The organism is Streptomyces sp. NPDC127106, assembly GCF_042677605.1.
Classification (GTDB): domain Bacteria; phylum Actinomycetota; class Actinomycetes; order Streptomycetales; family Streptomycetaceae; genus Streptomyces.
Window position 1 is genome coordinate 175102 of sequence record NZ_JBHXTC010000001.1, and the last position, 225493, is coordinate 400594.

Here is a 225493-nt window from a genome sequence, read left to right on the forward strand (position 1 = left end):
TTTTGTGGGGTGGGCTGTGTCTTTTTTTTAATCGCGACGGCCCCGGCGCGGCGGCGGCGGCCGCCGCGTGGAGGTCCCGCAGCGCGTCCAGGGCCACCTGCGTGGACGCGGCGAAGACCTCCTCGGCGACCGGGAGGGCGCGGGGCCCGCCGTAGCGCTCGGTCTCGGGCACGTACGGGACCTCGCGGACCTCTCCGTGCCGGGAGGGCCACGGTCCCGGCACCGCGGGCACTTCCTTCGCCGCCCGGGCCAGCTCCTGTGCCAGGTCCACGGCAGCCGGCGCGCTCAGCCCGTGCACCCGTATCCGCAGGTGGGGGCCGTCCTCGCCGTACCGGATGAAGAACCAGGACGCGGCGGCCCCGCCGGGTGCGGTGAGGCGGTCGAGGAGCGGGGCCGCTTCCCGGAGGAGGAACCGGTCGGTGTCCTCGGTCTCGGAGTGCAGGTAGAGGTGGAGGCTGTGCCAGGTTTCGGTGGTCATCGCGTGCGGTCCTCGTTCACGGGTGCGGGGTCGGGTCCGGGGCCGTGCGGGGTCGGGTCCGGGTCCGGCCTCCCCGTGGCTTGCCGGCCCGGCCGACGGGGGTCAGGGGAAGGGGTGCGGGTGCAGGGCCAGGTCCTCGTGGCGCAGCGGCCGGTCGGTGCGGCCCAGCCGGTGCGGGACCTCCAGCAGCCGGGGCAGACCCCGCGTCCGCCGGTTGACGTGCCCGAAGGTCATCGCCAACGAGCCGGGTACCACGACCTTCACGCAGTGCAGGCCGAGCCGGTCGCGCAGCCCCGGCTCGGTCTGGTCGACGGTGATCACCTCCAGGCCGGCCCGGGAGAGCCGCTCCACGGTCGCCCCCAGCAGGTCGGTGAGGTCGCCGACCGGTTCGGGCGCCCCCGGCCAGACCTCGGCCACCGGTATGCACGGCCTGTCGGTGTAGAGGAACTCCAGGCGCGGGCCCGCCTCGGGGAGGGTGTTCAGCCCGACGTGGTCGTCGAGGCCCACCACCAGGTCCGGCCGCTCCAGCATCGGTCGGAGCCGCTCGGGGTCGCGCGGTCCGCCCTCGGCGAGTGAACGGTGCGCGGACTCCATTACGTTGGTGACGACTTCGGCCACCGCGGACCTGATCGCGGCCCGCGGGTCGTGGTGGGCCCCTGCCGCGAGGAACATCCGCGGCGCGTCCGGGTGGACGCCCTCGTACCGGCAGACGGCGACGACCGCGGGGATGCCGAAGTCGTTGGTCGCGTCGAGCAGCAACAGCCGGTAGCCGGCCAGGGCCGCCCGGTCCGCGAGCATGGCCGTACCGGTGTCGTCGGGCGGCGGCTGGATGCGGCGCAGCGGGGTGGCCGCGTACCAGGCCATGAGGAAGGCGTCGCGCTCGGCAACCTCGAACAGGCCGTAGAGCGCGGCCTCTTCGGGGCTGTTGCCCAGCCCGCAGCCGTTCGAGGACTCGTACACCACGCGCGGCCGGCCGGGGCCCGGCACGTCCCAGTAGGCGACGTGCTCGGGGACGGCGACGGCCTGCTTCCGGGTGAGCGACCAGCCGTGCACCCAGTCCAGCTCCAGGTCCGGGGTGTACGGGACGGTCGGTGAGGCCGGATGTCCGTGGTGGGCGGGGTCGGGCAGGCCGAGCCGCTCCGGGTCCACCGCCCGGTCGGGACCGAGGGCGGCGAAGGAGGCCCGCAGGTCGGTGCGGCGGCCGGTGGGACGCATGCCCGCGTACCGCTCGACGGCTTCGAACAGCGCGATCCGCTCGCTGTCGGCGAAGTCGCGGGCCCGGCCGTACCCGCCGTCGTCCACCTCCCGGCCGTCGCTCACGACGGCGGTGGTCAGGGAGAAGGCCGAGTCTTCGGAGCGCATCAGCCGGCGCACCGGTCCGAACCGCTCGTCGTACAGCGCTGCGCGCAGGCCCGCCACGGTGGTACGGGAGTTGGGGGCGCGCAGGACGTACGGGTCGGGCAGCGGGTGGGGCGCCGAGGGCAGCGGGTCAGCCCCGGCCGCCGAGTCCGAGGGCAGGGGGCGGCACACCGGGCAGCCGCCGACGGGGCGGATGCGGTGGGTGGACGAGGTGCCGCGGCCCAGATGGACGACGTACACGACGGCGGTCTCCGCCGCGCCGGCCTCACCGTCGTCAGCGTCACCGTCGCCGTCGTCGCCGTCGTCGTCCAGCAGGTGCTGTGCGAGGGCGCCGACGGCGTCCGCGAGTGCCGGGGACAGTACGCCGGCCAGCTCCAGCGCCGGGCTCCGCCACGGCACCCGGCCGCCCGCCGTGGCCAGCCGCTGGTACTCGGCGCAGCACAGGCAGGCCGCGGCGCCCGGCCGCAGTACGGGACCGACCACCGCCAGGGCGCCGTCGAGCCGTACGGGGACCAGGGCCACGGGGTGGCCGAGCGCGTGCCGGCTCAGTTCCTCGGCCACGCCCGGTGTCCATCGGGGCAGCAGGACGGCGGCCCGTCCGGACGTGACCGCGGCCGCCGCTCCGGCGTCGAGCACCGGTACCGCCAGTGCGTCGCCGAGCGGCCCGGAGGCGTCCCGGGGGCGGGTCGCGGCCGGGACGGCCGCCGTCTTCGTCATCGTTCCTCCTCCGTGGTGTGCAGGACGGTGAAGCCGAAGGCCCGCAGCCGGTCGGCGAGTTGACGGGCCGCCGGCGGGACCGGCGGCCGGGGACGGCGGGCCGCACCGGGGTGGCCCGCTCCGATCAGCCGGCGCAGCGCGGCCTGGAAGGCGGCCTCGCGTCCGGCCAGGTCCGCCAGCCAGCCGCCGGTCCAGCCGAGGTCCTCCCAGGAGGCCGTCCGCACACCGGCGGCGGCCAGCGGGGCGACGGCGCCGCCGGACGAAGCCGGGCTGGCGGCCGGAAGCCCGGCGTCCTGCGCGCAGAGCACGGACACCGCGGCGAGCGCGGCGAAGGCCGCCGCGTCCCCCGGGGTGGCCTCGACGGCTTCGCCGAGCACCGGACCGGCGGACGGCCCGGTGCCGTGCACCACGGCGTGGTACACCTCCTCGCCCGGGGCGGCCCGGAACACCTCCAGGCGGGCGGAGACCCCGAGACGGACCGTCAGCGTGGTCCACCAGTGCTGGGCCTGCGGATGGGCGGCCCACGCCCCCGGGACCTCCTGCGTACGGTCGGCAGAGCGCCCGAGGTGGTCGGCCGCGGCGGCGCGCAGGGCTCGGCCCCGGGCGTGGCCCGGATCGGCGCCGACGGCGAATCCGGCCCCGCCCAGGCGGAGTTCGGCCGACCGGCAGAACACCTCCAGGCGGGCCAAGTCCAGCCGCGGCGCGCCGGCGACCGGGCCCACCGGGTCCGGAAGGCCGTCCGCGGGCCCGGCCGCTGCCGCGGTACAGGCCGCCAGTGGTACGGGGAGCTGCGGCAGGTTCCCGGGGACGGGCTCGGGCAGCACCCCGCACCGCCGGTCGCCGAGGGCGGAGACCCGGCGCAGCGCCTCGGCGAGGGTGCCGGCGGGTTCCAGGTCGCTCCGCCGTTCGGTGTCGAGGCGTTCGGGGCCGAGCCAGCTGCGGTACTCGGCCCGCAGCGGCCGGACGTCCACGAGGAGCACGGCGGGCTGACCGGGCAGCAGGCGCCCGTCGTCGCCCTCGTCCGCGGGGTCCGGCAGTCCGGCCGCGGCGCACAGCAGCCGGTGTGCCGCGGTGCCACCGACCAGCGTGGCGAGCAGGTCCGGTGGGCCTGCGGGTTCGGGTTCGGGTGCGGGTTCGGACGCGGACGCGGGTACGGGTGGAGCTGTGGCGAGCCGCCGTTCCAGGGCGGCCGCGTCGGAGCGCACCTGGGCGGCGCTGCCGGGCGCGGTGGCATAGCCGGTCCCGCCGCACAGCCCGGCCGCGATGCCCCGCTCCGGGCCGGCCCCGCGGGCGTACAGCAGGACGCGTCCCTCGGGCAGGGCCGGATCGGCGGTGTACGAGACGGGCAGCCCGCCGGCAGCCAGTGCCCTTCCGGCGGCCCGGGCGAGCGGCCCGTCGGGGGCTCCGGCCACCACCTCGGCCCGGGCCGCGGCCAGCGCGGCGGCCGCGGCCGTGGGGTCCTCACCGGTTGCTTCGAGCCAGCGGGCGACCGGGCCGGCCCCGTCGGCGGTCTCGGCGGGGCCGGTGACGAGCAGGTCGTGCTCGTCGAGCCGGGCCAGGAGCGTGTCCACCGCCCTCCGCACGGCCGAGTCCGCCTCCATGTCGTTCAGCAGGCGTTCGAGCCCGCCGTCGCGCAGCGGCTCCTCCATCAACCGCCACAGGGCGGGCAGCGCCTTGCTGCCCTCCAGGGTGACGCTGCCGCGCCGGCCCCGCAGGTGCAGGCCGTCCCGCAGCACGGTCACGGCAACGCCGGGACGCAGTCGGCGTACGGACGCGGCCGATGCGGCAGATGCGCTGGGAGCCGAGGAGGAGGCGGCGGGGGCGGCGGGGGCGGCGGCCCGGGTGGTGGTCACGACCGTGCCTCCACCGCGTCGATGACCGCGTCGATCTCCGCGCGCCAGTCGCAGCCGGTCAGCTCGGGTACCGTCCCGATGACCAGGTGGGCGGCCAGGTAGCGTTCCAGCGGTCGGATGTCGCAGATGGCGAAGAGCCGGTACAGGGCGTTGGTGCAGGCCCGGTAGACCAGGTAGTCGGGGCGGCTCCACATCGCGCCCTGCGGGTCGGAGCGGCGCAGCAATTGGTGGAACTCGCTGTAGCGGGTGCGGATGTCCTGGTTCCAGCGGGCGTGCACCGCATCGTCTCCGGTGGCGGCGGCCCGCGCCCGGTACTCCAGTGGGACGCCGTGCAGGTCGGCGCCCGTGTCGTACCGGCTCTGCGCCAACTGCCAGGCTCCCGACGAGAAGTCCGCCCAGGTCTGCTCCCAGCCCTGCGCGCCGCCGTCGGCGATCCGGCCGACGAGCGCGGTGACCGAGTCGCCGGCGCGTTCCGCGTGGCGCCGGAAGCTGCTACGGATCCGCCCGTCCGGATCGTCGTGGACGAGGAAGTCCTCCAGGTGGGAGACGTACGAGAAGTGGCCGCCGGCCAGGCCTCCGGGGTGGGCGCAGGCGTGCGCCGCGAGCGCGGTGACGGCGAGCCGGAGCCGTGCCTGCGCGGTGTCGCCGCGCTCCCCGAGGAAGCCGGCGCCGTCCCGTAGCGCGCCGAGCCCGGCCCGCAGCAGGTCGTCGCGCAGGTCCGCGCCGTCGTCGCCGAGCAGGCCGACGAGGGAGGAGCGGTCGACCGCCTCGATCCGGACCGTGTTGTCGGGGACGATCGGCCCGTAGGGCGGCGGGATGAGCTCGCTGCGGCCGGCCTCGGCGGCCCGCTCCAGCAGCTCGGCCTCGGTGAGCTCGCCGACGGAGGGGTGTACGCGGAGCCAGTCGCTGATCCGGGCCGCGGCGTCCTCGGCAGCGGCGTCGACCTGAGCAGTCGGCCCCTGGAGGCGCAGCCGCACGTGGGGGCCGTGCAGCCAGTGCCGTTCGAGGTGGGCGGCCAGTCCGTCCGCCGTGCACGACTCGGCGAGCGGCAGCATCACCTCCCTCAGCAGCGGTGCCTTGACCGGGTGGTGGTGGTAGGCGACCACATCGCGGGCGCCGCTGTCCTGGGGCTGCACTCCTGGCACGCTCCCTTCCTCATCGTCTGTCGTCTGTCGTCTGTCGTCTGTTGTCTGTCGTCTGTTGTCTGTCGTCTGTCTGCGGGTCATCGCGGTGTCCGCCCGGCCCGGTAGACCTCCAGGACCAGTTCGACCGCGCGGGTCGGGACGTCGAGGCCGCCGGGGGCGGGCAGCGCCTCCTCCAGGACGGCGCCGTCGCCGTACCGGGAGAGCCACTTGGGCAGGCAGCGCAGGTGCAGGGCGTTACCGAGGTCCACGAACTGGGGCTTCGGGCGGTCGAGCCGGGCCAGGAAGTCCTCGGCGGCGCGGCCGGTGGGGGCGGTGGCGGCCGGGTGCAGGAAGACCTGCTCGGGGAGGTCCAGCAGCACGCGCCAGCGGGCCGCCGCCTCCGCCGGGACCGTGCCGGCGGCCCCGAGGTCGGCGCGCAGTTCCCGTACGACGCCCGGCGTCAGCTGCCAGCGGCGGCGGCCGAGCACCACGTGGCGGTGGCGCAGCCGGGAGGTGAGGGCGACGCGGCCGCCGGGCACGGTGAGGATGCGGCGGGGGGCGAGGGCCCTGAGATCGACCACGCCGTGGGGTTGGTCGCACAGGTGGGCGCCGATGCGGCGCGGGAGCAGGACGGGCGCGAGGAAGCCGAGGTAGAGCACGTCCAGGTGTTCGCCCGTGCTCTTGAGGCGGATGCGGACCTGGTCGGAGGCCCGGTCGTGGACGAGTTCCAGGTCTGCCTCGGCGAGGGAGGCCCGGCTGCGGTCGGGACCTATCTCGTCGGGCACCAGCAGCGGGTGGAGGTTGGCGTTGAACCCGCCGACCGGCCGGATCTGCGCGGCCCGGGCGGCGGGTCCGAGTCCGCGGCGGATCTGTCGGGACACCTCGGCGGCGGCCCGCGGGTCCAGGGCGTCGAGGAAGCGGCTGGTGAAACGGCCCCAGCCGCCGTACACGTGGTTGACGCACAGCAGGCCGCGGTTCGGGTCCCGCTGGAGGAAGTAGGCGTAGCTGAGGGGCCGTTCGACGGCCCAGCCGGGCAGCCGTTCGCCGATGCCGCGGAGCAGGCCGGGCGGCAGCACGAGCTCTTCGGCCGGCGCGGCGCCGTCCCGACTGCCCGCGTCGGCCGGGGCTGCGGCTTCTCGGATCCCGTCGGCCACCTCCGTGCGCAGCCGGGCCAGTTCGGCGGTCCCGGTGGGCAGGGCGTCCCGGTTGGTGGGGTCGAGGAGGGCGAGGCGTCCGGCGGTCTCCCAGGCCTCGGCCACGTCGGCGCCGAACTCCCACGGGTGGGCGCAGCGGCCGCCGGGCCCGTACCGTTCGACGAAGCGGTCGCGGATGACGCGGCGTACGAGATGCCCCAGGTCGAAGAGTTCGGCGAGGGCGGTGACCTCGCCGAGGGCCGCGTGGTCGGCGGAGTCGAGGAAGCCGTCGAGCGCCAGCGGGCGCGGGGCGACGACGTCCTCCGAGAGGACGGTCAGCGGGGCGGAGACGGCCGGGACGGGGCGTCCGGCGTCCGCCAGTTCGGCCTTCCACCGTTCGGACAGGGAGGCGAGGAGTGCGGGTCGCTGCGCGGCGGGGGCGTCGCCGAACGCGGCTGTGGCGCGGCCGAGTTCGGCGACGCGGTCGGCGCGGGCGGCGTCCGCGGCGTGGGCCGGGTCGTCGGGGCGGGCGGCGGCGGTCTCCCGCAGCCATGCCGCGAGGGCGTCGAGCGGTGCGTCGTCCTGCGGCGGGACCGGGTCGCCCGGCACCAGGAGTCCCGCCTGCCCGAGGCGGTCGAGGAAGGCGGTGGCGGCGGCGGACGCGTCGCTGCCCGCCCCGTTCAGGGTGGCGGTCAGCAACCGCGTCAGCTCGTCCAGGGGGACGGCGGCGCTTTCGGCGTGCTCGGTGACCAGGCGCAGCGGACCGCTGTGGGCCAGTTCGGCCTCGTCCTCGCCGGGGACGAGGTAGCGGCCCCCGGCGAAGGAGGCCCGCTCGCGGGAGTACGTGGCCCGCCCGTCGGTGATCCGGGCGGTGCTGGTGGTGCGGTGCGGGAGGGCGGCCCGGCGGTGCGGGGAGTCGAGGAGGGCGAGGGTGAGGGCCGCGGTCAGGGCGCGGTTGGGCTGCACCAGGGCGCGGAGGGGACCGTCGAACGCGGGCCCGGCGCCCCAGGACGGCACCGGAGTGATCGCAGGCGCGGTGGAGCCCGGGTCCAGGCCGGGGTCCAGGCCCGGATTCGGGTTCGGGTCCGGGCCGAGCGGCCCCCAGCCGACGGCGGTGAACCAGGACAGCGGGCTGGTCTTGGTGCTGGCCCGCAGGGCGTAGCGCAGCACGGTGGCCTCCTCCTTGCGCGCCCGGCGGTCGGACGCACCGGTGGCCGCGCGTTCCACGGCCCGGTGGAGGTCGGTGCTGGTGAGGGCCACTGCCTTGGCGAGGGCCGGCTCGCGGCACAGGTCGGCGAGGGCGAGGCGTTCGGCGGTCAGGGCCTGTTCGGCGGCGGCGGCGAGCCCGTCGAGCAGGGCGCGGCGCCCCTCGCGCAGGGCGGCCCAGGTGGCGAGCCGGGGGATCCGGTCGGGCAGGTCGCCGAGGCGGGCCAGCAGGGCGGGCCGGGGCTCGCGCCCGTTGTGCAGGGCGCGGCGCAGCGGGAGGACGACGTCGCGGTGGAAGTCTGCGGGATGGCCGTCCCGGCTGTCGTACAGGTCGTCGCAGAGCGGCCCGGTGGTGTGCAGCAGTTGTGCGTCGAGCCGGTGCAGGCGGGCGAGCAGGGCGCGGAAGGCGGTCGCGGCCGGATGCTCGGCGGGGTGTGCGAGTACGGTGGCGCGGGCCAGTGCGTAGGGCGCCGACCGTACCCGGTAGGCACCGCTACCGACGCGGTCGCCGACGCCGGTGGTGGTGGCGCGGACGGCCGTGGAGTACGGCTGCGGCATGGGGTTCCCCGTCCTGTCGGTGGTGGTGCGCGGGCCTCCCGCCGCACGCGCGGTGCGGCGGGAGGCTCTGGGTGTGCGCGCGGTGGTGCGGTTACGCCGACAGGGGCGGCAGGTGCGGCTGCCCGCAGGACGAGGAACCGCAGGAACAGGAGCTGCCTCCGTTGGACGCTCCGCCCTCGGGCAGCGCGATGGTGTCCCGCATGGAGGTCACGGTGAGGTCGCCGAGGTCGAGGTCCTCGATCTCGAAGGCCGTGGTGCCGTTGTCACCGGTCATGGATGTGTCCTCTCGTTGAAGGTCGACTGGTCGTGGTCGGAGCGGTGCGCGAGCGGGCGTCAGCCCACGAAGACGTCGGTGAGGTCACCGAGGTCCAGGTCCAGGTCCTGGAGGTCGAATTCAGACATGCGTATCTCCCGGAATTGGGGACGGAATACGGAATGCGCTGTGCATGAAATACCGCAACCTCCGGGGGGCTAAAGCACCAGATCCGGGACTGCTTTCGAGCAGATTAGATGCTGCCGGATTCACCGTACAACCACAAGAGATCACAGAACAAACGCAATTAGATTGTCAGGTCCAAATACCGGCTGGCCTGTTCTATTCGGCCGGAAGCAATCCAGGGCGGGAAACGAGAACTCCCCATTCCGCATTCCGCGAAGTCCGCGAGGCGGTGCTTCACCTGGGTTCAGTGGGCACTGGGGCGCGCCCGAGCACCGGGCGACGGTGGTCGTGGGGGCGTGCCCGGACGACGTCATGGGTCAGGTCCACATCCTCCGGGCGGCAAGTGTGGCGACGGGCACCATGTGCGGCTGACCCGGGCGTTTCTATGGTGTGCCGACACGGAACCGTCCCCGCACCCAGTCCGGAAGTGGTGAACATGGCCGCCCCTGCCACGCCCCGTCCAACCCCTGGCAGCATCAAAAGAATCGTGGCCGCGAGTCTCATCGGCACCACCGTCGAGTGGTACGACTTCTTTCTCTACGGCAGTGCCGCCGCCCTGGTGTTCAACAAGCTCTTCTTCCCCGCCGCCGACCCCCTGACGGGCACGCTGATCGCGTTCATCACCTACGCCATCGGGTTCGTGGCCCGGCCGCTCGGCGGCGTGGTCTTCGGCCACTTCGGAGACCGGGTCGGGAGGAAGAGCCTGCTGGTGGTCAGCCTGCTCATGATGGGCGGGGCCACGTTCGCGATGGGGCTGCTGCCCACGTACGCGAGCATCGGCGCCGCCGCCCCCGTCCTGCTGACCGTGCTGCGCCTGGTGCAGGGCTTCGCACTGGGCGGTGAATGGGGAGGCGCGGTGCTGATCGTGTCCGAGCACGGCGGGGACCGGCACCGCGGGTTCTGGGCCTCCTGGCCACAGGCGGGTGCGCCGGGCGGGAACCTGTTGGCCACCGGGGTCCTCGCACTGCTCGCGGCCGTGCAGTCGGACGCGGCGTTCCTCGCGTGGGGCTGGCGCATCCCGTTCCTGCTCTCCGGCGTTCTGGTGGTCGTCGGCCTGTGGATCCGGCTGAGCGTGTCCGAGTCCCCGGTGTTCCTCGCCGCGCGGGCCGCGGCCCGGACCGAAGCCGCCCGCGGGGCCGGGGAGAAGGCTCCGGTCGTGGAGGTGCTGCGGCGCAGCCCGCGCCAGGTCCTGACCGCGATCGGCACCCGGTTCGGCGAGAACATCGCCTACTACGTCCTCACCTCCTTCCTCCTCGTGTACGTCACCACCCACCTCGGCCTGCCGAAGAGCACCGCCCTGAACGCGGTCCTGATCGGCTCGGCCGTCCACTTCGCGGCCATTCCGGCATGGGGCGCCCTCTCCGACCGGATCGGCCGCCGCCCGGTCACCCTGATCGGCTCGGCCGGCACGGCCCTGTGGGCCTTCGTCTTCTTCGCGCTCGTCGACTCGAAGTCCTTCGCCGTCATCACCGCGGCCGTCACCGTCGGACTGCTGCTGCACGGGGCCATGTACGGGCCGCAGGCCGCCTTCATCTCCGAGATGTTCGACACCGAGGTCCGCTATTCCGGTGCCTCGCTGGGTTCCCAACTCGCCTCGATCGTCGCCGGGGCGCTCGCGCCGATCGTCGCCGTGGAACTCCTCAAGGACCACGGCTCGTCCGTCCCCGTCTCCCTCTATCTCTGCGCGGCCGCCCTCGTCACGACCGTCACCGTCGCCCTCGCCCGGGAGACCCGCGGCCGCGACCTGGCCGCCCGGGGCACGCGGGCGGGAGCCGGCGCCGCCGACTCCGCGGCCGTGTACGGGGCTTCGCCCACGAGCCGGCCCGACCCCGCCTGAACCGGCCCGGGCCCGCACGGAAGAATGCCGCCATGACCTCCGCCAAGGACCCCGGCCCGGCACCCGGCGGGGCGACGGCCGCCCTGCGGGAGCTGCTCCGCCTGCTCCACCGGAGCGCCCCGGTCGAGCAGTTCACCCGGCCCGCGGAACGGGCCCGGGCGGCCGGGGCGGGACCCGCCGAGCAGGCCCTGGTGGAGGAGGCGACGCAGGTGGCGCTGGACATCCGCCGCACCCTCGACCAGCGGCGGCGGCGCGAGGCGGAGCTGACGGCCCTGTTCGACACCGCCGGCGACCTCGCCGCGCTGCGCGACCTGGACGCGGTGCTGCGCGCCATCGTCCACCGGGCACGCATGCTGCTCGGCACGGACGTCGCGTACCTGACCCTCAACGACCCTGGAGCCGGGGACACGTTCATGCGGGTCACCGACGGATCCGTCTCCGCCGCCTTCCAGCAGCTGAGGCTCGGCATGGGGGAAGGACTCGGCGGACTGGTCGCCCAGACGGCCCGCCCGTACGCCTCCGCCGACTACCGCACCGACGACCGGTTCCGGCACACGCAGGCCATCGACCACGGGGTGCGGGAGGAGGGGCTGCGCGGGATCCTCGGCGTACCGCTGCGGGTCGGGACCCGGGTCATCGGGGTGCTGTACGCGGCCGACCGGGCGGTCCGCGCCTTCGCGCCCGACGCGGTGGCGCTGCTGTCCTCGCTCGCCGACCACGCCGCCGTCGCCATCGACAGCGCCCGGCTGCTGGAGGAGACCCGGGCCGCACTCGTCGACCTGGAGGCCGCGACGGAGACGGCCCGGGCGCAGAGCGAGGCGATGGGGCGCGCGGCCGAGACCCATGACCGGCTGACCCGGCTCGTGCTCCGCGGCGGCGAGGTCGACGACGTCGCCCGGGAAGTGGCCGGCCTGCTCGGCGGGAGCGGCCTGGTCGTGTACGACGCCGACGGGGCCGAGCTCGCACGCGTCGGCGCCGAGCCCGTGCGACTGCCGGACGGCGCCCTGGCCGGTGCGCTGGCCGCGTCCCGCTCCGGCGGTCGCGCGGTCGAGGTCGGCGGTGTGTGGGTGTGTGCCGTGCTGGCCGGGCCTGAGTTGCTGGGCGGTCTGGCCCTCGGCGGGCGCGGCGGCCCCGACGACAGCGGTCCGGCCAGGAGGGGTCCCGACGACAGCGGTCCCGCCGACAGCGGCCTCGCCGACAGCGAGCGGCGGCTGTTCGAGCGGGCCGGGCTGGTGACGGCCCTGCTGCTCCTGCTGCGGAGGTCCGTCGCCCACGCGGAGGACCGGGTCCGCGGCGAGCTGCTCGCGGATCTGCTGGCCGCGCCGGCAGCCGGGCGGGTCCACGACACCGGCCGGCTCCTGCGGGCCCGCCGGCTCGGCGTCGACCTCGGCCGGCCGCACGCCGTGGTGGTGCTGGACTGCGACGCCGCCCTGCGGTCCCGGCTGGCCGCCGAGGCCGGCCGGCACGCCCGCGCCCGCGACGGCCTGGCCGGACCGCACCAGGGGCGGGTCGTCCTGCTCGCCCCGGCGGACGGCCCCGGCGCCCTCGCCCGCACCCTCGCCGCCGACCTCGGCCGGGCGCTGCGCGCGCCGGTCACCGCGGGGGCCGCGGGCCCTGCCGCCGGGCCGGAGGCGCTGCCCGGCGTGTACGCGCAGGCGGTGCGCTGCCTGGAGGCGATGCACGCACTGGGACGCGCCGGCCAGGGCGCCGGCCTGCCCGACCTGGGGTTCCTCGGGGTGCTGCTGGGAGACGGGGCGGACGTGGGCGCGTACGTCGACCGGGTGCTCGGGCCGGTCCTGGAGTACGACGCGCGACGCGGCACGGAACTGCTCCGGACGCTGGAGGCGTACTTCGCGGAGGGGGCCAGCCCGGCCCGCACCAAGGACGCCCTCCACGTACACGTCAACACGGTCGTCCAACGGCTGGACCGGATCGGGCAGCTCCTGGGCGAGGGCTGGAACACCCCGGCCGGCGCCCTGGAAGTCCAGCTCGCCCTCCGGATCCTGCGCGCGGGCCCCGCTGCCTTCCCCCGGCCGGGGGAGAGCGGACGGGACGGCGACGGCGGCCGCAGACCCGGGTGAGGGCCGGGACGATCGGCCCCACCGCATGACCGGCGCCCCGGTGGGCCGACCGGGTCGGATCGGACGACATGACCGGCGGCACTCAGTCCTGGGCCTCCGCGGGGAGGTGCGCGGCCCACGGGCCGAGCGCGAAGCCGGCGCCCCGGCGGTGCACTTCCAGTGCGCCCGGCCCGGCGAAGTGGGCCGGGATCACCAGCTCGCGCCGGTCGGCGGCCCGTTCGAGGACCCGCCGGCGGGTCGCGGCAGCTTCTTCAGGGTCCATGCAGAAGCAGCTGTTGCAGGAGGGGTGGAGGATCTGGACGGGGCTGTGGAGCAGGTCGCCCACGAACACGGCGCGTTCGCCGCGGGATTCCAGGCGCAGCACGGCGGAGCCGGGGGTGTGTCCGGGGGCGGCCTCCAGGGTGAGGTGTTCGTCGATGCGGTGGGCGCCCTCCCACAGGACGGCCTGTCCGGCGCGGTGGAGGGGGGCGACGCTGTCCTCGTAGATCAGCCGGTCGTCCTCCCGCAGGCCCTTGCCGAACGCGTTGCGGGGGCCGAAGTGGTGGTCGTCGGCGGCCGGGAGGAGGTAGCGGGCGTTGGGGAACGCCGGTGCCCATGCGCCGTTCGCCTCGACGGTGTTCCCACCGACGTGGTCGGCGTGCAGGTGGGTGCTGACGACGGTGTCGACGTCCTCGGGCCGGACGCCGGCCCGGGCCAGGTCGCCGAGCAGGTCGCCCTGCCGGCGGTGGAAGTGCGGGGTGCCGGGCCGCTCGCGCCCGTTGCCCACGCCCGTGTCGATCAGGACCGTGCGTCCCCCGCTGCGCACGACCCAGGTCTGCAGGGCGAGGACGGCCAGGTCACGGCCGGGGTCCCAGTGGTCCGGGGCCAGGGAGGCCTCGTTGTCCTGCCACACCCGGGCCCCGGCCTGCGGGAGGAGGTCGCGGGCGGGCCCGAACGGGCCCTGCCACTCCACGACCCGGATGATCTCGACGTCGCCCAGCACGAGCGGCTGCGTGTCGTTGTCGTGGTCGTTGTCGTTGTCGTTGTTCACGGCATCCACCGTAGGAAGGGGCGGTTGAGCCGCTCAATGCGCATTCGGCTCGCGGGAATACGCAGTTGTCTCAGCCGTGCGACGACAAGGATACGCTGGGGCTGTGGACGTGATCAGCGATGCGATCTCGGCAGTCCGGGTCGGGAGGCCCTCCGCGCAACGGGCCAGGGTGCGGGGGCGGTGGTGCACGCGGTTCGACCCGTACGACGGGGCGGGCTTCCACGTCGTACTGGAGGGCAGTTGCTGGCTGCTGCCCGATGGGGGGCCGCCGGTTTCGCTGGGCGCCGGGGACGCGGTGCTCCTGCCGCACGGTACGGGCCACGTGATGGCCGACTCCCCCGCCGACGCGGCGGCGGTGGCACGGGCGGTGCCGTTCGAGCCGGGGCCGGACGGGACACGGTCCGGGACGCTGTCGGTTTCGGAGGGGCCGGACGGGCGGGGTGGGCCGGACGGGCCGGACAGGCAGGACGGGCCCGGTGTGGAAGTGCTGTGCGGCAAGTACCGGCTGGACCGGAGCCGCGTGCATCCGCTGATGCTGGAGCTGCCGGCGGTCGTCCACCTGCCGAACCGTGTGGGCAGCCATCCCGAACTGCGGGCCGCCATCGACCTGCTGGGCGGAGAACTGGGCGGGACGCGGCCCGGCTCGGCGATGGCGGTGCCCAGCCTGCTCGACCTGCTGCTCGTCTACATGATCCGCGCGTGGACGGCGGACGGCTCCCGGGGATCCTGGCCGGCCGCCCTCGGCGACCCGGTCGCCGCCGCCGCGCTGCGCGCCCTGCACGCGGACCCGGCCGCGCCGTGGACCGGCGCGCGGCTGGCCGCGCAGGCGGGGGTGTCCCGGGCCACGCTGGCACGCCGGTTCACCGCACTGGTCGGCCGGCCCCCGATGGCCTACCTCGCCTGGTGGCGGCTGACGTACGCGGCCGCCCTGCTCCGCGACACCGCGGATCCGCTCGCCACCATCGCCCGCCGGGTCGGGTACGGCACCGCGTACGCCTTCTCGCACGCGTTCAGCAGGGAGTTCGGGACCACGCCCGGGCGCTACCGGGCCCGGGCGGCGCAGGAGCCGTGAGCTGCGCGGGCACTGCGCGCCTCATTGCGCTCACGGCTCCGGGTCCGGCGGACGTCAGCGGGCCGGGCACTCCTTCCAGGAGAAGTGGTAGACGGTGCCGATGCCACCGTCCGTGGAGTCGACGGTCATGTAGCTGACGTTCGTCGGGTCGGAGGTGCCGACCTCCGCGCGCAGTTCGGTGTTGATGTTGAGGTTGCGCTTCTCGCCGCACGGGGCGAAGACGAGGGCCTGGATGCTCGCGGTGTCGGTCACCTGCCAGTTGTCCTCGAGCGCGCCGTGGAACTGGTGGGTCCGGTAGGCGGTCTGACTCATGCCCTGGAAGTAGTAGCTGGCCTTCTGGGTGCCGATCGCGCCCTCCGCCAGGCTGCCGAAGCCGCGGTAGTCGACCTTGGCCACCGCGTAGGTGAAGCCCTGGGGGACGTTGACGACGAGGGAGAGGAGACAGTTCTTGCGGCCGGCGGTCACGGGGCTGTTGCCGCCGGCCTGGGCCAGGTAGTCGCTGTAGGTGACGGTGAAGGCCGAGTTGTCGGGGGCGACGGCGACGCTCGCCGTGCCGGGACGGCAGCCCGAGCCGTTGACGCTGGCGACGTCGACGGTCACCTTGCCCGGTGGAGCGACGGGCGCGGCGGTGGCCGCCGGCGACAGGGCGACCAGGCTTCCGGTCGCGGCGACGACGGTCAGTGCGGTGCGAAGTGGCTTGATCACAGTCGCCATGGATAGCCCCCGTCGGACGACCGTCCACGGCGCCGGGCACGGGGGCTCACCCCGTCGGACTCCCCGATTCACCGCAAAAACGTTTCACCATCAGCGTCCGACGGCCGAATGGCCCTGCGTGAAGCGCCGACCGTCGCAGCGCGGGGAGTCGAACCGCACCTTTTGGCCGTTTTCTTCTACTCTGGGCGCTTTCAGGCATCGGGAGGAGAGCAGCTCATGGCGGGTCGTGGTGGGTTCCGACGGCGCTCGACCGTCCTCTGCGCCGGTACGGTCGTGGCCGCACTCACCTCCCTCGCCCCGGCCGCCGCCCAGGCTCCTGCCGCGGTGGACGGACACGCTTCCCACCCGCACGTCCACCGCCATGCCGGCGGCCCCGAACCGGCCGCACCCGCCGCGCGGGCCTCGTCCCTCACACCGGTGGTGCCGGATCCCGGCGAAGCCGCCGTCCTCGGCGAGGAACACGCCCGGGCACACGCCCAGCGGCGCCGGGCCGAGGCGGGCGCCGAGGAGTACCCCCAGGCGAAGCGCACCTCCGGCCTGGCCTCGCTGGCCCTCTCCCAGAGCCGGACCAACGACGGGCTCCCGGCGGCCCGGTTCGGCCGCTTCACGGACTTCTTCCCCTCGCCGGACTTCGGCGTGCACGCGGCCCTGCTGCCCACGGGCAAGGTGCTGCTGTTCTCCTTCGAGCGGGTGGAGGTCAACCCCACCAAGGAGACCGGCCCCACCGACCGGATCGGCCGGACCAACGCCGGCCGCGCCTTCCTGTGGGACCCCTCCCGCGGTACCGGGGCCCGGGCGTTCAGGAAGGTGGAGCCGCCGACCGTCCTCATGCCCGACGGCCTGTACGTCCCGCGCCCCGCGCCGTTCTTCTGTGCCGGGCACGCGTACCTGCCCAACGGCATGGTCGGGGTGTTCGGCGGCAACACCGGCGGCAAGGGCGGCAGCGGGGCCAAGCTGTCGTTCGTCTTCGACCCGTGGACCGAAACCTGGTTCCGCAACAAGGACATGGCCGTCGGCCGCTGGTACCCGTCGGTGGTGACCGGGGCGGACGGCCGGCAGATCATCATGTCCGGGCAGTCGGAGCGGGGTACCGGCACCCCCACTCCGGTGGTGGAGCGCTTCCCCGCACTGCGGCATCCCGTGCCCCGGCGCCCGTACGACATCCCCGTCGGGCTGGCGCCGGAGCGGCTGCGGGTGGACGCGCCGTTCCGGAACGACTACCCGCACCTGTTCTCGCTGCGCGACGGGATGATCTACGGCCTGGGGCGGGACGCCGACCAGCAGTGGCTGTTCGACCCGGTCAAGGAGACCCGGACCGACCTGCCGCGTCGCCCGGCGGACTTCCGCGGCTACGGTTCGGCGGTGCCGCTGCCCGCCGGACTGCGCGGCCCCGACTCGGTGCTGGTCCTCGGCGGGGATCCGCGGGACCCGAACACATACCGGCTGTCCGGCGGCCGGTGGACCACCGAGGAACCGCGGGCCTTCGGCCGCACCCAGGACGACACGCTCATCCTCCCGGACGGAACGCTGCTCACGGTCAACGGGGCGCTGGACACCCGGAACTACGGGTACGGGCCGTTCAATCCCAAGGCCGACCTCAAGTACCGGCAGATCGAGCTGCGCGACGCGCGCGGCCGGTGGCGGCTCGGGCCGGCGCAGCGGCTGCCGCGGGGGTACCACTCGAACGCCCTGGTCCTGCCGGACGGCCGGGTGATGGTCACCGGCGACGAGCTCCAGCAGATCGCCAACGACCCCGACATCGGGGACGAGATGGACGGCAGCATCGAGCTGTACGAGCCGCCGTACCTGCACCAGGGCGGCGGCCGGCCCGCCCTGGACCGGGTGCCCGCGGGCGAACTCGGGTACGGGAAGGACTTCGAGGTGGCCAGCTCCACGGCGGAGGCGGTCACCCGGGCCGTGCTGCTCGCGCCGACCACGGTCACGCACGCGGTGAACACCAGTCAGCGCCATCTCGACCTCGCCGTAACGGCCCGCCCGGCCGCCGGAAACACCAAGACCGGGAACACCAAGACCGGGAACACCAAGACCGGGAACACCAAGACCGGGAACACCAAGGCCGTGCACACCAAGGCCGGGAGCACCAAGGCTGCCGGCACGATCGGCCTGCGGACGCCACCGAGTGCCGCCGACGCCCCTCCCGGCTACTACCTGCTGTTCCTGCTCGACGGCTCGGGCGTGCCGAGCACGGGGAAGTGGGTGAAGCTCGGCGGCCGGTGAGGCCCCGTACCGTCCACGAACCGAGCGCGCCGACGACGCACGCCACCACCCGTCAGGACGAGGGCGGCGGCTCGATGCTGGCCAGCCAGGCTGTCAGGAGGACCTCCAGCTGGGCTGCGTCCTGCGCGGAGAGGCCGTCCAGCAGGGCGCGTTCGTTCTCCATGTGCTCGGTGAACGCACGGTCGATGAGCGCCGGCGTCCTCGCGTCGACCTCCTGGCAATTCCTGGGCGGTGGCCTGCTGCTGCTCCCGCTCGCCGCGGCACTGGAGGGGGAGCCAGCCGGGGTCGACGGTCCGGCGCTGCTCGGGTTCGGCTACGTGACCGTCGTGGCGACGGCATCGGCCTTCGCCGCCTGGTTCGGGGGTCTGCGACACCTCCCCGCCGCGACGGCGGGGTTGACAGGGCTCCTCAACCCGGTGACGGGCGTACTGCTGGGCACCGCGCTCGCAGGGGAGGGGCTCACGGCTCAGCAGCTGTGCGGGTCCTACTGACCCTCACGGGCGTGTTCCTAGGGCGGAACAGAGGATTCCTCACAGCTCGTGACAGTGGGAATTCGACCCGTAGCGTTTAGATGAATCCCTGACTGAATTGTCGTCAACAAGCCACATCGTCTTATCTCGATTTGATAACGAGATCTCGCAAAAGGACTGGACCTTTCTGCCCCTACGCGCGTAACTACCTTTCAAATCAAGGAAATTGACTGTTCATCAAATCGGATCAGCAGGTAACAGTCAGATATCTTGACCAGCGTTCCCGTTTGTCCGAATTCTCCACGTCGCCCATCTGGCAGGCTCCCTCGCACCCACTCCTCCGACCAAGGATTTGAGGTGCGCATGACGGGTCACCGTCGAAGGAAGCCCGAACACCGGCGCAGACCGCGCCGCTTGATACTCGTCACCGCCGCCGTGGCCTCGGCGGCGGTGATCGCGGGGGGTCTGGCCTACTCCGGTCTCGGCGACGACGCCCAGGCCGAGACGACCGCGCAGGCGGCCGCGGAGACGCTCACGCCGGCCGCCGCGCCGGCCCGTGACGCGGAGCCCGAGCCCCTCAAGGAACAGCCCGCGAACGACGCGGACCGCGGCATGGTCTACGACGGCCTCAAGGCCGCGCCGAAGGGCGACCGGTGCGTCGGCGTCTACCGCACGGAGACCGGGCTGTGCAGCCACGGCCCGGACGCCCCGCCCAAGGACGTCGACATCAAGAAGGACGTCGCCCCGGCCGTCAAGTCGCAGGCCGTGGCCTCCGATCCGGCCAAGCCCGAGGCCCCTGCCGCGGAAGGCAGCGGGCGTCCTCAGGACGCGCCCGCCGCCGACGCCAAGGCCGCCAAGGACGCCCCCAAGGACGCGCCGGCGCCCGCCGCGACGGGCGGCACCGCCAGCCAGACCGCCGCCGCCGGGCCCGCCGGACAGACCGTCCAGTGCGAAGGCGACGGCAGCAGCGGCAACCGCGTCCAGGTGGTCTACGTCCACGGTCCCGACCGCGACCGGTACTCCGAGTACTTCGCCTCGTTCCGCAAGTGGGCGGCCGACGCGGACCTCATCTACTCGAACAGCGCCCAGGAGACCGGCGGCGTCCGTCACATCCGCTACGTGACGGCAGCCGACTGCACTCCGACGGTGCTCAACATCGAGCTCCCGGCCTCCGCGATGGCCGACTTCAACGCCACCAACAAGGCGCTCGCGTCCAAGGGCCTCGACCGTCGCGACCGCAAGTACATGATCTTCGCGGACAGCCAGGTCTACTGCGGCATCGGCACGTTCGCCGGTGACGAGCGTCCGGGCCAGAACAACCAGAGCAACTTCGGTCCCTCCTACGGCCGTACGGACTCCGGCTGCTGGGGCGGGCACACGGCCGCCCACGAGCTGGGCCACAACCTCGGCGCGGTCAACAACAGCGCCCCCAACACCAGCCGTGGCGCCCACTGCACCGACGAGTGGGACGTGATGTGCTACTCGGACACGCCGTACTACCCGCAGATGCGCAACATCTGCACCAACAAGGCGTCCGAGAACATCCTCGACTGCAACCACGACGACTACTTCCACACCAGCCCCAAGCCGGGCAGCTACTTGGCCACCCACTGGAACATCGCGGACAACCAGTTCCTGATGAAGTCCAAGGGCGGCAACGGTACGGACCCGGGGCCCGGCCCCGACCCGCAGCCGACCAAGAAGCCCACCCCCACGCCCACGCCGACGAAGAAGCCGACCGGCGGACCGACGGTGACGGCCGGTCAGATCCAGTCGACCTCGGTCGTCGTCAGCTGGCCCAAGGTGGACGGTGCCGACTGGTACCAGGTCCTGCTGAACGGCAAGCACCTGACGTGGGTCCAGTCGCAGTCCGTGCGCATCTACAACCTCCAGGCCGGCACGGAGTACAAGGTCGCCGTCTCGGTGCGCGACAGCGCCGGCCGTGACAGCGGCGCCGGCAAGACCACGGTCTTCCGCACCGCGGGCGGCGGCGGCAACGACACCGCCCCCAACACCCGCTACACCCTCCAGAACGGCAGCACCGGCATGACCGCCGAGCTGTGGGGCGGCCGCAGCGCCGACGGCACGATCCTCGTCGGGGCCCGGGCCAACGGCTACGCCCACCAGCAGTGGCTGTTCGAGGACGCGGGCAACGGCCTGGTCCGCATCAAGTCCGCCGTCTCCGGCAAGTGCCTGCAGACGGGCGGGGCCGCGGCCCAGGGCATGTGGATCGCGCAGCAGCCGTGCGGCAACGGCTCCACGCAGCAGTGGAAGCTGGGCTCCCGCAACGGTACGACGACCATCACGGACCCGAGCGGCGGTTACGCCCTGACCGTGAGCAACCGTCCGTACTACGGCGAGTGGCTGCTCGACCTCCAGCGCGCGGACGGCCGCGCGAACCAGGTCTGGACGGTCCAGAAGGCCGCCTGACCCGAGCCGCCGACTGCCGGCGGACGGCCGTTCCCCACACGGCCGTCCGTCGGCCCCTCACGTTCACCGCACCACCGCACCACGCCGCGCGCCCCCCACCGCGCGGCGCGGCACCGCAGCGGTCCGCACCGCAGCCGCTGAGGCTGCGGCACCCCTCGCATCCCACCGCACCAGGGAGCACCACAACGATGCGCACACGACACGCTTTCCCCGTCCGCACCGGAATCGGAGCCCTGTTCCTGCTCCTCGCCCCGGCCCTGGGCCTCGCCGTGCCGACGACGGCCCATGCCCACGGCGACACCCTCAAGGTCGTGATCACCGGTCAGCGGGAGGGACACGTCACCACCGACATCACCTGGGAGAACGACGGGGACGCCATCGACGAGAACGTCGCCGCCACCGTCAACGCGACCAGCGTGGACGGGACCCGTACGCAGGGGCCCTGGCGACTCGTGCGGGGCCAGGGCGTCGGCTGGAGCACGGCCGAGGTCCTGCCGCCCGGCACCTGGAAGGTGACCATCGACGTCGGCTTCCCGGCGCTCGGACATGCCGAACGCGAGGTCGACGTGCCGGTCGTGGACCCCGTACCGCCCGCGGGTTCCGCGGCGCCGACCGCTCCCGTGCCGGTGGACCCGTCCGCCTCGGCCGCGGCGCCCTCGGCCGTGCCGTCGGTCGCGGCTCCGGCGCAGTCCCCGTCGCCCGCCGCCGCGCCGGCCTCGCCGTCGGCGCCCGCGGCCGCCGGCGCGAAGAGCGGCGGCGACAGCACCGTCTGGTGGACCACCGCGGGCGTGGCCGTGATCGCCCTCGCGGGAGCGGCCGTCGGCGTGCTGGTCCGCCGGGCCCGCGCACGCCGACTCTGAGCGGGCGGGCCCGCCCCGGCCGGATCGCGTCCGGTCGGATCGCGTTTCCGGCCGGATCGCGTCGGCGACCTGACAACCCAAGGGGACCGCGTTGACGCTGGTCCGGGCGATGCCGTTCGCTCGGGGCATGAACATCACCACCGCCGCCGTTCGTTCCACCGCCCGGGTGTTCCGCCCGTTCCACACCTTCGAGGGCGAGGGGTTTCCGGTCCGCCGCCCCTTCCCGCAGCCCGAACTGCCCCTGGTCGACCCGTTCCTCATGGTCGACCAGGTCGGCCCGCACGTGCTGGGCCCGGGCGAGGCCAAGGGCGCGCCGCCGCACCCCCACCGCGGTTTCGAGACCATCCAGTACGTCATCGACGGCGCGATGGAGGACATCGACTCCGAGGGGAACGAGCGGGTCATGGAACCCGGCGAGGTCCAGTGGCTGACCGCCGGCTCGGGCCTGGTCCACCTCGCCCGCCCGACCCCCGAACTGCTCGCCGAGGGCGGCCCGCAGCACCTCCTGCAGATCTGGGTGAACCTCCCGGCGCGGCTCAAGGCGACGCCGCCGCGCGTCCAGTACGGCTCCGCCCCGCACGGCATCCCCACCGTCACCACCGAGGACGGCGCCGCCGAGCTCACCGTGATCGCCGGGTCCACGCACGGGGTGAGCGGCCCGTTCGACACCCACACCCCCGTGCTCGTCGTCCACGCCCGCCTCGCGGCCGGCGGGCACGCCGAGTTCACCGTCCCCGCCGGGCACAACGCCATGGTGTACGTCCTGTCCGGTACGGCGGCCACCCCCGACACCGAGCTTCCCGACGGCCACCTCGCCGTCTTCGCCCGGGACGGGGAGCGGTTCGCCGTCTCGGCCCCCGGCGACGCGGCCGAAGTGCTGGTCCTGGCCGGCGAGCCGATCGGCGAGCCGGTGGCCCGCAGCGGTCCGTTCGTCATGAACACCGCCGCCGAGATCCGCCAGGCACAGCTCGACTACCAGCGCGGCCTGATGGGCCACATCGCCGTCTGAGACCCCGGACAGCGGTGGGCGCGGGCCCGCTCGCCCGCTCAGACCGGCTCGGCGAGCTTGGCGGGGGCGGGGGCGTCCGCAGGGACCGTCGGGGCGGCAGCGGCGGCGGCGTGCCCGAAGCTGCCCCGCAGGCCGACCCGGGCGATGACCGCGACCAGGGCGAAGGCCACGGCACCGATCCAGAAGGTGGCGGTGAAGCCGGACTCGGCGGGCAGGGCGGGGGCGCCGGCGGGGAGGTGTTCGATGGTCTTCGACGCCAGGATCGTGGTGACGACGGCGCTGCCGATCGCGCTGCCCGTGGAGCGGGAGATCGAGTTGATGCCGTTGGCGATGCCGCTCTGGTGGTGCGGGACGCTCGCCATGATGACGGCGGGCATCGCGGCGTAGCCGAAGCTGACGGCCGCGCCCACGACGACGCCGGCGCCGATCACCGAGGCGGTGTGGCCGTGGTCGAGGGCGAGCCAGCCGAAACCGAGGGCGCCGAGGGCGGCGGCCAGGCCCAGCGCGGCGCGCGGGCCGCGGTGGCGGACCAGCTGCCCGCCGACGGGCGAGGCGAGCAGTGAGACGATCGCGCCGGGCAGCAGGAACTGCACGGAGGCGCGCAGGACGGACGCGTCGAAGCCGTAGCCGGTGAGCGCCTCGGGCATCTGGACGAGGTAGGAGACGCCGAGGAAGTTCGCGAACATGCCGAAGCCGACGAGCACGCCGGCCAGGTTGGCCATGAGCACGGGGCGGTGGACGAACATGCGCATGTCGACGAGGGGTTCGGCGACCTTGAGCTCGGTGAGGACCCAGAGGGCGGCCATGACGGCCGCGCCGGCGAAGCTGCCCAGCGTGCGGCCGGAGGTCCAGCCCCAGTCGTGGCCCTGCGAGACGGGCAGCAGGAGCAGCAGGAGGGTGAGGCCGAGCGTCAGCGCGCCGAGGAGGTCGGTGCGGCCGCCGGTCTTGTGGCGGGTCGCGGGGACCAGGAAGGCGACGGCGAGCAGGGCGAGCGCGGCGAAGCCGGTGGCCATCCAGAAGGCGTTGCGGTAGTCGGCGCCCGAGCCGGAGGTGAGCAGGCCGGTGGCGACGAGCGCGAGGCCGCTGCCGAACGCGAGGGTGCCGCTGACGAGGGCCATCGCGCCGGGCAACTTCTGCGGCCGGACCTCTTCGCGCAGGACCGACAGGGCCAGCGGGAAGATCGCGGTGGCGGCGCCCTGGAGGACGCGGCCCAGGATCAGCAGCGGGAGCGAGGTCGCGAGGGCGGCGATGACGGAGCCCGCGACCATGACGCCGAGGACGGCCACCAGGGTGGCCTTCTTGCCGTGCTGGTCGCCGAAACGGCCGAGCAGCGGGGTGAAGACGGCGGCGGAGAGCAGCGTGGCGGTGGTCACCCAGCTCACGCCGGCGGTGGAGGCGCCGAGGTCGGCGCGGATGAGGCCCAGGATCGGGACCGGCAGGGTCTGCATCATCGACACGACCATGGCGGCCAGGCTCAGGGCGAAGACGATGACCGTCTCGTTGCGGGTCCTGCCGTCGGCGGGGGCGGGGGCGGCGGTGCTCATGTCCGGGGAATACCTTCTCACTGCTTCATGTCGCAGATGTTTGATGTCATCAAGTAACTCGACAGACGGTAGGTGCAGACATTTAAGGCAGTCAAGTAAATAGTTGATAATGTCAACGATCTTGAGTACGCTCGAAGCATGAGCGCCACGACCCCCGAGACCCCCACCAAGCTCCAGCTGCTGGAGCTGCTCGCCGCCATCGGCACGGCCCAGTGGCGCGACTTCGCCTCCGCGGCGGCCCGCTACGGGCTCACCTCCACGCAGGCGAAGGTCCTCGCGCAGCTCGAGGGCCCGCTGCCCATGCGCGGGCTGGCCACGCTGCTGGTCTGCGACGCGTCGAACGTCACCGGGATCGTGGACCGCCTCGAAGCCCGTGACCTGGTGCGGCGCGAGCCCGACCCGGCCGACCGGCGCGTCAAGAACGTCGTGGCGACGGACGCCGGCCGGGAGATCATCCGGCGGGTCCGCGAGGAGATGCAGGCCACGCACGGCGCGCTCGACACGCTCGGCACGGCCGAGCGGGCAACGCTGTACGCCCTGCTGGAGCGTCTACGCCCGGGCCTGGAGAAGAGCGCTTAGGGCGAGGACGGCCCCGGCGGCGGCCTACCCGAGCCGACCGGACAGCCGGACCACGGCGGTGTGCCCCGGGCTGCGCAGCAGCCCCGTGAACGGCCCGCCGGTCGGGCAGGCCCCGACCAGTGCCGCGTCGTGGCGGTCGAGGACGGTGCTCGTCCCCTCGGCCGCGAGGTGCGCGGGACCCTCCAGGGCGACGACCAGCAGGACCTCGTCCGGTGCGGCCGCGAGCGTGAGCGAGCCGCGGACGACAGCGGTCTGCGCCGGGGCCGCACCCCGGCGGCACATCACGTTGAAGTTCACGACGGGCCCGGCCAGCAGCCGGCAGCCGGTCGGCGCGTCACCGGGGAAGTCCTGCGGCACGAAGCGCTCGCCGACCAGGCGGTGGGAGCCGGCCACGGTGAGGTCCATGCCCGCCCCCTCGGCGAGGGTGAGCGTACGGTCCACGCCAGGGAAGGCCGAGAACGGCCCGTCCGCGGCCACCTCGGCGAGGCTCACCCGCCACGCGAAGTCGTCCGTGCCGGCCCCCTCGGGCCAGGCCGCGATCTCCCGGGTCACACCGCCGCCGTTCTTCCAGGCGACCGCGGGCCGGTCACCGGCGCGCAGGATCCTGACCCGGCTCCCGCCGGGTACGGCTCCGCCACCCGTTGCGACCTGCATGGCGACCCTCCCGTGACTCCCGTGACTCCCGTGACGACAGGAACCTAGCAAGCCCGCCCGGCCTAGACGAGGCCGAGGCCGCGCGGCGGGACGAAGAGGTGGGCGGCCCGGTGCTCGGCGCCCACGAGGGCGGCTCCGGCCCCCAGGTCCGAGGCGGCGGTCTTCTCGACCCGGCTCCGGTGCTCGGCACACCGCGCGCAGGTCGGGGCCCAGTCGGGCAGCAGGTCCTGGTGGGTGAGGGCCATGTGCCGGGCGAGCCGGATCCGGGAGCCGGGGCCGCTGTCCATGGGGTCCCAGTCGATGTCCCGCTCCCCCGTCAGCCACAGTTCCGCCGTGGCCTCCTGGATCTCCTTCATCGAACGGTAGAGGCGGGCGCACTTGGTGCAGCCGAACATCCAGGCCGGCGGCAGCGGCCACACGTCCTCGGGATCGAGGTCATCGGCACTCATGCCCGCCACGGTAGTGCCCGCCCGCCCCCCGTGCAGCCGATCCACCGGACTCCCCCCTCAGGGGTCAACCACCGGGCCCCGGAGGCCGCTTGGGGGCCGGGGGAGAAAGGAAACGGGGCCCGCCGGTGACGGCGGGCCCCTGTCGGGGGATCAGGCCCCGCTGGCCTTGAGCATGTCCTCGCGTTCGACGATCTTCACGCGCTCGCGGCCCTGCGGCTCGCCGAGGGCCTTCTCCGCGGCGTCGAGGCGGTACCAGCCCTCCCACGTCGTGTAGCGGATGTTCCGCTCGGCGAGGAAGGCCTCGACGGCCTCCGGGGCGGGCTCGGCGGGGGTGTGCAGGCGGCCGGCGCCGTGGTCCTCGAGGAGGTTCGCGATCGTCTCGTTCGCGTCGCCCTTGGTGTGGCCGATGAGACCGATCGGGCCGCGCCGGATCCAGCCGGTGACGTACGTCGACTGCAGGTGCTCGCCCGCCTCCATCACGCGGCCGCCCTCGTCCGGGACGGTGCCGCTCTCGACGTCCCACGGCAGCTTGGGCAGCTCGTCCGAGAGGTAGCCGACGGCCCGGTAGACGGCCTGCACGTCCCAGTCGGTGAACTGGCCGGTCCCCTTGACGTTGCCGGTGCCGTCGAGCTCGGTGCGCTCGGTGCGCAGGCCCACGACCCGGCCGTCCTCGCCGAGGATCTCGGAGGGCGACTCGAAGAAGTGCAGGAACAGCTTGTGCGGGCGCTCGCCGATGTCGCGGATCGCCCAGTTCTCCAGGGTCTTGGCGACCATGTCCGCCTGCTTGTTGGAGCGGCGGGTGGCGATCGAGCCCTCGTCGTAGTCGATGTCCTCGGGGTTGACGATGACCTCGATGCTGGGCGAGTGGTCGAGCTCGCGCAGCTCCATCGGGCTGAACTTGGCCTGCGCGGGGCCGCGGCGGCCGAAGACGTGGATCTCCACCGCCTTGTTGGCCTTGAGGCCGTCGTAGACGTTCGCCGGGATCTCGGTCGGGAGCAGCTCGTCGGCGGTCTTGGCGAGGATGCGGGCGACGTCGAGGGCGACGTTGCCGACGCCGAGGACGGCGACCTTCTCGGCCTCCAGCGGCCAGGTGCGCGGGACGTCCGGGTGGCCGTCGTACCAGGAGACGAAGTCGGCGGCGCCGTAGGAGCCGTCGAGTTCGACGCCCGGGATGGGAAGCGCACGGTCCGCGGTGGCACCGGTGGAGAAGACCACGGCGTCGTAGAAGGAGTGCAGCTCGTCGAGGGTGATGTCGCCCGGGTAGTCGACGTTGCCGAAGAGGCGTACCTGCGGCTTGTCGAGCACCTGGTGGAGGGCGGTGATGATGCCCTTGATCCGCGGGTGGTCGGGGGCGACGCCGTACCGGATCAGACCGAAGGGCGCGGGCATCCGCTCGAAGATGTCGATGGACACCCCCGGGGCAGTGGCGGCCTCGGACTTCAGCAGCGCGTCGGCGGCGTAGATGCCGGCCGGGCCGGCGCCGACGATTGCTACCCGCAGAGGGCGAGGCATGACATGTTCCCTTCGACCGAAAAACTGGATCAAAGGGAACCCTAAACTAAGGGCAACCTAACCCGGCACCCGCCCCCCGTTTATGGCCTCATAACTCTAACTTATGACCATTCAAAGCATCGCTTTGAGGGTGGCCGGTTCCCCTGCAGCCCGGGCATTCAGGGGGAAACTGGAAGGAAACCGACGATCTCGGGAGACAGCCGATGGACCCCGTGGCTGCACTGCAGCGGATCGCCTTCCTCCTGGAGCGCGGCCAGGCGCCGACCTACCGGGTACGGGCCTTCCGCACCGCGGCGGACGCGCTGAACCGGATGGGCGAGGACGAGGTCGCCCAGCGGGCCGCCGCCGGAACGCTGGAAGCCGTCAAGGGCATCGGGCCGAAAACCGCCCAGGTGGTGCGGGAGGCGCTGGGCGGGGCCGTTCCGGGCTACCTGCAGAAGCTGGAGGACGAGATCGCGGCGCATCCCGAGGGGCCGTCCGCGACCCCCGCCGCCCGGGCGCTGCGCCGCGCCCTGCGCGGGGACTGCCACCTGCACTCCGACTGGTCCGACGGCGGCAGCACGATCGAGGCGATGGGCCGGACCGCGGCCGAGCTGGGCCACGAGTGGGCCGTGCTCACCGACCATTCGCCGAGCCTGACCGTCGCACGGGGGCTGTCGCCGGACCGGCTGCGCGAGCAGCTGGACGTGGTGGCGGAGCTGAACGAGACCTGGGCGCCCTTCCGGCTGCTGACCGGCATCGAGTGCGACATCCTCCCCGACGGCTCCCTCGACCAGGAACCGGAACTCCTGGACCGGCTCGACCTCGTCGTCGCGTCCGTCCACTCGAAGCTGCGGATGGACGCACCCGCGATGACCCGGCGGCTGCTCACCGCCGTGCGCAACCCCCTGATGGACGTGCTGGGCCACTGCACGGGACGGCTGGTGACCGGGCGGACCCGCCCCGAATCGCAGTTCGACGCGGAGGCGGTGTTCGCCGCGTGCGCCGAATCCGCAACCGCCGTCGAGATCAACAGCCGGCCCGAGCGGCTGGACCCGCCTCGCCGGCTGCTGCGGCTCGCGGTGGAGGCCGGGACGCTGTTCGCGATCGACACGGACGCGCACGCGCCCGGCCAGCTGGACTGGCAGCCGACCGGCTGTGAACGGGCCGTGGAGTGCGGGGTGCCCGCCGAACGCGTCGTCAACACCTGGCGGGAGGAGGACCTGCTGGCCTGGACCCGCACCCGCACCCCGGCCGCGTCCGCACGCTCGGCCACCGGCGCCCGCCCCCGCCCCCGCCCTCGGTGACCGGTCGGCCCGCGCCGGCCCGGCGAGCGGCGCCGCGACCACGGCGCACGGCACCGCTGCGACACCCGCCCAGGCCAAGGAGGCACTCACCGCACCGAAGGCTCCGTTCGCCGACGGACGGGTCTGCACGTTGACGCCGGTCGGCGGGCGCGGCGGGCGGCGCACACCGGTCCCGTCCACCGTCGCCCGTCCGCGCTGCGCCATTCGCGGGGCAAACGGGGGAGCAGCGGCTCCGGGCGGGGCCCGCGGGGCACCGGTTCGAGATGCGTCCCCGCGACACTGCTGTTTCGCTGATTCCGCTCTTCCTACCCCACCCCCGAGGAGAGATCATGAACGCTTCCAGCGGATCCAGCGGCCGCGTCCGGCAGTTGCGCGAGAAGGCACAGGAGCTGAACCGGGCCGCCGAGCGCTCCACCGACCCCGAGGAGCGCCGCCGGCTGCAGGACAAGGCCCGCCGGCTGCAGGAGCAGAGCGAGCAGGAGAGCAAGATCGACGATCGGGGTATGGATCCGATGTAGGCGTCGATGGTCCAGGGCATCGGCCGGCCGCCGCACGGCTCCGGCCGGTGCCGTCCGGCAGGCACGGCGGCGCTACGGACGTCTGACGGGACCGACGGGTCCGACGAATCCGACGGGTCCGACGGTGTGACGAGTCTGGGGACGGTGCATGAAGGCGACACAGGTACTGGCCGACGGGTACGGGCGGATCCGGGAGGTGGTGCACGAGGCGGTCGAGGGGCTGTCGGCCGAGGAGCTGAACGCCCGGCTCGACCCGCACGCGAACTCGATCTCCTGGCTGGTGTGGCATCTGACCCGGGTACAGGACGATCACGTGGCGGACGCCTCGGGCCTGGAGCAGGTCTGGACGGCCCAGGACTGGGCGGCCCGGTTCGCGCTGCCGCTGCCCGCCGAGGACACCGGGTTCGGGCACAGCGCGAAGCAGGTCGGGACGGTCCGCGTCGACTCGGGCAAGCTGCTGCTGGGCTATTTCGACGCCGTGCACGAGCAGAGCCTCGGGTTCATCCGCGGCCTCGCCGCGGCCGACCTCGAACGGATCGTCGACGAGGGCTGGGACCCGCCGGTCACCCTGGGGGTGCGGCTGGTCAGCGTCCTCGCCGACGACCTGCAGCACGCCGGCCAGGCGGCGTACGTACGGGGCGTGCTCGGGCGGCAGTGAGCCCCGCCGGACGCCCCCTCAGCTCCCTCGCTCCAGGACGGAAGGCAGTCGACCGTGGCCCGAACGCGCCGCGCCGGACGGATGGCCACCCTGCTGTGCGCCCTCCTGGGGACCGCCCTGGCGGTCGAGGCCCCTGCCCCCGCGGCCGGCGCCGGGCCCGGGCGCACCGCCGAGCCCGTGGTGAACACCGAGCAGGGGCCGGTACGCGGGCGGGCCCACGGCACGTACGACACGTTCGAGGGAATCCCGTACGCCGCTCCCCCGACGGGCCCGCTGCGCTGGCGGCTCCCCCGGCTCCCGGCGCGCCGGGACGGCGTCCGCGACGCCGGGGCACCCGCCTCCCGCTGCCTACAGACGCCCGAGCTGGGGCCCGGCACCCTGACCGGATCGGAGGACTGCCTCTACCTCAACGTGACCGCGCCGCCGCCCGCTCCGTCCGGCGGGCTGCGACGGCCCGGGGCGCGGCCCGTCATGGTGTGGTTCCACGGCGGCGGCTTCGCCTGGGGCGCGGGGGACCCGTACCGGGCCGAGGCCCTCGCCGTCCGCGGGGACGCGGTGGTCGTCACGGCCAACTACCGGCTGGGGATCTTCGGCCTGTTCGGGCATCCGGGGCTCGGCGGAGCCCCGAACTTCGCGATCGCCGACCAGCAGGCGGCGCTGCGCTGGGTGCGGGCGAACATCCACCGCTTCGGCGGCGACCCGCGCAACGTCACGGTGTTCGGGGAGTCCGCGGGAGCGCTCAGCGTGTGCGCGCACCTCACCTCCCCGGGCTCGGCCGGGCTGTTCCACCGGGCGGTCGTCCAGAGCGGCGGCTGCTCGCTCAGCACGCCGCCCGGTGCCGTGCTGCCCTCCCAACCCCGGTACGAGCCCTTCGTCCCGGAGGAGACCACCACCGCGGCGGGCACCGCCGCCGCGGCCGCGCTCGGCTGCGGCCGGGCGGATCCGGCCGCCGCGCTGGACTGCCTGCGGGCGCTGGACGGGGCCGCGCTGGCGACGCCGGCGCTCATGCAGCGCTTCTCCCTCGTCTCGTACGGCAACGGCATGCTGCCCGTGGAACCCCGCCGGGCCCTGCAGTCGGGCCTCTTCCACCGGGTGCCGGTGGTCCAGGGCGCCAACCTCGACGAGATGCGGCTCTTCCTGCGGATCGTCCTGGCCGCGTCCCCGATCGCCGACGAAGCCGCCTACCGGGCCCGCGTGGTGCGGTCCTTCGGAACCGCGGCAGCACCGGCTGTCGAGGCGCACTACCCCGTGGGCGACTACCCGACGCCCGCCCTGGCCTGGGCCGCCGTCGTGACCGACGCCTCGTTCCTCTGCCCCGCCCTACGGGACGGCCGGGCCCTGGCCCGGTACGTACCGACGTACGCGTACCGGTTCGGCGACCGGGACGCGCCGAACTTCACCGGGCTGCCCCCGCTGGACGGCTTCCCCTACGGCGCGGCGCACGGCTTCGAACTGCCCTACCTGTTCACGATGCCGGTGCCCCTCACCGGGCCGCAGCGCGCCCTGTCCGACCGCATGATCGGCTACTGGACGGGCTTCGCCCGCACCGGCGTGCCCCGGGTGGCCGGGGCTCCCGCGTGGCCCCGCTTCGCAACCGGCGCCACCGTGCTGTCCCTCGCGCCGGGCCCGGACGGCACCGTCCCGGTGGACGCACGGGCGGAACACCGGTGCGCGCTGTGGGACGCCCGGGAAGCCGCCGACCGGGCACCGTAGGCTTGCCGTCATGGCAAACGACGATGCCGCCGTCCTGGCCTCGGTGGGTCCGCGGCTGCGCACCCTGCGCAAGGAGCGCGGCATCACGCTGACCCGGCTCTCGCAGACCACCGGCATCTCGGTCAGCACGCTGTCCCGCCTGGAGTCCGGCGAGCGCAGGCCCAACCTGGAGCTGCTGCTGCCGCTGGCGCGCGCCTACGCGGTGCCGCTGGACGAGCTCGTCGGGGCGCCGCCCGTGGGCGACCCGCGGGTGCGGCTGAAGCCGATCCGGCGGGCGGACACGACGATCGTGCCGCTGACCCAGAACCCCGGCGGGCTCCAGGCCTTCAAGATGGTCATCCCGGCGTCCCGCAGCACACCCGACCCGCGGACGCACGAGGGGTACGAGTGGCTGTACGTGCTGAGCGGCAGGCTGCGGCTGGTCCTCGCCGCTCGCGACCTCGTCCTGAAGGCCGGGGAGGCGGCGGAGTTCGACACCCGGCTGCCGCACTGGTTCGGCAGCACCGGGGACGCCCCGGTGGAGGTCCTCAGCCTGTTCGGCCCGCAGAGCGAGCGCGTCCACGTACGCGCGAAGCCGCGGGAGAAGTAGCCGCCTCGTAGCCGGCCGGAGGCTGCCGGTCTCGAGGCCGGCCCGTGGCTGCCCCTCCCGCAGTCGGCCCGTGGCCGCGGCCCGGCTCTGCGTGCGGCATCATCGCGGTGATGGAAACCGTACTGCCTTTCGTCTTCCTCGACGTCGACGGTCCGCTGATCCCGTTCGGGGCGACGCCGCGGGAACTCCCGTGCGGCTACCCGCTGTACGGCTCCCCGGACGACGGGAACCCGCTGCTGGCCCGGCTCGATCCCGCGCTCGGCCCCCGCCTGCTGGCCCTGCCCGGTCAGCTGGTGTGGGCCACGACGTGGACGGCCGACGCGAACGCGTGGGTCGGGCCGCGGCTCGGGCTGCCGGAGCTGCCCGTCGTGGCCTGGCCGGACCCCTCCGACGGCGACGGCCCGGGCGCGGGGCGGGGCCGGCCGCACTGGAAGGCGGGCCCCCTCCTCGAGCACGCGGCCGGGCGGCCGTTCGCCTGGGTGGACGACGAGATCACCGACGCGGACCGGGCCTGGGTGGAGGCGCACCACCCGGGCCGGGCCCTGCTCCAGCGTGTCGACGCCCGGTTCGGGCTCACGGACGCCGACTTCGCCGCACTCGACGCCTGGCTGCGCGGACCTGCACGGCTCGGTTGAGCCCACGCGCACTGCCCCCGTGCCCGTGCCGGGGATCAGGTCCAGGACGCGGCCACCAGGGACCGTTCGGCGGCGGCCAGGTGGGTGGCCGCGGACAGCCAGGCCCAGGCGTAGCCGTCGGCCGATGGGTCGGTGAGGCGGCCGAACGCGTCGCGGGGACGCCGGTCCGCCTCTGCGGCCAGGGCCGTCGCCAACTCCGCGGCCGCGGTGAACCCGGCCCGGCGCAGTGGCCCGTACGTGGCGGGCGGCTCGCTGCCGCGGGCCGATTCGGCGACGGCCCGCCGCCCGCCCGCAACCCCCGTCTCCAGCAGGCGGCGCACCCGCCACAGGGGTGCGTCGGCCAGCGGGTCCGGCCCGGGGGCCGTGGGGTGGGGTGCCGCGGCCGGGCCGGTGCCGGGCGGGAAGTGGCTGCCCTGGAGCCGCTCGTAGCCGAGGTCGGCCCGGCCGAACCATTCGTCGGGGAGCCGCAGCGTGTGCTCCGCATCCGGTACCGGCCCGATGGCGAGGGGGCGCAGGGTGGCGGCGCGGTCCAGGTCGGGGCGGCCGAGGACGCGCAGCGCCAAGCCTGGGTGGGCGGCGATCCGGCGCAGGTTCTCCCGGTGCGGCAGCTCCGGGTGGGGGTGTGCGGCCCGCAGCCGCAGCAGCGGGGCGGCCGGGTCCTCCCCCGTCCGGATCTCGCGGACCAGCAGGTCCTCGCCGGCCGCGCCGACCACCGTGACGTCGCAGCCCAGGAGTACCGGGCCGGCCGCCTCCGGGTCGGGGTCGGCGAGTTGCGCGGCCACGGCCTCGGCCGCCGGGCGGGCGAAGAGCGCCGCGGCGGGTTCCTCGGTCCAGCGGACGCCCGGCAGCGGGGTCGCCTGCACCCCGCGGCCGGCGCCGAGCCGGCCGTCGGGCGACACGGTGGCCCCGGAGATGCGCAGCCCTCCGCGCGCCAGGCCGGCGTGGTCGAGGACCGCGCCACCGAGCGCCACCGACGCGGAGCCGGCCCCCTTGGCGCGGGCGAGGCCGCCGGGGCGGACGTCGGAGACCGAGTAGCGTCCCCCGTCGGAGGCCAGCAGGTGGGTGACCACTCCCCCGTACCCGGTCGCGGACAGCACCGGCTCGCGGCACAGGCCGTGCACGCGCAGGCTGCCGCCCGGGCGGTAGGCGCGCCGGGTGCTGCCGGCCAGGGCGGGGTCGGCCGCTCCGGAGGCCAGGACGGCGGCGATGTGCAGGAGTTCGCGGAAGGCGGCGGTGAGGTCGGCGAGCCGGTGGCTGCCGCTGCGCTCCCGCGCTGCGCGCAGGCCGCGTACGAGCCGCAGGGTGGCGGCCTCGGCGCGGGGCAGCCCGGCGAGGCGGGCGGTGTGGGCGGCGCGCAGCAGCTCGGCCTGGACGACGGCGCCGCCGGCCGTGGCACCCGCCGCGAGTGCTTCTGCGGCGGCCCGCCACAGGGCGGAGGCGGCGGAGGTCTGGGCAGGGGTGAGGGCGGCGGCCCGGGCGGGTTCGGGTTCCGCCGGCGCGGGCCCCACCGCCGGTACGGCGTGCTGCCCCCCGGCCCCGGCCCCGGACTCAGGCGCAGGATCGGGCTCGGGCTCGGTCTCGGTCTCGGGCTCGGGCTCGGGCTCGGGCGGTGCGGCGTCGGCGAGCGGAGCCGCACCGAGCACCGCGGCCCGGTGCAGACAGCGCGGCGCCAGCAGGCAGCTGCAGACGGCCTGTTCGGCGGTGGTGACCGCGCCGCCGGGGCCGGGCCGCAGGGTCACGACGGCGTCCTCGCCGAAGCGGAAGCCGATGCTGCCGTCGGCGGCCTGCTCAGCGGCCGGTGTGCCGGCTGCGCAGCCCTCGACGGCGGCGTCGAGCTTCTTGCGCAGCCGGGCGGTGAGGTTCTCGACGGCTTCGGCGAGGACCTCGGGGGCGACGGGTGGCAGCGGCGACGGGGCGGTGCTCAACGGGTTTCTCCACGGAGGCGGTCGCCCACCCAGCGGGCGAGGGCGAGCGGGCTGAGGGCGGCCACCGGCATCCCGGCGGCGACGAGCTGCCGGGCGACGGACACCGAGTAGCGGGGCGTGCCGGTGTCGTCGAGCGCGGCGCAGCCGAGCAGGTGGGCGCCGGACGCGGCCAGCGCGCGCACCTCCCCGAGGAGCCCGCCGATCGGGGCGCCCTCCTCGAAGTCGCTGACCACGACGACGAGGGTGCGGCTCGGCACGGTGATGAGGGAACGGGCGTGGGCCAGGCCCGCGGCGATGTGCGTGCCGCCGCCCACGCGGACCTCCAGCAGCAGCGACAGCGGGTCGTCGACCCGGTCGGTGAAGTCCACGACCTGTGTGGAGAACGCCAGGAAGTGCGTGGACAGGGTCGGGACACCGCCGAGGACGGCCGCGGTCAGCGCCGACCAGATGACCGAGGCCTCCATGGAGCCGGAGACGTCGACGACCAGGATGAGCCGCCAGTCGGCCTCGCGGCGGGCCCGGGTGCTGAAGACGGGCCGCTCCGGGACGACGGCGAGGCTGCCGTCGTCGAGGCGGCGGGTGTGGGCGAGATTGGCCCGCAGGGTGCGGTCCAGGTCCAGCCGGCCGCCGGGGCGGCGGCTGGGCCGCGGGGTGTTGAGGCCGGACAGCGCCGGGCGCAGCCGGGTGGCCAGCTCCTTCGCGAGTTCGTCGACGAGGCGGCGCACCAGCGGACGCAGCTTCGCGACCTGGGCTTCCGGCAGGCCGCCGGCGAGCGACAGCACCGAGCTGAGCAGCTCCACGGAAGGGCGTACGGCGGCCGGGTCGAGCTGGGTCAGCACGTCGGTGCGGCCCGAGTCGGCGGCGGCCGCGAGCACCTCCTCCCGGACGTCCGCGCCGAAGATCGCCTCCAGTTCCTCGGCCCATTCGCGGGCCGTGGGGAACGAGGCCTCCTGGCCTCCGCCGCTGCCGCCGGTGTCCAGGTCGGCGGAGCCCTCGCCGCGGCCCGCGCCGTACAGCTCGTCCAGGGCGTGGGCGTAGCGGCGGGCGCCGGCGGGCAGGCGGTCGCGCTGCCGGCCGAGGAGCAGCCGCCACCGGTCGGCGGGGGCGAGCCGCTGCGGCCCGCTGTCCGTCGCGGCTCCCGGTCCGTGCTGCGGCTCGGAGTCGCCCACGGGTACGGGTACGGGTACGGGACCGGGTGCTCGTGCGGGTTGGGGTGGATCGGCCGGCGCCGCATCCGGACCCGGGGCACCGTGCCCCGGGCTGGGCAGGGCCTTCAGTGCCGCGGCCCCGGCGGCGTCCGCGGCGGCCCACAGGGCGAGCAGGGCGGGCGGCGCGTCGAGGGTGAGGTCGACGCGGTCGCCGAGCCGTTCGGTGACGGTGTCCAGCAGCCGGTCGCGGGCGGCGGGGGCGAGCGTGTCGAAGCCGCCGCGCAGGGCTGGGAGCCGGTCCAGGAAGTCCTGGTCGGTGAGCGCGTCGATCCGGTCGAGGACGGGGAGCAGGGCGGCCGCGGAGGACTGCAGCAGCGGTCCGGCCGCGGCCAACAGACCACCCAGACGGCGGGTCAGGGCGCGCCGGCCGTCCGGGGTGGCGGCGCTGTCGATCCAGCCGGCGGCGCGGTCGCCGAGGCCGGCGGCCGCGTCGAGGTCCAGCAGGACCCGGACGGCGTGCGCCGCGCCCTGCATGAGCGGGGACCCGTCGGCCGCGAGGCCGGCGAGGGCCTCGTCCATGCGCAGGCCGAGGTGCCGGGCGGCGGCCCGGTCGGCGAGGGCGACGAGGGCCCGCGCGTCGGCGGGGTCCTCGCTGCCGGCGAGGCCGGGCAGGGCGCGTACGGCGGCGTCGAGCAGCTCGCCGGCCAGCGCGCCCGCGGTGGCGGGCACGGTGTCGGAGTCGACGGGGAAGTGCCCTCGGGAGAGCCCTTCCAGCAGGTCCAGCGCCTCCAGCAGTTCGGGCAGGGCCGCGGTCTGCGGCAGGACGGCGGCCGCCTCGTCGAGCCGTACGGCGACCAGCTCGGGCAGGTCGCAGCGGGCGGCGGCGGTGAGGCCGGCGAGGATCTGGGCGGGGGTCGGGCCGCCGTCGGCGGCGGCCCGGCGGGCGGTGTCGCGCAGGGTGCCCGCGGCCGCCTGGGCGGCGGTGACACCACGGACCCCGGCGAGGTCGAGACGGGCCGGGACGGAAGGGGTCCACTTCAGCCGCCACTTGGTGCCCAGCGCGGTGCCGTCGCCGGTGGCGGCCACGTCGAGCGGCTCCCCGTACCCGGCTCCCAGGACGGCCAGCCGCTGCAGCAGGACTTCGCGGCGCCGGTCGAGCGGGGAGCGCAGCGGGTCGAGGCGGACCTCGCGGGAGGCGGGGTCCTCCGGGCCGGGCAGCCGGAGCTCGGTGAGTTCGGCCTCGACGCCGGGGCCGAGTCCGGAGCGGGGGGCGCGCGGGGTGGTGCGGCCCCGGCCGGTGCCCACGAACACGGCTTCGAGGGCGCGGGCCAGTGCCCGGCCGCGGCCCAGCGGTTCGCCCTGGCCGAGGACGGTGGTGACGGCCTCCAGGAGTTCGCCGCGGCCGGGGGCGGGCAGGCCGCGCAGGACGGCCAGGTCGCAGGCGAGCCGCAGGGTTTCGGCGGCTTCCCCGGTCCCGGCGGTGTGGCCGGCCCGGCGCAGTTCCCGGCACAGGCCGGTCACGGCGGCGGAGGCCGCGGTCCGCAGCCGCTCCGGGTCACCGCCGGCCTCCAGGACGGCCTGCTGCCACAGCGGGTCGCGGATGCCGGCGGGGTAGCCGGAGCGGGAGTCGAGCAGGTCGAAGGAGTAGGGCACGAACGAGGTGACGGCCTCGTCGGCGGGGGCTTCGGCCTTGCCCGCCCCCGCTCGGGCCGACGCACCGGCGCCGCCGGTGGCGCGCGCGGCACCGGCGGCGGAGTCGAGGAGGGCCGGGGCGTGGAAGGCTCCGATGACGGCGGCGACGCGCCGGCCCCCGGCGGCCGCGGCCGCGATGACCGCGCGCATCCGCTCCTCGCGGGCCAGGTCCACGGCGGGGACGCCGGAGGCGGCCGCGTCCTGGCGCAGCGCCCAGCCGACGCCGAGGGCCGCACGCCGGACGGCCTCCGGCGTGCAGCCGGGGGCCAGCACCTCGACGGCGCGGTCCCACAGGTCGTCGCCGTCCCGGCCGGTGCCGGCCGCGCTGAGGGCGCCCGCGTACGAGCGGCCCCGCGGGCCGGAGCCGGGGTTGGCGGCGGGATCCGCGGCCGGTTCCCCTTCCACGGCGGCGTCCGGAACCGGCTCCGCGGCCGCCCCCGGGTCGGCGGCCGGGTGCGGGGTCCAGCCCGGGTCGGACAGCGGCAGGTCGCAGCACAGCACCTCGGCGCCGTGCGCCCGCGCCCAGCGGATCGCGGCCAGCTCCGGGGAGAAGTCCGCGAAGGGGTAGAACGCCAGTCGGCCGTCGAGTCCGCTGCCGGCGAGGGCGACGGGGGCCTGCGTCTCCGGGTCCGCGAGGTGCTCCAGCCACGGCTGGAAGTCGGCGGGCAGCTCGACGCAGACCACGTCGGCCCCGGAGGCGTCCAGCAGGGCCGGCACCACGGCGGCCAGGGCGGGGCTGTGGTGGCGCACCCCCAGCAGGTACGGCGTCCGGGACGCGGCGAGCGCTTCCACGGTGTCCCGCGGATCGGCGTCCGGATCCGGGACGGCGGCGGGCGGCGGGGTGCCCGCGGGCAGGGCGGTAGTGGTCATCGCAGGCTCCCGCGCAGGTCCCACAGGCGGCGCCACATGGCCGAGCCGTCCTCGGCGCGGCGGCGGACCGGGCCGTCCCAGTAGCCGAGCAGGCGGCCGTGGTCGGCGGGGTCGTCCTTGCGGACCACGCCCAGAAGGTGGCCGGGCAGCAGGTCCAGGACGTCGCCGCCCGGCAGGTAGGCGGCGGCGACGCCCAGCGAGGTCGCCACCTGGACGGCCTCGGCGGTGGACATGACCGTACCGGGGCGTTCCACGTCCCAGCCCTCGGCGGATCGCCCGGAGCGCAGGTCCCGGAAGACGGTGACGAGTGCGTCGAGCACGGCGTCGTCGACGCCGAAGGAGGCGCCCGCGCGCTGGACGGCCGCGACCGCCTGGTGGCGGATCAGCGTGGCCTCGGCGTCGGCGTCGGCGATGGGGTCGACGGTCTCGAAGTTGAAGCGGCGCTTGAGGGCGGCGGACATCTCGGAGACGCCGCGGTCGCGCAGGTTGGCGGTGGCGATGACCGTGAACCCGGGGGCGGCGCTGACCACCGCGTCCTCGGTGGCGGCGAGTTCGGGCACGCTGACCCGCCGGTCGGACAGGATCGACACGAGGGCGTCCTGGACCTCGGGCAGGCAGCGGGTGATCTCCTCGACCCGTACGACGCGCCCGGTCCGCATGGCGGAGAGGACCGGGGAGTCGACCAGTGCCTGCGGGGTGGGGCCCTGGGCGAGCAGCAGGGCGTAGTTCCAGCCGTAGCGGAAGGCGTCCTCGGTGGTGCCGGCGGTGCCCTGGACGGTGAGGGCGCTGGTGCCGCAGACGGCGGCGGCGAGCAGTTCGGACAGCATCGACTTGGCGGTGCCGGGCTCGCCGGTGAGGAGGAGGCCGCGCTCGCCGGCGAGGGTGACGACGCAGCGCTCGACGAGGGCGCGTTCGCCGACGAACTTGGGGGCGATGACCAGCTTGGCGGGCAGGCCCGCCCGGCGCTTCGGCAGGGCCAGTTCGGCGCCGTCGCTGCCGCAGACGAAGGTGACGACGGCGCGCGGGGTCAGCGCCCAGCCCGGCGGGCGGGGGCCGGTGTCCTGGGCGGCGAGGAAGGCGAGTTCGGTGGCGTACCGCTCTTCGGCGGGCAGCGTCTGGCGGGCCGGGGCGGCGGCAGCGTCTTCGGTGACGGTCGTCATGGGAGTCCTCGGAAACTCGGCGGGAGAACGAAACAGATGAAGTGGAAGAAACGGAAAACGGGGAAAGGGAGGGGAGGGCCGGCCCGTGGTGCGGGCACCCGCGGCGCGCGGGGGTGAGCCGCACCGCGGGTGCCCGCACCGGGGCCGGTCCCTCGCCGGCCGGCCCCGTGGTGGGGCCGGCCGGCGGTGCCGTCAGCGGCGGCGGGTGCGGGTGCGCTTGACCTTGAGCTCCTCGAAGCGCGGTACGTCGCCCTCGGTGACCCGCTGCCAGGCCCTGCGGTAGAGGTCCGCGGCCGGTTCGGCCGGTACCAGGACGCGGAGGACCGGGCGGCCGCCGGGGGCGAAGCCCTCGTACATCGGCAGCTTCCACTGCTCCACGGGCAGGTTCGGGGAGGCCATCTCGGCCCAGGGGCCGGGGAGGAACAGGGTGCGCCCGGCCCGGGTGCGGGCGGCCGTGACCACCAGGTCGGTGGCGGCCAGTTCGGCGCGGGCCGCCTTCAGGCGGCCCGGCTTCCAGCCCGTCCACCGGGCCGTGTTCCGGTCGGTGGGGTCGGGCATCGCCAGCAGCATCAGGTACAGCACCGCCGCGTCCGCGCCCAGGCCGTGCGCCGCCTGTACCTCGGCCACCAGCTCGGGAACCGACCGGCCCGGGTCCTGCGGCCACCACGTCCCGTCCTCGTCCGGCGTGCCCGCGGCCGGGGCACCCGGGTCGGCGAGCAGGGCCGCGAACTGCGGGTCGTGGGCGCAGCGCAGGGCGGTCTCGGCCGCGGTCGGCTGCTGGTCGTCGCCGCGCAGGGCCGGCAGGTAGGGGTCGGAGCCGGTGGAGTCGAGCAGGGCGGTGCGCAGGGCCGGCCGCGGCCGGTCGTCGTGGGTGGCCATGACGACCGCGCCGTAGCGCTCGTAGCCCTCCGCGGTCTCGGTCGGGGTGCCGGCGGCCTTGCGGAATTCGGGGAGGTCGGCGTAGTACCCCAGGTCGAGGAGGAGTCCGGGCGCGGCGAGCCGCTGCCGTACGGCGGTGAGCACGGGCGGCAGGGCGGCCCGTACCGGATCGCCGGCGGGCAGGCGGTGGGCGAGCCAGGCGGTCACGGCGAGGGCGTCGGTCAGGACCGTGGTGGTGAACGGCTCCCCGCCCGGTGTGCCGGGCTCCACCCGGTCGTTGCGGACCGTCCACTCCCTGTCGGTGCCCAGCGCCGGGGAGGCCTCGGGGTCGAGGACGGAGACGAGGGCCCGGTGCGTGGGCCAGGAGGTGCGTACGGCGCGGGTGGTCTCGGCGAGCAGCCACTCGGGGACGGGCGTCCGGCGGCCCACGCGCCGGTTCCACAGCTCGGCGGCGGCGGCGACGTCCGGGCCGTCGGTCCACAGCCGGGCCGGGTCGGCCGGCAGCAGGGCCGCGACGAGGGACCGCCGCAGGTCGATGTCGAGGGCCTTGAGCTCGGTGCGGGCGTGCTTGGCGTCGGCGGCCTTCACGCCGAGGGCCGTGCGCAGTTCGGCCGGCAGGAAGTTGTGCTCGTAGCTGTCGATGTTCGGCAGGCCGGCGAGCAGCAGCTTCGCCGTCGTGGCGGAGACGCCGGTCAGGCGCGCGAACTCGTCGGCTGCTTCGAGGCGCAGGGGTGCAGGGCCGTGGGCGGCGGCCTCGGTGAGGAAGGCGGTCAGCCAGCCGGGGCCGCGGTCGCGGTCGCCGACGGGGGCCTCCCCGCGCAGGGTGTAGGGGCCGGGCACGGTGAACCGGCCGGAGGGATCGTGGAGCAGGGCCCCGAATTCGCCGCCTCCGCCGGGTACGCCCTCGCTGTGCTCGGTGAGGGCGAGGACGGCGCCGCCGCCGAGCGGGAGCAGGCTGCGGTGCGAGAAGCTGCGGCCCAGGCCGTCGGGGGTGCGCAGGTGGTGGTCGTCGAGGTGGACCACGACGCGCCGCCAGCGGTCGGCCGACCCTGCGGTCGAGGCCAGGCCGAGGGCGTCGATCGTGCCGAGCAGCCCGCACAGGACGGCTCGCTGATCGTCGGTGGCGCCGGGTGCGACGGCGCGGTAGGCGAGGGCGGCGGGGTGGTCGAGCATCGGTGTGAACGGGAGCCCGGAGTACTCCAGCGTGGGCAGGTCGAAGTGGAGCCGGCCCGGTACGGCGGTGGCACCGGTGTCGGCGACCGCGGCGGCGAGGCGGTGCAGGTACTGGTGGGCGACGTCGCGCGGACCGCCCCAGTGGTAGTAGCCGGTGCCGATGACGCCGCGCAGGGCGTCCTCGACGAACGCGTCCGTGGGGCCCTCCGGTTCACCGGGCGCGGCGGCGTCGGCGGAGTCGAGGCGGGCGGCGATTGCGTCCAGGGCCTTCTGCTGGGCGAGGGCGAAGCGCAGCACCTCGATGACGCCGCCGACCAGCTCGGGCGCGGTGACCTGCGGGAAGGCGGCGCTGACCAGGCCGGGCAGGTCGGACGCCTTCTCCGCGGCGGCGGCCGCGTCGAGCAGAGCGGCGACGGTGTCCCGGTCGGCGGCGCGCATTGCGGCGGAACCCTCCGGGTCGCGGGGGCGCAGGGCGTACCAGAAGGGCACCGGCGGGAGGTCGACGCTGCCGGTGGCGAAGCCCTCGTTGCGGTGGTCGCCGCTGGTCATCACGGTGACGACCCCGTCGGGGTCGGTGATGCTCAGTTCGCGCCAGCGGTGGGTGAGGGCGCGCGGCCGGTCGTCGCCGGGTACGGCGAGGGCGGCGGCGGGCATGTTGCCGTCCTCGGGGGTGCGGACGGTGCGGCCGGCGGTGTCGGTGCCGTACCAGCCCTCGTCCTTGACGCGGACGGCGCACCAGCCGAGGAGGCCGTCGGCGGGCGCCCCGAGGGCCGAGCCCTCGACGGTGGGTGCGGGCCGCAGCCAGGCGGAGCGGGCGGCGAAGTTGGTGGACGCGGGACGGGCGGCCAGCGCGTCGGTGAGGAAGGCCGGCTGGGAGAAGCGGCCGTGGGTGCCGTCGGCGGGGTTGTACTCGCACCAGCCGGCGCCGCCCTGGTCCTTGTCGCGGGACCGCCACACCCAGTACGAGGTGCCGTCGGACAGTACGGCCTGCTCGGCGGGCAGTTCGGTGTCCCCGGCGTGCAGGACGCCGCCGCCGAGGGTGCGGCCGCCGCCGGGCAGGGGGAGGCTGATCTCGTCGGAGCGCAGTGACCAGTGGGCGCGGTCGGTCTTCAGGGTGAAGACGTTCTGCGGGTCGGTGTGCCAGTAGCCCTGGACCTCGCTGCCCCAGGTGGACCAGAAGACGAGCAGCGCGCCGTCGACGTAGTGGAACCCGTACCGGTACGAGCCGCCGGTCGGCACGCGCAGGTCGTGGGTGAGCACGGTGGAGTCGGCGTCGATGACGCGGACCTGGATGCTGTTGGCGACGATGAGGTGGGGCCAGGCCTCGACGACGGTCAGATGGTTGCGGTGCAGTGCCTTCCGGTCGGCGAGCTCGACGAGTGCCTCCTCGAACGCGGGCCAGGCGAACTCCTCGAAGAGGCCTCCGCGCAGGGTGCGGGCGAGGATCCCGCCGAGGTCGGCGGCGGCCGCGTCGGCCACCTCCTCGCGGGCGAGTTCGAGGGCCTCGGCGGGCAGCCAGGTCAGTCGGCCGATGGCCTCGGGCAGCCCGGGCAGGCCCGCGGCCTTGGAGTTGCGGGCGACCTCCTGCATCCATTCGGTGAGCATGGGGCGGCCGCCGGGCGAGGCGGCGAGGCGGCGCATGACGTCGCCGCCGGAGGTGGCGTCGCCGAAGGAGTTCACGGCGCGGCGGAACGCGGGCCGGAACCGCCGGTCGGCGGCGAGGGCCTCCAGGTCGCGGCGCTGGTCGGCGCGGGCCCAGTCGGCCAGGTTCAGCTGGTTGTGGCGGTGGTGCGGGCGGGAGTTCTCCTCGGGGTCGGCGACCGGGATCCCGAGGGAGAGGAGCAGGTCGAGCAGGTCGACGTCCTGGACGCCGATGAGCAGGCCGGCCTCGCGGCCGGGCTCGGCGAGTTCGGTGCGCAGCCGGTCGGCGGCGCGGGTGACGAGGTCGAGGAGGGCGGGGAGGGTGGGTCGCTGCCCCCAGCCGGCGTGGCGGGCGGCGTGGTAGCGCTCCAGCCAGCCGGCGGCCCCGTCGGCGCAGCGCTGCTCGGCGGGCAGGCCGGCGTCGACGAGCCCGGCGGTGGCGCCGGACTCCTCGAGGATCTCCAGCCAGAGCTCGGACAGTTCGCCGTCGCCGCCGCCGGGCGGCATCAGTTCGAGGAGGGTGCCCCGGACGGCCGGCTCGCGGCGGGCCAGGGCGATCAGCGCGGTGCGGTGCGCCTTCCACCAGCCGTACGCGGCGCGCAGGGTGGCGGGCAGCGGCAGCAGCTCGGCGAGGTATTCCTGCTCGGCCTGGCTGCCGGTCAGGCCGGCGGCCCGGGCGAGGCGGCGCAACTCGGTCGCGGCCTGGGCGGAGGGCGGCAGGCCGCCGGCGGTGCGGCGGACGCACAGGCGGCGGAAACGGCTGTGGGCCTCGGCGGGGCTGACGCGGGCCGAGAGGTCCTTGGCGTAGCCGGTGAGGACCTTCACGGGGAGGGCGCCGACGAGGGCGAACTCGAGGAAGACGGCGTCGAGGCGGTCCTCGTCGACGGTGAGGCCGTGCCGGGCCTCGGCGGTGCGGGCGCGGCCGAACAGCTGGGAGGCGTAGGCGGTGTTCTCGACGGCGAGGAAGAGGCGGGCGGCCTGCTCGTAGAAGACGGGCAGGAAGTGCGGTACCGCCGCGGCGAGCCGGCCGGCCAGTTCGTGGCAGGCGTCGAGGGCGGCCTTGGGCTTGGTCTTGGCCTGGCGGGCGGCGCGGTCGAGTTCGGGGACGACGGCGAGGGCGTGGTGGCCGTCCTCGGGGTGGTGGACGAGGACCCATTCGGGGAAGCCGAGGGCCTGGCGCTGGCCGAGGCCGACGACGGGCGGCTCGCCCTCGTCGGGGACGAGCCCGAGGAAACCGGCGGCCAGGTCCTCGGCCGGGCCGAGTTCGGCGGCGGCGAGCCGGACGACGACGCGACCGTCGGGGAGGGCGGGGTGGCGGTAGGTGCGGGCGGTCAGGTCGACGGCGGAGGGGCCGGCGCCGTCGGTGCCGACCGGCAGCACGGCGCCGGCCTTCAGGAGCAGTGCGGCCTCGGTCGCGGTGCCGGGCGTGTTCGCGGTGGTGGTCGTGGTCGCGGTGGTCGTGGTGGTGGTCATCGTGCGTCCTTGCCCTCTTCGATCTTGCGTCCGGCGTACAGTGCGGCGGCCATGCGCATGCCCTCGGACCAGGCGACAGGTCCGACCTCGGTCAGGCGGACGGCCCGGCCGTCCTCGTCGTGCCAGCTGAGGGCGCCGGTGGTGGCCTCGTCCTCGTAGTAGGGCTCGCCGATCCAGACCGCGGCCTCGGTGGCCCGGCCGGTGTCGCGGACCGCGCAGGTGGCGTAGCCGCCGGAGACGCGGTAGCCGAGGTTGGTGGCGCGGGCGGCCAGGCCGAAGCGGTTGGGGAAGACGCCGCCCGCGTAGTCGCGGACCTCGGTGTCCTTGGCGGCGAGCCCCTCGGGCTTGAGCCAGGTCGCCCGGTGGATCTGCTCCACCCGCTGCACGATGCCGAGTTCGGCCGCGAAGTCCCGTACGTCGTCCAGGTCGGGCAGCAGCACCGGGTGGGGCAGGGTCACGGTGCGGGGGGAGAGCCGTACGGTCTCGCCGTCGAGGTTGACCACCTTCAGCTCGCCGGAGGCAGTGGCGTCGCGCAGGAAGCCCACCTCGTCCGGGTCGTCGCCGACGACGGCGAGGTCGCGCAGCGCGTTCTGCCAGGCCTCGTCCGGCCACACCCGGGCGAGCACGGCGGTGGGCACGGGCAGGGAGGACACCATCCAGGTGTCGACCTGGGCGATGCAGGCCGCCTCGTGCCGGTCGAGCCATTCGGCGAGCCGGCGCAGCCGGTCCACCTCGGGGTGCTCGCGCAGGGCCTTGGGCAGTGATTTGAGCTGCCGTCCCGCCGTGCGCCCGGTGGTGGACCGCGCCGCCACCTTTCCTTCCACCAGGGCGATCTCGTATCCCTCGCCCGCCGCCAGCCAAGCCATGTGCCTCGTGCCCTTCCGCCTGCCCGATCCGATTCCGCGCAGCGCCGGGCACGGCCGAAAAGCCCCCCTGAGCTGCGGTATGCGGCGAGATTAGCGAGAGCCACTGACAACGGCCTTCCAGGGGGCTCCTATCCGGGTCCCGGAGCTGCTGCGGGGCCGGGCCACTGGGCTGAATGTCCGGTTCTGGGTACTGTTTTCGAGACAGGGCGCGGACCGGGTGTCGGGGTGGGCTTTCATGGGACGTCAGATACGGGTGCCGGCTGCGGTGCTGGCGGCTTCGCTGCTGCTGGCCGCGGCGGGCTGCACGTCGAACGGCACGGACGGGGCGGGCGGGGCGGACCCGGGGGCCTCCCCACCCCCGGCACGGGCGGGTTCGCCGTCGGCCGGCGACGGCAAGGCGGGCGGCGGGGAGACGCTGCCGGGCGTGGCGGACGTCGGCGCGGCCCGTGCGCAGCTGGCCGGGCTGACGGTGGCGCCGGTGGGGACGATGGCCGGATACAGCCGGTCCGGGTTCACGCACTGGGCGGAGCAGGGCGGGACCTGCAACACGCGCGAGGCGGTCCTCCAGCGCGACGGCACGGACGTGGTGCAGGACGCGGGGTGCCGGGCGGTCTCCGGGAGGTGGAGGAGCCTGTACGACGGGGTGGTGGTGACCGACGCGTCGACGATGGACATCGACCACGTGGTGCCGCTCGCCGAGGGGTGGCGTTCGGGCGCGGCCGCGTGGGACGCCCCCCGACGGAGGGCGTTCGCCAACGACCTGGCCCTCCCCCAGCTGCTGGCGGTCACGGCGGCGTCGAACCGGTCGAAGGGCGACCAGAGTCCGGACCTGTGGCAGCCGCCGGACAGGTCGAGCTGGTGCCTGTACGGGCGGGCGTGGACGACGGTGAAGTCCGCCTACGGTCTGACCGTCACGGAGGCGGAGAAGAAGATGCTCACGACGATGCTGGACACCTGCGCGGCCTGACCGGACCCCGCGCCGGCCAGGCCGGGGCCCGACGAGACCAGACCGGGGCCCGATCAGACCAGAAGCCCGACCAGACCAGGGTCCCGATCAGACCAGGGCCCGATCACGCCTCGTACTCGGTGAGGTCGATGCCGTACACCCGGAGCAGGTGCCCGTGCTCCGGGTCGGTGGCCTCCCCCTCGGGCGCCATGCCCAGCTTCTCGGCCACGTTGTCGGAAGCCCGGTCGCCGGACCGGACCACGGCGATCACCCGGTCCAGGCCGCGGTCCTGGAGGGCGAACTCCAGGGTGGCCTGGGCGGCCTCGGACGCGTAGCCCTGCCCCCAGTACGGGCGGCCGAGGCGCCAGCGGATGTCGACGGCGGGCAGCAGCTCGGGCAGGTGTTCGGGCACCGACAGGCCGACCGCGCCGATCAGCTCACCGGAACCGAGCAGTTCGACGGCGAAGAGGCCGAAGCCTTCCTCGTCCCATTCGTCCTCCCACCGCTCGATCTCGTCGGCGGTCTGCTCCAGGTCGAGCGGGGAGCCGTCGCCGATCCAGCGCATCACCGCCGGATCGGCGTTGATCTCCGACAGGGGGACGAGGTCGTCGTCGTCCCAGCGGCGCAGGAGGAGACGGGGGGTGCGGATCTCGGTCATGCCCCCATCCTGCCGAAACGTCCCCGGCCTGCGGTAATCGGGGCCCTCAGGGGCGGTGGAACCGGACCTCGGGCGCATCGGCGGCCGGGCCTTCCAGCAGCGGCTGCGGTATGCCCTTGAGGTGCAGGTCGAAGAAGGCACCCACGTAGCGGCGGGTCAGCTCCAGCGACCGGTCCCCGGGCAGCGGGCTCATCCTCGGCAGTCCGAGCCCGTCGCTGACGGCGGGCCAGTCGGTGAAGGTGAAGTGGTGGGAGTCGGCGAAGGTGATCCAGCGCTTCCAGCCGTCGAGCCGGGGCCAGTTGGCGTCCCAACCCGCCGGGTTGCCGGGCGCGCTGCCGGGGACGACCTCGGCCCCGCCGAGCAGCATGAAGGGCCGGCCGTCCAGACCGCCGTCGGGGACGGGCGAGAACAGCCCGCCGTCCATGTCGATGCCGGCGCGGACCCGCGGGTCGGTGGCCATCACGGCGGCCGCGGCGGAGCCGCCCATGGAGTGGCCGGCCGCGGCGATCCGGTTGCGGTCGATCAGGCCGGCGTGCCGCCAGGCCGGGTGCCGTCCGGTGAGCCGGTCCAGCAGAAAGGACACGTCGCGGGCGCGGTTGTCCGCCACCGGCTTGTAGTCCCTCGTCTGCCGGACGACGTCGCAGGCCTTGCAGGTCAGGACGCGCCCGCCGGGGAAGCTCGTGCCGGCGGTCTCGTACGCGTGGTCCACGGCGGCGACCACGTAGCCGCGGGAGGCGAGTTCCTCGGCCAGTGCGGTGAGCGTGCCCCGCGGCACGGTGAAGCCGGGCGAGAGGACGACCAGGGGGTGGCGACCGGCGAGGGGGCGCGCTCCGGAGCGGGCGTGCGCCTTCACCCCGGCCAGGCTCTCCACGGCGACCTGCTGCTCCATGCCCCGGTCGGCGATCAGCAGGCGGGCTTCGTCGTCGGTGAGGTACGGGGCCACGGGGCCGCCCGTGCCGCGGTGGGCCGGGTAGCGCATGGTGACCATCAGTTCGCGCGGTCCGGACCCGGCCCAGGGGTCGGTGCGGCTGTGGTCGACGAGGTGGAGGGTCTCCTGTCCGACGCCGAACCGGCCCGTGGGACGCGGCAGTTCGGGCCGGACCACCCCGGTGGTGGCGGCCGTGGACACGGAGGCCGGTGCGGTCGGGGCCGCCGGGGCGGACCCGGTCGCCGAGGCGGTTCCGGCGGCGGTCAGGACGAGCGGCAGGAGCAGGGCGCCTAAGACGGCGGCGGTGGTGGTGGTGCGGCGTCGGTTCATGGCATCGACGCTACGCGCCGGTCGCCGTGCCGATCATCGTCTCGGAGGTTGATCGGGGGCTCCGCCCGCAGGAGGGCCTCCCATCCCCCGCTAGGGGGACGGGAGGCCGGTCGGTGCGGTGTCAGGAGACGCTGATCGCGTCCAGTTTGGCCCGCAGGTAGGCGTGGGAGTCGACCGGCTCGTGCCTCACCCGGCCGATCGGCTCCGGCAGCGACTCGACGCGCGTGTGCGGGTCGCAGTCGTAGAAGTACACCAGCGACACCAGCTCCTCGGCCGGGGCGTCGGTGGGCGGCGGCAGCACCCGGTGGCGGCCCGCCCGCCAGCGGTCCCCCGTCCAGCGGGCCAGCAGGTCGCCGATGTTGACGGTGAGGGCGGCCGGGTCGTACGGGGCGTCCTGCCAGCCGTCGGCGTCGGTGTGGATCTGGAGCCCGCCGGCGCCCGGCTCGCGGTCGAGGATCGTGACGGTGCCGAAGTCGGTGTGCGCGCCGATGCGGAACTGGCCGGGCAGCGGTGGGCCGAGGACCTCGGTGCCCGGGTACCAGTTGAGGTTGAAGCCCCAGGTGGGGTGGCCGGTGTGGCGGGTGAAGTGGTCCGTGCCGAGGCCCAGGGCACCGGCGAGGAGCTCCAGCAGCTCGTCGGACAGGGCCCGCATCCGGGTGAGGTACTCCTCGACCGGCGGCCGCAGTCCCGGCACCTCGGCGGGCCAGACGTTCGGGCGGAACCACTCGGCGTCCACCGCGGGGTCGCCGGTGGGTTCGTCCGCCGCCCAGGACCAGGACTCCTTCAGGTCGGGCGGCGAGGCGGTGCCCTCCGCGTAGCTGTTGGCCTCGGCGCCCGGGCCGAGCCAGCCGCGGCCGCCGACGGTGACCGCGTACGGCTCCTTCACCGGCGCTGGCAGCCGGAAGAACGTGCGGGCGGCGGCCCGGATCCGGGCGGGTAGCGCCGGGTCGACGCCGTGCCCGGTGACCAGGAGGAACCCGGCGGCTTGCAGGGCCTCGTCGACCTCGGCGGCGATCCGCGCGCGGACCGCCGGGCCGCCGGACCGCCACGGCCCGAGGTCGATCACGGGGACCGGGGAGCCGGAGCCCGCCCCTCCGCCGCCGGTGTCACGCAGGGAACTCGCCATGGGGACCTGCCTTTCCGAGCCTGTGTCGGGCGTCCGCCACCGACGCTAGTACGGCAGCGGGCATCGCCGTGAGGGGCGGGCCCGTGGGTCGTGCGGTCGGCCCCGCCCACCGGCCGACGCAGGCGGACCGGCCGCGTGCGGCGCGGGCACCGCACCGCACCCGAACCGCGCGCCGGGGTCAGACCGCCTGTAGCCGATGGAGGTAGAACTCTCCCACCGGGCGGTTGACGTAGAGCGACTGCACCCGGTAGCGACCGTGGGGGATCTCGATCCGGAGCATGTAGTCCTCTTCCGTGTCCGCACCCGGCACCAAGCCGTCGATCAGCGCGTACGGCCCGCCCAGGACGATCTCGAAGGCGTCCTGCCATCCCTGTGCGGCCATGGCCCGCTCCACCTCCCGGCGGAGGTCGCAGCTCTCTTCGGAGCCGACGTTCTGGACGAAGGTCATGCTCTCGGGCAGGTACGTCACGGGGAGTGCCTCGCCTCCGATCGTGAGGACTTCCTCATGGCAGGGGAGCAGGACCTTGTTGATGTACGCGCTGAGCTCCTCGAACGCCTCGGTGCCGGCCCACTCCTGCACATGGCGCGCGGGACACACCACGTAGTAGCCGAATTCCGTTCCGTCGAGCCAGTTCGCCGAAGTCACCAAGTCCCCTTGTCCCCTTCCCGGTATGCCGACGCGGCTCCGCGTCCGCCGGGCCCCACAGATAACACGGGCCGCTGACAGTCCGGCGCGCCGGGGGAATCCGGGCCGCCTGAGCGGGCTCCGCCCCCCTCAGGGACGCTCCAGGCCGGCGCAGGGCGGGGAGTAGGCGACGTACGGCAGGTGGGCGGTCCACTGCGCCCGGGTGATCCGGGGGCCGGTGCGGGCGCAGGCGCCGGCGATCACCCGGGCGAGGTCGGTTCCCGCCAGCCGGACGGTGGTGTCGAAGCCCCCGGAGGCGAGCACGGCGCCGTCGGGGCTGAAGGCGACCGAGCCGACGGCGGTGGCATGGCCGGTGAGGGTGGCGAGCAGCCCGGGGCGGGCGGGGCGGGCCACGCTCCACATGCGGACGGTGCGGTCGTCGCTCGCGCTGGCGAGGGTGCGCCCGTCGGGGCTGAACAGCACGGAGCCCACGACGTCGGTGTGGCCGGTGAGGGTGGCGAGCGGGGCGGGTCGGTGGGGGTCGGCGACGTTCCACAGCCGGATCGGGTTGCGGCCGCCGCCCGCCGAGGCCAGGACGCCGCCGTCGGGGCTGAAGGCGACGGAGAACACGACGGTGTCGTGGCCCTCCAGGGCGGCCAGCGGGAGCGGGCGGCGCGGGTCGGTGACATCGGTGAGCCGGACGGTGGAGTCCTCGCCCGCGCTGGCCAGTGCGCGCCCGTCGGGGGCGAAGGCGACCGCGCGCACGGCATCGCGGTGGCCGCCGATCCGGGCGAGGAGGGCGGGGCGGGCGGCGTCGGCCACGTCCCACAGGCCGACGCTGCCGTCGCTGCCGGAGGTGGCGAGGGTGTGTCCGTCAGGGCTGTAGGCGAGGGCGCGCACCTCGCCCCCTTGCCCGGTGAGCGAAGCCATTCGGGCGGGCCTGGTCGGGTCGGACACGTCCCACAGCCGGGCGGTGCCGTCGGCGGACCCGGTGGCCAGGGTGCGGCCGTCGGGCCGGTAGGCCACGGCGCGGACGTCGCCGCCGTGTCCGGTCAGGGCGGCCCCGGGGACGGGCCGGTCGGTGCCGTCGACCTGCCACAGGCGGGCGGTGTGGTCGCCGCTGGCGGTCGCCAGCTGCCGGCCGTCGGGGCGGTAGGCGAGCGCGACGACCTCCTTGGGGTGCGCCGGGACCGTGGTCATCAGCGCGCTGAGCAGGCTGTCGCGGGTCTTCGGGGTGGGCGAGAGGCGGTACGCGGCCAGGCTGAGCTGGACGGCCAGCCCGGGCTCGGTGGTGGTGAGGTCGCTGACGCCGTCGGCGAGGTTCCCGGCGACGGCGTCGTTGCGCTGCCGGGTCACCTCGGCGCCGGCCCGCACGGCGCTGGCGGTGGCGACCCCCGCGACGACGACGAGGGCGGCGAGCAGGGCGACGAGGTAGCCGAGGCGGCGGGCGCGACGCCGGGCCGAGTTCCCCGCGGCCTCCTCTGCGGCGAGTCCGGCGTCGAGGAAGTCCCGCTCCGCGGCGGTGAGTCCGGTGCCGCGCCCGGCGGCCAGGTCGCGGGCGAGGGCGAGCCGGGTGCCCCGGTAGAGGGCTCCGGGGTCGCGCCCCAGGCTCTCCCATGCCCGGGCGGCTTCGGTGAGCCGGCGGTGCAGCCGCAGGTGTTCGCGGTCGTCGGTGAGCCAGCCGCGCAGCCGGGGCCAGGCGCGGATCAGCGCCTCGTGGGTGAGTTCGACGCGTCCGTCGTCGAGGGTGAGCAGGCGCAGCCGGGCGGCGCGGGCCAGCACGGTCGCGGTGCCGGCGTCCGGGGGCAGTTCGTCGCGGGCGACGGGGCGCTTGGTGTCCTCGGTTCCCTCGCCGAGGGCGATGAGGTGGACGAAGATCTGCCGGGCGAGCTGCTGCTGTCGGCCGGTGAGCGAGGCGTACAGGGCTTCCGCGGACTGCGCGAGGGCTCCGTCGAAGCCGCCCGCGGCGTGGAAGCCGTCCAGGGTCAGGGCCGCGCCCCGGCGCCGCCGCCAGGTCTCCAGCAGGGCGTGGGACAGCAGGGGCAGGGCTCCGACCTGGCCGTGCGCGTGGGCGACGAGGGTGGCCTGGAGGCCGCCTTCCACGGTGAGGCCCGACCGGCGGGCCGGTTCGACGACGGCGCGGCGCAGTTCGGCCGCGGTCATGGGGCCGACGACGGTCTGCGCGTCGCGCAGGACCCCGACGAGCGGGGCGTGCCGGGTGCAGTGGGCGTAGAAGTCGGCGCGGACGCCGAGGACGATGCGGCAACGGGAGCCGGGCCGCTGCGCCTCGCCGACGAGGGCGGCGATGAACCGGTCGCGGGCGGCGGGGTCGCGACACACGGTGAACACCTCCTCGAACTGGTCGACGACCAAGACGAGTTCGCCGGTGGCGGCCGGTTCGCGGGGTGCGTCGAGGGCTTCCTCCAGCCGCTCCACGGGGTGCGGTCCGGGGGTCAGGACGCGGACCGCGGTGTGGGGGGCCTCCCGCCGGAGGCGGGGCAGCAGTCCGGCGTGCAGGAGGGAGGACTTGCCGGCTCCGGAGGCTCCGACGAGGGCGACGACCCGGTGGCGGGCCAGGGTGGCGAGGAGGTCTTCGACGAGCCGCTCCCGGCCGAAGAACAGGCCGGCGTCCTCGGCCCGGAACGCGGCCAGGCCGACGTACGGGACCCCTTCCGGGCCGTCCGGCGGCGGGCCGGCGCCCCGCCCTCCGTCGGGTTCGCCGTCCGGGTCGCGGTGACCGGCGGACAGTTCGGCGGCGCAGGCGTGCCAGCGCCGCTCCCACTCCCCCGTGTCACCGCCGCAGGCGCGGACGTAGGCGAGGGTCACGTCCAGGCTGGGCAGCCGCCGGCCGGCCGCCGCCTCGGACAGGGTCGCCACCGAGTAGTGGGCGCGGGCGGCGAGGCGGCGGTAGGGCGGGGAGCCCGCCTCGTGGCGCAGGCGGCGCAGGGCGGCGGCGAACCGCAGCAGCGGTCCGTCGTCGCCTTCCAGCGGTCGCTCCTTGCGGGCCATGCCCCTTCCCTTCCCCGAATGATCGGCTTCGTGCCTCCCCGTGCGGATTGTTCGGCGGTTGTTTGTTCGCCCGCACCGCCCCGACGCCGGACAACGGATCGCCGCTAGACCTGGGTGGACCGCACACCGCACCGCGTCAGGAAGGAGCCCCCGGATGGACCGACAGCGCACCGTCGCCGCGGCGGCCGCCGCCACCGCCACGGCCGCCGCCCTGGCCGCCGTCCTGGTCCTGGAGGGCTGCGGGTCCTCCGCGCGGGGGGCCGCCCGCGAGCCGAGTGCCGCCGAGTCCCGCACGCTGGCGCGGGCCGAGCAGGTCCTGATCAGCCGGTGCATGGCCGTGCGGGGCTTTCCGTACGCGGTCACCGAGGGGCCGGACGACGGCGCGCGTTCCTTCCCGTACGCGGTGGACGACGTCGCGTGGGCCCGGGACCACGGCTACGGGGGCGCCGAGGAGCGGGCCGCCGCGCGGGCCCGCGAGGACGATCCCAACCAGCGGTACTTCCGGCGGCTGTCGGCGCCCGAGCGTGCGGCCGCCCGGACCGCGCTGATGGGCGCCGCCCCCGTGGGGCTGTCGGTGCAGGCGCCGACCGGGATGACGGTCACCGCTTCCGCGGACGGCTGCATCGCCGACGCGCAGCGCTCCCTGTACGGCGATCTCGCGGCCTGGTTCCGGGTCAAGGTCGTCACGATGAACCTGCGGCCGGTGCGGGAGGCGCGGGTCCGCGAGGACGCGCGGTACACCGGCGCGGTCGCCGAGTGGGCCGTGTGCATGGAGGCGGCGGGCCGGCCCCACGCCACCCCGGACGCGTCCCGGCAGGCCGCCGCCCGGTACGGCGAGGACCTGCCGCCGGCCGCGGCGGACGCGGCCGCGGCCGAGCTGGCCGTCGTCGAAGCGACCTGTGCGACCGGCACCCCGCTGGCCCGGGTCTCCCAAGCTCTGGACCGCGCCTACGGCGAGGAACTCCGTACCCGGCACCGGGCGGAGATCACGCTCAGGTGGCGGCTCCAGAACGAGGCGCTGCCGAAGGCGCGGCGCCTCGTGCAGTCCGAGCACGAGCACGACACCACCACCGAGACCTCTGGAGGGTCCGATGCGTAAGTACCGCAGCCTGTTCCTGGCCGGCGCGCTCACCGCTTCGCTGCTGGCGGTTCCCGCCGCGCTGACCACGGCGGGCGCCGCCACGGGTGGGGCCTCCGCCCCGGCCGAGGCCTCCGGCCTGGCCGCGGACGGCACCTACTGGGTGTGGGAGCACACCAACCGCGGCGGGGCCGCGTGCGGCTGGTCCAGCAACGACGCCGACTGGCGCACGTGCGGCGCCAGCGGCACGTTCGACATGAACGACAAGGCGTCGTCCTGGTGGAACAACGGCTACGCCGGCTCCTACGGGGACGTGCGCGTCTACGAGAACATCAACTACGGCGGGGCCTCCACCTGTGCGCCCAACGGCTCCGCCGGCAACATCCCGTGGGAGTGGAACGACCGGATCTCCTCCCACAAGTGGGTCAACAACTGCGGTTACTGACGGCCGCCTCCCGGGGCCCGCAGGGCGTACCGGACCTCCCCTCCGGCGGTTCCGGTGCGCTCGAAGCCGGCCCGTTCGACCACCCCGCGGGAGGGGGTGTTGTCCTCGTCGACCCTGGCGTGCAGGACGACGGCCGGGCCGGGCTGTCCGAAGGCCCATGCGGCCAGGCCGTTCAGCGCGTCGGTGGCGAAGCCGTTGCCCCGGGCCGACGGGACGAGGTCGTAGCCGACCTCGACGTTCCCGTCGGCGTCCGGGGCGGCGTGGAAGCCGATGCCGCCGATGGCGCGGCGGTCGTGCGTGCGGACGACGGCGTACGCGCCCCACCCGAGGCGGTAGGCGCCCTCCCGGTACGCCGTGGCCTTCATGCCGGCGGCGTACCGGGTGCCCTCGCCGGGGCCGTCCTCGGGCCAGGCGAAGCCGCCGCTGCCGCCGGTGTGGAGGTCGTCGGCGACGTCCGGGGTGATCTCGCAGAGCACGATGCGGTCGCCGGCGGGGACGGGCGCGGCGTACCAGCGCCAGGCGCCGAGGCGGGGCAGGCCGGGCAGCGCGGTGCGGCCCGTCGCCCACAGCAGGGTCGGCCAGGGGGCGGCCGCGTCGCGGGGCGTGTGGGGGAAGAGCCGGTCCAGGGCGAAGTCGCAGAGCTCCGGGTCGGGGGCGAAGTCGGGCACGCCGAGGGCGTCGAGGACGTCGTGGGTGTGCACCAGGGCTTCGACGACGCCCATGGCGGCGAAGCCGTCCGCGTCGGCGGTGCCGTACGGGTGCCAGGCACGGTCGTCGGGGTCGGCCGCGGCCACGACGGCGGTCAGCCGGGTGCCGGCGGCCGCTATGGCCTCGGCCAGTTCGACGGGCGGGGCGTCGGGGGCGGTGTACCGGTCGACCTGGAGGTCCCGCTGCGCGCGCGCCGCGAGCCGGGCGGCGTACACCGTGAAGTCGTTGACGATGTGGACGGCCGTGTCGTGGCAGCTCCATTCCAGACCGGCTGCGGGCGCGGTCCAGTCGTGGTGGGCAGCATCGCGCAGTGCCCGCGTGATGAGGGAAACGGCTCGGTCGATGGCGTGGGCGCCGGTGATCTTCATGGGCGGAACCCTAGGATGCGGCAGGTGCCCGGGCCAGCCGATATCGGGCGAACCGGGGCCGTACGCCGAGAATCTGACGGTGCTGCGGCGGAGAGGCGGAAGTGATGACCGGTCTGCGCGAGGTCCTGGCGCCCTTCGTGGACGGTGGTGCGGTGCCCGGCGCGGTGGCGCTGGTGGACCGCGCCGGCCAGGTGGAGGTCGCCGCGGTCGGGTCGGCCGATGCGGAGGGAACGTGCCCGATGGTCCGGGACTCGATCTTCCGGATCGCCTCGCTGACCAAGCCCGTGACGGCCGCCGCGGTGATGATGCTGGTCGAGGAGGGCCGGTGCGCACTGGACGACCCGGTCGCGCCGTGGCTGCCGGAGCTGGCCTCGCCCGCCGTGGTGCGGACGCCCGCGAGTCCGGTCGACGACGTGGTGCCGGCGGCCCGCCCGGTCACCGTGTTCGACCTGCTCACCTTCCGCGCCGGGATCGGCTTCCCCGACGACTTCTCGCTGCCCGCCGTCGCGCCGCTGTTCAGCGAACTGCGGCAGGGGCCGCCGCGGCCGCAGGAGGTGCCGGCGCCGGACGCGTGGATGCGGGCCCTGTCGCGGATCCCGCTGCTGCACCAGCCGGGCGAGGCCTGGCTCTACCACACGTGCTCGGACATCCTCGGCGTGCTGGTCGCCCGGGTGTCGGGGAGGTCCCTGCCCGAGTTCCTGGAGGAGCGGGTCTTCGATCCGCTCGGCATGGCCGACACCGGCTTCGCGGTGCCGGCCGCCGATCTGGGCCGCTTCACCAGTCAGTACCGCGCGGCGGGCGGCGGGATCGAGCTGGTCGACCCGCCGCACGGGCAGTGGAGCAGCGCGCCGCCGTTCCCGTCCGGCGGCGGCGGCCTGGTTTCGACGGCCGACGACGTGGCCGCGTTCTGCCGGATGCTGCTCGCCGGGGGCGCCCTCGACGGCGGCCGGGGCCGGATCCTGACCGAGGGGTCGGTGCAGCGGATGACCACCGACTGGCTCACTCCGGATCAGCGGGCGGGCGCCGAGCTGTTCCTGGAGGGCCAGGGGTGGGGCTTCGGGGGCTCCGTGGACGTGCTGCCGCGGGAGCCGTGGAACGTACAGGGGCGCTACGGCTGGATCGGCGGCACGGGAACGGCGGCCCACGTCACACCGCTGACGGGCACCGTGGCCGTGCTGCTGACCCAGATGGAGCTCGGCGGCCCGGCCGCGCCCGAGGTGATGCGCGCGTTCTGGACGTACGCCGCCCGGCCGGACCGGGCGGCGTAGCCGGGCGCTCGGTGCGGGCGGGTGCTCAGAGGCGGACGTTCCAGCCGATCGTGGCGCGCAGGGAGGCGGCCGTCTTCGGGTCGCGCACGGCGGGGGTGCGGTCCTCGACGGTGACGGACAGTCGGTGGCCGCGCAGGTCGAGCAGCCACAGCTCCGCCACGGCGACCTCGGTCCGGCCGGCGAGGCGCCCCAGCTCCCGGCCGTCGAGGTGCCAGCGGACGTCGAGCTGCCGCCCGTCGGCGCCGGCGAGCCGGGGCACGGACACCTTCGCGGTGTGGTGCAGGCGCAGGGTGCGGGTGGTCGGGGTGAGGGGGGTGACGGGCCGGGCGTGCTGGTAGAAGCCGCCGATCATCGCCTCGGTGCCGGGCAGGTTGAAGGGCTTGCCGAGGACGCGCATGAGCGAGTTGTCGGTGGGCCGGTGGAGGCCGGAGACGTAGTAGCCGCCGCCCTCGTAGGTGCCGACGGTGCCGCCGTCGGGTGACGGCTCGCCGAGCCACCGGTACCACTTGGCCTGCTCGGCGGCCATCCGGTCGGCGGTCAGGGTGGAGCTGTTGGAGTCGGCCGGCTCGGGGCCCTCGTACTCCTCGTAGCCGGGGGTGTCGGGGTAGAAGTACTCGTCGGCGAGCTTGCCGAGGGAGTGGCCGGTCTCGTGGATGGCGACCTGCCCGGACTTGGCGTTGCCCGCGGAGGCGGTGGAGATGCCCTCGTAGCCGAGGGTGGCACTGCGCTCGTTGTAGCCGGCGCCGCCGTACTTGGCGCTGTTGGCCAGGACGAGGACGAGGTCGGCGTCGGGTGCCTGCGCCACGTACGCGTCCACCTTCGGCTGGTCGATGCAGAGCAGCCGTTCGATGTCCTCGCACCAGAAGTACGAGCCGAGGGCGGTGTCGCGGACGGTGGCGGGGGTGGGGTCGCCGGTGACGCCGGAGTCGTGGGAGACGGCGTCGACGGTCCAGACGTTGAAGAGGTTCCGGTAGGTGGCGTACGGCTCGACGGTGGTGAGCTCGGCCCATTTGGCCTTGGCGTCGGTGTGGAAGCGGTCCAGTTCGGCGGCGGTGTAGCCGTCGCCGACGACGACGATGTCGAGGCGGTCCGCGGCGGGTCCGCCGTCGACGATCTTGGTGACCCGGCCGTCGGCGGCCCGGTCGGCCTCGGAGAGGCGGGCGCCGCCCTGGGCGCGGCCGGCGGCGGGCACCCGGACGTGGCCGGATCCCGCGACGGTGCCGTCCTCCGGACCCGGCACCTCCACCCGGGGGCCGGTTCCGGACGCGGCAGCGGCGGGCGCGGACCAGGGCGAAGACGAGGACGAGGACGGTGGTGCGGGCGCGGGTGCGGGTGCGGCGGTCGCGCCGGCCGGGCCCGCGGCCAGCAGCAGCGCGGTCGCGCCGGCCGCGGCGACGGCGGCGCGCAGGGCCGTACGAACGGCTCGGTCCATGAAGTCCTCCCCCGGAAAAGGCAGTTAAGCAGTCCGATAAACGCAGTGAAGCGGCTGCTTAAACTAGGGGCGGCCCGGGGGCGTGTGCAATGGCCCGCCGCCCCTGAATACTGGGGAGTTGGAACCAGCAGGGGGGGTCGTCATGGACGAACCGGCCGAGATCGGTCGCAGGGTTGCCCGGATGCGCGCCGAACGCGGGCTGACGCAGCGGGCGTTGGCGGAGCCCTCGTACACCGCCGCCTACGTCTCGACCCTGGAGGCGGGCAAGGTCAGGCCCTCGGAGGCGGCGCTGCGCTTCCTCGCCGAACGGCTCGGGACCTCGTACGAGGAGCTCGCCACCGGCCGTCCCGCCCATCTGGCCACCGAGCTGCGGCTCGCCCTCACCGACGCCCAGCGGACGTTGGCGACCGGCGACGCCGCCGAGGCCGCGGCCCGCTACCGGCAGCTGCTGGCGGACGCCGAACGGCTCGGCCTCGCCGCCGAGCGGGCGGAGGCGCTGCTCGGGCTGGGCGACTGCGCCCTGGAGTCAGGCGAACTGGCCGCGGCGATCGGACACTTCGAGGCCGTCGAGCGACTGCTGGCCGGCGAGCCGCTGCCCCGGCGGGCCCGCGCGGTCCGCGGGCGGGCCGTCGCCCACCTGCTCGCCGGGGAACTGCGCTACGCCTGCTACCTGCTGGAGTCGGCCATCGACGAGCTGGACGCGAGCGGGCTGGCCGACCCGGAGGCGCTGGTGCTGCTGTACGCGGCGGTGATCGGCCCGTACATCGACATGGGCGCCCATGCCCGGGCGGCCCGCGCAGCCGAGATCGCCCTGGCCCTCGCGCCCCGGGTCGACGACCCGGCCCTGCTCGCGGGGATGCACCGGCAGGTGGCGCGGACGTTCCTGGCGGCGGGCCGCACGGCCGACGCCGACGCCTCCCTGGCCAAGGCCCAGGCGATCTACCGGCAGCTGCAGCTGCGTACGGACCTGGCGCACTGCCACTGGATGCGGGGCTACGTGCAGGCGCAGAACGGTGAACTGCCGGCGGCCGAGGCCGAGTTGCGCACGGCCCGGGACATGCTGGCGGCCCGGCGGGCGGCCCTGTACACCGCGCAGGTGGAGGTGGAGCTCGCGGACGTGCTGCGCCGGCTGGGCCGCGGCGAGGAGGCGGCGGAGCTGCTCGCGGGCCTGCTGGAGCTGGGCGACAGCCACGGGGCGGTGCACGCGGGCGGGGCGCACCGGCTGCTCGGCCTGATGGCGGAGGAGCGCGGGGAGACGGAGTGCGCCGAGCAGCACTACGTGCAGGCACTGGCCCTGCTGGAGCGGAGCGGGGCCAGCGGCGACCTGGCGGACCTGTGCCGGCTGCTGGGCGACCTGCTGCGGCGCACCGGCCGCACCGAGGCCGCGCTGGACGCGTACCGGACCGGCCTGGGGCACCGGGCGGCGCCGGGCACGACGACGCTGGGCCCGGCGCCGGCGGCCCCGCCGGCGGTGCTCGGGAGCGGCTCGGCCCGGCCTGCCCGGCGGGACGGGACCAGCCGGCCGGGCTGAGCCGACCGGCGGGACTGAGCCACCGGGCCGTCCCGGCCGGCTGGGCCGGCCCGGTGGGGCGCGCGCCGGCCGCGCCGCCGCCCGGTGCGGGTGCGGTTCAGGGTTCAGGTGCCGTCGGGCTTCTCCTCGGCCGCGCTCGCGCGGGCACGGGCGCCCGAGCGGGTGCGCCCTGGCGTCTGGGCGCGCTGCGGGTGGCGGCGCACGTACTCGTGCTCCAGCTCGTTCATCCGCTGCGTGTGGGTGACCAGCGCGTCGTCCGATCCGTGCAGCAGGGTCTCGTGGCGGGTGCGGTGGATGGCCTCCAGCTCCTTGAGCAGCCTGCCTTCCTCCAGCTTCCGCGCCGACGGACCGCCGTCGTGCTCAGCCATGGCCACTACACCTCCTGCAATGCGTCGCCGACGGACCCGGTGACTCCATCATCCCCTCCGCGGGCCCTTTCGGCCCGGCCGCGGGCCCCGGTGCGGCCTTCGGAGCGACCGCGGGTAGACACTGTCTACTACGATCGGATAGACAGGGGCCATGGACCAGGAGAGACCGCTCCGGGAGCGGCTGATCGACGTGGGCGTCGACCTCGTGCTGACCGAGGGCACCGCCGCCGTCGGACTGCGCGAGATCGCCCGCCGGGCGGGCGTGTCGCACGGCGCGCCCCGCCGCTACTTCCCCACCCACCACGCCCTGCTGTCGGCGATCGCCCGGCGCGGCTTCGCCGACCTCGGCGACCGGTTCGCCGCCGCGGCGGCGCGGGCGTCGTCCCCGCGCGAGCAGGTACGGGCGCTGGGCGCGGCGTACGTGGGCTACGCGCTGGAGCACCGCGGCATGTTCGAGCTGATGTTCCGCCACGACCTGCTGGACAGCACGGGGCAGGAGGACACCGGCGAGCCGAGGCTGCGGGCATCGACGCTCCCCCTGTTCGAGCTGCTCGTCTCGCTGGTCTCCCGCTGCGGTGCGACGGCGGACGCCGAGGTCACGGCGGCCGCGCTGTGGGCCAACCTGCACGGGGTGGCCCAGCTGTGGGCCTGGGGCAGCCTGCCGCTGGTCCTCGGCGCCGACGGTCGGGAGGAGTACGTCGGACGACTCGTCGACGCGGCCCTCGCCGCCCACCTCGGCCCGGCCGCGTCATGAGGCGGCGGATCTCCCTGGCGGTCAGCGTCGTCGGCGCGATGCTCGTCGCCCTCGACGGAACGGTGCTCAGCGTGGCGCAGCCGGCCCTGCGCGGCGATCTCGGGGCGAGCGTGGCGCAGGTGCAGTGGACCAGCACCGCCTATCTGCTCGCCGTGGCCGCGTTCCTCGTCATCGCCGGCCGCCTCGGCGACCGGTACGGGCACGCCCGGCTGCTGCTCGTCGGCGCCCTGGGCTTCGCTGCGGCCTCGGCGGGCATCGCGGCGGCCCCCGGCGTCGGCTGGGTGATCGCACTGCGGGCGGTGCAGGGCATGTTCGGGGCCCTGCTCCAGCCGGCCACGCTCGCCCTGCTGCGGCTGGCGTACCCGGCCGAACGGCTCGCCGGGCCGGTGGCCGTCCGCACCGGCGCGATCGGGGTGGCCGCGGCGGCCGGCCCGCTGCTCGGCGGGCTGCTGGTCGCGCAGGCGGGCTGGCGGTCGGTGTTCTGGCTGAACGTGCCGGTGGCCGTGGTGATCGCCGTGCTGGTGCTCGCCGTACGGGCGCCCGCGCCGGACCGGACCGCTCCCGGCGGGCCGCAGCCGGTGGGCGCGGCGCTGCTCGCCGCCGCCCTCGCGGTCCTGGTGCACGCGCTGGCCGGCGTACCCGGTCACGGGTGGCTGTCCGCGCCGACGCTGCTGGGGCTCGGCGGGGCCGCCGGGACCGCCGCGCTGTTCGTGCGCCGCGAACGGCGGGCCGCGGAGCCGCTGGTGCCGCCCGCCGTGGTGCGGTCGGTGCCGGTCAGCGCGTCGATGGCACTGCTGCTGTGCGTCTCCGCCGGCATGTTCGGGGCACTGTTCACGGCCACCTTCCTGCTGCAGGAGCGGCGGGGGCTGGACCCGCTGGCCACCGGCCTGCTCGTGCTGCCGCTCACCGCGTGCATGGTCGCCGGTGCGCCGGCGGCCGGGATGCTGCTGCGGCGGTGGGGGCCGCGGCGGACCGCGCTCGGGGGTACGGCCCTGGTCGCCGCCGGTGTCGCCGGGCTCTGCCTGTGGTCCGGGCCGGCGGTCACCGCGGCGTTCGCGGTGCTCGGGGCGGGCTTCGCCGCCGTCATGGTGACCGCCACCGGCACCGTGGTCGGGGACGCCCCGCCCGGGTACGCGGGGGTCGTCGGGGGGCTCAAGCAGACCGCGATGAACGTGGGGCCGGCGTTCGGGATCGCCGTCGCCGCGGGTGCGGGGACCTCGTCGGCGGCGCTGCTCGTCCTGGCCGCCGTGGCCGGCGTCGGGCTGCTGCCGGCGTCACTCCTGCCGCGCGGCGCGGGCCCGGCAGCTGCGGGCGACGTCGTCGGCGAAGACCCGGGCCAGCGGAGAGAGGGCGGCCCAGCGGCGGACCGCCCAGCCGACCGGGAGGGGCGGCAGGGCGGGGACCGGGACGAGCCGCAGCGGCCCGCCGGATCCGGGTACCTGCCAGCCGGGCAGGGCGGGAACCACGGCGTGGCCCAGCCCTAGTTCGGCCAGCAGCAGGGCGGTGTCCCAGTCGGCCACGCTGGTGTCGGAGCGGATGGTGATGCCGGCTTCGGCGAGGGCGGCGTCGAGGTGGGCGCGGGAGGTGGAGTTCTCCGGGAGCCGGATGTGGCGGATTCCGGCCAGGTCGGCGGTGTCGATGCGGGGCCGGGACGCGAGGGGGTCGTCGGCGCCGACCGCGAGGACCCACGGCAGCTCCATGACGGGGCGCTGCTCGATGCCGCGCACCGGCCCGCCGATGGTGATCCAGGCGAGGTCGAGGTCGTCGGCGGCGAGCGCGTCGAAGCAGCTGCGGCTGGAGTTCTCGGTCTGGAACTCCAGGCTGACGTTCGGGTGCCGGCGGCGGAAGCCGACGACCGCCTCGGACATGAAGTGCCGTACGGTCGTCGCCCCCGTGGTGATGCGGACCGATCCGGTGTCCCCGCGGACGACGTCCCCCAGCCGGCGCAGCGCCCCGTCGAGGCCGGCGATGCCGTCGGCGGCCGCCTCCTGGAGGATCCGGCCGGCCTCGGTGGGCAGGACACCGCGGGCGTGGCGCGCCAGCAGGGCGGTGCCGATCTGCTTCTCCAGGCGGCGGACGTGCTGGCTGACCGCGGACTGGGTGCAGCCGAGGTCGCGTGCGACGGCGCTGAGGCTGCCGGCCCGGCAGACGGCCACGAAGACGCGCAGGTCGTCGAGAGTCATGGATCCAAGCTATCGCTTGGGTGTTGATAGGAATTCAGAGGATTGACTTGGATGTGCGGAGGGACCACGATCGTTTGCGGGTCCCAGGGCGGCAACCCGTCCCGTCCCGCACCACCGGTCCGGACGGGGGTGGGCGATGACGGGTGCCGACCCGCTCACGAGAACGGGAAACGCACCATGACCACTGCGGCTGCGCTCGCACTGCTGCGCGAGCTCGGCGCCGAGCGGATCCCGCACCCCGGCGGGACGCTCCTGGCGCACCTCACGCGCGTCGAGGCGCTGCTCGCGTCCTGGGGCGCACGGCCCGAGCTGCGGCTCGCGGGCCTGTGCCACGCGTTCTACGGCACGGACGGCTTCGCCACCGCACTGCTGCCGGTCGGCAGGCGGGCAGAACTGGCCGCGGTCATCGGCGGCGGGGCCGAGGAGATCGCCTACCTGTACGCCGGCTGCGACCGCTCGGCCTCGTACGCCTCGCTCGCCGCCGCGGAGCCGGCCTTCCGGGACCGGTTCACCGGCCGGGTCCACCTCCCCGACCTACAGGCGCGGCGGGACTTCGCGGAGCTGACTGCCGCGAACGAGCTGGACCTGGCCCGCGCGGACCCCGCGTTCCGGGCGGCACACGGCCCGGGCCTGCGCGCCCTGTTCGTCCGTTGGCAGGAGCTGCTGAGCGGCCCGGCACTCCGGGAGTGCCGGGCCGTACTCGAAGACGCCTGACGCCCGGACCGACCGAACCGACCGGGCAACCGGGTCAGGGCGTGGGCGGCACGGCGGCAGCGGCCGGGACGGGGCGGGCTGCCGGGACGGTGGTACCCGCGGCAGTGACGGTGAACGCGCCCGACCTCGTACCGGACTTCACCCACAGGATGCCGCCGCGGTCGGCGGGGTCGTAGAACCAGCCGGTCGCGGCGGCGTCGTAGGCGGCCTTGGAGCTCAGGCGGGCGAGGGCGGAACCGTCGACGCCGACCCGGCCGGGGGCGGACGCCACGTGGAGGGTGAACGCGAAGCCGCGGGCGGCGGGCTTGCCGGCGTAGTCGCCGACGGGAGCGCCCACGGAGACGGTGACCGTGCCGGATCCGGCGGTGGGGGCGGTGACGTCGACCTGCTGGCGCGCGTACGCGCCGGACAGGTGGGCGCGGGTGAGCCCGTCGTCCTCGTACAGGCTGAACGAGGAGGCTCCGCGCGGGTGGATGTCGTAGGTGAGGGTGGATACGGGCTTCTCGCCGGTGTGGTTCATCTGCGGCCACATCGGCACGATCGCACCGCCCTTGACGAACAGGGGCAGGGTGTCGAGGGGTGCCCGGTAGCCGTTCAGCCAGCCCGGCCCGGCGTACGTCTTCCCCGTCCAGTAGTCCGTCCAGGTGCCGGCGGGCAGGTAGATGCCGTCGCGGACGGAGGTGTCGGAGACGACCGGGGCGACCAGGAAGGAGTCGCCGGCCATGAACTGACCGCTGGTGAGGTTGCCGCGGGCCACCGGGTCGTCGGGGTGTTCGAGGACCATGGCGCGGGTGCTGGGCACGCCGGTCTCGTGCGCGGTGCGGCTCATCGTGTACAGGTACGGCATCAGCCGCATCTTCAACTGGAGGTACTTCCGGTTGATGGAGAGGTACGGTTCGCCGAAGCGCCAGGGCTGCTTGTCCTGGTAGCCGGCCGACGGGTTGGCGGCGCCCCAGCCGGACATGGTCATGAAGGTCGGGGTGAAGGCCTTCCACTGCAGGTCCCGGGTGTACGTCTGCGGGCTGCCGCCGAAGATGCCGTCGATGTCGCCGGCGGCGTAGTTGAGGCCGGAGAGTCCGGCCCCGGCGATGGCGGGGACGTGCCAGCGCATGTCGTCCCAGGTTCCGTGGGTGTCCCCGGTCCACACGACGGCGTTGCGCTGGGTGCCGGCCCAGCCGTCGACCGTCCAGACGAACCGGCGGGCGTCGGAGTTCCGCTCGATGCCGTCGACGGCCTGCTGCACCCCGTCGAAGGCGTACTTGTAGCCGCTGCCGATCCAGGCGACGTCGGTCTTGACCGCCCGCGTGCCGGCGGTGCCGACCTCGTCGGCGATCCCGGACAGCCCGGTGGAGGTCCACAGTCCGGTCCGGAAGCCCCTTGCGGCGAGGGCGTCCACCGTGGGCTTCAGCGGCTTCGTGTAGCCGCAGCCGTAGCCGTCGTTGGGCAGGAACCAGCCCGAGGGCATGTCGGCGGCCCGGGCGTCGTCCGCGTACCCGATCACGTCGGGGGTGGTCTGGTGGCGGGGCCGGCCGTGGTCGCCCTGGTAGTCGGGGCTGGAGGCGTTGAAGCAGTCGGCGTTGCCGAGCTCCAGGCCCCACAGCGGGGCCAGGAACGGCTTGCCGCTCACGTCGGTGTAGCCGTCGAGCACGGATTTGAGGGAGTCGCCGGTGAAGTACCAGGCGTCGAACCGCTTCTCGTCGTGGGTGAGGGTGGTGGGCGCGCCGAAACCGTACGAGCCGGGGGTCCAGGTGTTGCGCATCACGCCGTAGCCGTTGGTGGACATGTAGAAGGGGGCCGGGCTGGCGTTGTCGTTCTCGCGCCACGTGTTGTCGACGGCGACCGGGACGGTCTTGCCGCGCAGCGCCCACTCCCCGAGGCGGAGGCCGGTGCCGTAGAACTGCTCGTCCGCGCCGCGGGTCAGGTACTGGGTGGTGCGGCTGCCGGTCCACGCCGTGGGCCGGCTCTCCTCCCAGACGAGGGTGCTGTTGTCGGCCCGGTAGACGGAGAACTTCAGGGGAGTTTTGTTGACGCGGATGTTCAGGGAGCCCGTGGTGATCCGGTAGTGGGAGCCCGCGTCGGTCCAGCCGGCGCCGACGGGTCCGAAGTCGGTGGTGACGGCCAGGTCGGAGCCGGCCGGGTCATGGGTGAAGGTGCCGTCGGGAGAGAGCCAGAGCCGGAAGATGTCGGCGCGGGCGATGACCACGCGGGCCTTGGCCCCGCTGGAGGCGGTGACGGTGAAGGTGTTCCCCGACCGGGAGAACCCGGTGACGTCGCCCGCCGTGGCCGAAGCCGTGGCCGGGGCCGGGGCCGGGGCTGCGGAGGCGGGAAGGATCAGCGGCCCGGCGGCGGCCAGCCCCGCCATGGCCAGGCCCCCGGCGGCCGGCGCGGCCAGGAGGCCGTGCCGCCGCCGGCGCGGGCGCGTGCGGATGCCGAACAGGGTCATGGGGCAGCTCCTCGTGCGGTCCGTGTCACGGACACACCGAATTGGCATGCGCCTGGCAACATAGCGACACGTGGAGATCACTTGAAGGAAGCTGCTCGAACTGGCCGATAATCAAGCAACTTCGAGCACGCCAGTGGCGATCCCGCCCGCCACCTCACCCGGGCCGACCGCCGCCGGGCCGGGGTGTGCTGACGCTACGCTTCACGGCCCGATCTCGAACCGGGGCGGCTCAAGGCCGTTCAGGCACTCGGTCTTCGGCGTGCCCGGGGTGTTGAAGAAGGAGACGGCGATCTCCCGGGCGCACTTCGACGTGGCGAACACCACGTGCGGCTCGTAGGGGACCGTGACGACCTTGGCCCGGCTCAGCGTACGGGCGACGTACGGCCCGTTGCCCGCGCCGGTCTGGGCGTCGAAGCTGCCCGACAGGGCGAGGGTGGGGACGTCCCCGCGCGTGACGTCCCTGATCGAGGGCGCGGCCGCGGGGACGTTCCAGACGTCGCAGTCCGGGCGGAGGAAGGTGAGCAGCGGGGCTTGGGCCTGCACCGAGCGGGGGAAGGTCGGGAACTGTTCCTGTCCGCCCTCGAGTGCCTGCTCCTGGGTCTCGTACGGTGTCCACTGGCTGCAGAAGACGCCGTAGACGAGGCCGTGCGACGTCACTCCGATGCCCTTGGGGTTGGTCCTCCAGCCCGCCCACTGCTCGGCGATCCGCTGCGGCTTGCCGTTCGCCAGCTCGTCGATGGAGCGGGGCACGGCCTCCGCCGTGTGAGTGGCGGAGGTCAGCCAGTTCACCAGCGTTCCGCCGTCCAGCACGACCTTCACCGGCTTGTCGCCACCGGGGAGCGTGACGGTGGTGGTGACCGGCTTGGCTTCGAGGTCGCTGACGAGCTTGTTGAAGGTGGCCGACAGGTTCGGATAGCGCTTGTTGCACGCCGGCTGGTCCGCGCAGGCCTTGAACAGGCCGTCGGTGCCCTGCCGGAAGCTGCTCCAGGTGAGGGCCGACCCGCCCGTGGAGGGCGGCAGGATGCCGTCGAGGCCCACCGAGCGGAGCCCCTCGGGGTGCAGGCGCATGTAGACCAGCGCCAGGTGGGTGCCGTAGGAGATGCCGTACAGGTTCCACTGCTTGATGCCCAGCGCCTTGCGCAGGTCCTCGTAGTCGGCGGCGCTCTCGGTGTCGTTGTAGGCACTCAGGTCGAGCCCGCGGCCCGCCAGCCGGTCGCGGCAGGCCTTCGTGGCCTCGACGTGCAGGCGCTCGGTGGACGGCGCGTCGTAGACGAGGCCGACCACGCGTGCGTTGAACTCGTCGACGTTGGGGCACAGGGCATCGGGGACGGCCGAGTAGGTGCCGCGCTGGGACATGAAGATCACATCACGGTCGCGGTTCAGGCCACCGTCGATCGCCATCTTCGCCTCCCCCACCGCGTCGTCCCCGGGTCCGCCCGCGAGCCACACGATGGGGTCGGGTTTCGGTGTGTCGGTCGCGGCGGGCACGATCGCGACACCGAGTTCGATCGTTCGGCCGTCGGGGTCGGCGCGGTTCTCGGGCACGGTGAGCGTTCCGCAGCGGGCGTTTTCGAGCGCCTCGATCGGTTCTGGCGTCTTCGGGCAGGGGCCCGGCTCGAAGCTGGCGTCCCCGGTCGCCCGGGCGACGGTGCCGATCGTCGCTCCGGTGCCGTCTTCCGCGTGGGCTGGAGCCGCGAGCAGGCCGGTGACGAGGATCGCGGTCGTCATCGCAGCCGGCGTGGCGTGGAGCCGTCGCACGGTCCGGCGGCGGGGCGCGTGATGGGAAGCCATCTGCCCTCCTGGTCACTCGGTCGCTCAGTCACTTCGGAATGATCGTGAACGGTTTCGGCGTGAGACCGGCCACGCAGCCGGTGTCGGGCGCGGTCGGACGGGCGAGGAAGGAGGCCAGCACGCGTTGCGCGCACGGCGATTGCGGGACCACCCAGTGGCCGATCCCGGGGACCCGTACGGAGGTCGAGCGGGACAGGGTACGGGCCACCTCCCGGGACCAGCTCGCCCCGACCCTCGCGTCGAACGTCCCGGCGAACAGGAGTGCCGGCACCGCGCTGGCCGTGGCCACCCGGTGGGAGGCGGCGCGGTCGGGAACGTCCCAGATGCGGCACACCTCGTGCTGGAAGGGAAGCTGCGGCGCCTGGGCCAGGACCGTGTCCGGCCATCCGGGGAAGGCCCGGCGACCGGCGTTCAGCACGTCGGCTTCCGAGTACCCCGGCACCCACTCGCTGCACGCCACCGACTCCGTCAGGCCGTGCGCGGTCATGCCGACGACGGCAGCCGAGTCGGCGGCGCGGGCCCGCGCGAAGCGCTCCGGCCGTCCCTGGGCGAGCTCCTCGATCGCCGCAGGGAGGTCGGGGAACGGGACGGCATTGGCGACCAGCAGGTTCAGCAGTGCGCCCCCGTCGAGGACGACCTTCACCGGGTCTCCTCCGCGCGGCGGACGGGCGTTCAGCGTCAACGGCTGTGCTTCCAGCCTGCGCACCTGCTCGGTGAGGGTGTGACGGAGGTCCGGGTAGCGGCTCTTGCAGCGGGGCTCGGCCGCGCACGCTTCGAGGATGTTGTCGATCGCCTCCCGGGCGCTGCGCCAGCCCCACGGCAGGGTGACGCTCTGCGGAGCCGTGGACGAGTCGAGTGCCACGGCGCGAATCCCCTGAGGGTGCTTGCGCAGGTAGGTGAGGGCCACGTTGGTGCCGTAGGAGTGCCCGTAGACGTTCCACTGGGAGATGCCCAGTGCCGTGCGGAGGTCGGCGAAGTCCGCAGCGTTCTCAGTCGTGTTGTAAGCGCTCAGGTCAACCCCGTCGGCTGCCAGGCGGCTGCGGCACTTCTTCACCGAGTCCAGCAGGAGCCGTTTCGCCTGCGGCGAGTCGTAGCCGAGCCCCACGTACTGCGCGTTGAAGCGGTCCATCTCCGGGCAGGCGAGGTTCGGCCGGTCGTAGAGGTTGCCGCGCTGGGCCATGATGATCAGTTCGCGGTCCCGGTTCAGGCCGGAGTCGACCAGGAAGGGAATGTCGTCGAACGTCTCGCCGCCCGGGCCGCCCGACATGAACACCACCGGGTCCTCGGCGGGCTTCGCCGACGCGGCGGGAAGGACCGCCACGGCCAGCCGGATGGTCCGGCCGCCCGGGCGGGCGCGGTTCTCGGGCACCTCCAGGAAACCGCACCGTGCGGTGCTCAGGGCCGCGATCAGCTCCGGGGTCTTCGGGCAGGGGCCGGGCACGAACCGCGACGGCGTCGCGGTCGGGCTGGGCACGGGAGTGCCGCTCCCCGGTGTCGCGGCACCACTCGGTGTCGGGCCGGCCGCTGCCAGGAAGACCAGCGCGGCCGCGGCAGCCGCCGCATCGGTGAGCACGCCGCCGGAACGCCGCCGGACGCACCGGCGTTCCGCTCTCGTCCGTGGGGCCCGGCCCCGCTCCGGGCTGGATGACGGGCCGCTCGGCGTGCTGCTGTGCTCTGCCATGTGATCCCGTTCCTCTGCCGATCCAGGACTGCTTGGTGACAACACCGCAGCGATGTGGGCGGAACACATGTATTTAGGACGATACCGGGCGAGGTGAACGCGCGCACACGGACAGCCGGACCTCACTGGAGCTCACGACGGGTCGGCCCCGTGAACAGCGCTTCCGTCCCCGGCCATCGGCCGCACACCCCCGTCAGCTGACGCGGAATCCGCCGGTGGCGCGGTCCCGGTGGAAGGTCAGCCGGTCCCAGGTGGGGAAGGCGAGGTCCGTGACGGCGAGCAGCCGGCCGGAATCGTCGTGCAGCGTGCGGCGCACGGTCAGGCCGCAGGCGGGGGCGGCGGCCCGGGGGTGGCTGCTGCGGGTCAGGGTGATGGTGTCGGCGACCCGGCCCTGCTCGGCGGCCCGATCGAGCCAGCGGTGCAGGGGGCCGAGGTCCTCGTCGCGCGCCGCGGGGCGGTCGCGGTAGACGGCCAGGTCGGGGGTCTGCGCCACGGCGCGCGGGCAGAGGTAGGTCACGGCGTGCTGGAGGGTCTGCCCCGCCGGGCTACGCTCGCGGCGGTGGTGCACCAGGGTGCGCTCGCCGCTGCGCATGCCGAGGAGCGGGGCGAGCGGGGGCGGCACGATCACCCGGGCGAGCCAGCTCTGGGCGACCACGGCCCCCGGCGCCCCGGCCGGTCCGGCCGCCGGCACACCCCCGTGCATGACCTCCGGCGGCCTGGTGGCGACCGCGCCCCCCACGCCGTCGTCGCCGTACGCCCCATGGGCCCGGGCGGCCCCGTACCGCGCGGACGGGCCGGGGGCGGCGGACGGCGCGGGGGCCGCGGGCGGTGCGGGCGGTGCGGGGGCTGCGGGCGGTGCCGGGAAGGCCGACCGAGTGCCCCGGCGTTCCGTCACGATGAGGCCGTCCTCCCGCAGGTGCTGCAGCGCGGCCCGGACCGTCTGGCGGTTGACCCGGTAGTGCGCGGCCAGGGTGCGTTCCGAGGGGAGTCTGCCGCCGGGGCCGTGCGCGGCGTCTTCGAGTTCCTGCCGCAGCGCTGCTGCGATCCTCAGGTACTTGGGGAGGGCGGCCGGGCCGCCGTCCCGCGAAGGGGAGGGCATGGCTTCTCCTCTGACGGATGGTCAAGGAATGCACGGACTGCCCACCTAACGTAGCATTGGTCTATACCTCTCGCGGGGTCGAAGAGGGTCCCCGCACCACCTTGGCCGGATCCCGCCGCCACTCCCCCGGGGTCCGTCCCCCGGGCCCCCTGTTACCGCAGCGGGTTCGGGAGCGGGATGTACCGCGCGTCCGCGCCGTCCGCCCGGGTCCACCGCAGCAGCAGGTTCGTCTTGGCCGGCAGGGCGGGGGCCGCGAGCAGCTCCGCGACCTCGGGCAGACCCCGTTCGGCGTCGTAGCGCAGGAACTCCTCGCGCACCGCGGGCCACACCAGGCCCGTCACGCCGGGGTGCGCCTCGGCCAGGGCTCCGGCCACCTCCGCCAGGTGGTTGACGACCAGGCAGTAGACCAGGCGCTGCCAGGCGGCGGCCCGGTCCGGTTCCGGCAGCAGTTTCACGCCCTCCGCGTCACGGAAGAGGGCCTGCACCGGCACGCCCTGCCCGTCGAAGGCGACCAGGGTGTTCTGGAGGTGGGCCTCCAGCACGGCGCCGTGCCGGGCGAACAGCTCCAGCACGGGCGGCACGACCTGGCGCAGGTACGCCCGCCACCAGCCGGCCGGGTCGCCGGTGCGGGCGAGCGGGCTGTCCGCGTACCCCTCGGCGAGCGCCGCGGCGAGCACGGGCACCGCCCCCGGCAGCGCATGCGCCCGTAGCCCGTCACGGACCAGCACCGCGAGCTCCTCGAAGGCGAAGGCGGCGGTGCGGTAGCCGCGGTCGGCGAGCCAGGCGGCGTTCGAGCCGGTGCTCCGCAGCGCGGCGAAGCCCGCCTCGACGGCCGCGTCGGTGCGGCGCAGTTTCAGCAGGTCGTGCCGCCACAGACGGCGTACGTCGTTGGTGATCCGGACATCGAGGCTGAACTTCACGAAGAGGTCCCGGGCGGCACCGCCCCGGGCCCCGCCCCCGCCCCCGTCCCCGTCCCCGCCGCTGTCGCTGTCGCTGTCGCTGTCGGGCACGTACAGGGTCCGGACCGAGGCGGTGGGCCAGGCGGCCCGCCGCCCGCGGCCGAGGTGCAGCAGCCGCCCGTCGGCGAACGCCGCGCGGACGGCGGCGGAGCCGTCGAGCAGCTCCAGCTGCCACGGGTGGGCGGGCAACAGCCGGTAGCCGGCGGGCGGGCGGGGGCCGTCCTGCAGTTCGGCCAGGGCGTCGATCGCGTCGGCCGCGACCGGCCCGCCCTCCTCCACCACCTGGTCCTCGCGCAGCCCGAGGAAGACCAGCGGGAAGCGGGCGTGGGCCTCGGGCGCGTACGGCAGCCAGCTCGCGGCGGGAGCACCGCCCCGGGCCTTGGGGGCGGGGTGGTGCGGGTGGCCCATGACGAGGGCCTGCTCCGACAGGACGTACGGGTCCTCGGGCGGTTCGACGGCGGACCGGGCGGCGAGCAGTGCGGCGATCGCCTCGCGACTGTCGGCCATCTCGACCGGGAGCTCGTCGTTCGGTGTGCCCGTGTACCGGAGCAGTTCGTCGGCGACGAGCTTCACCAGTTCGGTGTGGGTGAGGGGGTGCCAGCCGTCGGCCGTCCCCAGTTCGGGGTGTGCGGGCCGGCGGCCGGGGCGCACCCGCAGCAGGCGGCCGCTGCCGCGCAGCCGGTGGACGCCTCCGCCTTCCGGGTCGGCCGCCTCCCGCAGCAGGCAGTTGAGCAGGGGGGCGGCGGCGCGTGCGTCGGCGACGGCGTTGAGGTCCACGGATTCCATTCGGTCCATCCCATGCGCCGGAGGCCCGCTGGGCGGACGACCGGCCGTGATCATCAGTATCCGCGATGATGACGTGATCACCACAACCATCCGCGAGAGCGAGAGGAACAGGGCCCTGCACCCCAGCATGAACCTCCCCCACTCCCCGGCCGAAGAGGCCGTATCCGCCGAACTGGCCGACGTACGCCCTGCACTCGGTGCCCCGTACGAGTCCGCGCTCGGCGGCGCCCGGGCCGCGGTGCTGACCCGGCTGTGGCGGGCGCTGGCGTACGAACCGCTGCCGTGGGTCGTGCGCCGCGAGCGGGGCTCCGGCGGCCTGGCGCTGCTGCTGTCCGACGGCAGGCGGCTGGAGGGCCCGCCGCCGGACCCGTACGCCACCGGCGGGCACGTGACCGAGCTGCTCCTCGACGGCACCCCGTTCCGGCAGGCAGGGCGGCTGATGGCGGCCCTGCGCGTGCCGCACGGGGACGCGTTCGGCGCCGAGCTCGACGGCAGTACCGCCTCCCTGGCCCTGTCGCGGGCGGGGCAGCCCCCGGCTGGCGAGCCGGACCCGGAGGCCACCTGGGAGTGGGAGCAGCGGGTGGTCGACGGGCACCCGTACCACCCGAACTGCCGCTCCCGCCCCGGGTTCTCGGTGGCCGAGCAGCTGGCGTACGCCCCCGAACACCGTCCGGTGGTGCAGCTCGGTCTGGTGGCCGTACGGGCGGAGGAGTGCCTGGTCACGGGCGTCTGGCCGGAGGAGCTGCGAGCGGGGGGCCGGATCCTGCTGCCCGTCCACCCCTGGCAGGCGGAGCACGTCTTGAAGCAGACGGGCCCGAAGCAGCCGGGCCGGGGACCGGACGCCCTGCGTCCGGGCGGGGCTGCGCATCCGCTGATGGCGCTGCGCACGCTCAGCCCGGTGGCGGGCGGTGCGCACGTCAAGACGGCGTTGAGCACCCGGCTGACCTCCTCCGTACGGGACATCTCCGGCTATTCGATCGAGACGGCGGCCGTGGTGTCCGCCTTCGCTCAGGCGCTGGCCGAGCGGCTGGACGGGCGGCTGCACATCACCCGCACCCTCGGGGCCGTGTCGGCGCACAGTCCGGACCTGGCCGCGGTGCTGCGCGAGCCGCCGGAGGCGTACGCGGACGCGGCGGCGGGCGAGCGGGTCGTGCCGGTGGCGGCGCTGGCCGGGGCGCCGTTCGCCCGGTCGGCGGCGTGGCAGGCCGCGTTCGCCCGCCTGGCGCTCTCCGTGTGCCTGCGGGTGCTGGACCTCGGGGTGGCACTGGAGGCCCACGGGCAGAACCTCCTCGTGGTCCTCTCCGCCGACGGCACCCCGCTGCGGCTGGTCTACCGGGACCTGGCCGACATCCGGATCAGCCCGGCCCGCCTGGCCCGGCACGGCCTGCCGCTGCCGCCGGTGTCGGGCCGGCTGATCACCGACGACGTGACGGTCCTGCGGCGCAAGCTGTTCGGTTCCCTCCTCGCCGGGGCCCTGGGGTCCACGGCGGGCTCGGCGGCGGTCTTCGCGGAGGTGCTCGGACGGGTGGTGTCCGGGCTGGCCCCCACCGCCGATACGGGGGCGCTGCTGGGCGCCCCGGTGCCGGCCAAGGCGCTGACCTTGATGCGGCTGAGCCCGGGGACCCCGGGCGACCAGTGGACCGGCCTGGACAACCCGCTGATGGGGGGTGAGCCGGGCGGGCTCGCGGACTAGTCTCCGGGGGCATGAGCGAGACCTCGTACCTGAGCTCCGTACGGGCGTCCTACGACGCCGTCGCCGTCGACTACGCCCGGCTGTCCGGGGCGGACCTGGACGGCAGACCGCTCGACCGGGCGATGCTGACGGCCTTCGCCGAGTGCGTGCGGGGCGAGGGGGGCGGCGGGGCGGGCGGCCGGGTGGTCGCCGACCTGGGCTGCGGTCCGGGCCGGATAACCGCTCACCTGGACGCGCTCGGCCTGCGGGCCTTCGGGGTGGACCTGTCGCCCGCGATGGTGGCGGTGGCCCGGCGGAGCTATCCGGGGCTGCGGTTCGAGGTCGGCTCGATGGACTCGCTGGACGTGGCGGACGGCGTGCTCGGCGGGGTCCTGGTCTGGTACTCCACCGTGCACACCCCGCCGGCCGGGCTGCCGCCGCTGTTCGCCGAGTTCGCGCGGGTGCTGGCGCCGGGCGGCCATCTGCTGATCGCGTTCGAGGCGGGCGACCGGCGGGCCCGCCTGGAGCACGCGTACGGGCACCGGGTCGACCTGGACGTGTACGGGAACCCGCCGGACCTGATCGCCGGACTGCTGGCCGACGCGGGGCTGGCCGAGGTCGCCCGCCTGGTGCGACGGCCCGGCGCCCGCGAGGCCGGGCCGCAGGCCTTCCTGCTGGCCCGCCGGGCCGGTGACGGGGAGCGGGCGGCGCGGGAGGCGGAAGCGGGGGGCGCCCGGTAGGGGGCGGCTCCGGGGCGCCGACGGCCTCCGGACGGTCGTCGGCCGTTCGGGGGGCAGCGGGGCGGCGGCGGGCCCGCCTGCACGGCGTTCGGCGCGGGCGATGGCAGGAAGGAGGAATGAGCCTCCACCGACGCCGGCTCCTGGCCGGCGCACCCCTGGCCGTCCTCGCGGCCGCCTGGTCGGCGGCCGGGTCGGGTGCCCCGTCGGCGGCCGGGGCTGCGGCCGGGCCGGGCACGGGTTCCGGTGCCCGGCCGGGCACCCGTTCCGGCGCCGCGGGGACCGCCGGTACCCGAGTGCCCGCCCGGGGCCCGGACTACGGCGCGCTGGCCCGCGGCCTCGACGGGCGCGTCGTCCTGCCGGGCGACCCCGACTACCCGGAGGCCCGGCAGCTGTTCCAGCCGCGCTACGACTCCGTCGCCCCGGCCGCCGTGGCCTATCCGACGCACGCCGGGGACGTGGCCGTCTGCCTGGACTTCGCCCGCCGTTCGGCCGTGCCGGTCGTCCCGCGCTCCGGCGGCCACGGCTACGCCGGCTGGTCCACCTGCGCGGGCGGGCTCGTCGTCGACGTCAGCGCCATGGCCGGGGTGGCCCTGTCGGGCACCGGGGTGCGGATCGGCGCGGGCGCCCGCCTCGGCGACGTCAACCGGACCCTCGCCGCACACGGCCGCGCCGTCCCGACCGGCCTGTGCCCCACCGTGGGGATCGCCGGGCTCACCCTCGGCGGCGGGCTGGGCCTCGCCTCCCGGGCGTACGGGGCCACCTGCGACCGCCTCACCGGCGCCACCGCGGTCACCCCCGACGGGGTCGTCCGGGAGGTCGACGCCACCCGGGACCCGGACCTGTTCTGGGCCCTGCGCGGCGGCGGGGGCGGCAACTTCGCCGTGGTCACCGAACTCCGCTTCGCCACCCACCCGGCCGCCGACTGCGCCTACGCCGAACTCCACTGGTCCGACACCGACACCGGCTCCGCGGCCGTGCTCCGCGGCTGGCAGCGCTGGCTGGCCGCCCTGCCCGAACCGTTCTGGAGCCAGGCGGAGTTCCTCCTTCCGTCCGGTCCACCGCCCCCGCCCGCCGTCCGCGTGCTCTGCCTCGACGGGCGCGCCGAGCTGGACCGGCAGCTGACCCGGCTGGCCGACCTGGTCGGCAGCCCGCCACGGGACTCCTGGACCACCGTCCGCAGCTACGCGGAGACCCTGCGGGCCATGTCCGGCTGCCTGGAGCGGACCACCGCCCAGTGCCGGCTGCCGGGCACGCTGCCCGGCCGCGGCGCCGAGGGCCGTATCGGCCGGGAATCGTACGGCGCCCGCTCGGACTTCTGGCCGGCCGCCGGGCTCCCGGAAGCCGGGGTGGCCGCGCTCCTCACCCGGCTGCGTCGGTACGCGCAGGACGTGCCCGCCGGCGGGCTGGGCGTCGTGCAGTTCACCGGGGAGTGCGGCGGCGCCGTGAACCGGCCGGCGCCCGCCGACACCGCGTTCGTGCACCGCGACAGCTCCTTCCTCACCCAGTACCTGGCCTACTGGCCGGACGCCGCCACACCCGCCGAGACGGCCCGGCACCAGGCCTGGCTCGACGCGCTCTGGCAGGACCTGCGCCCCTGGGCGGGCGGCCGCGCGTACCAGAACTACATCGACCCGAAGCTGCCCGACTGGCGCACGGCCTACTACGGGCCGAACCTCGCCCGCCTCGAAGAGGTGCGGCGCGCCCACGACCCGGGGCGACTGTTCCGTTTCCCCCAGGCCGTCTAGCGGAGCCCGAGGAGCCCGACATGCGACGACTGTTGACGGTGGCGGCGATGGCGGCCGCCCTGCTGCTGCCGAGCGGGCCGCTGCCCGTGGCCGAGGCGGGCAGCGGCCCGCCGCCGACGACCGGCCGGTGGTCCGCCCGGGAGGCGGAGGCCTTCTGGACGGCCGACCGGATGGCGTCCGCCGCCCCCGTCAACGCGAGCGGCTCCGATGCGCCGGCGGCGGCCGCGGCCGCCGATCCCGGCACCGGCAAGGACTTCGACGGGATCCCGGTCGTCGGCCGGATGTTCGTCATGAAGGACGGTGGCGCGTACTTCTGCACCGCCAGCGTGGTCTCCTCCCCCGGCCGCGACCTGGTGCTCAGCGCGGCGCACTGCCTGCTCGGCACCGATGCCCGGCAGGTGGCGTTCGTCCCGCTGTACACGGCGGAGAACCCCCAGCCGTACGGCATGTTCCCGGTGCTGCGGGACGCGCAGGGGCGGTCGAAGGTGTGGATCGACCCGCGCTACAGGAGCCTGGGGGCCGACGCGGCGGCCACCCTCGACGTCGCGTTCGCGCAGGTCGGCCCGGACGCCGACGGGTTCCCGGTGGAGGAGGTGGTCGGCGGGAACCGGCTGGCCACCGATGCGGGCTACGCGCACCCGCAGGTGACGCTGATCGGCTACCCGGCGTCCGCGGCACGACCGCGGCTGTGCGTGAACCGCACGACGAAGTTCACCAGCACCGACCCGGGCATCCCCGGGTCGTTCCTGCGGATCGACTGCACCGGCTACCCGGGCGGGACCAGCGGCGGCCCGTTCCTCACCCACTACGACGAGGAGACCGAGACGGGGGACGTGGTCGGGGTCATCGGCGGCTGGAAGACCGGCGGGGACACCGCGGACACCTCGTACAGCTCCTACTTCGGCGCCGACGTCAGGAAGCTGTACCAGAAGGCTGTTGCCGAGGCAGCGGTGGGGTGACCACCCGCACCCAGCGGGTCCGCCGCGGGTTGCCCACGCTGCGGGGCGTGGCCGGGACCTCCGCGGCGGTCAGCGGGTCGGCGGGCGCGAGGGCGAACTGGCGACGCAGGTCGGCGAGGGCGGCGTGGACCGGCGCCAGGATGACCTCGGCAGTGGGGTGGAGGTACGCCAGCGCGTGCGCGGTGGTCTCGATGGTGTCGGCGGCGTCCTCGGCCGCCGTACGGCTCCACCCGCCGGGCCCGACGGAGCTCCAGGGGGCGACGGCGTCGTAGAGGTGACAGGCGGCGTCGGCCGCGGCGTCGGCCCGCTCGCCGACGCCCGGGGCCGCGATGGTCGGCAACTGCTCCATCTCTCTCCTTGCGTGGGTATCCCCGGCTTCAGCCGGGGAGGGAAACGCATCGTGATGCCCGGAGCCGCGAAGCGGCGTAGCACGCTTCAGATCTGCTTCGGCAGCGGTCAGGGCTTGGCCGTCATGAGGGCCTGCTGACCCGAGTGAGAAGCCGCCCCGTTCACGGGGAGGAGGAGTCACGTCGGCTCAACGAGCGGGACGCCCGCGGGAAACGAGCCTGCCTCCTGGCCGGGCTTCGGCACCCGGCCGAAGGCGCGCCGGGGCCCGCCGCCCGCGTCAGGCGGCCGACCCGGCGCCGCGCCGGATCCGCCGGGCGGCGGCCTGCGCACCGGCGGCGGTGGCCGCGGCCAGGGCCAGCCCGAGCGCCGCATCGCGCGGCCGCGCGGGCCGCAGCACCCCGGCGCGCCGGAGCCGGCCGCGGGCCCAGACGGTGAACGGGACCACGAGCAGCGGGGAGGTGACCACACCGGGGGTGTAGCCGCGGGTGGCGGCGGCCTGCGCGACGTGGACCAGGCCGTGCAGACCGAAGGCGTTCAACGAGGCCTGGTAGAAGGCGGACCGCCCGCCGGTGCGGTGGCCGTCGGCGGCGGCCGCGCCCACCACGACCGCCGCGATGGCGACCGCGGTGGCGAACTCCCGCCCGTCCACCGACCCGAGGCGGTCCCACACCCGGTCGGGCACCCAGGGGTGGCGGGCGCGCAGGACGGGGACCCGGTCGCGGGACCAGCGCCCCATCGTCGCGATCTCCTCCGTGTCGTGCACGGCCCAGGCGGCCAGCAGGCCGAGCGTGGCCGCGGCCGTGACCCCGGCCGGGGCGGTGGCGGATGCCGGGGGCGGAGCTGTGGTTCGCGGTGCGCTCATGGGCCACAGTCTGCAAGATCGACGACTGCGGCGGGGGCGATATCCGGCCGAACTCCCGCTGCCCCGCGGCCGGATGCCGGTCGCCGGTGGTGCGCCGTACCACGTCCGGGACGGGGCCCGCCGCGCCGCGCGGCGCCTACGCTGGGCGGACCATGAACGATCGCGATGAGCCCCGCCGCCGTTCCCGGTTCCGCCGGCTCCCCCGTACGCCCGAGCCCGCCGCCGTACGGGGCGCGCGGGCGCCGGCCCGGCCCGGCCGGCTGCTGCGCTCCCCCGCCCGGCCGGGCGAGCCCCTGTTCGCGCAGGCGCCGAAGGCCTGGCAGCGGCTGCTCCCCTTCGCCGTCACCGCGGCGTGCGTGGCGACCCTCCTGCCCGTCACCATCGTGGTGCTGACCGACGCCTACGGGGCCGGCGGCGGCTGGGCGGGCGCGCTGGGCGTGGCCCAGACCGTGCCGCTGCTGCTGGCCGTGACCCGGCCGGTGCGGGCCTGGGCGATCGTGCTGGGCGCGGACACGGTGGGGGCGCTGGTGGTGCTCGGGTCCGACGGCCTGGCGGGACTCGCCTGGCCGTGGACCCCGATGGGCATCGTCGGCTACCTGCTGGTGATGGTGTGCCTGGGATTGCGCGAGCCCGTCAGGACACTGATCGGGGTCTGGCTGGCGACGGGCGCGGTCGGGGTGGTGCTGGGGTTCTCCCGCCCGGCCGTGACGACGGACACCGTCGCCCTCCTCTTCGTCCTGAGCGGGGCCCTGCTCGCGGTGACGGGATCCCTGCGGGGACTCGGCGACGCCCAGCAGCGGATCGCCGAGCAGGAGAGCATCAGCGAGGCGGAGCGGGCCCGGCGCACGCTGCTGGAGGAACGGGCGCGGATCGCCCGGGAGTTGCACGACGTGGTGGCTCACCACATGTCGGTGATCACGGTGCAGGCGGACTCCGCGCCGTACCGGCTGCCGGGCATGGCGGAGCCGGTGCGCGAGGAGTTCGCGGCGATCGCGGCGAGCGCGCGGGAGTCGCTGGGCGAGATGCGGCGACTGCTGACGGTACTGCGCAGCGACCAGGCGCACGGGTCGACCGGAGCGGCCGGAACCGACGGCGGCCCGGTCGGCGAGGGCGGCGAGGGTGGCGCCGAGCGGGCCCCGCAGCCCGGCATCGGCCGCATCCAGCAGCTCGTGGAGGCGACCGTACGGGCCGGGCAGCCGGTGGAGTTGTCGCTGGCCGCCGGGGCGGACGGGGCGGCGCCGCCGGCCGTGGACCTGTCGGCGTACCGGATCGTGCAGGAGGCCCTCGCGAACGTGGTGCGGCACGCCCCGGGGGCGCGGGCCCGCGTCTCGGTCACGTACGACGCGCGGGAGGTCCTCGTCCTCGTCGTCAACGGGCCCGGCCGGGACGGCGCGCCGGCGCTGGAGACGGCGGGCACCGGGCACGGCCTGGTGGGGATGCGCGAACGCGTACGGTTGACGGGCGGGACTCTGGACACCGGTCCGCTGCCCGACGGCGGCTTCCGGGTTGCCGCCCGACTGCCCCTGAACGGACCGATCGAGGAAGCCAGTTGACCATCCGAGTGATCGTCGTCGACGACCAGGCCATGGTGCGCGCGGGGTTCGCCGCCCTGCTGTCGGCGCAGGCCGACATCGATGTGGTGGGCGAGGCCCCCGACGGGCGGCAGGGGGTGGCCCTGGCCCGGTCCGTCCACCCCGACGTGGTGCTCATGGACGTGCGGATGCCGGAGCTGGACGGGCTGAGCGCGGCCCGGCAGATCCTCGATCCGCCGCCCGGGGTCGTGCACCGGCCGAAGGTGTTGATGCTGACGACCTTCGACATCGACGACTACGTGTACGAGGCGCTGCGCGCCGGGGCGTCCGGGTTCCTGCTGAAGGACGCGCCGCCGGCGGACCTGATCTCGGCGGTCCGGGTCGTCGCGTCGGGCGAGGCGCTGCTGGCTCCGTCGGTGACGCGGCGGCTGATCGCCGACTTCGTACAGCAGCGGCCGGCCCCGCGCCGGGACCCGGCGCTCCGGCTGAACGGGCTGACCCCGCGGGAGACCGAGGTGCTGGAGCTGATCGCGCGGGGGCTGTCGAACCAGGAGATCGCCGGGCACCTGGTGGTGGCCGAGCAGACGGTGAAGTCGCACATCGGGCGGGTGCTGGCGAAGCTGGACCTCCGCGACCGGGCGCAGGCCGTGATCTTCGCGTACGAGGCCGGAGTGGTGCGGCCCGGCGACGGCGGCTGACGCGCCGCCCCCAACCCTGCGGTACTCCTCCTCCACCCCCTACCGGGGTATGACATCCGGCTTGGCTCCCCGGTGCGACGTGCCGGCAGGCACCTCCTTCCTACCTTCCTCGGCGTCACGAGGAGAGGAGAAGGGGAATGCGCCGCTTCGGAAGGGCCCTGGCCAGTGCCGTGCTGGCGGGGGCCGTGGTCGCGGGAACCGCCGGATGGGCTGCCGGGGAGGGTGTGCAGGCGGCGGTCACCGGCCCGCCGCCGGGTGCGTCCGCGTGGCGGGCCGACAGCGCGTCGGGGCGGCCGCTGCCCGATCCGGGGACGGCGTCCCCGTACGAGGTGGCCCGGTTCTTCGCCGGGCTGGACGAGGCGGCGCGGCGGGATCTCGCCCGCCGCCACCCGCTGGTGGTCGGCAATCTGGACGGCGCGCCGGTAGCCCTGCGGTACGAGGCCAATCGGCTGGCGGTGGCCGCCACGGGACAGCTGCGCTTCGCCCCGCTCGCCGCGCCCGGGCGGCAGGTCCTCGCCTTCGATCCCCGCGGGCGGGGGCAGGTCGCCGAGGTGGTCGGGAACCTGGAGCGGGCCGTGCACGTCGCGGTGGTGGTACCGGGGTCGGACAACGACGCCGCCTCCCATGACGCCGGCCGCGCCCCGCACACCGGCCCGGCGGGAATGGCCCGTTCGCTGCACGCCGCGGCGGGCGGGGACACCGCCGTGGTGGCGTGGACCGGCTACACGACCCCTGTCGGGGTCGGCCTGGACGCGGCCGCCGGCCGGCTCGCGGAGGCCGGCGCGGTCCGGCTGGCCCGGTTCACCGCGGGGCTCGACGCGGTCGGGGCGCCCGATCCCGTGCTGTTCGGGCACAGTTACGGGTCGGTGGTGTGCGGGCTCGCGGCCCGCCACACGGACGCCTCCGACCTCGTCGTGTTCGGCTCCCCCGGCCTGCGCGCCGAGACCGCCGCCGGCCTGGGCACCCGGGCCCGGGTGTGGGCGGCGCGGGGGCCGTCGGACTGGATCGCGGACGTGCCGAACGTGGCGTTCGCCGGGCTGGGTCACGGCGCCGACCCGACCTCGCCCGCCTTCGGCGCCCGGGCGGTGCCGGCCTCCGACGTCCGCGGCCACACCGGGTACTTCGCGCCCGGGACGCAGTCGCTGGCGGCGTTCGCCGCGATCGCGACGGGGCGGGCCCGGTGAGCGCCGCGGCCGTGCTGCGGCGGACGGCCGACCGCATCGAGCGGGGGACGCCCGCCCACCGGGACCGGGCGGTCGACGGGCTGCGGGCGCTCGCCCTGTTGGCCGTGCCGACCGGGCACTGGCTGCTCGGCGGTTTCACCCTGGACCGCGACGGCGGCCTGCACAACGCCAGCCCGCTCTCCGCGTTCGCCGCGCTCGCGCCGGCGAGCTGGGTGCTGCAGATGCTCGGCATCTTCTTCCTGGTCGGCGGCTACGCCTCGGTGCAGTCGTACCACCGGCGCGAGGGGTCCGCCGGGGCCTGGCTGCGGGGCCGGTTCGCGCGGCTGGGGCGGCCCGTGCTCGGGGTCACCGCGGTGTGGGCGCTGGCCGCGCCCGTGCTGTACGCGGCCGGGGTGCCGGAGGCGACGCTGCGGACCGCGGCGACGCTGGTGATCCAGCCGCTGTGGTTCGTCGGGGTGTACCTGGTGGTGACCGCGCTGACCCCGTACTGCGTGCGGGCCGCCCGGCGACTCGGCGGGTGGGCGGCGGCCCCGCTGCTCGCCTCGGTCGCGCTGGTGGACTTCCTGCGGTACGGGCCGTTCGCCGGGTCCGTACCGTCCTGGCTGGCGGTGCTGAACATCCTGCCGGGCTGGCTGTTCGCCTACCAGCTGGGGGTGTCGTGGGGGGAGCGTCGGATCGGGCGGCGCGGGGCCTGGCTGTTGCTGGCGGGCGGGGGCGTGCTGTTCGCCGTGCTGCTCGTGGTGTTCCACTACCCGGCGTCGATGGTCGGCGTACCGGGTGCGGAGCGGACCAACTCGCACCCGCCGTCGCTGCTGGTGCTGGCTCTGGCCGCGGCGCAGTCGGGGGCGGCGGTGCTGCTGCGGGACCGGCTGGCGCGGCTGCTGGCGCGGCCGGCCCTGTGGGCGCCGGTGGTGGTGGTCAACCTGTGCGCGATGACGATCCTGTGCTGGCACCAGACGGCCATGCTGGCGGCGGCCGTTCCCGGCTCGTTCCTGGGCGAGGTGGCGGGTCTGACGACGGCTCCGGACAGCCCGGCTTGGATCGCGGCGCGGCTGCTGTGGCTGCCGGTGTTCGCGGTGCTGCTGCTGTGCATTGCGCGGTACGCACGGCGGTTCGAGGAGCCGTGGACGGGGGCGACGGCGGTGCGGCGGACGGCGGCCGGGCTGCTGGCGGCCGGGTTCGCGGTGTTCGCGCTGGGCCTGGCCTGATCCGGGGGTTACGACGAGAGCCGGTGGTTACGACGAGAGCGCCGCTCCCTGCCGGGGGCGGCGCTCTCGTGTCGGCGGTGGGCGGACGGGGCCCGGGCCCGGGCCCGGTCCGGTCAGCGGCCGGTCAGGCGATCGAGGCCGCGACGATGGCGGCCACGGACAGGTTGCAGCAGGCCGTCACCCAGACCGCCGGGTGCGGCTCGGGGTCGACCACTATGGCGCCGAGCTTGCCCGGGGTCACCCAGTCCAGCACCAGGAAGGCCAGCGCCATCAGGACCAGGCCGAGGATGCCGAAGGCCGCCGTGGACAGCAGGCCCTTGCCGAAGTCGTTGTACGTCGTCCAGATCGAGGTGAACACGATCCCGCCGATGCCGAGGAGGGCCGAGCTCAGCGTGATGGCCGCGTTGCGGTTGCGCTCCTCCCAGATCTGCTTCGGGAGCTTCCCGGGCGTCAGCACGTCCACCAGGACGATCCCGAGGATCAGCAGGACCAGGCCCAGGGCGCCGTAGGCGCTGGTACGGCCAAGTCCGTTGACGATGTCGCTCATTGTGAAGCCTGTCTTCGCGGGGGTGGAAGGGCACCGGTGGGAGGGGCCGGGACTGGCCGAATCTATCGCACTGTCCGGTGGCGGACCATGGGCAGGTCAGGAAAGGGTAAAGGCCGCGAGCGGGCAGCGGCGTCCGCCTCACGATCCGACCCTTGACCTCAAGATTGATTGAGGTTCTAGCGTTCCCCTCATGGACATGGAAGTCACCGCCTGGACCTCACTGCGCAGCGCGATCGACGCCCAGCAGGACCGCCGCCCCGTCTCCCGGGCGAGCCTGCGCCGCATCGCCGCGTTCGCCCGCCCGCACCGCCGCGGGCTGACCCTGTTCCTCCTCCTCAGCGTCGTGGCCGCGCTGCTCGCGGTCGCCACCCCGGTCCTCGCCAGCCGGGTCGTCACCGCGATCGTCGACGGCCGGGAGTCCTCCACCGTCGTCCGGTTCGCCCTGCTCATCGCGCTCATCGCGGTCGCGGAGGCCGGACTCGGGCTGCTGACCCGCAAACTGTCGGCCACCCTCGGCGAGGGCCTGATCCTGGACCTGCGGACGGCGGTCTTCGACCACGTCCAGCGGATGCCGGTGGCCTTCTTCACCCGGACCCGGACCGGCGCTCTGGTCAGCCGGCTCAACAACGACGTCATCGGCGCCCAGCGGGCGTTCAGCAACACCCTGTCCGGGGTGGTCGCCAACACCGTGACCCTGCTGCTGACGCTGGTCGTCATGCTGGGCATCTCCTGGCAGATCACCCTCCTCGCCCTGGTGCTCCTCCCGGTGTTCGTGGTCCCGGCCCGCCGGACGGGGACGCGGATGGCCGCGCTCCAGCGGGAGGCGTCCGCCCTCAACGCCGCCATGGGCACCCAGATGACCGAACGCTTCTCCGCGCCCGGCGCCACCCTGGTCAAGCTGTTCGGGCGGCCGGACGACGAGTCCGCGGAGTTCGCGGCCCGGGCGGGCCGGGTGCGCGACATCGGCATCCGTACGGCGATGGCGCAGTCGGCGTTCATCACCGCGCTCACCCTGGTCTCGGCCCTCGCCCTCGCGCTGGTCTACGGGCTCGGCGGGTACTACGCGCTGCGCGGCACCCTGGACGCCGGCAGCGTCGTCGCCCTGGCCCTGCTGCTCACCCGGCTGTACGCCCCGCTGACCGCGCTGGCCGGCGCCCGCGTGGAGGTGATGAGCGCCCTGGTGAGCTTCGAGCGGGTCTTCGAGATCCTCGACCTGGAGCCGCTCATCGCGCAGGCACCGGACGCCCGCCGGGTCCCGGACGGGCCGGTCTCCGTCGAGTTCGACCGGGTCTCCTTCGGCTATCCCTCCCCCGACAAGGTCTCGCTCGCTTCCCTGGAGGAGGTCGCGACCCTCGACGCCCGCGGCGGCACCCAGGTCCTGCACGAGGTGTCGTTCCGGGCCGAGCCGGGCCAGATGATCGCCCTGGTGGGCTCCTCCGGCGCCGGGAAGTCCACCATCGCGCAGCTGCTGCCCCGTCTGTACGACGCGGACGCGGGCGCCGTGCGCCTCGGCGGGGTGGACGTACGGCACCTCAGCGCCGACTCGATCCGCGACACCCTCGGCATGGTCACCCAGGACGGGCACCTCTTCCACGAGTCGGTACGGGCCAACCTGCTGCTGGCCCGGCCCGGGGCGACCGAGGAGGAGCTGTGGGAGGCGCTGCGCCGCTCGCGGCTGGACGGGCTGGTCGCCGCGCTCCCGGACGGCCTGGACACGGTGGTCGGCGAGCGCGGGTACCGGCTGTCGGGCGGGGAGCGGCAGCGGCTGACCATCGCGCGGCTGCTGCTGGCCCGGCAGCGGGTGGTGATCCTGGACGAGGCCACCGCGCACCTGGACTCCACGTCCGAGGCGGCGGTGCAGGAGGCACTCGGCGAGGCCCTGGCGGGCCGGACCGCCGTGGTGATCGCGCACCGGCTGTCGACCGTGCAGGCGGCCGACCAGATCCTGGTGGTGGAGGACGGGCGGATCGTGGAGCGCGGTACGCACACCGGGCTGCTGGCCGCGGGCGGACGGTACGAGGAGCTGTACCGTACCCAGTTCGCGCCGGCCGGGGAAGCGGCCGCCGAGACGGCGCCGGCCGGAGCCTGAGGCGGGCGCCGGGCGGGGCCTGGGGTGCGGCCGGGCAGGGCCCGCCGCGCGTGCCGCGCGGCGGGTGCCGGCCGGCGGGAGCATGATGCGGACGAGCCCCGCACCGAACAGGCAACGTGGAGCAGCAGATGGACATCAAGCTGGAGCTGGTCACCGTCCCCGTCACCGACGTCGACCGGGCCAAGGCCTTCTACGAGCAGGTCGGCTTCCGGGCCGACCACGACGTCACCGTCAGCGAGGAGATCCGCTTCGTGCAGTTGACCCCGCCCGGGTCGGCCTGCTCGATCGCCCTGGGCAGGGGGCTCACCCGGATGGCCCCGGGATCGCTGGACAACATGCAGGTGGTCGTGGGGGACATCGAGGAGGCGTACGCGGACCTCAAGGGGCGGGGCGTGGCGGTGAGCGAGATCGAGGACCTGCCCTGGGGCTCGTTCGTCCGCTTCTCGGACCCGGACGGCAACCGCTGGGCGGTGCAGCAGACCACTCCGCGCACCGCGGCCTCCGCCCGGTGAACGGCCGGGGACGGGGCCGGCACGCCGGAACGGTCAGGCCGGGCCGGCGCCGGGGGCCGCGGCGACCAGGCTCCGCATCACGTCCATGAGCTCCGCTGGCGGTTCGATGGACATCGAGCGGGTGGCTTCGTCGATGCGGGTCAGGTTGGTGACGGCGCCGCGGTGCCACCAGTAGAGCCGCGGCGACAGCGGGCCCGGGTTGTCCCCGTGGGCGCCGAGGCCGAAGGCGGCCAGGTCGTTGACGGCGTCCTGGACGTGGTGGTCCGCCAGCGGGTGGAAAACCAGGAAGCTCCGGCTGGGAACGGTGAACAGGGCGCCCGCGGCCGGCAGGGGACGGCCCGTCACGGCGCGGACGACCTCATCGAGGACCAGCGCCTTGCTCGCGACGAACGGGGACTCCCCCGACAGGACGTGCAGCAGTCCGCCGCCCTGCATGGGCACGGTCTCGTGCTCCGCGGGCTCGCTCAGCAGGTTGGCGCGGCCCGCCGTGCGCAGGGCCTCCAGGCCGATGGCGGCGACGTCCCGGTCGTCGAGGAGCCGCACGGAGTCGGGGAGGTCCAGCGCGAGCGCCTCCGAGAGCCCGGTCGCGACGGGGCGCACGTAACCGAACGAAGCGGCGGCCTCCGGCGGGAGGGCGTCGTCGGGTATGAGCCGCAGGAAGGCGCGGCGCAGCACGTCGTCGGGGGCGGCCGGGACCGAGGCCGACTCGCGTGCGGAGGCGAGGGCCGCGAAGTGGTGCTCGACGATGCGGGGCCAGTCCCTCGGGTCGGCGCGGCGGACGTACTCGGCGAGGTTGTACAGCGCCGCGGTGCCCTGGGGCGCACGGACGGTGTCGCCCTCGACGGTGACCTGTTCGCCGCGGTCGGCGTGGTACCGGCCCACCAGATCGCGCAGGTGGTCGGCCTGTCGAACCGTCAGGGCGGTGAGGTGGGGATCGGGCGAGCCGGCGGATGCGGGACTGGAGAACGTCATGATCCAACTCTAGGGGGTCCGTTGAACGACACGTTCCGGTCCGTCGACACGGTCCGTACCGGGCCACGCCGTGACGCGAGTCAGCTGAACACCGCGAACGTATGGCTTAATCGGCGTCAGGGGTGACGGGTGACGGGCCGATGCCGAGCACCCCGGTGACGACGCGGGAGGGGAGGTGGCGGGCGGTGGCAGGCCATGACGGCGGCGGCCGGCACGTGACGGTGGTGGTCATGGGGGTGACCGGCACGGGGAAGACGACCGTGGGCCGGCTCCTCGCGGACGCCCTCGGCCTCCCGTACGCGGAAGGCGACGCCTTCCACCCGCCGGCCAACGTGGCCAAGATGTCCGCCGGCATCCCGCTGGACGACGAGGACCGTCGGCCCTGGCTGGACGCCATCGCGGACCACCTCCGCCGGCTGCCGGCCGGCCGGAACACGGTGCTGTCGTGCTCGGCGCTCAAACGGGCCTACCGCGACCGGCTGCGCGCCGCCGCGCCCGACGCGGTGTTCGTCCACCTCACCGGCGAACGCGCGCTGATCGAGCGGCGGATGGCGGCGCGGACGGGGCACTTCATGCCCGCCGCCCTACTGGATTCGCAGTTCGCCACGCTGGAGCCGCTCCAGGCGGACGAGCGGGGGATTGCCGTCGACGTCTGCGGGACTCCCGAGGAAACCGCCGGACGGGCCCTCGCGGCCCTGGCCGCGCTGCCCGCCCCGCACCGCCCCTGACCCCGGTTCCTCACCGGCCCTGGAGCCGGGCCACGGCGAGGGCGAGCCCGCTCGCGGCGGTCGCGCAGCGCTCGGCCAGCTCCGCGACCTCGGCCCGGAACGCGGCGGCCTGCGGGCTGCCCTGCCGTTCCAGTTCGCCGGCGGCCGCGGCCAGCCGGTCGGCGTGGGCGCGCAGGGCCGCGCAGTGGGCGCGCAGCCCCTCGACCGGGTCCGGCCGGGACGGCCGCAGCCGCGGGGCCGCCTTCACCGGGCGCGCCAGGGCTGGACGAGCAGGAGGCCGCCGGTGCCGAGGAGCCCCAGGGTGTGGACGCAGCCCCGGTGCCCGGCGGGCAGGGGTGGGGCGGGGGCGGCCCCCGGGTCACGGCCGGCCTTCCGCCCGGCCCCGCGGCCCGGGGTGCGGCCGCGGGCGCCGTCGCGGTGCAGGAAGGCCCGGACGGCGGCGCCGAGGCCGAGGAGCGGCTCGGCGGGGGCGGCCCGGCCGGTCGCCACCTGCCACCCGGCGTGGTCGTTGAACGGGTTCGCGTCGGTCAGGGCGCGCCAGGCGAACACGTCGGCGAAGGCCGGGGCCAGCACGGTGAAGGCGTGTTCGGTGCCCTGCTCCCGCACCACCCGGCGGAACACGCGGGCGGCCACGGCCTGCCGGTCCTCGTCCACGGCCCGCAGGAGCGCCGCACCGTCGGGGTCGGCCAGCAGCTCGGGGCGGTCGATGCCGGTCGCCCGGATCCGGGCCTTGAGCCCGCAGACGGCGAGGCTGACGGCGAGGCTCTCGCGGCCGGTGAGGATCCCGGCGAGCCAGCCGGCCCGCGCGACGCCCCGGCCGCGCGGGGCCCAGCCCAGGCCCGCCGGGTCGGTGAGGGTGCGCAGCAGGGCACGGCGGGCGAGCCGGCTCCGGCCGCCGCGGCTCCGGGGGGCGGGAGGGTCGGTGGTGCGGCCGGGGGCCGCGGCCGGGAAGCGGGGGCCGAGGGCCAGTTCGGAGGCGTAGCGGGCGGCCTCCGCGACGGCGTCGGCGGCCTCGGCGAGTTCGCGGGACACGGCGCCCAGCAGATCGGCGTCCGGGTCGGTGGACACGGAGGAGGTCGCGGCGTCGGACATGGGAATCCTCGCGGGATGTGGGGGAAGGAGAGAGACGGGGGTGCCGTCGGCGACGGTGCGTCAGCGGCGGGTGAGCGTCAGCCGGATGGCGCGCGGGTCGAGGACCGCGGGCAGCGGACCCGGCGGGTCCAGCACCGGCCGGGTGCCCGTGATCCGACGGCGGCGCAGCACCTCGGCGCACAGCCCGGTGGTGACCAGCAGTGCCAGCCGGCTGCCCGGGCAGCGGCCGGGACCGTGGCCGAACGGGGACATCCGGATGTCCTCGTCCGCGCCGGGCGTTTTCCAGCGCCCCGGGACGAAGACATGCGCGGCGGGCACGTGCACGGGATCGCGCTGGAAGAAGTGGACGGGCAACAGCACGCGGGTGCCGGCCGGATACCGCACCCCGCGCCACTCGGTCCCGGTCCGGGTGACCCGGACCAGGTCGGGCACCGCCGGGTACAACCGCAGCGACTCCCGGACACAGGCGGCCAGCCGGGCGAGGCCCTCGGTCCCGGCGCACCCGGCGGCCTCCCCGGCCGCTGCCTCCTGCTCGGCCGGGTGCGCGCCGAGCAGCAGCAGGGTGCGCAGGACGGTCGCGGGGACGGTGTCCATGGCCCGCAGCCAGGGGTGGAAGGGGCCGGCCGGATCGGCGTACGGGACGGTGCGCCCGGCCGGGACGTGCCCGTCGGCGGCTCCGCGCTCGACCAGGCCGCGGCGGCGCAGCAGGCCCAGCCAGCCCGCGGATCCGCGGTCTCCCGGTCCGGGGGCGGGCACCGGTACGGAGCCCCGGTCGCCGAGCACGATCCGGCGCGCGACCCGGGCCACGGCCTGGCGGACGCGTACCAGTTCGAGGGTGCTGGCGGCGGTCAGCTGCCGGGCCTCCTCGGTGATCACGGTGCGCAGCGCCTCGCCGGAGAGCAGCGCGGGCTCCGCAGCGGTGCGATCCGCGCCGGCCGGGGCAGCCGCCGCGGCGCTCGGTCCGGCGACCGGTTGGGCGTAGAACTGGCGCAGTTCACGGGGGTCCAGCAGGACGAGCACGGTGCCGGACAGGCCGCGTACCGGGACGGGCGCCCCGCCGTGGCGGGCCCGCAGCTCCCGCAGGGTTTCCGCGGAGAACGCCGGGCGGGCGCCGGGGACGCTGCGGACGAGGAAGGGGATCGCCCGGGTGGCGGCGAACCGCACGGACTCGGCGCGCCCGGCGCGTTCCGCCGGTCCGCGCCTCCCCCGCGTGACGGCCGCCCGGGTCGGCCCGCCGGGGGCGGCGTAGTGGAGCATGCGCATCCGGTACCTCCGCACAGCCGGGAACCAGCGGTCGGTGACTTCGAGCTCACCGTACGTCGATCTTGGAGGACCCGCGCTCCGAGCACGGTGGTCCGGGGCCGGGCGGGCGCAGCCGTACGGGCGCGCCCGGGCCGTGGCCGCGGGCGGACCCGGGGCCGCGGGCGCAGCCGTACGGGCGACGGGGCCGCGGCGCCGCCGTGACGGCGGGGGCGGTGTGATACGGCGGGGGCGGTGTGACGGCGGGGGCGGGACTCAGGAGCCCGGCGGGGGCGCGAACACCGCGTCGCGGAAGGGGCTGCGCAGGGGCCCCCGGGGGTCGGCCGGGAGCAGGACCGCCCAGCGGCGACGGCGGGGGTGGAGCCAGACGGCCGCGGTGTCGCCGTGGGTCCAGGTGCCGTGCGCGGCGGGGCGCCACAGCAGGCCTCGGGAAGGGGTGAGTTCGCCGGTCCGGATGCGCAGGGACTCGGCCGTCCAGGCGCGCGGGACGGGGTGGCCCGCAGGGGACAGGAGGTGGCCGAGGAAGCGGGCGAGGTCCGGGAGCGGGGCGTACAGGACGCCGTCGGCGAAGCGGGTGCCGGCCATGCCGAGGGGCTGCCAGACGCGGGCGGCGGCGAGTTCGGGGAGCGGGCTGCCGCCGAGGTGCTCGGCGAGTCGGGTGAGTGCGGCGGCCGCGGCGGGGGCGGAGCGGGCGCCCGTGCGGGTGAGGAGGTGGTGGGTGGTGGTGCCGTTGGGGGTGCCGGCGGCGGCCTCGGCCCCGTAGGCGGTCAGCGGGGTGTGCAGGTGCAGGGCTTCCTCGGCGACGAGGCTTCCGATCACGGGCCACAGGGCGAGGACACCGGCCAGGGCGCCGACGTCGTGCCCGGGGGCGTCGTACCCGGTTCCGTCGTGCCCGGGGCCCGTTCCGGGGCCGTCCGAGCGGGCCAGGATGCCGTCCGGCCCGCCGACCGCCCAGACGGCCTCCGGGTCGGCGGCCTCCAGCAGCCGCCGGATCCGGTCCGCCGCGTCGCCGCAGCCGGTTCGGTCGTCGCTCAGGAGCGTCATGGTGCCCCACGCTAGCGACGTCCCGACCGTCCGCCGGGCGCGCCGCAGCAGGGCCCGCCGCCCGCCACCCGAATGCACCGCGGCAGCGGAAGGGGGCGGGACGCCCGCGGCGCCCCGCCCCCGGTCAGCCGGTGGAGCCGTGCTCCGTTACCTGCCCGGCCGGTTGCCCGGCTGGTCGCCCGGCTGGTTCTTGTCGGGCCGGTCGGTCACCCGCAGCGTGTTCAGCAGCGGCTTGCCGAAGCCGGTGTGCGTGACGAAGCGGAGGTTGAGGACCCCGTCCGTGACCGTGACCGTGTAGGTGCGGGTCAGGGCCTTGTAGCTGCCCGCTTCCAGGGCGATGTCCAGGGACGGCAGGACCTGCGTGCCCTCGGCGAGGACGTCGAAGACCCGCTTGTTCGGCTTGGTGGAGGACAGCTCCGCGAAGCCGAGTTCCACGGTGTACGTACCGTTCGGGACGTTGTCGAAGCGGTACTCGTACATGCCCTCGCGAGCACTGCGGAACAGCTGCTGCTCGTCCGTCCCGGCGATGCCGCGGCCGGTGGAGCGCACCGAGCTGCTGCCCTGGTAGCCGTACGAGCCCGGGGTGTACTTGCGGTCCGGGGACCAGCTGTCGCCGACCGTGTCCGTGGCCGCGCGGTCGGATCCGGCGTCCAGGGCGACCTGGTAGCGCGGGACCACGACCTTCACCGGCACGGTGAGCACCGGGCTGCGGCCGCTGCGCGAGCTGATCCGCAGGTCCGTCGTGAGGACCGAGCCGGCGGCCTGCCCGGTGGTGTCGACGGCCAGGGTGACGGTGGCCCTGCCTCCGGCCGGGAGGTCCGTCGCGCCGGTGGTGGCCGTCAGCCAGGGCGCGTCCTCGGCCACGGTGATGGGCGTGTCCTTGGCGCTCGGGTTGGTGAGGTCGAGGGTGCGGGTGCGCTTCTGGCCCGGCGCGAGGACGATCTCCACCGACGCGAGGGACGGGGTGACCCGGGCGGTGCGCAGGGCCTGGGTGAGGACGGTGACGTCGTTCGGCCGGACGTGGACCACGTTGGTCCAGCCCTCGTAGTGGTCGGCCAGGATGGTGTAGGACTTGTTGCCGACGCCGGCCTGGAGGACGAAGCTGCCGTCGGCCGCGGACGTCGTCCTGACCTCGTCGGCGCCGATGCCGATGGCAACGCTCGCCCCGGCCACGCCGTTGCCGTCGTTGGCGTCGAGCACCCGGCCGGAGACGACGGCGGTCTTGGTGGTGCGGAAGGAGACGGTGAGGCCGTCGCTGATGACGGGTGTGTTGAAGGAGTACTTGAAGGCGTCCGTGCCGGTGGCGTTCTCCACGCCGACCGTGGCGGTGGAGCCGCCCTTGATGCCGGAGCCGCCGGTCCCCTTGTAGGCGTAGGTGACGCTGCCGTCCTCGCCGACGGCCGCCGAGAAGGAGAACTTGTCGGCCTGGGCCGACCAGTGGGCCACGTCCCGCCACTCGATCACGTACTGCCGGTGCGGTGCGGTGCCGGTGACGGCGGTGAAGACGCCCGAGCCGCTACCGGCGGGGCCGACGACGAGGTCGTCCCAGAAGGGGTAGAGCGCCGCGTTGGGCGTGGCCGTGCTCGGGAGGTCGCCGTTGATGTCGCCGGTGTGGGCGCCGCCGAAGCTGACCGTGCCGTTCGTGCCGATCCAGGCCTGCCCGTACGTCTTCCCGTACAGCGGGAGCGGGAAGGGCAGGTCGACGCGCTCGGTGGTGTTGTCGCCGGTCAGCGCGAGCTGCCGGGTGCCGGCCTGGTAGGGGCGGCCGCTCGCGGTGGAGCAGGCGTAGCCGTAGCCGTCGGTGCGCTCGGGCAGGGTGATGGCGACGGTGGTGTCGCCGGCGACGGCCGCCGGCGCGCTGCCGCCGGTGACGCAGCGGGAGGCGTGGGAGGCCCGGATCTCGTAGGTGCCGTGCGGCAGGGTGACCTCGAAGCGGCCCTGGTCGTCGGCGGTCGCGGTCACGGGGGTGTCGGCGACCGTGACGGCGGCGCCCGCAGCGGGCCCGGAGGGCGCGGTGACGGTGCCGGTGACCTTGCCGGAGGGGGCCTGGCTGAGGGTGAAGTCGCCGGTGGCGGTGGTGCTCTCGGTGACCGTCGCGGTGGCGGTCTCCTGGCCGTAACCGAACTTGGCGGCCGTCAGGGCGTACGAGCCCACCGACAGGGAGCGGAAGGAGTAGGTGCCGTCGGCGGCCGTGGTCGCCGTACGGGCGATCGGGCCGGAGGCGGTGACCTTGACGCCGGCGAGCGGGGCGCCGCCGGAGCGGACGGTGCCGCTCAGGGCGCCGGTCGCGCCGCGCGGGGCGTTGGTGACGGCGGCGAGCGCGTCGAGCTTGCCCTCGCCGAAGACGTTGTTGTTGGTGGCGGTGCCGCCGCACTGGCCGTTGTCGGTGTCCTGGGCGGTGGCGCCGAGGAGCGCCTCGGTCTGCGCGATGTCGCCCTCGAGGGCGGGGGCGGCGGACCAGAGCAGGGCGACGGTGGCCGCGGTGTGCGGGGAGGCCATCGAGGTGCCGGAGAAGGCCTCGTAGCTGCCACCGGGGACCGACGAGCGTACGTTCACGCCGGGCGCGGCGATGTTCGGCTTGACGATGCCGCCGGGGCCGGCGCCGCGCGAGGAGAACGCGGCGATGGTGCCGTTAATGTCGAAGGCCCCGGAGCTGTAGGAGCTGGCGTAGTCGCCGGGGGAACCGCTCGTGGAGCAGTTGGGGCCGGCGTTGCCGTTGGAGAAGGCGGGGAAGATGCCGGCGGCCCGCCAGGCGTCGACGATCTGGCGGTACCAGTCGTCGTGCGCGGCGCTGCCCCAGGAGTTGTTGACGATGTGCGGGGCGAGGTCGGGGCGCGGGTTCTGCCCGTTCAGGTCGGTCGGGGCGACGATCCACTGGCCGGCGGCGAGGAGGGAGGCCTCGGAGCAGGAGTTGGTCTCGCAGCCCTTCGCGGCGATCCAGCGGGCACCGGGGGCCACGCCGATCCGGTTGGTGCCGTCGTCGCCGACCATGGTGCCCATGGTGTGGGTGCCGTGGTCGTTGTTGTCGCACGGGGCGGCCGTGGGGCAGACGCCGGCGGGGTCGAACCAGTTGTGGTTGTGGTCGGAGGTCCCGTCGGCGTTCCGGCCGCGGTACTGGGCGTTCACGGCCGGGTGGGTGTGGTCGACGCCGCTGTCGATGTTGGCGACGACGATGCCCTCGCCGCGCACCCCGAACTGGTCCCACACCTGGGGGGCCTTGATCCGGTCGATGTTCCACTCGACGGCGTCGGCCGCCGTCTTCTCGCGCGTACCGTCGGCGGGCGCGGGAAGGGTGACCTTGTCGTCGGCGTCGATGCGGGAGACCTCGGAGCGCTGGGCCAGGGTGCCGGCGAGTTTCTCGGTGCCGACCACGCGGACCGCGTTGACGATCCAGTACGAGGTGTACTCGGCCTGGGCGCCGTCCAGGGCCTTGAGGAGCCCGGCTTGGCTGCGCGCGGCGTGCTCGCGCTTGGTCTTGAGGACCGTTTCCGCCTTGGCCGCCCGGGTGGTCTGCCGCTGCGCGGCGCTCAGGTCGGCGGCGCTGTCGAGGTAGACCCAGAAGGCGGCTTTGCCGGAGTCGCCGAGCTGGGCGCGGAGCTTGGGCTCGATCTTGCGCTCGGCCGCACTCGGGGTGGGGCCGGGTTCCGGTGCGGCGGCTGCGGCGCCCGCGCCGAGGGGCAGGAGCAGTCCTGCGGTGAGGGCGGCGAGCGCCGCGCGTAAGGGGTGCCGGGAACGACGGGATCGTCGTGTGTCGCGTTGGGCCACGTGTGTCTCCTCGTACGCCGTGTGCAGGTCGTGCGGATAGGGCGTGCGTGACGTGCGCGGCAATGGTGAAGGAGGCGTCATGCTCACTACAAGAGTGCCTAACGAGCCGGAGCCCGGGCGGCCGCTGCGGCCCGCCGCTGCTCCGGCCCGCCGCTGCTGCCCGAGAGACCCGCCGCTCCTGCCCGGTCCGGGCTTCCGGGTGGCCCTTCCGCGGCGCGGGAGCGAGGCTGAGGGCATGACCGGTCCAGCTCCACACGAGCCGGCGCCGGACGGCGGGCCGCAGAGGCACGGCACCGGCCCCGGCCCCGGCACCGGCCCCGACGCCGTCCCCGACGCCGTCCCCGGGGCCCCCACCGGGGCCCCCTCCGGCGCGACGTCCGACACCGGGCCCGGCGCCGTCTCCGGGGCGGCCCCCGATGCCGTGCGCGGCGCCGTCGGCAGGCCCGGGGTGGCGCTCGGCACCGCCCGGGGCCGGTGGATCGTGTTCGTCACGGTGCTCGGCTCGACGATGGCCCTGCTCGACTCCACCGTGGTGAACGTCGCCCTGCCCAGCATCGGCCGGGATTTCGGCGCCGACATGGCCGTCCTCCAGTGGATCGTGAACGCCTACCTGCTGACCCTGGCGGGGCTGATCCTGGTCGGCGGGGCGCTCGGTGACCGGTTCGGCCGGCGCCGGATCTTCGTCCTGGGCGTGGTGTGGTTCGCCGCCGCCTCCCTGCTGTGCGGCATCGCCCCCAACGAGGGGGTGCTGATCGCGGCGCGCGCCCTGCAGGGCGTGGGCGGGGCGCTGCTCACCCCGGGTTCCCTGGCGCTGATCCAGGGCTCGATCGCCGCCGCGGACCGGCCCCGGGCCGTGGGGCTGTGGTCGGGGTTCGGCGGCGTGGGCGCGGCCGTGGGGCCGTTCCTGGGCGGCTGGCTGGTGGACGGGCCCGGCTGGCGCTGGGTGTTCCTGCTGAACGTGCCCCTGGCCGCGCTGTGCGTGCCGGTGGCCCTGCGGCACGTCCCCGAATCACGCGATCCGGCGGCGCGCGGCCGGTTCGACGTGCTCGGTGCGGCACTGGGCGCGGTGGCCCTCGGACTCGTGACGTACGCGCTGATCGAGGCCCGCTCGGGGTCGCCCGCAGTGGTCGCGGCGGCGGTCGTCGGCGTCCTGCTGGCGGTCGCGTTCGTCTGGGTCGAGCGGCGGCGGGCCGAGCCGATGCTGCCGCCGGACATCTTCGCGTCCCGGCAGTTCACCGCGGTCAATCTGGTCACCCTGTGCGTGTACGCGGCCTTCGGCGGCTTCTTCTTCCTGATCGTGCTCCAGCTCCAGGTGGTCTCCGGGTACTCGGCCCTGGCCGCCGGGGCCGCGCTGCTGCCGACGACCGCGCTGATGCTGCTGCTGTCGTCCCGGGCGGGGGCGCTCGGCGAGCGGATCGGGCCGCGGATCCCGCTGACGGCGGGGCCACTGCTGTGCGCGGCCGGAATGCTGCTGATGTTGCGGGTGGGGCCCGATGCCTCGTACGTGCGGGACGTGCTGCCGGGGATGGTCGTCCTGGGCATGGGCATGGTGACGCTGGTGGCACCGCTGACCGAGACCGTGCTCGCCTCGGTGGACCCCGGCCGGGCGGGCCTCGCCAGCGGCATCAACAACGCCGCGGCGCGGGTCGCGGGGCTGCTGGCCGTGGCGGCGCTGCCGCTGCTGGCCGGGATGGGGCCGGACGCCTACCTCTCGGCGACCCTGTTCGACGGTGCCTTCGAGGTGGCCATGGTGTGGTGCGCGGGGGCGCTGGCCGTCGGGGCCGCCCTGGCCTGGGCGACCGTACGGACGCCCAGGCCGGACGCGTGCCATCCGCAGTGCCGCACCCACTGCGCGCTGACCGCTCCCCCGCTGGAGCCGCCGGAGGAGACCCAGACCCCACCCCGCAGGTGACGAAAACTTCAGTCAGCACCACGGGGCTCGTCCGCAACGCCAGTCAGGCCACGGCGGAGGCGCACGCGCCCCGCCGCTGCTGCTCGGCGCCCACCAGCTGGTCGAGGCCGCCGTCTGGCGGGCTGGCGGCGGGTCCGGGCCGGCCACCACCGCCTGGGCGGTGATCGCGATGCCCGTGCTCGCGGTGCGGGTGCCGTTCGGCGTGCTGCTCTCGGTGGGGCCGGCGGCCGCACCCGCGGGCCCGCCGCCGCCGCGGTGCTCTCGTACGGCCTCGCGCGCCACCCGCCGACGGCTGAGGTCCACGGACACGCGCTTGCGTAACGGCGTGACGCTCGGCGCCCGAAAGTTTCCCGTCCGCGGGTAGTGACTTCGCAACCCCATCGCAGTAGAACTCGTTCCCATTCTGTCGAGAGCGAGGAACGTCACATGAGTGACAGGACCCTGCACGGAAAAGACCCCAACGGAATCTCACGGCGCGGGTTCATGGCGGGAACAGGTTCCGTTCTCGGGGCCGCCGCCCTCGCCGGGCACGCCCAGCCGGCCCACGCTCACGCCCGCAGCCGGGCCGCCGCCCCGGCCCCGGCTGCCGGGTCCATCGAGTCCGGGGCCCGCGTGCCGGTCCTGGTCATCGGCACCGGCTACGGGGGCTCCGTCGCCGCCCTGCGGCTCGCCGAGGCCGGCGTCACGGTCCACATGGTCGAGATGGGCATGGCCTGGGACACCCCCGGGCCGGACGGCAAGGTGTTCTGCAACACCACCAGCCCGGACCACCGCGCGTACTGGCTGCGGACCCGCACGAAGCAGCCGCTGAGCAACTTCCTCGGCTTCCCCCTCGACAAGGACGTCCCCCGCTACACCGGGATCCTCGACGCCGAGGAGATGGGCGGCATCACCGTCTACCAGGGCCGAGGGGTCGGCGGCGGCTCACTGGTCAACGGCGGCATGGCGGTCACCCCGAGGCGGGCGAACTTCCCCGCCATCCTGCCCTCGGTCGACCCCGCCGAGATGTACGCCACCTACTACCCGCGCGCCAACGCCGGCCTCGGCGTCGGCCTGGTCGACCCGGCCTGGTTCGACACGGTGGACTGCTACCAGTTCGCCCGTGTCGGCCGCAAGCACGCCCAGCGCTCCGGATTCCCCTTCGTCTTCGTCCCGGACGTCTACGACTGGGACTACATGAAGCAGGAGGCAGCCGGCACGGTCCCGAAGTCGGCGGTGGCCGGCGAGATCCTCTACGGCAACAACCACGGCAAGAAGTCCCTCCAGCAGACCTACCTCGCCCGGGCCAGGGCCACCGGGCGGGTCACCGTCTCCCCCCTCCACAAGGTCACTTCGGTGACCCCGGCAGCCGGCGGCGGCTACGCCGTCGCCATCGAGCAGATCGACACCACGGGCGCCACCACCGCCACCAAGACGGTGACGGCGGACCGGGTGTTCTTCGCGGCCGGCAGCGTCGGGACCAGCAAACTGCTCGTCAGGCTGAAGGCCACCGGCGCCCTCCCCGGCCTGAACGGCGAGATCGGCAAGGGGTGGGGTGACAACGGCAACGTCATGTGCGGGCGCGCCAACCACCTGTGGGACCCCACCGGCAAGGTCCAGGCCTCCATCCCCTGCGGCGGCATCGACAACTGGGACGCCGGGGGCGCCTTCGCCGAGATCGCCCCGCTGCCGACCGGCATCGAGACGTACGCCTCCTTCTACCTGTCGATCACCCGCAATCCGCACCGGGCCGAGTTCACGTACGACGCGGCCGCGGGCCGGGTCGTGCTGAACTGGCAGACCGCCTGGAAGCAGCCGTCCATCGACATGGCCCGCACCATCTTCGACCGGATCAACGCACGGGAGGGGACGATCTACCGCAGCGACCTGTTCGGCCTGCACAAGGTCTGGGGCGACCACCTCACCTACCACCCGCTCGGCGGCGCCGTCCTGGACAAGGCCACCGACAACCACGGCCGCCTGCACGGCCACCCGGGCCTGTACGTGATCGACGGCGCGCTGATCCCCGGCAACACCAGCGTGAACCCGTTCGTCACCATCACGGCCCTCGCCGAACGCAACATCGAAAACATCATCACCACCGACCTCCAGCAAGGCGAGCGGTAGTGGCCACAGCGCAGAAAGCCGACCTGCACCACGTACCGGTCACGGGCATCCGATGGGATGCCGCCGCCCTTCGGCCCGAGGCCTTGTCGCCGGAGACGTCGTGCACTCCGACGATGTCGCGGGCGGCCCAGCCCGGAGCCAGCTTGCGGTAGGAGGGGAAGCTGGGCTCGTGGGGCCGGAGGCCTCCCCAACCGTCCCTGGTTGGACAACTAAAGGACTGGAATCAGAATGAGGTCTCCAAGGTCGGGAGATGACCGCAAGTCAGGTGGTGTCGGCGCGGTCCGGAGGGCTATGGAAGCTGGATTCCGGACCAGGCATCGACTTCGCACTGTCTGTCGGCATTATTCCCTGCGGTCACGACTGTGCCGTTGGCCCGCAGGCCAAGGGTGTGCGTTGAACCGGCCGCCACGGCGACAATGTCGCGCCAACCGCCGACTTCGCACTGTCGGTAGCTGTTGTCTCCCGCTGCGAGGACCCGTCCGGACGCAGTGACCCCGACGGTGTGGTAGCTGCCCGCGCTGAGCGCCACCACGTCTTCCCAGTCATCGACCTCGCAGGCCCCGGTTGCCCGGTCTCCGGTCGCGACTGCCCGCCCGTCGGCTCTGAGGCCGACGGTATGGAGATACCCAGCCGAAATGGCGACTAGGTCACGCCACCCTTCAACGGCACACTGCCGTCGTCGGTTGTTCCCCGCGGCCAGGGCAGAACCGTCCGACCGGACGCCAACCGAGTGCCAGTCACCACACGAGAGGACGACCATCTCGCGCCAGGACTGCACGTCACACTGTCCTTCTGAACTCCGGCCAACTGCTAGCACGCGGCCATTCGCGAGCAGCCCGAGAGTGCGGCGCCAGCCTGCGGCCACGGCCGTGACGCCTCGCCATCCGGCGACATCACATTGTCCATCGCCATTCCACCCCGTTGCCCGCACCGTGCCGTCCGACCGGAGTCCCACCGTATGGGACCTGCCCGTGTTCGTCGCGGTATGGACGTTGCCAGCTGCCACCGCGACGACGTCTTCCCATCGCTCGACACGACATTCAGCGGTGGCGGTATTGCCCACGGCGAGAACGGTTCCATCCCAGCGCCGTCCGACCGAATGATGCCTTCCGGCCGCCAGCGCCGACGAGTTGGCGAGCATCCCGCCTCCTTCTTCTTGGCGCGAGTTCGCGACATGGGATGTCACCTTACGTTGGACTGGAATCAGAGCGAGGTCCTCAGTGAAGGCCTGGTGGATGTCGTCGCGGATCTCCGGGCGGATGCGTAGGCGGTGGAACCAGTGCAGTAGTGCGATGGCGCCTTCCACGACCCAGCGGTGTACGCCGAGTCCGGAGCCGTGTTCGGTGCCGCGTCGGGCGATGTGCGGGGTGATTTCGCACCGTCGGACCTGGTCGTGGTAGCTCTCGTGGGCGTAGCCGCGGTCAGCGTAGAGGTGCTTCGGTCGGCGCAGCGGTCGGCCGCGTTTGCCTGGCGGAGGGGGTCGCGCTTGCGGAGCCCGATGTGGAGGGCGAGTTCGAACAGCGCACGCAGCCGGTGGCTCTGTGCGGTGGTGAGGAGCCAGCTGGCTTCGTCGGTGGTGCCGGGTTCAAAGCGTCCGTCCGGACCGGGGCCGACCGGTGCCTCGGTCGGCCCCGGGGCCTGGGGATCCCCGCCCTCAGTGCCCCGGAAGGACGCACACGGTGTCGAGGCCGAGGACGTGGTTGAGGCGGCCGAAGGCCAGCCAGGAGCCGATGCTCATGGTCAGCTCCACGATCTCCAGTTGGCTGTAGTGCGCGGTCATCCGGTCCCAGAACGCCTCGTCGAGGTGGTGGTGGTCGAGGGTGTACCGCTCGGCGTACTCGGCGGCGAGGCGGGTCCGCTCGTCGAAGCGGTCCGTGGTGCGCCAGTCGGTGACCGCGGCGGCGAACTCCTCCTCGACCTTCTCCCCGTCGCGCTCGGTGCGCCAGTCCAGGCAGAAGGCGCACCCGTTGATCTGGGCGACGCGCAGTCGCGCGGCCTCGAACTCGCGCAGCCCCAGGGTGGTGTGGGCGTACACCGACAGCGAGAAGTTCGCGGCGGCCGGTCCGATCCCGGGGACCATGTCGCCCCAGACGTACTCGATCGGGTGCTGCCCTTCGGGGACGTCGATCCTCATGGCGGTCATGACCGTTTCCTTCCGAGTCTGCCGACGGCGGGGCGCAGCGGGATGTCCAGGGCGTCGTAGAGGCCCGGTTCGGCGTCCACCAGCCAGTCGATGGCGCCGACCAGGCGGCCGACGGCGGTGGCGTTTCCGCCGGCCGAGCGGTTCTCGCCCTCGTCGGTGGCCGCGACGGTGACCTCGATGCGGGGGCGGCCCTCGATGACCACGCGGTGGGCGCCGTCGCCGCCGTCGGGCGGCATCGGCCAGTCGGGGGCGCAGGAGGGGTGGATGCGGGTGACGTGTTCGATGACGAGGCGGGGTTCGCCGTCGACGATGCCCTGGACCTCGAAACGGATCGCGCCCTGCGTGCCGGCTTCGAAGGCGCCCATGGTGCGGGTGGTGACGGTGGTGTCGAGGGGGCGGCGGTCCACCGTCTCGCGGATCCCGTCCAGTTCGACGCCGAGGGCGCGGGCCATCATGCGGATCTGCCCGCCCCACACCATGGTGGGGACGGACGGCATGAGCATCATCGGGTCGAAGTCCATGGGCCGGCCCATGCCGACCAGATCGCGTACGGAGTCGGGCTGGTCGTAGGTGGAGTAGTCGAAGATCTCCTGGCAGCGGATGGCGTCGATGGCGGTGCCGAGTCCGCTGACCAGCAGCGGGAGCACGTCGTTGCCCCAGCCGGGGTCGACCCCGGAGGCGAACAGCGAGCCGCCGCCCTCCGCGATGGCGGCCACCACCGGGTCGCGGAACTCCGGCGGGGCGCTGCGGTGGTCGTAGAGCGGGTAGAGGGCGGGGCTGACGACGACCGCCCCGGCCCGGATCGCCCGGGTGATGTCGGCGAGGGCGCCGCCGGGGCGGATGTCGCCGGTGGCCGCGTAGACGACGGCGCGGGGCCGGGCCGCGAGGACGGCTTCGGCGTCGTCGGTGGCCGTGACCCCGGTGTCGTGGTCGAGGCCGGCGAGCCGGCCCGCGTCGCGGCCGATCTTGTCGGGATGGTGGACGATGACGGCGGCCAGTTCCAGCGCCGGATGGGCCTCCACGGCACGGATGGCCAGACGGCCGACGTTGCCGGTGCCCCAGACAACCGTGGGAATCATGCGCGGAGGGTAGCGACAGGATCCCGAGGTTCCCAGAGCCGCGCGGGGAAATCTCCGCGGGCCGCGCCTACTGGTTCTGGCCCCCGAGGAGGAAGAGGAGGTAGACGAAGAAGGCGAAGAGGTGGCCGACGAACAGGTAGGCGACCAGCCGGATCAGCAGTCCGCGCGGGAACTTCATCTGCATGCGCATGGGGTGCTCCTTGGATGTCAGGACGTCAGGGGTGGGTGGTCGGGCGGCCGCCGCTGCCGGGGCCCGGGCCGCCGCCGCGGCCGACGGCGCTGCCGCCGAGGCACAGGCCGGCGAGGCTGCTCTGCAGCAGCGTGTGGACGAACAGCAGGTCCGCTCCCCCGCGCGAGGCCGCGCCGATCCGGTGCGGGGTGAGCGAGTCGAAGTGGGCGCTGTCGCCGGGTTCCAGCAGGTACTCGGCCTCGGCCAGGTGCAGCCGCAGCCGCCCCTTGAGGACGTACAGCCACTCCTCGCCGGGATGGACGCGGACCAGCTCGCCCTGGCTGCGCTCGCCGTACGGGACGTGCACGCGCAGCGCCTGCATGCCGCGGCCGGAGCCGCCCGCCTGCCAGTACGTCCAGCCGTCGGCCTCGCGGGCTCCCGGACCGCCCGCGCGTACGATGGGATCGGCCGCGGTGGGGGTCTCGCCGAGCAGTTCGGAGACCGTCGTACCGTAGGTACGGGCGAGCCCCAGCAGCAGCGGCAGCGAGGGCTGGCGCCGCCCCGTCTCCAGGCGGGAGAGGTGGGCGGGCGAGAGCCGGGCCCGGGCCGCGGCGGCCTCGAGGGTGAGTCCTGCACGGCGGCGCAGCTCGCGCAGCTGCGGGGCCACGGCGGGCAGCTCGTCGGCTTCGGTGCCGGGGTCGGCCCCTTCGGAGCCGGCTGGGTCGCGGGGACCAGGTGTCATGCTCCGATTGAGCCAGAACCTTGCCTGGGTGGCAATCCGCCTTACCTCTGAGGCAAAAACGCGGCGAGCGCGGGGAACCGGCTCGGTCAGGTCTGCGTGGGTCGGCCGGACCGGCCGAGCACCGTTTCCACCGTGTCCGCCTCGTCGGCGCTCTTGTCGGGCCGGTGCCGCAGCACCCGCGCGAAGCGCAGCGCCACGCCGGCCGGGTAGCGCGGGGAGCGCTGCAGGCCGTCGTAGGCGATCTCGACGACCAGCTCCGGCCGGACCCGCACGGTGTGGCCGTCGTCCGCCACGGCCAGTTCCCGCAGCCGGTCCGTCTGCCAGCGCAGCATCTCGTCGGTCAGCCCCTTGAAGGTCTTGCCGAGCATGGCGTACGAGCCGCCGCCGGCCCGCGCGCCCAGGTGCAGGTTCGACAGGGTGCCCGTACGCCGGCCGTGGCCCCATTCGGCGGCGAGCACGACGAGGTCCAGGGTGTGCACGGGTTTGACCTTGAGCCAGTGCCTGCCGCGCCGACCGGCCGCGTACGCGGAGTCGAGGGCCTTGACCATGACCCCTTCGTGGCCGCGGCGCAGCGTCTCGGCCCAGAACTCCTCGGCCTCGGCCGCCTGGGCCGCCGGGTCCTCCACGACGAGCCGGCGGACCCGGGAGGCCTGCGGCACGAGCGCGGCGAGGACGGCGTACCGCTCGCGGACGGGCAGGTCGAGGAGGACGTCGCCGCCGGCGGCGAGCACGTCGAAGAAGTACGGGGCGACGGGCAGGGCCCGTCGGGCGGTCTCGACGTCGATCCGGGAGCCGACCCGGCTCGCGATGTCCTGGAAGGACACCGGGCGGCCGTCCGCGCCCTGGCCGATGACCTCGCCGTCCAGGATGAACCGCTGCCCCGCGCAGTCCCGGGCCGCCTGCACCACCTCCGGCAGGCGGTCGGTGATCTCGTCGAGGGAGCGGGTGTACACGTGGACGGCGTCCCCGTCGCGGTGCACCTGCACCCGGATCCCGTCGAGCTTCTCCTCCAGCGCGCAGGGCCCCAGCGCGGCCAGGGCCTCGGCCACCGACCCGGCGGTGTTCGCCAGCATCGGCTGCACGGGCTGCCCGACGCGGAGGGTGACCTCGCGGAGCGCGGCGGGTCCCCCGACGAGGACCGCCGCGCCCACCCGGGCCAGGGAGCCGTCCAGCATCACGGCCCGGCGCAGCTCGGCGGCCGGCACCCCGGCGGCCGCGGCCACGCCCTCCAGGGCGACCGCGTCCAGGGCGCCCTGGCGCACCTCGCCGGACAGCAGGCTGCGCAGGAACCTCTGCTCGGGCTCGGTGGCGGCGGCGAACAGGGCGTCGACCATGCGGTTCCGCGCCGCCTGGGAGCCGCGGCCGGCCAGGGCGGCGAGCTCGGTCACCGCGGCGTCGACCTCGGCGACACCGAGGACGGGCCGGTCGGCGGGGGCGACGGGCCGGCCGAGGGTGCGCCAGCCGAGGCCGGGCCGGCCCTGCGGGAGCCGCCCGGCGAGGTACGAGATGACCACGGCGGCCTCGTCCGCGGGCACGACCGCGAACAGTTCCGCGAGCAGGGCGGTCTTGCGGGACCGGGCGGAGGTTTCGGCGACCGCCCGGGACACGCGCGCGACCTCGGCGAGCAGCATGCGGCCATCCTCCCGCCGCCCGGGGCACGGCGCAGGTCGGACCGGCGGGCCGGGACTCGCGGGCCGGGGCTCGCGGGCCGAGGCCCTCGGGCCGGAGCTCGCGGGCCGGAGCTCGCGGGCGCGTACCGCGGATGCGGTACACCGGCAGGCGCCCGGGTAGTCCTCAAGGAGGTGGGCGGCTCCGCCTGGGGGCGCTCAGCGCGTGCCGGTGATCCGTCTAGGGTGCCGGTATGACGCTCCGACTACCGAAGCCCCCGCTGCCCCGGCGCCGCCGAAGCCGCCTGCTCGCGGGCGCGGCCGCGCTCGCCGTCGTCGCGGGCGCCGGGACCTGGACGGCCGCCGCTTCGGGCGGGGAGCCGCCCGTGCACCGCGAGGACCGGGTGCTGCCCGTGGCGGGTGCCGGGATCGACACCTCGTACTTCGCCGTCCCGGGCCCGCAGAAGCGTCCGGCGGTGCTGCTGGGCCACGGCTTCGGCGGCAGCAAGGACGACGTCCGCGCGCAGGCGGAGCGGCTGGCCCGGGACGGGTACGCCGTCCTCACGTGGTCGGCGCGCGGCTTCGGCCGCTCGGGCGGGCAGATCGGGCTGAACGACCCGGAGTACGAGGTCAAGGACGTGTCCCGGCTGGTCGACTGGCTCGCGACACGGCCCGAGGTCCGGCTCGACGCCGCCGGGGACCCGCGGGTCGGCGTCGCCGGGGCCTCGTACGGCGGAGCGGTCGCGCTGCTCGCGGCCGGGTACGACAGCCGGGTGGACGCGATCGCCCCGCAGATCACGTACTGGAACCTCGCGGACTCCCTCTTCCCGCAAGGGGTGTTCAAGAAGCTGTGGGCGGGGCTGTTCTTCACCACCGGTTCAACGGGCGGCATGCAGCCGGGCGGGCCGGCCGAGGCGTCCGCGGGTCCCTCGACGGCCGCTGGCGCGGCGGGCCCGTCGACGAGCGCCGCCGATCCCGCTGCCCCCGCGGCAGCCTCCCCCGCGGCCGGCGCGACGGCCTGCGGGCGGTTCCGGCCCGAGCTGTGCGCGATGTACGAGCGGGTCGCGGCTTCCGGGAGGCCGGACACCGAGGCCCGCGCGCTGCTGGAGCGCCGCAGCCCCTCGGCGGTCGGGGACCGGATCAAGGTGCCCGCGCTCATCGTGCAGGGCCAGGACGACTCCCTCTTCCCGCTGGACCAGGCCGACGCCATGGCCCGGACCATCGCCGCGAACGGCGCGCCCGTGGCCGTCGACTGGGCGGCCGGCGGTCACGACGGCGGCATGCGCGAGGCCGGCCGGGTCGAGGCCCGGGTGACGGCCTGGTTCGACCGCCACCTCAAGGGCGAGGCGGGCGCGGACACCGGCCCGGCGTTCCGCGTCTCCCGCTCCGGCGGCATCGACTCCACCGACGGCACGGTCCGGCTGCGCGGCGTGAGCGGTGAGAGCTACCCCGGGTTGACCGCGGGCCGCCGGGAGTTCGCCCTGACAGGTGCCGGCAGCGGCCGCGAGCACGACCGGAGCCAGGACCAGGGCCAGGGCCAGGCCCAGGCCCAGGGCCAAGACCGGGACCGGGACCGGGAGCAGACCTTCGCCAACCCGGCGGGCGGCACGCCGTCCGCGCTGTCCTCCGTACCGGGGATCGGCGGGCAGCTGGCCGCCTTCGGCGCCGGGCTGTCCCTGGACTTCCCCGGGCAGCATGCCCGGTTCGACACGGAGCCGCTGGTCGAGGAGGTGCGGATCACCGGCACCCCGACGGTCGCGCTGACCGTGCGGTCGACGGCGGCGGACGGGTCGGCCGTCCTGTTCGGCAAGGTGTACGACGTCGGCCCGGACGGGCGGCAGCAGGTGCTGCCGCATCAGCTGGTGGCCCCGCTGCGGGTGGAGGACGCACAGCAGGGCCGGACCGTGGAGCTGCGCCTGCCTGCAGTCGACCACGCCGTCCGGGCCGGGCATCGGCTGCGGCTGGTCGTGGCGGCCACCGACCTCGGCTACGCGTCCCCGGCGGCCCCGGCCTCGTACACGGTCGCGGTGCAGGGCCCGCTGGCGGTGCCCGTGGCCGACGGGGTGCGGTCGGCCGCAGCAGGGCTGCCCGCCTGGACCTGGGGCCTGCCGCTGGGCGCCGTGCTGGTGGCGGCCGCCCTGCTGGGGATCCGCCGGCCCGGCCGGACCGGGACGCCGGATCCCCAGCTCCCCGCGCCCGGGCCCGGGCCCGGCGACGACGTGCCGCTGGACATCAGGGGCCTGACGAAGCGGTACGCGAAGGCACAGGACCGTTACGCGGTGCGGGACCTGTCGTTCCGGGTGGAGCGGGGCCAGGTGCTGGGCCTGCTCGGGCCCAACGGCGCCGGGAAGACCACCACCCTGCGGATGCTGATGGGGCTGATCACACCGGACGCCGGGGAGATCCGGGTGTTCGGGCACCCCGTGCGGCCCGGTGCCCCGGTGCTGTCACGGGTCGGGGCCTTCGTCGAGGGGGCCGGATTCCTGCCGCACCTGTCGGGGCGGGCCAATCTGGAGCTGTACTGGCAGGCCACCGGACGGCCGGCCGGGGACGCACACATGGCGGAGGCCCTGGAGATCGCCGGGCTCGGCGATGCGCTGGAGCGCGCGGTGCGTACGTACTCCCAGGGCATGCGGCAGCGGCTCGCCATCGCGCAGGCCATGCTCGGGCTGCCGGACCTGCTGATCCTCGACGAGCCGACCAACGGTCTGGACCCGCCGCAGATCCGGGAGATGCGGGACGTGATGATCCGGTACGCCGCCGGGGGCCGCACGGTGATCGTCTCCAGCCATCTGCTGTCGGAGGTCGAGCAGTCCTGTACGCACCTCGTGGTGATGGACCGCGGACAGGTCGTGCAGGCGGGCGAGGTCGGCGAGATCACCGGTGGCGGGGACACGCTGCTGGTCACGGTCGACGGGCCCGTGGACGGGGACACCGTCGCGAAGGCGGCGGCCCTGGAGGGCGTGGAGTCCGCCACGCCGTGCGAGCAGGGGCTGCTCGTACGGCTCGGTGGTGCGACGGCCGCGGAGGTGGTCGCCGAACTGGTGCGGCTGGAGGTGCCGGTGAGCGGGGTGGGCCCGCACCGGCGGCTGGAGGACGCTTTCCTGACCCTGATCGGAGGTACGGCGTGAGCGCCGCGAGTGGTGTGCAGGGCCCGGGCGGCGCCGTGGCGGAGGGGGCTGCCGGCTACCGGCCGGGCCGTACCCTGCCGCTGCGCGTGGAGGCGCTGCGGCAGTGGCGCCGACGCCGGACGCTGGTCATGGGCGGGGTGCTGGCCGCACTGCCCTTCGTGATGATCATCGCGTTCGCGGTGGGCGGCGGGCGGGACGGCGGCGGCCGGAACAACCGGATCACGTTCATCGACACCGCCACGGCCTCGGGCGTGAACTTCGCGGCCACCTGCCTGTTCGTGTCGGCCGGGTTCCTGCTGGTGGTGCCGGTAGCGCTGTTCTGCGGGGACACGGTGGCCTCGGAGGCGAACTGGTCCTCGCTGCGCTACCTGCTGGCCTCGCCCGTGCCCCGGGCGCGGCTGCTGTGGAGCAAACTGGTGGTGGCGCTGGGCTTCAGTCTGGCGGCCATCGTGCTGCTGCCGGCGGTGGCGCTGGCGGCGGGAACGGCCGCGTACGGGTGGGGTCCGCTGAAGCTGCCGGCCGGCGGGGTCCTGGCGGCCGGGGACGCACTGCCGCGGCTGGCGCTCGTGGTCGCGTACGTCTTCGTGTCCCAGCTGGTCACGGCCGGCCTGGCGTTCTGGCTGTCGACGCGGACGGACGCGCCGCTGGGGGCGGTGGGCGGGGCGGTCGGCCTGACGATCGTCGGCAACGTGCTGGACGCGGTGACGGCGCTGGGATCCTGGCGCGAGTTCCTGCCCGCGCACTGGCAGTTCGCCTGGGCGGACGCCCTCCAGCCGAACCTGGAGTGGGCGGGCATGGTGAAGGGGACGGCCGTGTCGGTGTCCTGCGCGATCGTCCTCGTCGCGCTGGCCTTCCGCGGTTTCGCCCGCAAGGACATCGTCTCCTGACGCCCCCGTCGGGAGCCGTGGCCGGCCCGGGACCCGCACCGGGTCCCGGGCCGGCGGCGTCTCACCCCGTGTGCCCGGCGGTTCCCGCGACCGCGTCGATCTCGGCGAGGAGTTCCGGCTCCAGGGGGCGGTCGGCGACGGCCGCGTTGGCGCGTACCTGCTCGGCGGAGGTGGCGCCCGCGATGACGGAGGCGCAGCCGGGCCGGGCGGACAGCCAACCGATGGCGAGTTCGAGGATGCTGCGGCCGTGCCGGTCGGCGATCGCGGCCAGCGCCTCGACGGTGTCGAGCCGAGCCTCGGTCAGGTAGGCGTCGCGCCCCTCCAGCCGGGAGCCGGCCGGTACGGGCGCGCCCCGGCGGATCTTTCCGGTGAGCAGGCCGTTGGCGAGCGGGAAGTACGGGAGGACGCCGAGGCCGTAGTGCAGGGCTGCCGGGACGAGTTCCGCCTCCGCCGAGCGCTGGAGCAGCGACCACTCGTTCTGTGCCGACACGAAGGGCACCGCGCCGGTTTCGCGTGCGACGTGGGCGGCTTCGGCGAGTTGCCAGCCGCTGAGGTTGGAGTGGCCGATGTAGCGGACCTTGCCCTCGGCGACGAGCTCGGTGAGGGCGGCCAGGGTCTCGGCGACGGGGACGGCGGGGTCGGGGCTGTGCAGCTGATAGAGGTCGATGTGGTCGGTGTCCAGACGGCGCAGGGACTCCTCGACGGCGCGCCGGACGTAGGCGCGGCCGCCGCGGGACCCGGCGGCGGGTCCGTAGCCCATGTCCACGCCGTCGTAGCCGAACTTGGTGGCGAGGACGACCTGGTCGCGGCGGCCCTTGAGGGCCTGGCCGAGGTGGGACTCGGAGCCTCCGCGGCCGCCGTAGATGTCGGCGGTGTCCAGCAGGGTGATCCCCGCGTCGAGGGCGGCGTCCACGACGGTCCGGGTGGCCCGGGCGTCGAGGCGGCCGCCGAAGTTGTTGCAGCCGAGGCCCACGGCGGAGACCTGGAGTCCTGAACTGCCCAGGGGCAGGTAGCACATGAGGGTTTCCTCCACCTTGTCCGGTCGTGATCGTCGAGCGGGCGCCAGTCTAGGCACGGTCGGCCGGCGGACGACCGGGGGAAGGGGGCCCGCCGCCCCCGTCCTCACAGCACGCGGTGGGCTCCGGCCGAGGGCTCCGCCGCCGTGATGCGCGGCGGCCGGTGGCCCGCCCGGGCGAACGCCTCCGTCACGGCGCGCGTCACCGCCGGCTCGGCGTCGGCGTCGATCAGGGCCAGCGCGGAGCCGCCGAAGCCGCCGCCGGTCATCCGGGCCCCGTACGCGCCCGCCGCGTTGGCGGTGGCCACGGCGAGGTCGAGTTCGGGGCAGGACACCTCGTAATCGTCGCGGAGGGAGGCGTGCCCCTCGGTCAGCAGCGGGCCCGCCTCGCGCAGCCGGCCGGCGCGCAGCAGCTCCTCCACGCGGACGACCCGTTCGTTCTCGGTGACGACGTGCCGGACGCGGCGCCGGACGGTGGGGTCGCCGAGCCTGCCCAGCGCCCGGTCGAGTTCCGGGTACGGCAGGTCGCGCAGGGCGGGCAGCCCCAGCGCGGCGGCGGCCTCGTGGCAGGAGGAGCGGCGCTCGGCGTACGCGCCGTCGGCGAGGTCGTGCTGCACACGGGTGTCGACGACCAGGAGGCGCAGGCCGGCCGCGGCGCAGTCGAAGGGGATGTGCTGCTGCCGCAGGTCGCGGGTGTCGAGGTGGAGGGCGTGTCCGTCGGTGGCGCAGGCCGAGGCCATCTGGTCCATGACCCCACAGGGGACGCCGACGTACGCGTTCTCGGCGCGGCGGGCGAGGGCGGCCAACTCGGGCCGGGCGAGCGGGATCCCGTACAGCTCGGTGAGGGCCAGGGCGGCGGCCACCTCCAGGGCGGCGGAGGAGGACAGGCCCGCCCCGGTCGGGACGTCGGAGCGGATGTGAAGGTCTGCACCGCCGCGCAGGCCGACCGGAACCGGAAGGTCGGCGTCCAGAAGGGCCCACACCACTCCGGCCGGGTAGCGGGCCCAGCCGTCGGGGGCCTGCGGGGGGTGTGCCGGATCGAGGTCGGCGACGCGGACGGTGAGCACGCCGGACGGGACGTCGGCGGAGTGGAGCCTGAGCATCCCGTCCGTGCGCCGGGCCGCGGCGACCCGGGTGCGCTGCGGCAGGGCGAAGGGCAGGGCGAACCCGTCGTTGTAGTCGGTGTGTTCGCCGATCAGATTGACCCGGCCCGGCGCCGCCCAGACCCCCTCGGGCACGCCCCCGTACAACCCGCGGAACTCGTCGGCGGTCCGGATCGCGAGCGCGTCCGCGGGGGTGTCCGTGCTGCTCATCGGGTCGCCACCGCCCGCAGCCGGGCGGCCGCGTCCTCGGGCCGGACGTCGTTCATGTAGGCCTCCATCCCGGACTCGGTCCCCGCCAGGTACTTGAGCTTGTCGGCGGTGCGGCGGACCGTGAACAGCTCCAGGTGGAGCGCGAAGTCGGCCCGGGCCCCGCCCGAGGCCGGCGCCTGGTGCCAGGCGGACACGTACGGCGTCGGCTCCGGCCGGTCGAAGAGCCGGTCGAAGCGCCGCAGCAGTTCCAGGTACACCCGGGGGAACTCGGCGCGGGCGGCCTCGTCCAGCGTGGTCAGGTCGGCGGTGCGGCGGTTCGGGTAGAGGTGGACCTCGTACGGCCAGCGGGCCGCGTAGGGCACGAAGGCGGTCCAGTGCTCGGCGGCGAGGACGATCCTGGTGCCCTCGGCGCGCTCGGCGGCGAGCACCTCCTCGAAGAGGTTGCCGCCGGTGCGGGCGCGGTGGGCCTCGACGGTGGCGAGCATGCGGGTGGTGCGCGGGGTGATGAAGGGGAAGGCGTAGATCTGACCGTGCGGATGGCCGAGGGTCACCCCGATCTCGGCGCCGCGGTTCTCGAAGCAGTACACCTGCCGGACGTCGTCGCGCGCGGAGAGCTCGGCGGTGCGGTCCGTCCAGGCGGCCAGGACCAGCGCGGCGCGCTCCTCGTCGAGCTCGGCGAAGGAGGTCCGGTGGTCGGAGGTGAAGCAGATGACCTCGCAGCGGCCGGTGTCCCCGGCGAGCGAGGGGAACCGGTTCTCGAAGACGACCACCTCGTAGTCGCCGGCCGGGACCTCACTCGCCCGGAGGGCGGTGGAGGGGCACAGCGGGCACGCGTCGGCGGGCGGCAGGTGGGTGCGGGCCTGGCGGTGGGAGGCGATGACGACGAAGTCGCCGAGCAGCGGGTCCCGGCGCACCTCGGAGGTGGCGGCCGGCGCGTCGAGGGGGCGGGTATCGGGGACCGTGCGGTCCGCGCCGCCACCCGCGTCGTAGTACAGGATCTCGCGGCCGTCGGCGAGGCGGGTGCTCGTTCGTTTCACGTGAAGGGGCTCCGTGGGCAGAAGGCCGTGGGCAGAAGGCCGTGGGCAGAAGGCCCTGGGCAGTGGGCCGTGGCATAGCGCGCCCTGCATGCATCAGGATCATATGACCGGACGCGGCGAAGGCGCTGCCAGGCGGCGGTTCCTCACCCTGGCGACGGGCGCGGCCACCGCGGCGGCCGGCCTCGGGGCCGTGACCGGCTGCGGGGCCGGCGACGCCGGCCGCCCGCAGGGCGCGGGAGCGGGGACGCCGGCCGCCGGCGGACCGGCCGGTACCACCGCGCCGGGCGGCGGCTTCGACGTCGAGGCCGAGAACGCCAGGCCCGGGAACCCCGACTGGCACGTCACCAGGGCCGGAGCCGACCCGGGCCGTCGAGGGCTTCGCCGACCGGGTGAGCGTACTGCCCGGCGAGTCGTTCGGCCTGCACGTCTCGACCACCGCGCCCCGGTTCACCGTCCGACCCATCCGGGGCACTGGCTCTTCGAGGGCACCGGTGTGAAGGCGGGCGACCGCTTCGCGCACCTGGTGGGCGTGGAGTACGACAAGGTCGACACCGGCTTCCCGACGCCCCGGCCGATGGAGATCCTGGCGCACTCCCCGGTCGTGTGCGAAGGCCGGCCCAGCCACCAGGACACGGCGTACTACACGGTGGCGAGCGGCGCGGGCGTGTTCGCCACCGGGACCATGCGCTGGGTGGAGGCCGGGACGCGACGGGGGACGGCAGCGGGCGCGCCAACCACGGCCTGGACGCGCGGGCGGGCGCCCTGACGACCCGGGTGACGGAGAACCTCCTCCGCGCCTTCGCGACGGGCCGGCGGGCCTGACGCACCCGGCGCAGGACAACGTGAAGACGGTGTACGGGACTTGAACGCCGTACGGTCTCCCGCGGTGGACCGCCCCCGGAAGGGGCGTCTAAAATCGTGATCACGGCATCGCGTGCCGGTCACCGACCGGGTGAGGCATGGAGGTGCCCGTGATGTGCCTTGCGGAGGCATTCACACATGTCAGTCATGCTCAACCACACGATCGTCCATTCCCGGGACAACCGGGAGTCTGCCGCGTTCCTCGCCGACATCCTCGGCCTTGAGGTCGGCAGCGAGTGGGGCCCGTTCATCCCCGTCGAAACCGCCAACGGCGTCACCCTGGACTTCGCGACCATCCCGGCCGAATCCATCGCCCTCCAGCACTACGCCTTCCTGATCTCCGAAGCGGAATTCGACGTCTCGTTCGACAAGATCCGGGCGGCCGGGATCGAGTACTGGGCCGACCCGCAACAGAAGCACCCGGGCGAGATCAACCACAACGACGGCGGCCGCGGCGTCTACTTCCTGGACCCGTCCGGCCACGCCATGGAACTGATCACCCGTCCCTACGGCTACCAGGAAGGCGCGGCCGGGTAGCCGCTCCTGCGGACCGGCCGGGTGGGCGCGGTGGGCCGCGGGGGGAGCCCGTACGCACGGATCACCCCCGGCCCACCCCCCTTCAGACCCTGCGGTCACGCTGGACGAGTAGATCCGAAGTGCCCGACGGTCGCCCATGGCGGGGGGCTGCTCAGCTCCTCGGCCTCGCCGGGCAGCAACGCCCTGACCCCGAGCGGCAGATCCTGGTGATCAGCGGTGATGCCGCTGGCGGGGCGGTGCTCGCGGACGACCTGCGCGACGAGGCTTCCGCTGAGGACGGAGGTCATCCAGTGGGCCGGTGATCACTGCGATCAACGGTCGTGGGCGACCAACGACCGGGTAACTGGCGCCGCGATCCTGCTGTCGTGCCAGCTCCCGACTGCCATCGCTGACTCGATCAGCTGGCGAACCGTCTGAGCCACGGATCCCCGAACCGCTGCTTCTCCCGCTCGCACGATCGTGCTACATGGCCCGGCCTGGGACTTCCTCGGCTCCGTGGGTAGAGATGTACCAGACCACGATCAGAAAGCAGCCGGTCGCTCACGCCATGGGCCACCTCCGGCGCCACCAGCCACGTCCAAGTCACCGTGCACGGGACCACGATCGGCCCGCCGACGCAGCCTCCGGCCCCACTGCGCGAGCAGAACCTGCCGGACATCCGGGCCCGCCCCCGCCTTCGCAGCCGCAGCCGCAACCCGAGGAGCCGTGTCGGGGGGCGGCGCCACCATCGCGACCTGACCAGCAAGGAGAGGCCCCATGGCCTGGTACCCCGGAGCCGTCAAGATGGAGCTCCAGCCCGAGTCGGACAGCCAGCCGGCCATCGTACCGACACAGCTGATCTTCCACTCGATCGGCGCGCCATGGACCAAGGAACGCCTGTACGAGTACTGGCGCGACGGAACCAACCTCGACTCCCATTTCGGGCAGTCCTACGACGGGAGCCTCGCCCAGTACATCGGTACCGAGACGCGCGCCGACGCCAATTACCTCGCCAACCGGCGGCCGGACGGTAGCGGCGCCGTGTCGATCGAGACCGCGTCCAACAGCGACCACACGGACCCGTGGACGGACGCCCAGGTCGAGGGCCTGATCCGGCTCGGCGTGTGGATGCACCAGCGGCACGGGATCCCCCTGCGGATCTGCCGCACGGCCTCGGACCCCGGCTACGGCTACCACCGCCTGCACGCCGACTGGTCCGTCGGCGGAACCGCCTGCCCCGGCGACGCCCGGGTCGCCCAGTTCAAGAACGTGATCTTCCCGGCCATCGTCGCCCGAGCCACGGGCCAGGCCCCCGACCCGTCCGAGGAGGACGACATGCCCCTGACCCAGGCCGACATCAACGCCGTCGCCACGGCCGTCTGGAACCACACCGAGACCAACGCCAACACGGGCGAGCCCGTCTACATGGGCGCGGTCATGGCGTGGATGGACAAGGTCCACGTCACCCAGACGGACAAGATCCTCAGGCAACTGGCCGCCACCCAGGCCGCGGTCACCGCACTCGCCACCCAACTCGGCCAGGTCCACGGGGTCGACACGGCCACCGTCGTCGCCGCCGTCCGGCAGGCCGTCGCCGAGGCCGTCATCCACGTGGACATCGACGTCACCGGCACCCCCGCCGCCACCAACTGAAAAGCACCGGTGCACGCAGAAGGCCCAGGCAGACATGATCTGACCTGGGCCTTCACCGGCGAACCACCAGTTCGCGGCAGCAGGGGCGACAGGATTCGAACCTGCGGCATTCGGTTTTGGAGACCGACGCTCTGGCCAGCTGAGCTACACCCCTTCGGTGAGGACAACCATGCCATGACGCGGCGAGAAGATCCACTCGATTAAGGAGGCGTGTCCGCCCGGCCGGCGGGCGAGGTGGTCAGATCGACCACGCGGCAGCCGGATACCGTCCCGCGACCCGACCCGGGACATGTTCTTCGAAAACTTCCTCCGGATAAGTGTTATCCCGCCTCCGCTCGACGGTCTCCCAGGTATCGGCCATCATCGACCGCCGGTACGGACAGGGAAACCTCATATGACTACACAGCACTCGGCAGATCTGGTCGCGGCCGCCCGCGCAGGCGATCCCCGCGCGCAGGACGAGCTGGTCGGCACCTACCTGCCGCTCGTCTACAACGTCGTCGGGCGTGCCCTGAACGGGTCAGTCGACGTGGACGACGTCGTGCAGGACACGATGCTGCGCGCGCTCGACGGCCTCGGCGCCCTCCGCTCGGACGAGAGCTTCCGGTCCTGGCTGGTGGCGATCGCGATGAACCGCGTACGAGCGTACTGGCAGGCCCGGCGCACCGCGCCCGGCGAGAGCGGCCTGGAGGCCGCCTGGGAACTCGCCGACCCCGGTGCCGACTTCGTGGACCTGACCGTCGTACGGCTCCAGCTGGAGGGCCAGCGGCGCGAGACGGCCCGTGCCACCCGCTGGTTGGAGCCCGACGACCGGGCGCTGTTGTCACTGTGGTGGCTGGAGTGCGCGGGTGAGTTGACCCGGGCCGAGGTGGCCACGGCGCTGGAGCTGTCCCCGCAGCACACGGCGGTGCGGGTGCAGCGGATGAAGGCGCAGCTGGAGTCGGCCCGGGTGGTGGAGCGGGCGCTGGAGGCGCAGCCCCCGTGCGAGATGCTGCGGGCGGTGACGGCCGGCTGGGACGGGCACCCGTCCACGCTGTGGCGCAAGCGAATAGCCCGGCACGCGCGGGAGTGCATGCGGTGCGCGGGGCTGTGGGGCGGGCTGCTCCCGGCGGAGGGGCTGCTGGCGGGCCTGGCACTGGTGCCGGTCTCGGTGGTCCTGCTGGACAACGTGCGGTCGGCGGCGGCCGCGACGGGCGGTTTCGCCCCCGCGGGCGCGTCCTACCCCGCCCCTCCGGGCGACGGTGGCTACGCGAGCCACGCCGCCGGTGCCCACCCGGCCGGAACCGCCCACCCGGGTGGAGCCGCCCACCCGGGCGGCGACGGCGGCACGGATCTGGCCGACGCCGCCACGCAGCTGAGCCCCACGGTCTCCGCTCAGGGCGGCCTCCCGGACCCGGACCCGGCCATGGCCGGCGGCCGGAGCCTGCTGCGCAAGCGCCGGCGCAGCCGCCGGCGGGCCGTCGGCGGCGCGGTGCTCGCCGCGTGCGTCGCGGGAGGCGGGCTCACCTACCTCGGGGGCTTCCCCGGCTCCGGCGGCAAGGACGGCCGGGACACCGCCGCCCCGGTGAACGCGCTCTCGGCCCCGGAGTCGGCGGCCGCTTCGGCGTCGGCCTCGGCCTCGCCGTCCCCCTCCGCCTCCGCTTCGGCCCCGGCGTCCGCCTCCCCGTCGGCGTCCGCCTCGCCGAGCCCGTCCGCCGGGAGTGCGAGCCCGAAGCCGACCCCGTCCAAGCCTGCCCCCCGCTCCTCGGCGCCGGACCCGGCTCCCGCGCCCCAGGGGCCCGTGGGTCAGGTGGTGGCCCTGGTCAACGCCGAGCGGGCGAAGGCCGGCTGCGGCCCGCTCAAGGACGACGCGCAGCTGCGGGAGGCCGCCCAGGGGCACTCCGACGACATGGCGAACCGGAACTTCTTCGCGCACACCAGCCCCGAAGGCACCGACCCCGGCGACCGCACGACGGCCGCCGGGTACCGCTGGTCCACGTACGGGGAGAACATCGCCAAGGGGCAGCAGTCGCCCGAGTCGGTGATGGACTCCTGGATGAACAGCCCCGGCCACCGCGCGAACATCCTGAACTGCTCGTTCAAGGACATAGGCGTCGGGATCCACCGGGGTTCCGGCGGCCCCTGGTGGACGCAGAACTTCGGCGCCCGGTGACGCCGCGCCGCCCCGACCGCCGCCCCTCCAGCTGCTTCATGTTCCGGGCAGGATAGGGCCTGGAACAGAACGAGCAGCTCAGCAAGCACCTGGCGGGGTGCGCCGGTCGGGGTCTGGGTGAAGAACCAGCGGGCCGCGGCCCGCCGCGAGGGCCGGGGCTCGCTGTCGGAGGGGTGTCGCGAGTCCCAGCTGCCCCGGCCGCGACGCAGCCGGGCCGAGAAGTGGGCCGACCGCCTGGCCGCGGCCCGGCAGTTCCACGCGCGGGAGCAGCACCTGCGGGTCCCCCGCAAGCATGTGGAGCGCTTCGACGCCCTGGGCATGCCCTGGTCGTCCTCCGCCTGACCGGACCGAACGGACCGACCTAGCCGACCGAGCCGACCGAGCCAACCAAGCCGACTGGAGCGGCCGGAGCCACCGGAGGCACCGGAGGCACCGGAGGCACCGGAGCGACGCGAACTCACCGGGCCGGCCGAACCGCTCGCATCCGCACACCGGTCGATCGGAATCGCTCACTTCACGGCAGATCGGCGGTTTGTCGTGTGATGAGCCGGTGTTCGGAGAAATACATCCCTGTCAGCGTGCGGTCCGCGAGGCCCGGGGAGGCCTGGTGACATCAGCCCGACGCAGTGTCGTCCTCACGGCCGCCCTGTGCGCCGCGCTCGCGCTCGGCGGATGCCAGGACCAGGAGGGAACGACGCCCGACCGGAACGGGGCGCCCGTGTGGGGGCAACCCGCCCCGCAGATCCCGTCCGTCCTCATCGGGGACTGGAGCGGTGGGACCACCGACGGCTTCCGGTCCTCCGTGTGGAGCTTCCGCGCGGACGGCTCGTACCACCAGAACATCGGCGGCGCCGTCCTCACCGGCCGTTTCACCGTCAGCGGGAGCAGGCTGGCGACGTACCCGGACGGCGGGGGCGGACCCCTCACCTTCCGGTGGGCCGTCACCCAGGACGGCCGCACCCTGTACCTCGACGGCGAGAGCTACCTCCGCTTCGGTTGACCCCGCAAGCTCCCGGGATCCCCGGCCGTTCCCTCAACCCGCCTCCGCCGCCCGGGGGATGCCCGCCGTGATCATGTCCACCAGGTGGTCCAGGGCATCCGCCGCCCCCTCCCCGTCGGCCACGGTCTCCGGGGCGGTGTGGGGCACGGCCCGGCGGAGCTCGATCCAGCCGAGGTAGGCGGCGTACGCGGCCACCGCGCGCTGCCGGGCGCTCCGGGGCGGCAGCCCGAGGTCGGCGAAGAGGGTGGTGAGGTAGTCCAGTCGGGTCCGGGTGACGCGCTGGAGCACCTCGGCGACGGCCGGGTGGTCGACCTGGGCGACGATGGCCGGCTCCAGGCCGGCGATCTCCTCGTCCCCGAGGGCGACGGCGAACAGGGCCCTGGCTCGTTTCAGCGGGTCCGGCTCCGCGTTCACCTCGTCGATGACCTCGCCGGTGGCCAGCCGCTCCCACGCCTCCAGTGCGGCGATGAGCAGGGCCTCGCGGTTCTTGAAGTGCCAGTAGAAGCTGCCGCGACTGACGGCCAGCTCCTTCGCGAGCACGTCGACCGCCACTGCGGCGACACCGCCCCGGGCGAGCGCCGCGAGCGCCGCCATCGTCCAGTCGTCCCTGGTGACCTTTCCCTTCGCCATGATCCGTACGCTACTGTATGGATTATCCATACAGCACTGTATGGAACGCCTTTCGGGGAAGGGGACCCGCCATGTCCACCCACCAGAACGAGCGCACGAACGCCGCGGTCAAGGCGGCCGCGGGGGTAGCCGCCACCGGACTGATCGCCGCGGGCGCGCTGCACGCACTGTGGACCGTCGACCCGTGGCCGCTGGGGTCGGCGGCCGAATTCGCGGAAACGGTCGTGGGGGTCTCCGAGGACCAACTGCCCTCCGTTCCGCTGACCCTGGCCGTTGCCGCGGCCCTCGGCGCCGCCGGCTACCTCGTCCTGAGCAACGGCAGGATCGCCCGCATGTTCGGGCCGGAGAAGCTCAACCGGGCCGCGCTGTGGACGCTCGCCGGAGTGCTGGCCGCCCGCGGCGCGGGCGGCCTCGTCGCCTCGGGGCTGGACCTGGGCTCCGCCCCCGAGGCCTACCGGCACTGGGACCTGGCCCTGTACTCGCCGCTCTGCCTGGCCCTGGCCGGCCTGACGGGCTTCGTCGCCCGCCGCACCGCCGGCCGCGGGACGCTCCGGACCCGCCGGGACCGGACCCGGGGCCGTGCCGCGCAATAGCGGCGGCGGCCCCGCGGCTCAGTGGTGGAAGCCCGAGCGGGGCGCGACCGCCGGCTGCGGCGGGGGCGCGGCCTTGAGGTGCTCCACCGCGCGGCGCAGGTCCTCGACGAGCAGGGCGACCTGGTCCCGGGTCACCCCGTGACGGATGAGGACGCGCTGGATGAGAGTGTCGTCGCGGTCGGCGGGCAGCGGGTACGAGGGCACCTGCCAGCCCCGCATGCGCAGCCGGTCGGAGAGGTCGTAGAGGGTGAAGCCCGCCGACGCGGGGTCGGTGAGCCGATAGGAGACGGCGGGCAGGGCGCCCTGGCCGTCGTAGAGGAGGGTGAAGGGGCCCATCGCGGCGATCTCGCCCGCGAGGTAGGCGGCGGTGTCGGCGCACACCTGGTGGACCCGCCGGTAGCCGCCGCGGCCAAGCCGCAGGAACAGGTAGTACTGGGCGATGACCTCGCCGCCGGGGCGGGAGAAGTTGAGGGCGAAGGTCGGCATGTCGCCGCCCAGGTAGTCCACGTCGAAGACGAGGTCCGACGGCAGCAGGTCGGAGGTGCGCCACACGATCCAGCCGACGCCGAGGGGGGCGAGCCCGTACTTGTGGCCGGACGTGTTGATGGACGCGACGCGCGGCAGCCGGAAGTCCCAGACCACGTCGGGGTGCAGGAAGGGGGCGACGAAACCGCCGCTGGCACCGTCCACGTGGATCGGGACGTCCCAGCCGGACTCGCACTGGATCCTGTCGAGTTCGGCGGCGATCTCGGCGACGGGCTCGTAGGTACAGGTGTAGGTGACGCCGAGGATGGCGACCACACCGATGGTGTTCTCGTCTACGTAGGCGGCGAGCTGGTGCGGCAGCAGGCCGGTCGCGCCCTCCTCCACCGGGACCTGGCGCAGCTCGACGTCGAAGTAGCGGGCGAACTTCTCCCAGCACACCTGGACGGGCCCGCACACCAGGTTGGGCCGGTCGGTGGACAGGCCCTGGGCCTGTCTGCGGGCGCGCCAGCGCCATTTGAGGGCGAGTCCGCCCAGCATGGCGGCCTCGCTGGAGCCGGTGGTGGAGCAGCCGGTGGCGGGGCCGCCCTCGGCCGGGGAGCGCCACAGGTCGGCCAGGATGTTGACGCAGCGGGCCTCGATCTCCGCGGTCTGCGGGTACTCGTCCTTGTCGATCATGTTCTTGTCGAGGCACTCGTTCATCAGCTTGTGCACGCCGTCGTCGGACCAGGTGGTGCAGAAGGTCGCGAAGTTCTGGGCGGCGTTGCCGTCGAGGAGGAGCTCGTTGTGGAGGAGCTGGTAGACCACCTCGGCGGGCGAATGCTCCTCGGGCATCCGGTACTTGGGGAGGACCTGGCCGCTCAGGACGGACGTGAAGACGTCCGTTCCGGTGTCGGCTTCGCCTGCATCCTTCGCCTTCGTCTCATGAAGAGCCATATTCGGACTATAGGCGACATAACCCCCATATCCCCGCTTCGAGTTCCGGCCGTCTCCACGACGTGACCCCGCGCATACCCGGTCGGCCGCAGCAGGAGAAATTACTGTCCAGTAGGATACTTTCCGATGATCTTCCCGTTCCGGCCGTTCAAATCGATCAGAACGGGAAGATCGACCATATTGTTCTATTGGCAACTTATCCGCCCATGTCCGGATAGTAGTCAACTCTGTGTGACGGCCTGATAACCCTTCGGGCCATGAACAAGATCACCCGCCGGCAGGCCTTGGGCACCACCGCCGGCGCGCTCACCGCTCTCGGCATCGCCGGCGCCACCGCGCACGCAGCCGCCACCGACTCCCGCGCCGCGCAACCCGTCGGCGCCGTCGACGAGGTGTACCAGGGCCGCCGCATCCAGATCACCCCCGCCGGAGGCGGCCACCGCGGTGGCGGCCACGGCGGCCACCACGGCGGTGGCCACTCCGCCGGACTCCCCACGGTCCTCATAGACGGCCGCGAGCTCCACGTGATGCGCAACGCCGACGGCACCTGGATCAGCGTGGTCAACCACTACGAGACCTTCACCGATCCCCGCACGCTCGCCCGCGCCGCCGTGCGCGAGCTGCAGGGCGCCGTCCTCGCCCCCTTCGCGCCCATGGGAGGCTCGGCATGACCGTCCGCAAGAACCAGGCCACGCTCACCGCCGAGGAGAAGCGCGCCTTCACCAACGCGCTGATCGAACTCAAGCGCACCGGCGTCTACGACCGGTTCGTCACCACGCACAACGGGTTCATCATGAGCGACACCGACTCCGGCGACCGGGTCGGCCACCGCTCCCCCTCCTTCCTGCCGTGGCACCGCCGCTTCCTCATCGAGTTCGAGGCCGAGCTGCAGAAGGTGGACGCGAAGGTCGCCCTCCCGTACTGGGACTGGACCGCGGACCGCACCTCCCGCGCCTCGATCTGGTCCCCCGACTTCCTGGGCGGCACCGGTCGGGCCCGCGACGGCCAGGTCATGGACGGCCCGTTCGCGTACTCGGGCGGGAAGTTCCCCATCAACGTCCGGGTGGACGGCCGCAATTACCTGCGCCGCTCGCTCGGAACGGGCGTGGCCGAGCTGCCGACCAAGGCCGAGGTCGACGCCGTCCTGAACATGCCGGTCTACGACACGGCCCCCTGGAACAGCTCCTCGAACGGCTTCCGCAACCACCTGGAGGGCTGGCGCGGCGCCAACCTGCACAACCGGGTGCACGTCTGGGTCGGCGGGCAGATGGCCACCGGCGTCTCCCCCAACGACCCGGTGTTCTGGATGCACCACGCCTACGTCGACAAGCTGTGGGCCGAGTGGCAGGCCCGCCACCCGCAGTCGCCGTACCTGCCCGCGGCCGGCACGGCGAACGTGGTGGACCTGAAGGACACCATGCGGCCGTGGAACGACGTCACCCCGGCCGACATGCTGGACCACCGCACGTTCTACACCTTCGACACCGAGCCGGCCGCGGCCGCCAGCCAGCGGTAGTGCAGCTCGGGGCGACCCACCTGGCCGTACCGGGGGGTGCGGTCCGCGCGGCCGGTGTCCACCAGGTGCTCCAGGTAGCGGCGGGCGGTGATCCGCGAGATCCCGGCCGCCTCCGCCGCCCCGGCCGCGGTCAGCCCCTCGGGCGTCGACCGCAGCAGCGCGGCGACCCGCTCCAGGGTCGGCGCGCTGAGCCCCTTCGGGAGCTCGGCGGGCAGCGGGGTGCGCAGGGCGGCCAGCGCCCGGTCCACGTCGTCCTGCCCCGCCGCCTCCCCCGCCGTGGAGCGGAACTCGGCGTAGCGCAGCAGCCGTTCGCGCAGCGTGGGGAAGGCGAAGGGCTTCAAGACGTACTGGACGACCCCGAGCGACACGCTCTCGCGGACCACGGCCAGATCCCGCGCCGAGGTCACCACGATCACGTCGACCGGATGCCCGGCGGCCCGCAGCCCGCGCGCGAAGCGCAGCCCGTGGCCGTCGGGCAGCCCCAGATCGAGCAGCAGCAGGTCGACCCGGGTCCGCTCCAGGACCCGGGTGGCCTCCGCCAGCGAGTGGACCACGCCGACCGCGGTGAAACCGGGCACCCGGCCGACGTACAGCGCGTGCGCGTCCGCGGCGACGGGGTCGTCCTCGACCACCAGCACGCGCACCGCGGGCCCTCGGCCCGCACCCGTCCCGGTCATGCCGGCACCCCCTTCCCGATGGGCAGTCGTACGGTGAAATCGGCTCCCCCGCCCGGCACTTCGGCGGCCTCCGCGGTGCCGCCGTGCCGCAGGGCCACCTGCCGGACGAGCGCGAGGCCGAGTCCCCGCCCCTCCCCCTTCCCCGACCAGCCCCGCCGGAACACCTCGGCCGCGGCCCCCTCGGGCAGGCCCGGCCCGTTGTCGGCCACGCGGATCAGCAGCCCGTCCTCCTCGGGGCGCACTGTGACCTCGATCCGGGCGCCCGGGGCTCCGGTCAGCGCGTCCAGGGCGTTGTCGAGGAGGTTGCCGAGCACGGTGACCAGGTCGCGGGACGGGAGCGCCTGGAGACCGGGGGCGCCGCGCCCGGATCCCGCCGCGCGGCTGTCCCGGGTCACCACCAGTTCGACCCCGCGCTCGTGCGCCTGGGCGGCCTTGCCCAGCAGCAGCGCCACCAGCACCGGCTCACCGACGGCCGTGACCACCTCGTCGGTGAGGGCCTGGGCCAGCTGGAGTTCGGCGGTGGCGAACTCCACCGCCTCGTCCGCACGGCCGAGTTCGATGAGCGAGACCACGGTGTGCAGCCGGTTGGCCGCCTCGTGGGCCTGGGACCGCAGCGCCTGGGTGAACCCTCGCTCGTGGTCCAGCTCCCCGGTGAGGGACTGCAGTTCGGTGTGGTCGCGGAGGGTGACCACGGTGCCCCGGCGTCCGCCGCCGGCAACGGGCGCGCTGCTCAGGACCAGCACCCGCTCCGCGGTCAGGTGCACCTCGTCCACCCGGGGCCGGTCGGCGAGGAGCGCCCCCGTCAGCGGGGGCGGCAGCCCGAGGTCGGCGACCGAGCAGCCCCGGAGGTTCCCGTGCAGGCCCAGCAGTTCGCGGCCGGCGTCGTTGATGAGGGTGATCCGGCGCTGCCCGTCGAGCATCAGCAGCCCCTCGCGGACGGCGTGCAGGGCCGCCTGGTGGTAGTCGTACACACGGCTCAGCTCGGCCGCGTTCATGCCGTGCGTGTGGCGGCGCAGCCGGGCGTTGACGACGTACGTGCCCACCGCACCGAGGGCGAGCGCCCCCGCCGCGACCCAGACGAGGGCGGAGAGCTGCGCGGCGAGGCGGGCGCTGATCGCGCGGACCGTGATGCCGGAGCTGACCATGCCGATGACGCGGCCGTCGTCGAGGAGCGGGGTGACCACGCGGATGGACGGGCCGAGGGTGCCGGTGTAGGTCTCGCTGAAGGTCTCGCCGCGCAGGGCGGGGGCGGTGTTGCCCAGGAAGGGCTCTCCGATGCGCCGCGGGTCGGGGTGGGTCCAGCGCCGTCCGTCCGGGGCCATGATCGTCACGAAGTCCACCTCCGAGTCGACGCGGACGCGCTCGGCGTAGGGCTGGAGCTCGGTCGTCGGGTCGGTGCCGCGCGCGGCCCCCCGTACGGCCTCCAGGACGGCGGGCGAGTCGGCGACCGCGCGGGCCACGGCCCCGGCCTGGCGCCGGGCGGCGTCCTCGGCCTGCCCGTGGGCGGTGGCGTACGCGAAGACGGCGCAGCCGGCGACGACCACGGCGACGAGCAGCACCTGCATGGCGAAGAGCTGGCCGGCGAGGCTGCGCGGCGGGCGGGGGAAGCGGAGCATGGCGCTCAGTGTGCACCGGGGCATGAACTCAATGAACGCAACGGTGACCGGGGTCACAAGGCTGGGCGATGGTCTGGCGGGACGATTTTCACCACCAGGAGGCGAACGTGGCCGCCAGACGCGACAAAACCCACTACCTGTACATCGCGGTGATCGCCGCGGTGGTGCTCGGCATCACCGTCGGCTTCGCCGCCCCCGGCGTGGCCGTGGAGCTCAAACCGCTGGGCACCGGCTTCGTGAACCTCATCAAGATGATGATCTCTCCGGTGATCTTCTGCACGATCGTGCTGGGCATCGGGTCGGTCCGCAAGGCGGCGAAGGTGGGCGCCGTGGGCGGTCTCGCCCTCGGCTACTTCATGATCATGTCCACGGTGGCGCTGGCCATCGGACTCCTGGTCGGGAACCTGCTGGAGCCGGGCAGCGGCCTGCACCTGACGGAGGCGGCGAAACACGCGGGCGAGGCGCAGGCCAAGGCGGGCGGGGCGCAGACGACGCAGGAGTTCCTGCTCGGGATCATCCCGACGACGCTGGTGTCCGCCTTCACCGGCGGCCAGGTGCTGCAGACCCTGCTGGTGGCGCTGCTGTGCGGGTTCGCGCTGCAGGCCATGGGCCCGGCGGGCGAGCCGGTGCTGCGCGGGATCGGGCACGTGCAGAAGCTGGTGTTCCGGGTGCTGGCGATGATCATGTGGGCGGCGCCGGTGGGCGCGTTCGGCGCGATCGCGGCGGTGGTCGGGGCGACCGGGATCGACGCGCTGAAGTCGTTGGCCGTCATCATGATCGGCTTCTACGTGACCTGCCTGCTGTTCGTGTTCGTCGTGCTCGGCGCCCTGCTGCGGCTGTGCACCGGCATCGGCATCCTCACGCTGCTGCGCTACCTGGGCCGGGAGTTCCTGCTGATCCTGTCGACCTCCTCGTCCGAATCGGCCCTGCCGCGGCTGATCGCGAAGATGGAGCACCTGGGCGTCTCCAAGCCTGTGGTCGGCATCACCGTGCCGACGGGCTACTCCTTCAACCTGGACGGGACCGCGATCTACCTGACGATGTCCTCGCTGTTCGTCGCCGAGGCCATGGGCAAGCCGCTCGCCCTGGGCGAGCAGATCTCACTGCTGCTCTTCATGATCATCGCGTCGAAGGGCGCCGCCGGCGTGACCGGCGCGGGTCTGGCCACGCTGGCCGGCGGACTGCAGACGCACCGGCCGGAGCTGGTCGAGGGCGTCGGGCTGATCGTGGGCATCGACCGGTTCATGAGCGAGGCCCGCGCCCTGACGAACTTCGCGGGCAACGCGGTGGCCACGGTGCTCATCGGTACCTGGACGAAGGAGTTCGACCGCGAACGGGCCGCCGAGGTCCTCGCGGGACGGCTGGAGTTCGACGAGGCCACGCTGGTCGACGACGGGCACGGTGCGGAAGCCCCCTCCGTACCCGGCCAGTCGGCCGTCGCCAAGGACGGCGTACCGGCGTAACCGGCCGACCGGCCACGGGCCGGCCGGGCAGGGCTCGCCCCCACGGCGCCCGGCCCGGCCGGCTCTCGCCCGGCCCGACCGGCCCACTGATCCCACCGATCGTTTTCAGCCATTCGATCTTCAGTTCGGCTGCGCTAAAAGGTACTTCCGCCCAGGGGCACGCGTCTGACATCTTGCGTCCACCACTTGTTTCATACTGCCCGGTAACTGCCTTGCGTACGCCGGGCATCGGAGGACGCATTGATACCCCACATATCCAGCCGACCCCGACGTACCCTGGTTCTGGCCGCGACGCTCGGCGCGGCCCTCGCCCTCGGAGCGCCGGCGGCATTCGCCGGCACCCCCGTGGTGCCGTCCGGCCCGTCCGCCGCCGCCAAGGCCCCCGCCAAGGCCCCGGCCGCGGCGCCGACTTCCCAGAGTGCGACCTGGGTTGCCGGCACCCGCGCCTACCTCGTGATCACCGCTCCCGGTGACAACCCGGCCGTGCGCTCGGCCATCACCGCCAACGGCGGCACCGTCTTCTCGACGTTCGACGCCATCGGCGTGATCGTCGCCCACTCCTCCTCCGCCAACTTCGCGACCGCCATGCGCGGCGTCAGCGGCGTGCAGCAGGTGGGCGCGACCCGCACCTCGGACATTCCGGCCGACGCCTACAACCCGGCGCTGCCCGCCAACCCGGCGCAGTCGACGACCCCGGCCGGCGAGCCCGTCCGCGCCGACATGAGCCAGATCAAGGCCGACCAGGCCTGGGCCGTGACCACCGGATCGTCCGCGGTCAAGGTCGGCATCCTGGACACCGGCGTGGACGACCAGCACCAGGACCTGGCCCCGAACTTCAACGCCGCCGACTCGGTCTCCTGCGCCTACGGCAAGCCCGACGCGCGCGCCGGCGCCTGGCGGGACGTCGGCGACCACGGCACGCACGTCGCCGGGACGGTGGCGGCCGCCAAGAACGGCAAGGGCGTCATCGGCGTGGCCCCGAGCGTGAAGATCTCCTCGGTCCGCATCGCCGAGCCGAACACCTCGCTCTTCTTCGCCGAGAACACCATCTGCGGCTTCGTCTGGGCCGGCGACCACGGCTTCAAGGTCACCAACAACAGCTACTACACGGACCCGTGGCAGTTCAACTGCCCGGACAACGCCGACCAGGCCGCCATCATCGAGGGCGTCCGGCGCGCCCAGGAGTACGCCGAGGGCAAGGGCTCGCTCCAGGTCGCCGCGGCGGGCAACGAGAACTACGACCTCGCCAACAAGACGACCGACACCGCCAGCCCGAACGACTCGACGCCGGTCACCCGCACCATCACCAACGCCTGCCTCGACATCCCGACCGAGCTGCCCGGCGTGGTGACGGTCGCCGCCAACGGCGACGGCGTCACGAAGGCCAGCTTCTCCAACTTCGGGCGCGGCGTCATCGACGTCTCCGCCCCGGGCGGCAACGTCTACTCCACCGTCCCCGGCGGCAAGTACGGCTCCAAGAGCGGTACCTCGATGGCCTCCCCGCACGTGGCGGGCGTCGCTGCGCTGATCGCGAGCACCAACCCCGGCATCACCCCGGCGCAGATCCGCGAGAAGCTGGCCACCCAGGCCAACGACATCCCCTGCCCGGCGGACGGCCGTTGCACCGGCACCACCGCCAACAACGGGTTCTTCGGCGAGGGCCAGGTCGACGCCCTGAAGGCGGTCGGCAGCACGCCCCCGCCCGGCAAGTTCTTCGAGAACCCGGGTGACTTCGCCATCGGCGACAACACCACCGTGGACAGCCCGCTCACCGTCAGCGGCGTCACCGGCAACGCGCCGGCCGCCCTCAAGGTGGGCGTGAAGATCGTGCACACCTACATCGGCGACCTGAAGGTGGACCTCATCGCCCCGGACGGCACCGTCTACACGCTGCACAACCGGACCGGCGGCAGCACCGACAACATCAACCAGGTCTACACGGTCAACGCCTCCTCCGAGGTGGCGAACGGCACGTGGAAGCTCCGGGTGAACGACAACGCGGGTGGCGACACCGGCCGCATCGACGCCTGGAACCTCACCTTCTGACACAGGACGCCATAGGCGCCGCAGGCATCACAGGCATCACAGCACGTACACGCGCAGGCCATCGGGGAGCGGCGTTCCGCCCCCGGTGGCCTGCGCCGTTCCCGTCCCGCGGCTACCGGGTCCGCAGCACGCAGTCCCCGCACAGGCCGCCACCGGGCACCTGGTAGTACAGGCAGCAGCTGCGCCGGACGAAGGCCACGCCGAGGCCCTCCTCGTGGACGAGGGTGCCGGTCCCGCCGAGCGGCCCGCCGTCGGCCAGCAGGCCGGCCGCCAGGGCCACCGCCGGGCCGCCCGGCACCCGGTCCAGCAGCACCCGCAGCGCCCCCACCAGCCCGGACGCCGCGTTCCCGCGCAGCACCTTCGGCGAGACCCCGTAGCGCTCCCGAAGACCCGCGTCGAGGAGTTCCAGGTTCCCGAGGACGGTCGCCCCGACCTCCGCGGCCGGCCGGGCCCCCTCGCCGGGCGCGGGCAGCCACAGCTCCAGCGAGCCCGCGGCGGGCAGCCGCCACCACACCCGGTCCGGCGCCAGGTCCGGCACCCGCCCGCCCAGCGCGGCGCAGCCGAGGCCCAGGGACCACAGCCGCGAGGCGATCCCGAACTGCGCGGTCGAGGCCGCCACCCGGCCGGGGCCGGTGCCGATCCGCCGGCCCACCTCGGCCACGTACGGGCCGAGGAGGTCCTCGTACAGTCCGGTCAGGGGTCGGAAGCCGTCCCCGGGCGGCTCCTTTCCGTACGGCACGGCGAAGAACGGCCCCACGGCCGCCAGGCGGCGCAGTACGTCGTCCATGTCCATACCGGAGATGATCTCAGGCGGCGGGCGCGTCCCCGACGGACCCCGCCCCCTGCCGCACGGGCTCCCCCGCCGGTACGCCGTGCCGCGCGGGCCCGGAGCCGCGCCGGCCGGCCTGGGCCCACCGGACCGCCGGGCCCATGGCGTACGAGGCGGCGAGCAGCACCGCGCCGAGCAGCAGCCAGCCGGGAATGCCCCACAGCAGGAGCAGGGAGGTCAGCACCGTGGGGCCCAGGGTCCGGGCGATCGGCACGCCCGTCCCGAAGAACCCCTGGTACTGGCCGATCCGCTCGGCCGGGGCGAGCGAGAAGCCGACCTGCCAGGACCCGGCGGACTGCCGCATCTCCCCGTCGGCCTGGAGCACGGCGCCCGCGACGAGCAGCGCAGCGGCGGCCCAGCCGGCCCCGGGCAGCGCCGAGAGGGCGAACACCGCGCAGGAGGCGGCCATGACCAGGCCGGACACCCGTACCGCCCGCCGTGCGCCGTCCAGGTCGGTCACGGGCCGCGCGATCCGCACCTGGAACAGCATGACGGCCACCGTGTTGAGGACGAACAGGGCCGAGACGAGCCAGCCGGGGGCGGTGGTGCGCTCCGCGATCCACAGCGGGATCCCGAGGCTGAGCAGCGGCATCCGCAGCAGCAGGACCGCGTTCAACAGGGTCACGAGCGCGTAGGGCCGGTCCCGGAGCACCTCCAGCCGCGGCTCCCCCGCGGCCCGCCCGGGCGCGGGGGCCACCCGGGGCAGCCGGAGCAGGACGGCGGCGCAGACGAGGAAGCTCACCGCGTCGAGGGCGAGCGCCGCCAGGTAGGCCCGCTCCGTGCCGATGCCGAGGGCGAGGCCGCCCAGCGCCGCGCCCAGCGCCAGCCCGGCATTGAGCACGGCCTGGAGGTGGGCCAGCACGCCCGTGCGCTCCTGCCCGGGCACGAGGCCGGCGAGCAGGGCCTGCCGGGCCGCGGCGAGCCCGCACTGGGCGATGGCGTAGCCGGTGACGGCGGCGAGGAAGGCCCCGTACGAGCGGACGAACAGGAAGGAGGCGACGCAGGCGGCGGTGGCCAGCGCCAGCACCACGGAGGTGCCGCGCGGGCCGCGCCGGTCGGCGAGTGCCCCCAGCGGGATCCCGGCGACCGAGCCGACGGCCCAGGCGAGGGTGAGTCCGAGGCCGATCTGGGCGGGTGAGAGGCCGACCACACCGGTGAAATAGAGGGCCGAACAGACGTAGTAGGCGCCGTCACCGACGGAGTTGGCCAGCTGTGCGGCGGCGAGCCGGCGGGGTGATCCGGGCGCGGGGAGTATCCGTGTCGTCACCCGTTCATTCCACCAGTGGAGTGGCCCATGCGAGTGGTCCACTCCGGCAGCGTTCTCCCGGGCCATTTCACGCGCGTCGCGCCCCCCTCGGCCCGCTTCCGGCAGGCCCGGCAGGATGTCCGGCAACGTCCGGTTGACGTCTGCCGCCCGGGCCGCGTCGGACGGGTGTCCGGCGGCGCCTCGGTCCGCGCGCATCGTCGCAGGTCAGAGGTGATAAAACCGGTGTACGGCGATCTTCGGGGCGGCCGTCCGGGGGGCCGTCGAAAAACATGGCCGTGCCGTTGCCATTTTGGGGGTTCATGCGAGCCCGTAATCGGGCTACATTGAGCCACTCGCGTTCACCTGACATCTCGTTGCCTTTCACCCACGTTTTGCGCGGGGGGTGACGTCAGGCGCGCAGACTGTACAACCACCCCACCGCCCAGAAGGACCGAAGGCTCCGTGCCCGTACCCGTACTCCTCGCCGGCCGCACCGTGCGGCTGGAGCCCCTCGCCCCGCACCACGCCGAGGCCTTGGCCATGGCCGGGGCCGAGGATCGTACGACCTACGCCTTCACCCCCGTACCCCACGGGGTGCAGGCGTCCCACGAGTACATCGAACGCGCCCTCGCCGATCAGGCGGCGGGCCGGTCGCTCCCGTTCGCCGTGGTGAGAGCCGCGGACGGCCTGGTTGTCGGTTCCACCCGGTTCCTGGAACTGGACTACTGGCAGGGGCCCCTGGTGTGGCCGGCCGTGCCCGGCGTCCCCTTCGGTGATCCGCTGGCGGCGATCCCGGATGCCGCCGAGATCGGGAACACCTGGCTGTCCCCGAGTGCCCAGGGCACCGGGATCAACACGGAGGCGAAGCTGCTCATGCTGCGCCATGCGTTCGAGACCTGGGGCGTGCGACGGATCTCGCTGCGCGCGGACGCCCGCAACGTTCGCTCGCGCGCCGCGATGGAGCGCCTCGGGTTCACCCCGGAGGGGGTGCGCCGGGCCCATTCGCGGGGGCTGGACGGAGTCGTGCGGAGCACCGCCTTCTACTCGATCCTCGACGAGGAGTGGCCGGCCGTCCGGTCGATCATCGAGCTGAGGCTCTCGGCCCGGGCCCCGCGCAAGCGCCGGCGCAAGACCCTCGTTCCGGCGTAACGGTCCTGCACGCGGTTCCGCGCACCGGTCATGCGCGGACCGCACCCGATCACACCCGACCTCACCTGACCGCATACGGGCGCACGCGGGCGCCCGCAGCCGCACCCGGCCCCCGCCCCGACCTCTGCCCGGCATCCGCCGGGGCGGGGTCCGGGGCGGGGGCCGCTGCCGTCCGGCGACGGAAGCGGAGCCGGAAGCGGAAGCGGAAGCGGATCGGATCGGCAGCATCGGTCGCCGGGGGCGTACGGCCCTGCGAGCACCCCGGCCGGGGCGGGGCCCTGAGCTCCGTCGATCCGTCAGGCCTTCGGCAACGAACGCCCCCAGAGCAACCCAAGAGCTGGAAAAAAACGGAACCGGGGAACACGTAGGCTCATCCTTCGAACGGAAGAGACCGACCCCCCGATGGGGCAGCACCAGCCGGAGAGCAACCGCACATGTCGTACTCACCCGACGGACAGCACCAGCCGTACCGGTCGGAAGGGCAGTACCGTCAGCAGCCCTACGGCACCTCGTACGCACAGCCGTACGCACCCCGGCAGCACCAGCCCCCCTACGGGCCCCCGCAGCCGCACCACGAGGAGCAGGGACCCGAGGAGACCCGGCGGCCGCGGCGCGGCCGCCGCTGGCTGATGGTGGGCGTGTCCTTCCTCGCCCTGGCCGGCATAGCCGCCGGCGTGATGTGGCACTTCGAGATACCCCCGTTCACCGACAAGGGCAAGGACGTCTCCTTCGGGAAGCCCGCCGCGGGCGGCAAGGGCGGGACCGAGGTCAAGCAGAACCCGAACTCCAAGGCGCTGATGCCGACCGGCCCGGCGGCCGAGTTCAAGAACTCGATGACCCTGAACGACGGCACCCACGTGGCCGTCACCGTGCTGGACGGCAAGAAGTCCGGCTTCAAGGGCAAGGTCTGGGTGTGGGCGCCCAAGGAGTACAACGACCCGAAGTTCGCCAAGAGCGGCTTCCCGGTCCTGATCGCCCTGCCGGGCGGCGCCGGCTACCCCAGCAACTACTGGATGGGCACGGACCTGGGCCTCCAGACCAGCATCAGCAAGTGGTACGCCGAGGGCAAGAGCAAGCCGTTCCTGCTGGCCATGCCGGTCCTCAACCCGTCCGGTGACGAGAAGGGCATCTACTGGGACGGCTCCGACATCCCCGACCAGCCCAAGATGGGCACCTGGCTGACGGAGGACGTGCCGGACCTGATGAAGGCGAACTTCCGCACCATCAAGTCGCGTGACGGCTGGGCCTTCATGGGCTCCTCCACCGGTGGCTTCGCGAGCCTGAAGTCCGTGCTCAAGCACCCGGACAAGTTCAAGGCCGCCATCTGCTCCGGCCCGGACGTGGTGCCCGACTCCCCGCTGTGGAAGGGCCACGACAAGGAGAAGGCCGAGAACGACCCGGGCACTCTGGCGAAGGCCCTGATCGACAAGAAGGGCCCGGAGGTCTACCTCGCCTTCCAGGTCGGCGACAACGAGAACAACAAGAAGACCCTGCCCGACGTGCAGAAGTGGATCGCGACCTACGGCAAGGGCCCCGTCCACACCAGCATGAGGGTCATCCCGAACGGCCAGCACAACGCCAAGACCTACGTGCCCGGCATGGGCGAGGGCCCGATCCAGTTCATCAGCAAGGTCATGGAAGGCCCGGTGGAATAACCGCCGGCACGAACTCCTCCGTCTCCTCGCTCCGCGGCCCGCCGAACACCATCGGCGGGCCGCCGCCGTCCCAGGCCGCCCAGCCGGGGCTGCCGGACACGGCGAAGCGCACCCAGGCCGCGTGCATCCGGTCGGCGAGCTCCTGCGGGGCGCCCGGGCCGGCCAGGTGCTGTCCCTCCGGCACGGCGAGGGTGTCGAAGACGAAACCCAGCTCCAGGGCGTGGCAGGCGCCCAGCCCCGGGATGCCGGACGGCCAGGCGAACTCGTACAGGAAGCTCGGGGCCGCCGACGGGTCCGCGGCGCGCGCCCCGGCGAGCCGGCGCAGCGGGTCCCGCAGCAGCCGGTCCGTGAGCAGCTGGCCCGCGATCTCGGCCGGGCTCGCCCCGGGCAGCGCCTCACGCAGGGCCTGCACCGCGGCACGGTCCTTGCCGCTGCGGGCCCGGGCCAACGCCACGGCGAGCGGGCCGAGCCGGTCCAACAGCCGCAAGGCGCCGGTGGGGGCGAGCCAGAGCCGGTACTCCTCGCTCGTCCAGCCGAGCAGCAGCGGCACGTCGGCGGCCCGGGCGGCGGCCTCCCGCAGCGGGTCGCCGGGCAGCGTGCCGGGGTCGGTGACGAGTCCGAAGGTGGGCCCGGCGGCGAGGGGGCTGGAGCGGCGCGCGGCGGCGCCCTGGGCGGCGAGCAGGTCCGGTAGCGGGACCGCGGCGAAGGCCGCGGCGGTCGCGGGCACCTTCAACAGGGCGGCCATCCGCCGGACCATGGCCCGTACCCGCTCGCGCGGCAGCGCCTCGGGGGCGCCGCTCTGCAGGGCGGCCTGTGCGAACAGCCCGGCGGCGCGCGGGGCGGCGAGCAGGGCGCCGACGCTGATCGCACCGGCGGACTCGCCGAACACCGTGACCCGGCCGGGGTCCCCACCGAAGGCCTCGATGTTCTGCTGCACCCAGGTGAGGGCGGCGATCTGGTCGAGCAGGCCGCGGTTGGCGGGAGCGTCCGGGAACAGCCCGTACCCGAGGACCCCCAGGCGGTAGTTGGCCGAGACGAGGACCACCCCGTCGCGGGCGAAGGCGGAGCCTTCGTAGACGGGGACGGCGGAGGAGCCGCGGGTGAGCGCCCCGCCGTGGAGCCACACCATCACCGGCAGGCGCGCCGCGGGGTCCGGGTCCGGGGTCCAGACGTTGAGGTTGAGGCAGTCGTCCCCGGGGATGTCCGGGTCGGACAGCAGGGCGGCGAACCGCGGCGGGTAGGGCACCTTGGGAGCGGTGGGCCCGTACGCCCCGGCGTCGCGGACGCCCTCCCAGGCGGCCGGGGGTTCGGGGGCGGCGAACCGCAGGGGGCCGACGGGCGGGGCGGCGTACGGGATGCCGCGGAAGACGGCGGTCCCGGCGGGTCCGGTCCGACCCTCGACCACGCCGTTCCGGGTCTTCGCCCGGGGTCGGCCGCCGCCCGCTGCGCTCATCGCGTCCTCCGTGGAACCGTTGCAGCCGGCACGTCCGGCGCGGTCTTCCAGTGTGCCGGCAAACCACCGCGCGCGTTTCGCACAGGCGCCCCACGGGTGACGGGGCGTGCCCGGTCCGGGGGTGCCCGGGTTGGACCGGCATGCCTTCCACACGCATCCCCCGTGCGCCCCGGGTCCGCTCCCTCGCCCTGGCCGGCGCGGTCCCCCTGCTCCTCCTCGCGGCCGCCGGCACCGCCCAGGCGGGCCCCGGCGACTTCCAGTACGTCAACGAGCGCGACCGCATCGACCGGATCCGTACGCCCCAGGGCTGCCGGGAGGCCCGGGGCGGCGGCGCCCGCGGGGTGGTCAACGACACCCCCGCCACGGCGACGCTCTATGCGGAGCCGGGCTGCACGGGCAAGGCGGTCGGGGTGCTCCGTCCCGGTGCGGGCGGCCAGATCACCCCGCGGTTCGCGTCCGTCCGGTTCGAGATCACCACGAAGGCCCAGCGGCCGTGACCCCCGGGCGGCCGCCGCGTTGTATGCCATGTCAAATGCCGCAGATCCGTGCGGCGCCCATCTCAGGAGGAGTTCTTGATGTCGCGTATCGCGAAGGCAGTCGCCATCACCGCTGCCACCGGTAGCGTCCTGGCCGCCGGTGCGGGCCTGGCCGTCGCCGATGCCGGAGCGTCCGCTGCGGCGATCGGCTCGCCCGGCGTCCTGTCGGGCAACGTCGTCCAGGTTCCGGTGCACGTCCCGATCAACCTGTGCGGCAACACCATCAACGTGATCGCCCTGCTGAACCCCGCGTTCGGCAACACCTGCATCAACGCGTCGGGCGAAGCGAAGCACCACGAGGACAAGCACCACACCGAGGAGCACACCGAGGGCTACGGCGGCTGACCGGCCACCGCCCCGGCTGATCGCCGGCTAGGGCCCCCGCCGCAGGCGGGGGCCCTTCCCCGTGCCCGCCCGCTGCGCGGGTCGTCGGCAGCGGATCACTCGTAGCGGTAGAGGCCCCGGTGGCCGAGCATCTCGCGCGGGGTGGTGTTCCACGGCGGCATCCGCTCGTCCAGGGAGATCACCCGGCCACGCTGGAGGTCGCCCCGCTCCAGGGGGGCGGCGGGCAGGTACCCGGAGTCGGGATGCTGCTGCTGCCAGCGGTCCCAGAGCAGGTCGACGAACGCGTGGTGCAGCCAGAAGGCCGGGTCGTTGGGGGCCGCGCCACCGGTCATGTGGCCGCCGATCCACTGGTGGACCTTGTTGTGGTTGCGCCAGCGCTCGCTCTTCGGAGCGGCCCACCCCTCCAGCTTGTTGCGGAACCCGCCGTCGCGCGCGGTGGAGTTCCAGGGCGAGGTGTCGTACACCGGGTCGTCGAGCGCCCACTGCAGCTCGGCCCGGGTGGGCAGGGTGATGGGGTTCTGCGGCCGGCCCAGGTTGCGGGTGAGGAAGCGGGCCTCCGAGAAGCCGACTGTGATCTCCCAGTTGCCCTGCCCGTGGGCGAACGGGCCGGTCGTGACCTGCCGGTCGGCCTCCCGGCCGGTGCCGCCGAGGAAGTCCTCGGCCCACAGCGAGGAGGCCGGGCTGTTGTCGGTGGTCCAGTCCCAGTACGGGATGCTCACACCCGGGTCGACGTCGCGGAGCAGCTGCTCGAACTCCAGCAGGTAGCGCCGGTGCCACGGGAAGAACGAGGGGGACATGTGCCCCACCCGTAGTTTGGTGTCCCGGTCGGGGACGAAGTACTTGTCGTGGGTGCGCACCAGCGCGTCGTACGCGCCGGTGCGCTTGAGCTCCAAGACGGCGGCCGTGAACCGCTTCTTCTGGGCGCTGGTCAGGTTCCGCTGGTTCTGCCGGATGTACACCGCGGGGTTCCTCCCGATCCGTGGGTCAGCCGTGCTGCGGGGCGGCGAGGGCCAGCTGCGTGGTCCCGAGTTCGTCGACGGCCGCGCGGGCGAGCTCCCACGGGGTCGCGAAGGACTGGAAGTGGTTGATCCCGCTGAGGTAGCTGCCGTCGGCGCGGCGCATCACGTGCAGGGGGCGGCCGTCGATGCTGACCCCGGCCTCGGTCACCGCGATGTGCCGGCCGCGGTACGTCTCCGTCTCCTCGGCCAGCGGGGCGGGGGTGAGGGTCTGCCGGGGCCGGCGGGCGCGCAGGACGGGGGCCAGGGCCGCGGCGGTGCCGGCGAGCACCGCCGCGGTGAAGGCCGTCCGCAGGACCGCGCGGCGGGTCGGTCGTGCCCAGGCGGATGCGGCGTGCATACGTTCTCTCCCTCGCTCGGTGGTTCGCGCTACGGGGTCTAACGCGGCGCGGCGGGGGAGGTCACCTGGGTGGGCCCGGAAGACCGGCGGGCTACGGGGCGGGGAGTTCGGTGAAGTCCGCGACCAGACCGTGGTGGTGGCCGGCCGTACCGAGGGCCAGTGCGTCGGCCTTGGCCCGCTTGAGGTAGAGGTGGGCCGGGTGTTCCCACGTCATCCCGATGCCGCCGTGCAGTTGGACGCACTCCTCGGCGGCCCGTACCGCGACGCCGGAGCAGTGGGCCTGGGCGACGGCCACGGTGAGCGGCGCGTCCGGGGAGGCGGTGGCGAGCGCGTCGGCGGCCGCCCGGGCCGCCGCGCGGGCGGAGGCGACGTCCAGCCAGAGCCGGGCGAGGCGGTGCTTGAGGGCCTGGAAGGAGCCGAGGGGCCGGTTGAACTGGTGCCGGCTCTTCAGGTGGGCCACGGTCTGCGTCAGACACCACTCGGCGATCCCGACCTGCTCGGAGGCGAGCAGGCCCGCCCCCGACAGCAGCGCCCCGGCCACGGCCGCGCGGGCCGTGCCCGGGTCGGCGAGCCGGGTCCCGGGCGCCCGGTCCAGGACGACGTGGGCCGGCGGTCGGGTCAGGTCCAGCGGGACCTGCAGTTCCAGCGAGACGGCGGCCGCCTCGACCGCGTACAGCCCGGTGTCCGCGAGGACCAGCAGCACGTCGGCGGCGGCCGCGTCCGCCACCGTCGTGGCCCGCCCGGTCAGGATCCCGCCCCCGGCGTCCCGTACGGGGGCCGGCAGGGGCGCTCCCGGGGCGAGGGTCAGCGGCAGTGCCGGTACGCAGACCCGCCGGCCGGCGGCCAGTTCGCGCAGCAGCGGCAGCGCCTCGGCCGGGTCGCAACCCAGCAGCACCTCCGTCGCGAGGACCGCGCTGGTCAGGTACGGGGCCGGGGCCACGGCGCGGCCGAGCTCCTCCAGGACGACGGCGGCCTCGCGGTGGCCGGCGCCCTGACCGCCAAGCTTCTCGGGGACGAGCAGCCCGGCCGTGCCGATCTCCGCGGCGAGGGTGTGCCACAGGGCGGGGTCGTGGGGGCGGCCGGTCTCGATGCGGGCCAGCAGGTCGGCGGGGGTGCAGCGGTCGGCGATCAGGGCCCGTACGGCGGCGCGGAGGGCGTCTTCGGTGTCGGAGTAGAGCAGGTCGAGCCCGGCCGCGGGGAAGGGCGTCATGGGGAAGGTCGTCATCGGGAGAGGTCCTTCCAGGGGAGGTCCTTGTCGTCGCGCGGCTCGGCGGGCAGGCCGAGGACGCGTTCGGCGATGATGTTCAGGAGGATCTCGCTGGTGCCGCCCTCGATGCTGTTGCCCTTGGCGCGCAGGTAGCGGTAGCCGGCGTCACGGCCGGTGAAGTCGACGGTCTCGGGCCGGCGCATCGTCCAGTCCTCGTACAGCAGGCCGTCCTCGCCGAGGAGTTCCACCTCCAGGCCGCTGATCTCCTGGTTGAGCCGGGCGAAGGTGTACTTCATGCCGGAGCCCTCGGGGCCGGGCTGCCCGGCGGCCAGTTGCTGGCGCAGCCGCTCGCCGGTGAGCCGGGCGACCTCGGCCTCGACCCACAGCTGGAGCAGGCGCTGGTGCAGGGCGTGGGTGCGCAGCCCCGGCCGCTCGCGCCAGGCGGCGGCGACGGGGGCGATCATGCCGCCCTCGCGCGGGATCCGCATGCCGCCGATGGAGACCCGCTCGTTCATCAGGGTGGTGCGGGCCACTTCCCAGCCCTGGCCCACGGCGCCGAGCCGGTGGGAGTCGGGGATGCGGACGCCGGTGAGGAACACCTCGTTGAACTCGGCCTCCCCGGTGATCTGGCGCAGCGGCCGGACCTCGACGCCGGGTGCGTGCATGTCGCACAGGAAGTAGGTGGTGCCCCGGTGCTTGGGCAGCGCCGGGTCGGTGCGGGCGATCAGGATGGCCCAGCGGGCGGTGTGGGCGCTGGAGGTCCACACCTTCTGGCCGTCCACCACCCACTCTCCCGCGGCCTCGTCGAGGACGGCCCGGGTGCCGAGTGCGGCGAGGTCGGATCCGGCGCCGGGCTCGCTGAAGAGCTGGCACCAGACCTCCTCGCCGACCCACAGCGGGCGCAGGAAGCGCTGCTTCTGCTCCTCGGTGCCGTACGCCAGGATCGTCGGGGCGGCCATGCCGAGGCCGATGCCGATGCGGCGCGGGTCGTTGTCGGGGGCTCCGGCGTCCTCCAGCGCGGCGTCGACGGCGGCCTGGAGGGAGCGGGGCGCGCCGAGCCCGCCGAGTCCCTCGGGGTAGTGGATCCAGGCGAGGCCGGCGTCGAAGCGGGCCCGCAGGAAGGCGGTGCGGTCGGTGGTGGCGGGCGGGTGCGCGGCGAGCAGGTCCCGGACCCGCCGGGCGAGTTCCTCGGCGGTGGTCACCGTCGGGCACCTCCGTCCTGCCCCGGTACGACGACCAGCCGGCCGGTGGTGGTGCCGTCGGCGAGGCGCTGCACGGCGTCGGCGGCTCCGGCGAGCGGGACCCGTTCGCTGATCAGGGGGGTGACGGCGCCTTCGGCGGCGAGCCTGGTGAGTTCGGTGTGGCAGGCGAGGACCGCGGCCGGGTCCTTGGCGGCGTACAGCCCCCAGTGCAGTCCGAGGATGGAGTAGTTCTTGACCAGGGCGTGGTTCAGGGCGGGGGCGGGAACCGTGCCGCCGGCGAAGCCGACGACGACGATCCGGCCCTCGAAGGCCACGCACTTGGCGGAGGCGGCGTAGGCCTCGCCGCCGACGGGGTCGTAGACGACGTCGGCGCCGCGGCCGCCGGTGAACTCCTTGACCCGGGCGACGATGTCCTCGGCGGTGCGGTCGACGACGAGGTCGCAGCCGAGCTCCTCGGCGGTGCGCGCCTTGGCCCCGCCGCCGACGACGCCGATGACGGTGGCTCCGGCGGCCTTGCCGAGCTGGACGGCGGCGCTGCCGACGCCGCCGGCGGCGGCGTGCACGAGCAGGGTCTCGCCCACCTGGAGGCGGGCCCGGCGGTGCAGGCCGAACCAGCCGGTCTGGTACCCGATGTGCAGGGCGGCGGCCTCGGCGTCGTCGAGGGCCTCGGGGGCGGGCAGCAGGGCGCGGGCGGGGGCGGTGACGTACTCGGCGAAGCCGCCGTGCGGCAGGCTGGGGTTGGCGATGACGCGGCGGCCGTCCTCGGTCTCGCCGCAGACCTCGACGCCGGGGGTGAAGGGCAGCGGCGGGCGGATCTGGTACTGGCCGCGGACGAGGAGCGCGTCGGGGAAGTTGACGTTCGCGGCGAGGACGCGCAGCCGTACCTCGCCCTCGCCGGGCACGGGTTCGGGAACCTCTTCGAGGCGCATGGCCTCGCGGGGTTCGCCGGTGGTGTGAACTCGCCATGCCTGCATCCGGGGCCTCCAGCCGCCGTCGGGGAACCACGCTCCGCGCGCATACTAAGCGGTCGCTTGCCCTCTTGGGAACGGTACGACGGGGCTGGGGCCCGGACGGGCGGGTCAGCGCGAGAACAGTTCGAAGGTCACGGCCGGGCGACCCCCGAAGCGGGCGGCGGCCTGCTCGGCGAACCCGGTCAGGAAGTTCCGGCAGTACTCGTGCGGGTCCTGGTCGGTGAGGACCTCTATGTACGTCTTGTGTGCCATCAGCGACTGGATGGAGCGCTCCAGTCCGGCGGTGGCGTCCGCCGCGTGCGTCGGCGTCGGGGAACCCGCGACCGCGATCCAGCGCACCCCGTTCCACGGTTCGAGGCCCTGCTCGGTCAGGAGCTCGGGGAAGATCCACCGGTTGCCGGCGTCGGCAGCCGCGTCCAGCACGGCCCGGCCGACGGCCTTGTGGTCGGGGGTGTTCCAGAACCCGCCGTGCTGTCCGCCCCAGGTGTCTCGGTGGTTGAGGGTGACGAGCAGTTCGGGCTTGTGCCGCCGGATGGCGGCCGCGATGTCCCGGCGCAGGTCGAGGCCGTACTCGAGGACGCCGTCGCGGTGGTCGAGGAACTCCACGGTGGAGACCCCGACGACCGCGGCGCTGGCCCGCTGCTCGGCCTCGCGCAGCGGGGCGCACTCCTCCGGGGGGATGGTGTCGATGCCGGCCTCGCCGCGGGTGGCCAGCAGGTAGATCACCTCGCGCCCGCCGTCCGTCCAGTCGGCGATCGCCGCGGCGCCGCCGTACTCCAGGTCGTCGGGGTGGGCGACCACCGCGAGGGCGCGCTGCCAGTCGGTGGGCATGGGTTCGAGCTGCGCGGGCTGATCCTGATGTTCGGTCATGTCTCGCACAATAGGCGAGACATGACCGCGAAGGGCGGCTGTGCGAGGACCACCCCGCTCGATGTCGGCCGGCGGTCGGGCGGGGGCGCGTCGCCGGGCGGACCGCGGGGCTAGAGGACGACGACCGAGCGGAGGACCTCGCCGCGCTCCATCCGGGCGAAGGCGTCCTCGATCCCGTCGAGGGGGATGGTCTCGGAGACGAAAGCGTCCAGGTCGAGACGGCCCTGCAGGTAGAGGTCGACCAGCAGCGGGAAGTCCCGCTCGGGCAGGCAGTCCCCGTACCAGGAGGACTTCAGGGCGCCGCCGCGGCCGAAGACGTCCAACAGCGGGAGTTCGAGCTTCATCTCGGGCGTGGGGACGCCGACCAGGACCACGGTGCCGGCCAGGTCGCGGGCGTAGAAGGCCTGCCGGTAGGTCTCGGGGCGGCCGACCGCCTCGATGACGACGTCGGCGCCGTTCCCGCCGGTGAGCTCCTGGATCGCCTTGACCACGTCCTCGGTGCGGCCGTTGACGGTGTGGGTGGCGCCGAGCCCACGGGCCCACTCCAGTTTCCGGTCGTCGAGGTCGACGGCGATGATGCGGCCCGCGCCGGCCAGTCGGGCCCCCGCCACGGCCGCGTTGCCCACTCCCCCGCAGCCGATGACGGCGACCGAGTCGCCCCGTCCGACGCCGCCGGTGTTCAGGGCGGCGCCGAGACCGGCCATGACCCCGCAGCCGAGGAGGCCGGCCGCGGCCGGCGAGGCGGCCGGGTCGACCTTGGTGCACTGGCCGGCGGCGACCAGGGTCTTCTCGGCGAAGGCGCCGATGCCGAGCGCCGGGGAGAGCCGGGTGCCGTCCTCCAGCGTCATGGGCTGGGTGGCGTTGTGCGTGGCGAAGCAGTACCAGGGGCGGCCTCGCTTGCAGGCCCGGCAGGTGCCGCACACCGCACGCCAGTTGAGGACGACGAAGTCGCCGGGCGCGACCGAGGTGACGTCCGGCCCGACCGCCTCCACGATGCCGGCGGCCTCGTGGCCGAGGAGGAAGGGGAACTCGTCGTTGATGCCGCCCTCGCGGTAGTGCAGGTCGGTGTGGCAGACCCCGCAGGCCTGGACGCGGACCAGCGCCTCGCCGGGCCCGGGGTCAGGTACGAGGATCGTCGTCGTTTCCACCGGTGCGCCCTTGCTCCGTGCGATGACCCCGCGTACGCGATGCGTCACGTCATACCCCGCTCTGCTCGGATCTGTCTGGATCAACGAACGTACACGGACGGGGCGGGGTGCGGGAGTTGTGTCACCCCTTCGCTTCCGTGGTGGCGAGTTCCAGCGGTACGGCGGCGCGAAGTGCCGCCCCGAAGGCGGCCACCGCCGGGTGGGCGGCGGCGCCGCTGCGGAAGGCCACCCGGGTACGGCGCTCCATGAGCAGCCGGGTGAGCGCCACGGCCGGGGCGCCGTGCTCCGGGATGCCGAGCTGCGGTACGACGGCGACGCCCTGGCCCGCCGCGACGAGGGCGAGCACGGTGGCGAACTCGTCCACCTGGTGGCGCACCCGCGGGGTGAACCCGGCCGCCTGGCAGGCCCGTACGGTCATGGCGTGGCAGAGGGTGCCGGGGGTGGCGGTGATCCAGGGGGATTCGGCGTGGGCCCGCAGGACGGATCCCTGGTCCGGCGCCGGCTCGGAGCCGGGTCGGGGTGCGGGTACCTGTACGGGTGCGTCTGCGGGCGCGGCCAGGTACATCGCCTCGCGGAAGAGGGGTTCGGTGGCCAGGCCGGGCTCCGGCGGCGCGGGGACGAAGTCGTACTCGTGCACCAGGGCCACGTCCAGGTCGCCGGCGCGCAGGGCGTGCGCCACGGCTGCCGGATCGGTCTCCGACACCATCGGCTCCAGCCCCGGATGGCGCCGGGCGAGGGCGACCAGGGCCGCCGGGACGATGGCCCGGGTGGCGGTGGGGAAGGCACCGATGCGCAGGGCGCCGGCCGGTCCGCTGCGTGCCTCGGCGAGGTCGGCCGCGGCCTCTTCCAGCCGTTCCAGCACGGCCTCGGCGTGCCGGACCAGGTTCTGGCCGGCCGGGGTGAGCTGCACGCTGCGGCCGGTGCGTTCGAGCAGCGGGAGACCGGCTTCGCGTTCGAGGACGGCGAGTTGCTGGGACACCGCCGAAGGGCTGAAGGCGAGGGCGTCGGCCACGGCGGCGATGGTGCCGCGGCGGGCGAGTTCGCGTAGCAGGCGCAGGCGTCGTACGTCGAGCATCAACTCAGCTTACGGCTCCGGTAAGAAATGCGAACTGGATTCGGCGGTCGGGGCGTCCGATGATCGTCGGCATGGCACAGGACACCGCCCTTCACGGGATTCACGTACCGCTGATCACTCCCTTCGCACATGCCGGGAACGTCGCCGCCGAGGCACTGGAGGCGCTGGCGCACCAGGTGCTCGACCAGGGCGCCACCGGCATCGTCGCCCTCGGGACCACCGCCGAGACCGCCGCCCTGGACGAGGCCGAGCGCGAGCTCGTCACCGATGTCTGCGCCCGGGTCTGCCGGGAGCGGGGGGCGGTGCTGACCGTGGGCGCCGGGGCGAGCGGCACCCGGGCCGCCGAGGCCGCGCTCCGCCGGCTCGCGGACCGGCCGGAGGTGCGGGCGGCACTGGTGACCGTGCCGCCGTTCGTCCGGCCCGGGGCGGAGGGGGTGGTGGCGCACTTCGCGCGGCTGGCACAGGCCAGTCCCGTCCCGCTGGTCGTCTACCACATCCCGTACCGCACCGGGCAGCCCCTGGACGCGGCGGCGCTGCGGCGGCTGGGGGAGTTGCCGGGGGTGGCCGGGGTGAAGTACGCCGCGGGAGGCATCGACCAGGACACGGTCGCGCTGCTCGGTGACCTGCCCGACTCCTTCACGGTGCTGGCGGGCGACGACGCGTACCTGTCGCCGATGCTGGCGCTGGGAGCGGCGGGCGGGATCCTCGCCTCGGCGCACCTGGCGACGGCGCGGTACGCGGAGCTGGCGGCGGCCTGGCGGGCCGGTGACGTGCTGCGGGCCCGGGCGCTGGGCCACGCCCTGGCCGCGCTGTCCGCGGCGGCCTTCGGCGAGCCCAATCCGGCGGTGGTCAAGGGGGTGCTCCACGCCCAGGGCCGGATCCCGACCCCGGACGTGCGGCTGCCGCTGCTGCCGGCGAGCGCGGGGGCCGTGGCGGAGGCGCTGGAGCGGCTGCAACGCCTGGAACGGCTGGAACGGCCCGCGCGGGTCTGAGGCACGTCGCGGAATGCCCCGGACCATGGCGGGCGCGCCGGAATGCGCCCGCTGTGGGTGGTTGGGAAAGAACAGCCCGGATGCCCGAATCGGGCACATAGAGGGGAGGGTTGTCCGTTTTGCTCTCCGCGCCCGAAACCCGTGATATGGGTCACGCGGGCGGACTCAACATCATTTATCCGGAAGGCGCTTTTCCCTTTTCCGGAAAGGAATTCCGGCATTTCCCGAAGCGTCCACCAAGGTCATTTTCGGGGCCTGCGGGGGCCATTCGATCACCGGGGCGATTTCGAGCCTTGTTCCGTTCCCGAGGACTCGCTTACGGTCACGTCGTTCCCGGCGGGCAGCTGCCGAATCCGGCCGCCGCCAGGGATCCCCCCGCATCCGCACGTGAGGAATTCCGCCATGCCCGGACACGGCAAGCACCGCCGCCCCAAGCAGCGTCCGATCACCCGCAAGCTGGCCTTCGCGGGCACCGGCGGCGCGGCCCTGGCCCTCCCGCTGATCGGCGCGACCACGGCCGGCGCGGCCGTCGGCCAGCCGGTCGCATCCCCCGCCGTGACCACGGCAGCGCTCCCCGCGGCGGCTCCTGCGACCGTGCCCGCCAAGGCTCCCGCGGCGAAGACGGCCGCGCCCTCGACCTACTCCGTGGCCGCCGGCGACACCCTCTCGAAGATCGCCGCCCAGCACGCGGTGACCGGCGGCTGGCAGGCTCTGTACGACAGCAACCGCAGCGTCATCGGCAGCAACCCGTCGGTCATCCGCCCCGGCACCAAGCTGAGCCTCGGCGCCGCGGCGAAGGCGGCCGTGGCCAAGGCGAAGGCCGCGGTCAAGCCGGCCACCACCTACCCGAACAACCTCGACGGGTGGATCCGGGAGTCCCTGGCCGTCATGGCCAAGCACGGAATCCCCGGCACCTACAACGGCATTTACCGCAATGTGATGCGCGAGTCCTCCGGAAACCCGCGGGCCATCAACAACTGGGACTCCAACGCCGCGGCCGGCATTCCCTCCAAGGGCCTGCTCCAGGTCATCGACCCCACCTTCCGGGCCTACCACGTGCCCGGCACCTCGACCGACTCGTACGACCCGGTCGCGAACATCACGGCCGCCTGCAACTACGCGGCCGCCCGCTACGGCTCCATCGACAACGTCAACGGCCCGTACTGACGGGCCCGGACCGGGCGGCGGCCGCCCGGGACGCGCGGGCGCGGGCCAGGGTGCGCAGGGGTGCCGCCAGGCCGTAGCCGACGTCGCGGCGCAGGGCGCCCGCGCCGGCCCGCTCCACCGCCGCGAGCTGGTGTCCCATCAGCTCGGTCATGGTGGCGACCACCGGCCGCAGCCCCGGCTCCACGACGTCGAGGATGCCGTCGGTGGCTTCCAGGGCGGTCCGGGCGCGCTGCGCCGCCGCGCCGAGGAGGGCGCGTACGGCCGGGGTGTCCCGGGCCTGTTCGAGGTCGGCCCGGGTCACGCAGTGCTCGGCGAGGAGGGCGCGCGGCAGGCAGAGCCGGCCGTCGGCGAGGTCCCCGGCGAGGTCGGCGAGGAAGTCGACGCGCTGGGCGGCGTCCACGAACCGCCGCCAGCCGGCCGCCCGTTCCCCGTCGGGGCCGCCCTGGTACTGCAGGCCGGTGAAGGCCATCAGGCCCGGCCAGGCGTAGGCGTCGAGGTAGGCCTGGAAGTCCTCCTCGGTGCCGAAGCCGTCGAAGCCGGCCTCGGCGGTGGCCGCACCGTCCAGGAACCGGGTGATCCAGTGCGCGGGCAGCCCGCGCGAGACCACCGCGTGCGCGTAGGCGCGCAGCAGCGGGTCGGGGCTGTCGCCGGTGCGCAGCGCCGTGTCGACCCGGTCGGCCAGTGCGGCCAGGCCGTCGCGGCGCTGCTGCGGGGTGCCGGTCTCGGCCACGTCGTCGACCAGGTTCATGAAGCCGACCCCGGCGGTCATCCACGGCACCAGTGCGGGCGCGGCGAGCAGGCGCAGCGTCAGGTACGGGGCCGGTTCCCGGCGCAGGACCCGGCGGGCGACGCGGGTGTAGTCCTCGCGCAGCCGGGGGTCGCGTATGCCGGCCGCCGTGAGGGTCGTGCGCCAGGTGGGCATGGTGGTCGTGCTCCTCGAACCGTGTCGGACCGTACGCACGTGCGTGCGACGTGCGTACGGGTACACGATCTCAGAGGCGGTAGACCTTCTTCACCTTGCCCTGGGTGTCGGCGTGGATGTACCCACCCTGGCCGTACTCGTCGCTGAGGTAGGGCCGCATGGAGGGGCTCCCGTCGAAGAGCCAGGGATCGATGATGACGTAGCGCGAGGTCGGGTTGGCGACGCCGAGCTCCTGGTTGGCCGTGTCGAGCAGGCCGGGCAGCGCGTCCCAGTTGACGGTGCTCATGTCGATCGGCGGCTCGTCCGGCTTGAGGGTGCCGCCGGGTCCGCTGCGCTTGGCCTCGCCGTCGCGGTAGTCCCAGCGGTCGTAGGTCTTGGCGCCGGGGCCGGTGGGGATCGAGGCGATGACGTACTCCTCGTAGACGGTCATCTCCGCGAAGGTGGTGGTGCCCGTCTTCTGCTTGAACGCCTCGATCGCGGTGCGGACGTTGGCGGGGGTGAGCAGGCTCCCCTTGGGAGCGGCGGGGCCGCCCTTGCCGCTGGGCGCGGCCGACCTGGCGCCGCCGGTCGCGGCCGGGGTGGCGGGCGCGGAGGCGCTGGAGCCGCCGGAGCCGCCCGAGCCGCCAGCGCCCTTGGCGCCCTTGGCGCCGTCTTCGGACGTGCCACCGGGGAACCCGTTGACGAGGGCGATCGCGCCGCCGGCCAGGGCCACCGCGAGGAGGCCGCCGATTAGGGCCGGCCGGCGGCGCGCAGTGGGGCCCGGCGCGGGGACGGGCGCGGTGGACGCGTACGGGGATCCGCCGCCGGGGGTGAACGGCGGCGGCGCGTACGGGCCGGCGGGGGGCGTCCCGCCGGGCGGCACCGGGGCCGCCGCCGGTTGCGGCGCGGAGAGCTGGGTGCTCGGCGGGCCGTACTGGCCGAGGCCCGCCGGGGGTGTCCGCGGGGTGGCCGAAGCCCCGCCGAGAGCAGCGCTCGCGTCCCGGAGCAGCTGTTCCAGCCGGGCCGCGTCGGGCCGCACGGCCAGGTCCCGTACGAGCAGTTGTTCCAGTACGGGCCCCAGCGGGCCGGACCGCACGGGGGCCGGGATCGGGTCCTCCAGCACGGCGACGACGGTGGCCAGGCTGGTGGCGCGGCGCATCGGGTGCGTGCCCTCCGCCGCCACGTACAGCAGCATGCCGAGCGACCACAGGTCGGAGGCCGGGAGCCCCTCCTCGCCGCGCGCCCGCTCGGGCGCGATGTACTCCGGCGAGCCGATGAGCACACCGGTGGAGGTGAGGGCGGTCGAGCCGTGCAGGGCCGCGATGCCGAAGTCGGTGAGGACGGCCGAGCCGTCGGCCCGCAGCAGCACGTTGGCCGGCTTCACGTCGCGGTGCAGCACCCCTTCGGCGTGCGCGGCGCGCAGCGCCGACAGCACGTCGAGGCCGATCCCGATCACGTCGGCGACCGGCATCGGCCCCGACTCCAGCCGGTCGTGCAGGGATCCGCCCTTGACCAGCTCCATGACGATCCAGGGGTGCCCGTCCGTGCCGGCCGGGGGCTCGACGATGTGGTGGATGGTCACCACGTTCGGGTGCGCGAGGCGGGCCAGGGCCCGGGCCTCGCGCACCGCGCGTTCCCGCAACTGGACCGTGAGGCCGGGCGTGGCCTCGGCCGTCGCCGGGTCCGGGGGGCGCACCTCCTTCAGGGCGACATCGCGGTGCAGGGCGATGTCGCGGGCGCGCCACACCGTGCCCATGCCACCGGCGCCGAGCGGCGCCACCAGTTCGAATCGGCCGTCGACCAGCTGTCTGCCGGCCTCACTTCTGTCCATGGCGGGAAATGGTAGGCGGCCCCGCCGTCAACAGCGTCGCCGGTCCTCCGTCAGCACGCCCTGCACGGTGGAGACGGTGCGGTCGTAACATCCGCGCGGCGCTTCGGCCCCGTACAGCCGGTAGCGCTCGGTGCTGGTGCCGACCGCGTGCCGCTGCTCGCGCGGCACGTTCGCCGTGTAGCTCGCGTCGCCCGTGTACGTGTCGTCGAGGCGGGTGCGGTCCACGGTCCGGCCGCCGCGCAGGGTCGCCGTCTCGGCCCGGTCGCCCAGCGTGATGACGGTGCGCAGCCGGTCCCCGGCGCCGAGGGTGGTCTCCCCGTCCATCGTGTACGTGCGTGCGGTGCGGGTGGTGACGGGGCCGCGGGTGACGCTCTCCTCGTCGGTCCAGGTGCCCGTCAGGGCGTCCTGGTTCTCGCCGTCCGTCCAGCGGTGCACGGAGGTGTTGCGGACGGTGCGGGTGACGGTGGTGGTGACCCGGCCGTGGGAGGTGTCGAGCCGCCCGGAGACGGTCAGGCGGTGCCCGCCCTCGGTGTCGAGGCGGTGCGGGGTGCCGGCCGTGGCGGGCGTGAAGCGGCTGGAGTTGGCCGGTTCGCCCTCCTCGTACCGGGTCAGGGAGCCGGTGACGACGGCCCGGCCCTCGTCCTGCCAGAGCAGCAGGTTCGCCGGGGTGCTCCAGCCGGTCTGCCCGGCCGGAACGCCGGCGACGGACACCTCGATGCGGTGCTCGCGGCCGTCGTTGAGGAGCGCGGCGAACGGGGTCAGGTCGTAGACGACCGGCCGGACGTCGAAGGCGCGCGGCGCGGGCACCACGTACCAGAGGAAGGGGTTGGACCAGCCGCCGGTCCACACGTTCGGGAAGGGCGCGGCGATGCCGGCGAGCCGGCCGTCGACGGAGATGCGGACCTCGCGGTAGGGGCCTGCGGAGGCCTTGCAGGAGTACGGGGCGGCGTCCGGGGTGGTCATGTACCAGTACTCCTCGCAGCCGCCGCCGGAGCCGGTCGCGTACACCTCGGCGAGGATCCGCTCGGTGTTGCGCGGGGTGGTGACGGCGGGGCTGGTCAGCGGGAGCACCCGGTCGGGGGTGTCGGGAGCGGCGGTGTGCCGCCCGACGGCGTAGAAGGTGAGGGTGACCTTGACGTCGATGACGCCGGTGTAGGTGTCGTTGACGACGTTGCCGATCAGCATCTCGACGGGCTGGGGCCGGCTGAGGGTGTCGCGGTAGCGGGTGACGTCCTTCTCCACGGACCAGGTGATGCCGTCGGGCGAGGGCTCGGGGGTGGAGGTGCGCAGGATCTCGACGCCGCCGACGGAGAGGTGGCCGAGGCGGTCGTACTGGCGGCCCTTGACCTTGCCGTCGAGGCGGAGGACCACCTTGGCCCAGGGTCCGGTGCCGCAGCCGGCGGGCGGGGTGTAGGTGCCGGTGTACGGGGTGAAGTCGCGGAACTGGGCCTCGGCGAGGGTCAGTTCGCAGGACCGGGTCGCGGGGCGCTCGATCGGCGGGGCTGCGGTGAGCGGGTCGTGCCAGTCGGTGCCGAACTCGGCGGGCGGCTCGTCCGCGGCGGTGGCGGCCGGCGGGGCGGGCGGGGGCCCGGCGGCGTGCGCCGGGCCCGCGGCGGCCAGGGCGGCCGCGGCGAGCGCGAGCGCGCCGAGCAGGCCGGTGATCCGGTGTCGTGTCATGGCCCCGCAGTGAATCCCGCCCGCATCCCCGCCGCCAGGCCCGCCACCCGGACCGTGGCCGGATCGCGCCCCCGCCCGGGGGCGGGAGAGGGGCGGCGAGCAGGTTCCGCAACTGCTGCCAGGAGTCGGACAGCTGCCCGGTCGTCAGCTCGTCGGGCACCTCGGTGAGGTCGAAGAGACGGTCCGGCGGGACCGCCCAGACGTGGTCGTGCTGCACGGGCACGGAGCCGTCGGCCGCGGCGGTCCGTTCGAGGTGGCGCGGCAGCACGTCGAAGGAGGCGCGCAGGTCGGCGAGGGGCACGTGCAGGGGCTGTCCGGTCATGGACGCCGCCCTCATGTGCCCTCGGCGGGACGGTCCGGCCGAGGCGGCGGTCGGACCGCCCGGTCAGTCGCGGGAGTGGCCGAAGAGGATCCGGTAGCCGATGAGCAGCACCAGGGAGCCGGCGATCGCGGAACCCCAGGTGGCGGGGTCGTAGAACTCGTTGGCGATCGACTTGTCCAGGAACTTCGCGGAGAGCCAGCCGCCGATGAAGGCGCCGGCGATGCCGATGAGCGTGGTGCCGATCAGACCCCCGGGGTCGCGGCCCGGCAGCAGGAGCTTGGCGATGGCGCCGGCGAGCAGCCCCAGGACGATCCAGCTGACGATCCCCATGCCGCGTTCACTCCGCTCTCCCGTGCGTGGTCGCTCTCGGAGAGGAGGACGCACGGCGCGGCGAAACGGTTCTCAACCCTGGCGGGTCCGCGCACGGACGAGCGCCGCGACGACCACGGCGGTCACCGCGAGGCCCCCGCAGGCGCGCCGGCAGCGGGCGGCTCCGTGCGAACCGGAGGCGAGCACGGCCCGGTTCGACCGGTAGGAGAGCACCGAGCGGTTCGACAGGGCGCTGAGCAGGGAGCCGGCGCTCAGCCAGGAGCCGGCGGAGCCGATGGACAGCGCGGAGCCGAGGGAGCCGACCGACAGCACGCTGCCGGCGGAGCCGAGGGAGAGCACCGAGCCCACCGAACCGATGGACAGCACGGAGTTCTTGGACCAGAGGGAGAGGAACGATCCGTCAGCAGCCGTGCCCGTCATGTGCCCCATGCGGTCATGCTGCCACACGGCCGGCCGCCCCGGGGGTCGTGGCGGGCTGCGTCCGCCCGCCGTCCGGGGCCGAACGGGTCAGCAGCAGCACCCCGCGGGCCGCCGCCACCGCGCCCGCGGCCGCGAGCAGCAGGCCGAGGGCGCCGCCCTGGAGGCGTTCGCCGAGCAGGACCATGCCGATCGCGGCCGCGGCCAGGGGGTTGGCCAGGTTGACCACGGCGAGGGGCGCGCCGAGTCCGCCCCGGTAGGCCCGCTGCGACAGGAGCATCCCGCCGACCGCGAAGACGGCGACGAGCCCTGCGACGGCGAGGACGCGTCCGCTGAGCAGGGCTCCCCCGCGGCCGCCCGCCACCGCCACCGTCTGGGTCAGCGCGGAGGCGACGGCGGAGGCCAGCCCGGACGCGGTCGCGTGCCGCAGCCCCGAGCGCACGTCCCCGCGTCCGGTCAGCAGGCCTATCGCGGCGGCGGTGGCGCCCGACACGGCGAGTGCCTCGGCCAGGGTGAGGGTGTCGTCCGGGGCCGGCCCGGAGGCCGGGAGCAGCAGCAGGCCGAGCCCGGCGACGGTGGCCAGGGTGCCGCGCCATTCGGTGGCGGCGACGCGGCGGCCGGCCCGGCGGGCGCCCACCGGGACGGCGGCGACGAGGGTGAGCGCACCGAGGGGCTGGACCAGGGTGAGCGGCCCGTAGCGCAGGGCGGCGGCGTGCAGCAGGGCGGCGGCGGTGTTCAGGCCCGCGGAGCACCACCAGGCGCCGTTGCCGAGCAGGGCGCGGGCGGTGCGGGCGACGGCGGTGCGGGCGAGGCGTTCCTGCGCGACGGCCGCGGCCGCGTAGGCCGCGGCGGAGGCGAGGCAGAGCGCGACGGCGAGGACGGTGGCGTTCACCGGCCGGCTCCGGTGGCTCCGACGGGCTCGGCGGGCGCGGCAGGCTCGGCAGGCTCGGCGGCGTGGCGGGCCCGCGGCAGGCGCCGTACGCCGGTGAGCGGCCGGGAGGGGACCTGCGGACGGGAGGGGACCTGCGGACGGGACGGGCCCTGCGGGCGCGGTACGGGTACGGGTACGGCGAGGAGCGCGGCACCGAGCAGCACGCCGGCGACGATCGCGTCGAGCCAGTAGTGGTTGGCCGTGCCGACGATGACGAGCAGGGTCAGCAGCGGGTGCAGGAGCCACAGCAGGCGCCACGGCGAGCGGGACCGGCCGGCCGCGATCATGCCGAGGGCGAGCATCAACGCCCACCCGAAGTGGAGCGAGGGCATGGCGGCGAACTGGTTGGCCAGGGTGTCGGCTGCCGGCGAGGCTCCGTAGACGGAGGGCCCGTAGGCCTGCCCTGTGTCGACGAGGTGCGCGGCGGCGAGCATCCGCGGCGGGGCCAGCGGGAAGGCCAGGTGCAGGGCGAGGGCGGCGGCGGTCAGGACGGTGAGGACGCGCCGGGCCCACTGGTAGTGGCTGGGTCGGCGCAGGTACAGCCAGACGAGGAAGAGCGCGGTCGCGGGGAAATGGACGGCCGCGTAGTAGGTGTTCGCGGCGTGGACCAGGGCGTCCCCGGTGGCGGCGCCGGTGTTCCCCGCGTCGTGCAGGAGCAGACGCTGAATCGTTTCTTCGCCCGGGAGGTGCAGGGCCCGCTCGGCGTCCCAGACCCGGGCCGCGTTGCGGAAGGCCTCGTCTGTGCGGTCGGTCGAGAGCAGCCGGCCCGCCTTGTAGAGGGCGAACAGGCCCGCGACGAGCAGCAGCTCGCGCAGGAGTCGGGGGGGGGGGGGGGGGGGGCGCGGCCGCCCCCCCCCCCCCCCCGGCCCCACAGGCGTGGTGTGGGAGGTCATTCCCCCGGTCTCGCTTCCTGTCATCGGGTCCCGTACGCGGGTGCAGCCCGTGGATGGCCGGTCGGGCGGTGGCGGGCGGGCGGTTGGTCTGGACCGCGCCGCTACCGAGACGCCAGTGTATCGATACATTCGCGTATCGATACGTCGGTGTACCGATACGCGGGCGTTCCTCTACACTGCGATGACGGAACCATCCGCCGCGGAGCCCCCGAGGAGAGCCGCACCCCATGACGTCGACGCAGCCCGCCGGGCGCCGCTCCAAGATCACCCCCGAGCGGGTGCAGGAGTTCTACGACGCCGTCCTGGACGAGCTGCGCGAGCACGGCTACGAGGCCCTGACCATGGAGGGCGTCGCCGCCCGGGCCTGCTGCGGCAAGTCCACGCTCTACCGGCAGTGGAAGACCAAGCCCCAACTGGTCGCGGCGGCCCTGCGCGCGCACCGGCAGGGCACCCTGGCCGCGGTCGACACCGGCTCGCTGGCCGGCGACCTGCGCGAGGCGGCCCGGATCGCCGCCGGCACGTCGGGGCGCGACACCCGGCTCACCCAGGCCCTCGGGCACGCGGTGCTCAGCGACGAGAAGCTCCAGACGGCCCTGCGCGAGGCGCTGGTCGAGCCGGAGCTGGCCGCGTTCGCGGCGATGGTGGCGCGGGCCGTGGAGCGCGGGGAGATCGTCCCGGACCATCCGGCCGTGGAGTTCCTGCCGGCGCAGCTCATGGGGGTGCTGCGGATCCGGCCGGTGCTGGAGGGGCGGTACGCGGACGCGGACTACCTGGTGCGGTTCGTCGACGCGGCCCTGCTGCCCGCCCTGGGCCTCGCCACCGACGCGACGCCCGGCACCGGCACCGGCTTCGGCTCCGACCGCGACCCCGATCCGCAGCACACGCCCGGCCCCGGTCCGCGGCCGGCGCCCCTACCGGACCCGGATCCGGCCCCCTGAACCGGTGGGCGCCCGTCACCGATGACCGGCGGGAGCCCGCCCCGCGCTGCCTCGTGGGGACGGCGGCAGCGCGCCGGCCGGACCGGGCGGCGGCCACCCGCGCGTGGGGGTGGCGGCCGCCCGGTCCGCACGGCCGGCCCCGCAGGACCGCGTCACCCCGGCCGGGGGCAGGGCCGTTCGGCGCCCATGGCCCGGACGAACTCCTCCGCATCGGCGTCGTAGCCCCGTACGACGGTGTCCAGCAGCCAGCAGTCCGCGCCGTCGCGGATGAACCGTGCGACCGTGGCCGCGGTGGCGTGCGGCACGGCCGCGAAGTCGGTGAGCGCGAGGTCGGTGTGGCCCTCGCGGATCCGGACGCCCGTACCCCCTATGGCGGCGAACGTCTTGCGCCGGCCGCCGCGCGGGCCGGCGCCCTGGATCAGCACGCCCACCACGACCCGCACCGACTCCGGCCGCATCCGGTCCAGTTCGAGGGTCATCACCTCGTCGTAGCCGAAGCCCTGGCCGGTGCGGCTGTCGCGGTTGAGCGTGATGGTGCCGTCGGGCGAACGGCTGCCGAAGTGGACGACCTGGACGGGCTCCCCGTACGGGTCGGCGGCGCCGTAGACCGCAGCCACGATGTCCATGTCGTTCGGGGGCGTCCCGCCGGGGCTCGGGTCCCACCGCAGCGCGACCTCGACCTTCGCCAGGCTCTTGCGTACTCCGCTCGCCGAACCGCTCACCGAACTCCCCCTCCGCTTCTCGGGTGTTGCCCGGCCATGCTGTCATGCGGGGGCGGCTCCGGCGCGGGTGACCGCATGTTCCCGGCCATGCGGGCTCCGGGGTGCGCGGCCCCGCCGGCGGCGGCAGGCCCTACGATCCGGGGACGACGCGTACGGTCTCCACCCAGTCCGGGGGCTGCGGGGGCCCTTCGCCGATCAGCGCGGCGATCACCCGGCAGGACGAGGGCACGTCGGGCCATGGCGTGAAACCGTCGGTCAGCACGACGACGATGTCCGGCCGGTCCGGCATCGCCAGCGCGGCACCGATCCCGACCCGCATGTCCGTCCCGCCCCCGCCGGCCAGCGCCACCTGGTCGACGCTGCTCACCCGGGCCACGGCCTGCACGTCCGCGTCGCACGCCAGCACCGCGACCCGGTTGCCGCGCACCCCCACCTCCCGCAGCACGCCGGTCACTTCGGCGAGCGCGGCGGCCAGGTCGTCCTCCCCCATCGACCCCGACGTGTCGATGACGATCGCGACCCGCGGCAGCGGCCTGCGCAGGCTGGGCAGCACCACCCGGCCGCCGAGGGCGGGCGTGCGGCGCGAGGGGCGCCGGTAGGTGTAGTCGACGGCTCCGGCCGCCCAGGCGGCGGCCTCCCGTACCGCTCCGGTCAGCGCGCGCCGCCAGTCGACGGTGGGCTCCAGCACCTGCGTCGCCCAGCGCTCCCAGCCGGCCGGGAGCGTGCCCCGGCTGCGCTGGTGGGCGCGCATGGCCTGGGCGGTCTGACGGCGCAGGGCCTCGGCCTCGACCGGGCTGATCCGGGCGGTGTCGCCGGTCTCCCCGAGCTCCCAGGGGGCCGGCACGCCGTGGGCGCCCGAACCGCAGTCGACGCGGTGCCGGGGGGTGCGCGGGATCGACGGCAGGTACGCCTCGAACATCTCCCCGGTGGGCAGGCCGAACAGCCGCGGCTCCATCCGCCCCTCGGGCAGCGCCAGCCCGTCGGCGAGGAGGTCGTCGTTGATCTCGCAGTCCTCGGCGATGTTGATCCGGACCTGATCGCCCTGGTCGGCGGCCGGGAGCCGGTCGGCCCGGCCGTGGTGGTCGCGCAGCAGGTGGGCCACCTCGTGGATCCACACGCCGGCCAGTTCGGCCACGGGCGTCGCGTCGACGAAGGCGGGCGAGACGTAACAGCGCCAGTGCCGGTCCACGCCCATGGTCGGGACGGCCGTCGAGGGGACCACCGTGAGCGCGTACAGGGCCGAGGCCAGGTAGGGCCGGGCCTCCGCCGCCCGGTAGCGGGCGGCGAGCAGCTTCGCCCGGTCCAGGCGGGCCTGCTCCGCGTCCACGGCCGTCAGCCGCTGCCGGGCAGTGCGCCGGAGAGCTGGAGCAGTTCGACGAACGCGTCGATGCCGGACGGTACCGGCCAGTCCAGGTCGCGCATCGCCGCGAGGTCGGCGGCGGCCCGGGCGGCCACGTCCGGCACGCCCGCGTCCACGGCCTTGGCGAGCACCGTCCAGCCGGCCTCCCAGCGCGGGCGGGTGAGCTCGCCCTGGACGGCCGCGACCACGGCGATCAGGAAGGCCAGCTGCCGGTCGCCGCGTTCGGGCAGGGCGAAGGCGTCCGGATCGGCGAGCACCCGGTCCGGGTCGGGCAGGTCCAGGTTCTCCAGGTACGACAGCAGTTCGATGCCGGCGGCCTCGCCGACGGCCCCGGTGAGCGCGGTGGCCAGGGCCTCCCGGCCGGCTCCGGCCGCGTACCCGGTGGCCAGCAGCCGCAGCGCCATCTCCCAGGTGCGCGGGGAGGGCCAGGCCCGGCCGCGGCCCTCGGCCTCGGCCGGCATGTGGTGGACGAGGCCCGGCCGGGCGGTCAGGAAGCCGGAGACGACGCCGCGGGCCCGGGCGACGGCACCGGAGACGCGGGTCGGGTCCACGGCCGGGAGGGCTACCTCGGGCCAGGTGCCGGCCATGCCGCGGGCTACGGTGCGCGGGCTGTGGGTCCAGTCGAGGTGGACGAACCGGTTGGCCAGCGGCGGGCTGAGGTGCCAGCCGTCGGCGGCGCTGGAGGGCGGGTTGGCCGCGGCCACGATCCGCACGGACTCGGGCAGGACGAGGCTGCCGACCCGGCGTTCGAGGACCACGCGCAGCAGGGCCGCCTGCACGGCCGGCGGGGCGGAGGACAGCTCGTCGAAGAAGAGCAGGCCGTGCCCGGTCCGGGCGAGGCGTACCGCCCAGTCCGGCGGGGCCATGGGAACACCCGTGGTGGCCGGGTCGTCCCCGACGATGGGCAGGCCGGCGAAGTCGGAGGGCTCGTGCACGCTGGCGATGACCGTCTCCAGCCCGATGCCGAGGGCATCGGCGAGCTGCTGCATGCCGGCGGACTTGCCGATGCCGGGCTCACCCCACAGCAGGACCGGCTGGTTGGCCGTCACGGCCAGGGCCAGCGCCTCCAGTTGGGGGTTGGTGGCGGGCTCGGTGCGGGTGGCGCGCAGCCGGGCGCCGAGGGCGTCGGCGGCGGCGAGGGCGTCGGCCAGGGGGCTGGGCGGCCGGGTGCTCATGCGTCCTCGTCCTCGTCGTCTTCGTCGTCCTCGGGGTCGGCGTACTCGGCTTCGCGCTCCTCCATGTACTCGTCGAACCACTCGGAGCCGATGTCGGGGTATTCCTCCTCGACACGCGCGCGCAGGAAGGCGAGATCGGTGCGCCGGTAGCGGCGGATCACCTGGGCCAGCGACAGCTCCATGTCGTCGATGACGTCGATCCGGGAGCCTGCCTCGACGAACGCCCGCACCAGATCGGCGGAGCCGCCGTTCTGGACGGCGACCTGCAGCGGCGTGAGGCCCGCCTGCGACTTGGTGTCCACGTCCAGGCCCGCCGCCAGCAGTCGGGGCATCAGCACGTCGTGGTCCAGGAGGTGGAGCACGTGCAACAGGGTGTGCCCGCGTCGGTCGCGGACCCGCGGGTCCGTACCGGAATCCAGGAGCGCGAGGACGCCCGGGGTGTCGCCGTGCTGGGCGCGCAGGAACAGGTCGCGCATCTCGGCCCGCAGGGCGCGCGGCAGCCGCCCCTCACCGGTGACCCAGTCGTGCTGCACGGCGAAGCAGCCGGCCACGGCGCCGCCGAACGCCCGCATGGCCCGCTCGCGCTGTTGCTCCTCGGCGGTGTGCCGGAGCAGGTCGAGCACGCCGTTCCGGGAGCGCACCTCGTGCCACTCGCCGCGGCAGCGGACCCGTACCGGCTGCGCCGGGGCCGGGGGCGGCGGGCCGGCGGCGGCGCCGGCCCCGGGGAAGAGGGCTGCGGCAACCAGCGGGTGCAGCTCACGCGGCGTGATCCGGCCGGTGCGGACCAGTTCGAGGTCGGGCAGCCGCTTCCGGGCGAAGACGGACAGCGTGGGGGCCTCCTGCGGCCTGTCCCAGCGCCCCGGGGCGATGGCGGACAGGCGCAGGCCGCGCGGGCCCATCGGCTCCACTGCCAGGTCACCGTTCCAGCGCACGGGAATCCGGAACCGGCTGCCTTCGCCGGCCCGCTCCAGTCGGCGTACCTCCGCTTCGAGGCGGGGCAGGTCGAAGACCTGGGTGGCCATCAGCGCCTGCGGTTCCGCCGGACGGCTGTACGTCGACCCGGACTCGGGGACGGTCAGGTCCTGCGCGACGCCGACGGCCCCGTAGGCGGCGTCGTACTCGCCGCGGGCCTGCAGCAGGGTGACCCATTCGGCGTGTGCGGCCTGGTCTGCCGTGCCGGGATCGGTGGTGGGCAGCTCGTCGGGGCCGAGCGGCGTGCCGTCCGGGCGGAAGAACGGCAGCCGGTCGGCGCCGGCGGTGAAGCGCTCGCGCAGTTCGGCGGTGTGCCGGGCGTCCCAGAGCGGCCGTGCCGCGATCCAGTTCTCGGGTGTGTAGGTCGCCCGGACGTGGTAGGCGACGTGGTTCTCCTCCAGGGGATCCACGGGGGTGCAGCGCAGCCGCAGCCGCTGCGCCCCGTCGGCCATCGGGCCGGTGGTGGCGCAGAGGACGGGCGCGTCGGGGCCGGTCCCGTAGCGGGCCAGCAGGACCCGCACGTCGGAGGCGACGGTGGTGCGGCCGCCGAGGAGGCGTGGCAGGTGCCAGCGGACCAGGTCGGGCGCGAGGTGGCGCAGGTCGTCCTCGACCGCCTCGGCGACCGACGGGCCGTGGTCCGCGGCGAGTTCGGACAGGTCGAAGCAGACGTCGACGGCGGCGGCCGCGCAGGCGGCCCGCCAGTCGCCGGCGAGCCGGTGCTCGGTGGCGCGCTCGATCATCCAGGAGGGCACGGCGTAGCGGCGGATCCGCCGCCAGGCTGCGAAGTCCTCCGGGAGGAAGCCGCCGGGCAGCCGGTCGAGGGCGCGGTTGTCGGGGCGCGCGTTCGCGTTCATCGGTACACGCTCGTGATGGCGCCGAGGTCGGGGTGGGCGCCGCGGGCGGGGCGCAGCCGGCCGTTGAAGGAGCGCTTCACCTTGCGGGGCAGGCCGGGGCCGAGGCCGACGTACTCCAGGGGCGAGCCGTCGGGGACGGCGGCCAGCAGGCACTTCGCGCCGCGCCCGGTGAGCCCGGTGTGGCGCAGTTCCAGGCGGCGCAGCGGGCTGCCGGGCAGGGCGGCGGCGAGTGCGTACGCCCCTTCGTCACCCGTGGCGTTGCCGGTGGAGCCGAGGCTGCGCTCGGACGGGGGGCGGCCGAGGTCGAGGGCTTCGATGCCGCCCAGGGCGTCGGCGAGGGCCCGGGCGCCGTCGGGCCCGATGCCGTTGCCGCCGAGGCCGAGGCGGACCGGGCGGGCGGGGTCGGCGGCCGCGGCGGCGGCCAGGACGGCGGCGCCCTCGTCGCCGAGGTGGTTGGCGGGGAGGTACAGCTCGCGGACGCCGGCGTCCCGGATGAGGGCGGCGAGCAGCGGGGCGTCGTCGGCGGTGAGGCCGTTGCCGCCGAGGAAGAGGCGCTCCAGCGGGATCTCGCGGGTGCGGAGGGCGTCGAGGAGGAGGCGCACGCCGTCGCTGCCGATGCCGGTGTTGACCAGGTCGAGGGTGCGCAGGGTGCGGTTGCGCCGGAGCAGGGCGGCCAGGGTCACGGCGCCGTCGGCGAGGACCGGATTCCGCTTGAGCCAGAGGGCCTTGACGGAGGTGTCGTCGGCGAGGGCGTCCGCGAGGGCGGCGACGCCGTCCGGTCCGATCCGGTTGCAGCCCAGGTAGAGGGTGTGCAGGCCGTGGCCGTCCGCGAGGGCGTCGGCTAGCGTGCGGGCGCCCTCGTCGCCGATGGAGTTGGTGCCGAGCAGGAGGTGCCGCGCGTGCGGGGAGCGGGCGGCGACGGCTGCGACGCGGGCGGCGCCGGCCGGCCCGAGGCCCTGCTTGCACAGGTCCACGCGGCCGTCGGCGCGCAGGGTGCCGATCGTGAAGCCCTCGTCGGCCGCGACCTCGTCGGCCGCGGCGAGGCGCGCGAGCAGCGGGTCGAGGCCGGCCGGGTCGGCGAGCGGCAGGTCGGGGTGCTCGATCGCGGGGCACCGTACGGGTATCGGCCGTGTCATCACCACTCCACCGGTTCCTTCGCCGGTGCCCGGCGTCCACTACGACTTGAAGAAAGACGCAAGACCGGTCGGATTCGAACCGACGTCCTCCAGCTCGATGCTTGGGCGCGACGACCTCTGCGCTACGGCCTTGCAGCGGCGATCATAGCGGCTTTTCGGCCAAAGTCGATCACCAGTTTGAATCCGTGGCCGATCGATTGCCGTTGGTGACGGACGAACCCCCGGCCCGACCGAGCGCGATGTCCGGATTAAATCCGATGTGCACCCCTTCGCCGGCAGGGGGGCATTTCCATCGACCCGCACCAAACGCGCCCCCAGCGCGTCCCCCTTCATCCCGTTCACAGCCGTAATCGCCACAGAAACGCCGGTCGAGCCGGATCGTTACCTCAAGTTTCGCTCAATTCCAGTGACACCGCGGCGGCGGCATTCCTAGCTTCCTCGTACACGCGTCCTCGACGCTTTTCACGTTCCCGCGGTTCCACGCGATCCGGCGATCCCGCTCCGCGTCCCGCGTCCCTAGGAAAGAGTGCACACCATGAGGGTTCCCAAGGCTGGTGCGATGGCCGTGGTCTTCGGCCTCGCCCTGACCGCCACCGGCTGCGGCGGCGACGAAGGCCCCCAGGGGACCCTGTCGATCGGCATCAAGTTCGACCAGCCCGGTGTGGGCCTGCGCGAGACCGGCGGCGTCTTCTCCGGCTTCGACGTGGACGTCGCCACCTACATCGCCAAGGAGCTCGGTTACAAGCCCGAGCAGATCGAGTTCAAGAAGGTCGACAGCTCCGACCGCGAGCTGCTGCTGCAGTACAACGAGGTCAAGTTCGTCGCCGCGAGCTACTCGATCAGCGACAAGCGCAAGGAGAAGGTCGACTTCGCCGGTCCGTACTTCACGGCCCACCAGGACCTCCTCGTCCGCGCCGACGACAACACGATCACCAAGGCCGAGGACCTCAACAACAGGAAGCTGTGCTCGGTCTCCGGCTCCACCTCGGCGTCGAACGTCAAGGAGAAGCTGGCGCCCAAGGCGAGCCTGCTGGAGCTCGGCGGCTACTCGGAGTGCGTCATCGCCCTCCAGGACGGCCAGGCCGACGCCATGACCACCGACAACTCCATCCTCGCCGGTTACGCCGCCCAGAAGGCCAACGCGGGCAAGTTCAAGCTCGTCGGGCTGAGCCTGAGCAACGAGAGCTACGGCATCGGCGTCAAGAAGGGCAACAAGGAGCTGGTCGAAAAGATCAACGCCGCCCTGAAGAAGATGGTCGCGGACGGCTCCTGGGACGCCGCGGTGAAGAAGAACTTCGGCCCGGCCTACCGCAGCGAGCCGGCTCCGCAGATCACAACGGGCAGCTGACGACGCCCGACGCGGTGGCGGGGTCCGACCAGTCGGCGTCGAAGGCGGCGTTGACCACCCACAGGCGTCCGCCGTGCACCGCCGCCGTCGTCGGCTCGTCGAACCGCGGGTCGGTGATCCGCTTCACGAAGCGGGCCCGCCGGCCGTCCGCGCCGAGCGCGAAGACGTCGACCGCGTAGTCCCAGTTGCGGACCACGTACAGGGTGCGCCCGTGGACCGCGAGACCGTCGCCGTTGGCCACGGACCCGCCCCCGTCGAGCGGAACCCGGGCCGCGGCGCCGGTGCGCGGGTCGACGCGGAACAGTGCCTGCGCGTTGTCGTTGACGACCAGCAGGGCCCGGCCGTCCGGGGTCCGCTCGATCCCGTTGGCGCCCCAGTGGCCACCGCCGGGCGGGGTGGGCACCCATGCGCCGCCGAGCGCCACGGCGCGCGGGGCGGCGGCCCGGTCACGGCCGGCGGGCAGGAAGTACAGGACGTCGTTGAAGGAGTCGGTGAACCAGGCTCCCCCGCAGCCGACCACGACGTCGTTGACGAAGGCGGTGCCGCCGACCGCCTGGTGGGTGGCGAGGACAAGGCCGTCGTCGGCACGGACGACGCGGATCTGCCCGCTGTCGCCGCCCGCCACGAACAGCCGGCCGTGCCCGTCGAGCTTCATCCCGACCGACATGGGGCCCTCTCCCCGGGTGATGATCCCGCCGGCTCCGGTGGCGAGGTCGGCCCGGTAGATCGAGCCGTCGATCAGGGAGCCGGTGTAGAGGAGCCCGCCGGCCGAGACGGCTATGCCCTCCGGCTGGAAACCGGGCGGGGTGGCGACGGCATCGGGGCGCGGGCCGGCGGCTCCGCCCGGCCCGCCGTTCGGCGTCCGCCCGGTCCCGCGGGCTTCGGCGAGCGGGGCGAGCGGCCCCGCGACCGCCGCGCCGGCCAGGACTGCCGCCGCGCCGATGAACCTGCGCCGGGCCAGGGATCCAGTCACGGTGCGTCCTTTCGGCCGCCGTGCGGACGGCGGTGGTCGGTGCGGTGTCGGTCGGGTCCTCCCCCACCTCAGCACACCACCGCCGTCCCGTCAGTCCCCGGCCCGGACCTTCACAAACAAAGGGGGAACGTCCCCTTCGCGACCGGAGGGTTCAGGCCACGGGGGCCTCGACGGCGAGGACCTTGAGGAACTCGCGCATCCACGCCGGGTGGTCGGGCCAGGCGCGCGCCGATACCAGCTTGTCGTCGACGACGGCCTCGGCGTCCTCGAAGTCGGCGCCGGCCGCCTTCATGTCCAGCTGGAGCGCCGGGTACGCGGTCACCCGCCGGCCGTCCAGCGAGCCGGTCGCCGCGGTGATCAGCGGGCCGTGGCAGATCTGGGCGATCGGCTTGCCGGAGGTGGCGAAGGCGCCCAGGATCCGCTGCACGTCCTCGTTGTTGCGCAGGTACTCCGGTGCCCTGCCGCCCGGCACGACGACGGCCGCGTACTGCTCCGGGTCCACGTCGGCGAAGGCCACGTCGGCGGGCCAGGTGTAGCCCGGCTTCTCGGTGTAGGTGTCGAAGCCCTCCTCGAAGTCGTGCACCACGAACCGCAGCTGCTTCACGGCGGGCGCCGCGATGTGGACCTCGTACCCCTCCTCGCGCAGGCGCTGGTAGGGGTAGAGCACCTCCAGCGACTCCGCCGCGTCGCCGGTCACGATGAGGATCTTCACTGCCATGGGCTGCTCCCGGTAAGGGTGTTCGCACGGTCGTGGTTTCGCATCCGCCCGGTCGCCGCCGGGCTCCGGCCACCCTGCCCGTGGGCCGGGCTCCTGCCAAGAGGGCCCTCACCCGATCGGATTACCCGGGGCGCAAGGAATGTCCGGGCTCCCGACACGCCGGCTTCACCTGTACGGCACATGACAATGTGACCCTCGCTCCGCCATCCACCTGACACCCCGCCGACTGCACCGGCGGGGACGGTGCGTGCGGAGAGGAAACCCCCACGTCATGACCATCTCCCGGAGAACCTCCTGGGCCGTCTGCATCGCCGCGGCGACGCTGATCGCCGTACCGGCCGCCGCCACGGCGGGCACGGCGCACCGGGCGGCGGGCGGCACCGGCACGGCCACCGCCTCGCAGGCCGCGGACACCACGGACGCCACGGACGCCACCGACGCCGCCGTGGACGCGTACTACGCGCCTGCCGAGGGCAAGACCGGAGCAGCGCTGAAGGCCGCGCTCCACGGCATCGTCAAGAACCAGTCCAGGATCAGCTACGACGCCGTGTGGAACGCGCTGAAGGTCACCGACCAGGACCCGGCGAACCCGAACAACGTCGTCCTCGTCTACTCGGGCCGCTCCCAGTCCAAGTCGACCAACGGCGGCGGCGCCAACGATTGGAACCGCGAGCACGTCTGGGCCAAGAGCCACGGCGACTTCGGCACCGCCACCGGCCCGGGCACGGACCTGCACCACCTGCGCCCCGAGGACGTCACGGTCAACAGCACGCGCGGCAACAAGGACTTCGACCGCGGCGGCAGCCCGGTCGCCGAGGCCCCCGGCAGCTACACCGACGCCGACTCCTTCGAGCCGCGGAACGCGGTCAAGGGCGACGTCGCCAGGATGCTGCTGTACATGGCCGTGCGCTACGACGGCGGCGACGGCTTCCCGGACCTGGAGATGAACGACCGCACCGCCAACGGCAGCGCGCCGGCGATCGGCCGGATCAGCGTGTTGAAGGAATGGAACCGGCTGGACCCGCCGGACGCCTTCGAGAAGCGCCGCAACCAGGTCATCTACGACGCCTACCAGCACAACCGGAACCCGTTCATCGACCACCCGGAGTGGGTCGACTCCATCTGGTGACCCCAGGGTTGCCCCCTAGCGGACCGGGTATTCGCAGGTCAGAGGCTGCGGCACGCACCCTGCGGCGGCAGCCGACGGAGGTCGTCATGGACGATGCCGGACTCTCCGACCGCGAGCAGCACGCCCTCTCCGCGATCGAGGCGGAGCTGAGGCGGGACCGCTCGCTGGACCGGATCCTGCGCTTCGGCCGACTGCGCCACCGTGCGATGGCGGCGTGCGCGCTCGGCGCGGTCGCGGTGGGGCTGCTGATCGCCGCCTCGGTCACCGTGTCCCTGCCGCTGATCTGGGGCTTCGCGGCCGCCTGGACCCTCACGGTGGCCATGGCGCTGCCCCTGCTCGCCCAGTGGCTCCGGCACCGCTGGCAGGTCCGCGAGCATACGGGCCGGCTCCGCGAGCATACGGGCCGGCCGGGCTAGGACGTTGCCGGCCGGGTCAGGCCCCGGGGGGCTGGAGCCGGTCGGCGAGGGCCTTGAAGCCGGCCCACGGCTGTTGCGGGGGCCGCGCGTCCCAGACCTTCTGGGACAGCGCGGCCAGCGGCAGCCGGATCCCGTCGGCCACCTGGGCCTGGGTCTGGGCCCCGGCGAGGTCGCTCCAGACGGCGAGCCGGGCACCCAGGACCTGCGGCCCGTAGCGGGCGGGCACGGGGGTGGTCCCGCGCAGGACCAGCGGGGTCCACTCCTCGTAGATCCGCCGGCCGGTGGGGTACGTGAACTGGTTCGGCTGCCCCAGCACGTAGTAGAGGTACTCGTCGTTCAGGTTGACGACCTTGCGGCCTTCGGCGAGGTACGAGACCGGCGGCCGGGCCCCGCTCTCGCGGCCGGTCCAGTACTCGACCTGGATGTCCTGCGCGGGCCGCGCCACCCCGCCCGCGAACACGCCGTCGTTCCACGCCTTGGGCACCCTGCCCGCCGGGCGCACCACGCCCGCGCGGTCGTTCAGCCAGCCCGTGGCGAGGTCCTGCACGGTCGCGGAGGGCCCGTACCGCTGCCGTGCGGCCTGCGCCAGCTTCGGGAAGGAGGCCTGCGGGTCGCGGTAGACCAGCGCCTGGTACTCGTCGGCCCCCAGGTGCCAGGTGGTGCCCGGGAACAGCGGCAGGTACTCGCGGAGCAGTTCGTCGACGAGCCGGGCCGCGGCCGGGTTCGAGATGTCCACGGCACCCTTGACCGCCCGGCCCTGTACGTCGCGCAGCTGTAGGTCGGGGTGGGCGCGCAGCACCGCGCCGAGGTGGCCCGGGGAGTCGATCTCGGGGACGACGGCGATGTGCAGGCGGGCGGCGAGCTCGTTGATCCGCCGGACCTCCGCCTTGGTGAGGTGGGGGGTGGAGACGATCTCGGGGTGGGTGTCGGACTGGATCCGGAAGGCCTGGTCGTCGGAGAAGTGCAGGCCGAGCTGGTTGAGCTTGAGGTCGGCCATCTCGCGCAGCCGGGCCTCGATCCAGTCCGCGGTGTAGTTCTTGCGGGCGGTGTCGAGGTTCAGGCCGCGCTGCGGCTTGGCCGGCGCGTCGCGCACGGTGCCCTCGGGGGCCGAACCGGCCGCTTTCACCGCCTGCTTGAGGGTCCGGGTGCCGTAGAAGACGCCGGCCTGGTCGGGGCCGGTGACGCGGGCGCGGCCGTCCTTCACGGTCAGGGTGTACGACTCGGCGGGCCCGGAGTCCGGTGCGGCGAGGGCGAGTTCGACGTCCCCGGGGCGTGCGGCGGCCGTGTCGGTGAAGCCGAGCCGGAGTTCGCCGGCGAGCAGCCTGCCCTCGTCGGCGAGGGCCGCGCTGTTCGCCGCGGGTACGACGACCCGCGCGCCGGGGACCGGCTTCCATCCGGGGCCGCGGGCAGGGGTGTGCTCGCGTACGGCCGGGATGGTGCGCGGGGCGGAGGACAGCGGGTAGGAAGGGGTCGGCGAGGGGGCGGCCTCCGCGGCGGTGCCGGGGGTCTGCCCGGTCGGGGCGGCGGGGCCGGTCGGGGCGGCGCCCGGTCCGCGGCCGTCGCCCGAGGCGGCGGTGCAGGCGGGGACGGCAAGGGCGATCAGCGCGGCGGCCGTGGCCGTCGCGAGGGAGTGGCTCCTCCTGTGCTGCCCGAACCGCCTCATGATGTGTGCTGCCGGAAACCGCCTCATGTCGAACCCGTGCCTCCCGTACCAACGTGGCACGGGAGGCACGGGCTCGCGACTCGGCGCGGGTCTCACGCGGCCGGCGCCCCGGCCCCGTCGTGCGCGGCGAGCTCGGCGAGGGCGGCGCCGGCGAAGCCGTGGTCCTGCTCGGGGGCGGCACCGCCCACGCCGACGGCGCCGATGATCCGGCCCTCGCGGTGGACGGGCAGCCCGCCGGCGACGAACAGCAGCGGCCGGTCGAGGGCGGTGGGCAGGGTGTGGAACGGCCCGTCGGGGCGGACGGCGTCGACCAGGTCCGCCGTGGGGGCGTTCAGCTGGAGGGCGGTGAAGGCCTTGCGGGTGCTGGTCTCGCCGGAGATCAGTACGGCCCGGTCGTCGCGGCGGAAGGCGAGCAGGTGGCCGCCCGCGTCGAGGACGGTGATGCTGACGGTGGCACCGGCCGCTTCGGCGGCGGCCCGGGCGGCGGAGACGAGCAGTTCGGCGTCGTCCGTGGTCAGCGGGGCGACGGCGGTGCGGCGGGGGCGGGTGGCGGTGGCCATGGCGGGGTTCTCCTGGGGGTGGTGCGGTCGGGTGACGGCATGGCGGTGTGAGGGGCGGCGGGGTGCCGTGTGCGGCGGTGTGCCGTGTGCGGTGGGTCAGTGGCCGGCTGCTGCGGGCGCCGTGGCGCCCCGGGCGGCCGGGGAGGCAGCGGCGATGCGCCCCGGGCGGGGGGCCGTACGCCGCTCCAGCGCGCCGGAGACGAGGGCGAGGACCAGGGCGGAGCCGGCGAGGGCGGCGCCGACCCAGTTCGGGGCGGTCCAGCCGAATCCGGCGGCGATGACGAGCCCGCCCAGCCAGGCGGCGAGGGCGTTGCCGAGGTTGAAGGCGCCGATGTTGACGGCGGAGGCCAGGGTGGGCGCGCCGGCGGCCTGGTCGAGGACCCGCTTCTGCAGCGGCGGCACGGTGGCGAAGCCGAGGGCTCCGACGAGGACGAGGGTGACGGCGGCGCCGGCCTGGGAGTGGGCGGTCAGCGTGAAGAGGGCCAGGACGAGGGCCAGTGCGCCCAGGGAGGCGTACAGCATCGGCATCAGCGCCCGGTCGGCGAACCGGCCGCCGAGGAGGTTGCCGGCGACCATGCCGAGGCCGAAGAGGACGAGGAGCCAGGTGACGGAGGTGTCGGCGAAGCCGGCGACCTCGGTCATCATCGGCGTGATGTAGGTGACGGCCGCGAAGACGCCGCCGAAGCCGAGGACGGTCATGGCCATCGCGAGCAGCACCTGGACGTTCCTGAAGGCGGCCAGCTCGTGGCGGATCCGGACGCCCTCGGGCCGGGGCAGGTCCGGCACGAGGCGGGCGATGCCGAGCAGGCCGAGCACGCCGAGGGCGGCGACGATCAGGAAGGTCGTGCGCCAGCCGAGGGTCTGGCCGACGAGGGTGCCGAGGGGGACGCCGACGACGTTGGCCACGGTCAGGCCGGTGAACATCATCGCGATGGCTCCGGCCTTCTTCTCGGGGGCGACGAGCTCCGCGGCGACGACCGATCCGATGCCGAAGAAGGCTCCGTGGGCGAGGGAGGCGACGACGCGCCCGGCCAGCATGACGCCGAAGACGGGGGCGAGCGCGGAGAGCACGTTGCCGGCGACGAACAGGCACATGAGGAGCATCAGCATGCGCTTGCGGGGGATGCGCGTGCCCAGGACGGTCATCAGCGGGGCGCCGAGGACGACGCCGAGTGCGTATCCGGTGACGAGGAAGCCGGCGGTCGGGATGGAAACGCCGTAGTCGGCGGCGACCTCGGGGAGCAGGCCCATGATCACGAATTCGGTGGTGCCGATCCCGAAGGCTCCGATGGCCAGGGCGAGCAGTGCGAGAGGCATGAGGGGAGGTGCCCTTCAGGGGTGGGGGTGGTACGGCCCGGCCAGCAGCACAGAACGGTTGCGATCGCCGATTGCCTGCGTCCACATTAATTGCAGACGCGCGATATTTGCAAGCGCGGGCTATTGCGCTCGTCGCCTATCCTGGAGGCACCCGCGTACGGGGAACCGGCCCGGACCGGGGCCTGCGAAGACCGGGATCTGCAAGGGGCCCGGGGATCTGCAAGGGCCCCGGGATCTGCAAGGAGGAGCGCCCATGACGGCCACGGACAGCGCACTGACCGCCCTCGCCCAGGGCTGGTGCGCCCTCTCCCTGTTGCACGGGCGGATCGAGGCGCACATCGAGCGGGCCCTACAGGCCGAGCACGGGCTGAGCGTCCGCGAGTACTCGCTGCTCGACGTCCTCAGCCGCCAGCACAACGGTCCGGGCGGCCACCTGCGCATGAACCAGGTCGCCGACGCCGTGGTCCTCAGCCAGAGCGCCACCACCCGGCTGGTCAGCAGGCTGGAGGACCGCGGGCTGCTGGGCCGCTATCTCTGCGACACCGACCGGCGCGGCATCTACACCGACGTCAGCGCGGCCGGCCTGGCGCTCCTGGCCGCGGCCCGGCCGACCAACGACACCGCCCTGCGCGAGGCCTTGGACGAGGCCAGGCGCAAGCCCGAGCTCGCCCCGCTCGTCGCTGCCGTGGAAAACATCCGGCCCGGCGCGGGCACCCCCGCGGTTGGGGCATGATCGAGGGATGTCTGAACGGATCATTGCCGCCTGCGACGGGGCGGCGAAGGGCAATCCCGGGCCGGCCGGATGGGCGTGGGTCATCGCCGACGCCGAGGGCCGCCCGGAGCGCTGGGAGGCCGGCCCGCTGGGCCGCGCCACCAACAACGTGGGCGAACTGACCGCCCTGCAGCGGCTGCTGGAGGCGCTCGACCCGGGGACGGCCGTCGAGGTGCGGATGGACTCGCAGTACGCGATGAAGGCCGTCACCCAGTGGCTCCCCGCCTGGAAGCGCAACGGGTGGAAGACCGCCGCGGGCAAGCCGGTGGCCAACCGGGAGCTGGTCGAGCGCATCGACGAGCTGCTGACGGAGCGGGACGTGGAGTTCCGTTACGTCCCCGCGCACCGAACCGACGGCGACCGGCTGAACGCCATCGCCGACCAGGCCGCCAGCGACGCGGCCGTCTCCCAGGAAGCCGCCGGCACCGCGCTCGGCCACACCGACCTGCCCGTGCCGGAGCCCGGCCGCGCCGCCCCCGCCCGCCGGCCCTCCGGCACCCCGGCGAAGAAGTCGGCTGCCGGCCGCGGCCGCGCCTCCGTGAAGGCGAAGTTCCCCGGCAGCTGCCCCTGCGGGAAGCCGTACGCCTCCGGCGAGACCATCGCCAAGGTCGGCGCCCGCTGGGGACACCTCGCCTGCGCCACCGCCCCCGGCCCGGCCGCGGACTAGCGGACCCAGCAGCCCAGCCAGCGGCCCCGGCCTAGCCCGGCCTACTCGCGCTGGGGCTCGGGGAGCGGAACGGCGAGGACTGCACCGGGGTCCCCGTCGGCGCCGCCGGCGGGAACGGGGACCCCGACGGGGTGGCCGGGGGTGCCGACCGCGTCCCGGACGGGCCCGGCGACGCACCGGGCGACGGCGTCGACCGGGTCCCCTGCGTCGTGGGCGGGGACGACGGCACCGCCGACGGGCCCGGGCTGCCGGACGGACCCGGCCCCGGGCCGGGGGAACCCGGGTCGGGCGGGGAAGCCGGCGGCACCGGGCGGGTGGGCGGCGCGTCCGGGGCCAGGACGGCGTAGCCGGCCACGGCCGCGGCCGCCGCGGCCAGTCCCGCCAGCGGCACCGCCCAGCGCCGCGACCGCAGCCACACCACGGGGGCCGGCCGCCGGGTGTGCGGCCCCGGCGGCGCCGCGGGGCGCAACTCGCGGACGGTGACCGAGGCCGCCCGGGCGTCGAGGGCGGCCCGCAGCCTGCGCTCGACCGGTCTTTCGCCCGCGGTCCCGACGGGGCGCTCGCCGTACGTCATATGCGTCCCTCCAGAATCCGTTCCAGCGCGTCCAGGGCACGGCTCGCGTTCGACTTCACCGCGCCCCGGCTGATCCCGAGGGTGGTGGCGATCTCCGCCTCGCTCAGTTCCGCCCAGTAGCGCAGTACGAGGACCTGCCGGCGGCGGGGAGTGAGCCGGGCGAGCGCGGCGAGGACCTCGCGGTGGGCCTCGTCGAGGACCACGTGCTCCTCCGCGGACGGCAGGTCCCGCGCCGGGGGCGGGGTCCAGGCGCGGGCCGTGCGCCTGCGCCGCAGGACGGACCGGGAGGTGTTGACCACGGCCGTGCGCAGGTAGCCCAGGGCGTTGTCGACCTCGGCGATGTGCTCCCCGTGGCGGCGGTACAGGGCGGTGAAGGCGTCCTGCACCACGTCCTCGGCGGTGGCCAGGTCGTCGACGAGCAGGACGGCCAGGCGGACCATCGGCAGCCGGTGGGCGTGGTAGAGCTCGGAGACCGTCGGGCGCGGCGGATCCCCGTGGTCGGCCCAGGTGCTGTCGTACGCGGACCCGCCCCGGCGGGCGGACCCGGCTCCGTACGGCGGTGCGGCGGCCGCCGCCGGGGCGGCGGCGGTCGGGGCGGCAGCGGTCGGGGCGGGCCGTGCGCGGCGCAGCGCCCACGCCCGCAGGCCCCACCACGCCCGGCGGAGGCCGGGCGCGAGGGGCCGTGCGAGGGGTACTGGTGGTGCGAGGTGGAGCACGGGCGTCCTCAGCCGTTCGCGCGGCGCCGGACGGCGTACAGGGTCCCGCCACCAGCGGCCAGGAGTACGGCCGCGCCGGCCCCCAGGGCGACGTTGGTCGCGGAGGATCCGGTCTGCGCGAGCTCGCCGCCGGCGGGCGAGGAGGTCGCGGACGGCGCCGCGCTCGGCACCGCGCTCGGAGAAGCGCTCGGGGCGGGGGTGGCGCTCGGGGCGGCCGTCGGGGGGACGCTGACCGAGGGCGTGGGTCGGCCGCCCGGGGCGGTGCTCGGCGGCGCGCTCGGCACGGCGCTCGGAGCCGTGCTCGGCACCGGGCTCGGCGGCACGCTCCGCGTCGCGGTCGGCACGGGCGAGGGCGTGGCCGTGGGCGCCGGCCCGGCGGACGCCCTCCCGGCGAGGACGGCCGCCGCCCCGGCGGCCACGGCGACGGCGGCGGCCACCCGGCGCAGCGGCGGGCGGGAGGGCACGGGAACGCGCTTGAGGTTGGTCACGGTGGTTCTCCACGGTCGGGTCGAGGGCGCGGAACGACGCCCTTCACCCCCGCACGACGCGCGACCCCCCGGGAGGTTGCCGCTCTCTGCAGAAAAGTTTCCGCGGACTTCCGGCCGGGCGGCGCGGGTCCGGGACGCCCCCGGTCTCGACACGCCCGGTCTCACTCCGCCGACAGCGGGATCCGGCGCACGACCTCGAAGCTGAGGTTGCCGTACGCGGTGAAGAAGGGCGCGGCCGCGAGCTCGGTGGCCCCGCTCGCCTCCCGGGCCAGGACCTTGGACCGGCGGGCCGTGCGGTCGAGGTCGGGCGCGTGCCGGCGGCCCAGCCGGACGGTGCGCGCCACCCCGTCCGCGCGCACGTTCAGGAAGCAGTCCCACAGGCCCGGCGGGAGCGGGTCTCCCCCGGCCACCGTGGCGAGGTCGATCTCCGCCTGGAACCCGGCCATGTCCAGTTCCCGATCGTGCTCGGCGAGGTCGGGGGCCGGGCACGGGGCGGCGGGCACTGCGTACTCGCGTCCCGTCTCCCGCTCGCGCAGGACGAGTTCGCTGTCCATGCGGTCCGTGCCGAGGCTCTGGATGTAGGCGTGCCCGGTCAGCCGTACCCGGCGGCCCTGCCAGGTCAACGACGCCAGCTGGTGCCGGGCCTTCAGCTGCCCGGTCACGTCGAAGAGCACGTCGGGCAGGCCCGCGGCCGGATCCCGGAAGAGGGGGTAGCAGCGGTACACGCGGCCGTTCTCGACGACCTCCCGTGGCGCCGGCTCCTTCGCCGGGTCGTACTCCATCAGCTGCTCGAAGGCGGGGAGGGGGCCACAGGCGAAGGCGTACAGCCGGATCCAGTCGATCCGCGGCAGTTCGCCGCCCATGTCGGGGGTCCAGTACGTTTCGACGAGCGTCCGCGCCCGCGCATAGACCTCGGCCGTGTAAGCGGGGTCGCCGTGGCGGGCGGCGACGGCCGGCCGCAGGGCCGTGCGCAGCAGGCTGCGGAAGTGGCGGCCGAGCATCCGGCGCCGTCCCACCGGGTGCTGGACGCGGCCGGCGACCAGCGCCATGACGCGTTCGATGTGGGCGACGGTCTCGTGGGCGGTGCGGGTGCGCGAGGTGAGGTTGCCGCCGTCGTCGCGGCGGCGCAGGTAGTAGCAGTCGTAGTCGCCGACCACGGATATCTTCCCGGCGGCCAGGAAGACGGAGGTGACGAAGATCTGGTCCTCGCCGTACCAGAGGTCCTCCGGGTAGCGCAGCTGCGCGTTCTCGATGGTCGTGCGGCGCATCAGCTTGGCCGAGTGCAGCGAGCGGTAGACCTCCGAGGTGTAGAGGTCGGCCTCGGGGGCGTGTTCGTGGGCCTTCTCGGAGACGGTCCGGCCGAGGCCGACCTGCCTGGCGAGGACGAGGTCGCTGCCCTGGGCGTCGGCCATGGCGAGCAGCCGTTGGAGGGCCTCGGGGCCCAGCATGTCGTCGGCGTCGGCGAAGAAGACGTACCGGCCGCGGGCCAGGTCGAGGGCGCGGTTGCGCGGTCCGCCGGGGCCGCCGGAGTTCGGCTGGTGCAGCACGCGGATCTGCGGGTGGCGGGCGGCGAAGCGGTCGAGTTCGGCACCGCTGCCGTCCGTCGAGCCGTCGTCGACCGCGATGACTTCCAGACGTTCGGGCCCGAGACCCTGCGCCATGACCGATTCGAGGCATTCGGTCAGGTACGGCATCGCGTTGTAGACGGCGATGATCACGGACACATCGGGCACGAACTGGTGGTACATGCCCCGAGCATAGGGTTCACCGCGCACTGCTCCCGCAGCCGGGACCCGGCCGCGGCGGCGGGCCGGGGGTCAGGAGCCGGCCGGGACCAGGACGACGGCCGTGCCGTACGCGCACACCTCGGTGCCCACGTCGGCGGCCTCGGTCACGTCGAACCGCATCATGAGCACGGCGTTCGCGCCGCGGGCCTTGGCCCCCTCGATGAGCCGTTCCATGGCCTGGTTGCGGGTCTCGACCAGGGTCTTGGTCAGGCCCTTCAGCTCGCCACCGATCATCGACTTCAGGCCGGCGCCGATCTGGCTGCCCAGGTGGCGGGAGCGGACGGTGAGGCCGAAGACCTCCCCGATCACCCGCTCCACCCGGTATCCGGGGGCGTCGTTGGTCGTCACGACCAGGACTCCGGTCTGCTGGGCCCCGGGGCCGCCGGTGTAGTCGTCGATACCCATGGCACCCACTGTGGCGGCGGGCCCGCGGCCGCGCATCCGCAGCGCGGCCCATCGGGTGCCGGGTCGGTGTCGGCTCAGCCGGGCGGCCGGGCCTGACTCGTGGGCCGGGACCGCCACCTGGGCGCGGCCCGACCGCGGCTGCCGGTACGGCTCGCTCCGCTGCCGGACCGCGTGACTACGCCCCGGGTTGTATGCGGGGGCCGTCCTGCGGTGTAGGTGGTTTCACCCTGCGGACGGGTGAGCGGGGCGGCCCCGTCCGCGTACATTCGCCGTGCCGGCGGTGTCCGGCCACGGCCCTGGGATCCGGGGCCCTGCGGCGAGGCCGTGCCCGTACGGGGGGCGGGCACGGCCCACGTACACCAGAGCGATACATGTTGGGCATTTCGGGCGAAATGACGGTGCGTCATCGGGGCGGCTGGATGCGCTCTCGTCATAGTCGTCCCTGGCGACCGCCCGGTCGCCGCTCCGGACCGCGGCGCATCGCGGCCGGGCGGATGCCTTCGCAGAGGAGCCTGCACATGCTGAAGCCCACCAGGGCCGTCATCGCTCTCGCCGCCGGAAGCCTGGTGCTCGGCTTGGGCGGCGCGGGCGCCGCCGTCGCGGACGGCGGCCACAGCGACGACGGGCCGTCGCACGACCTCCGCCTGGTCGAACCGAAGAACGGGTCGTCGGGGAAGTACGACGGCCGGCACTACACCGTCGGCAAGGTCGTCTCCCGTGGCTCGCTGAAGGTCAGGAGCCTTCCGACGGCCGACTCGCGCTCCGTCGGCGAGGTCAGGTCGGACCGCAAGGTCGCGATCCTGTGCAAGGTGAAGGGCCAGAAGGTCGACGGCAACGACATCTGGTACCGCCTCCTGGTGGAGGAGCACGAGGACTCCCACCAGGGCCAGGAGGACAAGGACAAGGAAAAGGACAAGAAGGAGGACGAGAAGGAGAAGGGCGGCAAGGACGAGGAGCGGGAGGACGAGCGCGACGAGCAGGAGCAGCTCGACGAGCAGGACCAGGAGGACCAGGAGGACCAGCGCGAGGAGGACCTCGGCGCTGACGCCGACGAGGAGACCGACGCAGAGGCCGAGGAAGGGACCGAGGAAGACCTGGAGGACGAGCTCGCAGAGGACTCCGACGAGGAGGCCGCCATGTCCGCCAAGCGGGCGAACGCCGGCAAGGAGAGCAAGAAGGCCTGGGTCGCGGCCCGTTACGTGAAGAACCTGGACCGGGTGGGCTCCTGCGACTGACCCCGGCCCGCCGGGACTCCCCCGCTCCCCAGCTCCCCGGCTCCTCCGACCGCCCGGTCCTTCGACCGCCCGGTCAGTCCTCCGGGCGTACGGCACGCGGCCCCACGCACTGCGCTCCGTACGCCCGGACCCGGGACCGCAGTTCCCGGTCCGCCGTGACCACGGTGCAGTCGCGCCCGCTTCCCGCGAAGGTCGCCACCAGTTCCACGATCCGGTCGTCGCCGCTGCCGGGCGCCGAGTCCACCCGTACTCCGGGCACCGACTCGACCCCCCGGGCGGCGCCCTCCACGACGAGGACGACCTCCTCGCCCGCCACCAGGTCCCGCCGGGCCAGCCGGTCGCGCAGCCGCTCGGCCGCGCCCCGCCGGTCGCGCCACCAGCCGTCCGGGACGGACCCGACGACATTGGCGCCGTCCACGATCAGCACGCTCACGGTCCCAGTATGAGCGGCGGGCTAGAAGTCGCCGTAGTTGACCTGCCAGGTGGGCAGGCCCATCCGGCGCCAGACCGCGACCACCCGGTCCCGGTCGTCCAGCGACACCCGGACCGCGAACCGGTGCCGCACGTGCGCGTCGAACAGTTCGGCCTTCACGACGTCGTCGCGGCGCGTGTCCCCGGCCGGACGCATCCACAGCTCGTCGTACGGCACCCCGTGACGGGCGAGCCACGCCTCGGTCTGCGGGCGGTGCTCCTCGCCCCGCCCGGACAACAGCACGATCGTGTCACCCTCGGCGCGCCGGAAGGCGTCCAGCGCGTAGCGCACCGGCTCGTTCAGTTCGTCGATCTCGCAGCGCGAGAAGTCGTACGGGTTGCGGGCTCCGGTCAGCGCGAGGGTGCCGTCGATGTCGCACATCACCGCCGGGGGCAGGGACGGGTCGGCCACGTACGGCTGCACGGCCGGTTCGTCGTTCAGCCAGTCCGCGGTGAGCCGCCACCCGCCCTTGCGCGCCTTGGCGTGCTTGTCGGCGAGGATCCGGATGACCTCCTCGCCGACGGGTCGCTCGCGCTCGGCGTCACGGCGCAGGCACTCCTCCAGCGGCACGTGGGTGAAGTCGTGCACGACGAAGGCGGCCCGGCCGGCGACCGCGGCCTTGAGTCGTTTGGGTATGTGCGAGGTCAGGTGGGTGTTGTCGACGACGACGTCGAAGCCGTCCTCGACGGCGGCACTGACCGCGGCGTCCTGGATGGCCAGGACGGTCTGCTCGTGCCGGTACGAGCGGCCCCGCTCGGGGTCGGGGACGTCGAGCATGGTGCGCAGGTCGTCGAGGTTGACGCGGCGCATCCGGCCGGCGGCCTCGGCCTGCAGGGTGCGCGCGGCGGTGGTCTTCCCCGACGCCGGCAGCCCCGTCATGACGTGGACGACGGGCCGTACGGGCTCTTCGGGTCGTGCGGACACTGGTCAGTTCTCCTCATCGGTCGTGAACGGGTCGGACGCCTGCGGCCGCACGTGGCGCCACACGACGAGCTCGGTGGGACGGTTGTCCAGACGCAGGAACGCCGCCGCGCGGATCCCGCTGTCGGGCAGCGCCTTGGCGGCGCGCGCGAAGGCGCCCCGGTCGGAGGCGAGGGGCGCCAGCCGGCCGAAGGCCTCGTCGATGGCCTGCTCGCGCCGTGCGGCCTCGTCCTCGAGGCGGTCGATGACCGCGCGCACCCAGGCGTCGAACTCGTCCGGCACCTGTTCCAGCAGCGCGTCCAGCGGCTTGCCTCCCGAGGCCTCCACCTCGGCGAGGGTGCAGCCGAGCGCCTGCGCGACCTGCTTGGCGGGCAGGCCGGCGAAGCGCTGGATGCCGTGGCTGCGCCAGATGTCCCGTTCCGTGACGCCGGTCAGCACCTTGTGCAGGCGTACGTATTCGGACAGCTTGGCCTTCGCGCGCACTCCGGAGGCGAAGCGCAGCACGAACCCCTCCGCATCGGTACCGGTGGCGGCGCGGCCGCCGGGCATCGTGCTCGCCTCGGTGAGCGCGACGAGCTCGTCGATCGGCATCGCGGGCCACAGGGTGACGACCGATCCGATCCCCTCCCAGTGGCCGGCGGCCTCGGCGAGCGGGACCTCCGTGCCGTCGGGGCCGAAGGCGGCGAGGAGCACCAGGTCCCGGCGGTCGCCGTAGTCGACGACGATACGATTCTGCGGGTACAGGATCTCGGCGAGGTAGGTCGTGCCGGGCACGAGGGCCGAGGTGTCCCGGCCGTCGAGGCGGCGCTGCGCCCAGACCGCCTGCGTGCTGATGAACGACCCCTTGGACGCGACCCGCCAGGCGCCCGCGTAGTGGAACACCACCGCGAGGCTGCCGTCGACCTTCTCGTACACCTCGAACGGCTCGTCGGGCAGGGCCGGGGCGTAGGGCTGTCCGGACTCGTGCTCGCCGACGTTGAAGAACTTCGGCAGCGGCAGCGCGACGACGGCACCCGTGGTGTCGTCGGCGACGAGCCCGCGGCAGCGGACGGTCACCTGGTTCCAGACCCGCTCGTACTGTGCCGTCCGGGTGTAGGTGTAGATGGACAGCGGCAGTTCGGGGTGTGGCTTGCGGCTGACGTAGCCGGCGTCGATGGCTGCCGCCAGCTCCTGCCGCGGCATCAGGTCGTCCAGAGTCAGGTAGGCCTGATTGTGGCCCATGGGGTCCCTCCCGTTTCGAGATGTCTCATTCTCGACTGCGGGAGGGAGTGCCCGGTACCGAATTACCGCTGGTCGCGGGGGTGCGGTCAGCGTGGCGGCCCTGGTGGGGTCATTCGGACACGCAGAGTTCGTTGCCCTCCGGGTCGGTCAGGGTGGTCCAGACGAACGGGCCCTGGCGGCCGTCGTGCAGGAAGGTGGCGCCCCGGTCGATCAGGCGCTCGACGACCGCCTTCGGGTCGTCGGTGCCGGTGCGGACGTCGAGGTGGACGCGGTTCTTCACGGTCTTCGGTTCGGGGACGAGCTGGAAGAGGACCCGCGGGGCGCGGTCGGCGCCCTCGGGGTGGCGGATGGCGGTGCCCGCCTTCCAGACGAGCCTGCCGCGGTGGGTGGTGGTGTCGTCCTCGGAAGCATGCCCCGCTGCGACGGTCCGGCGGATGAATTCCTCGTCCGTGGGCTCGACTTCCCAGCCGAGGGCTTCCGCCCACCAGTCGGCGAGGGAGTGCGGGTCGGTGCTGTCGATGGTCACCTGGAACGTGTAGGCCATGGAGCCGACCCTACCGAGGGGCACTGACAACGCCATGGAACGGACGCTGCGGGTGCTGGGCGGATGGCTGTTCCCGCCGCGGGACGGCGGCGGGGGCGGTGCGCACGGGGTGCTGCCCCCGCTGCTGATCGGGCTGACGTTCGTGAGCGGGCTCGTCGACGCGGTGAGCTTCATCGGCCTCGACCAGGTGTTCGTGGCGAACATGACCGGCAACGTGGTCCTGCTCGGCTTCGCGCTCGCGGGCGACCGGCAGTTCTCGGCCGCCGCCTCCCTCCTGGCGCTCGCGGCCTTCACCGCCGGGGCGGCGGCGGCCGGGCGGACCCGCCGCGGCCACCCGGCCGGACGGCTGTTCGGGCCGCTGATGGCAGTACAGGCCGTGCTGGTGGCGGGCGCGCTCGCGGTGTCCGCGGCGGGCGCGGGTCGGCTGCCCGCGGTGGGATTGCTCGCGCTCGGCATGGGCGTGCAGAACGCCGTCGTGCACCGACTGGCCGTACCCGATCTGACGACCACGGTCGTCACCCGTACGCTGACGGGGCTGGCCGCGGACCGGCGGGGGCCCGCCGCGGTACGGCGGCTGGTGTCGGTCGCGGCCCTGTTCTGCGGTGCACTGGCCGGCGCCCTGCTGACGCTGCACCACGGCCCCTGGCCCGCCCTGGCCCTGACGGTCGGCCTGCTCGCGTGGACCGCGGTGGCGGGCAGAGCCGCTGCCGGCCCGCCCGCGGGGCGGGTCACCGGCCGCCCGGGCGGGTGACGGCAAGGGCGGCGAAGGCGGCGAACGTCAGCAGCCATGCGCCCACGGCGATCCACAGGAGCACCTCCCCCCACCGGAACAGCCAGCCGACGCCGGTCGGTCCGGCCGCCGACAGGCAGGCGGTGGCCGTCATGCCGAGCGGGAACACGGTCGCCCAGCGCCGGAGCTCGTAGTGCGGGCGCCAGCTGCGCAGTTCGGCGGCCAGCAGGAGCACGTACCAGGCGAGGGCCAGGGCGAGGGCGGCCAGCGTGGCCCAGTGCAGCGCCGTGGGCAGCGGGCCGGTCCAGGGCACCGCCGTGAGCTTCGAGCCGGCCAGGGCGGAAATGGCCAGCGCGCCGCCCGCCACCCAGTGGTCGCCCGCTCCGCGCACCACCTCGCGCAGGTCGAACCGGGTGAAGGCGTCCCCGTAGAAGAACAGTCCGAGACAGAAGGCGGCCAGCGCCGCCCGGGCGAGCCAGTCGCCGAGGCCGGCGAGGGCCAGGGTCGCGGCCAGGACGGCGAGCCCCTGGGTGGCCACGCAGACGAGGAACACCGCTCCGGCCATCTGCCGCTTCCAGTGGCGCATGACGGCGAACGTCAACCCCGGCCACAGTGCCGCGGCCAGCGCCAGCAGGGCGGCCGCGGCCGTCTGTCGGCCCAGCATCGAGATCCGCGAGCCGAGCACGGCGGTGGCGGCCACGGCGGTCAGCGCCGCCGGGGTGTAGGCGGCGGCCCGGAACCGCGGCCGGTCACAGACCAGCCGGCAGGTGAAGGCGAAGGCGAGGAGCAGCCAGAGCGCCCCGGCGACGGCCAGTGCGGCCAGGGAGAGCGCCTCCCGGCCGATCAGGTGCAGGCCGACGGAGAGGATGCCGGGGGCCAGGACGGCGCCGCCCGCGGCGGGGGGCAGTTCCCTGCACCATGCGAGGCCGGGCAGGCGGCGCAGCCGCTCCACCACCCGCACGCCGGCCGCCCGCGTCAGCCCTCCTGGGCCCGCGCGGCCGTCAGGGTGAGCATGGCCCCCTCGGGATCGCGGACGGTGACCCAGCGCTCGGTGGCGCTGGAGACGATCGTCGACAGGGTGGTCCCCCCGGCCGCGATGGCCGCGTCGATGGCCTCGTCGAGGTCCGCGACGCCGAAGTAGACGTGCCAGCGGGGCCTCGACTCCGGGGCGTGCGAGGCGGCGTCGGGGCCGAGTCCGCCGTTCAGCCGGGCGACGGGCTCGCCGGCCTGCCGCAGCACGACCTGGTCGTCCTCGTAGGAGACCTCGCAGCACCCGACGCGGCCGGTCGCCCATTCCAAGATCTCGCCGTAGAACATCGCGGACTCGAAGGCGTCGCGGGTGCGCAGTTCCAGCCAGGCCGGCGCGCGGCCGCGGCCCACGCGCCATTCGGAGGAGACCCGGCCCTCCCAGATGCCGAAGACCGCGCCGTCCCGGTCGGCCGCGACGGCGCCCCGGCCGCCGCCGGCGAAGGTGACGGGGCCGACCGCGATCGTGCCGCTGCGCTCGCGGATCCGGTCCGTGGCGACGTCGGCGTCGTCGACGGCGAAGTAGGGCGTCCAGGTCGGGGCGACGGCCAGGTCTCCGGCCAGCGCTCCGATGCCGGCGACGGCGACGCCGTCCAGCTCGGCGATGGTGAACGCGTCGCTCAGGCGGGCGGGCCGGAACTTCCAGCCGAGGACCGCGCCGTAGAACTCCTGGGCCTGCTGCAGATCGCGGGCCATCAGGCTCACCCAGCACGGGGCGCCGAAGACCTCTCTCGTAGAAATCTCCACGGTTCACGCTCCGTCCTTGTCCCGCCCCCATCCTCGCGTCAGGGGAGGTGGCCCGCACGTCGGGCGCAGCGACACGGAGACGCCTGTCCGCGCGCCCATCCGGTGGTGGTACCACCATCATGCGCCCCGCACCGGAGCGCCGTGTCTGAATTGATCCCCGTTGACCACTTTCTGTAGCGTGGCGGCTACTCCGGGCGGCTCGCCCGGCCCTCCCCTCCCCCTCCCTGCGACGGCGAGGGCTCCGACAGGAGGTGCAGCGGGTGCCGGCGGCGACGCGGACGACAGGACGGAAGGGCAGGGCGGCCCGGCACCCGGCGGTGCGCGGGGCGGAGTGGCTGGACGCGCGGCTGCCGCTGGCGGAGCTCACCCGTTCGGTACTGCGCAAGGTCTTCCCCGACCACTGGTCGTTCCTGCTGGGCGAGATCGCCCTGTACAGCTTCGTACTGCTGCTGCTGACCGGGGTGTACCTCACCTTCTTCTTCGACCCGTCGATGGCCGAGGAGGTCTACCGGGGCTCGTACGAGCCGCTGCAGGGCGTGCGGATGAGCCGGGCGTTCGACTCCACCCTGACGATCAGCTTCGACGTGCGGGGCGGGCTGCTGGTTCGCCAGATGCACCACTGGGCGGCCATCGTGTTCGTCGCCGCGATCGGGGTGCACCTGCTGCGCGTCTTCCTCACGGGCGCGTTCCGCAGGCCGCGCGAGCTCAACTGGACGATCGGCGTCACGCTCTTCCTGCTGGCGCTCCTGGAGGGGTTCGCCGGCTACTCGCTCCCCGACGACCTGCTGTCGGGCACCGGTCTGCGCATCGCCCAGGGGATCATGCTGTCGGTCCCGGTCGTCGGCACGTACCTGAGCATGCTCGTCTTCGGCGGCGAGTTCCCCGGCGAGGACATCGTGGCGCGGCTGTACGCCCTGCACATCCTGCTCGTCCCGGGCCTGCTGGTGGCCCTGGTCACCGTGCACGTGCTGCTGGTCTTCGCACTGAAGCACACCCAGTGGCCCGGCCGCGGCAGGACCGGCCGCAACGCCGTCGGCCTGCCCTTCTTCCCGAACTACGTGGCCAAGTCCGGCGGGCTGTTCCTCGCCGTGGCCGGCGTGCTCGCGGTCCTCGGGGGCGCCGCGCAGGTCAACCCGATCTGGGTGTACGGCCCCTACCGGCCGGACCTGGTCTCCACGGGCTCCCAGCCGGACTGGTACATCGGCTTCCTGGAGGGCGCGCTGCGGCTGATGCCGGGCGTGGAGACCCGTATCGCGGGCCACACCGTGAACTGGAACCCCCTGCTCACCGCGGTGGTCCTGCCGGGACTGCTGTTCGCGGTGCTGTACGCGTACCCCTACTTCGAACGCTGGATCACGCCCGGGCCGGGCGAGCGGCACCTGTGCGACCGGCCGCGCGACCGGCCGGTGCGCACGGGGCTGGCGGTCGGTGCGCTGTCCTGCTACGCCGTACTGCTCGTCGCGGGCGCCCAGGACATCGCGGCGTTCGTCTTCGACGTGCCGGTCGCCGCGGTGACCTGGACGCTGCGGGTGGCGTTCTTCGTCCTACCGGCGGCCGCGTTCTGGACCACCCGGCGGCTGTGCCTGGCGCTCCAGGCGCGGGAGGCCGCGGAGCTGGCCGGGGGCTCCGAGTCGGGGCTGGTGGTCCAGGGGGTGGAGGGCGGCTTCCACCCGCAGCACCGGGCGCTGTCGGCCGACGAACGGCACGGGATCCTCGTACGGGAGCGCCCCCAGCCCCTGCCGGCGGCGGGCCCGGAGCCCGCGGCCGGTGCGGGGCGGTTGCGGCGTCTGGCGCGGCGTACGCGGTCCGCACTCAGCGCCTGGTACTACGCCGACCGGGTCCACTACCCGCTGCCCCCCGGGCAGCGCCGCACGGTCGAGGACATCCTGGCCGGTCCGGACCGGCGGCCACCCGCGGACGGGGCCTGAGGGACCGGGGCTCGCGCCCCGGGCCGCGCCCGCGGCCCGACCCGGGACCCGGGGCCCGGGGCCCAGGGCCCCGGACCGCCCGCCCCCGCTACCGGGGGTGGTCGAGGGTCCGGAAGGCGAAGCCGACCACCGCGGGCAGCAGGATGCCGAACCCGATCAGGCACAGCCACAGCCCCTGGACCACGCCCAGGCCGATCAGGGCGCTGCCCGCGGCCGCCGTGACCGGCAGGTAGGTGCGGGCCGGGAAGAACTCGCGCCGCCCGCCCGCCTCCTGCACCTCGGCCGTCCCCCGGTCCTCCGGCCGGCTGCCGCCGCGCCGGTACTGCCGCCACAGGAACGCGGCGACGAGGGCCGTCATGAGGAACGACACGGCCAGCGCGGCGGTTCCCGCCGGCTCCCCCGAGAACCAGGCGTAGACGGCCATGGTGGCCCCGAAGAACAGGGCGGTGCCGGTGAACAGCCAGGCCTCACCCTTCACGGGTCACCTCCGGGTGGTGCAGGTCGAAGGCGGGGGATTCGGAGCGGATCCGCGGCAGGGCGTGGAAGTTGTGCCGGGGCGGCGGACAGCCGGTCGCCCATTCGAGCGAGCGCCCCCAGCCCCAGGGGTCGTCGACGGTCACCCGCTCGCCGCGGGTCTGTGTCCTCCACACGTTGTAGAGGAACGGCAGGGTGGACAGCCCCAGCAGGAAGGCCCCGATGGTGGAGACCGAGTTGAGGACGGTGAACCCGTCTCCGGCCAGGTAGTCGGCGTACCGGCGGGGCATGCCGGCCTCGCCGAGCCAGTGCTGGACGAGGAAGGTGGTCTGGAAGCCGATGAAGAGGGTCCAGAAGTGGATCCGGCCGAGCCGCTCGTCCAGCATCCGGCCGGTGAGCTTGGGCCACCAGAAGTAGAAGCCGGCGAAGGTCGCGAAGACGATCGTGCCGAACAGGACGTAGTGCAGGTGGGCGACGACGAAGTAGCTGTCCGTCAGCTGGAAGTCCAGCGGCGGCGAGGCCACGAGGACGCCCGTCAGCCCGCCGAGGAGGAAGGTGACGAGGAAGCCGACCGACCACAGCATCGGGGTCTCGAAGGAGAGGGAACCGCTCCACATGGTCCCGATCCAGTTGAAGAACTTCACCCCGGTCGGTACGGCGATCAGGAAGGACAGGAGGGCGAAGAACGGCAGCAGCACCGCGCCCGTCGCGAACATGTGGTGCGCCCACACGGTCGCGGACAGCCCGGTGATGGCGATGGTGGCGCCGATCAGGGAGGCGTAGCCGAACATGGGCTTGCGGCTGAAGACGGGCAGGATCTCGCTGACCACCCCGAAGAACGGCAGGGCCACGATGTAGACCTCCGGGTGGCCGAAGAACCAGAAGAGGTGCTGCCACAACAGGGCGCCCCCGTAGGCCGCGTCGAAGACGTGCGCGCCGAGCTTCCGGTCCGCTTCGAGGGCCAGCAGGGCGGCGGCGAGTACGGGGAAGGCCAGCAGCGCCAGGATCGACGTGAACAGCACGTTCCAGGTGAAGATCGGCATGCGGAACAGGGTCATCCCGGGCGCGCGCAGGCAGACGATGGTGGTGATGAAGTTGACCGCGCCGAGGATGGTGCTCACCCCGGAGACCGCCAGCCCCATCACCCACAGGTCGGAGCCGGGACCGGGCGAGTACACCGCCCCGTTGAGCGGGGCGTACGCGAACCAGCCGAACGCGGCCGCCCCTTGTTCGGTGAGGAACCCGGACACGACCATCAGAGCGCCGAAGAGGTACACCCAGTAGGTGAACGCGTTGAGCCGGGGGAAGGCGACGTCGGGCGCGCCGATCTGCAGGGGCATGACCGCGTTGGCGAAGCCGGTGAAGGTGGGGGTGGCGAACAGCAGCATCATCACGGTGCCGTGCACGGTGAACAGCTCGTTGTACTGCTGGTTCGAGAGGATCTGGGTGCCGGGGCGGGCGAGTTCGGCCCGCATGAGCAGGGCCAGGACCCCGGCGAACAGGAAGAAGGCGAACGCCGTCACGAGGTAGAGGTTGCCGATCACCTTGTGGTCGGTGGTCGACAGCCAGCGCAGCAGCGCCGCGCCCTGGCCGGCGCGGCGTTCGGTGCGCTGTCCGGCCTCCGTCCGGGCGGACCCCTCGGAACCGGAGGGCGGTGCGCCGTGGGGCGAGGGGTCCACTGACGTCATCCGGCCTCCCGAGCCTCGCCACCGCACCGCGGCCCGGCGGCCGCCGTACCGGTACCCCTCTCTGCTACAGCTGCGGGGGCGCGGCGGTGCGACGGCGCGCCGCAATGTGGCCCGGTCGGACCGGTCCGGCCGGGCCCCGCGGGCGGGGCGTGACGCCGCGGGCGCCGGGTCAGTCCGCGGCGTCCTTGGTGGTGATGAGGTCGGTCAGGGCCTGGATCCCGCCGTCGGTGAAGGCACGGCGCTGCCGGTCCGCGGGGGTGCCCTGCTGGAGCAGCCGGTGCAGGAGCGCACTGACCTCCCGCAGGTCGCCGGCCTCCTCCAGGGCGGGTGTGATGTGCTGGACCAGCATGTACAGCACGTCCCCGGCGCTCTGCCGGTGCCCGTTCGGGTCGAGGAGGGTGCCGCTCAGGCCGTACCGGGCCGCGTGCCACAGGGAGGCCTGGAGCAGTTCGGGGGCGCAGACGGGCGGCGGGGCGCCGGCCTTCTCCTCGTTGACCGCGGTGGTGATCAGGGCCCGGGCGATTCCGGCGAGCAGGACGGCGTCGTCGGCCTCCAGCTGCACGTCCAGGCACCGGATCTCGATCGTGGGGTAGCGCTCGGACAGCCGCGCCTGCCAGTACAGCTGGCCCCGGTCGGCGATCATCCCGGACTCCACGAGCGCGTCGATCCGCTGCTCGTAGTCCGCGAGCGAGTCGAAGTGCGGGGGGAGGCCGCTGACCGGCCACCGGCCGAAGACGATGGTGCGCCAACTCGCGAAGCCGGTGTCGCGCCCGTCCCACATGGGCGAGTTGGCGGACATCGCGAGGAGGGTCGGCAGCCAGACCCGCAGCCGGTTCATGGCGGCCACGCCGGTGTCCCGGTCGGGGATCGCGACGTGCACGTGCATCCCGTTGATCAGTTGCTCGTCGACCAGTCGGCCGGCCTCCTCGCGCATCTTGAGGTACCGCGTCTCCCGGGTGACCGGTACCGGGATCCCGTCCCGGAGCGGCACCGTGGCGGTCTTGGCGACCACGCACCCCTCCTGCTCGGCGGCGGCCGCCACCGCGTGCCGCAGCCGCAGCAGGTGGCCGCCGACCTCCTCCAGGTCCGTGCAGACGGGGGTGGCGACCTCCACCTGCGCCTGGAGCAGCTCGTGCTGGACCTCGCCCTCGTCCGCCCAGGCCCCGAGACCCGCCCGGGCCCGCACCTCCTCGGCGCAGGCCACCGGGAGGTGGGTGGCGGGGTCCAGCAGTACGTACTCTTCCTCAACCCCGACCGTGGTCATGTCCCGCCGTACTCCTCGCCGAGATACCCGTGCCGACCCCCGTGTCGAACTCCCTGTCGAACTCCTTGACGAGTGCCCCGCAGAAGGCTTCCAGGTCCGCCGGTTTCCGGCTGGTGACCAAGGTGGCGGGGGCGGCGCGGCACACGTGGACCTCCTCGTCCACCCAGGTGCCGCCGGCGTTGCGGATGTCGGTCGCCAGGCTGGGCCACGAGGTCAGCGTGCGGCCCCGTACGACGTCGGCCTCGACCAGGGTCCAGGGCGCGTGGCAGATCGCCGCGACCGGTCTTGCCGCGTCGAAGAAGCGCCGGACGAACCGGACGGCGCCCTCGTGCAGGCGCAGGGCGTCCGGGTTGGCCAGGCCACCGGGCAGGACGAGCGCGTCGAAGCCGTCCGCGGCCGCGACCGCGTCCTGCCCGAGCACGTCGTCGACGTGGTGGCGGCCGGCCTTCTCCAGGTGCCGGAAGGCGCGAACCTCCCCCGGCTTCGTGGAGACCAGCCGCGGTTCCCAACCGGCGTCGAGCACGGCTTTCCAGGGCTCGATGAGCTCGATCTCCTCGACGCCCGCGGGCGCGGTCAGAAAGGCGATGCGCACCAGGCTCACTTCCTTCGGTCCGGGGCCCGGGCCGGCGGTGCCCCAGGTGGGTTCCGCGTCTGCCCGCTAGGACTCACCTCAAGCATGGCAGGGATGCCCGTCCGCGGAACTCCGGGAAACCCGGGCATCCGGCGGCCGCCCGCCTCCTTCGGGCGAATCCGCCGGCGGGTGCGTGCGCCGTCCGGTCCTGCGTGGGACTTCGTACGGCGACGGACCTTCGCCACCGGCAGAGGCGGTACACGCGTAGATGAGCAGGCGATCCGCGGCACGGCCGGACCGCCACCCGGCGGGGCCGCGCGGGGACGGCCCGCGCTCCTCCATCCGGGTGGCGGCCCGCCGCACCCGCGCCCGGTACGGGGCCGGTCCGGGGACCCAGACCGGGGTGCGCGGCCGCAGGCCGCCGACCGGGTCGGGCGGGGGCCCGGGCGCGGTGTCGCCGCTGCTGCGGACGGCCGCCGCGTACGCCTGGCGGCTGCTGGTGGTCGGCGCGGCCGTGTACGCGGTCTTCGTGGTCCTGGGCCGGTTCCACGAGGTGGCCGTGGCCGTCTTCCTCGGGCTGGTCGGGGCCGCGCTGCTGCGTCCGCCGGCGGACCTGCTGGACCGGTGGATGCCGCGCCCGCTGGCGGTGGCGTGCGCGGTCGTCGGGAGCATCGTGGTCCTGATGGCGGTGCTGGCGGGCATCGGGGAGACAGTGGCCGTGCAGTGGCAGTCGCTGGTCACGGAGTTCCGGGTCGGCCTGGGCCGGCTGCAGGGGTGGCTGGACCGGGCGCCGTTCGGGATGGCCCCCGGCGCGCTGACCGACCTGCGGGAGCGGATCGGCTCGTACCTCACCAGCCACCGCACCTCGCTGCTCAGCACGGCCTGGGACAGCGCGGGCCGGGTGGCGCACGCGCTGACCGTGGGCGCGCTGGGGCTGTTCTGCGCGGTGTTCTTCATCGCGTCGGGCGAGCGGCAGTGGAACTGGCTGTGCGGCCAGCTCCCGCGGGGCGGGCGGGACCGGGCCCAGGTCGCCGGCCGGGCGGCGTGGCGGGCGTTCACCGGGTACACCCACGGGATCGTGCTCGTCGCCGCGACGAACGCCGTGCTCGTGGGCGTCGCGCTGTACGCCCTGGGGGTTCCGCTGGCGGTGCCGCTGGCCCTGCTGGAGTTCTTCCTCGCGTTCATCCCGCTCATCGGGTCCCCGATCGCCCTCGCGGTCGCCGTGGTCGTCGCGCTGGCGACCAAGGGTCCGCTGGTCGCCGCCCTCGTGGTCGCGCTGATCGTGCTCATCGGGCAGCTGGAGGGGCACGTGCTGCACCCGCTGGTGATGAGCTGGGCGGTGCGGCTGCACCCGGTCGTGGTGGCGCTGTCGGTGGCCGCGGGGACCATTGCCGCGGGGCTGGTCGGCGCGGTGGTGGCCGTACCCCTGGTGTCGGTGCTGTGGGCGGTGCGGCTGGCGCTGCGGCACCGGGCCGGCGGGGGCTGATCCGGGGACCGATCCGGGGACCGATCCGGGGACCGATCCGGGGACCGATCCGGCGGGCTGCTTTCGCGGCGGTCCGCCGCGGGTATATCCCTCAGGACAGCTCACGAGACGGCCGGGTCGCACAGCTGTGCGGCGCGACCACCCGTCGGAGGAGCCGACATGCTGCATGCAGAGGTCACCGAAGGAATCCCGCAGGACCCGTTGAGTGTGAGCACCGGCGAGGCCCGAGCCCTGTCGGAGACCCTTTTCCGCAGATTGCGGGCCCTGGAAGAAGGGACGGCCGAGTACTCCTACGTGCGCAACACCCTCGTGGAACTCAACCTCAGCCTGGTGAAGTACGCCGCGCGCCGCTTCCGCGGCCGCAGCGAGCCCATGGAGGACATCGTCCAGGTCGGGACGATCGGCCTGATCAAGGCCATCAACAGGTTCGACCCGGCGCGGGGCGTGGAGTTCACCACGTTCGCCCTGCCGACCATCACCGGGGAGATGAAGCGGTTCTTCCGCGACACCAGCTGGGCCGTCCGGGTGCCCCGGAGGCTGCAAGAGCTGCGGATCGGCGCCGCGAAGGCGCACGACGCGCTGGAGCAGGACCTCGGCCGCGAGCCGACCGACGGTGAGATCGCCGAGCACCTGAAGGTGAGCGAGGAGGAGTTCACCGAGGGGCAGAAGGCGGCGCACGCGTACTCGGCGCGGTCCCTGGACGCGCCGGTGCGCGAGGACGGCGACCGGCAGCCCGGATCCGACCGGCCCTCGCTGGGCGAGGAGGAGACGGCGTACGAGCGCATCGAGTGCCTGGAGTCCCTCAAGCCGGTTCTGGCCGCGTTGCCGGAGCGCGAGCGCACGTTGCTGTCGCTGCGGTTCGGGGACGAGCTGACCCAGTCCGAGATCGGCGAGCGGCTGGGACTGTCCCAGATGCACGTCTCGCGGCTGCTCAGCCGGACGCTGGCCACGCTGCGGGCGAGCCTGCTCGAGGAGACGTGACGCTTCTGGGCCTCACTTCGGGACCGGACACGGGACCCAGCAACTTCGCGACGTCGGGACCCGGACACGGGACCCAGCGCCGTCTAGCACCTGGCGCTGGCACCTAGCGCCGTCGCCTCGAAAGCGGTGACGCGACCTCGGCCCAGACCGTCTTGCCGGTGCCGTCCGGGCGGGGCTCCCAGCCCCAGTCCCGGGCGAGCCGGTCCACCACCAGCAGGCCGTGCCCGCCGGGGAGGGCGGGGTCCGTGGCCCTCCGGCGGCGGGGGTGCTCGGGGCTCCCGTCGCCGACCTCCATGCGGAGCCGGTCGGCGGTGCGGCGCAGCACCAGTTCGCTGGGGCCGCCGGCGTGCACACAGGCGTTGCTCACCAGTTCGGAGACCATCAGCAGGACGTCCTCGGCCAGCAGGACCTCCTCGACGGCCTCGGACCGGCCCGACTCCTCGTCGTCCGCCTCGTCGCCGTACTGCCCGTCGGCGTCCCGCCGCGCGTCACCGGCCGGCACGGGGATCCACTGCCAGGCGGTGAGGGCGTCCAGGGTGAAGTCGCGGCAACGCGCCACGACACCTCGGGCTCCGCGGCCGAGAGCCAGCCTCCGGATCTCCTCGCTCATGGCATGGTTCCCCGTTCCTCCTTGCCGTGCGACCTGCCGAGAGCCGCCTACCCGGCCGGGCCGAGAACATTCGCCGGGGGGCGGGTTCACGGTAGGAGCGCGGCGCCCCCGCAAAGGTATCTCGATGTCAAGATGCTTATCGCGGCGCTACGCTGACGCCAGAGGCCGCAGCGGGCCCGGGGAGTCGGGGCCGGGAGACCGGGCGGGGGACCGGGGCCGGAGGCCCGGAGCCGAGGGAGGAACCGTGACCGAGCGCAAGCCACCGGGCGTCAGCTTCGAGTCCTGGGTGGACCGGCAGATCCGCGAGGCCGCCGAGCGCGGCGCGTTCGAACAGCTGGAGGGCCTGGGCAAGCCGCTGGCCTCCGCCGACACCCCGTACGACGAGATGTGGTGGGTCAAGGAGAAGCTGCACCGCGAGGGCTTCGCCGCCCTGCCGCCGAGCCTCGCCCTGCGCAAGGAGGCCGAGGACGCGCTGGAGGCCGTGCACGCGGCCCGGTCGGAGCGGCAGGTGCGCGCCATCCTCGCGGAGGTCAACGAGAAGATCCGCGAGGCCCTGCGCATGCCTCCGCCCGGGCCCCCGCTGCTCCTGTCCGTCTTCGACGTCGACGAGGTCCTCGCGGCCTGGCGCGCGCAACGCACGGGCTGACGCGCAGCCCAGGGGTGGCGGCCTCGGGGGCGCCGGCGCCGACGTGCCCGTCCGGCACTCCCGGCCGACAGCCATAGACAGTGCTACAAATGGTCTCGTGGCCCATCCTTGCAACCCGTGCCGGGGACGTCGGTGCGGTCACTGAGCGGGAAACGCCCGCGGAGCGTCGCCAGACAGGTATTCGTCCTTCAGGTGGCGATCGTGGTGCTGCTCTCCGCCGGCGCGGTGCTGGCCCTCCTCCTCCAGTCGCGCCACGACGTCGAGCGGGAGGCCCGCAACCGTTCCGTGGCCGTCGCCGAAACCTTCGCGCACTCCCCCGCGCTGCGCGAGGCGCTGCGCTCCTCGGATCCGTCCAAGTCCCTCCAGCCGCTGGCGGAGCAGACGCGGAAGGCCGCCGGGGTCGATTTCATCGTGGCGATGGACACCAACGGCATCCGGTACTCCCATCCGCTGCCCGACCGGATCGGCAAACGCTTCGTCGGAACGATCGAGCCCTCGCTGCAGGGCCGCGTGCACACCGAGAGCGTGGAGGGACCGCTGGGCAAGGAGATCCAGGCGGTGGTGCCCGTCTTCGCGGAGGGCGACAAGGGCAAGGTCGAAGCGCTGGTGTCGGCGGGGCTCACCGTGGAGAACGCGAGCGGCGCCGTCGACCAGCAGCTCCCGGTGATCCTCACCACCAGCGCGGCCGGCCTGGCCCTCGGCACCGCCGGCGCCGCGCTGATCAGCTGGCGCCTGCGCCGGCAGACCCACGGTCTCGGCCCGCTCGAAATGACCCGGATGTACGAGCACCACGACGCGGTGTTGCACTCCGTACGCGAAGGGGTGCTGATCACCGACGGCGGCGGACGGCTGCTCCTCGCGAACGACGAGGCGAAACGACTGCTCAGCCTGCCGCCCGGCGCCGAGGGCCGGCACATCCGCGAGCTCCCGGAGCTCGACGGGCACCTGGCCGACCTGCTGCTCTCCGGGCGGGAAGCCACCGACGAGGTGATGGAGGCGGGAGAGCGGCTGCTGGTCATCAACCAGCGGTCGACCCGGCCGTCGGGCAGCAGGACCGAAGGCATGGCCGTCACCATCCGGGACTCGACCGAGATGCAGGTCCTGACCACCCGGGCCGAGGCCGCCCGCAGGCGGCTCAGGCTGCTCTACGACGCCGGGGTCGGCGTCGGCACCACCCTCGACGTGGAGCGGACCGCCCAGGAGCTCGCCGACGTCGCCGTGCCCCGCTTCGCCGACTTCGTCACCGTCGACCTCGCAGAACCGGTCCTGCTCGGCGACGAGCCCACCGCAGCCGCCGTCGACCTGCGCCGCACCGGCGTGGGCGGCATCCGCGACGACGTCCCCCTCTACCCCCGCGGCCGGCTGATCGACTTCCTGCCCTCCACCCCGCAGGCGCGCGGCCTCAGCAGCGGCCGGGCCGAGGTGATCACCGACCTGGCCGACGCCCCCGGCTGGCACGCGCAGGACCCGCCGCGCGCCCGGGCCATCATCGACTACGGCGTCCACTCCCTGATCACGGCGCCGCTCAAGGCCCGCGGCGTCGTCCTCGGCGTGGTCAACTTCTGGCGCTCCGAGAAGCCGGAGCCGTTCGACGAGGAGGACCTCTCCCTCGCCGAGGAGCTCGTCGCCCGGGCCGGGGTCAGCATCGACAACGCCCGCCGTTACACCCGCGAACACGCCCTCGCCGTCGCCCTCCAGCACAGCCTGCTGCCGCGCGACCTGCCCGAACAGGACGCCGTCGAGGTCGCCCACTACTACCTGCCCGCGCAGTCCGGCGTGGGCGGCGACTGGTTCGACGTGATCCCGCTCCCCGGCGGCCGGGTCGCGCTCGTCGTCGGCGACGTGGTCGGCCACGGGCTGCACGCGGCCGCGGCCATGGGCCGGCTGCGGACCGCCGTACTGAACTTCACCTCCCTCGACCTGCCGCCCGACGAGCTACTGGCCCGCCTCGACGACCTCGTGCAGTACACCGACCAGAACGGGGAAGGCGGTGGAGCCGAGGGCGGCCTGCTCGGCGCCACCTGCATGTACGCCGTCTACGACGCCGTGGCCCGGCGCTGCACGCTGGCCCGCGCGGGCCACGTGCCGCCGGCGGTGGTGTACCCGGACGGCCGGGTCGAGACGCCCGACCTCCCCGCCGGCGCGCCGCTGGGGCTCGGCGGGTTCCCCTTCGAGGCGGCGGAACTGGAGCTCCCGGAGGGCAGCCAGCTGGTGCTGTACACGGACGGGCTGATCGAGGACCGCGCCCGGGACATCGACGAGGGGCTCGACCTGCTGCGGTCCGCACTCGCCCACGCCGACCGCAAGCCGGAGGACACGGTGGCGGCGGTGCTGCAGGAGCTGCTGCCGGTCCGCGCCCGCGACGACGTGGCCCTTCTCGTCGCGCGGACCTCGGTGCTGGCGGCAGACCGGATCGCCGAGTGGGAGGTCCCGTTCGAGCCCAGCGCGGTCGCGACGCTGCGCGCGGTCGCCGTGGAGAAGCTGGACGAGTGGGGGCTGTCGGAGCTCTCGTTCAGCACCGAGCTGGTGCTCAGCGAGCTCATCACCAACGCGATCCGGCACGGCGCGGAGCCGGTGCGCGTACGCCTGCTCCGCGACCGGGTGCTGACCTGCGAGGTCTTCGACGGCAGCAGCAGTTCGCCGCGGCTGCACTACGCGACGACCACCGACGAGGGGGGCCGCGGGCTCTTCCTGGTGGCCCAGCTCAGCCGGCGGTGGGGGGCGCGGTACACGCCGGAGGGGAAGGTCATCTGGTCGGAGCAGCAGCTACCGGACGGCGGGGAGGGCTGAACTCCTTCCGCACACCTTCTGGCCGTTCGTCCTCGCAGTCACCCTGGCCACGGCGGCGCATGCCGCCGGGCAGGCGGCGCGCAGCCCGATCATCAGGCGCCACGGCGGGATCCGGCCCCAGGAGTTCCGCGCCTACCTGCGGGCCGCGACCAACATCGGCATCTCCCTCGGCGCCCTCTTGGCCGGCTGGGCGGTCCAGGTCGGCACCTACTCCGCGTACGGGTCCTCGTCCTCGGCAATGCCGTCTCCTTCGCGGCCGCGGCGGCGATCCTGTTCTTCCTGCTGCCGGGCGACGGGCCCGGTCCGGTGGCCGACGGGCCCCGCTGGGCTGCACTGGGGGACCGCCCCTACCTCCTGGTCACCGCGCTCGACGGCATCATGGCCATCCAGTTCAAGGTGCTGACCGTGGCGATTCCGCTGTGGCTGGTGGAGGCGACCACCGCACCGCACCGGATGGTCTCGGGCACCATGCTGGTCAACACGGTCATCGTGGTCGTCTTCCAGGTGCGGCCAGCCGCAGCATCGACTCCCTCGAAGCGGGCGGCAGCGCCTACCGCCGCTCGGGCGTGGCCTTCCTCGCCTCCTGCGCGCTGGCCTCCCTGGCCGCCGGGGTGCCGGCGTGGGCCGCTGCCGGACTCCTGGCGGGCGCGGTCGTGGTGCACACGCTCGGCGAGCTGTGGCACGCGGCAGCCGGCTTCGAGGTGTCGTTCGCCCTCGCACCGGAGCGGGCGACCGGCCAGTACCTGGGCGTGTTCGGCTTGGGCGCCGGCCTGTCGGAGACCCTCGGGCCGGGGCGGCTCATCGCCCTGTGCATCACGTGGGGCCGCCCGGGCTGGTACGTCGTCGGTGCGGTGTTCGCCCTCACCGGGCTGGCCGCGCCCTACGCCGTCCGCTGGGCGCAGCGCGTCCGGCAGCAAGCGGCGCCCGTGCCGGTGCCGGGTGCGGCCGGGGGCGGGGCTGCGACCGGGGGCGGGGCTGCGACCGGGGCCGCGCGCGGGGGTCAGCTGGCGCCGTAGCGGGCGCCGATGCCGTCGAGGATGAGCTGGAGCCCCTCCTCGAACTGGGCGTCGTAGTCATCGAAGAGGTGCGTCCCGGCGGCAGCTGCGAGCGGGTAGTCGGCCAGGCGCTCGCCGCGCTCGGCCACGTCGAAGCCCTCCCGCCGCTCGCCCGGGACGGGGTGGACGCCCTGCTCCTCCGTGACGAAGCCCAGGGTGTACACGAAGGCGGTCGCGAGGGCGCGGACGGCCTGGGGCAGGTCGAGGCCGGCCTCCTGAAGGGCCCGGAGGTGGGCCTCCACGTGTTCGCCGTGCCCGGTGCCGGTGAAACGGGAGCCGCTGAAGACTCGCGCGCCGTCCCGGTAGGAAAGCAGCGTGCGCCGCAGGTGGCGGTTGCTGGCCAGCAACATCGCGCGCCACTCGGGCCCCTCCGCCCCGGCCCCGTGCGGCGGCGGCACGGCAGCCGGGTCGGCGGTCATGCGCCGGTGCATCTCGGTGGCCATCTCGTCGATGAGCTCTTGCTTGTTCTTGAAGTGCCAGTACAGCGCGGGGGCCTTGACGTCCAGTTCGGCCGCGATGGCCCGCAGCGTGAGCTTCTCGAGCCCCGTCTCGTTCAGCAGGCGCAGGGCGGCCTCGGCGACGGTCAGGCGGCTCAGCGGCGGGACGCGGGGCGGCGTGCGGTCGGGCTCGGGGGTCATCGCCGGCCTCTCTCCTGTGATCACGCGGCCACGCCGCGTCCGGGACATCGGGGTTGACAGCTTAACAACGTTAAGTGCATCCTCGTGCCATGAGCTCCTTAACGACGTTAAGGAGCGGTGGGGAAGTGTGGCGGGCGCGCTGCGCCCGGACGACGAACGGGGATGACGATGAGCGCACGTATGAACCAGATCGGGGCCGACGGCGTGACGGACGTGCTGGTGGTCGGCGCGGGCCCGACCGGCCTGGCCCTGGCGTGTTGCCTGGCGCGGCGGGGGGTGCGCCCGCTGGTGGTGGAGCGGGCGGCAGGGCTGTTCCCGGGCTCGCGCGGCAAGGGGATCCAGCCGCGGACGCTGGAGGTCTTCGACGATCTCGGTGTGCTGGAGGAGGTGCTGCGCTGGGGCGGCCCGGCCCCGGTGGGAATGGCGTGGAAGGACGGCGTACGGCTGGGCGAGCACCACATGTTCGACGAGACGGAGCCCACCGAGCAGGACCCGTACACGGGCCCCTGGATACTGCCGCAGTGGCGGACGCAGGAAATCCTGCTGGCCCGCCTGCGAGAACTGGGCGGTGACGTGCGGTTCGGCACGGAGCTCACCGCTCTCGCTCAAGACGCCAACGGCGTCGAGGCCCTTCTTTCGCCGGACGGGGGCCCGGCTGCCGCGTTCCGTGCGCGGTACGTCGTCGGCGCCGACGGCGGCCGGTCCACGGTCCGCCGGCTCACCGGCATCAAGATGACCGGCGAACGCATCGACCCCACCCCGCTCGTCGTGGCAGATGTGGTGGTCGACCACCTGGACCGCGACAACTGGCACCTCTTCCCGCCGGCCGAGGACGGCAGCCGGGGCTTCGCCGCCCTGTGCCCGCTGCCCCACACGCAGGAGTTCCAATACGTCAGCCAGTACCGCGAGGTGCGGGCCGACCTCTCCGCCGACGACGTCCGCGCCCTGGTGGCCGAGCTCACCCACATCCGGGCCGAGGACGTCCGGGAGGTCCGCTGGGCCTCGGACTTCACGGTGAACGCGGCGCTCGCGGACCGGTTCCGGGAGGGGCGGGTCTTTCTGGCCGGGGACGCGGCGCACATCCACTCCCCGGCCGGCGGCCAGGGCCTCAACACCAGCGTCCAGGACGCCTACAACCTGGGCTGGAAGCTCGCCGCCGTGCTGTGCGACGGCGCACCCGAGAGCCTGCTCGACACGTACGAGGAGGAGCGCCTGCCCGAGGCGGCCGCCGTGCTGGGACTGTCCACGCGCATCCACCGCGGCGAGGCGCGCCGCGGGGCCGCCACCCGCCAGCTCGGCATCCACCACCGGGACTCGTCGCTGTCCCGCGAGACCCGGTCCGGCCTGCCGGAGGACGCCCTCACCGCGGGCGACCGTGCCCCCGACGGCCGGCGCGACGGGCTGCGGCTGTTCGACCTCTTCCGGGGGCCGCACTTCACCCTGCTCGCCGTCGACACCGAGCTGCCGGAGCGGCTCCCGCCGCTGCCGCAGCTGCGCACGGCCCGCATCGGCGCCTACGAGGGGTACGGCCGCGGCCTGTTCCTGATCCGCCCCGACGGTTACACGGCCTGGGCGGGGTCCTCCGCGTCGGAAGCGGCCGACCTGGCGGACTGGTCGACCCGGGTAGGGGGTCCGGCAGCGGGCCCCATACCGGCAGCCGGCTGACCGCCCCGCCGGAGCCGATCAGGGGACCGCGGCGCGGCGACGGGGCGCGCCGCGGCCTCCCGTGCTGCCGAGTGGCCCCCCGTTGTCGGGAGGCCGGGCCGGGGTGCGTACGCTCACCTCTCCAGACCAGGGGAGGAGACATACATGCAGGTCAGGTCCAGACGACAGATACTCGCAGCGATCGGGGCGGCCGCGCTGGCGCCGGCGACCGCCGGGTGCCTGCCGCTGGGAGGGCTGGGCGAGGAGCGCGAGACCGGACCGATCGGCCCGGTGGCACAGGCACTGGGCCCGGACGGGACCACCATCGTGGTCGGTGACCCGTCGGCGAAGCTGACCGTCAAGCTCTTCGAGGATCCGAGCTGCCCCGCCTGCGCCGATTTCGAGACCACCGGTACCGGGCCCCGCCTGCTCCGTATGGCGGCCGCAGGCGAGCTCCAGCTGCACTTCGCGCTGGGATCGTTCCTCGGCTCCGGGTCCAAGCGGGCGGTCAACGCCCTGCGTGCGGCACTGGACAAGGGCAAGTTCGTCGACCTGCACCAGGCGGTCTACGACGGACAGGCATCGGCCAAGCGGCGCGGCGGCTTCAGCACGAACACCCTGCTCGAGCTGGCCGGCACGGTCGAGGGGCTGCGCAGCGGCGACTTCGACGACGCGGTGCGCACGGCCCGGCACCGAGAGTTCGTCGAGGCCGCCGACGAGGCCCTCGGCAGGTCCTGGGTGCGCGGGACCCCGTCGATGGAGGTCAACGGGTGGCCCGTGACGGAGGACGACCGCGATGTCATGGACGACGGGGCAGCCCTCCGCCGGTACCTGAAGTCGACCGCCGAGCACCCGCCGCGCCGCTGAGCGGCGGTGCGGGAGCGCGGGGCGCGGGCTCAGGTGTGGCTGTTCTTCGACGCGTAGTGCTCGATGATCTGGATGGCCGCCATGTCGTCGGCGTGCTGGCCGCGCTCGAACTCGGGGGCGTCCTTGACCTCGGCCCGTGTGGCGGACAAGTGGACGGTCTCGTTCTCTTCGTCCACCCGGGTGACGACGGAAGCCGGGACCAGGACGTGCCGCCCGAAGATCCACGGGCCGGTGTCCACCACCATGAACTGCCGTCCGACGTACTCGCTGTGCCGGTCCACCTTGCCGATGGCCCCGTCGGAGGCCTCGACCTTGTAACCGATGAGGTCGGCCATGTCAGCGGCCATACGTCCTCACCTCTCCTGTTGGGCTGGGGGCGTCCCCCGTCCACCCGCCCGGCCGAGGGCGAGCGCCGTCCGGCCCGGACGGGGTCATCCGGTCGCCTACCCACTGGGCGCGACTCCACACAGACCCGGGCGGGCCGCGGGCCGCCGCCTCCCCGGCCGGTACGGCCCCGCCGGGGGTGTTTGGCGGGGCCGCGGCCGCAGTGTGCGGGAAGAGACGAAGCGCGGGAGGAGGCGGTGGGGTCAGGTGCGGAAGGGGCCCGTCACCTCGTAGGTGATGCCGCCGGAGGAGCTGCCGCTGGTGCCGCGCTGGCTGGAGAAGTACAGCCGGTTGCCGGCGGGCGAGAAGGCGGGCCCGGTGATCTCGGAGGCCGACTGACCGTTGATCCGCAGGAACGGCGCGACGACGTCGTCCGGGGTGATCACGCAGATCTCCATGGTGCCGCCGTCCTCGGCGACGTACAGGTCGCCGAACGAGGACCCGGTGACGTTGTCGACGCCGGTGAGCGGGGCGCCGCCGCCGACCACGAGCGAGTCGTCGTAGGCCAGCTCGTAGGTGCTGCCGGCGAGGTTGAGCTGCCAGACGCGGTTGTCGCCCTTGGTGGTGAACCAGACCGTGTCGTTGGCGTAGTGGCAGCCTTCGCCGCCGTTGAAGCGCTTGGCGCCGGACACCTGGTTGCGGGTGGTGGTGGGCGAGCCGTCCGGATCCGGCACGTTCTGCCAGCTGAAGGATCCCGAGGTGCCGGAGCCGGCGACGAGGACCTGGAGGGTGCCGGAGGAGAGGTTGCCCCAGGTGGCGGGCAGGAAGCGGTAGAAGCAGCCGTCCGACTCGTCCTCGGTCAGGTAGACCGCTCGCCGGACCGGGTCGGCCGCAGCCGCCTCGTGCTTGAAGCGGCCCATCGCGGGCCGCCGCACGGCCGCGTTCACGCCCCACGGGTCGGTCTCGTAGACGTAGCCGAGGCTGACCTCCTCGCAGGACAGCCAGGTGTTCCAGGGCGTCTTGCCGCCCGCGCAGTTCTGGCGGGTGCTGGAGAGGATCCGGTACGCGGAGGTGACGGCGCCCGATGCGTTGAAGCGGACCGCGCTCGCTCCGCCGGACGGGTTGATCTCCGAGTTGGACACGTAGATCCAGCCCGTGCCGTCGGCATAACACGCACCGCCGTCGGGGGCGCTGTGCCACTTGTACGAGGTACCCGAGACGGTCTGGCCGGAGCGGGCGACGACGCGGCTGGTGAAGCCGCTGGGCAGCATGATCCCGTTCGCGTCGGCCGGGTCGAGCGCCCCGTACGGGCCGGGGCCCGGCTGGGCGGGGGCGGCATAGGCGGCGCCGCGCATGAGCGTGCCGCCGAAGGCGGCGGCGGAGGTGCCGACGGCAGCGCCGCGCAGGAAGGTACGACGTTCCACGATCACTCCTCGATGAGGGGGAGAGCGGGGGAGCGGGGGGAGCGCTGAGGAAGCTAGGGCCCGGGTGTTGCGCCCGTGCCAACGCCGGGTGTCGCGGGGACGGCCGCTGCCGGACCCCGAGACGACCGGGAGGGCCGGCGCGAGGGTACCGCCGCGCCCGTGAGGTGTCCCGCCCCGATCCACGGAAAAGGCGTCGCCCCGTCGCGCCCGCCCCGGATGACCGCTCATGCGCGGGCCGCCGAACCGCTCCCGCAGGCGCGCTGGTCCCCTGCACGCGCGGTGGGCCAGTTGCGGGGGTACCGCACGAGCGAACGGTCGCACGAACGTACGAGGACCTTGGCAGGCGGATTCCACTTGCCCGCAAAATCGAACAAGTGGCCTAATTCAGGCATGACGCGAACCGAGTTCCCCGATGACCTCCTCCTCATCCAGATCAGTGTGATCCAGACTTACGCCTCCCTCGCCCGGCAGTCCGGGGGAGGCAGCACCCGACTGCGACGCGCACTGATCCACGAGCTCCGGCTCCTGTACGCCCATCCGTACTGGACCGACGCCGCACACTCGTACGCCGACCTGGTCGCACTGCGCCGTCTGGCCCGCGCCCGAGCCTGGGTGGAGGCCGCATGACCCCCGGCCGGCCGGGCCGCGCCGGCCCCCGTGCCGGTTCCGACCCAGGCCGCCCCTTCCGGTGCACGCGGGCGACGTTCGGTCCCGGCCGCTGAGCGGCGATTGTCGCCGGAGCGCGAGCCCGCACGCCCGGCCAGGGGTCAACTCCGAGCCCCCGTGTCACGGCGGCAGCGGTGATCCGGTGCACACCTAGCCACCCGTGGCCGAGAAGTGCTGGTAGTCGGGGTTCGACCAGCGGCCGCCCCAGCGCCAGCCCACCTCCTCGAAGGCCCGGGTGACGACGCCGGGGCCGATCATGCCCGGAGCGGCGCGGTCGCGGCGGAGGTAGGGGCGGCTTGCGGGCGGGTGGGCGGTGCCGGAACGGTCCACGTAGGGGTTCTCCAGCGGGTTGATGTCGACGGCGTCCCCGTAGGCGTGCCGGGAGAGCCGGGAGGCGTCCCCGGTGACCCGGCGGCAGTTGAAGGCGGAGGTGTTGTCGTCGGCCATCGACTTCGCGTCGTCGCCGCCGTACGCCGAGACGGGTCGTATCCGGCGGATCGGGAAGCGGGCCCGGAAGGCCTCGCCGAAGACGTACAGCAGCGGGCGGACCACGCGTTCGTGGACGACGAGCTCCCCCCGGTGGACCTTGCCGTCGAAGCCCCAGTGGTTCATCCGGATCAGCCGCAGCCGATCGGGGCCGACCGGGCAGCCGGGGCGGTACGTGGCGCCGAGCGCTGCCGGCGGAACCGTCGTCACCCGGGCGGCCAGTTCGCGGGTCCGGGCCTCCGCCCGCAGGCCGGGCGGCGGGAGCGACACGGTCCGCGTACACGACGGGGCGGCGACGCCGAGCACGACGACCACGGCGACGGCGAGGGGGGCGAGGCGCACCGGCCCACGGTAGACGGGGCGGACCCGCCGCCCCGTACGCCACGCGGGCCACACGGGCTGCACGGGCCACGCGGACGACGTCTTACGTTCTCCCCTTCCTTCCGCTCCTTCCGCTCCTTCCACTTCTCTCGTTCCTTCCGCTCCTCCCGGGCCCGCGGCGGTCAGCGACCGGTGCGGGCGATGCTCTGGCGGGGGAGGTCCTCTTGCGTGGGCGCCGCCGAGCCGCTTTGGTGATCCGGATCACCCACGGGGCAACGGGAAGGCGGCCACGGATGGCGGACACCACCCAGACCGGCACCGAAGCGGGCGAGAACCTCGCCCCGCGCACGCCGAGTTGGCGGTCCATCGGCCCGGGGATGGTCGTCGCGGCGACCGGTGTCGGCGCCGGAGACCTCGTCGCCACCCTCATCGCGGGCAGCAAGTTCGGCTACACCCTGCTGTGGGCCGCGGTGATCGGCTGCCTGGTCAAGATCTCCCTCGCGGAGGCCGCCGGCCGCTGGCACCTCGCCACCGGCCGCACCCTGTTCGACGGCTGGCGCAGCCTCGGCTCCTGGACCAGCGTCTACTTCGCGGGGTACGTCGTCGTCTGGGGGTTCGTCTACGGCGCCGCCGCGATGTCCTCGAGTGCGCTCCCGCTGGCCGCGCTCTTCCCGGGCGTGACGGACCTGAAGGTGTGGGCGGTGCTGTGCGGCCTGTCCGGCCTGGTGTTCGTGTGGTTCAACCGGTACGCCGTCTTCGAGAAGGTCATGACGGGCCTCGTCGGCGTGATGTTCACGGTGACCGTCTATCTCGCCATCCGGGTCACGCCCCACCTCGGCTCGGCGCTCGCCGGCCTCGTGCCGGTCCTGCCGGACGGTTCGCTGGTCTACACGCTCGGCCTGATCGGCGGAGTGGGCGGGACGATCACGCTCGCCGCGTACGGCTACTGGGTCAACGCCAAGGGTTGGACGGACGCCGGCTGGATGAGGGTGATGCGGCTCGACAACCGCATCGCCTACCTCACCACCGGCGTCTTCGTGGTGGCCATGCTGTTCGTCGGGGCCGAGCTGCTGTACGCGTCCGGGGTGGCGCTGGCGAAGGGCGACAAGGGGCTGCTCGACCTGAGCGGCGTCCTGGAGGAGCGCTACGGGGCGGCGACCGCCAAGCTGTTCCTGGTCGGTTTCTTCGCCACGTCCTACACCTCGCTGATCGGCGTCTGGCACGGCGTCAGCCTGATGTTCGCCGACTTCGCGGCCACATACCGGCCGTCCCTCGTCCCCGCGGGGACCAGCCCCGAGCGGTCGCTGCCCTTCCGGGCCTACCTGCTCTGGCTCACCTTCCCGCCCGTCAGCCTGCTCTTCCTGGACCAGCCCTTCGGGCTCGTCGTCGTGTACGGGGTGATCGGCGCGCTCTTCATGCCGTTCCTGGCGCTGACCCTGCTCCGGCTGCTCAACTCCGCGCGCACGCCCGCCGCCTGGCGCAACGGGCTGCTGAGCAACGCGATGCTGGGGGCCGCCGGGCTGCTGTTCGTGGTGTTGTGCGTACAGCAGCTGCGGGACCTGGCCGGGTGACCGCCCCCGCGGCCCCCCGCCCGGAGCACCGGAACTTCGTCAGGGCCGCACCCCGGAAGCCCGTCGGCAGCGACCCGCTGCCGTCCGGGTTCCGCAGAACGGCTTCCCCGCCCGCCACGCGCGGCGGTCAGGGAGATGCCGGGTTGCCGGCGCGCAGGATGCCGTCGAGTTCCGCCTGGATCCACGTCCGCTCGGCGTCGCCGTACCGCGGGCCGGTGTTCTCGACGACCGCCCAGCCCTTGTCGCCCTCGGGGGCCGCGAGTTCCACCAGGTGGTGGTCGAGTCGCCCGGTGATCATCACCGCGAGCAGGGAGACGTACTCGCGCTGCAGGTCGGGGCCGAGCTCGCCCCCGCCGGGCACCTCGACCACGGCCTGGTACCGGCCCTCCCCGAGCAGGGCGCAGGTGGTCTGGACGGCGCGGATGAGCACTTCGAACCGCTCCCCGCTCAGGCGGGCCCGTACCCCTTCCAAGTAGGAGCCCAGGACCTCGGCTTCGGGGCCGCCGTCATCCCGTTCGGCCGGACGGTTCTCGACCACGTTCCCACCCCTCCCGGACGGCCATGTCCACGCGCAGTCTAGGCAGAACCCCCTGTCTCCAAGGCGCTCTTCGACCACTTGCCCGCTCCCCCGCAGCATCCCGGCCAACCGGCCCCGGCGGTACGCGACCGGGCCGCAGGGGTCGGCGACTATGCCATCCACATATTCTGTACGAATAGACAGCATGGGTTTTCGGGACCAATTCACCATGTTCCGTCGCCCCACGTTGACAGCCCTGTCCCCCCTGGGGGTTAATTGCTTTGCAGATGGCCGGATCCGTTCGACATACGACCGATTCCTCCCCACAAACATCACACATCCCCATGAAAATTCCGCAGCGAAGGGGGAACGTTCCAGGTCGCAGTGCTCATGTTTCACAGTGAGCGAGTACTGACGGACGAAACTTCTCCATGGGGGGGACCAAATGGCCGGGCTCACCGATTTCACCGTTCCGGATTTCCATCTTCCTTTCGGGAACGCGAAGCACCCGCACGCGGCGCGAGCCAATGCGGAGGCCACGGCCTGGGCGGTGGAACACGAACTGGTGACCGATGCCGTGGACCAGTTCGCGGGCATCGGATTCGGCCACCTCGCGGGCCGGGTGAGCGGCGAGGTTCCGTACGAGACGGTCGTCCTGCTGGCCGAGTGGATGGCGTGGTCGTTCGTCCTGGACGACCAGCACGACCACCTCATCAGGAACGGCCAACTCGCCGCATGGCAGCCCGTCGTCGGCGCCATCGCCGAGTACCTGGGCACGGGGCGGATCAACAGCGCACCCGCGCACGGGAACCCGCTCGTGCGCGGGTTCACCGAGCTCTGCGACCGGATCCTGGCCGGCCTGTCCGAGCCGGCTGCGGCCCGCTTCCGGGCCCATTTCCGGCTCGTCCTGCGCTCGTTGGACCAGGAGGCGGGCAACAGGCGGGCCGGCGGCCGCCCGACGGTCGAGGACTACGTCTTCCTGCGCCGGCACAGCTCCCAACTGCTGCCCATGCTGGACATGGTGGAGGCAGGACTGGGCATCGACCTGCCGCAGCGCATCCACGACCTGCCCGCGTTCCGGGAGGTCGTCGCGAGCGCCCTGGACATCATCGGGTGGGAGAACGACGTGTTCTCGCTGCCGAAGGAGCACTCCTGCGGGGACAACAACAACCTCGTCTCCCTCATCGCCTCCTGGGACCGGTGCTCGCTGGCCGACGCGCTGCGGACGGTGGAGGGCCGCATCCACGCCCGCATAGAGGAGTACCTGGAGTGCGAGCGGCGCCTGTTCCAGGTCCTGGACGCCGGGGAAGGGACCGAGCCGGCCCTGCGCGAGGCGGTCTCCCGATGCGTACGCAGTTATGAAGACTGGATGATCGGTGCGGATCTGTGGCAGCGTTACGAGTGCACGCGGTACAGCGACGAACGGTTCGCGGCCGGGCTGGAGTCTGCGTACACCCGCCCGGACCTGGTATCGGTGGCATGACGAGGGGGTCCGCCCGTGGCACACGTGGAACCGGGGGGCCGCACGGCCGGTGCCCCCGCGGCACCGGGGCGGTTACCGCTCCTCGGACACGCCCTCCAGCTGTGGCGGCAGCCGATCCCCTTCCTGGAGTCGCTGCGGGACCACGGTGAAGTCGTACGGATCGACATCGGCACCTGGCCGGTCCACGTCCTGACCACCCCCGAGCACGTCCACTCCGTACTGGTGCAGCAGGCGCAGCGCTTCGGCCGCGGGCGGATCTTCGACCGGCTCCGCCCCGTGTTCGGCAACGGGATCGTGACGACCGACGGCGACTTCCACCGCGGGCAGCGGCGGATGATCCAGCCGGCGTTCCACCGGAACCACATCACCGAGTACGCCGAGGCCATGTGCCGGCAGGCCGAGGCCATGTCCGCGTCGTGGACGGCCGGGCGCGAGGTGTCGATCGTCACCGAGACCCGCCGCTACGCGATGTCCTCGGTCGCCGAGATGATCTTCTCGGGGGAGCTGAGCCGCCCCGCCGTCGCCGAGGTGCACCGCTCCCTGCCGGTCGTCCTGGAGGGCATGCTGCTGCGCGCGGTCATGCCCAAGTCCCTGGACCGGCTGCCGCTACCGCTCAACCGCCGGTTCGACACGGCCGCCGAGCGCCTCCGCGGGATCATCGACGAGGTGATCGCTCAGTACCGGGACCGGGACCCTCAGGGCCGCCACGACCTGCTCTCGCTGCTGCTGTCGAGCACGGACCCGGAGACGGGCCGGACGATGGACCCGGAGCAGGTACGGGACGAGGTGATCGCCATCATGTTCTCCGGTACGGAGACCTCCGCGACCACGCTGGCCTGGATGTTCCACGAGATCGGCCGCCACCCGGAGGTCGAGGAACGGCTGCACGCCGAGGTCGACGCGGTGGTGGGCACCCGGCCCGTCCGCCCTTCGGACCTCGCCGGGCTGACGTACACGCAGCGCGTCTTCCAGGAGGCGCTGCGGCTGCACTCGCCGCTGCTGTTCACCCGCCGCGCCCTGGTCCCGATCACCCTCGGCGGCGTGTCCGTCCCGGAAGGGGCCGAGCTGGCCTACAGCCCGTACGCGCTGCACCGGGACCCTTCGCTGTTCCGCGACCCGGAGGTCTTCGACCCGGACCGCTGGCAGCGGGACGAGGGCGAACGCCCGCGCGCCCACCGGTACATCCCGTTCGGGGCCGGCCAGCACAAGTGCATCGGGGACTCGTTCGCGGTGGCGGAGATCCTGACCGCGGTGGCGAGCGTGGCCTCCCGGTGGCACCTCCAGCCCGCCCCGGGGGTCTCCGTGCGCGAGGTCCCCGCGGGGATCCCGCAGCCCAGCGCACTCCCCATGATCCCGGTCGCGCGCCGCTGACCGGGCCGGTCCGACCGCACTCCACGTAACCGCCAGCCGCCGACCCCGCCGGGACCCCCGGCGCGGTCCGATCGTTTACGTTCTCCCGCCGGTCGCTTCCCGCCATTTCTCGATCAATCCACCGCGAGGAAGTGCGCGGAGGGTACAGCATGGCACTCGCACGGGTGGCGGGATACGGAGAATGCAACGTGATTCGGCAACGTCTCGTCCCCAGGGCCATACACTCGGCCGCACGCGCAGGAGGGGGCAGGAATGTCGTATGCCATGGAACCCAGAGGAGGGGCGGACAAGCCCCTGCTCGAGCGGGAGTCCGAATTGCTGGCGATCCGACGCGCAGTGGACGATGTGCGCGGCGTGTCGGATCAGGGTGCGGGCGCGGCCACCCGCCGCGGAGGTGTGCTGACCTTCGCGGGATCGGCCGGCATAGGCAAGACCACGCTGCTGGGTGAGGCCCGCCGGTACGCCGTGGACCACGGCTGCACGGTGCTGTTCGCACGCGGCGGCGAACAGGAGCGGCAGGTGCCGTTCCACGTGATGCGGCAACTCATCCAACCGACCTTCGCGGCCATGGCCGAGGAGGACCGGCGTGCCGCGCTCGGCAACTGGTACGCCATCGTCGCCCCGGCGCTCGGTCTGACCGCGGCCCGGAAACGCCCGACGGCACCGGACCCACAGGGCGTGCGCGACGGTCTGGACTGGGTCGTCACCCAGCTGACGGTGCGCAGCGCGCCGGTCGTCCTCATCCTCGACGACGCGCACTGGGCGGACGCGGAGTCCCTGGCATGGCTGACCGCGTTCGCGGCCCGCGCCGAGGAACTGGCCATGCTGATCATGGTGGCCTGCCGTCCGGACGAGATCCCCACGGATGCCGCCGGCCTGCGCAACCTGATGGGGCGGCGCGGGACCCGGCCGCACGAGCTGGCGCCCCTCACCACGAGCGCGGTCGCGCAGATCGTCCGGGACGCCCTCGGATCGAGCGCCGACGACGTGTTCTGCCGCGAGTGCTGGGCGATCACCGGCGGCAACCCCTTCGAAGTCGTCGAGTTGGCGATGAAGGGCCGCGACCGGGGAGTCAAGCCGCACCAGGACAACATCGCGCAGCTGCGCGATCTGGCCTCCGCCGTCAAGGGCAGCGGTCTCATCGAACGCCTGGAGCAGCTCGGGACGTCGACCGTCCGGTTCGCCTGGGCCGCCGCGGTGCTGGGCACAGCGGTCCCGACCCACATCGTCGGCAGTGTCGCGGCGCTCGGCGAGGCGCAGGCCGCCGATGCCATCGAGCAACTGCGCGCCGCCCGTATCCTGACCGTCCTGACCAGCCTGCGGCGCAAGGAGGTCGTGGAGTTCTTCCACCCCCTCATCGCCACGGCGGTCTACCGGTCGATCCCGCCGGGCGTGCGCGTCGCGATGCACGGCATGGCCGCCCAGGCCCTGATCGACGACGGGCACGGGACGTCCGCCGCCGCCCGCCACTTGCTGGAAATGCACCCCGAGGGTGATCCGTGGGTGGTGCAACAGCTGCGCCAGGCCGCGCGCGACAGCTTCGCCGCGGGCGCTCCCGACGCCGCGCGCCGCTATCTGGCCCGCGCGCTGCGCGAACCGCCCGAGGCCGAGGACCGGGCCGAGGTACTGTTCGAACTCGGTTCGGCGAACCTCCTGCACGACCCCGTGACGACCATCAACCAGCTCCGGACGGCGCTGGAGGAGCCACAGATCGCCCAGGGCCTCCGGGAGTCGATCACGTACCGGCTCGCGCAGGCGCTGGCGCACACGGGCCAGCTGGCGGAAGCGGCCGGGCTGCTGGCCGACGAGGCCAAGCACGCCACGAGTTCCCGCACGCGGCTGCGCATGCAGGCCGAGCAGTTCAAGTGGAACGCGGTCCGGGTCGACGAGGAGAACTCGCCCGCCAGGTCACGGCTGCTCGCCCAGTTCGCCAAGCGGCTGGCCGGCCGCGGCCTGGCCGAGCGGCACATCCTGGGACTGCGCGCCTGGGACGCCGCCATGCGCGGCGAGCCCGTCGCCACCTCCCTGGACTTCGCGGAGCAGGCCCTCAACGGCGGCATGAGCTGGACCGACCAGGACTTCGGGTTCGAGGTGCCCGCCGTCATCGCGGTCACCCTCATGTACTGCGACCAGCCGGGTCGCGCCGAGGAGTTGTTCAACGAGGGCATCATCGACTTCGAGTCGAAGGGATGGCGCGGAGCGCACCTGTCGTTCGTGTACACCCTGCTCGGCTACGTCCGCTACCGGCGCGGGCGGCTCGCCGAGGCCGAGGACTTCGTCCGCAACGGCCTGGAGATCGCCAACCGCATCGGTCACGACATCCCGGCGCAGTGGTACGCCATCGGCACCCTCATCGAGACGCTGCTCGCCCGCGGCCACCTCGCCCAGGCCGAGAAGGTCGCCCGCACGTACCGGCTGGCGGACGGGTTCCCGCGGGCCATCGTCTATCCCGACCCGCAGGCCGTGTGGGGCAGGCTCCTGCTGGCCCAGGGCCGGATCGAGGAGGCCGAGCAGGAACTGGCCGCCGTGGGCCGGCGCCTCGACCTGCGCGGTACGCGGAACCCCTCGTGGAGTCCGTGGCAGCTCGACCTGGCCCTCGCCCAGGCGACGCACAACCCGGAGCTGGCGCGGGCCACGGCGGCCGAGGCCGTGGCACGGGCCCGCGCGTTCGGCGCGCCCAGTGTGATCGGCCAGGCGCTGCGCGTCGCGGCGGCGACCACGGACCCGGTGCAGGCGACGGTCCTGCTCCAGGAGGCCGTCTCCCACCTGGAACAGTCCCCGGCCGCGTACGAGTTCGCGCACGCGCTCATCGACCACGGCACGGCCCTGCAGACCATCGGCGATCCGCACCGGGCGGCCCAGCAGCTCTACCGGGGCATGGAGAGCGCCGTCGCCTGCGGCGCGGACGCCCTCGCCGACCGGGCCCGCTCCCAGCTCGCGTCCGCCGGTCTGCGCCCGCGCCGGCTGCACACCTCCGAGCAGGACACGCTGACGGTCGCGGAACACGCGGCGGCCCGGCACGCCGCCCTCGGCCTCGACAACGCGGCCATCGCCAAGGAGCTGCACGTCGAGGTTCCGGCGGTGTCGGAGCTGCTGTCGGCGGTCTTCACCAAGTTGGGCACCGACCGGGTCGGACTCCGCCGGGCGCTCGGCATGTGACGGCCGCCCGGTGACACCCTCGAACACCCCCGTCCGGGTTTCCGGGCGGGGGTGTTCGAGTACGCGGGTCGGGAATAACCCTCCATACGGCACGAGCGGAGGGGGCGGATGCCGCATGGACCAGGACGACGGGACGGACCGCGGGGCGGCGGGGCCCGCGCGGTCCGGAGGGTCGCGGGACCCTGACGGCCTCGCAACGGCGGTCGGGTGCCTGGGCTGGATCCTCGCGATCACCGCCTTGGTCGTGGGGGCGTCCGGCGGGCCCTGGCCGCTGGTGGTGGCCGCCTTCCTCGGGGTGCTCGTGGTGACCGGTACGGCCATGGCCGCGGCGGAGGGGCGCGGCGGCAGCAGGCCCGGCGGCGGCCGGAGCGGCCACGGCGGCTCCGGCGGCAGCACCGGAGGCTACGGGTGCGGCTCCGGCGGGGGCGGTGGCTGACCCCGGGAGCCCGGACCCTCGTGCACGCCCTCGTCGGCGAGGCCGGCACCGTCGACGCAGGTGAGCGGTACGCCGTCGCCGAAAGCACTCGGCATGACGGACCAAGCAGGTCCCGAGTTGCTCCCGCAGCCCTGGCCCGGCACCCGGGCCCGGGCGTTGTCGGCGCAGTGCTGGGAGGCGCTCGCGACCGAGGACGGAGCGGACCCCGGGCGGCGCCGGCTGTTCCGGCTCTACGAGGGCGTGCAGGCCGGCCGTGGAACCGGGCGGGGACTGACCCCGGCGACGGCCGCCCGCCCGGGGCACCCCGGGGTGGCCGACGCTCTCAGCCACATGTTGCCCAAGGGAGTGCCGCGCCCGCGGTGGCGGCGGGGCCACCGGGTCCGCGGCGTCTAGCTTCAGCGCACATGAGTGTCGACGACGACGCGGGCGGGCCCGCACCTTCGGTCGCGCGGCGCGGGCTGGTACGGGCCGGGCTGGGCGGCGCCGCCCTCCTGGGGACCGGGCTGCTCTGCGTGGCGTCAACGGCATCGGGGACGCGCCCGGAGCCCGGCGTGGGCGGTCCCCGGCCGACCGGGCCCGGGCCCGCGTGGCGGGAGCTCGCGGCGGGGAACCTGCGCTGGCGCACGCTCCACGAGCGCCACCCGGACGAGAGCCGCACCGTGCGGCGGGTGCTGATGGGCGGGCAGCATCCGTTCGCCGTGGTCCTGGGCTGCGTCGACTCCCGGGTGCCGCCGGAGCTGGTGGTCGACCAGGGGCTGGGCGATCTGCTGACGGTGCGTTCGGCGGGCCAGGTCCTGGACGAGGCCGTCCTGGGCAGCATCGCGTACGGCGTGCTGGAGCTGGACGTTCCGCTGGTCGTCGTCCTCGGCCACCAGGGGTGCGGGGCGGTCGCTGCCGCCGTGGACGCGGACGCGACCCATGCCCCGCTGCCGGCCCACCTCCGCTACCTGGCCGACCAGATCCGCCCCGCGGTGGATCCCGGCCTGCCCCGGCACGCCCGGGTGGACGCGGCCGTCACCGCTCACGTCCGCCGGGTCACGGCGAGTCTGGCCGCCGAACCGGACCTCGTGGGCCGGGTCGCCTCGGGCCGCCTGGCCGTGGTCGGGGCCCGCTACGAGCTCAGCAGCCAGCGGGTGACGCGCCTCGACTGACGGGCCCGCCGCGGCAGCGTCTGACGGCGCCACGGGGTGCCGGCCGAGACATCTCGTTCTGCACCCTTTGAGCCGGGAATTCCCCGGGGAGTGACGCGGGAGCCGCTTCCCACGCTGAAGGGCATGAGACGGACCCCCACCACCGACCCCCGAGGCCCCAGCCGATGCACCGACCACCCGGCGTCCCGGACGAGGACACCATCGAACTCTTCCTCCCCGACGTGGACGCACGCGCGGAAGTGACGGCCCTGCCGGCGGCGGCCACCCAGGAGGAGCGTCCGGTCTTCGTGGACTCCTCGGGGCGCAGACAGCTCCGGGTACGCCGCGTGGGCTACGTGCTGGTCGTACCCGCCGCCGCATACGTCGTGCTGCTCGTCAGCACCCTGCTGGGCGGCCCCACGATCGAATCGCCGCTGCTTCCCTCCGCCCAGGCCCCGCACTCCCCCGCCCCCGGCGACCCGACGGCCGGCACGCCCGGACCCACCCGCAGTGCCACGAGCGGCAGCCCCCGCCCGGCCCCGGCCGCCGCGCGCAGCAGTACGCCGCCCGCCTCCGGCGGGACCGACAGCCCGAGGCCCGGCACCGGGCCGGACCCGACGAAGGCCGCGGCGGAGCCGGGAGACACCGCCCCGACACAGCCCGGCGGGCACGGCCGCGGCAGGACCGCCCCGCCCGGCCAGGGCGGAGGCAAGCCCACCGCCCACCCCTGAGCGCAGCACGCCAGACACCGGGCACCCCCGCAGGCATCGCGCCGCACAGCAGTCAGGAACCCCTCCCCTTGTCGAAGAACCGTCGCCGCCCGGCCCGCGGCCGGCACAGCACCGTACGCACCGTTCCCCTGCGCACCCACTGGCTGCTGCTGACCACCCTCGTGCTGACGCTTTCGGCAGCGCTGCTCCTACAGGGCTACACCCAGCACCTGTTCGACTCCAGGCCGGACGCGGAGCCCCGGGACCGGGGGTCGGTGACGTCCGTGCCGGAGCAGATCCGCTCCGGCGGCCCGGTGATCGAGGGGGCGGCCGGCCGCACCGCCGGCCCGGCACCCCGCACCATGGCGCTGACCTTCGACGACGGCCCGGACCCCGTCTGGACCCCGAAGATCCTCGACGTGCTGCGCCGCAACGGCGTCCGTGCCACGTTCTTCACCGTCGGCACCAAGGTCGCCGAGAACCCCGGCCTCGCCCGCCGGATCGTCGACGAGGGCCACCAGATCGGCCTGCACAGCTTCACCCACACCGACCTCGGCGCGGCGTCCGCCTGGCGGCGCTCCCTGGAGCTGCGCGAGACCCAGCTCGTCATCGCCGGCGCCACCGGGGTCACCACTCCGCTGCTGCGGCCCCCGTACTCCTCCACGGCCAAGGCGCTCGGCGACGCCGACTGGGACGCCGTCGTCCAGGCGGGTCAGGAGGGCTACCTGACCGTCCTGACGACGCTCGACAGCGAGGACTGGCGCCGTCCGGGCGTCGAGCGGATCGTCGCCGACGCCACGCCGAAGGACACCGGCGGGCAGATCCTGCTGCTGCACGACGCCGGCGGGGACCGCGCGCAAACGGTCGCCGCACTGGAGCAGCTGGTGCCGCGGCTGAAGGCGTCCGGCTGGACGTTCGCCACCGTCGGCGACGCCGTCGCCCTGCCCGGGGCGGTCCGGCCCGCCGCGACGGCGGACCGGTGGCAGGGGCTCGCCCTGATCACCGCGATCCGTACCAGCGACTGGATCCTCGAAGGGCTCTCCTGGCTGCTGTGGGCCGCGGGCGCGGTCAGCCTGCTGCGCGCGGTCGCCGTCTTCGTCGCCGCCCGGCGCCACGTACGGATGCGCCGCAAGCCCTGGGGCCCTCCCGTCACCGAACCGGTGAGCGTCATCGTCCCCGCCTACAACGAGAGTGCCGGCATCGAGGCCGCGGTCCGCTCCCTGCTGGCCTCCGACCACCCCGTCGAGGTCATCGTCGTCGACGACGGCTCCACGGACGGCACGGCCGACATCGTCGAGGCCCTGCGGCTGCCCGGTGTCCGGGTCATCAGGCAGCAGAACGCGGGCAAGCCCGCCGCCCTCAACACGGGTATCGCCGCGGCCTCCTGCAACCTGCTCGTCATGGTCGACGGCGACACCGTCTTCGAGCCGGACGCCGTCCGCATGATCGTCCAGCCGTTCGCGAACCGCCGCGTCGGCGCCGTCTCCGGCAACGCCAAGGTGGTCAACCGGGGCGGGCTGCTCGGCCGCTGGCAGCACATCGAGTACGTCGTCGGCTTCAACCTCGACCGGCGCCTGTTCGACCTCGCGGAATGCATGCCCACCGTGCCCGGTGCCGTCGGCGCCTTCCGCCGCGAGGCGCTGCTGCGGGTGGGCGGCGTCAGCGACATCACCCTGGCCGAGGACACCGACCTGACCATGGCGCTGTGCCGGGACGGTTGGCGGGTGGTCTACGAGGAGCGCGCCAAGGCCTGGACCGAAGCGCCCGCCTCTCTCGGCGCGCTGTGGAAGCAGCGCTACCGCTGGTGCTACGGAACCCTGCAGGCGATGTGGAAGCACCGCGGCGCCCTCACCCAGCGGGGCCAGGCCGGCAAGCTGGGCCGCCGCGGCCTGCTCTACCTGCTGACGTTCCAGGTCCTGCTGCCGCTCCTCGCTCCGGTCGTCGACGTGTTCGCCGTCTACGGCTTGGTCTTCCTCGATCCCGTCCGCATCCTGGGGCTGTGGACGGCGTTCCTGGTCCTCCAGGTCCTGATGGGCCTCTACGCTTTCCGGCTCGACGGCGAGCGACCGGGACCGCTGTGGAGCCTGCCCCTCCAGCAATTCGTCTACCGCCAGCTCATGTACCTGGTCGTCATCCAGTCCGTGTTCACCGCGGTCGCGGGCTCCCGGCTGCGCTGGCAGCGGATGGAGCGCTACGGCAGCCTCCAGGTCCCGGTCGCCCCGGCGGACACGGCTCCGACCGCACCGCAGACCGCACCGGGGCCGGCACCGCAGCCCGGACCGGGGCCGGCGTACGCGTACGCGCCCGACGGCGGCCACGACACGGACCCCGCCTGGGGCCCGCACCCGTACGCGCAGACTCCGCAGCACCACATCTGGCCCTCGGACGGGCCGGACGGCGCGTACCGCTGACCCGGACGGACCCATCAGGCGTGCCGGGCGCTTCCGGGCGGGCGCCAATGGAGGCAGAGCACCCCTCTGCCCTGGAGCTGCCATGTCCTCTCCGAACGAACCGTCCGCTCCGGAACCGCCGCGCTCCGGGAGCGCGGCGCGCGAGGCGGCGAACGGCGCGGCGCGCGGATCGCCGGCGGGCCGCATCGTCCAAAGCACGGTCTCGGCGGTCATCCTGGTCCTGACCTGCATCCTGGTGCCCGTCTCGGTGCTCACCGTGTGGGTGCACGACATCGTGCTCGACACCGACCGGTACGTGGCCACCATGGCACCCCTCGCCCGGAACGAGGCCGTCCAGGCCGCCGCGGTCCACCGCGCCACCGAGGCCGTCGCCGTGCACGTCGACTCCCGGGCGGTCACCGACGACGTGGCCGACTGGCTGGAGTCGCAGGGCCTGCCGCCCCGGGCCGCGGACGCGGTGCGCGGGCTGGCCCCGCAGGTGGACTCCGCCATCGACGGGGCGGTCACCAAGGTGGCCACCCGCTTCGTGGAGAGCGACCAGTTCGCCGACGTCTGGACGGGTGCGAACCGGGTCGCGCACGCGGCCGTCGTGCACGCGCTCACCGGCCAGGGACGCGGCGCGGTCGGCGTGTCCGACGGAACGGTCACCCTGAACATCGGCACGCTGGTGGAGCAGATCAAGGACGCCCTCGTGAACGCCGGGCTGTCCCCGGCGAGCAAGATCCCCGAAGTGCACAAGCAGATGGTGCTGTTCCAGTCCGAGGAGCTGGGCAAGATCCGCAACGCCGCCCACCTGCTGGACGTCCTCGGGAACTGGCTGCCCGTCATCACCGTGCTGCTCGGCGCGGGCGGGGTGCTGATGGCCCGGCACCGGCGCCGCGCGCTCGCCTGGACGGCGCTGGGCGCCGCCTTCGCCTGCCTGATCGTGGCCGTCGCCCTGGTCATCGGCCGCCGCTACTACCTCGACCACCTGCCCGCCCAGGTGCAGTCCCCGGCCGCGGCCGCGGCGATCTTCGACACGCTCGTGCGCTTCCTGCGGGTCAGCCTGCGCACCACGATCGCCCTGGGCATCGTCGTCGCCCTCGGCGCCTACCTGATCGGCCCCGGCCGGCTGCCGAAGGCGGTGCGGGGCGCGTCCGACCGCACCGCGGACTCCGCCGCCCTGTGGGCGGACCGGCACCGGATCCACACGGGCAGGGCCGGGACCTGGGTCGAGGCCAACCGCCGGTGGATCACGCTGGGCGCCATGCTCGTGGTGGTGCTGGTCTTCGCGCTGTGGAACCACCCGACGGTGCTGACCATCCTGCTGCTGGTCCTCATCCTGCTCGTGCTGCTCGCCCTGATCGCGCTGCTCGCCGCGAGCGGCCGGGTGAACGGGAACGGTGGCGCGGAACGCCCGGCGGGACCACCCCCGGACGCCGGGTGAGCCGGCGTCCGCCCCCGCCGCCGCGCAGCCCGCGCCGGGCGGCGGGGGGCGGGGGGCGGGGGGCGCTCCCGGTCACTCCGGGAGCCTGCGCATCTCCACCACGTGCAGGCCGAGGGCCTGGAACCGGGCGAGCAGGCCGTACAGGTGGGCCTCGTCGGTGACGGGGCCGAACAGGACCGTCTCGTCGGTGATGACGAAGTTCTTCAGCTCGGGGAAGGCCCCGCTGAGCGTCTCCGACATCTGCCCGTCGATGCGGATCTCGTATCGCATGAGCGCTCTCTTTTCCCTGCTGGGAAGGCTCGTTCCTCCATGCTGGGCGCGTCGCGGCCGGCAGGCATCACCCGGTGGAGGTGAGCGCGCCCCGACGCGCTGCGTGCGCGGGCAGCGTCGTGCACCGGTACGGCTACGGCTGCGGGGTCAGAGCAGCTCCAGCTCGCGGGCCCGCCGGACCGCTTCGCCGCGGCGGTTCGCCGAGAGCTTGCGGTAGATGCTCTTGAGGTGGGTCTTGACCGTGTTGACGGAGAGGCTCAACTCGGCGGCGATCTCCTCGGTGGACAGCATCTGCGCCGCGCAGGCGAGGACGTCGTGCTCGCGTTCGCTGAGCGGTTCGACCACGAGGACCGTACCCGCCGCGGCAGGCCCCGCGGGCCGTACCGCGGCCCCGGTACCGGCCCGGGCTCCTGCTGCGGCCCCGGCCCCCGCCCCGGCTGGTCCGGGCGCGAGCCAGTCGTGTCCGGGAACCGGGCGGGCACGCAGGGCCCGGCGCAGCCACGGGCCGGCGTCGAGGAACGGGCGGCGCAGTCGCTCGGGGCGGGCCAGGCCCAGGGCGCGCACGACCAGGCGTCGTGCCGCCGTCGTGTCGCCCAGGCCGTCCGCGGCCTCCGCGCGGGCCAGGAGGGCGCGTACGGTCACGGCGGGGCCGGCGGCGTCGCCCGTGACGAGGGGGTCCAGGACCTCGATCGCCCGCGCGCTCTCGCCGTCCGCGATCCAGGCGCGCGCGGCGGCGACGGCGCTTTCCGCGGCGAGGAACCGGGCCGCGTCGCCGAGGGCTTCGCGCGCGGCCTTCGGGTCCCCCAGAGCCAGGTGCGCGGCCGATGCGGCCAGGGCGAGGTGGGCGTCCACCCAGGGGGAGGGCTCCCCCGCCGCCGGGCGGGCAACGGCTCCGGTCAGCAGTTCCAGGGATCCCGCCGGGTCGCCCCCGGCCGTCAGCACACGTGCGCCCAGGATCACGAGACCGGCGGCGACGACGGGGTCGTCGCGGGCCCCCGCGGACTGCGCGGCCCGCTCCAGAGCCGCGCCCGCGGCTGCCAGGTCGTCCTGCTCGATGGCGACCGCGGCCGGCACCAGGTCGGCCGCCCCGCTGCAGTGGGCCGGCAGGAGGCCGTTCCGCGTCGCCTCGGCTGCCGCCTCGCGGGCCCGGGCCCCGGCCCGGCCGGGCTGCCCGCGCAGGAGGTCGGTCAGGGCGAGCCGGGCCAGGGCTTCGTGCCGCGGGCCGGCCAGGTCCGGGCCTTCGGAGGCGTCGACGGCGGCGGACAGCGCCTCCGCTGCGGTATCGAGCTGCCCGGCCCACAGCCGTGCGGCTCCCAGGCCGGTCAGCAGCAGCGCGGACAGTTCGGGATGCTGTGCGAGGTACTCGGACGGCACCTGCCGGGCCGGCTCCGCTGCGTCCGCGGCGGCCTCCTCGGCCATGGCCACCGAGCCGGCCAGCCGGCCCGCCACCACGCGCAGGACCGCGCGGGTCAGCTGCACCGCGGGCAGCTCCCGCGCGTTCTGCGGGTCCTTCGGGTCCCGTGCCGGCCGCTCCTCGGCCGCGCGCAGGCGGGCCAGGCCGCCGGTGACGTCGTACCGGGCGAAGTCGAGCGCGGCCCGCACCAGTTCGGGGGCGGGGCCCGGCGTGCCGGGGGGCAACGCGGAGAAGACCTCGGCCAGCCGGTCCGCGTCGAGCCCGGTGAAGAGGCGGCCGATGGCCAGGCGGCCGACGAACTGGGAGGCGGCGAACTCCCAGTCGCCGGCCGCGGCGGCGTGCGGCAGGGCGGTCACGAGCTGTCCGGCGTCGCAGAGCCAGCGGGCCGCCCTCCCGTGCAGTTCCCGTGGCAGCCCGGGTTGCCCGGACCGCAGGTGGACCCGCAGGATCTCGGCGAACAGGGGATGGTGCCGGTACCAGGAGTGGCCGACCGCAGTGACGAAGGCGTTCGCCCGCTCCAGCGAGGCCAGGATGGCGGCGCCGTCCTCGCGGCCGGTCAGGGCGTTCGCCAGGTCGGGGTGGGTCTGCTCCAGGATGCTCGTGCGCAGCAGCAGGTCCTGGGTCTCGAAGGGCTGGGTGGCCAGGACCTCGCCGAGGAGGTAGTCGGCGACGGTGCTGCGGCCGGCCTCGAACTCCTTGAGGAAGCGGGCCGGGTCGTCGGTCTCGTGCATGGCCAGGGCGCACAGCCGCACCCCGGCTGCCCAGCCCTCCGTCCGCTCGGTCAGCAGCCGCGCCGCCTCGGCGCCGCCGTCCAGGCCGTGGCGGTCCAGGAGGGCGGCCGTCTCGTCCTGGCTGAAGGCCAGGTCCGCGCCGCGGATGTCGGCCATCTCGTCGCCGGCGCGGTACCGGTGGAGCGGCAGCAGCGGCTCCGTGCGGCTGATGAGGACCAGGTGCAGCGCGGGGCGGGAGTGCTGGAGGACGAAGGCGACCTGCTCCGCGATCACCGGCGCGGTGACGCGGTCGAACTCGTCCAGGACGAGCAGGACCGGGTCGCGGAGCCCGCTCAGGTGCGCGGCGAAGCGGACGAGCAGCGCGTGGTCGACCTCTTCGGCACGGGCCGGTGTGCCGACGTCGTCGGGCAGGGGCAGCCCGTGGTGGCGCAGCGCCTCCAGGACGTAGGCCCAGAACATGCCCGGGGCGTTGTCGTCGGCCTCGGTGGTCAGCCAGGCGACGGGCCACGGGAGGGGGTGCCGGGCGAGCCAGTCGGCGACGAGGAGGGTCTTTCCGGCGCCGGCCGGGCCGTTCACCAGCACCAGGGGGCGGCTGACGCCGTCGGCCAGCCGCTGCGTGAGGCGGGGGCGGCGGACGAAGGTGTGCGGGACGGAGGGGATCGCGAAGCGGGTGGGCAGGACCGGGACACCGAAGGCCCGGGTGCCACGGGGCTCCCGTGCTGCCGTGCGGGGTGTGGAGCGGGAGGCTGCTGTCTCACCCATGCCTATCACCAGGAGGACGGGGCGGCCGCGCGTGCGGATCCCTTTCGGCATGATCGTACGTCGCACGTCGGCGGGGCACCTTTCGGATCACCCCTGCCGGGTGATGCGCGGACCGCCCCCGGCCGCCGGCCGCCGGGCCTCGGGGCGGCCGGCCTCGGGCGGCGGACCTCGGGGCGGCCGGCCTCGGGCGGCGGGCCTCGGGGCGGCGGGCGACCGGCTCCCGCCCGGTCACCCGATGGCGTGAGAAAGCGCGGATACGCCACTCATGCGAGTGATCTTGAGGCGGGCCGGACCGTCCGGGGTGTCACGATCACCGCCGGGTCCGCGTCGCCGCGACCACTCGCTCCCCGATCGTTCGAGGACCGCCCGTGACTGTCATCGCCCCTTCCGCCCCGCCCCGCATCCGTCTGGCCGCGCGCTGCCGGGCCCTCGTCGACTCCCCCGCCTTCGGGGCCGGTGTCCTCGCGCTGATCCTGTGCAACGCGGTGCTGCTGGGTGCGGAGACCTACAGCGGGTTCGCCGCCGCGCACCGGGAGCTGCTGGCAGGCGCAGAGAACCTCTTCCTGACCCTGTTCGGGGTGGAGCTGGCGGTGCGCGCCGCCGCCTGCGCCGACCGGCCGAAAGCTTTCCTCCGGGACCCTTGGAACCTCTTCGACCTGGCCGTGCTCCTGGCCGCGTTCCTGCCGGTGGTCCGGGAGAACACGAGCGTGCTGCGGCTGCTGCGGCTCAGCCGGGTGCTGCGCACCGCCCGGTTCCTGCCCCAGCTGCGGGTGCTGCTGATCGCGGTGGGGCGGGCCGTGCCGGGCACGCTCAGCTTCCTGTGCGTGGGCGCGCTCGTGGTGTACGTGTACGCGATGGTCGGCTGGATGTGCTTCGCCGACAGCGACCCGGTGCACTTCGGGTCGGTGGGCCGGGCCTGCCTCACCCTGTTCCTGCTGACGACGATGGACGGCTTCGCGGACGCGGTGCGGGCCGGGCTGGAGTTGTCGCGGCTGACCTTGCTGTACTACGCCTCGTACGTGCTGCTGGCGTCGTTCGTCCTGGTCAACGTGTTGATCGGGGTGGTGCTGGGCTCCCTGGAGGAGGCTCGGGAGCAGGAGCGGCAGGCTCGGCTCGACCTGAAGCAGCAAGGTCGCCCCGAGCCGGTCGGTCCCACCTCCGCCGAGCTCCGGGCCCGCCTGGCGGAGGCCCGGCGGGCCCTGGACGAGGTGGAGGCCGCGCTGGCCCGGGCCCCGCACCCGGCCCGGCCCGACCGGCCTTGCGACAAGGGCGCCGCGGTCCCGGCCGGCGGCGTCCCGGCAGAACTCCAGGCGGTGGCAGGGCCGCCCGCCTGAGCAGCGGCGCGGTGCCGACGTCGTGGCCCTTCGGTTCGTTCGTCCCGGGCCGGTCCACCGCCGGTCTAACCGCCGGCGGTCGCGGTCCAGGAGAGCAGCATGCGCAGGGCGTCGTGGGAGGGGCTGCCCGGTTCGGCGGCGTACGTGATCAGTGCCTGGCCCGGGTCGTCGGCGGCGCGCAGGGTCTCGTAGGAGAGGACCAGGTCTCCGGCGACCGGGTGGTGGTAGTGCTTCGTGCCGGAGGTCTTGTCCCGGACGGGGTGTTCCGCCCACCACCGGCGGAAGTCCTCGCTGCGCTCGGCCAGTTCCGCGACGAGCCGGGCGAGCCGGTGGTCGTCGGGCCGGCGGCCCGCCTCCAGCCGCAGGAAGGCGGCGTTCTCGCGGGCGCAGGACTCCCAGTCCCCGTACAGGCTGCGCGACGCCGGGTCGAGGAAGGTGATGCGGGCGATGTTGCGCTCAGCGGGATCCAGGGCGCCGTAGTCGCCGAAGAGCGCGACCGCCGCCCGGTTCCAGGCGAGGATGTCCATCCGCTCCCCCATCACGAGGGCGGGCAGGTCGTGGAGTTCGTCCAGCAGCCGGCGGAGCACGGGGCGGACGCGCTGCGCCGCGGGGGCCTCGCCGTCCGCCGGGGGCGCGGGACGGGCGGGCCGCGCGGGGCGGGCCAGCCGGTGGAGGTGGCGGGTCTCGTCCTCGTCCAGGCGCAGCGCGCGGGCGAGTGCGTCCAGGACCGCGTCGGACGGGTTGGGCACGCGGCCCTGTTCCATCCGCGTGTAGTAGTCGACGCTGACGCCGGCGAGTTGGGCGATCTCCTCGCGGCGCAGCCCGGCGACGCGGCGTACGCCGCCGAAGTCGGGCAGCGCCACGTCGCCGGGGTGCAGGAGGGCGCGGCGGGTGCGCAAGAACTCGCCGAGGCCGCCGGTGGGGGTGGCTGTGGTGCTCATGCCCACGATTCTCTCCGGCAGGAGGGCGCGCAGCCTGGCCCTGCGGGACCCCCTCAGGCGGCGGGGAGGGCGCCCACGAGTCCGCCGTCGATGACGAGGTCCTGCGCGGTGATGTAGGAGGAGTGCGGGGAGAGCAGGAACGCCACGGCGTGGGCGACGTCCTCGGCGGTCCCGAGCCGCCCGAGGGGGATACCGGCCCGGATCGGCTCGTGGTCGGCGGGGTCGGGGACGGCCCCGTGGAACATCTCGGTCTCGATGTAGCCGGGGCTCACCGAGTTCACCCGGATGTTGCGGGGCGCGAGGTCGCTGCCGAGGGTCCGGGCGAGGCTGTGGACGGCGGCCTTGGTGGCGGCGTAGACGGGCGCGACGGCCATGCCCCGGTGCAGGGTCCAGGAGGCGTTGAGGACGACGGCTCCGCCCCCGGCGGCGTCCAGCAGCGGCAGGGCCTTCTGCACCGTCAGGAACACGCCCTTGAAGTTGACGTCGACGAGGCGGTCGAGGTGCCGTACGTCCGCTTCGGCGGCCGGCTTGAAGTCGGCGATGCCGGCGTTGGCGAAGACCCCGTCGAGCCGTCCGTGCCGCCGCCGGACCTCCTCGGCCACCCGCTCCGTGTCCGCCTCGTCGGCTACGTCACCGCGTACGGTGACCAGCCGGTCCCCGCCGTCGAGCCGCTCGGCTGCGCGGGCGAGCCGCTTCTCGTCTCGGCCGGTGATGACGACGTGGGCCCCGCCGTCGAGCAGGAGGCGGGCGGTGGCGAAGCCCATGCCGCTGGTCCCGCCGGTCACCAGGACGATCCGGTCCTGGAATCCCGTCACGTCGCCCGTGCGGGTGCTGGTGGTGGTGCTGGTGGTGGTGCTGGTGGTGGTGTTCTCGTCCATGCCCCCACTCTCGTCGGCGCGCCCCCCGGCAACCAGGCCCTGCCGGTCCCAGGCTCGGCACTCCCCCGTTCCCCCGCTCCCCGCTCCCCGTTCTCCGGGTCGGCGGGCGGCACGGCGTCAGGGGCAGGGCATGCTCATGTAGAGCGCCTGCTCCCCTTCGGACGCGGTGCCCTGGTACAGGCTGGTGTCCAGGCCGCAGAAGGCGAAGCCCATCCGGCGGTAGGCGTGGATGGCGGGGGCGTTGACGTTGGTCACCTCCAGCCAGATGTGCCCGGCGCCCCGCTCGCGGGCGAAGTCGGCGGCGTGACCGATGAGCGCGCGGCCGACGCCGCGGCCCCGGTGGTCCGGGGCGACCTCGATGTCCTCGATGGTCAGCCGCCGGTTCCACGCGGAGTAGGAGACGGCGGCGAAGCCGGCGAGGGCCCCGTCGGCGCCGACCGCGACGAACGTGCGGTCGTCGTCCGGGCGGCCGTCGTCACCGCTGTCGTCGTCGAAGCCGTCGTCGGGGAAGACCTTGACCAGCGGCGGGTCCACGGGCACCTCGCGGAGTGCGAACCCGCCGTCGGTGACGGCCACTTCGAAGACGGTGGAGGTGGTGAAGGACCCGTCGAGGGCCACGATGGCCTCCGCGTCCTCGGGGCGGGCGGTGCGGAACTCGTACGTCGTTTCCTTGGTCGCGGTCATGCCACGAGGCTATGCCCGACCAGCCGCGGACGGGGAGGTTCCGGCTACGGGCGGGCCAGGACGTCGCTCAGCCGGTGGGCGTAGACCACGCGGCCGCAGGGCGAGCCGGTGTCGGTGCAGCCCGGTGTCCCGTCCGCCCGGTGCTCGGTCAACGACCACAGGTACTGGGTGCCGCCGCCCGGCACGCTCTGTCCGTGTTCGAGGTACAGGTCCTCCGGGCCGACCGCGTTGGTGATGTTGCCGCCGAGGTCCACCAGGCGGCCGCCGCTGACCGTGGCCCGGCGCAGGCTTCCGCTGTGGTCCGTCCAGCTGCGGTTGAAGTAGTACGTGCCGTCGTAGCGGACGGCGCCCTGGGTGAGGTCCCGCGGCAGGTGGTACGCCGACGTCGCGGCCACCACCCCGCCGGTCGTCTTCAGCAGGCCCGTGGCGTCGTCGATGGGCAGCGCCCCGACCCGGCCCTTCTCCGGGTGGTCGGTGTCTGAGTCGCAGTACTCGCCCGTGATCAGCGCGGGGGCCGCGGTGTTGCTGCGGTCGATCGAGATGTACGAGGCCTTGGGCGCGCCGGTGGCGACGCAGGTCCCGGCGGAGGTGTTGCCCTGGGCTGCGGCGAACTTGTACGAGGCCACCTGCGGCAGGACGTACCGGTAGGTGTGGCTGTAGTAGACGTTGCTCTGCCGGCCGATCTTGGTCTCGTCCCGGACGTTGCTCTTCAGGCCGTCGAGCGTGGCGTCGTCGACCGAGGCGTCCCGGTCCGGGTTGAGGTCGAGGATGTTGCGCAGGTCGAAGACGCGCAGGCCGTTCAGCGTGTCCGCGACGTAGAGGTGGTACTTGTACCAGGCGATGCCCCCGGCGTGGACGTCGACCGCCCGGTAGGACGCGTTGCCGTACGCGTTGTCGTACGGCTCCACCAGCAGCACGTGGCGGTAGCGGCGCCCGTCGGGGTCGCCCGGCACCGCTGTCTCCGGGTCCAGGAAGGACAGCCGTACGCCCTTCGCTCCGGTCTTGTCGTACCAGGCCGTGATCAACGGCTTGCGGGTGCCCCAGAGTTCGTCGGCCTGGGCGTCGGAGACGCCGGTGATGCCCTGCGGGATCCACTCCTGGGTGTCGGCGTCGCCGCCGTCCCAGCAGAACTTCTTCGCCGGGGCGAGCACGGTGCCGTTGTCGCCGGTGCCGAAGGGGTCGGCGGTGCAGGAAGCGCCGGTCTTCGCGACCCGGTTGCCCTGGTCGAGCAGGTCCTGGACGCCCTGGGCGGGCAGGGCCGCCTTCAAGTCGGCGACGTGGCCGTGCAGATCGGGCCCGGGCTTGAGGTTGAAGGAGGAGGCGGTGGCCGGGTCGCCGGGCGCGGCGTGTGCCGGACCGCCGAGGAGGGGTATCGCGAGGAGGACCGCGGCGAGCGCGGCGGCCCAGCCGGCGCACCGCCGGGAGGGGCGGGCCGGGGACGGTGTCGTCATGGATCTGACCTCTGGTCACGTGGGAGCGGAAACCACGGAGATCATGTCAATCCGGCGTCCGCCGGATCCAGGTGGGTGGCCGGATTTCCCCCGCCCGCCCCGGCGGTGGGGCCCGGGCGCGGCGCGGACGCGCACGCCCGGGCCCGGGCCGTCGGCACGACGGGACGGCCGCGTCAGCCGCCGGCCGTCTTGCGCATGTGCTCCTCGGCGCGCCGCTCGAACTCCTCATGCGGCACGTCCTCGATGTGGGTGGCGATCGTCCACCTGTGCCCGAACGGGTCGAGCACCTGTCCCGTCCGGTCGCCGAAGAAGTGGTCCTGGACCTCTCGCTGCGGCGTCGCCCCGGCCTTGACGGCCCGGGCGAAGGTGGCATCGACGTCTTCGACGAACAAGTACAGGGTGACGGGGGTTCCGCCGATGGCGCGGGGGCCGAGCAGGCCGGCCTCCCGGAGCTCGTCGGACAGCATGACGATCGTGCTGCCCATCTTGATCTGCGCGTGCATGATCTTGCCGTTGGGTGCGGTGGAGCGGGCCAGCTCCCTCGCCCCGAAGGCCTCGGTGTAGAAGGCGATCGCCTCGCTCGCGCCGTCGACGGACAGGTAGGCCGTCAGCTCCGCGTAGCCGTCCGGAATCGGTTGGACCATTCTTGACCTCCTTGGTTGTTCGGGTGGGGGTGAGGGACCGCGTGCTATGCGGCGCTGATCCGGTCGAGTGCCCCGAGGAAGGTGCGCAGCTCGTCCTCGGTGCCGAGCGAGACGCGCAGGTGGCCGGGGTAGCCGAACATGCCGGTGTCCCGGACGAGGATGCCGTGCTCCTTGGCGAGGGTGTCCTGCGCCTCCCCGGAGGCCTCGACGCGGACGGCGACGAAATTGGTCTCCGAGGGCACGTACCGGTAGCCGCGCCGCTCCAGCTCCGCGTAGAACCACTCCCGGCGTTCCGCGGCGCCCTTGCGGATGCCGTCCAGGAACGGCTGGTCCGCGAGGGCGGCCAGGGCGGCCGCCTGGGCGACCCGGTTGACGCTGAACGGAAGGACGGTCAGGGTCCGGCGGACCTCGGCGATGAGGTCGGCGGGGCCGACGGCGTAGCCGATCCGCAGGGCCGCCAGGCCGTACGCCTTCGAGAAGGTGCGCAGCGCGAGCACCGGGGCGTCCCCGTCGAGGAAGTCCCGGGTCTGGGGCAGGCCCGGGTCGCCGAACTCCTGGTAGGCCTCGTCGAAGACGAGCGGCACACCGCTCGACCGCGCCGCGGCGACCAGGGCGGCGAAGTCCTCCTGCGCCAGGGCCGTCCCCGAGGGGTTGTGCGGGTTGCATACGTACCCGATGCCGTGCTCGGGCAGTGCGGCCGCGAAGTCCCCGATGTCGATGGCCCCGTCCCGCAGGGGCCGTGCGACGGCTCCGCGGCCGATGCGTTCGAGGGCCTCGCGGTAGCCGGGGAAGGTGCCCGCGGTGACCAGGCCGGGCCGTGTGAGGTCCCCGAGGGTCAGCGCGGTCGCCAGCACCAGCTCGTCGCTGCCGTTGGCCACGGCGATCTGCTCCTCGGAGACGCCCCAGTGCGCGGCGAGCGCCGTGACGAGTGCGTCCCGCTGCGGGGAGGGGTAGCGGCTGACCCGTTCCAGTGCCGCGGTCGCGGCGGCGACGGCGGCGGGGCTCGCGCCGTACGGACTCTCGCTCAGGTGCAGCCGCACCATCGAGTCCGCGTCGGGCACGCTGGTGTTGTAGACCTTCGGCTCCGGCCGGGCGGGCGCAGTCACAGGTCGGATCCCAACAGGATGCCGAAGCAGTAGCTCCCCACCGCCGCTTCCCTGGTGACGAAGTGGTGCT

The 225493-nt window shown here is 74.3% G+C and carries 193 protein-coding genes, 2 tRNA genes and 3 pseudogenes (1 of these 198 cut by a window edge); 84 read left to right on the plus strand and 114 right to left on the minus strand.

Annotation, left to right across the window (positions count from 1 at the left end; genetic code table 11):
• The 6 genes from ACFVGY_RS00710 to ACFVGY_RS00735 all read right to left on the minus strand — a co-directional run.
• Positions 1-478: thiopeptide-type bacteriocin biosynthesis protein (locus tag ACFVGY_RS00710; RefSeq protein ID WP_385668755.1), on the minus strand; the 478-nt coding region annotated here is incomplete at its 3' end.
• A 102-nt stretch (positions 479-580) separates the two neighbouring features.
• On the minus strand, positions 581-2554 hold the full coding sequence (locus ACFVGY_RS00715; protein ID WP_385668758.1) for a TOMM precursor leader peptide-binding protein: 1974 nt from the start codon (positions 2552-2554) through the stop codon (positions 581-583).
• Positions 2551-4407, minus strand: coding sequence for a hypothetical protein (locus ACFVGY_RS00720; protein ID WP_385668761.1), 1857 nt, complete (start codon positions 4405-4407; stop codon positions 2551-2553). Before ACFVGY_RS00720 ends, ACFVGY_RS00715 begins: the two co-directional genes overlap by 4 nt.
• Positions 4404-5552, minus strand: a complete 1149-nt coding sequence (locus ACFVGY_RS00725) for a lantibiotic dehydratase C-terminal domain-containing protein (protein WP_385668764.1) — start codon at positions 5550-5552, stop codon at positions 4404-4406. Before ACFVGY_RS00725 ends, ACFVGY_RS00720 begins: the two co-directional genes overlap by 4 nt.
• A gap of 77 nt (positions 5553-5629) precedes the next feature.
• The gene (locus ACFVGY_RS00730) at positions 5630-8428 is read right to left on the minus strand and encodes a lantibiotic dehydratase (RefSeq protein ID WP_385668767.1); all 2799 of its coding nucleotides are present in this window, start codon (positions 8426-8428) and stop codon (positions 5630-5632) included.
• A 91-nt stretch (positions 8429-8519) separates the two neighbouring features.
• Complete coding sequence (locus tag ACFVGY_RS00735; protein ID WP_385668770.1) at positions 8520-8702, minus strand: thiazolylpeptide-type bacteriocin; 183 nt, start codon at positions 8700-8702, stop codon at positions 8520-8522.
• A gap of 601 nt (positions 8703-9303) precedes the next feature.
• On the opposite strand from ACFVGY_RS00735, the gene ACFVGY_RS00740 reads away from it, so the two are divergent.
• Both ACFVGY_RS00740 and ACFVGY_RS00745 read left to right on the plus strand, forming a co-directional pair.
• Positions 9304-10704, plus strand: a complete 1401-nt coding sequence (locus tag ACFVGY_RS00740; RefSeq protein ID WP_385668773.1) for an MFS transporter — start codon at positions 9304-9306, stop codon at positions 10702-10704.
• Between the two features lie 32 nt (positions 10705-10736).
• On the plus strand, positions 10737-12785 hold the full coding sequence (locus ACFVGY_RS00745) for a helix-turn-helix domain-containing protein (RefSeq protein WP_385668775.1): 2049 nt from the start codon (positions 10737-10739) through the stop codon (positions 12783-12785).
• A gap of 82 nt (positions 12786-12867) precedes the next feature.
• On the opposite strand, the gene ACFVGY_RS00750 is transcribed toward ACFVGY_RS00745, so the two are convergent.
• Entirely contained in the window at positions 12868-13815 is a 948-nt protein-coding gene (locus ACFVGY_RS00750; protein ID WP_385668778.1) for an MBL fold metallo-hydrolase, read from the minus strand.
• Positions 13816-13918: 103 nt separating this feature from the next.
• Between ACFVGY_RS00750 and ACFVGY_RS00755 the strand changes: the two genes are divergently transcribed.
• Entirely contained in the window at positions 13919-14887 is a 969-nt protein-coding gene (locus tag ACFVGY_RS00755; RefSeq protein WP_385668781.1) for an AraC family transcriptional regulator, read from the plus strand.
• A gap of 54 nt (positions 14888-14941) precedes the next feature.
• Here ACFVGY_RS00755 and ACFVGY_RS00760 read toward each other — a convergent pair whose 3' ends face one another.
• Positions 14942-15601, minus strand: coding sequence for a DUF4360 domain-containing protein (locus ACFVGY_RS00760; protein WP_385668784.1), 660 nt, complete (start codon positions 15599-15601; stop codon positions 14942-14944).
• A gap of 216 nt (positions 15602-15817) precedes the next feature.
• Between ACFVGY_RS00760 and ACFVGY_RS00765 the strand changes: the two genes are divergently transcribed.
• The 5 genes and pseudogenes from ACFVGY_RS00765 to ACFVGY_RS00785 all read left to right on the plus strand — a co-directional run bounded on the left by ACFVGY_RS00765 (position 15818) and on the right by ACFVGY_RS00785 (position 22608).
• A complete protein-coding gene (locus ACFVGY_RS00765; protein ID WP_385668787.1) occupies positions 15818-17839 on the plus strand; it encodes a galactose oxidase-like domain-containing protein in 2022 nt (673 codons plus the stop codon).
• Positions 17840-18033: 194 nt separating this feature from the next.
• A pseudogene (locus ACFVGY_RS00770) lies at positions 18034-18410 on the plus strand (EamA family transporter); the annotation flags it as partial.
• A 313-nt stretch (positions 18411-18723) separates the two neighbouring features.
• A complete protein-coding gene (locus tag ACFVGY_RS00775; RefSeq protein WP_385668790.1) occupies positions 18724-20739 on the plus strand; it encodes an RICIN domain-containing protein in 2016 nt (671 codons plus the stop codon).
• Between the two features lie 188 nt (positions 20740-20927).
• Complete coding sequence (locus ACFVGY_RS00780; RefSeq protein ID WP_385668793.1) at positions 20928-21599, plus strand: hypothetical protein; 672 nt, start codon at positions 20928-20930, stop codon at positions 21597-21599.
• A gap of 127 nt (positions 21600-21726) precedes the next feature.
• Entirely contained in the window at positions 21727-22608 is an 882-nt protein-coding gene (locus ACFVGY_RS00785) for a pirin family protein (protein WP_385668796.1), read from the plus strand.
• A gap of 38 nt (positions 22609-22646) precedes the next feature.
• On the opposite strand, the gene ACFVGY_RS00790 is transcribed toward ACFVGY_RS00785, so the two are convergent.
• On the minus strand, positions 22647-24152 hold the full coding sequence (locus ACFVGY_RS00790; protein WP_385668798.1) for an MFS transporter: 1506 nt from the start codon (positions 24150-24152) through the stop codon (positions 22647-22649).
• Positions 24153-24290: 138 nt separating this feature from the next.
• On the opposite strand from ACFVGY_RS00790, the gene ACFVGY_RS00795 reads away from it, so the two are divergent.
• Positions 24291-24731 carry a MarR family winged helix-turn-helix transcriptional regulator gene (locus ACFVGY_RS00795; protein WP_385668801.1) on the plus strand — a complete coding sequence of 147 codons (441 nt, stop codon included), beginning with the start codon at positions 24291-24293 and terminating at the stop codon, positions 24729-24731.
• Positions 24732-24755: 24 nt separating this feature from the next.
• On the opposite strand, the gene ACFVGY_RS00800 is transcribed toward ACFVGY_RS00795, so the two are convergent.
• The 3 genes from ACFVGY_RS00800 to ACFVGY_RS00810 all read right to left on the minus strand — a co-directional run bounded on the left by ACFVGY_RS00800 (position 24756) and on the right by ACFVGY_RS00810 (position 27346).
• Positions 24756-25385, minus strand: coding sequence for a HutD family protein (locus ACFVGY_RS00800; protein WP_385668804.1), 630 nt, complete (start codon positions 25383-25385; stop codon positions 24756-24758).
• Between the two features lie 62 nt (positions 25386-25447).
• On the minus strand, positions 25448-25834 hold the full coding sequence (locus ACFVGY_RS00805; RefSeq protein WP_385668807.1) for a hypothetical protein: 387 nt from the start codon (positions 25832-25834) through the stop codon (positions 25448-25450).
• Between the two features lie 150 nt (positions 25835-25984).
• Positions 25985-27346, minus strand: coding sequence for an FAD-dependent oxidoreductase (locus tag ACFVGY_RS00810; protein ID WP_385668810.1), 1362 nt, complete (start codon positions 27344-27346; stop codon positions 25985-25987).
• A gap of 203 nt (positions 27347-27549) precedes the next feature.
• On the opposite strand from ACFVGY_RS00810, the gene ACFVGY_RS00815 reads away from it, so the two are divergent.
• The 6 genes from ACFVGY_RS00815 to ACFVGY_RS00840 all read left to right on the plus strand — a co-directional run bounded on the left by ACFVGY_RS00815 (position 27550) and on the right by ACFVGY_RS00840 (position 32745).
• Entirely contained in the window at positions 27550-28632 is a 1083-nt protein-coding gene (locus tag ACFVGY_RS00815) for a PHP domain-containing protein (RefSeq protein WP_385668813.1), read from the plus strand.
• A 329-nt stretch (positions 28633-28961) separates the two neighbouring features.
• Positions 28962-29150, plus strand: coding sequence for a DUF6381 family protein (locus tag ACFVGY_RS00820; protein WP_385668816.1), 189 nt, complete (start codon positions 28962-28964; stop codon positions 29148-29150).
• A gap of 148 nt (positions 29151-29298) precedes the next feature.
• On the plus strand, positions 29299-29808 hold the full coding sequence (locus ACFVGY_RS00825) for a DinB family protein (RefSeq protein ID WP_385668819.1): 510 nt from the start codon (positions 29299-29301) through the stop codon (positions 29806-29808).
• A gap of 54 nt (positions 29809-29862) precedes the next feature.
• The gene (locus ACFVGY_RS00830) at positions 29863-31521 is read left to right on the plus strand and encodes a carboxylesterase/lipase family protein (protein WP_385668822.1); all 1659 of its coding nucleotides are present in this window, start codon (positions 29863-29865) and stop codon (positions 31519-31521) included.
• A gap of 10 nt (positions 31522-31531) precedes the next feature.
• Positions 31532-32110: a helix-turn-helix domain-containing protein gene (locus ACFVGY_RS00835; protein WP_385668825.1), complete on the plus strand. Its 579-nt coding sequence runs from the start codon at positions 31532-31534 to the stop codon at positions 32108-32110.
• Between the two features lie 110 nt (positions 32111-32220).
• Positions 32221-32745, plus strand: coding sequence for a hypothetical protein (locus ACFVGY_RS00840; RefSeq protein WP_385668828.1), 525 nt, complete (start codon positions 32221-32223; stop codon positions 32743-32745).
• Between the two features lie 35 nt (positions 32746-32780).
• Here the strand turns inward: ACFVGY_RS00840 and ACFVGY_RS00845 are convergent, their stop codons facing one another.
• The 5 genes from ACFVGY_RS00845 to ACFVGY_RS00865 form a co-directional block, all read right to left on the minus strand.
• Positions 32781-34670, minus strand: a complete 1890-nt coding sequence (locus ACFVGY_RS00845; protein WP_385668830.1) for a hypothetical protein — start codon at positions 34668-34670, stop codon at positions 32781-32783.
• Positions 34667-38380, minus strand: coding sequence for a DUF5682 family protein (locus tag ACFVGY_RS00850; protein WP_385668832.1), 3714 nt, complete (start codon positions 38378-38380; stop codon positions 34667-34669). The genes ACFVGY_RS00845 and ACFVGY_RS00850 overlap by 4 nt, the downstream gene beginning before the upstream one ends.
• Complete coding sequence (locus tag ACFVGY_RS00855) at positions 38377-39540, minus strand: AAA family ATPase (RefSeq protein WP_385668834.1); 1164 nt, start codon at positions 39538-39540, stop codon at positions 38377-38379. The genes ACFVGY_RS00850 and ACFVGY_RS00855 overlap by 4 nt, the downstream gene beginning before the upstream one ends.
• A 192-nt stretch (positions 39541-39732) precedes the next feature.
• Positions 39733-44706 carry a DNA-binding protein gene (locus tag ACFVGY_RS00860; RefSeq protein ID WP_385668836.1) on the minus strand — a complete coding sequence of 1658 codons (4974 nt, stop codon included), beginning with the start codon at positions 44704-44706 and terminating at the stop codon, positions 39733-39735.
• Positions 44703-45572 (minus strand): DUF4132 domain-containing protein, encoded by an 870-nt coding sequence (locus ACFVGY_RS00865; protein WP_385668838.1) that lies wholly within the window; start codon positions 45570-45572, stop codon positions 44703-44705. The genes ACFVGY_RS00860 and ACFVGY_RS00865 overlap by 4 nt, the downstream gene beginning before the upstream one ends.
• 235 nt (positions 45573-45807) lie before the next feature.
• Between ACFVGY_RS00865 and ACFVGY_RS00870 the strand changes: the two genes are divergently transcribed.
• Positions 45808-46539 (plus strand): HNH endonuclease family protein, encoded by a 732-nt coding sequence (locus ACFVGY_RS00870; protein WP_385668840.1) that lies wholly within the window; start codon positions 45808-45810, stop codon positions 46537-46539.
• A 103-nt stretch (positions 46540-46642) separates the two neighbouring features.
• On the opposite strand, the gene ACFVGY_RS00875 is transcribed toward ACFVGY_RS00870, so the two are convergent.
• The 5 genes from ACFVGY_RS00875 to ACFVGY_RS00895 all read right to left on the minus strand — a co-directional run bounded on the left by ACFVGY_RS00875 (position 46643) and on the right by ACFVGY_RS00895 (position 53194).
• The gene (locus tag ACFVGY_RS00875; RefSeq protein ID WP_385668842.1) at positions 46643-47176 is read right to left on the minus strand and encodes a GNAT family N-acetyltransferase; all 534 of its coding nucleotides are present in this window, start codon (positions 47174-47176) and stop codon (positions 46643-46645) included.
• A 46-nt stretch (positions 47177-47222) separates the two neighbouring features.
• On the minus strand, positions 47223-48434 hold the full coding sequence (locus tag ACFVGY_RS00880) for an alpha/beta hydrolase family protein (protein WP_385668844.1): 1212 nt from the start codon (positions 48432-48434) through the stop codon (positions 47223-47225).
• 121 nt (positions 48435-48555) lie between these two features.
• Complete coding sequence (locus ACFVGY_RS00885) at positions 48556-49560, minus strand: isopenicillin N synthase family dioxygenase (protein WP_385668847.1); 1005 nt, start codon at positions 49558-49560, stop codon at positions 48556-48558.
• Positions 49561-49738: 178 nt separating this feature from the next.
• Positions 49739-50206, minus strand: a complete 468-nt coding sequence (locus ACFVGY_RS00890) for an Imm21 family immunity protein (protein WP_385668850.1) — start codon at positions 50204-50206, stop codon at positions 49739-49741.
• A gap of 129 nt (positions 50207-50335) precedes the next feature.
• Positions 50336-53194: a hypothetical protein gene (locus ACFVGY_RS00895; protein WP_385668853.1), complete on the minus strand. Its 2859-nt coding sequence runs from the start codon at positions 53192-53194 to the stop codon at positions 50336-50338.
• A 154-nt stretch (positions 53195-53348) separates the two neighbouring features.
• Here ACFVGY_RS00895 and ACFVGY_RS00900 point away from each other — a divergent pair, with 154 nt between their 5' ends.
• Positions 53349-54293, plus strand: a complete 945-nt coding sequence (locus tag ACFVGY_RS00900; RefSeq protein ID WP_385668856.1) for a hypothetical protein — start codon at positions 53349-53351, stop codon at positions 54291-54293.
• Complete coding sequence (locus ACFVGY_RS00905) at positions 54286-54717, plus strand: peptidase inhibitor family I36 protein (RefSeq protein ID WP_385668859.1); 432 nt, start codon at positions 54286-54288, stop codon at positions 54715-54717. The genes ACFVGY_RS00900 and ACFVGY_RS00905 overlap by 8 nt, the downstream gene beginning before the upstream one ends.
• On the opposite strand, the gene ACFVGY_RS00910 is transcribed toward ACFVGY_RS00905, so the two are convergent.
• On the minus strand, positions 54711-55793 hold the full coding sequence (locus ACFVGY_RS00910) for a GNAT family N-acetyltransferase (protein ID WP_385668861.1): 1083 nt from the start codon (positions 55791-55793) through the stop codon (positions 54711-54713). The genes ACFVGY_RS00905 and ACFVGY_RS00910 overlap by 7 nt on opposite strands.
• Before the next feature lie 104 nt (positions 55794-55897).
• Between ACFVGY_RS00910 and ACFVGY_RS00915 the strand changes: the two genes are divergently transcribed.
• Positions 55898-57061: a serine hydrolase domain-containing protein gene (locus ACFVGY_RS00915; RefSeq protein ID WP_385668864.1), complete on the plus strand. Its 1164-nt coding sequence runs from the start codon at positions 55898-55900 to the stop codon at positions 57059-57061.
• A gap of 25 nt (positions 57062-57086) precedes the next feature.
• Here the strand turns inward: ACFVGY_RS00915 and ACFVGY_RS00920 are convergent, their stop codons facing one another.
• On the minus strand, positions 57087-58493 hold the full coding sequence (locus ACFVGY_RS00920; RefSeq protein ID WP_385668867.1) for a M64 family metallopeptidase: 1407 nt from the start codon (positions 58491-58493) through the stop codon (positions 57087-57089).
• Between the two features lie 142 nt (positions 58494-58635).
• On the opposite strand from ACFVGY_RS00920, the gene ACFVGY_RS00925 reads away from it, so the two are divergent.
• Entirely contained in the window at positions 58636-60024 is a 1389-nt protein-coding gene (locus ACFVGY_RS00925; protein WP_385668870.1) for a helix-turn-helix domain-containing protein, read from the plus strand.
• A 104-nt stretch (positions 60025-60128) separates the two neighbouring features.
• Here the strand turns inward: ACFVGY_RS00925 and ACFVGY_RS00930 are convergent, their stop codons facing one another.
• A complete protein-coding gene (locus ACFVGY_RS00930; protein WP_385668873.1) occupies positions 60129-60392 on the minus strand; it encodes a DUF6158 family protein in 264 nt (87 codons plus the stop codon).
• Between the two features lie 151 nt (positions 60393-60543).
• Between ACFVGY_RS00930 and ACFVGY_RS00935 the strand changes: the two genes are divergently transcribed.
• Together ACFVGY_RS00935 and ACFVGY_RS00940 are read left to right on the plus strand one after the other, a co-directional pair.
• Positions 60544-61146, plus strand: coding sequence for a TetR/AcrR family transcriptional regulator (locus ACFVGY_RS00935; RefSeq protein ID WP_385668876.1), 603 nt, complete (start codon positions 60544-60546; stop codon positions 61144-61146).
• Positions 61143-62450: pseudogene (locus ACFVGY_RS00940) on the plus strand (MFS transporter); the annotation flags it as partial. The gene ACFVGY_RS00935 and the pseudogene ACFVGY_RS00940, both read left to right, overlap by 4 nt.
• Here the strand turns inward: ACFVGY_RS00940 and ACFVGY_RS00945 are convergent.
• The gene (locus tag ACFVGY_RS00945) at positions 62421-63329 is read right to left on the minus strand and encodes a LysR family transcriptional regulator (protein ID WP_385668879.1); all 909 of its coding nucleotides are present in this window, start codon (positions 63327-63329) and stop codon (positions 62421-62423) included. The pseudogene ACFVGY_RS00940 and the gene ACFVGY_RS00945 overlap by 30 nt on opposite strands.
• Before the next feature lie 177 nt (positions 63330-63506).
• Here ACFVGY_RS00945 and ACFVGY_RS00950 point away from each other — a divergent pair, with 177 nt between their 5' ends.
• Entirely contained in the window at positions 63507-64043 is a 537-nt protein-coding gene (locus ACFVGY_RS00950; RefSeq protein WP_385668882.1) for a DUF6817 domain-containing protein, read from the plus strand.
• Positions 64044-64077: 34 nt separating this feature from the next.
• Here ACFVGY_RS00950 and ACFVGY_RS00955 read toward each other — a convergent pair whose 3' ends face one another.
• The 5 genes from ACFVGY_RS00955 to ACFVGY_RS00975 all read right to left on the minus strand — a co-directional run bounded on the left by ACFVGY_RS00955 (position 64078) and on the right by ACFVGY_RS00975 (position 72811).
• Positions 64078-66486 carry a TIM-barrel domain-containing protein gene (locus tag ACFVGY_RS00955; RefSeq protein WP_385668885.1) on the minus strand — a complete coding sequence of 803 codons (2409 nt, stop codon included), beginning with the start codon at positions 66484-66486 and terminating at the stop codon, positions 64078-64080.
• Between the two features lie 201 nt (positions 66487-66687).
• Positions 66688-68277, minus strand: a complete 1590-nt coding sequence (locus ACFVGY_RS00960; protein WP_385668888.1) for an alpha/beta fold hydrolase — start codon at positions 68275-68277, stop codon at positions 66688-66690.
• 28 nt (positions 68278-68305) lie between these two features.
• Positions 68306-69751: an alpha/beta fold hydrolase gene (locus ACFVGY_RS00965; RefSeq protein WP_385668890.1), complete on the minus strand. Its 1446-nt coding sequence runs from the start codon at positions 69749-69751 to the stop codon at positions 68306-68308.
• Between the two features lie 400 nt (positions 69752-70151).
• Entirely contained in the window at positions 70152-71057 is a 906-nt protein-coding gene (locus tag ACFVGY_RS00970) for a GntR family transcriptional regulator (RefSeq protein ID WP_385668892.1), read from the minus strand.
• A 152-nt stretch (positions 71058-71209) separates the two neighbouring features.
• Positions 71210-72811 (minus strand): IucA/IucC family protein, encoded by a 1602-nt coding sequence (locus ACFVGY_RS00975; protein ID WP_385668895.1) that lies wholly within the window; start codon positions 72809-72811, stop codon positions 71210-71212.
• A 118-nt stretch (positions 72812-72929) separates the two neighbouring features.
• Between ACFVGY_RS00975 and ACFVGY_RS00980 the strand changes: the two genes are divergently transcribed.
• From ACFVGY_RS00980 to ACFVGY_RS00995, 4 genes are all read left to right on the plus strand, one after another.
• Positions 72930-74495 (plus strand): IucA/IucC family protein, encoded by a 1566-nt coding sequence (locus ACFVGY_RS00980; protein WP_385669825.1) that lies wholly within the window; start codon positions 72930-72932, stop codon positions 74493-74495.
• A gap of 11 nt (positions 74496-74506) precedes the next feature.
• The gene (locus ACFVGY_RS00985) at positions 74507-75214 is read left to right on the plus strand and encodes a class I SAM-dependent methyltransferase (protein WP_385668898.1); all 708 of its coding nucleotides are present in this window, start codon (positions 74507-74509) and stop codon (positions 75212-75214) included.
• Positions 75215-75330: 116 nt separating this feature from the next.
• Positions 75331-76959 carry an FAD-binding oxidoreductase gene (locus ACFVGY_RS00990; RefSeq protein ID WP_385668901.1) on the plus strand — a complete coding sequence of 543 codons (1629 nt, stop codon included), beginning with the start codon at positions 75331-75333 and terminating at the stop codon, positions 76957-76959.
• A 20-nt stretch (positions 76960-76979) separates the two neighbouring features.
• Positions 76980-77918, plus strand: a complete 939-nt coding sequence (locus ACFVGY_RS00995) for a trypsin-like peptidase domain-containing protein (RefSeq protein WP_385668904.1) — start codon at positions 76980-76982, stop codon at positions 77916-77918.
• Here ACFVGY_RS00995 and ACFVGY_RS01000 read toward each other — a convergent pair.
• Positions 77872-78267: a hypothetical protein gene (locus ACFVGY_RS01000; RefSeq protein WP_385668907.1), complete on the minus strand. Its 396-nt coding sequence runs from the start codon at positions 78265-78267 to the stop codon at positions 77872-77874. The two genes, ACFVGY_RS00995 and ACFVGY_RS01000, sit on opposite strands and share 47 nt — an antisense overlap.
• 276 nt (positions 78268-78543) lie before the next feature.
• A complete protein-coding gene (locus tag ACFVGY_RS01005) occupies positions 78544-79128 on the minus strand; it encodes an HXXEE domain-containing protein (RefSeq protein ID WP_385668910.1) in 585 nt (194 codons plus the stop codon).
• A 152-nt stretch (positions 79129-79280) separates the two neighbouring features.
• Here ACFVGY_RS01005 and ACFVGY_RS01010 point away from each other — a divergent pair, with 152 nt between their 5' ends.
• The 4 genes from ACFVGY_RS01010 to ACFVGY_RS01025 all read left to right on the plus strand — a co-directional run bounded on the left by ACFVGY_RS01010 (position 79281) and on the right by ACFVGY_RS01025 (position 83750).
• Positions 79281-80681 (plus strand): sensor histidine kinase, encoded by a 1401-nt coding sequence (locus ACFVGY_RS01010; RefSeq protein ID WP_385668912.1) that lies wholly within the window; start codon positions 79281-79283, stop codon positions 80679-80681.
• Complete coding sequence (locus ACFVGY_RS01015) at positions 80678-81358, plus strand: response regulator (protein ID WP_385668915.1); 681 nt, start codon at positions 80678-80680, stop codon at positions 81356-81358. Before ACFVGY_RS01010 ends, ACFVGY_RS01015 begins: the two co-directional genes overlap by 4 nt.
• Positions 81359-81495: 137 nt before the next feature.
• The gene (locus tag ACFVGY_RS01020; RefSeq protein WP_385668918.1) at positions 81496-82542 is read left to right on the plus strand and encodes an alpha/beta hydrolase; all 1047 of its coding nucleotides are present in this window, start codon (positions 81496-81498) and stop codon (positions 82540-82542) included.
• Positions 82539-83750 carry an acyltransferase gene (locus ACFVGY_RS01025; protein ID WP_385668921.1) on the plus strand — a complete coding sequence of 404 codons (1212 nt, stop codon included), beginning with the start codon at positions 82539-82541 and terminating at the stop codon, positions 83748-83750. Before ACFVGY_RS01020 ends, ACFVGY_RS01025 begins: the two co-directional genes overlap by 4 nt.
• A 124-nt stretch (positions 83751-83874) precedes the next feature.
• Here the strand turns inward: ACFVGY_RS01025 and ACFVGY_RS01030 are convergent, their stop codons facing one another.
• Positions 83875-84297 (minus strand): DUF350 domain-containing protein, encoded by a 423-nt coding sequence (locus ACFVGY_RS01030; RefSeq protein ID WP_385668924.1) that lies wholly within the window; start codon positions 84295-84297, stop codon positions 83875-83877.
• Between the two features lie 190 nt (positions 84298-84487).
• On the opposite strand from ACFVGY_RS01030, the gene ACFVGY_RS01035 reads away from it, so the two are divergent.
• On the plus strand, positions 84488-86386 hold the full coding sequence (locus ACFVGY_RS01035; protein ID WP_385668927.1) for an ABC transporter ATP-binding protein: 1899 nt from the start codon (positions 84488-84490) through the stop codon (positions 86384-86386).
• 128 nt (positions 86387-86514) lie between these two features.
• Positions 86515-86898: a VOC family protein gene (locus tag ACFVGY_RS01040; RefSeq protein ID WP_385668930.1), complete on the plus strand. Its 384-nt coding sequence runs from the start codon at positions 86515-86517 to the stop codon at positions 86896-86898.
• A gap of 33 nt (positions 86899-86931) precedes the next feature.
• On the opposite strand, the gene ACFVGY_RS01045 is transcribed toward ACFVGY_RS01040, so the two are convergent.
• Positions 86932-87870 carry a hypothetical protein gene (locus ACFVGY_RS01045; RefSeq protein ID WP_385668933.1) on the minus strand — a complete coding sequence of 313 codons (939 nt, stop codon included), beginning with the start codon at positions 87868-87870 and terminating at the stop codon, positions 86932-86934.
• 230 nt (positions 87871-88100) lie between these two features.
• Here ACFVGY_RS01045 and ACFVGY_RS01050 point away from each other — a divergent pair, with 230 nt between their 5' ends.
• Positions 88101-88598: a gluconokinase gene (locus tag ACFVGY_RS01050; protein WP_385669827.1), complete on the plus strand. Its 498-nt coding sequence runs from the start codon at positions 88101-88103 to the stop codon at positions 88596-88598.
• Positions 88599-88608: 10 nt separating this feature from the next.
• On the opposite strand, the gene ACFVGY_RS01055 is transcribed toward ACFVGY_RS01050, so the two are convergent.
• From ACFVGY_RS01055 to ACFVGY_RS01075, 5 genes are all read right to left on the minus strand, one after another.
• A complete protein-coding gene (locus ACFVGY_RS01055) occupies positions 88609-88845 on the minus strand; it encodes a hypothetical protein (protein ID WP_385668936.1) in 237 nt (78 codons plus the stop codon).
• Entirely contained in the window at positions 88842-89690 is an 849-nt protein-coding gene (locus ACFVGY_RS01060) for a hypothetical protein (RefSeq protein ID WP_385668938.1), read from the minus strand. The genes ACFVGY_RS01055 and ACFVGY_RS01060 overlap by 4 nt, the downstream gene beginning before the upstream one ends.
• 60 nt (positions 89691-89750) lie before the next feature.
• Positions 89751-90953, minus strand: a complete 1203-nt coding sequence (locus tag ACFVGY_RS01065; RefSeq protein ID WP_385668940.1) for a cytochrome P450 — start codon at positions 90951-90953, stop codon at positions 89751-89753.
• A gap of 252 nt (positions 90954-91205) precedes the next feature.
• Entirely contained in the window at positions 91206-91994 is a 789-nt protein-coding gene (locus ACFVGY_RS01070; RefSeq protein WP_385668944.1) for a hypothetical protein, read from the minus strand.
• Positions 91995-92141: 147 nt separating this feature from the next.
• Positions 92142-95759, minus strand: coding sequence for a S8 family serine peptidase (locus ACFVGY_RS01075; RefSeq protein ID WP_385668947.1), 3618 nt, complete (start codon positions 95757-95759; stop codon positions 92142-92144).
• A gap of 235 nt (positions 95760-95994) precedes the next feature.
• Here ACFVGY_RS01075 and ACFVGY_RS01080 point away from each other — a divergent pair, with 235 nt between their 5' ends.
• From ACFVGY_RS01080 to ACFVGY_RS01090, 3 genes are all read left to right on the plus strand, one after another.
• Positions 95995-97671, plus strand: coding sequence for an MFS transporter (locus tag ACFVGY_RS01080; protein WP_385668950.1), 1677 nt, complete (start codon positions 95995-95997; stop codon positions 97669-97671).
• 97 nt (positions 97672-97768) lie between these two features.
• A complete protein-coding gene (locus ACFVGY_RS01085; protein ID WP_385669830.1) occupies positions 97769-98035 on the plus strand; it encodes a DUF6629 family protein in 267 nt (88 codons plus the stop codon).
• 62 nt (positions 98036-98097) lie between these two features.
• Positions 98098-99777, plus strand: coding sequence for a GMC oxidoreductase (locus tag ACFVGY_RS01090; RefSeq protein ID WP_385668953.1), 1680 nt, complete (start codon positions 98098-98100; stop codon positions 99775-99777).
• A 289-nt stretch (positions 99778-100066) separates the two neighbouring features.
• On the opposite strand, the gene ACFVGY_RS01095 is transcribed toward ACFVGY_RS01090, so the two are convergent.
• The 6 genes from ACFVGY_RS01095 to ACFVGY_RS01120 all read right to left on the minus strand — a co-directional run bounded on the left by ACFVGY_RS01095 (position 100067) and on the right by ACFVGY_RS01120 (position 105541).
• The gene (locus tag ACFVGY_RS01095) at positions 100067-101083 is read right to left on the minus strand and encodes an RCC1 domain-containing protein (RefSeq protein WP_385668956.1); all 1017 of its coding nucleotides are present in this window, start codon (positions 101081-101083) and stop codon (positions 100067-100069) included.
• 348 nt (positions 101084-101431) lie between these two features.
• Positions 101432-101911, minus strand: a complete 480-nt coding sequence (locus ACFVGY_RS01100; protein ID WP_385669833.1) for a carboxymuconolactone decarboxylase family protein — start codon at positions 101909-101911, stop codon at positions 101432-101434.
• A 5-nt stretch (positions 101912-101916) separates the two neighbouring features.
• On the minus strand, positions 101917-102999 hold the full coding sequence (locus ACFVGY_RS01105; RefSeq protein WP_385668958.1) for a dihydrodipicolinate reductase: 1083 nt from the start codon (positions 102997-102999) through the stop codon (positions 101917-101919).
• 67 nt (positions 103000-103066) lie between these two features.
• A complete protein-coding gene (locus tag ACFVGY_RS01110; protein WP_385668961.1) occupies positions 103067-103189 on the minus strand; it encodes a DUF6126 family protein in 123 nt (40 codons plus the stop codon).
• A gap of 25 nt (positions 103190-103214) precedes the next feature.
• Complete coding sequence (locus tag ACFVGY_RS01115; RefSeq protein ID WP_385668964.1) at positions 103215-103910, minus strand: helix-turn-helix domain-containing protein; 696 nt, start codon at positions 103908-103910, stop codon at positions 103215-103217.
• An 86-nt stretch (positions 103911-103996) separates the two neighbouring features.
• Positions 103997-105541 (minus strand): ATP-dependent DNA ligase, encoded by a 1545-nt coding sequence (locus ACFVGY_RS01120; RefSeq protein WP_385668967.1) that lies wholly within the window; start codon positions 105539-105541, stop codon positions 103997-103999.
• 230 nt (positions 105542-105771) lie between these two features.
• On the opposite strand from ACFVGY_RS01120, the gene ACFVGY_RS01125 reads away from it, so the two are divergent.
• Together ACFVGY_RS01125 and ACFVGY_RS01130 are read left to right on the plus strand one after the other, a co-directional pair.
• Positions 105772-108648, plus strand: coding sequence for a CocE/NonD family hydrolase (locus tag ACFVGY_RS01125; protein WP_385668970.1), 2877 nt, complete (start codon positions 105772-105774; stop codon positions 108646-108648).
• Positions 108645-109535, plus strand: a complete 891-nt coding sequence (locus ACFVGY_RS01130) for an ABC transporter permease (protein WP_385668973.1) — start codon at positions 108645-108647, stop codon at positions 109533-109535. Before ACFVGY_RS01125 ends, ACFVGY_RS01130 begins: the two co-directional genes overlap by 4 nt.
• A 61-nt stretch (positions 109536-109596) precedes the next feature.
• Here ACFVGY_RS01130 and ACFVGY_RS01135 read toward each other — a convergent pair whose 3' ends face one another.
• From ACFVGY_RS01135 to galT, 3 genes are all read right to left on the minus strand, one after another.
• A complete protein-coding gene (locus ACFVGY_RS01135; RefSeq protein ID WP_385668976.1) occupies positions 109597-110553 on the minus strand; it encodes an aldo/keto reductase in 957 nt (318 codons plus the stop codon).
• Between the two features lie 104 nt (positions 110554-110657).
• Complete coding sequence (gene galK / locus ACFVGY_RS01140) at positions 110658-111863, minus strand: galactokinase (RefSeq protein ID WP_385668979.1); 1206 nt, start codon at positions 111861-111863, stop codon at positions 110658-110660.
• Positions 111860-112900: a galactose-1-phosphate uridylyltransferase gene (gene galT, locus ACFVGY_RS01145; protein WP_385668982.1), complete on the minus strand. Its 1041-nt coding sequence runs from the start codon at positions 112898-112900 to the stop codon at positions 111860-111862. Before galT ends, galK begins: the two co-directional genes overlap by 4 nt.
• 88 nt (positions 112901-112988) lie before the next feature.
• Between galT and ACFVGY_RS01150 the strand changes: the two genes are divergently transcribed.
• From ACFVGY_RS01150 to ACFVGY_RS01160, 3 genes are all read left to right on the plus strand, one after another.
• A complete protein-coding gene (locus ACFVGY_RS01150; protein WP_385668985.1) occupies positions 112989-113666 on the plus strand; it encodes a N,N-dimethylformamidase beta subunit family domain-containing protein in 678 nt (225 codons plus the stop codon).
• 233 nt (positions 113667-113899) lie between these two features.
• Complete coding sequence (locus ACFVGY_RS01155; RefSeq protein WP_385668988.1) at positions 113900-114298, plus strand: VOC family protein; 399 nt, start codon at positions 113900-113902, stop codon at positions 114296-114298.
• A 756-nt stretch (positions 114299-115054) separates the two neighbouring features.
• The gene (locus tag ACFVGY_RS01160; protein WP_385668991.1) at positions 115055-115930 is read left to right on the plus strand and encodes an N-acetylmuramoyl-L-alanine amidase; all 876 of its coding nucleotides are present in this window, start codon (positions 115055-115057) and stop codon (positions 115928-115930) included.
• Positions 115931-116010: 80 nt separating this feature from the next.
• Here ACFVGY_RS01160 and ACFVGY_RS01165 read toward each other — a convergent pair.
• Positions 116011-116084: transfer RNA gene (locus ACFVGY_RS01165), tRNA-Trp, on the minus strand.
• A gap of 240 nt (positions 116085-116324) precedes the next feature.
• On the opposite strand from ACFVGY_RS01165, the gene ACFVGY_RS01170 reads away from it, so the two are divergent.
• The 3 genes from ACFVGY_RS01170 (at position 116325) to ACFVGY_RS01180 (ending at position 119082) form a co-directional block, all read left to right on the plus strand.
• On the plus strand, positions 116325-118082 hold the full coding sequence (locus ACFVGY_RS01170; RefSeq protein WP_385668994.1) for a sigma-70 family RNA polymerase sigma factor: 1758 nt from the start codon (positions 116325-116327) through the stop codon (positions 118080-118082).
• A gap of 117 nt (positions 118083-118199) precedes the next feature.
• Positions 118200-118424, plus strand: coding sequence for a hypothetical protein (locus tag ACFVGY_RS01175; protein ID WP_385668997.1), 225 nt, complete (start codon positions 118200-118202; stop codon positions 118422-118424).
• Positions 118425-118689: 265 nt separating this feature from the next.
• Positions 118690-119082 carry a hypothetical protein gene (locus ACFVGY_RS01180; RefSeq protein WP_385669000.1) on the plus strand — a complete coding sequence of 131 codons (393 nt, stop codon included), beginning with the start codon at positions 118690-118692 and terminating at the stop codon, positions 119080-119082.
• Between the two features lie 33 nt (positions 119083-119115).
• Here ACFVGY_RS01180 and ACFVGY_RS01185 read toward each other — a convergent pair whose 3' ends face one another.
• On the minus strand, positions 119116-119712 hold the full coding sequence (locus ACFVGY_RS01185; protein ID WP_385669003.1) for a TetR/AcrR family transcriptional regulator: 597 nt from the start codon (positions 119710-119712) through the stop codon (positions 119116-119118).
• A 71-nt stretch (positions 119713-119783) separates the two neighbouring features.
• Between ACFVGY_RS01185 and ACFVGY_RS01190 the strand changes: the two genes are divergently transcribed.
• Complete coding sequence (locus tag ACFVGY_RS01190; protein WP_385669006.1) at positions 119784-120305, plus strand: DUF3995 domain-containing protein; 522 nt, start codon at positions 119784-119786, stop codon at positions 120303-120305.
• Between the two features lie 18 nt (positions 120306-120323).
• Here the strand turns inward: ACFVGY_RS01190 and ACFVGY_RS01195 are convergent, their stop codons facing one another.
• Positions 120324-121724, minus strand: coding sequence for a glutamate decarboxylase (locus tag ACFVGY_RS01195; protein ID WP_385669009.1), 1401 nt, complete (start codon positions 121722-121724; stop codon positions 120324-120326).
• A 257-nt stretch (positions 121725-121981) separates the two neighbouring features.
• On the opposite strand from ACFVGY_RS01195, the gene ACFVGY_RS01200 reads away from it, so the two are divergent.
• Both ACFVGY_RS01200 and ACFVGY_RS01205 read left to right on the plus strand, forming a co-directional pair.
• On the plus strand, positions 121982-122395 hold the full coding sequence (locus tag ACFVGY_RS01200; RefSeq protein WP_385669012.1) for a tyrosinase cofactor: 414 nt from the start codon (positions 121982-121984) through the stop codon (positions 122393-122395).
• The gene (locus ACFVGY_RS01205; RefSeq protein WP_385669015.1) at positions 122392-123240 is read left to right on the plus strand and encodes a tyrosinase family protein; all 849 of its coding nucleotides are present in this window, start codon (positions 122392-122394) and stop codon (positions 123238-123240) included. The genes ACFVGY_RS01200 and ACFVGY_RS01205 overlap by 4 nt, the downstream gene beginning before the upstream one ends.
• On the opposite strand, the gene ACFVGY_RS01210 is transcribed toward ACFVGY_RS01205, so the two are convergent.
• Both ACFVGY_RS01210 and ACFVGY_RS01215 read right to left on the minus strand, forming a co-directional pair.
• A complete protein-coding gene (locus ACFVGY_RS01210; protein WP_385669018.1) occupies positions 123195-123917 on the minus strand; it encodes a response regulator in 723 nt (240 codons plus the stop codon). The genes ACFVGY_RS01205 and ACFVGY_RS01210 overlap by 46 nt on opposite strands.
• Positions 123914-125533: an ATP-binding protein gene (locus tag ACFVGY_RS01215; RefSeq protein ID WP_385669021.1), complete on the minus strand. Its 1620-nt coding sequence runs from the start codon at positions 125531-125533 to the stop codon at positions 123914-123916. Before ACFVGY_RS01215 ends, ACFVGY_RS01210 begins: the two co-directional genes overlap by 4 nt.
• A 68-nt stretch (positions 125534-125601) precedes the next feature.
• Here ACFVGY_RS01215 and ACFVGY_RS01220 point away from each other — a divergent pair, with 68 nt between their 5' ends.
• Complete coding sequence (locus ACFVGY_RS01220) at positions 125602-126996, plus strand: cation:dicarboxylate symporter family transporter (protein WP_385669024.1); 1395 nt, start codon at positions 125602-125604, stop codon at positions 126994-126996.
• Positions 126997-127236: 240 nt separating this feature from the next.
• Positions 127237-129042: a S8 family serine peptidase gene (locus ACFVGY_RS01225; RefSeq protein ID WP_385669027.1), complete on the plus strand. Its 1806-nt coding sequence runs from the start codon at positions 127237-127239 to the stop codon at positions 129040-129042.
• 112 nt (positions 129043-129154) lie between these two features.
• Here ACFVGY_RS01225 and ACFVGY_RS01230 read toward each other — a convergent pair whose 3' ends face one another.
• Positions 129155-129835, minus strand: a complete 681-nt coding sequence (locus ACFVGY_RS01230) for a (2Fe-2S)-binding protein (protein WP_385669030.1) — start codon at positions 129833-129835, stop codon at positions 129155-129157.
• A 13-nt stretch (positions 129836-129848) separates the two neighbouring features.
• Entirely contained in the window at positions 129849-131138 is a 1290-nt protein-coding gene (locus ACFVGY_RS01235; RefSeq protein ID WP_385669033.1) for an MFS transporter, read from the minus strand.
• A 441-nt stretch (positions 131139-131579) separates the two neighbouring features.
• Between ACFVGY_RS01235 and ACFVGY_RS01240 the strand changes: the two genes are divergently transcribed.
• Complete coding sequence (locus ACFVGY_RS01240; protein WP_385669036.1) at positions 131580-132266, plus strand: GNAT family N-acetyltransferase; 687 nt, start codon at positions 131580-131582, stop codon at positions 132264-132266.
• 434 nt (positions 132267-132700) lie between these two features.
• Entirely contained in the window at positions 132701-133921 is a 1221-nt protein-coding gene (locus tag ACFVGY_RS01245) for an alpha/beta hydrolase (RefSeq protein WP_385669039.1), read from the plus strand.
• Here ACFVGY_RS01245 and ACFVGY_RS01250 read toward each other — a convergent pair.
• Entirely contained in the window at positions 133899-135374 is a 1476-nt protein-coding gene (locus tag ACFVGY_RS01250; RefSeq protein ID WP_385669041.1) for a carboxylesterase/lipase family protein, read from the minus strand. The genes ACFVGY_RS01245 and ACFVGY_RS01250 overlap by 23 nt on opposite strands.
• Before the next feature lie 140 nt (positions 135375-135514).
• Here ACFVGY_RS01250 and ACFVGY_RS01255 point away from each other — a divergent pair, with 140 nt between their 5' ends.
• Together ACFVGY_RS01255 and ACFVGY_RS01260 are read left to right on the plus strand one after the other, a co-directional pair.
• On the plus strand, positions 135515-135871 hold the full coding sequence (locus tag ACFVGY_RS01255; RefSeq protein WP_385669044.1) for a hypothetical protein: 357 nt from the start codon (positions 135515-135517) through the stop codon (positions 135869-135871).
• A 78-nt stretch (positions 135872-135949) separates the two neighbouring features.
• Entirely contained in the window at positions 135950-136255 is a 306-nt protein-coding gene (locus ACFVGY_RS01260) for a chaplin (RefSeq protein WP_385669047.1), read from the plus strand.
• Positions 136256-136350: 95 nt separating this feature from the next.
• On the opposite strand, the gene ACFVGY_RS01265 is transcribed toward ACFVGY_RS01260, so the two are convergent.
• From ACFVGY_RS01265 to ACFVGY_RS01300, 8 genes are all read right to left on the minus strand, one after another.
• Complete coding sequence (locus tag ACFVGY_RS01265) at positions 136351-137214, minus strand: tyrosinase family protein (RefSeq protein WP_385669050.1); 864 nt, start codon at positions 137212-137214, stop codon at positions 136351-136353.
• A gap of 25 nt (positions 137215-137239) precedes the next feature.
• The gene (locus ACFVGY_RS01270) at positions 137240-137611 is read right to left on the minus strand and encodes a tyrosinase family oxidase copper chaperone (RefSeq protein ID WP_385669053.1); all 372 of its coding nucleotides are present in this window, start codon (positions 137609-137611) and stop codon (positions 137240-137242) included.
• Between the two features lie 91 nt (positions 137612-137702).
• Positions 137703-138836, minus strand: a complete 1134-nt coding sequence (locus tag ACFVGY_RS01275; protein ID WP_385669056.1) for an acyl-CoA dehydrogenase family protein — start codon at positions 138834-138836, stop codon at positions 137703-137705.
• Positions 138833-140020: an acyl-CoA dehydrogenase family protein gene (locus tag ACFVGY_RS01280; protein ID WP_385669059.1), complete on the minus strand. Its 1188-nt coding sequence runs from the start codon at positions 140018-140020 to the stop codon at positions 138833-138835. The genes ACFVGY_RS01275 and ACFVGY_RS01280 overlap by 4 nt, the downstream gene beginning before the upstream one ends.
• On the minus strand, positions 140017-140994 hold the full coding sequence (locus tag ACFVGY_RS01285) for an NADPH:quinone oxidoreductase family protein (protein WP_385669062.1): 978 nt from the start codon (positions 140992-140994) through the stop codon (positions 140017-140019). Before ACFVGY_RS01285 ends, ACFVGY_RS01280 begins: the two co-directional genes overlap by 4 nt.
• 105 nt (positions 140995-141099) lie before the next feature.
• Positions 141100-141861 carry a PIG-L deacetylase family protein gene (locus ACFVGY_RS01290; RefSeq protein WP_385669065.1) on the minus strand — a complete coding sequence of 254 codons (762 nt, stop codon included), beginning with the start codon at positions 141859-141861 and terminating at the stop codon, positions 141100-141102.
• A 110-nt stretch (positions 141862-141971) separates the two neighbouring features.
• Positions 141972-143057 (minus strand): S-(hydroxymethyl)mycothiol dehydrogenase, encoded by a 1086-nt coding sequence (locus ACFVGY_RS01295; protein ID WP_385669068.1) that lies wholly within the window; start codon positions 143055-143057, stop codon positions 141972-141974.
• Between the two features lie 73 nt (positions 143058-143130).
• Entirely contained in the window at positions 143131-144084 is a 954-nt protein-coding gene (locus ACFVGY_RS01300) for a LysR family transcriptional regulator (protein ID WP_385669071.1), read from the minus strand.
• A gap of 71 nt (positions 144085-144155) precedes the next feature.
• On the opposite strand from ACFVGY_RS01300, the gene ACFVGY_RS01305 reads away from it, so the two are divergent.
• Both ACFVGY_RS01305 and ACFVGY_RS01310 read left to right on the plus strand, forming a co-directional pair.
• Positions 144156-145076 carry a dihydrodipicolinate synthase family protein gene (locus tag ACFVGY_RS01305; RefSeq protein WP_385669074.1) on the plus strand — a complete coding sequence of 307 codons (921 nt, stop codon included), beginning with the start codon at positions 144156-144158 and terminating at the stop codon, positions 145074-145076.
• A 402-nt stretch (positions 145077-145478) separates the two neighbouring features.
• Positions 145479-146243 (plus strand): transglycosylase SLT domain-containing protein, encoded by a 765-nt coding sequence (locus ACFVGY_RS01310; protein WP_385669077.1) that lies wholly within the window; start codon positions 145479-145481, stop codon positions 146241-146243.
• On the opposite strand, the gene ACFVGY_RS01315 is transcribed toward ACFVGY_RS01310, so the two are convergent.
• From ACFVGY_RS01315 to ACFVGY_RS01345, 7 genes are all read right to left on the minus strand, one after another.
• Positions 146227-147165 carry a phytoene/squalene synthase family protein gene (locus ACFVGY_RS01315; protein WP_385669080.1) on the minus strand — a complete coding sequence of 313 codons (939 nt, stop codon included), beginning with the start codon at positions 147163-147165 and terminating at the stop codon, positions 146227-146229. The genes ACFVGY_RS01310 and ACFVGY_RS01315 overlap by 17 nt on opposite strands.
• A gap of 70 nt (positions 147166-147235) precedes the next feature.
• Positions 147236-148975 carry a serine/threonine-protein kinase gene (locus ACFVGY_RS01320; protein WP_385669083.1) on the minus strand — a complete coding sequence of 580 codons (1740 nt, stop codon included), beginning with the start codon at positions 148973-148975 and terminating at the stop codon, positions 147236-147238.
• Between the two features lie 27 nt (positions 148976-149002).
• Positions 149003-150652 carry a peptide-N4-asparagine amidase gene (locus ACFVGY_RS01325; protein WP_385669086.1) on the minus strand — a complete coding sequence of 550 codons (1650 nt, stop codon included), beginning with the start codon at positions 150650-150652 and terminating at the stop codon, positions 149003-149005.
• Positions 150653-151037: 385 nt separating this feature from the next.
• A complete protein-coding gene (locus ACFVGY_RS01330; RefSeq protein ID WP_385669089.1) occupies positions 151038-151304 on the minus strand; it encodes a GlsB/YeaQ/YmgE family stress response membrane protein in 267 nt (88 codons plus the stop codon).
• Between the two features lie 72 nt (positions 151305-151376).
• A complete protein-coding gene (locus tag ACFVGY_RS01335) occupies positions 151377-151733 on the minus strand; it encodes a hypothetical protein (protein ID WP_385669092.1) in 357 nt (118 codons plus the stop codon).
• Positions 151734-151737: 4 nt separating this feature from the next.
• Positions 151738-152613 carry a hypothetical protein gene (locus ACFVGY_RS01340; RefSeq protein ID WP_385669095.1) on the minus strand — a complete coding sequence of 292 codons (876 nt, stop codon included), beginning with the start codon at positions 152611-152613 and terminating at the stop codon, positions 151738-151740.
• Entirely contained in the window at positions 152610-153545 is a 936-nt protein-coding gene (locus tag ACFVGY_RS01345) for a phosphatase PAP2 family protein (RefSeq protein WP_385669097.1), read from the minus strand. Before ACFVGY_RS01345 ends, ACFVGY_RS01340 begins: the two co-directional genes overlap by 4 nt.
• Before the next feature lie 227 nt (positions 153546-153772).
• Here ACFVGY_RS01345 and ACFVGY_RS01350 point away from each other — a divergent pair.
• Positions 153773-154360, plus strand: a pseudogene (locus ACFVGY_RS01350) (TetR/AcrR family transcriptional regulator); the annotation flags it as partial.
• Between the two features lie 275 nt (positions 154361-154635).
• Here ACFVGY_RS01350 and ACFVGY_RS01355 read toward each other — a convergent pair.
• The 6 genes from ACFVGY_RS01355 to ACFVGY_RS01380 all read right to left on the minus strand — a co-directional run bounded on the left by ACFVGY_RS01355 (position 154636) and on the right by ACFVGY_RS01380 (position 160834).
• Entirely contained in the window at positions 154636-155205 is a 570-nt protein-coding gene (locus ACFVGY_RS01355) for a TerD family protein (protein ID WP_385669100.1), read from the minus strand.
• A 130-nt stretch (positions 155206-155335) separates the two neighbouring features.
• Positions 155336-156541, minus strand: coding sequence for a VWA-like domain-containing protein (locus ACFVGY_RS01360; protein ID WP_385669836.1), 1206 nt, complete (start codon positions 156539-156541; stop codon positions 155336-155338).
• Entirely contained in the window at positions 156538-157740 is a 1203-nt protein-coding gene (locus ACFVGY_RS01365) for an AAA family ATPase (RefSeq protein WP_385669103.1), read from the minus strand. Before ACFVGY_RS01365 ends, ACFVGY_RS01360 begins: the two co-directional genes overlap by 4 nt.
• The gene (locus ACFVGY_RS01370) at positions 157737-159566 is read right to left on the minus strand and encodes an ankyrin repeat domain-containing protein (protein WP_385669106.1); all 1830 of its coding nucleotides are present in this window, start codon (positions 159564-159566) and stop codon (positions 157737-157739) included. The genes ACFVGY_RS01365 and ACFVGY_RS01370 overlap by 4 nt, the downstream gene beginning before the upstream one ends.
• On the minus strand, positions 159563-160702 hold the full coding sequence (locus tag ACFVGY_RS01375) for a gala protein (protein ID WP_385669109.1): 1140 nt from the start codon (positions 160700-160702) through the stop codon (positions 159563-159565). Before ACFVGY_RS01375 ends, ACFVGY_RS01370 begins: the two co-directional genes overlap by 4 nt.
• A gap of 59 nt (positions 160703-160761) precedes the next feature.
• Positions 160762-160834, minus strand: a tRNA-Arg gene (locus ACFVGY_RS01380).
• A gap of 403 nt (positions 160835-161237) precedes the next feature.
• Here ACFVGY_RS01380 and ACFVGY_RS01385 point away from each other — a divergent pair.
• Positions 161238-162050 carry a glutamate ABC transporter substrate-binding protein gene (locus ACFVGY_RS01385; RefSeq protein WP_385669112.1) on the plus strand — a complete coding sequence of 271 codons (813 nt, stop codon included), beginning with the start codon at positions 161238-161240 and terminating at the stop codon, positions 162048-162050.
• Here the strand turns inward: ACFVGY_RS01385 and ACFVGY_RS01390 are convergent.
• Complete coding sequence (locus tag ACFVGY_RS01390) at positions 162034-163023, minus strand: SMP-30/gluconolactonase/LRE family protein (protein ID WP_385669115.1); 990 nt, start codon at positions 163021-163023, stop codon at positions 162034-162036. The genes ACFVGY_RS01385 and ACFVGY_RS01390 overlap by 17 nt on opposite strands.
• Before the next feature lie 151 nt (positions 163024-163174).
• The gene (locus ACFVGY_RS01395) at positions 163175-163741 is read right to left on the minus strand and encodes a DJ-1/PfpI family protein (RefSeq protein WP_385669118.1); all 567 of its coding nucleotides are present in this window, start codon (positions 163739-163741) and stop codon (positions 163175-163177) included.
• Between the two features lie 271 nt (positions 163742-164012).
• Between ACFVGY_RS01395 and ACFVGY_RS01400 the strand changes: the two genes are divergently transcribed.
• Positions 164013-164870 (plus strand): endonuclease I family protein, encoded by an 858-nt coding sequence (locus tag ACFVGY_RS01400; RefSeq protein ID WP_385669121.1) that lies wholly within the window; start codon positions 164013-164015, stop codon positions 164868-164870.
• A gap of 86 nt (positions 164871-164956) precedes the next feature.
• On the plus strand, positions 164957-165286 hold the full coding sequence (locus tag ACFVGY_RS01405; protein ID WP_385669124.1) for a DUF3040 domain-containing protein: 330 nt from the start codon (positions 164957-164959) through the stop codon (positions 165284-165286).
• 16 nt (positions 165287-165302) lie between these two features.
• On the opposite strand, the gene ACFVGY_RS01410 is transcribed toward ACFVGY_RS01405, so the two are convergent.
• From ACFVGY_RS01410 to ACFVGY_RS01420, 3 genes are all read right to left on the minus strand, one after another.
• Positions 165303-166949 (minus strand): glycoside hydrolase family 20 protein, encoded by a 1647-nt coding sequence (locus ACFVGY_RS01410; protein ID WP_385669127.1) that lies wholly within the window; start codon positions 166947-166949, stop codon positions 165303-165305.
• 92 nt (positions 166950-167041) lie between these two features.
• A complete protein-coding gene (locus ACFVGY_RS01415; RefSeq protein WP_385669130.1) occupies positions 167042-167509 on the minus strand; it encodes a heme-binding protein in 468 nt (155 codons plus the stop codon).
• A 96-nt stretch (positions 167510-167605) separates the two neighbouring features.
• The gene (locus ACFVGY_RS01420; protein WP_385669133.1) at positions 167606-168826 is read right to left on the minus strand and encodes an MFS transporter; all 1221 of its coding nucleotides are present in this window, start codon (positions 168824-168826) and stop codon (positions 167606-167608) included.
• Positions 168827-169079: 253 nt separating this feature from the next.
• On the opposite strand from ACFVGY_RS01420, the gene ACFVGY_RS01425 reads away from it, so the two are divergent.
• Positions 169080-169559 (plus strand): MarR family winged helix-turn-helix transcriptional regulator, encoded by a 480-nt coding sequence (locus tag ACFVGY_RS01425; RefSeq protein WP_385669136.1) that lies wholly within the window; start codon positions 169080-169082, stop codon positions 169557-169559.
• A 7-nt stretch (positions 169560-169566) separates the two neighbouring features.
• Entirely contained in the window at positions 169567-170265 is a 699-nt protein-coding gene (locus ACFVGY_RS01430) for a ribonuclease H (protein ID WP_385669140.1), read from the plus strand.
• 31 nt (positions 170266-170296) lie between these two features.
• On the opposite strand, the gene ACFVGY_RS01435 is transcribed toward ACFVGY_RS01430, so the two are convergent.
• The 5 genes from ACFVGY_RS01435 to ACFVGY_RS01455 form a co-directional block, all read right to left on the minus strand.
• On the minus strand, positions 170297-170839 hold the full coding sequence (locus ACFVGY_RS01435; RefSeq protein WP_385669143.1) for a hypothetical protein: 543 nt from the start codon (positions 170837-170839) through the stop codon (positions 170297-170299).
• A complete protein-coding gene (locus ACFVGY_RS01440; RefSeq protein WP_385669146.1) occupies positions 170836-171555 on the minus strand; it encodes an RNA polymerase sigma factor in 720 nt (239 codons plus the stop codon). Before ACFVGY_RS01440 ends, ACFVGY_RS01435 begins: the two co-directional genes overlap by 4 nt.
• A gap of 8 nt (positions 171556-171563) precedes the next feature.
• Positions 171564-172043, minus strand: coding sequence for an LPXTG cell wall anchor domain-containing protein (locus ACFVGY_RS01445; RefSeq protein ID WP_385669149.1), 480 nt, complete (start codon positions 172041-172043; stop codon positions 171564-171566).
• Positions 172044-172204: 161 nt separating this feature from the next.
• Positions 172205-173791 (minus strand): glycosyltransferase family 2 protein, encoded by a 1587-nt coding sequence (locus tag ACFVGY_RS01450; RefSeq protein ID WP_385669152.1) that lies wholly within the window; start codon positions 173789-173791, stop codon positions 172205-172207.
• A gap of 69 nt (positions 173792-173860) precedes the next feature.
• The gene (locus ACFVGY_RS01455) at positions 173861-174235 is read right to left on the minus strand and encodes a YbjQ family protein (protein ID WP_385669155.1); all 375 of its coding nucleotides are present in this window, start codon (positions 174233-174235) and stop codon (positions 173861-173863) included.
• A 518-nt stretch (positions 174236-174753) separates the two neighbouring features.
• On the opposite strand from ACFVGY_RS01455, the gene ACFVGY_RS01460 reads away from it, so the two are divergent.
• The gene (locus ACFVGY_RS01460; protein WP_385669158.1) at positions 174754-175470 is read left to right on the plus strand and encodes a hypothetical protein; all 717 of its coding nucleotides are present in this window, start codon (positions 174754-174756) and stop codon (positions 175468-175470) included.
• Positions 175471-175543: 73 nt separating this feature from the next.
• On the opposite strand, the gene ACFVGY_RS01465 is transcribed toward ACFVGY_RS01460, so the two are convergent.
• The 4 genes from ACFVGY_RS01465 to ACFVGY_RS01480 all read right to left on the minus strand — a co-directional run bounded on the left by ACFVGY_RS01465 (position 175544) and on the right by ACFVGY_RS01480 (position 178628).
• Positions 175544-175903 carry an NYN domain-containing protein gene (locus ACFVGY_RS01465; protein ID WP_385669161.1) on the minus strand — a complete coding sequence of 120 codons (360 nt, stop codon included), beginning with the start codon at positions 175901-175903 and terminating at the stop codon, positions 175544-175546.
• Positions 175904-175924: 21 nt separating this feature from the next.
• Positions 175925-176866: an AAA family ATPase gene (locus ACFVGY_RS01470; RefSeq protein WP_385669164.1), complete on the minus strand. Its 942-nt coding sequence runs from the start codon at positions 176864-176866 to the stop codon at positions 175925-175927.
• A gap of 3 nt (positions 176867-176869) precedes the next feature.
• Complete coding sequence (locus ACFVGY_RS01475; RefSeq protein ID WP_385669167.1) at positions 176870-178084, minus strand: RNA ligase; 1215 nt, start codon at positions 178082-178084, stop codon at positions 176870-176872.
• A 109-nt stretch (positions 178085-178193) separates the two neighbouring features.
• Positions 178194-178628, minus strand: coding sequence for a VOC family protein (locus ACFVGY_RS01480; protein ID WP_385669170.1), 435 nt, complete (start codon positions 178626-178628; stop codon positions 178194-178196).
• A 34-nt stretch (positions 178629-178662) separates the two neighbouring features.
• Between ACFVGY_RS01480 and ACFVGY_RS01485 the strand changes: the two genes are divergently transcribed.
• Positions 178663-179379 (plus strand): YoaK family protein, encoded by a 717-nt coding sequence (locus ACFVGY_RS01485; protein WP_385669173.1) that lies wholly within the window; start codon positions 178663-178665, stop codon positions 179377-179379.
• Here the strand turns inward: ACFVGY_RS01485 and ACFVGY_RS01490 are convergent.
• Positions 179357-180319 (minus strand): hypothetical protein, encoded by a 963-nt coding sequence (locus tag ACFVGY_RS01490; RefSeq protein ID WP_385669176.1) that lies wholly within the window; start codon positions 180317-180319, stop codon positions 179357-179359. The genes ACFVGY_RS01485 and ACFVGY_RS01490 overlap by 23 nt on opposite strands.
• A 14-nt stretch (positions 180320-180333) precedes the next feature.
• A complete protein-coding gene (locus tag ACFVGY_RS01495) occupies positions 180334-181131 on the minus strand; it encodes a VOC family protein (protein WP_385669179.1) in 798 nt (265 codons plus the stop codon).
• A gap of 260 nt (positions 181132-181391) precedes the next feature.
• Here ACFVGY_RS01495 and ACFVGY_RS01500 point away from each other — a divergent pair, with 260 nt between their 5' ends.
• Positions 181392-183059 carry a cytochrome bc complex cytochrome b subunit gene (locus tag ACFVGY_RS01500; protein ID WP_385669182.1) on the plus strand — a complete coding sequence of 556 codons (1668 nt, stop codon included), beginning with the start codon at positions 181392-181394 and terminating at the stop codon, positions 183057-183059.
• A gap of 88 nt (positions 183060-183147) precedes the next feature.
• Here the strand turns inward: ACFVGY_RS01500 and ACFVGY_RS01505 are convergent, their stop codons facing one another.
• The 4 genes from ACFVGY_RS01505 to ACFVGY_RS01520 all read right to left on the minus strand — a co-directional run bounded on the left by ACFVGY_RS01505 (position 183148) and on the right by ACFVGY_RS01520 (position 187077).
• The gene (locus tag ACFVGY_RS01505; RefSeq protein ID WP_385669185.1) at positions 183148-183537 is read right to left on the minus strand and encodes a cytochrome c oxidase subunit 4; all 390 of its coding nucleotides are present in this window, start codon (positions 183535-183537) and stop codon (positions 183148-183150) included.
• Entirely contained in the window at positions 183527-185221 is a 1695-nt protein-coding gene (gene ctaD, locus ACFVGY_RS01510; RefSeq protein ID WP_385669188.1) for a cytochrome c oxidase subunit I, read from the minus strand. The genes ACFVGY_RS01505 and ctaD overlap by 11 nt, the downstream gene beginning before the upstream one ends.
• Positions 185222-185390: 169 nt before the next feature.
• Positions 185391-186485, minus strand: coding sequence for a glutamate--cysteine ligase (locus ACFVGY_RS01515; RefSeq protein ID WP_385669191.1), 1095 nt, complete (start codon positions 186483-186485; stop codon positions 185391-185393).
• On the minus strand, positions 186466-187077 hold the full coding sequence (locus ACFVGY_RS01520) for a type 1 glutamine amidotransferase domain-containing protein (protein WP_385669194.1): 612 nt from the start codon (positions 187075-187077) through the stop codon (positions 186466-186468). The genes ACFVGY_RS01515 and ACFVGY_RS01520 overlap by 20 nt, the downstream gene beginning before the upstream one ends.
• Positions 187078-187324: 247 nt before the next feature.
• Between ACFVGY_RS01520 and ACFVGY_RS01525 the strand changes: the two genes are divergently transcribed.
• Together ACFVGY_RS01525 and ACFVGY_RS01530 are read left to right on the plus strand one after the other, a co-directional pair.
• On the plus strand, positions 187325-188542 hold the full coding sequence (locus tag ACFVGY_RS01525; RefSeq protein ID WP_385669197.1) for an AI-2E family transporter: 1218 nt from the start codon (positions 187325-187327) through the stop codon (positions 188540-188542).
• 159 nt (positions 188543-188701) lie between these two features.
• Entirely contained in the window at positions 188702-189523 is an 822-nt protein-coding gene (locus ACFVGY_RS01530; RefSeq protein ID WP_385669200.1) for a SigB/SigF/SigG family RNA polymerase sigma factor, read from the plus strand.
• A 103-nt stretch (positions 189524-189626) separates the two neighbouring features.
• On the opposite strand, the gene ACFVGY_RS01535 is transcribed toward ACFVGY_RS01530, so the two are convergent.
• Positions 189627-190133 (minus strand): ATP-binding protein, encoded by a 507-nt coding sequence (locus ACFVGY_RS01535; RefSeq protein WP_385669203.1) that lies wholly within the window; start codon positions 190131-190133, stop codon positions 189627-189629.
• 244 nt (positions 190134-190377) lie between these two features.
• On the opposite strand from ACFVGY_RS01535, the gene ACFVGY_RS01540 reads away from it, so the two are divergent.
• Both ACFVGY_RS01540 and ACFVGY_RS01545 read left to right on the plus strand, forming a co-directional pair.
• On the plus strand, positions 190378-190779 hold the full coding sequence (locus ACFVGY_RS01540; RefSeq protein WP_385669205.1) for a DUF1992 domain-containing protein: 402 nt from the start codon (positions 190378-190380) through the stop codon (positions 190777-190779).
• A gap of 132 nt (positions 190780-190911) precedes the next feature.
• A complete protein-coding gene (locus ACFVGY_RS01545) occupies positions 190912-193569 on the plus strand; it encodes a SpoIIE family protein phosphatase (RefSeq protein WP_385669839.1) in 2658 nt (885 codons plus the stop codon).
• Positions 193570-193916: 347 nt separating this feature from the next.
• Here ACFVGY_RS01545 and ACFVGY_RS01550 read toward each other — a convergent pair whose 3' ends face one another.
• Positions 193917-194048, minus strand: coding sequence for a hypothetical protein (locus ACFVGY_RS01550; RefSeq protein ID WP_385669208.1), 132 nt, complete (start codon positions 194046-194048; stop codon positions 193917-193919).
• An 87-nt stretch (positions 194049-194135) separates the two neighbouring features.
• Between ACFVGY_RS01550 and ACFVGY_RS01555 the strand changes: the two genes are divergently transcribed.
• Positions 194136-194585 (plus strand): hypothetical protein, encoded by a 450-nt coding sequence (locus tag ACFVGY_RS01555; protein ID WP_385669211.1) that lies wholly within the window; start codon positions 194136-194138, stop codon positions 194583-194585.
• Here ACFVGY_RS01555 and ACFVGY_RS01560 read toward each other — a convergent pair.
• The gene (locus ACFVGY_RS01560) at positions 194570-195262 is read right to left on the minus strand and encodes a TetR/AcrR family transcriptional regulator (protein ID WP_385669214.1); all 693 of its coding nucleotides are present in this window, start codon (positions 195260-195262) and stop codon (positions 194570-194572) included. The two genes, ACFVGY_RS01555 and ACFVGY_RS01560, sit on opposite strands and share 16 nt — an antisense overlap.
• 168 nt (positions 195263-195430) lie before the next feature.
• Here ACFVGY_RS01560 and ACFVGY_RS01565 point away from each other — a divergent pair, with 168 nt between their 5' ends.
• Positions 195431-196927, plus strand: a complete 1497-nt coding sequence (locus tag ACFVGY_RS01565) for an FAD-dependent monooxygenase (RefSeq protein WP_385669217.1) — start codon at positions 195431-195433, stop codon at positions 196925-196927.
• Between the two features lie 144 nt (positions 196928-197071).
• Positions 197072-197773, plus strand: coding sequence for a DsbA family protein (locus ACFVGY_RS01570; RefSeq protein WP_385669220.1), 702 nt, complete (start codon positions 197072-197074; stop codon positions 197771-197773).
• 29 nt (positions 197774-197802) lie between these two features.
• Here the strand turns inward: ACFVGY_RS01570 and ACFVGY_RS01575 are convergent, their stop codons facing one another.
• Together ACFVGY_RS01575 and ACFVGY_RS01580 are read right to left on the minus strand one after the other, a co-directional pair.
• Positions 197803-198120 (minus strand): PRC-barrel domain containing protein, encoded by a 318-nt coding sequence (locus ACFVGY_RS01575; protein WP_385669222.1) that lies wholly within the window; start codon positions 198118-198120, stop codon positions 197803-197805.
• A gap of 240 nt (positions 198121-198360) precedes the next feature.
• A complete protein-coding gene (locus ACFVGY_RS01580; RefSeq protein WP_385669224.1) occupies positions 198361-199521 on the minus strand; it encodes an alkaline phosphatase PhoX in 1161 nt (386 codons plus the stop codon).
• A gap of 390 nt (positions 199522-199911) precedes the next feature.
• Between ACFVGY_RS01580 and ACFVGY_RS01585 the strand changes: the two genes are divergently transcribed.
• Positions 199912-200148 carry a hypothetical protein gene (locus ACFVGY_RS01585; protein ID WP_385669227.1) on the plus strand — a complete coding sequence of 79 codons (237 nt, stop codon included), beginning with the start codon at positions 199912-199914 and terminating at the stop codon, positions 200146-200148.
• Positions 200149-200337: 189 nt separating this feature from the next.
• Here ACFVGY_RS01585 and ACFVGY_RS01590 read toward each other — a convergent pair whose 3' ends face one another.
• Positions 200338-201015: a M15 family metallopeptidase gene (locus ACFVGY_RS01590; RefSeq protein WP_385669230.1), complete on the minus strand. Its 678-nt coding sequence runs from the start codon at positions 201013-201015 to the stop codon at positions 200338-200340.
• A 272-nt stretch (positions 201016-201287) separates the two neighbouring features.
• On the opposite strand from ACFVGY_RS01590, the gene ACFVGY_RS01595 reads away from it, so the two are divergent.
• Positions 201288-202565, plus strand: coding sequence for an Nramp family divalent metal transporter (locus ACFVGY_RS01595; protein WP_385669233.1), 1278 nt, complete (start codon positions 201288-201290; stop codon positions 202563-202565).
• 127 nt (positions 202566-202692) lie between these two features.
• On the opposite strand, the gene ACFVGY_RS01600 is transcribed toward ACFVGY_RS01595, so the two are convergent.
• Positions 202693-203103 carry a hypothetical protein gene (locus ACFVGY_RS01600; protein ID WP_385669236.1) on the minus strand — a complete coding sequence of 137 codons (411 nt, stop codon included), beginning with the start codon at positions 203101-203103 and terminating at the stop codon, positions 202693-202695.
• A 529-nt stretch (positions 203104-203632) separates the two neighbouring features.
• Here ACFVGY_RS01600 and ACFVGY_RS01605 point away from each other — a divergent pair.
• The 9 genes from ACFVGY_RS01605 to ACFVGY_RS01645 all read left to right on the plus strand — a co-directional run bounded on the left by ACFVGY_RS01605 (position 203633) and on the right by ACFVGY_RS01645 (position 215208).
• The gene (locus ACFVGY_RS01605; RefSeq protein WP_385669239.1) at positions 203633-204565 is read left to right on the plus strand and encodes a terpene synthase family protein; all 933 of its coding nucleotides are present in this window, start codon (positions 203633-203635) and stop codon (positions 204563-204565) included.
• Between the two features lie 15 nt (positions 204566-204580).
• Positions 204581-205936 (plus strand): cytochrome P450, encoded by a 1356-nt coding sequence (locus tag ACFVGY_RS01610; RefSeq protein WP_385669242.1) that lies wholly within the window; start codon positions 204581-204583, stop codon positions 205934-205936.
• A 264-nt stretch (positions 205937-206200) separates the two neighbouring features.
• Positions 206201-209095, plus strand: a complete 2895-nt coding sequence (locus tag ACFVGY_RS01615) for an ATP-binding protein (RefSeq protein ID WP_385669245.1) — start codon at positions 206201-206203, stop codon at positions 209093-209095.
• Between the two features lie 115 nt (positions 209096-209210).
• Entirely contained in the window at positions 209211-209531 is a 321-nt protein-coding gene (locus ACFVGY_RS01620) for a hypothetical protein (protein ID WP_385669248.1), read from the plus strand.
• 93 nt (positions 209532-209624) lie between these two features.
• Positions 209625-209924, plus strand: coding sequence for a hypothetical protein (locus ACFVGY_RS01625; protein ID WP_385669251.1), 300 nt, complete (start codon positions 209625-209627; stop codon positions 209922-209924).
• Between the two features lie 11 nt (positions 209925-209935).
• Complete coding sequence (locus ACFVGY_RS01630) at positions 209936-210682, plus strand: carbonic anhydrase (RefSeq protein ID WP_385669254.1); 747 nt, start codon at positions 209936-209938, stop codon at positions 210680-210682.
• Positions 210683-210846: 164 nt separating this feature from the next.
• Positions 210847-211392 (plus strand): hypothetical protein, encoded by a 546-nt coding sequence (locus ACFVGY_RS01635; RefSeq protein WP_385669256.1) that lies wholly within the window; start codon positions 210847-210849, stop codon positions 211390-211392.
• Positions 211393-211460: 68 nt separating this feature from the next.
• Positions 211461-213782 (plus strand): bifunctional polysaccharide deacetylase/glycosyltransferase family 2 protein, encoded by a 2322-nt coding sequence (locus tag ACFVGY_RS01640; RefSeq protein ID WP_385669259.1) that lies wholly within the window; start codon positions 211461-211463, stop codon positions 213780-213782.
• 82 nt (positions 213783-213864) lie between these two features.
• Complete coding sequence (locus ACFVGY_RS01645) at positions 213865-215208, plus strand: hypothetical protein (RefSeq protein ID WP_385669262.1); 1344 nt, start codon at positions 213865-213867, stop codon at positions 215206-215208.
• 72 nt (positions 215209-215280) lie between these two features.
• Here ACFVGY_RS01645 and ACFVGY_RS01650 read toward each other — a convergent pair whose 3' ends face one another.
• Together ACFVGY_RS01650 and ACFVGY_RS01655 are read right to left on the minus strand one after the other, a co-directional pair.
• Complete coding sequence (locus ACFVGY_RS01650; RefSeq protein WP_385422656.1) at positions 215281-215478, minus strand: hypothetical protein; 198 nt, start codon at positions 215476-215478, stop codon at positions 215281-215283.
• A gap of 147 nt (positions 215479-215625) precedes the next feature.
• Positions 215626-218385: a LuxR C-terminal-related transcriptional regulator gene (locus ACFVGY_RS01655; protein WP_385669266.1), complete on the minus strand. Its 2760-nt coding sequence runs from the start codon at positions 218383-218385 to the stop codon at positions 215626-215628.
• 377 nt (positions 218386-218762) lie between these two features.
• On the opposite strand from ACFVGY_RS01655, the gene ACFVGY_RS01660 reads away from it, so the two are divergent.
• A complete protein-coding gene (locus tag ACFVGY_RS01660; protein ID WP_385669842.1) occupies positions 218763-219719 on the plus strand; it encodes an ion transporter in 957 nt (318 codons plus the stop codon).
• A gap of 65 nt (positions 219720-219784) precedes the next feature.
• On the opposite strand, the gene ACFVGY_RS01665 is transcribed toward ACFVGY_RS01660, so the two are convergent.
• The 7 genes from ACFVGY_RS01665 to ACFVGY_RS01695 form a co-directional block, all read right to left on the minus strand.
• Entirely contained in the window at positions 219785-220660 is an 876-nt protein-coding gene (locus ACFVGY_RS01665; RefSeq protein ID WP_385669269.1) for a helix-turn-helix transcriptional regulator, read from the minus strand.
• A gap of 53 nt (positions 220661-220713) precedes the next feature.
• Entirely contained in the window at positions 220714-221538 is an 825-nt protein-coding gene (locus ACFVGY_RS01670) for an SDR family NAD(P)-dependent oxidoreductase (protein ID WP_385669272.1), read from the minus strand.
• A gap of 117 nt (positions 221539-221655) precedes the next feature.
• Entirely contained in the window at positions 221656-222222 is a 567-nt protein-coding gene (locus ACFVGY_RS01675; protein ID WP_385669275.1) for a GNAT family N-acetyltransferase, read from the minus strand.
• Between the two features lie 44 nt (positions 222223-222266).
• Entirely contained in the window at positions 222267-223673 is a 1407-nt protein-coding gene (locus tag ACFVGY_RS01680; protein WP_385669278.1) for a hypothetical protein, read from the minus strand.
• A gap of 173 nt (positions 223674-223846) precedes the next feature.
• A complete protein-coding gene (locus ACFVGY_RS01685; protein ID WP_385669280.1) occupies positions 223847-224317 on the minus strand; it encodes a VOC family protein in 471 nt (156 codons plus the stop codon).
• A 44-nt stretch (positions 224318-224361) separates the two neighbouring features.
• Positions 224362-225423 carry a pyridoxal phosphate-dependent aminotransferase gene (locus ACFVGY_RS01690; protein WP_385669283.1) on the minus strand — a complete coding sequence of 354 codons (1062 nt, stop codon included), beginning with the start codon at positions 225421-225423 and terminating at the stop codon, positions 224362-224364.
• On the minus strand, positions 225420-225493 hold the final stretch of the coding sequence (locus ACFVGY_RS01695; protein ID WP_385669286.1) for a cupin domain-containing protein. Its footprint extends 307 nt past the window's final position; the window shows 74 of its 381 coding nt (coding positions 308-381); the start codon falls outside the window, past its right edge; the stop codon is at positions 225420-225422. Before ACFVGY_RS01695 ends, ACFVGY_RS01690 begins: the two co-directional genes overlap by 4 nt.

What these genes read in the sequence shown, in the direction of transcription:
- ACFVGY_RS00715 (WP_385668758.1), bottom strand. Translation starts at nt 2,554, where the DNA reads ATGACGAAGACGGCGGCCGTCCCGGCCGCGACCCGCCCCCGGGACGCC.
- ACFVGY_RS00730 (WP_385668767.1), bottom strand. Translation starts at nt 8,428, where the DNA reads ATGCCGCAGCCGTACTCCACGGCCGTCCGCGCCACCACCACCGGCGTC.
- ACFVGY_RS00735 (WP_385668770.1), bottom strand. Translation starts at nt 8,702, where the DNA reads ATGACCGGTGACAACGGCACCACGGCCTTCGAGATCGAGGACCTCGAC.
- ACFVGY_RS00740 (WP_385668773.1), top strand. Translation starts at nt 9,304, where the DNA reads ATGGCCGCCCCTGCCACGCCCCGTCCAACCCCTGGCAGCATCAAAAGA.
- ACFVGY_RS00745 (WP_385668775.1), top strand. Translation starts at nt 10,737, where the DNA reads ATGACCTCCGCCAAGGACCCCGGCCCGGCACCCGGCGGGGCGACGGCC.
- ACFVGY_RS00760 (WP_385668784.1), bottom strand. Translation starts at nt 15,601, where the DNA reads ATGGCGACTGTGATCAAGCCACTTCGCACCGCACTGACCGTCGTCGCC.
- ACFVGY_RS00765 (WP_385668787.1), top strand. Translation starts at nt 15,818, where the DNA reads ATGGCGGGTCGTGGTGGGTTCCGACGGCGCTCGACCGTCCTCTGCGCC.
- ACFVGY_RS00780 (WP_385668793.1), top strand. Translation starts at nt 20,928, where the DNA reads ATGCGCACACGACACGCTTTCCCCGTCCGCACCGGAATCGGAGCCCTG.
- ACFVGY_RS00785 (WP_385668796.1), top strand. Translation starts at nt 21,727, where the DNA reads ATGAACATCACCACCGCCGCCGTTCGTTCCACCGCCCGGGTGTTCCGC.
- ACFVGY_RS00790 (WP_385668798.1), bottom strand. Translation starts at nt 24,152, where the DNA reads ATGAGCACCGCCGCCCCCGCCCCCGCCGACGGCAGGACCCGCAACGAG.
- ACFVGY_RS00795 (WP_385668801.1), top strand. Translation starts at nt 24,291, where the DNA reads ATGAGCGCCACGACCCCCGAGACCCCCACCAAGCTCCAGCTGCTGGAG.
- ACFVGY_RS00800 (WP_385668804.1), bottom strand. Translation starts at nt 25,385, where the DNA reads ATGCAGGTCGCAACGGGTGGCGGAGCCGTACCCGGCGGGAGCCGGGTC.
- ACFVGY_RS00805 (WP_385668807.1), bottom strand. Translation starts at nt 25,834, where the DNA reads ATGAGTGCCGATGACCTCGATCCCGAGGACGTGTGGCCGCTGCCGCCG.
- ACFVGY_RS00810 (WP_385668810.1), bottom strand. Translation starts at nt 27,346, where the DNA reads ATGCCTCGCCCTCTGCGGGTAGCAATCGTCGGCGCCGGCCCGGCCGGC.
- ACFVGY_RS00815 (WP_385668813.1), top strand. Translation starts at nt 27,550, where the DNA reads ATGGACCCCGTGGCTGCACTGCAGCGGATCGCCTTCCTCCTGGAGCGC.
- ACFVGY_RS00820 (WP_385668816.1), top strand. Translation starts at nt 28,962, where the DNA reads ATGAACGCTTCCAGCGGATCCAGCGGCCGCGTCCGGCAGTTGCGCGAG.
- ACFVGY_RS00825 (WP_385668819.1), top strand. Translation starts at nt 29,299, where the DNA reads ATGAAGGCGACACAGGTACTGGCCGACGGGTACGGGCGGATCCGGGAG.
- ACFVGY_RS00835 (WP_385668825.1), top strand. Translation starts at nt 31,532, where the DNA reads ATGGCAAACGACGATGCCGCCGTCCTGGCCTCGGTGGGTCCGCGGCTG.
- ACFVGY_RS00840 (WP_385668828.1), top strand. Translation starts at nt 32,221, where the DNA reads ATGGAAACCGTACTGCCTTTCGTCTTCCTCGACGTCGACGGTCCGCTG.
- ACFVGY_RS00850 (WP_385668832.1), bottom strand. Translation starts at nt 38,380, where the DNA reads ATGACCACTACCGCCCTGCCCGCGGGCACCCCGCCGCCCGCCGCCGTC.
- ACFVGY_RS00855 (WP_385668834.1), bottom strand. Translation starts at nt 39,540, where the DNA reads ATGACGACCGTCACCGAAGACGCTGCCGCCGCCCCGGCCCGCCAGACG.
- ACFVGY_RS00860 (WP_385668836.1), bottom strand. Translation starts at nt 44,706, where the DNA reads ATGACCACCACCACGACCACCGCGACCACGACCACCACCGCGAACACG.
- ACFVGY_RS00865 (WP_385668838.1), bottom strand. Translation starts at nt 45,572, where the DNA reads ATGGCTTGGCTGGCGGCGGGCGAGGGATACGAGATCGCCCTGGTGGAA.
- ACFVGY_RS00870 (WP_385668840.1), top strand. Translation starts at nt 45,808, where the DNA reads ATGGGACGTCAGATACGGGTGCCGGCTGCGGTGCTGGCGGCTTCGCTG.
- ACFVGY_RS00875 (WP_385668842.1), bottom strand. Translation starts at nt 47,176, where the DNA reads ATGACCGAGATCCGCACCCCCCGTCTCCTCCTGCGCCGCTGGGACGAC.
- ACFVGY_RS00880 (WP_385668844.1), bottom strand. Translation starts at nt 48,434, where the DNA reads ATGAACCGACGCCGCACCACCACCACCGCCGCCGTCTTAGGCGCCCTG.
- ACFVGY_RS00885 (WP_385668847.1), bottom strand. Translation starts at nt 49,560, where the DNA reads ATGGCGAGTTCCCTGCGTGACACCGGCGGCGGAGGGGCGGGCTCCGGC.
- ACFVGY_RS00895 (WP_385668853.1), bottom strand. Translation starts at nt 53,194, where the DNA reads ATGGCCCGCAAGGAGCGACCGCTGGAAGGCGACGACGGACCGCTGCTG.
- ACFVGY_RS00900 (WP_385668856.1), top strand. Translation starts at nt 53,349, where the DNA reads ATGGACCGACAGCGCACCGTCGCCGCGGCGGCCGCCGCCACCGCCACG.
- ACFVGY_RS00905 (WP_385668859.1), top strand. Translation starts at nt 54,286, where the DNA reads ATGCGTAAGTACCGCAGCCTGTTCCTGGCCGGCGCGCTCACCGCTTCG.
- ACFVGY_RS00910 (WP_385668861.1), bottom strand. Translation starts at nt 55,793, where the DNA reads ATGAAGATCACCGGCGCCCACGCCATCGACCGAGCCGTTTCCCTCATC.
- ACFVGY_RS00915 (WP_385668864.1), top strand. Translation starts at nt 55,898, where the DNA reads ATGACCGGTCTGCGCGAGGTCCTGGCGCCCTTCGTGGACGGTGGTGCG.
- ACFVGY_RS00920 (WP_385668867.1), bottom strand. Translation starts at nt 58,493, where the DNA reads ATGGACCGAGCCGTTCGTACGGCCCTGCGCGCCGCCGTCGCCGCGGCC.
- ACFVGY_RS00925 (WP_385668870.1), top strand. Translation starts at nt 58,636, where the DNA reads ATGGACGAACCGGCCGAGATCGGTCGCAGGGTTGCCCGGATGCGCGCC.
- ACFVGY_RS00930 (WP_385668873.1), bottom strand. Translation starts at nt 60,392, where the DNA reads ATGGCTGAGCACGACGGCGGTCCGTCGGCGCGGAAGCTGGAGGAAGGC.
- ACFVGY_RS00935 (WP_385668876.1), top strand. Translation starts at nt 60,544, where the DNA reads ATGGACCAGGAGAGACCGCTCCGGGAGCGGCTGATCGACGTGGGCGTC.
- ACFVGY_RS00945 (WP_385668879.1), bottom strand. Translation starts at nt 63,329, where the DNA reads ATGACTCTCGACGACCTGCGCGTCTTCGTGGCCGTCTGCCGGGCCGGC.
- ACFVGY_RS00950 (WP_385668882.1), top strand. Translation starts at nt 63,507, where the DNA reads ATGACCACTGCGGCTGCGCTCGCACTGCTGCGCGAGCTCGGCGCCGAG.
- ACFVGY_RS00955 (WP_385668885.1), bottom strand. Translation starts at nt 66,486, where the DNA reads ATGACCCTGTTCGGCATCCGCACGCGCCCGCGCCGGCGGCGGCACGGC.
- ACFVGY_RS00960 (WP_385668888.1), bottom strand. Translation starts at nt 68,277, where the DNA reads ATGGCTTCCCATCACGCGCCCCGCCGCCGGACCGTGCGACGGCTCCAC.
- ACFVGY_RS00970 (WP_385668892.1), bottom strand. Translation starts at nt 71,057, where the DNA reads ATGCCCTCCCCTTCGCGGGACGGCGGCCCGGCCGCCCTCCCCAAGTAC.
- ACFVGY_RS00975 (WP_385668895.1), bottom strand. Translation starts at nt 72,811, where the DNA reads ATGGACCGAATGGAATCCGTGGACCTCAACGCCGTCGCCGACGCACGC.
- ACFVGY_RS00980 (WP_385669825.1), top strand. Translation starts at nt 72,930, where the DNA reads ATGAACCTCCCCCACTCCCCGGCCGAAGAGGCCGTATCCGCCGAACTG.
- ACFVGY_RS00985 (WP_385668898.1), top strand. Translation starts at nt 74,507, where the DNA reads ATGAGCGAGACCTCGTACCTGAGCTCCGTACGGGCGTCCTACGACGCC.
- ACFVGY_RS00990 (WP_385668901.1), top strand. Translation starts at nt 75,331, where the DNA reads ATGAGCCTCCACCGACGCCGGCTCCTGGCCGGCGCACCCCTGGCCGTC.
- ACFVGY_RS00995 (WP_385668904.1), top strand. Translation starts at nt 76,980, where the DNA reads ATGCGACGACTGTTGACGGTGGCGGCGATGGCGGCCGCCCTGCTGCTG.
- ACFVGY_RS01000 (WP_385668907.1), bottom strand. Translation starts at nt 78,267, where the DNA reads ATGGAGCAGTTGCCGACCATCGCGGCCCCGGGCGTCGGCGAGCGGGCC.
- ACFVGY_RS01005 (WP_385668910.1), bottom strand. Translation starts at nt 79,128, where the DNA reads ATGAGCGCACCGCGAACCACAGCTCCGCCCCCGGCATCCGCCACCGCC.
- ACFVGY_RS01010 (WP_385668912.1), top strand. Translation starts at nt 79,281, where the DNA reads ATGAACGATCGCGATGAGCCCCGCCGCCGTTCCCGGTTCCGCCGGCTC.
- ACFVGY_RS01020 (WP_385668918.1), top strand. Translation starts at nt 81,496, where the DNA reads ATGCGCCGCTTCGGAAGGGCCCTGGCCAGTGCCGTGCTGGCGGGGGCC.
- ACFVGY_RS01030 (WP_385668924.1), bottom strand. Translation starts at nt 84,297, where the DNA reads ATGAGCGACATCGTCAACGGACTTGGCCGTACCAGCGCCTACGGCGCC.
- ACFVGY_RS01035 (WP_385668927.1), top strand. Translation starts at nt 84,488, where the DNA reads ATGGACATGGAAGTCACCGCCTGGACCTCACTGCGCAGCGCGATCGAC.
- ACFVGY_RS01040 (WP_385668930.1), top strand. Translation starts at nt 86,515, where the DNA reads ATGGACATCAAGCTGGAGCTGGTCACCGTCCCCGTCACCGACGTCGAC.
- ACFVGY_RS01045 (WP_385668933.1), bottom strand. Translation starts at nt 87,870, where the DNA reads ATGACGTTCTCCAGTCCCGCATCCGCCGGCTCGCCCGATCCCCACCTC.
- ACFVGY_RS01050 (WP_385669827.1), top strand. Translation starts at nt 88,101, where the DNA reads ATGGGGGTGACCGGCACGGGGAAGACGACCGTGGGCCGGCTCCTCGCG.
- ACFVGY_RS01060 (WP_385668938.1), bottom strand. Translation starts at nt 89,690, where the DNA reads ATGTCCGACGCCGCGACCTCCTCCGTGTCCACCGACCCGGACGCCGAT.
- ACFVGY_RS01065 (WP_385668940.1), bottom strand. Translation starts at nt 90,953, where the DNA reads ATGCGCATGCTCCACTACGCCGCCCCCGGCGGGCCGACCCGGGCGGCC.
- ACFVGY_RS01070 (WP_385668944.1), bottom strand. Translation starts at nt 91,994, where the DNA reads ATGACGCTCCTGAGCGACGACCGAACCGGCTGCGGCGACGCGGCGGAC.
- ACFVGY_RS01080 (WP_385668950.1), top strand. Translation starts at nt 95,995, where the DNA reads ATGACCGGTCCAGCTCCACACGAGCCGGCGCCGGACGGCGGGCCGCAG.
- ACFVGY_RS01090 (WP_385668953.1), top strand. Translation starts at nt 98,098, where the DNA reads ATGAGTGACAGGACCCTGCACGGAAAAGACCCCAACGGAATCTCACGG.
- ACFVGY_RS01100 (WP_385669833.1), bottom strand. Translation starts at nt 101,911, where the DNA reads ATGAGGATCGACGTCCCCGAAGGGCAGCACCCGATCGAGTACGTCTGG.
- ACFVGY_RS01105 (WP_385668958.1), bottom strand. Translation starts at nt 102,999, where the DNA reads ATGATTCCCACGGTTGTCTGGGGCACCGGCAACGTCGGCCGTCTGGCC.
- ACFVGY_RS01110 (WP_385668961.1), bottom strand. Translation starts at nt 103,189, where the DNA reads ATGCGCATGCAGATGAAGTTCCCGCGCGGACTGCTGATCCGGCTGGTC.
- ACFVGY_RS01115 (WP_385668964.1), bottom strand. Translation starts at nt 103,910, where the DNA reads ATGACACCTGGTCCCCGCGACCCAGCCGGCTCCGAAGGGGCCGACCCC.
- ACFVGY_RS01120 (WP_385668967.1), bottom strand. Translation starts at nt 105,541, where the DNA reads ATGCTGCTCGCCGAGGTCGCGCGCGTGTCCCGGGCGGTCGCCGAAACC.
- ACFVGY_RS01125 (WP_385668970.1), top strand. Translation starts at nt 105,772, where the DNA reads ATGACGCTCCGACTACCGAAGCCCCCGCTGCCCCGGCGCCGCCGAAGC.
- ACFVGY_RS01135 (WP_385668976.1), bottom strand. Translation starts at nt 110,553, where the DNA reads ATGTGCTACCTGCCCCTGGGCAGTTCAGGACTCCAGGTCTCCGCCGTG.
- galK (WP_385668979.1), bottom strand. Translation starts at nt 111,863, where the DNA reads ATGAGCAGCACGGACACCCCCGCGGACGCGCTCGCGATCCGGACCGCC.
- ACFVGY_RS01150 (WP_385668985.1), top strand. Translation starts at nt 112,989, where the DNA reads ATGCATCAGGATCATATGACCGGACGCGGCGAAGGCGCTGCCAGGCGG.
- ACFVGY_RS01155 (WP_385668988.1), top strand. Translation starts at nt 113,900, where the DNA reads ATGTCAGTCATGCTCAACCACACGATCGTCCATTCCCGGGACAACCGG.
- ACFVGY_RS01160 (WP_385668991.1), top strand. Translation starts at nt 115,055, where the DNA reads ATGGCCTGGTACCCCGGAGCCGTCAAGATGGAGCTCCAGCCCGAGTCG.
- ACFVGY_RS01170 (WP_385668994.1), top strand. Translation starts at nt 116,325, where the DNA reads ATGACTACACAGCACTCGGCAGATCTGGTCGCGGCCGCCCGCGCAGGC.
- ACFVGY_RS01185 (WP_385669003.1), bottom strand. Translation starts at nt 119,712, where the DNA reads ATGGCGAAGGGAAAGGTCACCAGGGACGACTGGACGATGGCGGCGCTC.
- ACFVGY_RS01190 (WP_385669006.1), top strand. Translation starts at nt 119,784, where the DNA reads ATGTCCACCCACCAGAACGAGCGCACGAACGCCGCGGTCAAGGCGGCC.
- ACFVGY_RS01195 (WP_385669009.1), bottom strand. Translation starts at nt 121,724, where the DNA reads ATGGCTCTTCATGAGACGAAGGCGAAGGATGCAGGCGAAGCCGACACC.
- ACFVGY_RS01200 (WP_385669012.1), top strand. Translation starts at nt 121,982, where the DNA reads ATGAACAAGATCACCCGCCGGCAGGCCTTGGGCACCACCGCCGGCGCG.
- ACFVGY_RS01205 (WP_385669015.1), top strand. Translation starts at nt 122,392, where the DNA reads ATGACCGTCCGCAAGAACCAGGCCACGCTCACCGCCGAGGAGAAGCGC.
- ACFVGY_RS01210 (WP_385669018.1), bottom strand. Translation starts at nt 123,917, where the DNA reads ATGACCGGGACGGGTGCGGGCCGAGGGCCCGCGGTGCGCGTGCTGGTG.
- ACFVGY_RS01215 (WP_385669021.1), bottom strand. Translation starts at nt 125,533, where the DNA reads ATGCTCCGCTTCCCCCGCCCGCCGCGCAGCCTCGCCGGCCAGCTCTTC.
- ACFVGY_RS01220 (WP_385669024.1), top strand. Translation starts at nt 125,602, where the DNA reads ATGGTCTGGCGGGACGATTTTCACCACCAGGAGGCGAACGTGGCCGCC.
- ACFVGY_RS01230 (WP_385669030.1), bottom strand. Translation starts at nt 129,835, where the DNA reads ATGGACATGGACGACGTACTGCGCCGCCTGGCGGCCGTGGGGCCGTTC.
- ACFVGY_RS01245 (WP_385669039.1), top strand. Translation starts at nt 132,701, where the DNA reads ATGTCGTACTCACCCGACGGACAGCACCAGCCGTACCGGTCGGAAGGG.
- ACFVGY_RS01250 (WP_385669041.1), bottom strand. Translation starts at nt 135,374, where the DNA reads ATGAGCGCAGCGGGCGGCGGCCGACCCCGGGCGAAGACCCGGAACGGC.
- ACFVGY_RS01255 (WP_385669044.1), top strand. Translation starts at nt 135,515, where the DNA reads ATGCCTTCCACACGCATCCCCCGTGCGCCCCGGGTCCGCTCCCTCGCC.
- ACFVGY_RS01260 (WP_385669047.1), top strand. Translation starts at nt 135,950, where the DNA reads ATGTCGCGTATCGCGAAGGCAGTCGCCATCACCGCTGCCACCGGTAGC.
- ACFVGY_RS01270 (WP_385669053.1), bottom strand. Translation starts at nt 137,611, where the DNA reads ATGCACGCCGCATCCGCCTGGGCACGACCGACCCGCCGCGCGGTCCTG.
- ACFVGY_RS01275 (WP_385669056.1), bottom strand. Translation starts at nt 138,836, where the DNA reads ATGACGACCTTCCCCATGACGCCCTTCCCCGCGGCCGGGCTCGACCTG.
- ACFVGY_RS01285 (WP_385669062.1), bottom strand. Translation starts at nt 140,994, where the DNA reads ATGCAGGCATGGCGAGTTCACACCACCGGCGAACCCCGCGAGGCCATG.
- ACFVGY_RS01290 (WP_385669065.1), bottom strand. Translation starts at nt 141,861, where the DNA reads ATGACCGAACATCAGGATCAGCCCGCGCAGCTCGAACCCATGCCCACC.
- ACFVGY_RS01300 (WP_385669071.1), bottom strand. Translation starts at nt 144,084, where the DNA reads ATGCTCGACGTACGACGCCTGCGCCTGCTACGCGAACTCGCCCGCCGC.
- ACFVGY_RS01305 (WP_385669074.1), top strand. Translation starts at nt 144,156, where the DNA reads ATGGCACAGGACACCGCCCTTCACGGGATTCACGTACCGCTGATCACT.
- ACFVGY_RS01310 (WP_385669077.1), top strand. Translation starts at nt 145,479, where the DNA reads ATGCCCGGACACGGCAAGCACCGCCGCCCCAAGCAGCGTCCGATCACC.
- ACFVGY_RS01315 (WP_385669080.1), bottom strand. Translation starts at nt 147,165, where the DNA reads ATGCCCACCTGGCGCACGACCCTCACGGCGGCCGGCATACGCGACCCC.
- ACFVGY_RS01320 (WP_385669083.1), bottom strand. Translation starts at nt 148,975, where the DNA reads ATGGACAGAAGTGAGGCCGGCAGACAGCTGGTCGACGGCCGATTCGAA.
- ACFVGY_RS01325 (WP_385669086.1), bottom strand. Translation starts at nt 150,652, where the DNA reads ATGACACGACACCGGATCACCGGCCTGCTCGGCGCGCTCGCGCTCGCC.
- ACFVGY_RS01330 (WP_385669089.1), bottom strand. Translation starts at nt 151,304, where the DNA reads ATGGGGATCGTCAGCTGGATCGTCCTGGGGCTGCTCGCCGGCGCCATC.
- ACFVGY_RS01335 (WP_385669092.1), bottom strand. Translation starts at nt 151,733, where the DNA reads ATGGGGCACATGACGGGCACGGCTGCTGACGGATCGTTCCTCTCCCTC.
- ACFVGY_RS01345 (WP_385669097.1), bottom strand. Translation starts at nt 153,545, where the DNA reads ATGACCTCCCACACCACGCCTGTGGGGCCGGGGGGGGGGGGGGGGCGG.
- ACFVGY_RS01365 (WP_385669103.1), bottom strand. Translation starts at nt 157,740, where the DNA reads ATGAGCACCCGGCCGCCCAGCCCCCTGGCCGACGCCCTCGCCGCCGCC.
- ACFVGY_RS01370 (WP_385669106.1), bottom strand. Translation starts at nt 159,566, where the DNA reads ATGAACGCGAACGCGCGCCCCGACAACCGCGCCCTCGACCGGCTGCCC.
- ACFVGY_RS01375 (WP_385669109.1), bottom strand. Translation starts at nt 160,702, where the DNA reads ATGACACGGCCGATACCCGTACGGTGCCCCGCGATCGAGCACCCCGAC.
- ACFVGY_RS01385 (WP_385669112.1), top strand. Translation starts at nt 161,238, where the DNA reads ATGAGGGTTCCCAAGGCTGGTGCGATGGCCGTGGTCTTCGGCCTCGCC.
- ACFVGY_RS01395 (WP_385669118.1), bottom strand. Translation starts at nt 163,741, where the DNA reads ATGGCAGTGAAGATCCTCATCGTGACCGGCGACGCGGCGGAGTCGCTG.
- ACFVGY_RS01400 (WP_385669121.1), top strand. Translation starts at nt 164,013, where the DNA reads ATGACCATCTCCCGGAGAACCTCCTGGGCCGTCTGCATCGCCGCGGCG.
- ACFVGY_RS01405 (WP_385669124.1), top strand. Translation starts at nt 164,957, where the DNA reads ATGGACGATGCCGGACTCTCCGACCGCGAGCAGCACGCCCTCTCCGCG.
- ACFVGY_RS01410 (WP_385669127.1), bottom strand. Translation starts at nt 166,949, where the DNA reads ATGAGGCGGTTCGGGCAGCACAGGAGGAGCCACTCCCTCGCGACGGCC.
- ACFVGY_RS01415 (WP_385669130.1), bottom strand. Translation starts at nt 167,509, where the DNA reads ATGGCCACCGCCACCCGCCCCCGCCGCACCGCCGTCGCCCCGCTGACC.
- ACFVGY_RS01420 (WP_385669133.1), bottom strand. Translation starts at nt 168,826, where the DNA reads ATGCCTCTCGCACTGCTCGCCCTGGCCATCGGAGCCTTCGGGATCGGC.
- ACFVGY_RS01425 (WP_385669136.1), top strand. Translation starts at nt 169,080, where the DNA reads ATGACGGCCACGGACAGCGCACTGACCGCCCTCGCCCAGGGCTGGTGC.
- ACFVGY_RS01430 (WP_385669140.1), top strand. Translation starts at nt 169,567, where the DNA reads ATGTCTGAACGGATCATTGCCGCCTGCGACGGGGCGGCGAAGGGCAAT.
- ACFVGY_RS01435 (WP_385669143.1), bottom strand. Translation starts at nt 170,839, where the DNA reads ATGACGTACGGCGAGCGCCCCGTCGGGACCGCGGGCGAAAGACCGGTC.
- ACFVGY_RS01450 (WP_385669152.1), bottom strand. Translation starts at nt 173,791, where the DNA reads ATGTACCACCAGTTCGTGCCCGATGTGTCCGTGATCATCGCCGTCTAC.
- ACFVGY_RS01455 (WP_385669155.1), bottom strand. Translation starts at nt 174,235, where the DNA reads ATGGGTATCGACGACTACACCGGCGGCCCCGGGGCCCAGCAGACCGGA.
- ACFVGY_RS01460 (WP_385669158.1), top strand. Translation starts at nt 174,754, where the DNA reads ATGCTGAAGCCCACCAGGGCCGTCATCGCTCTCGCCGCCGGAAGCCTG.
- ACFVGY_RS01475 (WP_385669167.1), bottom strand. Translation starts at nt 178,084, where the DNA reads ATGGGCCACAATCAGGCCTACCTGACTCTGGACGACCTGATGCCGCGG.
- ACFVGY_RS01480 (WP_385669170.1), bottom strand. Translation starts at nt 178,628, where the DNA reads ATGGCCTACACGTTCCAGGTGACCATCGACAGCACCGACCCGCACTCC.
- ACFVGY_RS01485 (WP_385669173.1), top strand. Translation starts at nt 178,663, where the DNA reads ATGGAACGGACGCTGCGGGTGCTGGGCGGATGGCTGTTCCCGCCGCGG.
- ctaD (WP_385669188.1), bottom strand. Translation starts at nt 185,221, where the DNA reads ATGACGTCAGTGGACCCCTCGCCCCACGGCGCACCGCCCTCCGGTTCC.
- ACFVGY_RS01515 (WP_385669191.1), bottom strand. Translation starts at nt 186,485, where the DNA reads ATGACCACGGTCGGGGTTGAGGAAGAGTACGTACTGCTGGACCCCGCC.
- ACFVGY_RS01525 (WP_385669197.1), top strand. Translation starts at nt 187,325, where the DNA reads ATGAGCAGGCGATCCGCGGCACGGCCGGACCGCCACCCGGCGGGGCCG.
- ACFVGY_RS01530 (WP_385669200.1), top strand. Translation starts at nt 188,702, where the DNA reads ATGCTGCATGCAGAGGTCACCGAAGGAATCCCGCAGGACCCGTTGAGT.
- ACFVGY_RS01535 (WP_385669203.1), bottom strand. Translation starts at nt 190,133, where the DNA reads ATGAGCGAGGAGATCCGGAGGCTGGCTCTCGGCCGCGGAGCCCGAGGT.
- ACFVGY_RS01560 (WP_385669214.1), bottom strand. Translation starts at nt 195,262, where the DNA reads ATGACCCCCGAGCCCGACCGCACGCCGCCCCGCGTCCCGCCGCTGAGC.
- ACFVGY_RS01565 (WP_385669217.1), top strand. Translation starts at nt 195,431, where the DNA reads ATGAGCGCACGTATGAACCAGATCGGGGCCGACGGCGTGACGGACGTG.
- ACFVGY_RS01570 (WP_385669220.1), top strand. Translation starts at nt 197,072, where the DNA reads ATGCAGGTCAGGTCCAGACGACAGATACTCGCAGCGATCGGGGCGGCC.
- ACFVGY_RS01575 (WP_385669222.1), bottom strand. Translation starts at nt 198,120, where the DNA reads ATGGCCGCTGACATGGCCGACCTCATCGGTTACAAGGTCGAGGCCTCC.
- ACFVGY_RS01585 (WP_385669227.1), top strand. Translation starts at nt 199,912, where the DNA reads ATGACGCGAACCGAGTTCCCCGATGACCTCCTCCTCATCCAGATCAGT.
- ACFVGY_RS01595 (WP_385669233.1), top strand. Translation starts at nt 201,288, where the DNA reads ATGGCGGACACCACCCAGACCGGCACCGAAGCGGGCGAGAACCTCGCC.
- ACFVGY_RS01615 (WP_385669245.1), top strand. Translation starts at nt 206,201, where the DNA reads ATGGAACCCAGAGGAGGGGCGGACAAGCCCCTGCTCGAGCGGGAGTCC.
- ACFVGY_RS01620 (WP_385669248.1), top strand. Translation starts at nt 209,211, where the DNA reads ATGGACCAGGACGACGGGACGGACCGCGGGGCGGCGGGGCCCGCGCGG.
- ACFVGY_RS01625 (WP_385669251.1), top strand. Translation starts at nt 209,625, where the DNA reads ATGACGGACCAAGCAGGTCCCGAGTTGCTCCCGCAGCCCTGGCCCGGC.
- ACFVGY_RS01630 (WP_385669254.1), top strand. Translation starts at nt 209,936, where the DNA reads ATGAGTGTCGACGACGACGCGGGCGGGCCCGCACCTTCGGTCGCGCGG.
- ACFVGY_RS01635 (WP_385669256.1), top strand. Translation starts at nt 210,847, where the DNA reads ATGCACCGACCACCCGGCGTCCCGGACGAGGACACCATCGAACTCTTC.
- ACFVGY_RS01645 (WP_385669262.1), top strand. Translation starts at nt 213,865, where the DNA reads ATGTCCTCTCCGAACGAACCGTCCGCTCCGGAACCGCCGCGCTCCGGG.
- ACFVGY_RS01650 (WP_385422656.1), bottom strand. Translation starts at nt 215,478, where the DNA reads ATGCGATACGAGATCCGCATCGACGGGCAGATGTCGGAGACGCTCAGC.
- ACFVGY_RS01655 (WP_385669266.1), bottom strand. Translation starts at nt 218,385, where the DNA reads ATGGGTGAGACAGCAGCCTCCCGCTCCACACCCCGCACGGCAGCACGG.
- ACFVGY_RS01665 (WP_385669269.1), bottom strand. Translation starts at nt 220,660, where the DNA reads ATGAGCACCACAGCCACCCCCACCGGCGGCCTCGGCGAGTTCTTGCGC.
- ACFVGY_RS01670 (WP_385669272.1), bottom strand. Translation starts at nt 221,538, where the DNA reads ATGGACGAGAACACCACCACCAGCACCACCACCAGCACCACCACCAGC.
- ACFVGY_RS01675 (WP_385669275.1), bottom strand. Translation starts at nt 222,222, where the DNA reads ATGACCGCGACCAAGGAAACGACGTACGAGTTCCGCACCGCCCGCCCC.
- ACFVGY_RS01680 (WP_385669278.1), bottom strand. Translation starts at nt 223,673, where the DNA reads ATGACGACACCGTCCCCGGCCCGCCCCTCCCGGCGGTGCGCCGGCTGG.
- ACFVGY_RS01685 (WP_385669280.1), bottom strand. Translation starts at nt 224,317, where the DNA reads ATGGTCCAACCGATTCCGGACGGCTACGCGGAGCTGACGGCCTACCTG.